Annotated in this window: 180 protein-coding genes and 4 pseudogenes (1 of these 184 only partly in view); 85 read left to right on the top strand and 99 right to left on the bottom strand. The window is 71.6% G+C overall.

Features of this window, described 5'->3' with window-relative positions:
- The 9 genes from ACIBK8_RS09180 to ACIBK8_RS09140 all read left to right on the top strand — a co-directional run.
- On the top strand, positions 1-100 hold the 3' end of the coding sequence (locus ACIBK8_RS09180) for a polyketide synthase (protein ID WP_399041044.1). It extends 419 nt beyond the left edge of the window; only the last 100 of its 519 coding nucleotides appear in the window; its start codon lies off the left edge, out of view; the stop codon is at positions 98-100.
- A complete protein-coding gene (locus tag ACIBK8_RS09175; protein ID WP_399041043.1) occupies positions 97-1,455 on the top strand; it encodes a class I adenylate-forming enzyme family protein in 1,359 nt (452 codons plus the stop codon). Before ACIBK8_RS09180 ends, ACIBK8_RS09175 begins: the two co-directional genes overlap by 4 nt.
- A complete protein-coding gene (locus ACIBK8_RS09170) occupies positions 1,452-2,264 on the top strand; it encodes a TIGR03619 family F420-dependent LLM class oxidoreductase (RefSeq protein ID WP_399041041.1) in 813 nt (270 codons plus the stop codon). Before ACIBK8_RS09175 ends, ACIBK8_RS09170 begins: the two co-directional genes overlap by 4 nt.
- Positions 2,265-3,037: 773 nt before the next feature.
- Positions 3,038-3,988, top strand: coding sequence for a hypothetical protein (locus ACIBK8_RS09165; RefSeq protein ID WP_399041040.1), 951 nt, complete (start codon positions 3,038-3,040; stop codon positions 3,986-3,988).
- Positions 3,989-4,210: 222 nt separating this feature from the next.
- Positions 4,211-4,390, top strand: coding sequence for a hypothetical protein (locus tag ACIBK8_RS09160; protein WP_399041038.1), 180 nt, complete (start codon positions 4,211-4,213; stop codon positions 4,388-4,390).
- 46 nt (positions 4,391-4,436) lie between these two features.
- Complete coding sequence (locus tag ACIBK8_RS09155; RefSeq protein ID WP_399041037.1) at positions 4,437-4,625, top strand: hypothetical protein; 189 nt, start codon at positions 4,437-4,439, stop codon at positions 4,623-4,625.
- On the top strand, positions 4,622-4,831 hold the full coding sequence (locus ACIBK8_RS09150) for a hypothetical protein (protein ID WP_399041036.1): 210 nt from the start codon (positions 4,622-4,624) through the stop codon (positions 4,829-4,831). Before ACIBK8_RS09155 ends, ACIBK8_RS09150 begins: the two co-directional genes overlap by 4 nt.
- A gap of 41 nt (positions 4,832-4,872) precedes the next feature.
- On the top strand, positions 4,873-5,100 hold the full coding sequence (locus ACIBK8_RS09145; RefSeq protein ID WP_399041035.1) for a hypothetical protein: 228 nt from the start codon (positions 4,873-4,875) through the stop codon (positions 5,098-5,100).
- A gap of 39 nt (positions 5,101-5,139) precedes the next feature.
- Positions 5,140-6,045 carry a S8 family serine peptidase gene (locus ACIBK8_RS09140; RefSeq protein ID WP_399041034.1) on the top strand — a complete coding sequence of 302 codons (906 nt, stop codon included), beginning with the start codon at positions 5,140-5,142 and terminating at the stop codon, positions 6,043-6,045.
- A gap of 133 nt (positions 6,046-6,178) precedes the next feature.
- On the opposite strand, the gene ACIBK8_RS09135 is transcribed toward ACIBK8_RS09140, so the two are convergent.
- A complete protein-coding gene (locus ACIBK8_RS09135) occupies positions 6,179-7,315 on the bottom strand; it encodes a DUF4185 domain-containing protein (RefSeq protein WP_399041032.1) in 1,137 nt (378 codons plus the stop codon).
- A 247-nt stretch (positions 7,316-7,562) separates the two neighbouring features.
- Here ACIBK8_RS09135 and ACIBK8_RS09130 point away from each other — a divergent pair, with 247 nt between their 5' ends.
- On the top strand, positions 7,563-8,018 hold the full coding sequence (locus ACIBK8_RS09130; protein WP_399041031.1) for a PaaI family thioesterase: 456 nt from the start codon (positions 7,563-7,565) through the stop codon (positions 8,016-8,018).
- A gap of 326 nt (positions 8,019-8,344) precedes the next feature.
- Positions 8,345-9,499: an oxygenase MpaB family protein gene (locus ACIBK8_RS09125; RefSeq protein WP_399041029.1), complete on the top strand. Its 1,155-nt coding sequence runs from the start codon at positions 8,345-8,347 to the stop codon at positions 9,497-9,499.
- Between the two features lie 119 nt (positions 9,500-9,618).
- Here ACIBK8_RS09125 and ACIBK8_RS09120 read toward each other — a convergent pair whose 3' ends face one another.
- Both ACIBK8_RS09120 and ACIBK8_RS09115 read right to left on the bottom strand, forming a co-directional pair.
- Entirely contained in the window at positions 9,619-10,254 is a 636-nt protein-coding gene (locus tag ACIBK8_RS09120; RefSeq protein ID WP_399041028.1) for a hypothetical protein, read from the bottom strand.
- Positions 10,251-10,985, bottom strand: a complete 735-nt coding sequence (locus tag ACIBK8_RS09115) for a MerR family transcriptional regulator (RefSeq protein WP_399041027.1) — start codon at positions 10,983-10,985, stop codon at positions 10,251-10,253. Before ACIBK8_RS09115 ends, ACIBK8_RS09120 begins: the two co-directional genes overlap by 4 nt.
- Positions 10,986-11,282: 297 nt before the next feature.
- Here ACIBK8_RS09115 and ACIBK8_RS09110 point away from each other — a divergent pair, with 297 nt between their 5' ends.
- Complete coding sequence (locus ACIBK8_RS09110) at positions 11,283-12,392, top strand: glycosyltransferase (protein ID WP_399041026.1); 1,110 nt, start codon at positions 11,283-11,285, stop codon at positions 12,390-12,392.
- Between the two features lie 15 nt (positions 12,393-12,407).
- Here ACIBK8_RS09110 and ACIBK8_RS09105 read toward each other — a convergent pair whose 3' ends face one another.
- From ACIBK8_RS09105 to ACIBK8_RS09095, 3 genes are all read right to left on the bottom strand, one after another.
- Positions 12,408-13,895, bottom strand: a complete 1,488-nt coding sequence (locus ACIBK8_RS09105) for a CoA transferase (RefSeq protein WP_399041025.1) — start codon at positions 13,893-13,895, stop codon at positions 12,408-12,410.
- 35 nt (positions 13,896-13,930) lie between these two features.
- The gene (locus tag ACIBK8_RS09100) at positions 13,931-14,911 is read right to left on the bottom strand and encodes a 3-hydroxyacyl-CoA dehydrogenase family protein (RefSeq protein WP_399041024.1); all 981 of its coding nucleotides are present in this window, start codon (positions 14,909-14,911) and stop codon (positions 13,931-13,933) included.
- 97 nt (positions 14,912-15,008) lie between these two features.
- Entirely contained in the window at positions 15,009-15,746 is a 738-nt protein-coding gene (locus tag ACIBK8_RS09095) for an acetoacetate decarboxylase (RefSeq protein ID WP_399041023.1), read from the bottom strand.
- Positions 15,747-15,925: 179 nt separating this feature from the next.
- Here ACIBK8_RS09095 and ACIBK8_RS09090 point away from each other — a divergent pair, with 179 nt between their 5' ends.
- The 4 genes from ACIBK8_RS09090 to ACIBK8_RS09075 all read left to right on the top strand — a co-directional run bounded on the left by ACIBK8_RS09090 (position 15,926) and on the right by ACIBK8_RS09075 (position 19,906).
- Positions 15,926-16,843: a LysR substrate-binding domain-containing protein gene (locus ACIBK8_RS09090; protein WP_399041022.1), complete on the top strand. Its 918-nt coding sequence runs from the start codon at positions 15,926-15,928 to the stop codon at positions 16,841-16,843.
- Between the two features lie 149 nt (positions 16,844-16,992).
- A complete protein-coding gene (locus tag ACIBK8_RS09085) occupies positions 16,993-17,229 on the top strand; it encodes a ferredoxin (protein WP_399041021.1) in 237 nt (78 codons plus the stop codon).
- Positions 17,219-18,613, top strand: coding sequence for an NAD(P)/FAD-dependent oxidoreductase (locus ACIBK8_RS09080; protein WP_399041020.1), 1,395 nt, complete (start codon positions 17,219-17,221; stop codon positions 18,611-18,613). Before ACIBK8_RS09085 ends, ACIBK8_RS09080 begins: the two co-directional genes overlap by 11 nt.
- 54 nt (positions 18,614-18,667) lie before the next feature.
- The gene (locus tag ACIBK8_RS09075) at positions 18,668-19,906 is read left to right on the top strand and encodes a cytochrome P450 (RefSeq protein WP_399041019.1); all 1,239 of its coding nucleotides are present in this window, start codon (positions 18,668-18,670) and stop codon (positions 19,904-19,906) included.
- 101 nt (positions 19,907-20,007) lie between these two features.
- Here the strand turns inward: ACIBK8_RS09075 and ACIBK8_RS09070 are convergent, their stop codons facing one another.
- The 11 genes from ACIBK8_RS09070 to ACIBK8_RS09020 all read right to left on the bottom strand — a co-directional run bounded on the left by ACIBK8_RS09070 (position 20,008) and on the right by ACIBK8_RS09020 (position 38,402).
- The gene (locus ACIBK8_RS09070) at positions 20,008-21,660 is read right to left on the bottom strand and encodes an AMP-binding protein (RefSeq protein WP_399041018.1); all 1,653 of its coding nucleotides are present in this window, start codon (positions 21,658-21,660) and stop codon (positions 20,008-20,010) included.
- Positions 21,661-21,672: 12 nt separating this feature from the next.
- Entirely contained in the window at positions 21,673-23,586 is a 1,914-nt protein-coding gene (locus tag ACIBK8_RS09065; RefSeq protein ID WP_399041017.1) for an FAD/NAD(P)-binding protein, read from the bottom strand.
- A gap of 22 nt (positions 23,587-23,608) precedes the next feature.
- Positions 23,609-25,000 carry a TrpB-like pyridoxal phosphate-dependent enzyme gene (locus ACIBK8_RS09060; RefSeq protein WP_399041016.1) on the bottom strand — a complete coding sequence of 464 codons (1,392 nt, stop codon included), beginning with the start codon at positions 24,998-25,000 and terminating at the stop codon, positions 23,609-23,611.
- Positions 25,001-25,020: 20 nt separating this feature from the next.
- Positions 25,021-25,278: an acyl carrier protein gene (locus ACIBK8_RS09055; protein WP_399041015.1), complete on the bottom strand. Its 258-nt coding sequence runs from the start codon at positions 25,276-25,278 to the stop codon at positions 25,021-25,023.
- A gap of 44 nt (positions 25,279-25,322) precedes the next feature.
- Positions 25,323-25,919 carry a LysE family translocator gene (locus ACIBK8_RS09050; RefSeq protein ID WP_399041013.1) on the bottom strand — a complete coding sequence of 199 codons (597 nt, stop codon included), beginning with the start codon at positions 25,917-25,919 and terminating at the stop codon, positions 25,323-25,325.
- A gap of 513 nt (positions 25,920-26,432) precedes the next feature.
- The gene (locus ACIBK8_RS09045; protein WP_399041012.1) at positions 26,433-27,068 is read right to left on the bottom strand and encodes a LysE family translocator; all 636 of its coding nucleotides are present in this window, start codon (positions 27,066-27,068) and stop codon (positions 26,433-26,435) included.
- A 160-nt stretch (positions 27,069-27,228) separates the two neighbouring features.
- Positions 27,229-34,437: an amino acid adenylation domain-containing protein gene (locus tag ACIBK8_RS09040; RefSeq protein ID WP_399041011.1), complete on the bottom strand. Its 7,209-nt coding sequence runs from the start codon at positions 34,435-34,437 to the stop codon at positions 27,229-27,231.
- A gap of 64 nt (positions 34,438-34,501) precedes the next feature.
- Positions 34,502-34,753 (bottom strand): MbtH family protein, encoded by a 252-nt coding sequence (locus tag ACIBK8_RS09035; RefSeq protein ID WP_393685078.1) that lies wholly within the window; start codon positions 34,751-34,753, stop codon positions 34,502-34,504.
- Complete coding sequence (locus ACIBK8_RS09030; protein ID WP_399041010.1) at positions 34,750-35,565, bottom strand: YqcI/YcgG family protein; 816 nt, start codon at positions 35,563-35,565, stop codon at positions 34,750-34,752. The genes ACIBK8_RS09035 and ACIBK8_RS09030 overlap by 4 nt, the downstream gene beginning before the upstream one ends.
- Positions 35,566-35,709: 144 nt before the next feature.
- Positions 35,710-37,119 carry a hypothetical protein gene (locus ACIBK8_RS09025; RefSeq protein ID WP_399041009.1) on the bottom strand — a complete coding sequence of 470 codons (1,410 nt, stop codon included), beginning with the start codon at positions 37,117-37,119 and terminating at the stop codon, positions 35,710-35,712.
- Between the two features lie 254 nt (positions 37,120-37,373).
- Complete coding sequence (locus ACIBK8_RS09020; RefSeq protein ID WP_399041008.1) at positions 37,374-38,402, bottom strand: iron-siderophore ABC transporter substrate-binding protein; 1,029 nt, start codon at positions 38,400-38,402, stop codon at positions 37,374-37,376.
- 112 nt (positions 38,403-38,514) lie between these two features.
- Here ACIBK8_RS09020 and ACIBK8_RS09015 point away from each other — a divergent pair, with 112 nt between their 5' ends.
- The 4 genes from ACIBK8_RS09015 (at position 38,515) to ACIBK8_RS09000 (ending at position 44,323) form a co-directional block, all read left to right on the top strand.
- Positions 38,515-39,585, top strand: coding sequence for a FecCD family ABC transporter permease (locus tag ACIBK8_RS09015; protein WP_399041007.1), 1,071 nt, complete (start codon positions 38,515-38,517; stop codon positions 39,583-39,585).
- Between the two features lie 2 nt (positions 39,586-39,587).
- On the top strand, positions 39,588-40,664 hold the full coding sequence (locus ACIBK8_RS09010; protein WP_399041220.1) for a FecCD family ABC transporter permease: 1,077 nt from the start codon (positions 39,588-39,590) through the stop codon (positions 40,662-40,664).
- An 84-nt stretch (positions 40,665-40,748) separates the two neighbouring features.
- On the top strand, positions 40,749-42,524 hold the full coding sequence (locus ACIBK8_RS09005; RefSeq protein WP_399041006.1) for an ABC transporter transmembrane domain-containing protein: 1,776 nt from the start codon (positions 40,749-40,751) through the stop codon (positions 42,522-42,524).
- Complete coding sequence (locus ACIBK8_RS09000; RefSeq protein ID WP_399041005.1) at positions 42,521-44,323, top strand: ABC transporter ATP-binding protein; 1,803 nt, start codon at positions 42,521-42,523, stop codon at positions 44,321-44,323. The genes ACIBK8_RS09005 and ACIBK8_RS09000 overlap by 4 nt, the downstream gene beginning before the upstream one ends.
- Positions 44,324-44,379: 56 nt before the next feature.
- On the opposite strand, the gene ACIBK8_RS08995 is transcribed toward ACIBK8_RS09000, so the two are convergent.
- A complete protein-coding gene (locus ACIBK8_RS08995) occupies positions 44,380-45,228 on the bottom strand; it encodes a siderophore-interacting protein (protein ID WP_399041004.1) in 849 nt (282 codons plus the stop codon).
- 287 nt (positions 45,229-45,515) lie between these two features.
- On the opposite strand from ACIBK8_RS08995, the gene ACIBK8_RS08990 reads away from it, so the two are divergent.
- Positions 45,516-45,995 carry a flavin reductase family protein gene (locus ACIBK8_RS08990; RefSeq protein WP_399041002.1) on the top strand — a complete coding sequence of 160 codons (480 nt, stop codon included), beginning with the start codon at positions 45,516-45,518 and terminating at the stop codon, positions 45,993-45,995.
- 104 nt (positions 45,996-46,099) lie between these two features.
- Here ACIBK8_RS08990 and ACIBK8_RS08985 read toward each other — a convergent pair whose 3' ends face one another.
- From ACIBK8_RS08985 to ACIBK8_RS08920, 14 genes are all read right to left on the bottom strand, one after another.
- The gene (locus ACIBK8_RS08985) at positions 46,100-46,654 is read right to left on the bottom strand and encodes a hypothetical protein (protein WP_399041000.1); all 555 of its coding nucleotides are present in this window, start codon (positions 46,652-46,654) and stop codon (positions 46,100-46,102) included.
- Between the two features lie 205 nt (positions 46,655-46,859).
- A complete protein-coding gene (locus ACIBK8_RS08980) occupies positions 46,860-47,393 on the bottom strand; it encodes a hypothetical protein (RefSeq protein ID WP_399040999.1) in 534 nt (177 codons plus the stop codon).
- A gap of 406 nt (positions 47,394-47,799) precedes the next feature.
- On the bottom strand, positions 47,800-49,071 hold the full coding sequence (locus tag ACIBK8_RS08975; RefSeq protein ID WP_399040998.1) for an MFS transporter: 1,272 nt from the start codon (positions 49,069-49,071) through the stop codon (positions 47,800-47,802).
- Positions 49,068-50,138, bottom strand: coding sequence for a GntG family PLP-dependent aldolase (locus ACIBK8_RS08970; protein WP_399040997.1), 1,071 nt, complete (start codon positions 50,136-50,138; stop codon positions 49,068-49,070). The genes ACIBK8_RS08975 and ACIBK8_RS08970 overlap by 4 nt, the downstream gene beginning before the upstream one ends.
- A 10-nt stretch (positions 50,139-50,148) precedes the next feature.
- Positions 50,149-51,627: an argininosuccinate lyase gene (gene argH, locus ACIBK8_RS08965; RefSeq protein ID WP_399040996.1), complete on the bottom strand. Its 1,479-nt coding sequence runs from the start codon at positions 51,625-51,627 to the stop codon at positions 50,149-50,151.
- Positions 51,624-52,853, bottom strand: coding sequence for an ATP-grasp domain-containing protein (locus ACIBK8_RS08960; protein WP_399040995.1), 1,230 nt, complete (start codon positions 52,851-52,853; stop codon positions 51,624-51,626). Before ACIBK8_RS08960 ends, argH begins: the two co-directional genes overlap by 4 nt.
- Positions 52,850-53,917: a pyridoxal-phosphate dependent enzyme gene (locus tag ACIBK8_RS08955; protein WP_399040994.1), complete on the bottom strand. Its 1,068-nt coding sequence runs from the start codon at positions 53,915-53,917 to the stop codon at positions 52,850-52,852. The genes ACIBK8_RS08960 and ACIBK8_RS08955 overlap by 4 nt, the downstream gene beginning before the upstream one ends.
- Positions 53,918-53,924: 7 nt before the next feature.
- Positions 53,925-54,899: a GHMP kinase gene (locus ACIBK8_RS08950; protein WP_399040992.1), complete on the bottom strand. Its 975-nt coding sequence runs from the start codon at positions 54,897-54,899 to the stop codon at positions 53,925-53,927.
- Positions 54,896-59,389, bottom strand: a complete 4,494-nt coding sequence (locus tag ACIBK8_RS08945) for an amino acid adenylation domain-containing protein (protein ID WP_399040991.1) — start codon at positions 59,387-59,389, stop codon at positions 54,896-54,898. The genes ACIBK8_RS08950 and ACIBK8_RS08945 overlap by 4 nt, the downstream gene beginning before the upstream one ends.
- Positions 59,386-62,628, bottom strand: coding sequence for an amino acid adenylation domain-containing protein (locus tag ACIBK8_RS08940; RefSeq protein WP_399040990.1), 3,243 nt, complete (start codon positions 62,626-62,628; stop codon positions 59,386-59,388). The genes ACIBK8_RS08945 and ACIBK8_RS08940 overlap by 4 nt, the downstream gene beginning before the upstream one ends.
- Before the next feature lie 6 nt (positions 62,629-62,634).
- The gene (locus tag ACIBK8_RS08935) at positions 62,635-64,191 is read right to left on the bottom strand and encodes an amino acid adenylation domain-containing protein (RefSeq protein ID WP_399040989.1); all 1,557 of its coding nucleotides are present in this window, start codon (positions 64,189-64,191) and stop codon (positions 62,635-62,637) included.
- Complete coding sequence (locus ACIBK8_RS08930) at positions 64,185-76,205, bottom strand: amino acid adenylation domain-containing protein (protein WP_399040988.1); 12,021 nt, start codon at positions 76,203-76,205, stop codon at positions 64,185-64,187. The genes ACIBK8_RS08935 and ACIBK8_RS08930 overlap by 7 nt, the downstream gene beginning before the upstream one ends.
- A gap of 56 nt (positions 76,206-76,261) precedes the next feature.
- Positions 76,262-76,447, bottom strand: coding sequence for an MbtH family protein (locus tag ACIBK8_RS08925; protein ID WP_399040987.1), 186 nt, complete (start codon positions 76,445-76,447; stop codon positions 76,262-76,264).
- A 58-nt stretch (positions 76,448-76,505) separates the two neighbouring features.
- Positions 76,506-76,778 (bottom strand): phosphopantetheine-binding protein, encoded by a 273-nt coding sequence (locus ACIBK8_RS08920; RefSeq protein ID WP_399040986.1) that lies wholly within the window; start codon positions 76,776-76,778, stop codon positions 76,506-76,508.
- A 548-nt stretch (positions 76,779-77,326) separates the two neighbouring features.
- Between ACIBK8_RS08920 and ACIBK8_RS08915 the strand changes: the two genes are divergently transcribed.
- Together ACIBK8_RS08915 and ACIBK8_RS08910 are read left to right on the top strand one after the other, a co-directional pair.
- On the top strand, positions 77,327-78,364 hold the full coding sequence (locus ACIBK8_RS08915; RefSeq protein WP_399040985.1) for a LuxR C-terminal-related transcriptional regulator: 1,038 nt from the start codon (positions 77,327-77,329) through the stop codon (positions 78,362-78,364).
- A gap of 188 nt (positions 78,365-78,552) precedes the next feature.
- Entirely contained in the window at positions 78,553-81,609 is a 3,057-nt protein-coding gene (locus ACIBK8_RS08910) for an AfsR/SARP family transcriptional regulator (RefSeq protein WP_399040984.1), read from the top strand.
- Between the two features lie 139 nt (positions 81,610-81,748).
- Here the strand turns inward: ACIBK8_RS08910 and ACIBK8_RS08905 are convergent, their stop codons facing one another.
- From ACIBK8_RS08905 to ACIBK8_RS08885, 5 genes are all read right to left on the bottom strand, one after another.
- The gene (locus ACIBK8_RS08905) at positions 81,749-81,949 is read right to left on the bottom strand and encodes a hypothetical protein (protein ID WP_399040983.1); all 201 of its coding nucleotides are present in this window, start codon (positions 81,947-81,949) and stop codon (positions 81,749-81,751) included.
- A gap of 89 nt (positions 81,950-82,038) precedes the next feature.
- Positions 82,039-82,251, bottom strand: coding sequence for a hypothetical protein (locus tag ACIBK8_RS08900; protein WP_399040982.1), 213 nt, complete (start codon positions 82,249-82,251; stop codon positions 82,039-82,041).
- Positions 82,252-82,461: 210 nt separating this feature from the next.
- Positions 82,462-83,823, bottom strand: a complete 1,362-nt coding sequence (locus ACIBK8_RS08895) for a helix-turn-helix domain-containing protein (RefSeq protein ID WP_399040980.1) — start codon at positions 83,821-83,823, stop codon at positions 82,462-82,464.
- A gap of 155 nt (positions 83,824-83,978) precedes the next feature.
- On the bottom strand, positions 83,979-85,226 hold the full coding sequence (locus tag ACIBK8_RS08890) for an MFS transporter (RefSeq protein ID WP_399040979.1): 1,248 nt from the start codon (positions 85,224-85,226) through the stop codon (positions 83,979-83,981).
- Positions 85,223-86,032, bottom strand: a complete 810-nt coding sequence (locus tag ACIBK8_RS08885) for an alpha/beta fold hydrolase (protein WP_399040978.1) — start codon at positions 86,030-86,032, stop codon at positions 85,223-85,225. Before ACIBK8_RS08885 ends, ACIBK8_RS08890 begins: the two co-directional genes overlap by 4 nt.
- A gap of 73 nt (positions 86,033-86,105) precedes the next feature.
- Between ACIBK8_RS08885 and ACIBK8_RS08880 the strand changes: the two genes are divergently transcribed.
- Positions 86,106-86,489 (top strand): MerR family transcriptional regulator, encoded by a 384-nt coding sequence (locus ACIBK8_RS08880; protein ID WP_399041219.1) that lies wholly within the window; start codon positions 86,106-86,108, stop codon positions 86,487-86,489.
- Between the two features lie 53 nt (positions 86,490-86,542).
- Here the strand turns inward: ACIBK8_RS08880 and ACIBK8_RS08875 are convergent, their stop codons facing one another.
- Positions 86,543-86,779, bottom strand: a complete 237-nt coding sequence (locus tag ACIBK8_RS08875) for a substrate-binding domain-containing protein (protein WP_399040977.1) — start codon at positions 86,777-86,779, stop codon at positions 86,543-86,545.
- Between the two features lie 188 nt (positions 86,780-86,967).
- Between ACIBK8_RS08875 and ACIBK8_RS08870 the strand changes: the two genes are divergently transcribed.
- Complete coding sequence (locus ACIBK8_RS08870) at positions 86,968-87,711, top strand: dienelactone hydrolase family protein (RefSeq protein ID WP_399040976.1); 744 nt, start codon at positions 86,968-86,970, stop codon at positions 87,709-87,711.
- Between the two features lie 162 nt (positions 87,712-87,873).
- Here ACIBK8_RS08870 and ACIBK8_RS08865 read toward each other — a convergent pair whose 3' ends face one another.
- Together ACIBK8_RS08865 and ACIBK8_RS08860 are read right to left on the bottom strand one after the other, a co-directional pair.
- Positions 87,874-89,106, bottom strand: a complete 1,233-nt coding sequence (locus ACIBK8_RS08865) for a GNAT family N-acetyltransferase (protein ID WP_399040975.1) — start codon at positions 89,104-89,106, stop codon at positions 87,874-87,876.
- Positions 89,107-89,244: 138 nt separating this feature from the next.
- Positions 89,245-89,769, bottom strand: coding sequence for an ATP-binding protein (locus ACIBK8_RS08860; protein WP_399040974.1), 525 nt, complete (start codon positions 89,767-89,769; stop codon positions 89,245-89,247).
- Positions 89,770-90,755: 986 nt separating this feature from the next.
- On the opposite strand from ACIBK8_RS08860, the gene ACIBK8_RS08855 reads away from it, so the two are divergent.
- The gene (locus tag ACIBK8_RS08855; protein ID WP_399040972.1) at positions 90,756-92,768 is read left to right on the top strand and encodes an ABC transporter ATP-binding protein; all 2,013 of its coding nucleotides are present in this window, start codon (positions 90,756-90,758) and stop codon (positions 92,766-92,768) included.
- 162 nt (positions 92,769-92,930) lie between these two features.
- Here ACIBK8_RS08855 and ACIBK8_RS08850 read toward each other — a convergent pair whose 3' ends face one another.
- Positions 92,931-95,153, bottom strand: coding sequence for an alpha/beta fold hydrolase (locus tag ACIBK8_RS08850; RefSeq protein WP_399040971.1), 2,223 nt, complete (start codon positions 95,151-95,153; stop codon positions 92,931-92,933).
- Positions 95,154-95,240: 87 nt separating this feature from the next.
- Here ACIBK8_RS08850 and ACIBK8_RS08845 point away from each other — a divergent pair, with 87 nt between their 5' ends.
- From ACIBK8_RS08845 to ACIBK8_RS08835, 3 genes are all read left to right on the top strand, one after another.
- A complete protein-coding gene (locus ACIBK8_RS08845; protein ID WP_399040970.1) occupies positions 95,241-95,804 on the top strand; it encodes a TetR/AcrR family transcriptional regulator C-terminal ligand-binding domain-containing protein in 564 nt (187 codons plus the stop codon).
- A 232-nt stretch (positions 95,805-96,036) separates the two neighbouring features.
- Complete coding sequence (locus tag ACIBK8_RS08840; RefSeq protein ID WP_399040969.1) at positions 96,037-96,789, top strand: SDR family NAD(P)-dependent oxidoreductase; 753 nt, start codon at positions 96,037-96,039, stop codon at positions 96,787-96,789.
- A 156-nt stretch (positions 96,790-96,945) separates the two neighbouring features.
- Positions 96,946-97,956, top strand: coding sequence for an alcohol dehydrogenase catalytic domain-containing protein (locus tag ACIBK8_RS08835; protein ID WP_399040968.1), 1,011 nt, complete (start codon positions 96,946-96,948; stop codon positions 97,954-97,956).
- Between the two features lie 66 nt (positions 97,957-98,022).
- Here ACIBK8_RS08835 and ACIBK8_RS08830 read toward each other — a convergent pair whose 3' ends face one another.
- Positions 98,023-98,313, bottom strand: coding sequence for a hypothetical protein (locus tag ACIBK8_RS08830; RefSeq protein ID WP_399040967.1), 291 nt, complete (start codon positions 98,311-98,313; stop codon positions 98,023-98,025).
- Positions 98,314-98,542: 229 nt separating this feature from the next.
- Between ACIBK8_RS08830 and ACIBK8_RS08825 the strand changes: the two genes are divergently transcribed.
- Positions 98,543-99,673 (top strand): site-2 protease family protein, encoded by a 1,131-nt coding sequence (locus ACIBK8_RS08825; protein WP_399041217.1) that lies wholly within the window; start codon positions 98,543-98,545, stop codon positions 99,671-99,673.
- Positions 99,674-99,751: 78 nt separating this feature from the next.
- Here the strand turns inward: ACIBK8_RS08825 and ACIBK8_RS08820 are convergent, their stop codons facing one another.
- Together ACIBK8_RS08820 and ACIBK8_RS08815 are read right to left on the bottom strand one after the other, a co-directional pair.
- Positions 99,752-101,050 (bottom strand): erythromycin esterase family protein, encoded by a 1,299-nt coding sequence (locus tag ACIBK8_RS08820; protein ID WP_399040966.1) that lies wholly within the window; start codon positions 101,048-101,050, stop codon positions 99,752-99,754.
- 124 nt (positions 101,051-101,174) lie between these two features.
- Positions 101,175-101,846 carry a CatB-related O-acetyltransferase gene (locus ACIBK8_RS08815; protein ID WP_399040965.1) on the bottom strand — a complete coding sequence of 224 codons (672 nt, stop codon included), beginning with the start codon at positions 101,844-101,846 and terminating at the stop codon, positions 101,175-101,177.
- A 274-nt stretch (positions 101,847-102,120) separates the two neighbouring features.
- Between ACIBK8_RS08815 and ACIBK8_RS08810 the strand changes: the two genes are divergently transcribed.
- The 4 genes from ACIBK8_RS08810 (at position 102,121) to ACIBK8_RS08795 (ending at position 104,871) form a co-directional block, all read left to right on the top strand.
- Positions 102,121-102,792, top strand: a complete 672-nt coding sequence (locus ACIBK8_RS08810) for a TetR/AcrR family transcriptional regulator (RefSeq protein ID WP_399040964.1) — start codon at positions 102,121-102,123, stop codon at positions 102,790-102,792.
- A 266-nt stretch (positions 102,793-103,058) separates the two neighbouring features.
- On the top strand, positions 103,059-103,598 hold the full coding sequence (locus ACIBK8_RS08805) for a hypothetical protein (RefSeq protein WP_399040963.1): 540 nt from the start codon (positions 103,059-103,061) through the stop codon (positions 103,596-103,598).
- Positions 103,599-103,600: 2 nt separating this feature from the next.
- Complete coding sequence (locus ACIBK8_RS08800; protein WP_399040962.1) at positions 103,601-103,981, top strand: tail fiber domain-containing protein; 381 nt, start codon at positions 103,601-103,603, stop codon at positions 103,979-103,981.
- A 176-nt stretch (positions 103,982-104,157) separates the two neighbouring features.
- Positions 104,158-104,871 carry a 2OG-Fe(II) oxygenase gene (locus ACIBK8_RS08795; RefSeq protein ID WP_399040961.1) on the top strand — a complete coding sequence of 238 codons (714 nt, stop codon included), beginning with the start codon at positions 104,158-104,160 and terminating at the stop codon, positions 104,869-104,871.
- A 38-nt stretch (positions 104,872-104,909) separates the two neighbouring features.
- Here ACIBK8_RS08795 and ACIBK8_RS08790 read toward each other — a convergent pair whose 3' ends face one another.
- Positions 104,910-105,890 (bottom strand): AraC family transcriptional regulator, encoded by a 981-nt coding sequence (locus ACIBK8_RS08790; protein ID WP_399040960.1) that lies wholly within the window; start codon positions 105,888-105,890, stop codon positions 104,910-104,912.
- 519 nt (positions 105,891-106,409) lie between these two features.
- Here ACIBK8_RS08790 and ACIBK8_RS08785 point away from each other — a divergent pair.
- Positions 106,410-107,630 carry a styrene monooxygenase/indole monooxygenase family protein gene (locus tag ACIBK8_RS08785; RefSeq protein WP_399040959.1) on the top strand — a complete coding sequence of 407 codons (1,221 nt, stop codon included), beginning with the start codon at positions 106,410-106,412 and terminating at the stop codon, positions 107,628-107,630.
- 81 nt (positions 107,631-107,711) lie between these two features.
- Positions 107,712-109,433 carry a styrene monooxygenase/indole monooxygenase family protein gene (locus ACIBK8_RS08780; RefSeq protein WP_399040958.1) on the top strand — a complete coding sequence of 574 codons (1,722 nt, stop codon included), beginning with the start codon at positions 107,712-107,714 and terminating at the stop codon, positions 109,431-109,433.
- A gap of 56 nt (positions 109,434-109,489) precedes the next feature.
- On the opposite strand, the gene ACIBK8_RS08775 is transcribed toward ACIBK8_RS08780, so the two are convergent.
- The 8 genes and pseudogenes from ACIBK8_RS08775 to ACIBK8_RS08740 all read right to left on the bottom strand — a co-directional run bounded on the left by ACIBK8_RS08775 (position 109,490) and on the right by ACIBK8_RS08740 (position 122,432).
- Positions 109,490-110,863 (bottom strand): lanthionine synthetase C family protein, encoded by a 1,374-nt coding sequence (locus ACIBK8_RS08775; RefSeq protein ID WP_399040957.1) that lies wholly within the window; start codon positions 110,861-110,863, stop codon positions 109,490-109,492.
- Complete coding sequence (locus ACIBK8_RS08770; RefSeq protein WP_399040955.1) at positions 110,863-114,270, bottom strand: lantibiotic dehydratase; 3,408 nt, start codon at positions 114,268-114,270, stop codon at positions 110,863-110,865. Before ACIBK8_RS08770 ends, ACIBK8_RS08775 begins: the two co-directional genes overlap by 1 nt.
- Before the next feature lie 102 nt (positions 114,271-114,372).
- Positions 114,373-114,525: a hypothetical protein gene (locus ACIBK8_RS08765; RefSeq protein WP_399040954.1), complete on the bottom strand. Its 153-nt coding sequence runs from the start codon at positions 114,523-114,525 to the stop codon at positions 114,373-114,375.
- Between the two features lie 222 nt (positions 114,526-114,747).
- Positions 114,748-115,779, bottom strand: a complete 1,032-nt coding sequence (locus ACIBK8_RS08760) for a hypothetical protein (protein WP_399040953.1) — start codon at positions 115,777-115,779, stop codon at positions 114,748-114,750.
- Positions 115,776-117,059: a CHAT domain-containing protein gene (locus tag ACIBK8_RS08755; RefSeq protein ID WP_399040952.1), complete on the bottom strand. Its 1,284-nt coding sequence runs from the start codon at positions 117,057-117,059 to the stop codon at positions 115,776-115,778. Before ACIBK8_RS08755 ends, ACIBK8_RS08760 begins: the two co-directional genes overlap by 4 nt.
- Positions 117,060-117,551: 492 nt before the next feature.
- A pseudogene (locus tag ACIBK8_RS08750) lies at positions 117,552-118,973 on the bottom strand (hypothetical protein); the annotation flags it as partial.
- A gap of 379 nt (positions 118,974-119,352) precedes the next feature.
- Complete coding sequence (locus ACIBK8_RS08745) at positions 119,353-119,757, bottom strand: pyridoxamine 5'-phosphate oxidase family protein (protein WP_399040951.1); 405 nt, start codon at positions 119,755-119,757, stop codon at positions 119,353-119,355.
- 131 nt (positions 119,758-119,888) lie between these two features.
- Positions 119,889-122,432 carry an ATP-binding protein gene (locus ACIBK8_RS08740; protein WP_399040950.1) on the bottom strand — a complete coding sequence of 848 codons (2,544 nt, stop codon included), beginning with the start codon at positions 122,430-122,432 and terminating at the stop codon, positions 119,889-119,891.
- A 515-nt stretch (positions 122,433-122,947) separates the two neighbouring features.
- On the opposite strand from ACIBK8_RS08740, the gene ACIBK8_RS08735 reads away from it, so the two are divergent.
- From ACIBK8_RS08735 to ACIBK8_RS08720, 4 genes and pseudogenes are all read left to right on the top strand, one after another.
- Positions 122,948-123,415, top strand: a complete 468-nt coding sequence (locus ACIBK8_RS08735) for a DUF6531 domain-containing protein (RefSeq protein ID WP_399040949.1) — start codon at positions 122,948-122,950, stop codon at positions 123,413-123,415.
- Positions 123,324-123,560, top strand: a pseudogene (locus ACIBK8_RS08730) (RHS repeat domain-containing protein); the annotation flags it as partial. The gene ACIBK8_RS08735 and the pseudogene ACIBK8_RS08730, both read left to right, overlap by 92 nt.
- A gap of 115 nt (positions 123,561-123,675) precedes the next feature.
- Positions 123,676-124,110: a hypothetical protein gene (locus ACIBK8_RS08725; RefSeq protein ID WP_399041234.1), complete on the top strand. Its 435-nt coding sequence runs from the start codon at positions 123,676-123,678 to the stop codon at positions 124,108-124,110.
- 277 nt (positions 124,111-124,387) lie between these two features.
- Entirely contained in the window at positions 124,388-124,873 is a 486-nt protein-coding gene (locus ACIBK8_RS08720; protein ID WP_399040948.1) for a hypothetical protein, read from the top strand.
- Positions 124,874-124,931: 58 nt separating this feature from the next.
- On the opposite strand, the gene ACIBK8_RS08715 is transcribed toward ACIBK8_RS08720, so the two are convergent.
- From ACIBK8_RS08715 to ACIBK8_RS08705, 3 genes are all read right to left on the bottom strand, one after another.
- Positions 124,932-126,167 (bottom strand): epoxide hydrolase family protein, encoded by a 1,236-nt coding sequence (locus ACIBK8_RS08715; RefSeq protein ID WP_399040947.1) that lies wholly within the window; start codon positions 126,165-126,167, stop codon positions 124,932-124,934.
- Between the two features lie 183 nt (positions 126,168-126,350).
- Positions 126,351-126,785 carry a VOC family protein gene (locus ACIBK8_RS08710; RefSeq protein WP_399040946.1) on the bottom strand — a complete coding sequence of 145 codons (435 nt, stop codon included), beginning with the start codon at positions 126,783-126,785 and terminating at the stop codon, positions 126,351-126,353.
- 155 nt (positions 126,786-126,940) lie between these two features.
- The gene (locus ACIBK8_RS08705; RefSeq protein ID WP_399040945.1) at positions 126,941-127,468 is read right to left on the bottom strand and encodes a hypothetical protein; all 528 of its coding nucleotides are present in this window, start codon (positions 127,466-127,468) and stop codon (positions 126,941-126,943) included.
- Between the two features lie 379 nt (positions 127,469-127,847).
- Between ACIBK8_RS08705 and ACIBK8_RS08700 the strand changes: the two genes are divergently transcribed.
- Positions 127,848-129,401 (top strand): FMN-binding glutamate synthase family protein, encoded by a 1,554-nt coding sequence (locus ACIBK8_RS08700; protein ID WP_399040944.1) that lies wholly within the window; start codon positions 127,848-127,850, stop codon positions 129,399-129,401.
- A 282-nt stretch (positions 129,402-129,683) separates the two neighbouring features.
- The gene (locus ACIBK8_RS08695) at positions 129,684-130,484 is read left to right on the top strand and encodes a hypothetical protein (protein WP_399040943.1); all 801 of its coding nucleotides are present in this window, start codon (positions 129,684-129,686) and stop codon (positions 130,482-130,484) included.
- A gap of 82 nt (positions 130,485-130,566) precedes the next feature.
- Here ACIBK8_RS08695 and ACIBK8_RS08690 read toward each other — a convergent pair whose 3' ends face one another.
- The 8 genes from ACIBK8_RS08690 to ACIBK8_RS08655 all read right to left on the bottom strand — a co-directional run bounded on the left by ACIBK8_RS08690 (position 130,567) and on the right by ACIBK8_RS08655 (position 140,302).
- Positions 130,567-130,881 (bottom strand): DUF6980 family protein, encoded by a 315-nt coding sequence (locus ACIBK8_RS08690; RefSeq protein ID WP_399040942.1) that lies wholly within the window; start codon positions 130,879-130,881, stop codon positions 130,567-130,569.
- A gap of 265 nt (positions 130,882-131,146) precedes the next feature.
- Positions 131,147-131,914: an SDR family NAD(P)-dependent oxidoreductase gene (locus ACIBK8_RS08685; RefSeq protein ID WP_399040941.1), complete on the bottom strand. Its 768-nt coding sequence runs from the start codon at positions 131,912-131,914 to the stop codon at positions 131,147-131,149.
- Positions 131,911-133,638, bottom strand: a complete 1,728-nt coding sequence (locus ACIBK8_RS08680; protein ID WP_399040940.1) for a hypothetical protein — start codon at positions 133,636-133,638, stop codon at positions 131,911-131,913. The genes ACIBK8_RS08685 and ACIBK8_RS08680 overlap by 4 nt, the downstream gene beginning before the upstream one ends.
- A 2-nt stretch (positions 133,639-133,640) precedes the next feature.
- On the bottom strand, positions 133,641-135,485 hold the full coding sequence (locus ACIBK8_RS08675; RefSeq protein ID WP_399040939.1) for a flavin-containing monooxygenase: 1,845 nt from the start codon (positions 135,483-135,485) through the stop codon (positions 133,641-133,643).
- Between the two features lie 60 nt (positions 135,486-135,545).
- A complete protein-coding gene (locus ACIBK8_RS08670) occupies positions 135,546-136,196 on the bottom strand; it encodes a TetR/AcrR family transcriptional regulator (protein WP_399040938.1) in 651 nt (216 codons plus the stop codon).
- A 279-nt stretch (positions 136,197-136,475) separates the two neighbouring features.
- Complete coding sequence (locus ACIBK8_RS08665) at positions 136,476-137,264, bottom strand: SDR family NAD(P)-dependent oxidoreductase (RefSeq protein WP_399040937.1); 789 nt, start codon at positions 137,262-137,264, stop codon at positions 136,476-136,478.
- A gap of 42 nt (positions 137,265-137,306) precedes the next feature.
- Positions 137,307-138,698 (bottom strand): cytochrome P450, encoded by a 1,392-nt coding sequence (locus tag ACIBK8_RS08660; protein WP_399040936.1) that lies wholly within the window; start codon positions 138,696-138,698, stop codon positions 137,307-137,309.
- Complete coding sequence (locus ACIBK8_RS08655) at positions 138,695-140,302, bottom strand: prenyltransferase/squalene oxidase repeat-containing protein (protein WP_399040935.1); 1,608 nt, start codon at positions 140,300-140,302, stop codon at positions 138,695-138,697. The genes ACIBK8_RS08660 and ACIBK8_RS08655 overlap by 4 nt, the downstream gene beginning before the upstream one ends.
- A gap of 408 nt (positions 140,303-140,710) precedes the next feature.
- Here ACIBK8_RS08655 and ACIBK8_RS08650 point away from each other — a divergent pair, with 408 nt between their 5' ends.
- Complete coding sequence (locus ACIBK8_RS08650; protein WP_399040934.1) at positions 140,711-142,027, top strand: DUF4334 domain-containing protein; 1,317 nt, start codon at positions 140,711-140,713, stop codon at positions 142,025-142,027.
- A 183-nt stretch (positions 142,028-142,210) separates the two neighbouring features.
- On the opposite strand, the gene ACIBK8_RS08645 is transcribed toward ACIBK8_RS08650, so the two are convergent.
- From ACIBK8_RS08645 to ACIBK8_RS08625, 5 genes are all read right to left on the bottom strand, one after another.
- Positions 142,211-142,918 (bottom strand): hypothetical protein, encoded by a 708-nt coding sequence (locus tag ACIBK8_RS08645; protein ID WP_399040933.1) that lies wholly within the window; start codon positions 142,916-142,918, stop codon positions 142,211-142,213.
- Positions 142,915-145,305 carry a hypothetical protein gene (locus ACIBK8_RS08640; protein ID WP_399040931.1) on the bottom strand — a complete coding sequence of 797 codons (2,391 nt, stop codon included), beginning with the start codon at positions 145,303-145,305 and terminating at the stop codon, positions 142,915-142,917. The genes ACIBK8_RS08645 and ACIBK8_RS08640 overlap by 4 nt, the downstream gene beginning before the upstream one ends.
- A gap of 43 nt (positions 145,306-145,348) precedes the next feature.
- Positions 145,349-146,251 (bottom strand): hypothetical protein, encoded by a 903-nt coding sequence (locus tag ACIBK8_RS08635; RefSeq protein WP_399040930.1) that lies wholly within the window; start codon positions 146,249-146,251, stop codon positions 145,349-145,351.
- Positions 146,252-146,290: 39 nt separating this feature from the next.
- On the bottom strand, positions 146,291-146,950 hold the full coding sequence (locus ACIBK8_RS08630) for a Crp/Fnr family transcriptional regulator (RefSeq protein WP_399040929.1): 660 nt from the start codon (positions 146,948-146,950) through the stop codon (positions 146,291-146,293).
- A 94-nt stretch (positions 146,951-147,044) separates the two neighbouring features.
- The gene (locus tag ACIBK8_RS08625) at positions 147,045-147,548 is read right to left on the bottom strand and encodes a Pycsar system effector family protein (protein ID WP_399040928.1); all 504 of its coding nucleotides are present in this window, start codon (positions 147,546-147,548) and stop codon (positions 147,045-147,047) included.
- Between the two features lie 341 nt (positions 147,549-147,889).
- Between ACIBK8_RS08625 and ACIBK8_RS08620 the strand changes: the two are divergent.
- Positions 147,890-147,991, top strand: a pseudogene (locus ACIBK8_RS08620) (IS5/IS1182 family transposase); the annotation flags it as partial.
- Between the two features lie 311 nt (positions 147,992-148,302).
- On the opposite strand, the gene ACIBK8_RS08615 reads toward ACIBK8_RS08620, so the two are convergent.
- Complete coding sequence (locus ACIBK8_RS08615) at positions 148,303-149,205, bottom strand: NAD(P)-binding domain-containing protein (protein ID WP_399040925.1); 903 nt, start codon at positions 149,203-149,205, stop codon at positions 148,303-148,305.
- A gap of 758 nt (positions 149,206-149,963) precedes the next feature.
- Between ACIBK8_RS08615 and ACIBK8_RS08610 the strand changes: the two genes are divergently transcribed.
- Together ACIBK8_RS08610 and ACIBK8_RS08605 are read left to right on the top strand one after the other, a co-directional pair.
- Positions 149,964-150,212 carry an NAD(P)-binding protein gene (locus tag ACIBK8_RS08610; RefSeq protein WP_399040923.1) on the top strand — a complete coding sequence of 83 codons (249 nt, stop codon included), beginning with the start codon at positions 149,964-149,966 and terminating at the stop codon, positions 150,210-150,212.
- A gap of 23 nt (positions 150,213-150,235) precedes the next feature.
- Positions 150,236-150,694 carry a hypothetical protein gene (locus ACIBK8_RS08605; RefSeq protein ID WP_399040922.1) on the top strand — a complete coding sequence of 153 codons (459 nt, stop codon included), beginning with the start codon at positions 150,236-150,238 and terminating at the stop codon, positions 150,692-150,694.
- Here ACIBK8_RS08605 and ACIBK8_RS08600 read toward each other — a convergent pair.
- On the bottom strand, positions 150,661-151,302 hold the full coding sequence (locus ACIBK8_RS08600; RefSeq protein ID WP_399040921.1) for a TetR/AcrR family transcriptional regulator: 642 nt from the start codon (positions 151,300-151,302) through the stop codon (positions 150,661-150,663). The genes ACIBK8_RS08605 and ACIBK8_RS08600 overlap by 34 nt on opposite strands.
- A 175-nt stretch (positions 151,303-151,477) precedes the next feature.
- Between ACIBK8_RS08600 and ACIBK8_RS08595 the strand changes: the two genes are divergently transcribed.
- The 3 genes and pseudogenes from ACIBK8_RS08595 to ACIBK8_RS08585 form a co-directional block, all read left to right on the top strand.
- The gene (locus ACIBK8_RS08595) at positions 151,478-152,782 is read left to right on the top strand and encodes a flavin monoamine oxidase family protein (protein ID WP_399040920.1); all 1,305 of its coding nucleotides are present in this window, start codon (positions 151,478-151,480) and stop codon (positions 152,780-152,782) included.
- Between the two features lie 128 nt (positions 152,783-152,910).
- The gene (locus tag ACIBK8_RS08590; protein ID WP_399040919.1) at positions 152,911-154,212 is read left to right on the top strand and encodes an acyl-CoA dehydrogenase family protein; all 1,302 of its coding nucleotides are present in this window, start codon (positions 152,911-152,913) and stop codon (positions 154,210-154,212) included.
- Positions 154,213-154,240: 28 nt separating this feature from the next.
- Positions 154,241-154,423, top strand: a pseudogene (locus ACIBK8_RS08585) (FAD-dependent oxidoreductase); the annotation flags it as partial.
- 150 nt (positions 154,424-154,573) lie between these two features.
- Here the strand turns inward: ACIBK8_RS08585 and ACIBK8_RS08580 are convergent.
- From ACIBK8_RS08580 to ACIBK8_RS08540, 9 genes are all read right to left on the bottom strand, one after another.
- The gene (locus ACIBK8_RS08580; protein ID WP_399040917.1) at positions 154,574-155,941 is read right to left on the bottom strand and encodes a diacylglycerol/lipid kinase family protein; all 1,368 of its coding nucleotides are present in this window, start codon (positions 155,939-155,941) and stop codon (positions 154,574-154,576) included.
- A 129-nt stretch (positions 155,942-156,070) separates the two neighbouring features.
- Positions 156,071-157,798 (bottom strand): alpha/beta hydrolase, encoded by a 1,728-nt coding sequence (locus tag ACIBK8_RS08575; RefSeq protein ID WP_399040916.1) that lies wholly within the window; start codon positions 157,796-157,798, stop codon positions 156,071-156,073.
- A 349-nt stretch (positions 157,799-158,147) separates the two neighbouring features.
- Positions 158,148-159,404, bottom strand: a complete 1,257-nt coding sequence (locus ACIBK8_RS08570) for a cytochrome P450 (protein WP_399040914.1) — start codon at positions 159,402-159,404, stop codon at positions 158,148-158,150.
- 54 nt (positions 159,405-159,458) lie between these two features.
- Positions 159,459-160,862 carry an NAD(P)/FAD-dependent oxidoreductase gene (locus tag ACIBK8_RS08565; RefSeq protein WP_399040913.1) on the bottom strand — a complete coding sequence of 468 codons (1,404 nt, stop codon included), beginning with the start codon at positions 160,860-160,862 and terminating at the stop codon, positions 159,459-159,461.
- Positions 160,859-161,077 (bottom strand): ferredoxin, encoded by a 219-nt coding sequence (locus tag ACIBK8_RS08560; RefSeq protein WP_399040912.1) that lies wholly within the window; start codon positions 161,075-161,077, stop codon positions 160,859-160,861. The genes ACIBK8_RS08565 and ACIBK8_RS08560 overlap by 4 nt, the downstream gene beginning before the upstream one ends.
- Before the next feature lie 489 nt (positions 161,078-161,566).
- Positions 161,567-163,189 carry an AMP-binding protein gene (locus ACIBK8_RS08555; protein ID WP_399040911.1) on the bottom strand — a complete coding sequence of 541 codons (1,623 nt, stop codon included), beginning with the start codon at positions 163,187-163,189 and terminating at the stop codon, positions 161,567-161,569.
- 67 nt (positions 163,190-163,256) lie between these two features.
- Positions 163,257-163,982, bottom strand: a complete 726-nt coding sequence (locus ACIBK8_RS08550) for an Asp/Glu racemase (RefSeq protein WP_399041216.1) — start codon at positions 163,980-163,982, stop codon at positions 163,257-163,259.
- 56 nt (positions 163,983-164,038) lie between these two features.
- Positions 164,039-164,965: a fumarylacetoacetate hydrolase family protein gene (locus ACIBK8_RS08545; protein ID WP_399040910.1), complete on the bottom strand. Its 927-nt coding sequence runs from the start codon at positions 164,963-164,965 to the stop codon at positions 164,039-164,041.
- Positions 164,966-165,023: 58 nt separating this feature from the next.
- Positions 165,024-166,136, bottom strand: coding sequence for a cupin domain-containing protein (locus ACIBK8_RS08540; RefSeq protein WP_399040909.1), 1,113 nt, complete (start codon positions 166,134-166,136; stop codon positions 165,024-165,026).
- Between the two features lie 93 nt (positions 166,137-166,229).
- Between ACIBK8_RS08540 and ACIBK8_RS08535 the strand changes: the two genes are divergently transcribed.
- Genes ACIBK8_RS08535 through ACIBK8_RS08525 form a run of 3 tightly spaced genes read left to right on the top strand, consistent with a single transcriptional unit; the run spans position 166,230 to position 170,118 of the window.
- Entirely contained in the window at positions 166,230-166,679 is a 450-nt protein-coding gene (locus ACIBK8_RS08535; protein WP_399040908.1) for an acyl-CoA thioesterase, read from the top strand.
- Positions 166,679-169,054 (top strand): FAD-dependent monooxygenase, encoded by a 2,376-nt coding sequence (locus ACIBK8_RS08530; protein ID WP_399040907.1) that lies wholly within the window; start codon positions 166,679-166,681, stop codon positions 169,052-169,054. The genes ACIBK8_RS08535 and ACIBK8_RS08530 overlap by 1 nt, the downstream gene beginning before the upstream one ends.
- Positions 169,051-170,118, top strand: a complete 1,068-nt coding sequence (locus ACIBK8_RS08525; RefSeq protein WP_399040906.1) for a carbon-nitrogen hydrolase family protein — start codon at positions 169,051-169,053, stop codon at positions 170,116-170,118. The genes ACIBK8_RS08530 and ACIBK8_RS08525 overlap by 4 nt, the downstream gene beginning before the upstream one ends.
- Here the strand turns inward: ACIBK8_RS08525 and ACIBK8_RS08520 are convergent.
- A complete protein-coding gene (locus ACIBK8_RS08520; protein WP_399040905.1) occupies positions 170,087-171,271 on the bottom strand; it encodes an aromatic ring-hydroxylating dioxygenase subunit alpha in 1,185 nt (394 codons plus the stop codon). The two genes, ACIBK8_RS08525 and ACIBK8_RS08520, sit on opposite strands and share 32 nt — an antisense overlap.
- Before the next feature lie 68 nt (positions 171,272-171,339).
- Entirely contained in the window at positions 171,340-173,796 is a 2,457-nt protein-coding gene (locus ACIBK8_RS08515) for an FAD-dependent oxidoreductase (protein WP_399040904.1), read from the bottom strand.
- Between the two features lie 307 nt (positions 173,797-174,103).
- Between ACIBK8_RS08515 and ACIBK8_RS08510 the strand changes: the two genes are divergently transcribed.
- From ACIBK8_RS08510 to ACIBK8_RS08500, 3 genes are all read left to right on the top strand, one after another.
- Positions 174,104-174,424, top strand: coding sequence for a bifunctional 3-phenylpropionate/cinnamic acid dioxygenase ferredoxin subunit (locus ACIBK8_RS08510; RefSeq protein WP_393685175.1), 321 nt, complete (start codon positions 174,104-174,106; stop codon positions 174,422-174,424).
- Positions 174,421-175,593, top strand: coding sequence for an NAD(P)/FAD-dependent oxidoreductase (locus ACIBK8_RS08505; protein WP_399040903.1), 1,173 nt, complete (start codon positions 174,421-174,423; stop codon positions 175,591-175,593). The genes ACIBK8_RS08510 and ACIBK8_RS08505 overlap by 4 nt, the downstream gene beginning before the upstream one ends.
- Positions 175,594-175,683: 90 nt before the next feature.
- Positions 175,684-176,448, top strand: coding sequence for an SDR family NAD(P)-dependent oxidoreductase (locus ACIBK8_RS08500; RefSeq protein WP_399040902.1), 765 nt, complete (start codon positions 175,684-175,686; stop codon positions 176,446-176,448).
- Between the two features lie 7 nt (positions 176,449-176,455).
- Here ACIBK8_RS08500 and ACIBK8_RS08495 read toward each other — a convergent pair whose 3' ends face one another.
- Positions 176,456-177,394 carry a LysR family transcriptional regulator gene (locus tag ACIBK8_RS08495; protein WP_399040901.1) on the bottom strand — a complete coding sequence of 313 codons (939 nt, stop codon included), beginning with the start codon at positions 177,392-177,394 and terminating at the stop codon, positions 176,456-176,458.
- A gap of 289 nt (positions 177,395-177,683) precedes the next feature.
- Here ACIBK8_RS08495 and ACIBK8_RS08490 point away from each other — a divergent pair, with 289 nt between their 5' ends.
- The 15 genes from ACIBK8_RS08490 (at position 177,684) to ACIBK8_RS08420 (ending at position 196,953) form a co-directional block, all read left to right on the top strand.
- Complete coding sequence (locus tag ACIBK8_RS08490) at positions 177,684-178,610, top strand: ABC transporter substrate-binding protein (RefSeq protein WP_399040900.1); 927 nt, start codon at positions 177,684-177,686, stop codon at positions 178,608-178,610.
- Positions 178,607-179,575, top strand: a complete 969-nt coding sequence (locus ACIBK8_RS08485; RefSeq protein ID WP_399040898.1) for an amino acid ABC transporter permease — start codon at positions 178,607-178,609, stop codon at positions 179,573-179,575. Before ACIBK8_RS08490 ends, ACIBK8_RS08485 begins: the two co-directional genes overlap by 4 nt.
- Positions 179,576-179,631: 56 nt before the next feature.
- Positions 179,632-180,801 (top strand): NAD(P)/FAD-dependent oxidoreductase, encoded by a 1,170-nt coding sequence (locus ACIBK8_RS08480; protein ID WP_399040897.1) that lies wholly within the window; start codon positions 179,632-179,634, stop codon positions 180,799-180,801.
- A gap of 445 nt (positions 180,802-181,246) precedes the next feature.
- A complete protein-coding gene (locus ACIBK8_RS08475; protein WP_399040896.1) occupies positions 181,247-182,284 on the top strand; it encodes a hypothetical protein in 1,038 nt (345 codons plus the stop codon).
- Positions 182,285-182,352: 68 nt separating this feature from the next.
- The gene (locus ACIBK8_RS08470) at positions 182,353-183,621 is read left to right on the top strand and encodes an FAD-dependent monooxygenase (protein WP_399040895.1); all 1,269 of its coding nucleotides are present in this window, start codon (positions 182,353-182,355) and stop codon (positions 183,619-183,621) included.
- Positions 183,622-183,692: 71 nt separating this feature from the next.
- A complete protein-coding gene (locus ACIBK8_RS08465; protein WP_399040894.1) occupies positions 183,693-184,541 on the top strand; it encodes an FAD binding domain-containing protein in 849 nt (282 codons plus the stop codon).
- Positions 184,538-186,928 (top strand): xanthine dehydrogenase family protein molybdopterin-binding subunit, encoded by a 2,391-nt coding sequence (locus ACIBK8_RS08460; RefSeq protein ID WP_399040893.1) that lies wholly within the window; start codon positions 184,538-184,540, stop codon positions 186,926-186,928. Before ACIBK8_RS08465 ends, ACIBK8_RS08460 begins: the two co-directional genes overlap by 4 nt.
- Complete coding sequence (locus ACIBK8_RS08455) at positions 186,928-187,533, top strand: (2Fe-2S)-binding protein (RefSeq protein WP_399040892.1); 606 nt, start codon at positions 186,928-186,930, stop codon at positions 187,531-187,533. The genes ACIBK8_RS08460 and ACIBK8_RS08455 overlap by 1 nt, the downstream gene beginning before the upstream one ends.
- Positions 187,533-188,207, top strand: coding sequence for an SRPBCC family protein (locus tag ACIBK8_RS08450; RefSeq protein WP_399040891.1), 675 nt, complete (start codon positions 187,533-187,535; stop codon positions 188,205-188,207). Before ACIBK8_RS08455 ends, ACIBK8_RS08450 begins: the two co-directional genes overlap by 1 nt.
- Complete coding sequence (locus tag ACIBK8_RS08445; RefSeq protein WP_393685192.1) at positions 188,204-188,860, top strand: isochorismatase family protein; 657 nt, start codon at positions 188,204-188,206, stop codon at positions 188,858-188,860. The genes ACIBK8_RS08450 and ACIBK8_RS08445 overlap by 4 nt, the downstream gene beginning before the upstream one ends.
- Positions 188,861-188,891: 31 nt before the next feature.
- Entirely contained in the window at positions 188,892-189,740 is an 849-nt protein-coding gene (locus ACIBK8_RS08440) for an alpha/beta fold hydrolase (protein ID WP_399040890.1), read from the top strand.
- Between the two features lie 60 nt (positions 189,741-189,800).
- On the top strand, positions 189,801-190,280 hold the full coding sequence (locus ACIBK8_RS08435; RefSeq protein WP_399040889.1) for a MarR family winged helix-turn-helix transcriptional regulator: 480 nt from the start codon (positions 189,801-189,803) through the stop codon (positions 190,278-190,280).
- Between the two features lie 54 nt (positions 190,281-190,334).
- Positions 190,335-191,147, top strand: a complete 813-nt coding sequence (locus ACIBK8_RS08430; protein ID WP_399040888.1) for an Asp/Glu racemase — start codon at positions 190,335-190,337, stop codon at positions 191,145-191,147.
- Positions 191,148-191,344: 197 nt separating this feature from the next.
- Positions 191,345-192,520: an Ig-like domain-containing protein gene (locus tag ACIBK8_RS08425; RefSeq protein ID WP_399040887.1), complete on the top strand. Its 1,176-nt coding sequence runs from the start codon at positions 191,345-191,347 to the stop codon at positions 192,518-192,520.
- A gap of 203 nt (positions 192,521-192,723) precedes the next feature.
- Complete coding sequence (locus tag ACIBK8_RS08420) at positions 192,724-196,953, top strand: molybdopterin-dependent oxidoreductase (protein ID WP_399040885.1); 4,230 nt, start codon at positions 192,724-192,726, stop codon at positions 196,951-196,953.
- An 87-nt stretch (positions 196,954-197,040) separates the two neighbouring features.
- Here ACIBK8_RS08420 and ACIBK8_RS08415 read toward each other — a convergent pair whose 3' ends face one another.
- The 3 genes from ACIBK8_RS08415 to ACIBK8_RS08405 all read right to left on the bottom strand — a co-directional run bounded on the left by ACIBK8_RS08415 (position 197,041) and on the right by ACIBK8_RS08405 (position 200,659).
- Positions 197,041-197,925, bottom strand: coding sequence for a GNAT family N-acetyltransferase (locus ACIBK8_RS08415; protein WP_399040883.1), 885 nt, complete (start codon positions 197,923-197,925; stop codon positions 197,041-197,043).
- Positions 197,926-198,043: 118 nt separating this feature from the next.
- Positions 198,044-199,495: an amino acid permease gene (locus ACIBK8_RS08410; RefSeq protein ID WP_399040882.1), complete on the bottom strand. Its 1,452-nt coding sequence runs from the start codon at positions 199,493-199,495 to the stop codon at positions 198,044-198,046.
- A 207-nt stretch (positions 199,496-199,702) separates the two neighbouring features.
- Positions 199,703-200,659: a hypothetical protein gene (locus ACIBK8_RS08405; RefSeq protein ID WP_399040881.1), complete on the bottom strand. Its 957-nt coding sequence runs from the start codon at positions 200,657-200,659 to the stop codon at positions 199,703-199,705.
- Between the two features lie 670 nt (positions 200,660-201,329).
- On the opposite strand from ACIBK8_RS08405, the gene ACIBK8_RS08400 reads away from it, so the two are divergent.
- The 6 genes from ACIBK8_RS08400 to ACIBK8_RS08375 all read left to right on the top strand — a co-directional run bounded on the left by ACIBK8_RS08400 (position 201,330) and on the right by ACIBK8_RS08375 (position 206,187).
- A complete protein-coding gene (locus ACIBK8_RS08400) occupies positions 201,330-201,509 on the top strand; it encodes a hypothetical protein (protein WP_393685209.1) in 180 nt (59 codons plus the stop codon).
- A gap of 109 nt (positions 201,510-201,618) precedes the next feature.
- On the top strand, positions 201,619-202,857 hold the full coding sequence (locus tag ACIBK8_RS08395; RefSeq protein WP_399041215.1) for a hypothetical protein: 1,239 nt from the start codon (positions 201,619-201,621) through the stop codon (positions 202,855-202,857).
- A 19-nt stretch (positions 202,858-202,876) separates the two neighbouring features.
- Positions 202,877-203,392 carry a hypothetical protein gene (locus ACIBK8_RS08390; protein ID WP_399040878.1) on the top strand — a complete coding sequence of 172 codons (516 nt, stop codon included), beginning with the start codon at positions 202,877-202,879 and terminating at the stop codon, positions 203,390-203,392.
- A gap of 203 nt (positions 203,393-203,595) precedes the next feature.
- Entirely contained in the window at positions 203,596-204,009 is a 414-nt protein-coding gene (locus tag ACIBK8_RS08385; RefSeq protein WP_399040877.1) for a hypothetical protein, read from the top strand.
- A 91-nt stretch (positions 204,010-204,100) separates the two neighbouring features.
- Complete coding sequence (locus ACIBK8_RS08380) at positions 204,101-204,703, top strand: carbonic anhydrase (RefSeq protein ID WP_399040876.1); 603 nt, start codon at positions 204,101-204,103, stop codon at positions 204,701-204,703.
- A gap of 17 nt (positions 204,704-204,720) precedes the next feature.
- Positions 204,721-206,187 carry a SulP family inorganic anion transporter gene (locus ACIBK8_RS08375; RefSeq protein ID WP_399040874.1) on the top strand — a complete coding sequence of 489 codons (1,467 nt, stop codon included), beginning with the start codon at positions 204,721-204,723 and terminating at the stop codon, positions 206,185-206,187.
- Positions 206,188-206,245: 58 nt separating this feature from the next.
- On the opposite strand, the gene ACIBK8_RS08370 is transcribed toward ACIBK8_RS08375, so the two are convergent.
- Positions 206,246-207,877, bottom strand: a complete 1,632-nt coding sequence (locus ACIBK8_RS08370; protein ID WP_399040873.1) for an amidohydrolase — start codon at positions 207,875-207,877, stop codon at positions 206,246-206,248.
- A gap of 153 nt (positions 207,878-208,030) precedes the next feature.
- Positions 208,031-208,597, bottom strand: a complete 567-nt coding sequence (locus ACIBK8_RS08365; RefSeq protein WP_399040872.1) for a TetR/AcrR family transcriptional regulator — start codon at positions 208,595-208,597, stop codon at positions 208,031-208,033.
- Positions 208,598-208,698: 101 nt separating this feature from the next.
- On the opposite strand from ACIBK8_RS08365, the gene ACIBK8_RS08360 reads away from it, so the two are divergent.
- Complete coding sequence (locus ACIBK8_RS08360) at positions 208,699-209,625, top strand: NmrA family NAD(P)-binding protein (RefSeq protein ID WP_399040871.1); 927 nt, start codon at positions 208,699-208,701, stop codon at positions 209,623-209,625.
- A gap of 9 nt (positions 209,626-209,634) precedes the next feature.
- Here ACIBK8_RS08360 and ACIBK8_RS08355 read toward each other — a convergent pair whose 3' ends face one another.
- Complete coding sequence (locus ACIBK8_RS08355; protein ID WP_399040868.1) at positions 209,635-211,074, bottom strand: APC family permease; 1,440 nt, start codon at positions 211,072-211,074, stop codon at positions 209,635-209,637.
- Between the two features lie 195 nt (positions 211,075-211,269).
- Between ACIBK8_RS08355 and ACIBK8_RS08350 the strand changes: the two genes are divergently transcribed.
- Positions 211,270-211,716 (top strand): nitroreductase family deazaflavin-dependent oxidoreductase, encoded by a 447-nt coding sequence (locus ACIBK8_RS08350; RefSeq protein ID WP_399040867.1) that lies wholly within the window; start codon positions 211,270-211,272, stop codon positions 211,714-211,716.
- 59 nt (positions 211,717-211,775) lie between these two features.
- On the opposite strand, the gene ACIBK8_RS08345 is transcribed toward ACIBK8_RS08350, so the two are convergent.
- The 3 genes from ACIBK8_RS08345 to ACIBK8_RS08335 all read right to left on the bottom strand — a co-directional run bounded on the left by ACIBK8_RS08345 (position 211,776) and on the right by ACIBK8_RS08335 (position 215,236).
- Positions 211,776-213,758, bottom strand: coding sequence for an ABC transporter permease (locus ACIBK8_RS08345; protein ID WP_399040866.1), 1,983 nt, complete (start codon positions 213,756-213,758; stop codon positions 211,776-211,778).
- 120 nt (positions 213,759-213,878) lie between these two features.
- A complete protein-coding gene (gene modA, locus ACIBK8_RS08340) occupies positions 213,879-214,667 on the bottom strand; it encodes a molybdate ABC transporter substrate-binding protein (RefSeq protein WP_399040864.1) in 789 nt (262 codons plus the stop codon).
- Positions 214,668-214,840: 173 nt separating this feature from the next.
- Positions 214,841-215,236 (bottom strand): molybdopterin-binding protein, encoded by a 396-nt coding sequence (locus ACIBK8_RS08335; RefSeq protein ID WP_393687231.1) that lies wholly within the window; start codon positions 215,234-215,236, stop codon positions 214,841-214,843.
- A 358-nt stretch (positions 215,237-215,594) separates the two neighbouring features.
- Here ACIBK8_RS08335 and ACIBK8_RS08330 point away from each other — a divergent pair, with 358 nt between their 5' ends.
- On the top strand, positions 215,595-216,773 hold the full coding sequence (locus ACIBK8_RS08330) for a helix-turn-helix domain-containing protein (protein WP_399040863.1): 1,179 nt from the start codon (positions 215,595-215,597) through the stop codon (positions 216,771-216,773).
- Positions 216,774-216,809: 36 nt separating this feature from the next.
- Here the strand turns inward: ACIBK8_RS08330 and ACIBK8_RS08325 are convergent, their stop codons facing one another.
- Positions 216,810-217,217: a molybdopterin-binding protein gene (locus ACIBK8_RS08325; protein WP_399040861.1), complete on the bottom strand. Its 408-nt coding sequence runs from the start codon at positions 217,215-217,217 to the stop codon at positions 216,810-216,812.
- Positions 217,218-217,672: 455 nt separating this feature from the next.
- Here ACIBK8_RS08325 and ACIBK8_RS08320 point away from each other — a divergent pair, with 455 nt between their 5' ends.
- From ACIBK8_RS08320 to ACIBK8_RS08310, 3 genes are all read left to right on the top strand, one after another.
- Positions 217,673-218,962 (top strand): hypothetical protein, encoded by a 1,290-nt coding sequence (locus ACIBK8_RS08320; protein WP_399040860.1) that lies wholly within the window; start codon positions 217,673-217,675, stop codon positions 218,960-218,962.
- A gap of 308 nt (positions 218,963-219,270) precedes the next feature.
- Positions 219,271-221,607, top strand: a complete 2,337-nt coding sequence (locus tag ACIBK8_RS08315; protein ID WP_399040858.1) for a molybdopterin cofactor-binding domain-containing protein — start codon at positions 219,271-219,273, stop codon at positions 221,605-221,607.
- A 17-nt stretch (positions 221,608-221,624) separates the two neighbouring features.
- Entirely contained in the window at positions 221,625-222,101 is a 477-nt protein-coding gene (locus ACIBK8_RS08310) for a (2Fe-2S)-binding protein (protein ID WP_399040857.1), read from the top strand.
- Between the two features lie 62 nt (positions 222,102-222,163).
- On the opposite strand, the gene ACIBK8_RS08305 is transcribed toward ACIBK8_RS08310, so the two are convergent.
- From ACIBK8_RS08305 to ACIBK8_RS08280, 6 genes are all read right to left on the bottom strand, one after another.
- Positions 222,164-223,222, bottom strand: a complete 1,059-nt coding sequence (locus ACIBK8_RS08305; RefSeq protein WP_399040856.1) for a serine hydrolase domain-containing protein — start codon at positions 223,220-223,222, stop codon at positions 222,164-222,166.
- A complete protein-coding gene (locus ACIBK8_RS08300; protein ID WP_399040855.1) occupies positions 223,219-224,187 on the bottom strand; it encodes a DUF6895 family protein in 969 nt (322 codons plus the stop codon). Before ACIBK8_RS08300 ends, ACIBK8_RS08305 begins: the two co-directional genes overlap by 4 nt.
- On the bottom strand, positions 224,184-225,155 hold the full coding sequence (locus ACIBK8_RS08295; RefSeq protein ID WP_399040853.1) for a DUF6895 family protein: 972 nt from the start codon (positions 225,153-225,155) through the stop codon (positions 224,184-224,186). The genes ACIBK8_RS08300 and ACIBK8_RS08295 overlap by 4 nt, the downstream gene beginning before the upstream one ends.
- Positions 225,152-225,766 carry a hypothetical protein gene (locus ACIBK8_RS08290; RefSeq protein ID WP_399040852.1) on the bottom strand — a complete coding sequence of 205 codons (615 nt, stop codon included), beginning with the start codon at positions 225,764-225,766 and terminating at the stop codon, positions 225,152-225,154. The genes ACIBK8_RS08295 and ACIBK8_RS08290 overlap by 4 nt, the downstream gene beginning before the upstream one ends.
- Before the next feature lie 83 nt (positions 225,767-225,849).
- A complete protein-coding gene (locus ACIBK8_RS08285; protein WP_399040850.1) occupies positions 225,850-226,035 on the bottom strand; it encodes a hypothetical protein in 186 nt (61 codons plus the stop codon).
- A gap of 374 nt (positions 226,036-226,409) precedes the next feature.
- Complete coding sequence (locus ACIBK8_RS08280; protein WP_399040849.1) at positions 226,410-227,471, bottom strand: enoyl-CoA hydratase/isomerase family protein; 1,062 nt, start codon at positions 227,469-227,471, stop codon at positions 226,410-226,412.
- 451 nt (positions 227,472-227,922) lie between these two features.
- Here ACIBK8_RS08280 and ACIBK8_RS08275 point away from each other — a divergent pair, with 451 nt between their 5' ends.
- From ACIBK8_RS08275 to ACIBK8_RS08265, 3 genes are all read left to right on the top strand, one after another.
- Positions 227,923-228,210 (top strand): hypothetical protein, encoded by a 288-nt coding sequence (locus ACIBK8_RS08275; RefSeq protein ID WP_399040848.1) that lies wholly within the window; start codon positions 227,923-227,925, stop codon positions 228,208-228,210.
- 549 nt (positions 228,211-228,759) lie between these two features.
- A complete protein-coding gene (locus tag ACIBK8_RS08270; RefSeq protein WP_393687218.1) occupies positions 228,760-229,245 on the top strand; it encodes a cation:proton antiporter regulatory subunit in 486 nt (161 codons plus the stop codon).
- A gap of 6 nt (positions 229,246-229,251) precedes the next feature.
- Entirely contained in the window at positions 229,252-230,568 is a 1,317-nt protein-coding gene (locus ACIBK8_RS08265) for a cation:proton antiporter (RefSeq protein ID WP_399040846.1), read from the top strand.
- Positions 230,569-230,686: the final 118 nt, after the last annotated feature.

Here is a 230,686-nt window from a genome sequence, read left to right as displayed (position 1 = left end):
CCACACCCGGCACGTGCTCCTGGCCGGCCTGCAATCCACCGCGGAAGACCGGCAGTTGTGCCGCTGCCTGGTCCTGACCGGCGCCGGAGCGGACCGGTGACGGGCCTCACCCGGTCCGGGGTGGCCGACTTCCTGACCCGGGTCGCCGACACCAGGGCCGGTGGCGAAGGCGGCGGGCCGGCCGGAGTGGACGACGTGCTGGACGACCTGTCAGGTCTTGGCCTGGCACCGGGCGACGCGGTCGTGCTCTGCCTGGCCAACGGGGTGGAACTGCTGCGCGTGCAACTCTCCTCATTGCTGCTGGGTCTGGTGCCGCTGGCCGTGCCGCCCGGGACGCCGTGGCAGCGGGTCCGCGCGCTGGCCGGGCACGTCGGGGCGGGTGTGGTGGTGACCACCCGGCTGACCGGGGCCGGGCCACGGACGCCGGTCGGCGACGCGTTCGCCGTGCCGACCGGGCACCCCGCCACCCGGTACCGGCCGGGCGAGATCCTGCTGTCCACCTCCGGCACCTCGGGGATGTTCAGCGCCTGCGTGCACCGGGTGTCCTCGCTGCTGCACAACGCCCGCCTGCACACCGGGGCCACCGGCATCACCGCGGCCGACACCCTGCTGGTGAACCTGCCGCTGTACTACTCCTACGCCCTGGTGGCGCAGGCGTTCGCCGCGTACGTGACCCGGGCGCGGCTGGTGCTCGACGGGCCCCCGTTCTCGCCGGTCGGGTACCGCGACACGGTCGCCGCACACGGGATCACCCACTCATCGGTGACCCCGACGATCGTCCGCCAGTTGCTGGCCGACCCCGGGCTCGTACCGCGTGGCCTGCGGGCGCTTGCGGTCGGCGGGGACCGGCTCGCGCCCACGGAGGTGGCGGACCTGCTGGCCGCCCGGCCGGGCGCGGAGCTGTACCTGACCTACGGGCTCACCGAGGCCGGGCCACGCGTGTCGACGCTGGCCGCGCACGCCGAGCCCGCGCACCGGTACGGCTCGGTCGGCCGCACGCTGCCCGGGGTGCGCGCCTCGCTGCGCGAAGTACGCGGCGGGGTGGGTGAGTTGCTGGTCGAGTCCGGCACGGTACTGCTGCGCCGGGTCGGACAGCACAGCGGGCGGGCCCTGCTGGGGCCGCGGACCATCGCCACCGGGGACGCCTTCTCCCTCGACGACGGCTATCTCACCTTCCACGGGCGCCTGTCGGACTTCGTGGTGCTGCGCGGCGAGAAGGTCTCGCTGAACACCGTCAGACAAGCCGCGCACGCCATTCCGGGGGTGGTGCACTGCGTGCCCAAGGTGGTGGACGAGGGCGGCGCGCAGGTGCTCGACGTCCATCTGTCGGTCACCGACCCCTTTCCCGGCGGGGAGAAAACGGTGCGGCGCCTCCTCAACTCCCAGTTGCTGCCCGCCGAACGCCCGCGTGCGGTCTTCATCTCCGCCGCCGACCCGGAGTCCTTCCGCAAATGACCCTTCGCCTCGGCTGTACCGTCCCGACGGCCCTCTCCCCCGCCGGACTGCGCGAGTTCGCGGTGACCGCGGAGGGCCTGGGCTACGACCATCTGTCCGTCCCCGAACACCTGGTGTCCGGCGCTCCCGCCTACGAGAGCCTGACGCTGGTGGCGTTCCTGGCGGCGGTCACCAGCCGGATCGAGCTGGCCACGGCGATGACGATCCTGCCGCACCGCCCGGTGGTGCTCGCCGCCAAGCAGGCCGCGCAGCTGGCCCACCTCAGCGGCGACCGGCTGCGTCTGGGGGTCGCCGTCGGGTCCGACCGTGCCGAGTCCGCCGCACTCGGCGTCGCCCCGGAAGGCCGCGCGGCACTGTTCGAGGAACAGGTCCGTGCGCTGCGGGTGCTGTGGTCGCGTCCGGAAGCGGACTTCGCCGGCGAGCACCTCGCGTTCTCCGGCGTGACCCTCACCCCACGGCCCCACCCGGTGCCCCTGTGGATGGGCGGCGGCACCCTGCGCACCGGAGGCAGACCGCGCTCGCTGCGCCGGATCGCCGCGCTCGCCGACGGCTTCACCATGTCCGGCCTGCTCGCCGACCGGGTCGGCCGGGGTGCCGCGCTCATCGCCGAACTGCGTGCGGCGGTGGCCGAAGCCGGCCGCGACCCGGCCGCGTTCGGCGTGGAAGCCCGGCTCAGGCCCGCCCCCGGCCGGCCGGACACCTGGCGCTCCCTCGCCGACGCCTGGCGGTCCGCAGGCGCCACCCACCTCACCGTCACCACCGACGACCTGTCCCTGCTGGCCCCGCTGCACGCGGCGGTGACCGGATGACGCGCCCTGACGGGACGGCCGTGGGAGCCGTCCCGTCAGCACATCCCGGGATGCGGCGGCTTCAGGGGACCGGCCGCCGGGTCCTGCGCGGCCTCCGTCAGCGCCCGCAGGCCGCGGACGAGGCCGGAGCGGACGTCGACGGGCAGCCGGTCACGGGTGGGGCGTCGGCGGCCGATGCCAGAGCCGCGCCGGGTGTGCAACTGCCAGGAACAACAGGTGAGTTGGTGGCCTGCGCCACACCCAGGCCGGGGGATCGACCGCGACGGCAGCCGGCCGGACTTCCAGCGGTACACCCTCTGTGCCGCCGGGGCTGCGCACAGCACACCGTCGGCCGGTCCGACCGGGTTGCACCCGGAGCGCCCCGGGCGGAACCTGGAAGAGGAACGGCTCAACACCCGGATGTGAGCAGGATGGTTGACGGTGCAACCGGACGCCGGAGTGCGGGCGAGGAGGAGCCGGCGCGTGGCACCCGCCGCGACGAGAGGCCCCGCCACGAGACACCTCGCCACCGCATCCCCGGCTTCACGCGCGAGGGTGCGGAGATAGGACTTGGCGACGCGCTCACGCGGATGACCACGGCAGTGGGGTTCCGCCCCTGCAGCGGCTGCACCCGCCGGGCCACGGCGCTGAACCGGTGGATGGCGTTCGGCGGCAGACGTCACCGCTGAACCACCGTGCGTGAGGCACCGCGTACGGCGTGTGCGCGACATGGCGGCCGGAAGGGGATCCGCTCCGGCCGCGGAGCCGGACAGAGTGTGCCTGAGGAGAGACCGATGGATCCCGAGACCACCGAGACCGCCCTGAACACCCAGGCGGAAGCCGAGGTACGGCCCCCGCCGCCCGCCGACGCCACGCTCGACCCCGAGGATCCGCCCGGCGAGTCCACCGTCTCCCAGGCGTGCTGCGACTGCGCCACGGCCGACTCCCGCGACGGCGGGGGCAACAGCGAGAGCGGAGGCTACGTCTACGTCCTGGGCCGCGTCCACGCCGTCTTCCCCGACATGTCCATCCAGCGTGAGTTCCTCCAGGCGGCCGGCGCCGACGACACCACCTACACCACCGACGCGGACGCGCTCTACGGCGTCCTGTCCGCCCCGGAGAACCGCTACATCGCACGGCAGATGTGCTACGTCCTCGCCGTCCAGGGCGTCGACACCTACATCCTGGAGCCCAGCGACCCCACCGTGCTGGACGACCTCGTGGAGGCCCTGCGCCCGGTCGAAGACCAGCGCGACCTCGCCGTGATCGTCGGCCATCTCGGCCCGGTCGCACCGCCGCACGCCTGTCAGGGACTTTCGGTCCGGATCGTCGACGTCCTGCATGTCTGGGCCTTCGACAGCAAGAAGCTGGTCCAGGCGATCGACCGCCCCAAGAACACCTCCGGCGAGGAATTCGAGAGGTCCGCCCAAGCCCTGCTCGACCGGTTGCTTCAGCTCAGCGACAACGCGGGCACAGCGCCGACCGAACGGGCTCTGACCTTCCTGACCGTAAGGGACCAGGAGATCTACCGGAAAACCAACCAGAAATACAACGAGGGCTACACCCTCTCCGCAGTGGAAGCCGGACCCTCCCGGCTCACCACCGGGGCGCAGACCGTCATCACGGTCGTCTTCTCCTACACCCACCTCAAGACCAACGTCACCGAGAAGTGGTTCGCCCGCGTCGATGTCACCGGGCCCTTCCCCTTCCCGGTGACCCCGTATCAGGGCTACTACAGCCGATGACAACGAGAGAGAAAGAGGCGAACCGACATGCGTATCCCCGGCTTCGCCGTCGAGCCGGCGGCACACGGAGTGAACGCCGGTGACCTGGTACTCCCCCAGCAGTTCAGCTGCGAGGAAGAACTGGCTCCGGTGTGCCGCATCCGGTGCCGCGGCGCGACCAACTTCCGTGCATGCGTGCGGAGATGCCTGATGGAAGCCTGCTCGGCAAGGCGGTGACCTCAGATGCCCATCCCCGGATTCGACCGCACGCTGCCGATCCCGGAAACGCACGGCGACCGGCTCCTTCCGCAGCTGAAGTCGTACTGCGCCATGGAATGCCGCGCCGACTGCGACCACAGTTACGAGCACCATTCGCCCGAATGGTTCGAGTGTTTCGACTTCTGCATGGAGACCTGCCACTGACCGTGCCTGCACGGCCAACCACCGGTCAGGGAAAAGGTGATGAGGAATGTGGCACATTCCCGGATTCACGACCCCGAGCCCGGTCCCGGAAATGCTCGGCGACCGACTCGTCCCCCAGAAGATCACCTGCACGGAAGAGTTCGAGCACATATGTGAGGGCGACTGCGAGGGTTCCTGGAACCCCGATTGCGTCCAGGAATGCATCGACGGGTACTGCTCCGGGGAGCAGACATGACCTTGCCCGGCTTCGCGCCGCACCCCCGTTCCGACGCCCCCGGCGACCTCGTCCGCCCCCAGGAGATCACCTGTGAGCTCATCGAGGGCCCGCCCTGCCGCTGGCGCTGCGAAGGGCTCGACAATTTCGACGAGTGCTACGAACGCTGCCTGGCCGACCGCTGCCGGGATCCCGCCTGGTGGGGCACCCAGGCCCCTTCCGGGTAACGGCCCGTCCGACAACGGTGATCTGGCGACGGTGATACGCCATGCCCCTTCCCGGATTCGCTTCCGCGGCCTTCGCCCCGCCCGCCCGGCGGGACACCCCAGGTGACCGGCTGCACCCGCAACTCGACACGCACTGCGACACGTGGTGCACCCATGTGTGCGGCGACGACTGCCGGGACGCGCCGTCCTACGAAGCGGGCGACTGCCTGAACCACTGTATGAAGCAGTGCCTCTACGACTGCGACCCGTTCCCGTACCTGCCCGAGTAGTCCGGCCGCCCTATCCGGCGGCCAGAGGAGGCGGTGCCCATGGGCTCCCTGGCGGGCCCCTCGAATCCGGCAGACCCCATGGATCTGACGGATCCCATGGACTTGGTCGGCCTCACACCCCTCATGGCGCGCACCCCCGGCCGGCCCTCGGTCGTCGTCGGACTGATCGACGGCCGGGTGGCCCTGGACCACCCCGCTTTCGCGGGCCATCCGGTCCGGCAGCCGCACCCGGCCGCCGGTACGGGCGGCTGCCGCCGCGCCGATGTCTGCTGCACGCACGGCACCGCCGTCGCCGGGATCATCGCTGCGAGCCGGGGCGTCTGCCCCCACTGCACCCTGGTATCCCGCCCCCTCTTCACGGATCGACCGGCCGACGGCGGGCCCGCGACCTGCCTCTCCGGCGTGCGGACGGGGGAACTGGCCGAGGCGATCACGGAGACCGTCGACGCGGGCGCCCACGTCCTGAACCTCAGCATGGCCCAGCCCGCGCCGTCCGGGCTCCGCGACCGGACGCTTGAGACTGCCCTCGACCACGCCGCCAACCAGGGCATGATCCTCGTCGTCGCCGCCGGAAACCAGGGCCGGACGGGCTCCTCCGTCCTCACCGACCACCCATGGGTCATCCCGGTGACAGCGTATGACCGCGCCGGGCGCCCCATGCCGCAGTCCAACCTGAGCGCCTCCATCGGCCGCCACGGAGTCGGCGCCCCCGGCGACCGCATCCCCGGCCCGGGACTCGATGGCCGCCCCTTCCTGCTGAGCGGCACGAGCGCCGCGGCACCCTTCGTCACGGGCACGGTCGCCCTCCTCCGCTCCGCCTTCCCCGCGGCCACCGCGGCAGCCGTACGGTATGCGATCACCCACGGCCCCGGCCGACGGCGTTCGGTGTCCCCGCCGCTGCTCAACGCGTGGGCCGCGTACACGGCACTCCGCGACGTGGCGTAGCGCCCTCGATACAGGGGAACCGCCCTTGCGAGCCGGGGTGACGGGCGCGGTCAACGTGCTCGTCAACAGCGAACGGGGAACCTACCGAGAACGGCGCCCGACGGGATGCCCCGGCTCAGGAACAGGATCCGTCTCAGGACAGCATGTTGACCTTGTACTGCATGAACCGGTAGTTCTTCGGGTCGTACCACTGGCTGACGACGATGTGGAAGTTGCCGAACGTCGAGCCGGGGACGACGAATCCGCCGTACGGGCTGGCGACGAGGTTGGCCGCCTCCTGGCCCGGGGCGCAGGGCAGGATCATCGTCTGCTCCAGCGTCTTCGTCAGGTCCGACGTCGGGAGCGGGAAGACCATCGCGCGGATCGAGAGCGCGTTCATGTTCAGCCAGGTGAGGACGTACTTGCCGTCCATGGCGCGGAAGCAGATCTCGCCCCACTTGCGGGTGCCGAAGACAGTCGTCGGGGGCGCGCCCCACCGCCAGCCGCCGTCGGCGTAGCCCCACGGCTCGTAGGCGTCCGCGTTGCCGAGGCTGTCCTTCCGTACCCGGTGCAGCAGCATCCCCGACTCCACCTCGCGGTTGAAGACCGTGGACAGGACGTAGCAGTAGCCGTCGTCGGCCACCGCGTACGTCTTCTGCTGGAACTGGCCGCCGTGCAGGTCACCCGGCCACTGGCACAGGTACTCCCAGGTCTCGCCGTTGTCGGTGGAGCGCCAGAAGTCCGTGTGGTGGGTGTCGTAGATGACGCCGCGCATGAGGTGCATGTACATGACGCCGTCGACGACGAACACGTCGGACGGGATCGCCGTCGTGGCCTTGTCGCCGACCGGGTTGTGCGGCTCGTCGACGAGGCTGTTGGCGTGGCCGCCGCCGACGCTGCCGTCGATGCGGAGGTTGTTCAGGTCGGCGCTGCCGGAGCGCAGTCCGACCGGGGCGCGCCAGTCGTCGGCCGGCTCGCCCGGCTGCGGCACGTGGTCGCCGTTGAAGGTGTCGCCGCCGACGAACAGCATGGTGCCGTCCGGGCACAGCGCGGGAATGCCGAGGTCGGTCCACGGCGAAGCGAACGGGCCGGTCTCGGCCGGGCCACTGAGGTTCTTCACCTTGGTCGCGAGCGTCGGGCTGGTCGGGTCGTTCGGCCCACCGGCCACCGCCACCCCGGTTCCCGAACCGACGACCCCGGCCCCCACGGCGACCCCGATGCCGACCTTGAGGAGCTTGCGGCGGGAGTACCCGCCGGCCGCCGCGTCCGTCTCACCCGGTATACGCGTCATTCCATCCATACCTTTCAGATTCGGCCCGGTTGTCCGGTTGTCCGGAAGAAGCCCTCGGTGCCGCTGCCCCTGGCGAGGGCCGTGAGACAGGATCCCGTCCTTCTGCGGGCAGTGCGGGTGGTTTCACAGGAATCCCTGGAGGACCGTGACCGGGCTCCGGTGCCAAGATGATCGTTATCGGCGCGTGCCTGCCGCTGGAACGCCTGGCCGACCGGCACACCGCCCCGCCTCGCACGAAGGAGAGCACATGGACGACCAGTCGCCGCAGGAACAGGCGAGCCCCGAGGTGCACAGGCGCATCCAGGAGAGCTTCGACCGCCAGGGGCTGATGAGCCACCTCGGCGCCCGGATATCCCACATCGGCCCCGGCCGCGTGCACATCGTGCTCCCGAGCAGGCCCGAAGTGACCCAGCAACACGGGTACTTCCACGCCGGCGCCACCAGCGCCATCGCGGACAGCGCGGGCGGCTACGCCGCGTACACGCTGTTCCCCGAGCACACCGAGGTGCTCACGGTGGAGTACAAGATCAACCTCCTCGCGCCTGCCGTCGGTGACCACATCGAGGCGATCGGAACCGTCCTGAAGTCCGGTCGCACGCTGACCGTGTGCCAACTGGAGGTGTTCGGAGTCCAGGACGGCCAACGGAAACTCGTCGCCAACGGGCAGCAGACCTTGATCCGGGTGAACCTGCCGGAGCAGTGAGCCCGCGGCGGTCATCGCACCGGACGGCTTTCGTCACCCGCGTGCAGTCCGGTCCCTCGTACGGGTTGTTGCGGGTGCATTGCGTCGCGGGACCGGCCGCGTCCAAGAGATCTTGTCCGTGCGGTTCCGGGCCTGCTGCGCATCGGCAGGACCGCTCCGGCGCGGCTGCCCAACTGGGCCTGCGCCAGGTGCTGTTGGGATTCCGACGCCCCTCAGGAGCCGCCCGTAGCGAGAGGCGCCCGTGCCTGCCGTCCGAGGCCGTGTGCGGTGCGTCGAGATCTGTTCCGTGGAGGGATGAAGCCTCCACGGAGAAATGGAGTCCTGTAGTGCCATTGACGGCTGGATCCATCGCGCCCGAGCTGGAAGCGGCGAACCAGGTGGGTGACCCGGATGCCGACGCACTGGTGTCGGACCTGCTCGACAACGGCGAGGTCGACGGGGTCAACGCCTTGTTCCGCACGATCGGGACCTTGAAGCCGCATCAGGACCTGTCCCGACTCCCGGAGCGGTTGCGGGCGTTCCTCGACGAGGCGTCCGCCCCTCCGCCGGACTGGAGCGACGCGGACGTGAAGGCCGCGGAGGGCTTCTTCGCCCGCCACCACGGCGAAGTGTCCATGCTTCAGGGCACCGTCGGACTCATCGGGACCTACCTCTCCCCCACCGGCGCCTTCACCCTGCGCTCCACGGGCCGGCTGGGCGGCGTGGAAGGCCCCGGCCGGCGGCTTTCGCAGTCGTCCCGGCTGTTCCTGGACATGGGCAACAAGGACGCGATGCGGGACGGGACGCTGGCCGCGAGCGTCACCAAGGTGCGTCTGGTGCACGCCTCGGTACGGCAGTTGCACAAGAAGAGCGGTGAGTGGGACTACGAGAAGTGGGGCGAGCCGGTCTCGCAGAAGTACACCACCGGCGCCGCCTGCGTCTTCAGCACCCAGATCCTCCAGGCCATGAAACACCTCGGCCTGGACGTCTCCCGCGAGGACGCCCACGGTTTCGTGTGCGCCTGGCACTACGTCAACCACTACCTGGGCGCTCCGGAGAAGTGGCTGATCCCCAAGGACGCCGACGAGACCGAGCGGATGTGGAACGCCGAGCGGGACAAGGAGTGGCAAAAGAGCGACGACGGCGTCTTCATGACGCAGCAGGCCGTCAAGTTCTACGAGCAGTTCCTGCCGCCGGGGGCCAGCGACGCGTTCCTCGCCATGATCCGCGTGGCGCTCACCGACACGTACGCGGACATGGCCGGTCTGCCCAAGAGCCTGCTCGCCGAGGCCGGCAAGCCCCTTGCCGCGGGCCACGGCGTCGTCAGCAGCCTGGGCGGGGGACTCTTCGGGGGCGCCGCCGAGAAGACCGTGGGGGTCAACCCCTACAAGGACCTCATCGGGGTCGCCTCCAAGGCGTTCAACGGCGCGGAACGGTACGCGCTCACCCACGAACAGGACGACCAGCCGCAGATGCACCAGGAACTCCACGACAACCGCTGACGTCGGCGGTTCCGCAGCCGCGCGCCGGTCGGCGGACCGCCGAGGGACCAGCGTGCCCCGGGCCTGGAACTCCACCGGCCCGGGGCACCTGCGCGTCCGATGCCCAGCCGTCCGCGCGGTCAGGCGGGCTGCCTGAGTGCGCCGACCAGTGCGCGCGGGTCGTCGGCGTGGAAGCGGATCGTACGGGCCTCCCCGCGTGCGCCCAACGGGCGGGTGAAGGGGAGCGGCCGGTTCAGTTCCAGGGTCACCGAGGTCTGGCTGCCCACGATCAGATCGAGCACCCCGTCATCGGAGAGGCTGACCAGGCGGCCCTCGGGGTAGCGCCGGTCGACCCGGACGGAGGCGACCGCGTCCGGCGGTACGGAGAGGTCGAAGAGGGCTCCGTAGCGGATCCTCAGGGAGCCGTCGGGGCGCACGACGTGCGGCCTGGTCACGCAGGCGGCGTGCAGGGCGAGCACGAGCAGCACGCCGTACAGGTCGAGCACCAGGACCACCCGGTGGACCGTCGGCCAGGGAATGAGGAAGGCCAGGCCGACCGTCTCGATCAGCGAGACGAAGAGCAGCCCGTACATCATCGCCGTCTGGGGTCCGGTGTATGCGGCGGCGAGGTCTCCTGGGCGCACCCCGTGCTTGCCGCGCAGGATCCACCGCCCCAGGGAGGCAGCCGCGCGCAGCTCGTTGAGCAGCAGGCGGCGGGCCGCCCGCGGTACCGCGGTCCGTGCCGCCCGTACGCATCTCGATCCGGCATCGCTCATCCTCGGCCCCTCGCCAGGAACGCCTCCATGAGGCGGCGAACGACTTCCGCCTGCGCGGGGGCGTGTTCGGCGAGCAGTGCCTCCTTGAATCCGGCGACGACCGCGCCGTCGGCGGGTACCGCGGCGAACACCTCGTCGGGGACGGCCGCCATCAGATCCGCGGCCAGGGGTGCGATCCGCGGGTCGTCGGCGGGGGCTTCGGCGAGTGCGTCGAGGCGCTCGTACAGCGTGAGCATCGCGGGGTCGGCGGCCAGCGGCCCGAGCACCCGGTAGAGCTCACGCCCGCCGGTGCCGGGGGCGTCGAGCAGTGTGAGGTACTCGCGGTCCATCGCCGCGCTCGGCGAGTCCGTCTCGGGAGCCTGCGCCAGCAGCGCGGCGAGGGCGGGCGAGACGGGTCCGCACGCGCCGGGCGGCTCCGCGAGCAGGGCCCCGAGCCGGCGGCGGCGCTCCCGGATGGCGGCCTCCTGGCGCGCCAGATCGGCGTCGAGTTCCTCCAGTACGTCGGCCAGTTCGCGCCCGGCGTCGTCCGCGAGGACGTCGCGCACCTCGTCGAGGCTGAGGCCGAGTTCGGTGAGGCGGCGGACCCGGGCGAGCAGGACGGCGTCGCGGATGCTGTAGGCCCGGTATCCGTTGGGGCGGCGCTCCGGTTCCGGGAGCAGCCCGACGTGGTGGTAGTGCCGGATCGCCCGGGTGGTGAGCCCGACGAGCGCGGCGATCTCTCCGATTCGCATGTCCTCAGTAGAAACCTTGCCGCTGCGTCAAGGTCAACGGGTGGCCAGGACCCGGGCGGCACGGTCCTTTCCGGCCCGCAGCGGACGACCGGCGAACGGCTCCACGAAGACCGGAAAACTGGGCAGGCCACCGAACTGTGCCTCCACGCGTAACGATCAAGGCCGACAACCGCCGTCCGAGGGGAACATGCACCGACACCCCACACGGACAGATCGCCCCAGCCCGCGTCGATGAGACCCCTTGGAGTTTCCGTGGCATTGCGGATAGCCGTCACTGCTGAGCCGATACCTTCGCATGTGTCCGCGCTCGATTACGTCACAGGACCTGCCCTGGAGCAGGGCCACGACGTCGCCCTCTACGCGCCCCGGATGTTCCGCCGCGAAGCCCGGCGGCGAGGAGTGGAGTTCCACCGGGCGGGGACGGACTGGACCTGCGATCCCGGCGTTCAGCGGGCGGCGAGCGGGATCTGGCAGGAGTCCGGGAACGCGTCCTTCAACCGGTACGTCTTCGGGCGGCTCTGGCCGGATCAGGCCGAGGCGAAGGCCCGTGATCTGCTCGCCGCGTGGACACGGTCGCGGCCCGATCTGGTGATCGCCGAGTGCAGCGATCTCGGCGCGCACCTCGCGGCGAAGGTCCTGCGCCTGCCCGTGCTCGCAGCCGACAACGGCCTCGGCCCGGTGCTTGTGGACCTCTGGGACACCGACATCGCGCCCGCGTTGACGCCCCTCTTCAAGCAGCACGGGCAGGACACTCCCGTGCTCCCTCCGATGCTCACCCCCGCGCCGGTGCCGTGGTTCCACGCGAAGCCCCCGCCGTCCGCGCGCGCGGTCCGGCGTACCGTCGCGGGCGACCGGACGGCCCTCCCCGAGTGGCTGGACCGCGCCCCCTCCGCCCGCCCCCTCGTCTACGCGAGCCTCGGCACCCTGACCACCGCGATGTCCGGGCTCCGTACCGTCGTTGAGGACATGTACCGGGAGATCATGGCCGCGCTCGCCGCGATCGACTGCGACGCGATCGTCTCCGCGGGAGACCTCGCGGAGCACCTGCCGAGCACGGACCCCCGCATCACCGTCGTCAAGCACGTCCCGCAGCCCGCGCTCCTGCACCGTGCCGACCTGTTCGTGACGCACGGCGGCCGGGCGTCCCTGCTCGACGCGGTGCAGGGCGCAACTCCCGTTCTGGGCATGGGCATTCTCGGTGACCAGCCCGACAACACCGCCGCGTTCGCACGGCGTGGCCTCGGCCGTGCGCTGGAACTCACCGCGACGCGCGACGAGATCGCCGAAGCCATGACGGCCGTCCTCGGCGACGCGTCCTACGGCGCCGCCATGGCCGCCGCCGAGGCCGAGCTGGCTCAGCTGCCACCGCTCGGCCTCGCCGAACTGCGGGACGGCACGGGCAGCTGAGCCCCGTGGACGAGGTCAGGCCGTCGGCAGCCATTCCGCGCGCTGGGAGCCGCGCGGGACGAGGATCTGCCGGTAGGCGCCGGGGGTGTCCGACATCTTCACCTGGTCGGTGATGCCCTGGTAGTGGCCGAGCGGGGTCTCGGCGGTGAAGACCTCGGGGTCCGGGTAGGCGTGGAGTTCGCCGGTGCCGGCCACCTGCTCCGCGTACGCCTTGTCGAAGATGCCCATGGACAGGATCCACAGGGCCACGCGGGAGAGGGAGACGTGGACGCGGTAGCTGCCGCCGTGCACGGCGCGGCGCCGCAGCGCCTCGGCGATACCGGCCGTCATGAACCAGGAGACGAGGTAGTCGTTGACCACGGTGATGGGCGGCAGGGCCGGCTCATCGCCGTCGCCCTCCAGGTGCAGCAGGCCGGTGAGCGCGCCGGCGGTCTGGTCGAAGCCGAGGTGGTCCTTCCAGGGTCCGGTCCGTCCGTTCAGCGACACCGTGGCGTGGATCAGCCCCGGGCGCCGGGCGATGGCCTCCTCCTCGGACAGGCCGGTGGAGTCCAGGAAGCCGGGACGGCGGTTGGCGTAGAACACGTCGGCGCCTGCCTGGAGTTCGTGGATGCGGGCCAGGCCCTCCCGTGTGTACGGGCTCACGGTGGCGGAGCGCACGCCGACGCCGGTGGTGAGGTAGGTGACGTCGTGTTCGAGTTCGTAGGGCCGCCACAGGTTCAGCACGTCCGCTCCGTGCAGGGCCATGGCGCGTCCTGCGCCGGCGCCGGCGATGATGTGGCCCATGCCCAGCGCGCGTACGCCGTCCAGCGGGGCGGTGGGGCCCGCGGGCAGCGGCTCGGGGGCGCTGTCGCCGATGCGGGTGATCTCCACCAGCGGCATGTCGGCGAGCACGTCGGTGTACTGACGTTCCGTCAGGATCTCGCTGGGTGTGCGGACCATCGGCATCACGCACCCGGCCTCCGCGCCCGCCTGCTCCAGTTCCCTGGCGTTCCACCGCGAGATCGCGGCGGCGACGTGCTCGGGGACGTCACCGACGCCGAGCAGCTTCTGGGCGGCGACCTTGATGTTGGGGTAGATGTTGAACGGCATCATCCAACGGCCGTCGGCGGTGCGGTAGAAGTTGTTGGCGAGGGCCATGTTGATGATGGACGGAGTGCCGCCGGTGTAGCCGTTGAGGAGTTCCCACTTCTGCTCATAGAAGGGGCACAGGCGGTGGGGGCCGACGCGCAGGTCCATGTGGATGTCCTGGCCGCGGCCCGTGCGGTCCTTCCACAGGGCGGCGATGGCGGCGGACTTGGCGGCCAGCGCGATGCCGGATGCCGCGCCCAGACGCAGGGTGCTGGGCACGACCGGGTCGGCGCCCTCGAAGGTGATCGAGCCGCCGGTGTCCTCCGGCTTCAGCCCGATCTCGGCGAGCACCTCGGCCATTTCGGCCTGGACGTCGAACGCGTCGTCGGTCGCCGGGTGGGCGATGGCCTTGTTGATCTTCTTGGTGAGGGACATGGTCTCTTCGATTCTCACGTGGTGCGGCAGGGGGATCAGGCGCGGCCGGTGGATCCGGAGTCCGGGGTCTCGCCCAGGGCGCGCATGACGGCGATCTGTGCGCGGTCGCGCTCGGCGGCGAGTTCCTCGACGGTGCCGTCGCCGAACGCCTCGCGCGCCTGGTCGTTGAGGACGGCGACGGTGGTGTCGTCGAAGGTGGGGGTGCCCAGGGCGGGCCACATGGTGGTTTCCATCGCACGGCCGAGGTGCTCGATGAAGTGCGGCAGACCGCCGGGACCGCCGCCGAGATGGAAGGTGCGGAAGGGTCCTGCGACGGCCCAGCGCATGCCGATGGACGCGGTGACGATGTCGTCGAGTTCCTGCTCCGTCACCACGCCCTGGGCGACGAGGTGGACACACTCGCGGAAGAGGGCGGACTGCAGGCGGTTGGCGACGAAGCCGGGGATCTCCTTGTGCAGGACCTGCGGCTGCTTGCCGAGCGCGCGGTAGAAGGTCTTGGCCTGCTCGACGGTGGCCGCGGAGGTCTGCTCGCCGGGCACGATCTCCACCAGCGGCACGAGGTGCGGCGGATTGAAGGGATGGCCCACGACGAGGCGTTCGGGCTGCCGCATCGCCTGGGCGATGGCGGTGGCCGGGATGCCGGATGTGGAGGTGGCCAGCAGCGCGTGGGCGGGGGCCGCCTGCTCGATGGTCCGCCAGATCTGCTGCTTGACCTCCAGGCGTTCGGGGCCGTTCTCCTGGACGATGTCCACGCCCGCGACGGCGGTGGCCAGGTCGGCTTCGAAGGTGAGCCGGTCGGCGAGGTTCTCGGTGGGCAGTCCCAGTTCGGCCAGCGCGGGGGTGATCTCGTCAAGTCCCGCCAGGACCAGGTCCGCGATGTCGGTGCGCGGGTCGCTGATGACGACGTCGATGCCCCGGGCGAGGAAGAGACCGGCCCAGGAGATGCCGATGACGCCGCCGCCGATGATCGCGGCGCGCTGGTAGGAGTCCGGGGCGGGCTCAGGGGTGGGAGTCATGATCTCGAAGCTTTCTCGAAGAGGTGCACATGGGGGCCTCGCCGCGGACGCCGACGGGAGTGGCCGGCGGCGGAGGGCTCGGCCGGTCTCCGGCGCCTCAGTCGGCGAGGTAGTCGTAGACGGGTGCGACGGGGTTGAGGGTGAGGTCGGTGACGATGTGGGAGGCGCCGACGACCTCAAGGACCGGCAGGTCGGCGAGCGGGGCGATGGCGTGGGCGAACAGTTCCAGGCGGGCGGGGCCGGTGAAGGCGCTCTTGACGGTGACATCGGTGACCTGGGTGCGGACCAGCTCGCAGATGCGCGGGGTGCCGTCGTAGTGCGGGACCGTCTTGATCATGAAGTTGGGCGAGCAGATCTCCGCACGGGCCTTTTCCAGGTCCATGGCGTGGTGCTTGTAGCCCATGGTGGCGGTGGCCACCCGCAGGGTGCCGTAGTCGAGCGTGCCGACCAGCGTGTCGGAGTCCCCGTAGAGGGTGGGGGAACCGGCCTTCTTCGGATAGGCGCTGTACTCGCGTCCGCTGGAGATCGCCGGGACGCTGTCCACGTACATCGCGAGGTTGAACTCGCCCGCCTCGCCCTCGTGCTCGACGGCGATGAGCTGACCGGCCTCGGTGTAGTCGCCCAGCCCTGTGACGTCGGGCATCCGCATGATCTCGAAGCGGACCACCGGGTCGGTGACGGTCAGCGGCTCCGGGACGAGGCGGCGCAGCGCCTCCGGGTCGGTGCGGTAGTAGATGTTGAGGTACTCGCGATTGGTGAAGCGGTACCGGGTGGGCGCGTAGGCCGGAGCGTCCACCGGGGTGGTGAAGAGCCGCGCGACTTCGTGCTTGTGCATCAAGGACTCCAGGGAGACGGGCCACCGAACCGGCGGGACGGGTGGCTGTGTGCCGCGGAAACCGCGGCGGAGCTGTCCCACATCGGTTTCTTCCGGGAAGGGCGCCGCTGTGTGCTGTGGAACGCCCACAACCCAGTGGACACCTCACGATGCATGTCCGTCCAATATATGTTGAGGTCATGAGCGATATGGCTACGGATATCAATTTGACGAGGCGGCTGCTGGAGCAGTTCTTGATGGTGGCCGATGAGAAGCATTTCGGACGCGCCGCAGAACGGCTTTCCATGAGCCAGCCGCCGCTCAGCCAGTCGATCCAGCGTCTTGAGCGGGGTCTGGGTGTGCGGCTTTTCGAGCGGGGCCCGGGAGGCGTCAGTCTGACCGCGGCGGGCGAGGGCTTCGCCGTGGACGCGAAGCGCCTCCTCGACGCCCAGTCCGCGGCCGTCGAGCGGGCCCGGCGGGTCGCGAGCGGCCTGGAGGGCGACGTCCGGCTGGGGTATGTGAGCATCCTCAGCCACCACTACCTGCCCGATCTCCTGCGGGCGGCGGCCGGGGAACTGCCGGGTCTGCGCATCCACCTGCACCAGGATTCACCGGCCGCACTCACCGAGATGGCCCGCGCCGGCACGCTGGACCTGGCGTTCCTCCGTGACCCTTCGAGCCTGTCGGCCGACCTCGTCAGCCGGGACTTCGCCGTCGAGCGCATCGCCGCCGCGGTGCCGCACGATCACCCGCTGGCCGGGGCCGACGAGGTCGCTCTGGGCGACCTGCGCGACGACGACTTCGTCCTCCCCGACGCCGCCGCCCTGCCGACCCTGGCCCATCAGGTCCAACTGGCCTGCCGCGAGGCCGGGTTCACCCCCCGCAGCCGCGCGGTGTCCGACGACCTCACCGGCCTGTTCAGCTACGTCGCCTCCGGGCTCTGCGTCAGCCTGCTGCCCGACCGCCTGCGCGACTTCCTCGTCCCCGAGGTCGCCCTCGTTCCGCTGCGCGGGGCGTCGCCCTATCTGGAGACCTCCTTGGTCGCCGTGCACCGCCCGGACGCGGACCCGGCCGTACTGCGCCTGCTGGAACTGATCACCCGCCACATGGCCGCGTGACCCGCCTGGCGCCTCACCCCGTCGGACCGGTGGGAGTGCACCTCGTCAGGGGGCCTTCCATTCTGGAGCGGGACAGCCTGTGTCCGGGCTGCCCGCTGGCGTGGCCTACGGCAGCGCGCACGACCACGTCGCGAAGAAGCGGAGACCTCATGAGGCTCGTCGTCGATCTCAACCGGTGCCAGGGGTACGCGCAATGCGCCTTCCTCGCCCCGGAGGTGTTCGCCATGCACGGTGACGAGGCGCTGATGTACGACCCGCAGGCCGACGACGCGCAACGCGAGCACGTCCTCCGGGCGGCGAACGCCTGCCCCGTCAAGGCCATCACCGTCGAGGCCGAGGACGTGGCGCAAGCCAGGGCACGGGCGGGTGCCTCCTGTGTCGGTTAACGGATATCCGGGGAAGTTCAGGCGCGAGGGACGCATCGTCATCGTCGGTGCCTCCCTGGCGGGTCTGCGGGCCGCCGAGACGCTCCGCGATGAGGGCTTCACCGGCACGCTCACCATGGTGGGTGACGAGCCCCACGAGCCGTACGACCGGCCGCCGTTGTCCAAGCAGGTCCTGCTCGGCAGGGTGCCCTACGACCACACGGCACTGCCGCGGCGCCGGGCGATCGACGCGCAGTGGCGGCTCGGCGTCGCGGCCACCGGTCTTGACCCGGTGGACAAGCAGGTGCGGCTCGCCGACGGCGAAGCGGTCGCCTACGACCGGCTGCTGATCACGACCGGCGTCCGTTCCCGCCCCTGGCCGAACGAACTGGAAGCCGACCTGGACGGGGTGTTCGTCCTGCGCACCAAGGACGACGCGGCCAGGCTGCATCACCGGCTGACGGCCGGACCGCGCCGGGTACTGGTCATCGGCGCCGGATTCACCGGCTCCGAGATCGCCTCGGCCTGCCGCGAGCGGGGGCTGCCCGTCACCGTCGCGGAACGCGGTCCGGCTCCTTTGGTGGGTGCGCTCGGCGGCGTGATCGGCGAGGTGGCCGCGGCACTCCAGCGCGAGCACGGTGTCGATCTGCGGTGCGGGGTGCAGGTCACCGCTTTGGAAGGGGATTCCGCGGGGCGGGTGCGGCGGGCGCACTTCTCGGACGGCACGGCGCTGGAGGTGGACGTGGTGGTCGCCTCCCTGGGGGCGACCCGCAACACCGAATGGCTCGCGGGATCCGGCCTCGGCGCCGGTCCCCGCGGGATCGCCTGCGACGCCGGATGCCGGGCCTTCGACGTGCGGGGCATCGTCACCGACGACATCTTCGTCGCCGGTGACGTCGCCCGCTCCCCGCATCCGCTCTTCGGCTACCAGTTCCTCTCGCTGGAGCACTGGGGCAATGCGGTCGCGCAGGCCGAGATCGCGGCCCACAACATGATCAGTGCCAGCTCGGACCGGCGCCCGCACGTGTGGATGCCGTCCTTCTGGTCCGCGCAGTTCGGCGTCAACATCAAGTCGGTCGGCGTCCCGCCCATGGCCGACCAGATCCTCATCACCCAGGGGTCTCTCTCCGAGCACCGCTTCACCTCGGCCTACGGCCACCAAGGCCGCGTCATCGCCGCCGTCACCTTCGACCAGGCGAAAGGGCTGGAGTTCTACGAGCGGCAGATCGAGCAGGCCGCGCCGTTCCCGGCCGACTCCCCCACCGTCGACCGGCGGCCCGAAGGGATGCATCCCGTACCGGCCGGCTTCCCCGACCCCTCGCTCCCCAGCCACGGCCCCACCGTCACCCTCAGCGGCCACTCACCGGCCGACCGGCGCATCTCGTTCACCCCCAGGCGCGCCTGATTCCGCCGCGCTCTCACGACAGCTCCCTGCCGCAGCACCCGGAAGGAATCCGCCATGACGTCGGTCGCACTCCTGCGCCAGATCACCGACTACGCACACCGCGCCGACCCGTACCCCCTCTACGCCGAACTCAGGAAGACGCCGGTGGTGCGGGACGAGGCGGGCCCCTATCTGGTCAGCACGTACTGGGAGATTCATGGCCTGCTCCACGATCCGCGGGTCAGCTCCGACGCCCGCAATCTGAGTGCCGAGGCCGCCGAGTTCCTGGGCCAGGAGGAGGATCCGAACCTGCCGCCGACGTTCCTCAGGCTCGACCCTCCCGAGCACGACAGACTGCGCCGGCTGGCGATGCGGCCTTTCGGGCCCCCGCACTCCCCCCGCCGGGTGTTCGACATGCGCGGAGAACTCGGCGAGATCGTCTCCGGCCTCATCGACGGCTTCCGGGACCGGGACCGGATCGACCTCGTCGACGACTTCTCCTACCCCTTCCCCGTCACGGTGATCTGCCGGCTCCTCGGCGTCCCCCGCGAGGACGAGGCGCACTTCCACGGCTGGGCCGACACCCTCGCCGCCGGCCTCGACCCCGTCCAGGGCACGCCCGATGAGCGCGAGGCGCAGCTGCGAGCCATCCGGCAGGCCCGCGCCGATCTCGCCGCCTACCTCGCCGGACTGATCGAGGAGCGCCGCCGCTCGCCCCGCGACGACATGCTCTCCGCCCTGGCCGACGACCACGGACCGGACGGCCGGATGTCGCCACTGGAGATGGTCAGCACCTCGGCCCTCCTGCTGATCGCCGGCCACGAGACCACGGTCAACCTCATCACCAACGGGATGCTGACCCTGCTGCGCAATCCCGACGTCCTCCAGCGGCTGCGCGACGACCCCGGTCTGGCGGTCCCGCTCGTGGAGGAACTGCTGCGGTTCGAGCCCCCCGTACAACTGCTGCCGCAGCGCACCACGCTGGCCGACATCGACGTCGCCGGCACCCTCATCCCCAAGGGCGCCTCGCTGTGGCTGCTGCTCGCCTCCGGCAACCGGGATCCCCAGCGCTTCCACGACCCCGACCGCTTCATCCCCGAACGCCCCGACAACCAGCACCTGGGCTTCGGCAGCGGCATCCACAACTGCTTCGGCGCTCCCCTGGCCCGGCTGGAGGCCCAGATCGCGCTGACCGAGCTGGTCCGCCGGCTCGACAACCCCCGCCTGGTCGATGACCCGCCCCCGTACCGCAGGAACGCGGTCCTCAGAGGGCCCCGGCACCTGCCCATCACCTTCGACGGCTGCACGTCGTAGTGCGCAGCGGCGGCCCAGGATCCGGATCCTGGGCCTGTGGGAAATGGGGTCACAGGCCGAACGCGAAGTACACCTCATCCTCGACGAATCTCCGACTCAGATCACCAGCCGGCGAACTCGACGTTGCGGGACCTGCGCAGCACCCGGACCGCCTCGCGCTGGACCTTCCCCGATTCGGTGCGCGGCAGGTCGTCCACGAACTCCAGGAACCGTACGGGTTCGGGCGCGGGCAGACACTCCCGCAGGTGTGCGAAGAGCACCTCGGCGGTGGCGCGGGTGGCGTTCCACCCGGCGGACAGCACCACGTACGCCTTGGGTACGAGTGCCGTGCCCTCGGACACCGGTACCACGGACAGTTCGGCGACAGCAGGGTGCAGCACCAGCACATGCTCCAGTTCGAGCGGGGCGATCAGCTTCCCGTCGGGCCCCTCGAACACGTCCTTGCGCCGCCCCAGATAGACCAGGGATCCGTCGCTGTCCCACCGGGCCAGGTCACCGGTCCGGTAGAGGCCGCCCGCAGTATGGATGGCGGCATTGTCCTCCGGGTCCAGATAGCCGCGCATCATGCCGACGGGTTCGTTGGTCAGGTCCAGGCACAGCTCGCCCTCCTGGGCCGGCTCGTCGGTGCCGGGCCTGACCACCACCAGTTCGTATCCCGGCAGGGGGTGGCCCATGGATATCGGGTCGGCCGGGGAGGAGGCGGTGACACCGGCCATGGCGGTGACCTCGGACTGGCCGAACCCGTTGCGGACGGTCACCCCGGCCAGCACGCGGACCTGCTCGACCACATCGCCCATGAGCGGTTCACCGACGCTGACCGCGTGCCGCAAGCCGGGCAGGCCGTCGGGCAGCCCCGTGCGGATCAGTGCCCGCCAGATGCTGGGCGGTGCGCAGAAGCTGGTGACCGTGCCGGACCCCAGCACCTCCAGCAGCCGCTCCGGGGTCGCCTCGGCGGTGTCCATGGACACCACGGTGGCCTCGGCGTTCCAGGGTCCGAACAGCGAACTCCACGGGTACTTGGCCCACGCCGGGGCAGAGACGTTGAGGTGGACGTCGCCCGGCCGCAGCCCGTTCCAGTACATGCTCGCCAGATGCCCGATGGCATAGCTGACGTGCGAGTGCACCACCAGCTTCGGCCGTGAGGTGGAACCGGAGGTGAAGTAGTAGAACAGCGGCTCGTCGGCGTCGGTGGGGCCCTCCGGCACGAAGGTGCCCCGGTGCTCGGCCGAGGTGGCGAAGTCGACCCAGCCCTCGTGTTCCGCACCGACGATGATCTTGGTGTGGAGCCCGTCCACCGCGAGCCCGGGAGCGATCCGGTGGTCGGCGATCACATGCTTGGCTCCGGCCCTGCCGATCCTGGTGCGCAGTTCCCCGGGCGAGATGGTGATGAAGGCGGGTGCGACCACGGCCCGGATCTTGATCAGTGCGAGCATCAGCTCCCACAGCTCGATCCGGTTGTCCATCAGCAGCATCACCACGTCGCCCCGGCGGATGCCCTGTGCCAGCAGCCAGTCGGCGGCCCGGTCGGAGCGTCGGGAGAGCTCCTGGAAGGTCAGGTCGCCCTGCCCGACGATGCGCAGGGCCACCCGGTCGTTGCCCTCGGCGATCCGGTCGAACCAGTCGATCGCCCAGTTGAACCGTTGTGGGCGCGGCCACTGGAACGCGTTGCGTGCGGCGTCCTGGTCATCGGCGTGGCGCAACAGCAGGTCCCGTGCGGCCCGGAAGTCCCGGTACACCTCGTCTTGTCCGGACAACTTTTCCCCCGATCACTTGAAGGCGTTGGACTTGGCCCGGCGCAGCAGGCTGAGTGCGATCACGTCGGCGTCCCTGGAGAACGAGGTCTGCACGCCGGGCCGGCCGTTGCCGATCTGGGTGAACCAGCACGCCCCTTCGGTGGGGATGCCCAGCGCGTACAGGGCCCGGTGCGGCCGGCCGTCGGCGGCGATCACCCGGCGCTCGGCCGGGGTGATGTGCAGTGCGCCGGTTTCGAAGCGGTCTTCCGTGGTGGCGTGGGTGAACCCGACGGCCATCCTCTCGTCGACCAGCTGCCTCATCAGCGGATCGGTGTTACGGGTCAGACCTGCGGTCGGGATCCGCGAGTCGATGAGCACGTCGCAGTGCTTGCGCGAGTCTGCGACAGCGGGTGACTCCAGGAAGAACCGGCCCCGCTCGGCGTCGCATCCGTGCACCACGTCCGGCCCCACCACGTCGAGCACCCCGGCGTCGATCAACGCCAGGAACTGCGCGGTGCGTTCCAGTGGTGGTCCGGTGAACAGCAGTGAGGTGCGCGAGACGAACCGGCCGAGGAAGTCGCTCCGATGGGAGCGCGGGGTCAGTCCTCCGAAGTCCACGGCGTGCCGCAGGACTTCGCGGGAGTCGCGGATGGCGTCGAGCGCGGCCTTGAGCGGGCTGTCCACGTTGCCCTGGCCGGCCTCCACGATGTCGGCGCGCATGATGCGCCGTATCTCGGCGAGCAGACCGGCACCGGAGGCGAAACGTTTGCCCTTGAAGGGCCGGGACAGGTGGTCGAGGTCGACCAGCTCCGCATCCTGGAGTCCGTGGCGCCGTGCCACCTCGGGCCAGCTTTCCGGTTCCGGGCCGAGGGCGAGCAACTCGGCGCCGACGGCATCGGCGCGTTCCGGCCCGTGCTGGGTCCTCGCCTGGGTGGTGTAGTACACATAGTTGATCTCAGCGTGCAGGAGGTGGGCCACGTCCCGGTCGAAATCCAGGGCCGGGTCGCCTCGCTGTGCCACATTGCGTTCGCGCAGCCGGCCGATGGCGGCCGAGGTGAGGAACTTCGGCGCCGGACGGTCGGTCACCCCCTTCTGGTTGCGGCCCCGCGAGTGGATCGGTAACCCGGTGCGCGAACTGGCCACCACAGAGGGTTCGTTGCCGCTGGGGACGTAGAACATCGCCCCGCCGACGCTCTCCTTGAACTTCCCGCCACGACCGATGGTGAAGGACATCAGGATGTCGTAGAAGGACAGGCCGAGTCCCACCACACCGACCGCGGTGCCCGGCGCGATCGAGGCGAGTCCCAGGTCGGCGGCCGAGTCCCCGCTGAAGTACCGCAGTTCGGGCCGGTCCTGCGCGAACCGCGCCAGCTCGGACTGCTGCTCGGACAGTTCCGCCCGGCCGTGCCCTGTGGTGATCACCACGGCGTCGGCGGTCACGGTCAGCTCGTCGTCGGCGGTGGACACGCGCAGCTCGTAGCCGTCCCCGTCCTCGCGCAGCGAGGTCACCTTGCCGGCCACTTCGACGACCTCGCCGAGCCCGGACGCGCCACGCAGCACCGCGTCGTACACATGGCGCAGGTACCTGCCGTAGGCGTACCTCGGTGCGTAGTCGTCGCGGCCCAGACCCGACAGCGCCGGGTCCGGCTGGGTGCGCAGCCACTGCTGGAAGGACGGGCCGGCGCCCGGCCGGCCCGGCCCGGCCTCGGAGACTCCCGAGAACATGCTGATCTCGCCGACCACCGTGTTCATCAGGAAGCAGGTTTCCTGGCCGGTCCGCCAGATCCGCCCGGCTCCCAGTTCCACCGCGTCGATCAACCAGATGCGGACGCTCGACGGCTCCGGCTCGGCCGTCAGGTTGGCCAGGATCCGCTCGAAGACGGAGATCCCGCGCGGACCTGTGCCCACGATCGCGACGTTCAGCACCTCGTCAGTCAGGTGTCGCACGACCTGTCCCCCATCCTCGTCCTCAGCGCGCTGCTGCGCCGAGGTCGTCCATGACCGGCAGGCGGTCGAGCGATGCGGCGATGGACTCGTCCGAGGCCGCCATGTCGGTCATGTTGCCGTTGAGGAACTGGTGGTAGGCCGACAGGTCGAGCAACCCGTGGCCGCTGAGGTTGAACAGGATGACCTTCTCCCTGCCTTCCTTCTTGGCCAGCAGTGCCTCCTCGATCGCGCCCCGGATGGCGTGCGCCGACTCGGGGGCCGGGATGATGCCCTCCTCCTGGGAGAAGGTGATACCGGCCTCGAACACCGCGCGTTGCGGGTAGGCGACCGCCTCGATCAGCTTCTGGTGGTACATCGCGCTCACCAGCGGAGCGGCGCCGTGGTAGCGCAGACCGCCGGCGTGGATGCCCGGGGAGACGAAGGTGTGGCCCAGGGTGTACATCTTGGTCATCGGCGTGATGCCGGTGTAGTCGTTGTAGTCCCAGGCGTAGCGGCCCTTGGTGAGCTTCGGGCATGCCTCCGGCTCCACCGCGACGAACCGGGTGTCCAGGTTCTCGCGCACCTTCTCGTGGAAGAACGGCAGGGTGATGCCGGAGAAGTTGCTGCCCGCGCCGACCGAGCCGATCACGACATCCGGGAAGTCGCCGATGGCGCGGAACTGCCGGATCGCCTCCTGCCCGATGACCGTCTGGTGCAGCAGGACGTGGTTCTCCCCACTGCCCACCGAGAGGTTGCAGCCCTCCACCTGGCGGGCGTGCTCGAAGGCTTCCGCGTTGGCGATGGACAGGCTGCCGTCGGTGTGCGGGTCGCGGGCCAGCGCGGCGCGCCCGGCCTCGGAGTTCTCATGAGGGCTGGAGATGACCTTGGCCCCGTTCATCTCCATCATGATCCGGCGGTAGGGCTTCTGGTCGTAGCTGACCCGGACCATGTAGACGGTGCACTCAAGGCCGAAGATGCGGCAGGCGACAGCGAGGGCCGAGCCCCACTGGCCGGCACCTGTGCCGGTGGTCAGGCTGGTGATGCCGGCCTGCTTGTAGTAATAGGCCTGGGCCAGCGCCGTGTTCAGTTTGTGGCTGCCCGTGGTGTTGGTGCCCTCGTACTTGTAGTAGATGCGGGCCGGGGTGTCGAGCAACTGCTCCAGCCGCCGGGCCCGGTGGAGCGGGGTCGGCCGCCAGCGCAGGTACTCCTCGCGCACCCGCTCCGGTATCTCCACGAACCGCTCCCGGCCCATGCTCTGCCGGTACATCGACAGCGGGATCTGCGGGGTGACCGCGGCGCCGTCCTTGCGGGTCTCCGGCCGTGCCTGACGCAGCTTCGCCGCGTCCTCGACGCCGTTGAGGTCGGACAGCACGTTGTACCAGTGCGTGGGAACGATTTCTTCCGCGGTCAGCGAGGTCTCTGCCGAATTCAGCATGGCGTTTCCGATCCTTGTTCCTAGGAATTGTCAACGTGCGACTGGACCAACTTCACGAGATCACCGACCCGCGTCAGCGAAGCCCGAAAGAGCTCACTGTCGCCGATCTTGATGCCGCATTCCTCTTCGACTCGGACCGCGATTTCAAGAATACTGAGCGACTCGATGCCGATCGCGTGCAACTCGTCGTCGCGTCCGATCTCAGCCGGTGCGGCCGGGCCGAGTACGGCCGCGATAATCTCGCGTACCCGGGATTCAACCTTCTCTGGAGGCGTCAAGTTTCCTCTCCCCTGGAGCGTTCTTCGCTTTTCCAGCCGTTGGGCTAAAGCATGGAACTCGTCATCACCGCGGTGCGCAGTCCGAGCAGCAGCAGGACCGCTGCGCTCACCCAGGCCAGCCCCATCCGTACCGCCGGCATGGCCAGCAGCCGCCGGGCCAGGCCGACCAGCGTGACCACCACTGCGTACCAGGCGGCGCTGATCAGGATCTGCACCGCGGTCAGCGTGATCACATCGGCGGGCGAGCCGCCGCCTGCGGGTAGGAACTGTGGGATCAGGGCCAGGTATACGGTGGCCATCTTGGGATTGGCGGCACTGGTGACCAGGCCCGACCGGTAGGACCGCCAGAGGGTTGCCGTGTCACGCCCCTCCGGCGCTTCCGGCGGCCGGTGCCCGAAGTTCCGCCGGTTGCGCACCGTCATCACCGCGAGATAACAGAGGTAGGCTGCGCCGGCCAGCTTGAAGATGGTGAACACCAGTTCGGACGTCTGCGTCAGGGCGGCCAGCCCCAGGGCGGAGGTCGCCGCCCACATGAGCAATCCGGTACTGCTACCGAGAATTGTCACCAAGCCGGCCCCGCGTCCGAAACGCAGAGTTTCATTCACCAACACCATGAATGACGGTCCCGGGGCGGCCACCATCGCGAAAACCGTCGCAATGAAAGCCCCATTCACCACGGGACTGCCACGATTTCAATTGCCATTCGGCCGCAGCGTGGCAGCAAGGCTTGCAGAGCCAATCGAAAGGACCCCCCTCCAAGGCCCGAAATCCCCCGAACTCACAATCGCAACATTTGAAACAGTAGCCGCTCCGATCGACCCAAGCAACCAGCTTCTTGAAGAAGTCTTGGTGCGGGACGGAGGTTTACGGATCAGTAAGTGCCGATTTCGGCCACCGCGAAGTGTGCCTGCGAACGCGTCACGATGGATATTCCGCACGAGGGCGTGCAATTTCGGCCACGCCTATACTCCGGCCCGAATGCTGAACTGGTAGTTCAGCATTCCACTTCCTCTTCGCGGAAATGCACCGGTACACCGCAAGGCGGTGAGGGGTCGGCCGGGCCGGCTCCGATGCCGTGTTCACATACGGCGCGTGGCGGCCGTCTCAGCTGCGCTTGAAGGCAGCAGCCACCAACCATCCGTCCAGGCAGGGGATCAGGAACTCTCGACGGCCGTGGCGATGCCCAGCGCCATCAGGACGCCGGCGGCGGTCCGCTCCAGGACCGTGTTCACCCGCGGGCGCCGCAGCCAGGTGAGCGTCCGGGCCGCGAACACCGCCACCAGCGTCAGCCACAGCGCGGCGATGGCGGCGTCGATGACGCCGAAGGCCAGGGTCACCGACAGCGTCGAGTGGCCGTCGGGCAGGAACTGCGGGACCACCGCCACGAAGAAGACGCCCACCTTGGGGTTGAGCAGGCAGCTCAACAGCCCCTGGCGGAAGGCCCGTCCGGCGGTCGGGGCCGGGGCGGACGATTCGCCGGACAGCTCCGGGCCGCCTCCGGCACCGCGGCGGCAGGCCCACAGGCTCTGCACACCCAGGAAGACCAGGTAGGCGGCACCCGCCAGGCGGACCGCGGCGAACGCCGCGTCCCAGCGCTGGAGCACGGCTGCCAGTCCGACGGCCGCGGCCATCGCCCAGGCGAGCGAGCCCGCTGACGCGCCGAGCGCGGTCGCGATACCCGAGAAGCGCCCGCCGCGTACGCAGTTGCGCAGCACCAGGAGGGTGTCGGGCCCCGGAGCCACCGTCACCAACAGCGCGAAGAGGGAAAAGCTGACGAAGGTGGTCGTCACTGCGGGCTCCTGTACTGGCGACGAGCGGGAGCGGAGCTCGGGCCCCGCCCCTGGCAGTTTAGAGCCGTACAAGATCGGCCGGACAGGCACCGGGCGGCAGGGAAGGCCGTGCGGGGGCCGGGCCCGATGTCCGGGCCCGGCCCCGCTTCGCCGGACGGGTTCAGCCCCGCAGGTCGCGCAGCCTGCGGTCGAGGTGGCGGCCGATCTCCGCCAGCGGGCCGTTGCGGGTCATGTCCTTGTGGCGGCAGGTGACGTTGTGGTTCTCGATCGTGCCGTCCACGTAGGGCTTCCAGTCCCGGTGGGTCAGTGCCGCGTCCACGGGGTCGACGGTGGCGGTGAAGAAGAGCAGGTCGCCGTCGAACACCCGGTGTGTCACGCCCTGTTGGAGCACCGCCGACGAGACGAAGGTGTCCATCACCCCCTGGATGGTGGGCGCCGCCAGCTCGGAGAGCACCCCGCCGCGTTCGGCGATGACCGCCATGACGCGCTCACGGTCCAGCGGCTCGTCGTCCAGCTGTGACAGGTCGTAGTGCGACATGTAGAGCAGGGAGCGCAGTGCCTGCTGCTCGTGGTCGTCGGCCAGCTTCTCCCAGGGGTAGCGGGGGTACGAGTCGAGCATCCCCAGCAGGGCGACCTGCTCCCCCTCCTGTCGCAGCCGGGTGGCCATGGTGTGCGCGACGACGCCGCCGTACGACCAGCCGACGAGGTGGTACGGGCCGTGCGGCTGGACCTGCCGGACGTGCTCGATGTACTCGGCCGCCATGTCCTCCAGCGAACCGGCCGCCGGCAGCTCCCCGGTCAGCGCCCGGCTCTGGATGCCGTACAGCGGGCGGGCCGCGTCGATGTGCTGGCGCAGGCCGGCGAACGGCCAGCTCAGGCCGGACGCCGGGTGAAGGCAGAACAGCGGTGGCAGCTCGCCGTCGGTGCGCAGCGGCAGCAGGACGCCGAGCGCCTCGCGGCTGCCCGCGCCCGAGGCGCCGGGCGGTGCCTGGCCGTCACGGTTGTCGAGGTATTCCGCGAGGCCGGACACGGTCGGGCGGGTGAAGAGGTCGAGCACCGGTACGTCCCAGCCGAGCCGGGTGCGCAGCGCCGTCTGCACCCGGGCCAGCAGCAGGGAGTGGCCGCCCAGGTCGAAGAAGTTGTCGTGCGCGCCGACCTGTTGCACGCCCAGGGCCTGCTCCCACACCTCGGCGACCATGCGCTCGGTGTCGTTGCGCGGCTCGGCGTACGGGCCTGCGGCCCGCGCGCCGTCGGATGCCGCCGCCTCGTCCGCGCGGGCGGCGAGCGCCTTGCGGTCCACCTTGCCCGAGGTCATCAGCGGGAACGCGGGCACCAGGTGGCACTCGCGCGGCACCATGTACTCGGGAAGTGCGGTGCGCAGCCAGGCCAGCAGTTCGTCGCCCGCCACGGCCGGCTGTGCCGTGTCCGGTGTGTACCAGGAGGCCAAGTGGTCGCCGCCGGGGCCGCCCTTCCGTACCAGCACCACGGCCTGGCGGACGCCGGGATGGCGGCTGAGTACGGACTCGATCTCCTCCAGCTCCACCCGCACCCCGCGGATCTTGATCTGGTTGTCCACCCGGCCCAGGAACTCGATGTTCCCGTCCGCGCGGTAGCGGGCCAGGTCGCCGCTGCGGTACAGCCGGGCGCCCGGTTCGCCGGAGAAGGGATCGGGGACGAACGAGACCGCGGTGCGCCGGGGGTCGCCGAGGTAGCCGCGGCCCAGCGGGACGCCGCCCAGGTACAGCTCGCCCGGCACCCCGACCGGCACCGGGTTCATCGCCGTATCGAGCACATGCACCCGGGTGTTGGGGTTCGGACGGCCGATGGTGATGCCCGCTTCGGCGTCGCCGCGGTAGACCTGGCAGGTCACCCCGATCGTGGTCTCGGCGGGCCCGTAGCCGTGGTACATGGTGGCGTCGCCCAGCCGGTCACGGAAGCGCCGGAAGAGTTCGGGGGTGAGCACTTCGCCACCGCACCACACATGCTTGAGCGAGGCGCCGGCCGTCGCGATGTCGTCGCGCTCCAGCATGATGTCGAGGATCGACGAGACGATGTAGACGAAGGCGATCCGCTCGCGTCCGATCAGCTCCAGGAGGTGCGCGACATCGCCCTCGCGTCCCGCGTCGGCGACCACCAGGGGCGCGCCGGCGGCCAGCGGCAGGAAGATCTCGTTGACGGAGATGTCGAAGGTCAGCGGCGCCTTGTGCAGCACCGGATCGTCCGGGGTGAGGCCGAGAAGACCGATCTGCCAGGGCAGCCGGTTGCTGATGGCCTGGTGCCTGATCATGGCGCCCTTGGGGGTGCCGGTCGACCCCGAGGTGTAGATGACGTACGCCAGGTTTTCCGGGTCGAGGGGGACGCCCGGGTCGCTCTCGGGCTGTCCCGCGAACCAGTCGCCGGTCAGGTCGAGTTCGACGGGGGTCACCGTGTCCGGCAGGCCGTCCGCGTCCTCCGCTGTGGTGAGGACGGCGACCGGCCGCGCGTTGTCGACGATGCCGGCGATCCGCAGGGCGGGCCACGTCGGTTCCAGCGGGACGAAGGCGCCACCGGCCTTCTGTACGGCGAGCAGGCCCACGACCATCTCGGCGCTGCGCGGCAGATGGATGCCGACGGTTTCCTCGGGCCCGACCCCGAGCTGGGCCAGGTGGTGTGCCAAACGGTTGGCCAGGACGTTGACCTGACGGTACGTCAGGCGGTGCGGCCCTGCGATCAGCGCTTCCCGGTCCGGGTGCAGGCGGGCCTGTTCCTCGAACATCTCGGGGAAGCTGCGCGGGTCCACCGGCGCGGCGGTGTCGTTCCAGTCGTGGACCATCGTGGTCCGCTCGGCGTCGGAGAGGATCTCCAGCCGGCTGAGGGGCAGCTGGGGATCGTCGACGGCCTGCCGCAGCAGCCGCAGCAGCCGTTCGGTGAGGGCCTGGGCGGTCGACTCGTCGAAGAGGTCGGTGGCGTATTCCAGGAATCCCTCGATGCCGTCCCCGCCGGGTGTGTCGCTCAGCGACAGGGTCAGGTCGAACTTCGCGGAGCCGTTGTGCACCCGGACCGGCCGGGCCGAGATCCCCGGCAGCCGCGGGTCGGGGCGCCCGGCACCGTAGGAGAGCATGACCTGGAACAGCGGGTGGCGCGCGGGCGAGCGCGTCGGGCGCAACTCCTCGACCAGCCGCTCGAACGGCACGTCCTGGTGGTCGAAGGCGGCGAGGTCACCGGCCCGCACCCGTGCCAGCAGCTCGGCGAAGCCGGGGTCGCCCGAGGTGTCGGTGCGCAGGACCAGGGTGTTGGCGAAGAATCCGACCAGGTCCTCCAGGGCGCGGTCCGCGCGGCCCGCCACCGGGCTGCCGAGCGGGATGTCGCTCCCGGCGCCGAGGCGGGTGAGCAGGGCGGCGAGCCCGGCCTGGAGGGTCATGAACACCGTCGCCCCGCAGTGCTGCGCCAGGGCCCGCAGTTCCTGGTGCAGGTCCGCGTCGATGCGCACCGGGACGCAGGCGCCGCGGTGACCTGCGACGGCCGGGCGGGTGCGGTCCGTCGGCAGGTCGAGCTGGTCGGGGATGCCGGCCAGCCGCTCGGCCCAGAAGGCGAGTTGAGTGGCGGTCAGGTCGCCCTCGTCGGCGAGCAGTTCGCGCTGCCAGAGGGTGTAGTCGGCGTACTGCACGGGCAGCGGGGCGCGCCGTGGGGCGGTGCCTTCCCGCCGGGCCGTGTAGGCGTCGGCCAGGTCGTCGGCCAGCGGGGCGAGCGACCAGTCGTCGCCTGCCGAGTGGTGCAGCAACAACAGCAGCACGTGGTCGTCGGGTGTGGCGCGCAACAGCCGGGCGCGCAGCGGTAGATGGCCGGTCAGGTCGAAGGAGAAGCGGGCGGCTGCGGCGAGTTCGGCGTCCAGGTTCTGCGGTTCGACGTCCAGGACGTCCCATTCGACGGTGGCCTGCCCGGCAGGTAGCACGAGTTGGTACGGGTCGCCGTCGTCCGGCGGGATGACGGTGCGCAGGCTCTCGTGCCGTGACACCAGGTCCGCCACCGCCCCGCGCAGCGCGTCGGCGTCCAGCGGGCCGGTCAGCCGCAGCGCCAGCGGAATGTTGTAGGTGGGGCTCGGTCCCTCCATGCGGTGCAGGAACCACAGCCGGCGCTGGGCGTAGGACAGGGGCGTCCGCTCGGGGCGGGTGGCCGGCACCAGCCGGGGGCGGGCGGGGGCCGCGGTGTCCAGGCGGGCGGCCAGCGCCGTGGGGGTCGGTGCCTCGAACAGGTCCCGGACGCCGATGCCGGTGTCCAGCGCGTCGCGGACCCGGCCGACCAGGCGGGTGGCCAGCAGCGAATGCCCTCCCAGCTCGAAGAAGTCGTCATCGGGGCCGACCTGCGCCACGTCGAGCAGGTCGGCGAAGAGCCCGCAGAGCACCTGTTCCCGCACGTCGGCGGAGCGGCGCTCGGCGCGGTTGCCGGGGAGGGCGCCTGGTGCGGGCAGCGCGGCGCGGTCCAGCTTGCCGTTGGCGGTCAGCGGCAGGTCGTCGAGCACCACGACGGCGGCCGGCACCATGTGGCCGGGCAGCAGGCCGGTGGCGTGGCGGCGCAGTTCGGCGGGGTCCGCTTCGGCGTCCGGGTGCGGGACCACGTAGGCGACCAGCCGGTCGCCCGTGGCGGGGTCCGTGCGGACGACGACCGCGGACTGTGCGGTTGCGGGGTGGCTGAGCAGCGCCGCCTCGATCTCGCCCGGTTCGATCCGGAAGCCGCGGATCTTGACCTGGTCGTCCGCGCGGCCCAGATGGTCCAGGCGGCCGTGCGGGTCGCGGCGGGCGAGGTCGCCGCTGCGGTACATCCGTGCGCCTGGCGGGCCGTAGGGGTCGGGCAGGAACCGCTCGGCGGTCAGCCCTGGCTGCCCGAGGTAGCCGCGGGCCAGTCCGGCGCCCGCCACGTACATCTCGCCGACGGCGCCCGGCGGGACCGGGCAGAGCGCGCTGTCCAGCAGCCGTACCCGCAGGTCCGGCAGGGGGAAGCCGATCAGCCCTGTGGCGTCGGGGGCGGCGTCGGAGGGGCCCAACTCGCGGTGGGTGACGTGCACGGTGGTCTCGGTGATGCCGTACATGTTGACGATCCGCGGGGCGCCTTCGGCGTGCCGCAGGTACCAGTCGGCGAGCGCGGCGGGACGCAGCGCCTCGCCGCCCAGAATGATATGACGCAGGGTCAATTTCTTTCCGGCATCGGGTTCTTGGGCGTCCGCAGCGGCCAACTGCCCGAAGGCGGTCGGGGTCTGGTTGAGCACCGTGACCCGTTCGTCCACCAGCAGCCGCAGGAATTCCGCGGGTGCGCGGCTGACGGTGTACGGCACGACCACCAGCCGTCCGCCGTGCACCAGCGCGCCGAACAGTTCCCAGACGGAGAAGTCGAAGGCATAGCTGTGGAACAGCGTCCAGGTGTCATCGGCGCCGAACCCGAACCAGCGGCGGGTCGCCGACAGCAGGCGCACCACGTTGCGGTGCGGGATCACCACACCCTTCGGCACGCCGGTGGAGCCCGAGGTGTGGATGACGTACGCGCAGTCGGTGTCACGCGCCCCGGCGATGGACGGCGCGGTCGCCGGGTGGCCGGCGAGGGCCGCGCGCACCGCCGGATCGTCCAGGGCCAGCCGGTCCTGCGCCTCCTCCCCCACCAGCGGCCCCGCCGTGGCGTGGGTGTCGGTGACGAGCAGCGCCGGGCGGGCGGTGCGCAGTACGGCGGCGGTGCGGGCGGCGGGCTGGTGCGGGTCGAGGGGCAGATAGCCGGCGCCCGTCTTGAGTACGGCGAGGATCGCGGTCACCAGCTCCGCCGAGCGGGGCAGCGCCAGAGCGACCAGGCCCTGCCGGCCCACGCCCCGTGCCAGGAGTTCGTGTGCCAGCCGGTTGGCATGTGCGTCGAGCTGCCGGTAGGTGAGGTGGTCGGCGCCGTCCACCACGGCGACCGCTTCGGGGCGGGCCCGCACCTGCCTGGCCACCAGTTCGGTCAGGGTGGCGCCGGACTGCGGGCCGGGGTCGTCCGCCGCGTCGGTGGTGGCCGCGAGTTCGGGCACGTCCGCGCGTTCCTGGTCGGCCACGGTGTCCAGGAGGCCGATGGGAGACTGCGGGGCGGCGGCGAACGAGCCCAGGAAGGTCAGCAGGCGGGCGTGGTGCGCCGCCGCTTCCGCCTCGCCGTAGAGCGCCGGGTTGGCGTCGACGGCGAGGTCGGCACTCTCCCCGTGCGGGTCCTCGCGGAAGCTGATGGTGAGGTCGTCCACCGGCCCTGCGGACAGGTGGTGCACCTGTGCCCGATGTCCGTCGAAGCGCAGGTCGGGCGCCGTCATCCCGACGTTGACCAGCGGGCCGGTCAGCCGTCGTCCGGTGGCGGGCAGGCGCAGGTCGCGGCGGATGTCCTCGCCGCGGTAGCGGGCGTGCCTGCGGACGTCGCGCAGCCGTAGGGTCACCTGCCTGACGAGTTGCGCGGGGGTCAGCGACGGGTCCAGGGAGAGCGTCAGCGGCAGGACGTTGACGGTGGTGGCCGGGATGCGGGCGGCGGCCGAGCCGAGGCGGCCGGCGAACGGCAGCCCCAGCACGATGTCGGGCCTTCCGGTGACCCGGTGCAGATAGGCGGCGACGGCCGCGAGCTGGAACTCCGGCCGGGTGGTGCGCAGTTCGTCGACGGCCCGCTCCACCGCGGTGCGCAGCGCCTCGGGTTGTGTCCGCCGGGTGCGCAGGAAGCCGGGCGATGGCGGGGCGGTTCCGGTGGCCAGGCCGGCCGGTTCCGCCGCCCCGGCGAGCGCCGCCCGCCAGTGGTCCCGGTCGCGGTCGAAGCGGGCCGATGCCCGGTAGTCGGCTTCCTCGGTGAGCAGCCCGTCGAGCCCGGCGAACCGCGGGAGCTGCGTCTCGCCGCCGCGCACCGAAGCGGTGTACAGGTCGGCGACCCGGCTCTCGACCATGCTGAAGCCGTAGCCGTCCAGGGCGATGTGATGGCACATGAAGTACCAGAGGTGCCGGTCGGTGCCGAGCCGGATCAGGGCGTTGCGCACCAGCGGCCCGGTGCCGAGGTCGACCGGCCTGCGCAGGTCGTCGCGCATCCATTCCAGGGCGTATCCGAGCGGGTCGGGGCGGTCCGTGGCGTCGATCCGCAGCAGGGTGGCAGCCGCGTCATCGGCGGTGTCGCCCGCCAGGACGGCGACGGGTTCGGCGCCGGTGCCGCGCTCGGTGAAGCGCAGTCGCAGCGAGGGCGCCTCGGCGACGGCGCGGTGCAGCGCCGCCGCGAAGAGGTCGGCGTCCAGCGGTCCGGACAGCTCGACGTATTCGGCACAGTTGTAGGCCGGGCTGTCCGGGTCGCGCTGCTGGGCGTACCAGATGCCCGACTGGGAACCCGTCAGCGGCTGTCCGTCGGCAGGATCGATCATGACGGGCGACTTCCATTTCTCTGGTCGGGTGCGGCGGGTGCGGCGGGTGGGTCGGCAGGGCGGCTCAGCCGGCCGGCTGTCCCGGCTCGGCGGTCAGGCTGCGGGGACGCATGTCGGTCCACACGCGCTCGATGTGGGTGAGGCACTCCTCGCGGTCCCCCTGCACGCCGGTGCCGTGCCAGCCGGCGGGCAGCGGGCGCCAGGCGGGCCACAGTGCGTACTGGCCCTCGTCGTTGACGACGGCGGCGTACGCGTCCGTGCCGTCGGGGGCGGTGGCCGCTGAGGGGGTGGCGCTCGTGTCGTCGGTCGGCTTCATCGTTGGCGCTCCGGGGTCTCGTCGTCGGCCGCCAGGGGCGGGCGGTGCTCCCGGCCGGCGCGGAAGGGGCAGGCGGGTACGGTGCCGTCGGGGGTGTCCGCCAGGAAGTACTGGCGCCACTCCAGGTTGCCTTCCTCGCCGTAGTTGCCCAGTTCGGGCGCGGGTTCCATGCCGTCGAACCGGCGGATGCGGTTGCGGATCACCTGCCGCGCCTTGGCGCCGCGCGGGCTGTCGGCCTCCAGGCCGTCGAAGACCCAGCGCGGCTGGAAAGTGATCATGAATCCCTGGCTGTTGCGGCTGTGCCGGGTGACATGGCTCGGGGTGTTGCAGACGACGAAGATCTCGGTGCCGCCGAAGCTGAACTCCCACATCAGCTCTTCGGGGTCGGTGGGCACCCCGGCGGGCCACGGCTCGGGGTCCTTCTCGTGCAGGAACTGGAGCACCGACCAGAACCGCTGGAAGTAGTCGTCCAGGGACAGGGCTTCGTCGTCAGGACGGAAGAAGACGACCAGCGAGGTGTCCTTGCCGAGGTCCTGGTAGCAGTCCAGGTAGTCGCGGAGTATGTCGACGAGCGGGCCCCACGTACCGTCATCGTGCGGGCTCTCGACGAAGCCGTAGCGCAGTGCGCGCTTCTTCGCGGCAGCCACCGCGAAGGTGCAGGGGAACGGGTTCTCGCTGCTGAGCAGGGTCGATATCAGGTCCCGCGCGACGGAAGGGCCCCACGCGGGTGTGGTGCCTATCGTGCAGGCCGTGAGTTCCGCCTCGTCGAGGGGATCGGCGGGTTTGCGATTGTCGTCAAGGGGGGTGGGCACTGCTGGAACTCCATCCCGGGAAGGCCGTGGCGCGCCCGGCCCGGCGGGTACGCCGGCGCGAACGGGCAGCGCGTGGTGCGGCGTTGGCGCGCACGTCACCGGCCGGGCGCGGCGCCGGTGGGGCGCCCGGCCGGTGGTCGAGGGTCAGAACTGCTGGTACATCTCTTCGGGAATGATCGGCTGGTGGTAGGTGCACTCGCCGGAGAGCACCGTCGAGCCGTGCAGCCGGGAGACGGGGATGAGTACCTTGTCGCCCTCGTTGAACTCGATCTTGTGCGTGGTGTTGTTCCAGAAGTGCATCTGGCCGCGCTCGACCATGACGAGCCGGTGCTCGTTGTGCACGTGGGTCGTGGAGGTCTCCTCGTTGCTCTCCACGAAGGTGTCGAGGTCCACCTCGATCCGGTTGTCGTCGATGTGCTTGCTGAGCGCCTCCGCCTTGCGCTGGTGCAGCTCGATGCTGTCGGCCCAGAGCAGCTGCTCGGTGAGGTCCTCGTCCCAGAGCTGGGCGAACCAGCGGGCGTCGGCGAAGCCCTGGTGGAAGCGGTCGACCGCCTGATCGCCGTACAGGGCCTTGAGCGGCAGCACCAGGCGGTCGACGAGTGCGTCGAGGTCGGATTCCCGGACGGCGCCGAGGCCGTCGAACAGGCCGGTGCGCAGGCCGAGTCCGTCCTCGAAGACCTCCGCGAAGCGCGGCCCGTCGGCCGCCTCCTCGATCTTGTGGTGCAGCATCGCGCCCAGGAACTCGGGGTACTTCTCGCGGTTGTGCGACAGCCAGTGCAGGTGGTTGCCGCGGGCCAGCGAGGTGCCCAGGTAGAGCTGCCAGTAGGCGGCTGCGGTCGGCTTCAGCTCGGCGGCGTCCAGCAGGGCGCGGTACTCCTCGTGCTGACCCGCCCAGGTGCGGTAGTCGTCGAGGAGCAGGGTGCGGACGCCGGGGTGCGTGGCGTCGTACTCGCCGAGTGCGGCGCGGCCCGTGGCGGCGCGCGCGGCCGGCAGGAAGGCGCTGAGCTGGAGCATCACGAAGGTGGCCGCCGCCTTGCGGTCCTTGGTGCCCAGGGCCGTGGTGAAGGCCCTGCCGGGTTCCGCGAGGCGCTGCTGGTGGTGCTCGCGGACCTCGCGCTTGAGGTGGGTGAGGTCGCTGCTGCCGAGGGGCTTGCGTTCGCCGTCGAGCAGGGTGAACAGGTGCTGTTCGAGTACCGGCGCGGCGAGGGCGGAGAGCATCCGGTTGCGGTCGTTGTAGAAGGCCGCGCCGTCGGTCTCGGGGGCCGTCCCGGCGGTGGGCGGCAGGTAGAGCAGGCCGCTGTCGTAGACGTTGCGCAGCATGCGGTGGCCGAGGAGTGCGCTCAGCTTGAGTGCCTTGGCGGCCGGCATCGGCTTGCTGTAGTTGAGCCAGGCGAGGTCGTCGGGACGGACCGGGCGCCGGTAGGGGTTGTCCTCGGTGGTGAGTTCCTCCCATTCGGCCGCGCGGAAGGCGGAGTTGGCGGCGAACGCCTTGACGATGCTGTTGGAGTCATCGGGGTCAAGACCGGCGAGTATCTCTGAATGGTCGAGCGGCATGACGGTCCTCCAGGCGGACAGGTGGGTGCGACCTGCGGGCATGACAGGGCAACGGGCGCCGCAGAGCCCGACAACGGGGCGGCGAACGAACTTAGGTAAGCCTTGCCTTGGTTTTCGTTGTCGTCAAGTGGTCCTGCCCGAAAGGGAATCGGAGCCACGGCATCCAACGGCCCGAGCACGGGCATCGCGAGGGACCGCGCGCCGCACCGGACCCGGCGGGCACGCGGTCCCGGCACCGCGGACAAATCCGCAGGTCAGCCCAGGGACTTGGCCAGCTTTGGCAGCAGCTTGTCCATGGCCCACGGGATGCTCAGCACGCTGGGCGCGCTGCTGGCCTGGGAGAGAGTGCGGTCAACGGGCGCATAGGCACCGCTGCACACCGACGGCAGCTTCTTGAACACCGCGTTGGACTCCAACTGCTGACGGTCCTTCGGAGTGTTGAACCACACGATCAAGGCGTCCGACGTCAGCTCGTCGAGGTGCTCCATGCTCAGCGAGTTGGCGAAGGTGTTCATCTTCGCCGCCTTGCCGACCAGCGGATCGAGCGTGAGGCCGACCTGCTCCAGCACCTTCGTCCGGTCGTCCTTGTACAGCACCACACGCCCGTTGGCCGCCTGCGGGAAGGTGTAGAGAAAGGTCTTGCCCTTGAGCTGCGGGTAGGTCTCGGCGTCCTTCTTCAGGCCGGCCTTGACGTTCGCGACGGCCCGCTCGGCCTCCTTGCCGCGGCCAACCGCCTTGCCGATCAGCTTCGTCTGCTCCTCCCAGGGGGTGCCGTACGCCTCGCGCCCGGCCGGGTAGGCGACGGTGGGTGCGATCTGCTTCAACTTCCCGTAGTCGGCGGCGGTCAGGCCGGACTGGACGCCGACGATCAGGTCAGGACGCAGTGCGGCGATCTTCTCGATCGGATACCCGTCGGTGGTGTTGAGCACCTGCGGCCGGGCACTGCCGAGCGCCTTCTGCGCCCACGGGCCGACGCCGTGCGCAAAGCTTTCCTCGGTCTTTACTATCGCCACCGGCTTCACCCCGAGGGCGAGCAGCGCGTCCTGGTCGCTCCACCCCAGAGCGACCACCCGGCGCGGAGCCTTGGGGATCTCGGCGTCGCCGAACTTGGTGTGCACGGTGGCCGGGAAGGCGCCCGCGTCGGCCTTGGGGGCGCCGCCCGCCGCATCCGCGTCACTGTCCGCCGACTGCCCGCACGCGGTCAGCGTCGCGGCGGCGAGCAGCAGGGAGCAGGCACCCAGGAGAGCGCGACGCGATCTCGATGCGGATGTGGGGCTGTTCATGGTGGTGGATCCCTTCTCGGTGCACCGCGCTGCGGGCGGGCAGCACGGCAGGAGGCGCGAGCCGGCGCCATGCATTGCTGGTGGAGAGAAGGTTAGGCTAACCTCACCCTTCGTGTCCCAGTCCGCAGCAACTCCGATACGCCCGGCCGAAGTCGAGGCCGAACCCGGGCCCGCCGTCCGCCGGCGCTCCACGTCCACCCGCGTCACGGGACTCGTGGTCTGCCTCGGACTCCTCGGCCTCGTCGTGCTGTTGAGCATCGTGATCGGCGCCAAATCCATCCCGTGGTCGCAGGCGTTCGACGCCCTGTTCCGCTTCGACGGCAGCAACGACCAGCTCGTGATCCGCCAGGAACGGCTGCCGCGCACCGAATTGGGCCTGGTGGTCGGGGTGGCCCTGGGCCTGGCCGGAGCGCTCATGCAGGCGCTGACCCGCAATCCGCTGGCCGACCCCGGTCTTCTCGGGGTGAATTCGGGCGCCTCCGCGGCCATCGCCTTCGGCATCGGCTACGTCGGCCTCCAAAGCACCCTGTCCTACATCTGGTTCGCCTTCGCCGGTGCCGCGCTCGTCTCCGTGCTGGTCTACCTCCTCGGCTCCGCCGGGCGGTCCGGCGCCACCCCGGTGCGGCTCGCGCTGGCCGGCACGGCGGTCACCGCCGCCCTGACGGCGTTCACCACCGCGGTGCTGATGCTCAAACCGGCGGCCTTCGACCAATTCCGCTACTGGAACGTCGGATCCGTCGTCGGCCGGAGCAGCACCGTCATGTGGCAGGTGCTGCCGTTCATCGCGCTGGGCGTGCTGCTCGCGCTCGGTCTGAGCCGCTCGCTCAACGCCGTCGCGCTCGGCGAGGACACCGGCCGCGCCCTGGGCGCCCACATCGGCCGCACCCGGCTGCTGGGCGCCGTGGCCGTCACCCTGCTGTGCGGCGCCGCCACCGCGGCCGTCGGCCCGATCGGCTTCATCGGTCTCGCCGTCCCCCATCTGGCACGCGCCCTCACCGGCCCCGACCAGCGCTGGGTACTGCCCTACTCCATGCTCCTGGCCCCCATCCTGCTGATCGGCTCCGACGTCCTGGGCCGGATCGTGACGCGGCCGGGAGAGCTCGAAGTCGGGATCGTCACCGCCTTCTTGGGCGCTCCGGTCTTCATCGCTCTCGCCCGCAGCGGAAGGATCACTCAGCTGTGACCGTGCTCTCGCCCCGCGGGGCCGGTGCCGAACCACCGGCCGCGGCCCGCCCCTTCCGCGTTCTGCGCCTCGCCGATCTGGTGACGGTGCGGGTACGGATCCGCAGTGTGGTGGTGTGCGTGGCGCTGCTGGCGGCCGTGACCTGCACCGGTCTCTACACCCTGACCACCGGCGACTACCGGATCCCGGTCGGCGACGTGGTGCGCGCCCTGCTCGGCGGCGGTGACCAGGCCACCCGGTTCGTCGTCGGCGAACTGCGGTTGCCGCGCCTGCTCACCGGAATCCTGGTGGGCGGCGCGCTGGGCGCATCAGGCGCGGTCTTCCAGAGCATCACCCGCAACCCGCTGGGCAGCCCCGACGTCATCGGCTTCGGCACCGGCTCCGCCACCGGCGCGGTCATCGCCCTCGTCCTCGCCCACGGCTCACCGCTCGCGGTCTCCGCCGGTGCGGTGGCCGGCGGCCTGCTGACCGCCACCGCCGTCTACCTCCTGGCCTTCCGGCGCCGTTCGGTACAGGGCTTCCGGCTGATCCTGGTGGGCATCGGCGTCACCGGCATGCTGACCGCCTTCAACCAATGGCTGCTCACCCGCGCCTCGTTGAACGACGCGGTGACCGTCCAGGTGTGGCTGACCGGCAGCCTCAACGGCCGCGGCTGGAGCCAGGTGGTGCCGCTCGCCGTGGCGATGGCCGTACTGCTGCCGCTCGTCCTGCTGCTCAACCGGGGCGGCGACCTGCTCGAAATGGGCGACGACAGCGCCCACGCACTCGGCCTGGCGGTGGAACGCACCCGGCTGCTGATGGTGCTCATCGCCGTGGCCCTGGTGGCGGTGGCCACCGCGTCGGCCGGGCCGATCACCTTCGTCGCGCTGGCCGCCCCGCAGGTGGCCAGGCGGCTGACCCGGGCACCTGGTGTGGGCATCGGCGCGGCAGCCGCGATGGGGGCGCTCATGATGCCGGTCAGTGACCTCGCCGCCCAGCGGGCGCTGTCATCGGAACTCCCGGTCGGGGTGGCCACCGGAGCGGTGGGCGGCATCTATCTGGTCTTCCTGCTGTCCCGCCAGTGGCGCCGGGGACGCTGACACCCCGTCACAACAACGGCCGGTGGCATCACCGTCCTGCCCAGAACCCGACATGCCGACGACAACAGACGCTTGGGGAGACCTATGGTGGCCCGTACGGCCGAGGCTGAACCGGAAAGAGTGACCGACGCGGCGACGCGGGGTCACCAGGAAGCCGAAGACGACATCGGCGCCGGACCCGAACCCACCGAACGGGGCGTACTGCGCTGGGCGTTCCTGCGCCGTCGCCGCTGGATCGTCGGAGCCGCCGTCTTCACCGCACTCCACCAGATGTGCGAGGCGGCGGTCCCGGTGCTCATCGGCGCGGTCGTCGACCACGCGGTGCGCGGCGGCGGAGTCGGCGACCTGGCCCTGTGGATCGGACTGCTGGCCGCCCTGTTCCTCGCACTGACCGCCGCCATGCGGCTCGGCGGGCGCTGGAACCGCCAGGGCAGCCAGGGCGCCGCCCACGACCTGCGGATGGTGGCGGTCGCCCGGATCCTCGACCCCCGCGGCTTCGCGAACGGGGCCCGCAGCTCGGGCACGCTGCTGAGCACCGCCACATCCGACACGCTGCGCATCGGCCTGGGCAACCGCGCCTGGGTCATCGGCTCCGGCGCGTTCGCGGCCCTCGCCTTCGGCGCCGTCGCCCTGCTGCTGACCTCCGTACCGCTCGGCCTGCTGGTCCTGCTCGGCCTGGTGCCGCTGCTGGCCGCCACCCGGCTGCTGGCCAAACCCCTGAGCGCACGGGGCAGCGCCGAACAGGCCCAGGTCGCCAAGGCGACCGGCACCGCGGCCGACCTGGTGCGCGGCCTGCGCATCCTGAAGGGCATCGGCGCGGAGTCCGCCGCCCAGGGGCGCTACCGCACCGCCAGCCGCAGCGCGCTCGCCGCCACCGTGCGCGCCGCGCGCTGGGACGCCGGCTACCGGGCGGTCACGCTGCTGCTCAACGGGCTCTTCCTGGCCGTGGTGACCTGGGTCGGCGCCCGGTTCACGGTCGAAGGCACCATCTCCATCGGCGAGTTCGTCGCCTCCGTGGGGCTGGCCCAGTTCCTGATCGGCCCGAGCAACCGCTTCGGCGGCGCGATGAGCCTGCGTGCGCGGGCCCGCGGTTCGGCCGGCCGGCTGGCGGCCCTGCTCTCCGAGCCGTACGCGGTGGCGGACGGGGAGCGCACCGCGCCCCCGCCACCCCCTGAGGAACTGGCGATCGACGGGGTGAAATACGGCCCTGACCTGCGTCTCGACCTGCGGGTCGAGTCCGGCACCGCCCTCGGGATCGTGGCCCCCGACCCCGCGGACGCCGCCGCCCTGCTCGACGTGCTCGCACTGCGCACCGTGCCCGACGAGGGCCGCATCTCCCTGGGCGGCATACCGTTGACGGACCTCGAACTCGGCGCGGCCCGCAGCGCGTTGCTGGTGGCCGACCACGACGCGGACCTCTTCGACGCCACCGTCACCGAGAACGTCGCGGTCTCCGGCCGGCCCGAGCGGGTGGCAGCCGCCATGGCAGCGGCCGACGCCGACGAGGTCATCCGGGCCCTGCCCGATGGCGCGGACAGCCGTATCGGCGAACGCGGCCGGACGCTCTCCGGCGGCCAGCGGCAACGCGTGGCGCTCGCCCGCGCGCTGGCCGCCGACCCGCCCGTCCTCGTGCTGCACGAACCCACCACCGCGGTCGACGCGGCGACCGAAGCCAAGATCGCGACCGGACTGCGCGAGCTGCGCACCGGCAGGACCACGGTCCTGGTGACCACCAGCCCGATCCTGCTCCAGAGCTGCGACCGGGTGGTGCTGCTGGCCGACGGAGCCGTCCAAGCCACCGGCACACACCGCGAACTGACCTGTGACCAGCCCTCCTACCATGCGGCGGTGATGGCATGACCTCGTCCGTGCAGGACCCGTCCGACACGAGTGCGGGCGGCGGCCGGGAACTGCTGCCGACCGCCACCGCCGCCGAGGTCAGGGCCGGCCTCCTGAGCCGGATACGCGCCCGTCCGGTGCGCCCGGTCGCCGCCCTGGTGCTGATCGTCGCCGGGGTGTCGGCGGGACTGGTCGTCCCCCGGGTGCTCGGCCACGTCGTCGACCTGGTGGCCGCCGGCGGCCGGGACACCTCCGCGGTGACAGGCCCGGTCGCCCTCGTCGCCGTGGCCTGCCTCGTCCAGGCGCTCTGCAGCGGCTGGGGCAACGCCCTGGTCGCCCGCAGCGGCGAGGAGATACTCGCCGACATCCGTGAGAGCGCGCTCGGCCGGGCACTCGCCGTGCCGCTGGAGCGGCTGGAACGCTCCGGCATGGGCGACCTGGTCTCCCGGGTCAGCAACGACATGGCGCTGCTGGCCGAAGCCGTGCGCAGCCTGGTCCCGCAACTGGCGGGCGCGGTCCTGGAGATCGGCCTGACCATGGTCGCGCTGCTGCTGCTCGACTGGCGCTTCGCGCTGGCCGCGCTGCTGGTGATCCCGCTCCAGACCTATGCCGTCCGCTGGCTGCTGCGCACGTCCCGCCCGGTACGGCGCGCCGAACGGATCGCGCAGGGCGAGCAGGCGCAGACCATCCTGGAATCGGTCGACGGCGCACACACCGTACGGGCCTTCCAGCTGATACCCGAACGCCTCGCCGCAGCCGCCCGCTGCTCCCGGGTCACCCGCGATCTCGCGCTGCGCTCCACCCGGATCGGCACCCGCTTCTTCGGCAAGCTCAACGGCGCCGAGTGGACCGGTCTGAGCGCGCTGCTCGTCGTCGGCTACGTGCTGGTGCGCACCGACCACGTCGGCATCGGCACGGCGAGCGCCGCCGCCCTCTACTTCCACCGGCTGTTCGACCCCATCAACGGACTGCTGTCGTCCTTCGACGAGGTGCAGTCCGCCGGGGCCGCCGCCACCCGCGTGATGGGCCTCGTCGGCCTGAAGGAGTCCGACGCCGGCACGCCGGAACACCCGGCCCTCGCCTCCGGCGCCACCGTCGAACTGCGCGGCGTGAGCCACTCCTACGTCGCAGGCCGTCAGGTGCTGCGAGGGGCGGACATCCGTCTGGTCGCCGGTGAGCGCGTCGCCGTGGTCGGCACGACCGGCGCGGGCAAGAGCACTCTGGCGCGCCTGGCGGCCGGGGTGCACCGGCCCACCGAGGGCCGGGTGCTGCTGGGCGGCACTCCCCTGGACGAGATGCCCGAGCAGGTGCTGCGGCGCACGGTGGCCCTGGTCAATCAGGAGACGCACGTCTTCGCCGGCTCGCTCGCCGACGATCTGCGGCTGGCCAGGCCGACGGCCGACGAGAGCGAACTGCTCGACGCGCTGGAGACGGTGGACGCCCTCGACTGGGCGCGGGGACTGCCGCAGGGTCTCGACACCCGCATCGGGCAGGGCGGCCTGCGGCTCACCGCCGTCCAGGCACAGCAGCTGGCGCTGGCCCGCCTGGTGCTGGCCGACCCGCCCGTCGCGGTGCTCGACGAGGCCACCGCCGAGGCGGGCAGCGCCGGTTCGCGCGTGCTGGAGGCGGCGGCCGAACGCGCGCTCAAGGGGCGCACCGCGCTGGTGGTGGCCCACCGGCTCACCCAGGCGGTCCGCGCCGACCGTGTGCTGGTCCTGTCCGACGGCCGCATCGTCGAGCACGGCACCCACGACGAACTCGTGGCCGCGGGCGGCGGATACGCCGCACTGTGGGCGGCCTGGTCCGGCGCCAGGGCGTAGGCACACGAAGGCCCCGTGTCCTGCCCTCCAGGGGCCGGACACGGGGCCGACGGCGTTCAGTTGCTCGCGGGCACCGCGGCGCTGTCGTCCTGGTCCTCGGTCAGCCCACGGCGCCAGTAGCCCTTGAAGCACACCGCTCCGCGGTCGACGCCCCGTTCGGAGACCAGATGGCGCCGCAGCTGCTTGACGACGGACGCCTCACCGGCCAGCCAGAAGTACGGTACGGCGGACGGCAGTTCGGCCTCGCGGAGCGCATCCGGCAGCGGCGAGGGACCGTGGCCGCGGTGCAGCCAGCGGACCTGCGCCGCGCCGGGCAGAGCCTGCTCCTCGTCGGGGCCCGACACCTCCGCGAACACGTGGACGGGCAGCTCGGGCGGGAGCCCTTCGAGGATCGAGGCGATCGCGGGCAGCGCGGTCTCGTCGCCGGCCAGGACCACGGAACCGGTGCCGGGCGGCGGCCGGAAGTCGACGCCGCCGGCGTCCTCACGGGCCGGCCCGACGAGAAGAACGCGGTCACCGGGGCGCGCGGCGGCGGCCCAGCGACCGGCCGGACCTCCCTCGCCGTGCAGCGCGAAGTCGATGTCCACCTCGTCCGGTTCGGTGCGCTGCGCGCGAAAGGTGTAGGTGCGCAGGACGGGCCTGGTCTCGGGCGGCATCGACCGCCAAGCCGCGTACCACCCGGCCCCGTTCGCCTCTTCCGGCACGAGTGGTTCGGTCTGCCCTGCCACCGGAAGGAGTATCTTTCCGCGCTGGTCACGGTGGCCCGTACGGAAATCCGCGAGCGCCGGGCCGCCGAAGGTGATCCGCACCATGTGCGGGGTGAGCCGTACGGTGTTCTCCACCTGGACGGGGAAGACACGGAACGCCGCTTGGACGGGGGGCGCGGTGGTGGATCCGGCTGCCATGGGCGTATCTCCAGGTAGATGACGGATGGTGAGGACGGGCCCGCTCGGTGCGCACCGCCCCAAAGTTCACCGATTCAGGTTAGCCTACCCTTACCTACAACGGGAGTGTGAGGCGAAACTCGCGACTCCCCCTCCTACGACGACCCAACCTCCGCACCCCGGTGCCGCGTTGCTCGGCGCTCACCCATGACGACGGCGAAGGAACCGACCGGCACCGGGGCCGCAACGCGCGAAGGAGCGCAGTGATACCGGACCCCGGAAACAGGAGTGCCGTGCGGGAACCGTCCATGGCAAGGCCCGACGCGGACCTCTACCGCCAGTCTGTCGCCCTGTTCGCGACAGGCATCGTCGTGGTCACCGCGGATGACACCGGAGGCCAGCCGCACGGCGCGACCGTGAACAGCTTCACCTCCATCAGCCTCGACCCGCCGACCGTCATGATCTCCCTGAAGAGGGGCAGGACCCACGGGCTGATCTCCGCGAGCGGCTGGTACGGCGTCAGCGTGCTCGCCCGCGAACAACGGGATTACGCCACGCACTTCAGCGGCCGGCGCAACCCGTCGTGCGAGCCCGTGTTCCTACCCGGCGACCGCGTCTCCACCCTCGACGGGAGCCTCGCACGGTTCGAGTGCGAGGTGACGCGGGAGGTGGAGGTCCACGACCACACCCTGTTCGTCGCCCGGGTGCATTCCCACACCCCGGCCACCAAGGGATCCCCTCTGGTCTTCTTCGACAGCCGCCACAACCACGACCTGCACCTCGGGTGACCCGGCGGGGCGGTCCGCGACGCTGCGCCACCCGACGCATCCGTCAGGCGTCGGGATCCGGCCGCTCCCTCGTGCCGAGCAGCGCAAAAATGCCCGCCCAGCGGTCAGTTCGGGATGTCCGCCTTGAACTTCTTGGTCAGGTCGGCGCCGCGGATGACGCCGTTGGTGTGGTAGAGCAGGCCCCAGGCGCTGATGGCGGAGCCGTCGGCGAACATGCACAGGTCGTGGAGGCTTTTGTTCCCTGCGCCTTTTTCGGCCCAGCCGCCGACGTCGGGCTTGTCGCTGTACTTCCAGGTGCCGCCTAGCTGGGTGCAGTAGTCGTGGGCCGGCTGGCCGGTGCCGCCGCCTTGGGGCTTGGGCTTGTTGACGTACGCGAGTGCGGCGAGGGTGGGCTTGTCGGCGGAGAGGGTGTCGGCGGCGATGACCATTTCGCTCTTGTCCTTGGCGACCCAGCGACAGAATGCGCGTTCCCCGCCCAGCGGAAGGGCCTGCCCCTGCTGGCCCACCCAGGGGACGTAGGTGGCCGGTTCGCCGCCCTGCTTCGTACACCACTGGGCAGGGGTCTCGGCCTTTGTGGTCGGGCTGGCGCTGGCCTGCGTCATCGTCAGCATCGCTGCGGCGGCGGTGACGGAGACGAGTGCTGCGGTACGAGCGCGCATCGGATGCTCCTGGGGTGGGGGATGAGATCGCGCACAGTGTGAGGCCGGTCACGTGTACACGTCAATGGGGCGCCGGAAGGCGGCGTGGACGGTCGCGTCCCGCGGCTTCATCCGCTGCCCGACGCCGACCCGGCCGCGGTGACGGGCGGTGGCCCGGGGCCCGGAGCGCGGCGGGGAAGCCGGTCCGGGCCGCGGCGGCGGGGGCTCATTCCGCGCCGGGCAGGGACAGTTCGAGCAGCAGCGTCGGCGCGCTGGCCCCGGACATCTCGCACATGAAGCCGCGGGGCGCGTAGACGGCCTCGCCCGTACGCAGGCGCACGCTCAGCGGGCCGGGACGTGCACGGGCGGTGGGCGTGGAGCCGCGCCCACCGGCGTCGAAGGGGCTTGCGCTGAGCCGCAGTGCGCCCCGTACGGTCAGCAGGAGCGTGTCCCACTCCGTCCGGTACGCGACCTCGGGCCGGCCGTCCGGCGGCTGCCCGGCGAGCGTCCGCCAGGCGACCGTGACCGGTTCGCCGAGCCGGTCGGCGAACCGGTCCGCCAGCCGGGCCGCGAGGGCGCGGGCCGGGGGGCCGCGGCCACTGTCGGGTACCGGGGATCCGGCGGGCCGGTCCGCCACGCTCCGGGCCAAGAGGTCCGCGCCGCGCGGCCACACCACGACGAGCTGGTCGCGGCCGTACGCCGCCAGGGACAGCTCCACGTCCAGGAGCAACAGGTCGAGCTGACCGTCGGGCAGTGGCATTCCGTCCGTCCTCCTCACGCGCAGCGGTACGGGCGGACGACCCGGCGCGGCGCGCCGCCCGCCCCTTCACCCGAGCGTCGTCACCGCCTGCCGGACGGTGCGTACCGCGGGGCCGGCGCGCAGCCTCCCCAGCCGCTGTCGGGGTCATCGGGTGCGGTGCCGTGCTCCACGGTCACGAGAGGCAGTTGCTGTGTCATGGTGTGCGCACTCCTTCTCGAAGTCATCGGGCGGGGCCGCGCGTTCGGCGGCCCGCCGTCCTCGTCGTCGATTCTGGACGGGCGCGGGGCCGGTCAGCGCGCGCCGGTCCGCTCACCTAGTTGCAGGCCACCAAGGACCACGGGGAAGGAAACGGGAATAGCGGATGTTTGCCGCACGGGACGGGCATCCTCGGGCGGTGCGCCCGGTTTCAGGCGGACGGTTCGCCGGCCGGTGCGAAGTCCCGCATCCCGCGCAGCGGTGAGCACAGCACCCAGAGCGCGGCGAGCCCTGAGCCTGCCGCGGCGATCCACAACGTCGGGCGCACACCGAGGAGTTCGGCGAGTGCGCCGCCGAGCAGGGCGCCGGCGGTCAGCGCGCCGAAGCCCATGAAACGGACGGTGGCGTTGACCCGGGCCAGCATGTCGTCGCGGCAGGCGGCCTGCCGGTAGCTGACCTGGGCGACGTTGTAGACGACGTAGCCGTACCCGGTGACGAGGAGCCCGGCGAGCGCCGGTGCGAGCAGGTGCGGGCCCGCCGCGGGCACCAGGAGCAGCCAGGGGAAGGTGGCGAGCGGCACCAGCCACACGGCCCGCGCCTGGCCGACGCGCCGCACGACGTGGTGCGCGGACAGCGCCCCGAGTACACCGCCGACGCCGACCACGCTCAGCGTCGCGCCGACGGCGGCGTCGGACAGGCCGAGGGTGCGCGTCAGGAAGAACACCTGGACGGCGCCCAGGACGCCGTTGAACAGGTTGGCGGTGGCGGTGCAGGCGGTGATCGCGCGCAGGGTCCGCTCCCGGGCGGTGAAGCGCAGGCCCGCGTGGATCTCGGCGAGGAGCGGCCGGTGCCCGCCGGGGTCGGGTGCCGCAGGGTCGGGTCCGTGCACCCGGCCCAGCAGCACCGTCGCCGCCAGGTGACCGAGCGCCGTACCGGCCACCGGCAGGGCGGGGCCCGCGAGTTGGACGAGGGTGCCGCCGATGCCGGGACCGGTGATCTGGGCGAGTGACTGGCTGGACTGGAGTCTGGCGTTGCCCTCCAGGAGCCGGTCGCGGTCGACCAGTACCGGCAGGTGGGACTGATAGGCGACGTCGAAGAGGACCGCGCAGACACCGCACAGCAGGGCCACGACGACCAGGTGGGGGACGGACAGCGCGCCGTACCACCAGGCCAGGGGGATCGTGCACATCAGCGCGGCGCGGGCGAGGCCGGCCCGGCGCATCAGACGCCGCTGTCTGGCCCGTGCGACCCACACCCCGGCGGGCAGCCCGATCAGCAGGTAGCCGGCGGTCTCGGCGGCGCCGAGCAGGCCCATCTCCAGCGGGGTGGCCGCCAGCGTCGTGGCGGCCACCAGGGGAAGGACGGTGTTGCCGACGTACGTGCCGAACTGGCCGACCGTGTCCGCCGCCCAGAACATCCGGAACGCCCGGTGCGCGAACAGGCCGGCCGGGCGGGACGCGGTGGCCTCGCCCGGCACGCTCACCGGGCGGCTCGCGGCGCGGCGGCCATGACGTCGGCGAGCACCTGGACGGCGTGGTCGACGTCGTCGGCGGTGACGCCGGAGTGGGTGGCGGCGCGGATGCGGTCGCGGCCCAGTTCGGCGATCCGCACGCCGCGTTCCCCGGCGCCCGCGAGGAAGGAGGCGGTGGTGTGCGTGGTGCGCTCGGTGTCCACGGCGAAGAGGACCATGTTGGTGCGCGGCGGCTCGGGGTCGAGGCGCAGGCCGTCGATCTCGGCGAGGCCGGACGCCAGCCGGACGGCGTGGGCGTGGTCGTCGGCGAGCCGGTCGACCATGTCGGTCAGCGCGACGATGCCGCAGGCGGCGATGAGTCCCGCCTGGCGCATGCCGCCGCCCAGCATCTTGCGGTAGCGGTGGGCGGCGGCTATGGACGCCTCGTCGCCGACCAGCATCGAACCGACGGGGGCGGACAGCCCCTTGGACAGGCAGAACTGCACGGTGTCCGCGTGCGCGGCGATGTCGGCGGCCGGTACGCCGAGCGCGAGCGCCGCGTTGAAGATCCGGGCGCCGTCCAGGTGGAAGGCGATGCCGTGGTCACGGGCGAGGGCGGCGGCCCCGGCAAGGTAGTCGAGGGACAGCGGGACGCCGCCGCGTCTGTTGTTCGGGGTCTCGACGCTGAGCACGGCGGGCAGTGCGAACTGCGGGTCGTCGGCGTCGACTTCGCAGGCTGCCGCGACGGCGTCGAGCGGCAGGCTGCCGTCGGCCGCGGTGGGCACCGGCTCGTAGACGATGCCGCCGAGCACCGCGACGCCGCCCGCCTCGTACACGTAGATGTCGGACTCGGCGCCGACCACGGCCTTGCCGCCGCGCGGGCTGTGGGTGAGCAGCGCGGCCAGGTTCGCCATCGTGCCGCTGGGCATCAGGCAGGCGGCGGGCTTGCCGAGCAAATCGGCGGAGAGTTCCTCCAGTTCGCGCACGGTCGGGTCCTCGCCGTACACGTCGTCGCCGAGGCGGGCCCGGGTGGCTGCCTCCAGCATGCGGGCCGTGGGCAGGGTGAAGGTATCGCTGCGCAGTTCGACGACAGGGCTCATCGGGTGGTCCTCACGATCGGTTGGTCACGGCTGACACGGCGTCGGCCAGGGCTTCTTCCGCGGCCTGCCACCGTGCGCGGCGGGCCGCTGCACGGGTGCGCAGGGCGTCGAGGCGGTCGGTGGTGTCCTGGAGGGCGGCGAGCACGGAGGCAGGTCCCGGGCCTCCGCCCGCCGTGGCGGCGGTGACGATCGAGGCGGGGTCGAGGGCCGCGAGCACCTCGGGCGGGTGGCCGGCCAGGTGTTCGGCGGCGACCTCGTCGAAGGGCCGTCCGGCGGTGAGGGCGATCCGGCTGATGTTGCCCACCTCGTGGTGGGCGGTGCGGAACGGCACTCCGGCGACGACCAGGCGTTCGGCCAGGGCGGTGGCCGCGGTGTGGCCCTCGGTGGCGCGCCGCCGCATGAGGTCGTCGTCGGGCTGTGCCCCTTCGACGATCAGCCGCAGCAGCAGTACGGCGTCCGTGGTGGCTTCCAGGGCGGGCCACAGGGGGGCGATGGCCTCGGTGCCCACGGCGATGGCGTTGGTGAAGCGGGCGGTGGACATGGCGGTGGTGGCGGCGGTGAGGGCGCCGATGGCCGCCGCGGCCTTGCCCTGGATGTTCTCCAGGAGGAACGGGTTGCGCTTCTGCGGCATCATCGAGCTGCTGCCGACGAGGTCGTCAGGCAGGCGCAGCAGCGGGTTCTCGGCGCTGGTCCAGGACTGGAGGTCGTGGGCGGTGCGGGTGAGGAGCACGCCCAGGACGGAGCAGGCGGACAGCAGCCGCAGCACGAGGTCGCGGGAGGCGACGGCGTGCAGGGAGTTGCCCAACGGCGCGGTGAAGCCGAGGAGTTCGGTGGTGCGGCGCGGGTCGACGGGCAGGGTGGTGCCACCGGCCGCGCCCGCCCCGAGTGGGTTCTCGTCGAGTTCCCTGCCCGCGTGTTCGAGCTGGTCGAGGTCGCGTACGAGGGCGGCGGCCACGCCTGCGAGGTAGTGGCCGTAGGTGGTGGGGATCGCCGGCTGGTGGTGGGTGTAGGCGGGCATGACGACGGTGTGCCGGCGGCGGCCCTGGGTGGTGAGGGCGCGGCCGAGTGCGTCGGTCTCGGTGAGCAGGCGGTCGTAGGGCCGCCGCAGTTGGAGACGGAGCACGGTGGCGTTGAGGTCGTTGCGTGACCTGCCGCTGTGCAGGACGCCGCCGGTCCGCTCGCCGAGGGTTTCCACGAGATGGCCCTCGTAGGCGAGGTAGCGGCCACGGGGTGCGGGGCGGTGGCGCAGTGGGGCGAAGTCGTCGGCGCGCAGGGCTTCGATGCCGGCGAGCAGCGCGGCGGCCGTGTCCCGTCGGACGATGCCCTGTTCGGTGAGCATCACGACGTGGGCGCGGTCGACGTCGCTGGTGGGCCGCAGTTCGGCGGCCACCGGGTCGGCGGGCGGGCGCAGGTGCCGGTCGAAGAGGATGTCGGCGGCGGCGGGGGCGACGGCGGATGTCAGCCGTCCGGTGGCGGTGGAAGCGGTCATGCGGTGGCCTTCGGTAGAGGGTGCAGTGCGGTGCGCAGCCGGGCCAGTGCGGTGTCCGCCGCGTGCGCCGCCGCGGCGGCCGTGGGGGCGGTGGCGATGGCGTGTCCGACGCGGTCGCGGTGGTCGTGGTGCGGTACCAGCCGTTCGCTGCGGCGGCCGGTGAGGGTCTGTTCGGTGAGGTGGGGCGCCGGTTCGGCGGGGACGGCCGGCTCGCCGAGAGTCGCCGGGGTGTCGACGACGAGGAAGCGGAGCGAGGAGTGCAGGGCGGTGCGCGGGGCCACGTCCTCGTGGCGGCCGAGTGCCGCGGCGACCTGGGCGCGGACGAGGTCGACGGAGAGCGCGGAGCGGATCAGTTCGGGGATCATGCCCCCGGCGAGCCGCGGGTTGACCTCGATCAGGACCGGTCCTTCGGGGCCGATGCGCAGTTCGACGTGGGCGGCGCCGAAGCCGAGGCCGAGTGCCTTGACCGCCAGGACCGCGGTGGTGGCCAGGGCGTCGGCCGGTGCGGCGTCCTGCGGGGCGGGCACGTCGTGTCCGGTCTCCACGAAGTGCGGTGCGGCGCCGAGGTGTTTGGCCACGACGGTGACCGGGGTGTGGGCGAACACCTCGACGGAGAACTCCGGCCCTTCGACGTACTGCTCGACCAGGAACCCGGGCGCGGTCGGCATCCCGCGTTCGTTGCGGGTGCGGGCCAGCAGCCGCGCGGCGTGTTCGGCGGTCTCCTCCCGGGTCGTGCACAGCCGTACGCCCGTGCTGCCGGATCCGTCGGCCGGTTTGAGTACGGCCGGGAGGCCGGTCAGGTCGGTGGCGGCGAGCGCGGCGGCCACGGAGGTGACGTGGGTGTGGGCGGCCACCGGCACCCCGCCGGCGGCGAGCGCGGCGCGCTGGCTGCCTTTGTGGCGGCAGCGGGCCACGGCGGCCGGGTCGGGTCCTGGCAGGCCGAGCGCCGCTGCCGCGGCGGCTGCGACCGGCACGAAGTAGTCGGAGCTTGTGGTCAGGCCGGCGGGCGGCGGTCCCGGCAGCGCGGCGATCGCGTCGAGGACACCGGCGGGTGTGGACGTGTCCGCGCGGACCACGTCGATGCCGTCGGTGTGGGCGTAGGCGTAGCGTCCCGGGTCATCGGCCAGCAGGACAGGACGTACGCCCAGGTCCCGGGCCCGGCGGGCGAACAGCCGCCCGGTTCCTGAGGTGTTGGACTCGACCAGGACCAGGGACGGCGGGGTCATCGGGGCTCCCCGGTGCCGGGGGCGCCGGGGGCGCGCAGGGCGTCGTCCAGGCTGCGGCGGTGCCAGTCCATGCGGGCCCAGCCGCCGAGTGCCAGGCCGGGGTGGGTGACGGTGCGCGGCGCGGTGGCGGGCGGCTCGTCGGTGAAGCCCTGCGCGGCCAGCCACTCGTCCCGGTAGACGCTGTCCTGGTAGCGGTGGCCCTCGTCGGGCAGCAGGGCCACCACCTGGGCGTCGGGGTGGCGTTCGGCGTACCAGCGGGCGACCAGGAAGGCGGCGCCGCTGGTGGGGCCCATGTACAGGGCGTGCCGGGCGTGCAGCTCGCGGGTGGCGCGGAAGACCTCGGCGGCGCCGGCCCAGTGCACCTCGTCGTAGGCGGCGTGCCGCACGTTCGGGGGGACCAGGCTGTTGCCGAGGCCGCGCACGGTGCGGGGGCCGTCGGGCTGGCCGAAGATGGCGCTCGGTGAGGTGTCCACGCCGATCTGGCGCAGGTCGGAGTTGAGCAGCCGGAGGAAGGCGGCGGTGCCGCCGGTGGATCCGCCGGAGCCGACCGGGCCGACCAGGCAGTCCACGACGCCGAGTGATTCGGTGAGTTGCTCGGCGACGGCGGCGTAGGCGTGGGGGTTGTCCGGGTTGTGGTACTGGCCCGGGACGTAGTGGTCGGGGTACTGGGCGCGCAGCTCCTCCAGCCGGTCCAGGCGGGCCCGTTGGAAGCCGCCCTCAGGGCTGGGCTCGGTGCAGATCTCCACGCGGGTGCCGAGTTCCAGCAGCCGGCGGCGGAGTGCGGGGTCGATGGCCGGGTCTCCGACGATCACCAGGGGGTAGCCGCGCAGCCGGCACACCATGGCCAGGCCGAGCGCGAAGGTGCCGGACGAGGTCTCCAGGATGGTGGTTCCCGGGCCGAGTTCGCCGCGTTGCTCGGCCCGGTCGAGCATGAACCGGGCGGGCAGCAGCTTCATCAGGGTGAACGCGGCTCCGCACAGGTTGGGGCCGAGGCGGATCAGGCGGGGCAGGACGGTCGCTTCGACGACGGATTCGCTGGGCGCGGACAGAACGGGCGAAGGCATCTGCTTCTCATCCTTTGGTGGTGAAGTACCAGGTCTCCGGGACGCCCAGCGCGTCGAGCCGCTTGCGGGCCTCGTCGGTGCGGGTGGCGAGGTCGGGCAGCCGGGGGTCGAAGACGAGGCCGGCTACGTCGCCGCTGTGCGCGACCTGGAGTCCGGCGGCGCCGGCCGCCTCGCCGGCCCTGAGCAGGTCGTCCAGACCGGGAACGGGCAGGTGCCGCTGGTTGAGGCGGGCGCTGGCGGTGGCCACCCTGCCGAGCAGACCGGCGTCGCCGGTGCGGATCGCGCGTCTGGCCATGCCGAGGAGCGGGCGGAACGCCTCGATCTCCCAGACCGTGTAGCGGGCCGGGGGCAGGTCGAGGGTGGCGACGCCGGCGCCGTCCCTGCTGGTGCCGAAGCCGAGCACGGCCAGCGGCATGAGGCCGCCTCCCAGGTCCTCGACGATCTCGCCTTCGCGGTGGGCGAAGAGGACGGCGCGGTCCGGGTACATCAGCGCGTCGGACGCCGTCTCCGCCGCGATGGCCAGGGCGGCGCTCTGCGTGGGGTCGGGGCTGCGTCCGGCGGCGTCGTAGACCGCGCCGATGGCGGCGAGCACGTCGGCGGTGGAGGAGCCGAGGCCGCGGCCCGGCGGCATGTTGGTGCTGACCCGGAGCGTGCCGCCCGCGCAGGGGCCGCCCAGGGTGCGCAGGGCGAGTTCGGCGGCGCGGGCCGCCTTGATCCGCCACGGTTCGTGCACGGTGACGTGGTCGGCGGTCGGGGACGGCGCGAAGTCGGCGCGGGAGCTGTACAGCGGGCAGGGCAGGGTGATCAGGGCGCGCCGCAGCCCTCCGCGGGTCTCGAAGACGCCTTGCAGGATCTCCCCGTGGTGGCCGGTGCTGCGGTGGGCGCCGAGTACGCGGACCGCCGGCCTGTCGGGGGCTGTGGAGGTGCCGATGGGCATGGCTTCCTTGGGGGTGGTGGGGTAGGGGCCCGAAGCGGTGGTCACGTCCGGGCGACCGTTCGCGTGGTGGCGCGCGGGCCCGGGGGCGCGGGCAGCGCGGCGACGGTGACGAAGCGGGCGGGTATCTGGTAGTCGGGCAGCCGTTCGGCGAGGAACTCCACGAGTTCGCCGTCGTCCGGGGTGCGGCCTCCGGCGTGCGGTACGAGGTAGGCGTGCAGTTCGCCGTCGGTGGTCAGGACGGCGGCCTCGGCGATCGCGTGGTGGGCGGTCAGCCGGGCGCGCGTCTCGTGGGGCGTGACGCGGAAGCCCGAGACCGTCGGCCAGGCGCCGGCCGGGCCGAGCGCGTCGAACGCGCCGTCCGCGGTCCGGCGGGCGCGGTGCCCGGTCGGCCGCAGCGGCCCCGAATCGACGTGCCCCAGGTGCAGTTCACCGGGGACGCCGGGAGGCAGCGGCTCGCCGCGGTCGTCGAGTACGCGGGCGGTGATGCCCGGTGCCGGGGTGCCGACGGGGAGGGCTGATCCGTGGTCTTCGGGGCTCGGGTGGTGGGCGCCGGACAGGGCCAGGGGCAGGCCCGGGGTGCCGAGTCCGGTGGCGATGCGGCAGGCGCCGTCCGCCGCGCGCAGCATGGAGGGGTCGGTGTCCCGGCCGAGCACGAGCAGGGCTTCGGTGCCGTGGGCGAGGTCGGGAAGGTGGTGCGCGAGCAGGCGGTTGGCGGTGGTGTCGGGCAGCAGGAGCGCGGTGAGCGGTTCCTGGCGCGCGCCGAGCAGCGCGGCGACGGCGGCGGCGGAGCCCGGGGGTTCGTCCGGCACGACGAGGGTGCCGCCCCTGGCCAGGGTGGTCCACAGTTCCACGAGGAAGACGGAGCCGGTCACCGGGTTGGCCTGGAGCACCCGTTGCGGGCCGAAGCCCGGCAGGTCCATCGCGGCGAGTGCGGACCGGACGGCGCCGTGCGTCACCTCGGCTCCGTCGGCCACGGCGAGCACGTCGGCGTCGGCGCGCGGCCCGTCCTGGGGGCGGAGCGGCGGGCTCGCGGGGTCCGGCTCCTCCCCCGCTCCCCGCCAGGCCACGATCACGCGGAGCGCGGCGGCGTCGTCGCAGGTGACCTGGACCGCTTCGGGGTCCGCTTCCTCGTCGGCGTCGACGACGGTGCAGACGGCGCCCGCACGCGCCGCGGCCAGGAGGGCGCAGGCCAGGTCGGCGCCCGGGGGAAGGCGCACCGCGACGGGCCGCTCGGGCCCGGCGCCCGCCGCGGTGAGCCGCTCGGCGAGTACGCCGGCGCGGGCGCCCAGTTCGCCGTAGGTGAGGGTGTGCGGTCCTGTCGTCAGTGCCGGTGCACCGGGGTGCGCGTCGATGTGCCGTGCCACCCGTTCGACGACGCCGGGGCCGCGGTCCGCGGCGGCGGGAGGCGCGTCCTGGACGGCGCCGGTCAGGGGCAGCCGGGACACCGGCAGGTCGGGGTCGTCGAGTGCGGCGCGCAGCAGGTCCCGGTATGCCTGTGCCATCCGCTGCATGGTGGCGGCGTCGAACAGGTCGGTGGCGTACTCCCACAGGACGGTGAGGGAGTCGTCCTCGCTGCTGGGGCGCAGGCCCACCCGCTGCTCGGCGCGCGGGATGACGATGACGTTCAGGTCGGCCTTGGCCGACCCGTTGTGCTCCACGGTCACCTCGCCGCGCAGCCCGGCGAAGTCGAGGTCGGGTACGGCGGAGTCGTGGAAGCTGAACAGGGCGGAGAACAGCGGGTTGCGCGACAGGTCCCGCACCGGTGCCAGGGCCTTGACCAGGCTCTGGAGCGGTACGTCCTGCCAGGCGTAGCCCTCAACCGCGGTGGCGTGCACCCGGGCGAGCAGGGTGCGGAAGGCCGGGTCGCCGTCGAGGCGGACCCGCAGCGGCACGGTGTTGACCACCATGCCGATCAGGCGCTCGGCCTCGGTGAGCCTGCGGTTGGCGACGCCGACGCCGAGCACGAAGTCGTCCTGGGCGCTGTAGCGCGACAGCAGGGCGGCGAACGCGGTCAGCATCATCGAGTAGAGGGTGACGCCTGCCTCCCTGGCCCTGGTGCGCAGCAGGGCGTACTCGTCGGGGGCGAGGGTGAACCGTACGACGTCGCCGCGGAAGGTGAACTCCGGTGGGCGGGGCCGGTCGGTGGGCAGTTCCAGGGCGGCGGGGGCACCGGCGAGTGCCTCGCGCCAGTGGTCGAGGTAGCGGTCGAGGGTGGGTCCTGCGAGCCAGGCCCGCTGCCAGGCGGCGAGGTCGGCGAACTGGAAGCGGGGTGCCGGCAGGGCGGGCCCTTCGGCGGCGAACGCGGTGTACAGGCGGGTCAGTTCGTCGACGAAGACGGCGAACGACCAGCCGTCGTGCACCAGATGGTGCTCCAGATGCAGCAGCCGGTGGCTGTCCGGCGCGGTGCGGGCCACGACCCAGCGGGCCAGCGGCGGTCTGTCGAGGTGGAACGGGCGGGCCTTCTCTCGGGTGACGAGGTCCTGCCAGGCGTCATCCCGCGCGGTTTCGGGGAGCGCGGAGAGGTCCACCAGCGGCACGTCCACGTCGATGTCGGCCATGTCGATGGGGCATTGGGCGGGTACGCCGTCGATCTCGCGGAAGGCGGTGCGGAAGATCTCGTGACGGCGGACGAGTTCGGTGAGCGCGCTGCGCAGCGCGGCGAGTTCGAGGGGGCCTGTCAGGTGGAGTGCGGCCTGGACCCGGTAGGCGGCGTTGCGGGGTGAGATCTGTTCGAGGAACCAGATGCGTTCCTGCGGATACGACAGGGGCAGGGGGCGGGTGCGGTCGGCGTGCCGCAGCGGGGGCGGTGCGGGCGCGGCGTGGCCGTCGGGTGTGGGGTCGCCGTCGACGAGGGCCGCGACGGAGCGGGGGGTGGTGTGCCGGAACAGGGCGGAGAGGGGGATGTCGGTGCCCAGGTCGGTGCGGATGCGGGCGGCGAGGCGGCCCACCAGCAGGGAGTGGCCGCCGAGTTGGAAGAAGTCGTCGGTCGCTCCGACGTCGGTGCCGCCGAGCAGTTCCGACATCAGGGCGGCGACGGTCCGTTCGGCCGGGGTGGCCGCGTCCTCGCGGGTCTCGGGGAGGCCGGCGCCGGTCCTGCCGTGCCGCGGCAGGGCCGCGCGGTCCACCTTGCCGCTGGGGTTGAGGGGCAGCGCGGGCAGCACGACGACGGCGCCGGGCACCATGTGGGCGGGCAGGGTGCGGGCGCACCAGGCGCGCAGTTCCGTCGCGTCGGTGGGGGTGCGGGGGGCTGCCGCGTAGCCGACGAGGATGCCGTCGCGCGGGACGACGACGGCGTCCACGACCGCCGGGTGGGCGCGCAGCACCTCGGTGATCTCGCCGGGTTCGATGCGGAAGCCGCGGATCTTGACCTGGTGGTCGGCGCGGCCGACGTAGGCGAGGCGGCCGTCGGGCAGCAGCCGCGCCAGGTCGCCGGTGCGGTAGGCGCGACGGCCGCCCGCGACGGGGACGAAGCGTTCGGCGGTCAGGGCCGGGCGGCCGAGGTAGCCGCGGGTGACGCCGACGCCCGATACGGCCATCTCGCCGGTCTCGCCGTGTGGCACGGGAAGTCCTTCGGCGTCGATGAGGTCGACGCGGACGCCGGGCAGCGGGTGCCCGATGTCGGGTCGCCCGGTGCCGGTGACGACGCCGGTGGTGGCGCAGATGGAGGTCTCGGTGGGCCCGTAGGCGTTGACCATGCGGCGGCCGCGGCGCCATCGGGCGGCGACCTCGGCGGGCAGCGCCTCCCCCGCGCACACCAGCGTGTGCAGGGCGGGGAGTTCGGCGTCGGGCAGGACGGCGGCCACGGACGGCGGCAGCACGGCGACGCTGGTGCCGGTGCCCGCGAGCAGGTCGAGCAGGCCGGGGCCCGGGATGACGTCGTCGGGTCCGGCCAGGACCAGGGCCGCGCCCGCCGTCAGCGTGATGCCGACCTCGCTGACGGATGAGTCGAAGCCGGCCGGGGCGAACTGGAGGACGCGGTCGGTGGCGGTGACGCCGTACGCGGCGCGCATGCCGGCGACGGTGGCGGCGACGGAGCCGTGTTCGACGAGGACGCCCTTCGGGCGGCCGGTGGATCCTGAGGTGTAGATGACGTAGGCGAGGCGTCCGGGCGCGCCGGCGGGCAGGGCGTCGGCGGGCGGGGCGTCGGCAGGTACGGGCCCATCGGGGCCCAACAGGCGTATACCGTCGGGCAGTTGGGCCGCCGAAGGAGCGTCGGCGATCACCAGGGCGGCGCCGGAGTCGCGGAGCATGTACGCCAGTCGTTCCTCGGGGTAGGCCGGGTCCAGCGGAACCCACGCGCCGCCCGCGCGCGCCACCGCGAGCAGGGCGGTGACCTGGGTGGGGCCGCGGCCGACGCAGATGCCGACCAGGGTCTCGGGGCCGACACCGGCGGCGGCGAGCCGCCGGGCGAGTGCGGCCGAGCGGCGCTCCAGGGTGTCGTAGGTGACGGTGCCGCCCGCCCAGAGCAGCGCGGGGGCGTCGGGGGTGCGCGCGGCGTGCGCCAGGAACGCCTCGTGCAGCAGCGGGGTGTTCATCGTGGGGTACCTCGTTCGCTGTCCACGGGGAGGGTGGGCTCGGCGGGGTCGGCGAGCAGGCGCCTGGCCTCGTCGTCGGACATCGCCTCGATCTCGGCGAGTACCAGGTCGTGGGTGCGTTCCGCCGCGGCGGCGACCGTGGGGCACTCGAAGATCACGCTGAGGGGCAGGTGGGTGGCGAACACCCCTCGCATGCGGTTGATGGCGCGGGTGGCGAGCAGTGAGTGCCCGCCGAGGCCGAAGAAGTCGTCCAGCACGCCGAGTCGGGGCACGCCGAGCACATCGGACCAGATCTCCACGAGGATCCGTTCGACCTCGTCGCGGGGCGCGAGGTAGTCGGTCTGCGGGTGGTCGGCGGGATCGGGTTCGGGCAGCGCGCCGGGGTTGAGCTTGCCGCTGGCCGAGCGGGGCAGCGCGGGCAGCACGGTGAGGGTGCCCGGCACCGCGTAGCCGGGCAGCCGGGCCGTCAGGTGGTCGCGGAGCTGCGCGGCGGTGGCCGCGGGAGCGCCCAAGGCGACGTACCCGGCCAGGCGCAGGTCGCCGGATGTGCGGCGGGTGACCACCGCGGCGTCCGTGACGGCGGGGTGGGCGCGCAGCGCGGCCTCCACCTCGCCGAGTTCCACGCGTGCCCCGCGCACCTTGACCTGGCGGTCCATCCGTTCCAGGTAGGAGAAGGTGCCGTCCGGGTTCAGCCGTCCACGGTCCCCGGTGCGGTACAGGCGCTCGCCCGGCCGGTAGGGGTGCGGGACGAAGGCGCCCGCGGTCTTGGCCGGGTCGCCGAGGTAGCAGCGGGCCAGTCCGATGCCGCCGATGCACAGTTCGCCGGGGACGCCGGGCGGCAGCGGGCTGAGCCGGTGGTCGAGGACGAGTACCTCGTTGTTGTCCATGGGGCGGCCGAGCCGGACCGCGCCGGTGCCCTCGGTGTCGCCCGGTCCGCAGATGTGGAAGGTGGAGTCGATGGACACCTCGGTGGCACCCCAGGTGTTGTCGAGGCTGACGGTGTCACCGAACGCGTCGCGGAACCGGCGGACGAGGGCGGGGCGGAGCGCCTCGCCGCTGGAGAGCACGCTGCGCAGGTGGCGGCGGATGGCGGTGATGTCCGCCGGGGTCAGTTCCTCCAGGAACAGTTCCAGCACGCTGGGCACGAACTGCACGTGCACGGCGCGGTGCCGGATCGCGGCGTCGACGAGGGCGCGCGGGTCACGGTGCAGTCCTGGCGGGAGCAGGGCGACGGTGCCGCCCTCGATCAGTGGCCACAGGATCTCCACGGCGGCGTCGTCGAAGGGCAGGGTCGTCTTGTGCAGCACGGTCTCGCCGGCCCGCAGTCCGTGCCGCCGCTGCATCCAGGTCATCCGGTTGACCCAGCCACGGTGGGTGCAGGCCACGCCCTTGGGCCGGCCGGTGGAGCCCGAGGTGTAGTAGACGGCGCAGAGGTCGTCGGGGTGCGTGGTCACGGGCAGCGGACCTGCGGCGGCGGTGGGGTCGACGGTGAGCGCGACGGAGCCCGCGCGGGTCACGGTGTCGGCGTGGTCGGGCGAGACCAGGCAGACCGCGGCCCGCGCGTCGGTGAGCAGGGTGGCGACGCGGGCGGGGGGCGTGGCGGTCTCGACGGGCAGGTAGGCGGCGCCGGCCTTGAGGATGCCCAGGAGGCCCACGATCATCTCGGCCGACCGGTCGACGAGCAGGCCCACGGGCGCGTCGGGCCCCGCTCCGTGGGCGGCGATGCGGTGGGCGACGGCGTTGGCGGCGGCGTCCAGTGCCGCGTACGTCGTCGTGGTGCCGTCGTCGGCGGCCAGCGCCACCGCGTCGGGGGTGGCCGCGGCCCGGCGGGCGATGAGGTCGTGCAGGCCCGCGCCGGGGGTGTCGGCGGGCGGGCGCAGCGTCCGGGCGCGCAGGTCCTCCTGTTCGGCGTCGGACAGCAGCGGGATGTCGTCGATGCGGGTGCCGGGGTGTTCGGCGACGTGCCGCAGGAGCTTTTCCAGCCAGTCGGCCAGCCGGTCGACGGTGGCCTCGTCGTAGAGGTCGGTGTCCCAGTTGACGCCGCACCACAGGCCGTCGGGTGTGTGCTCGAAGCTGACGCAGAGGTCGTACTTGGCGCCCTCGAACGGCAGGGGCAGTTCCGTCACCTTCAGGCCCGGCAGCCGGGGTGCGCGGCGGCGTCCGCTGCGGAAGTTGACGAGGATCTGGAAGAGGGGGGTGCGGGAGGGGTCGCGTTCGGGTGCGATCTCGTCGACCAGCCGGTCGAAGGGGACCTCGGCGTGGTCGTACGCGTCCAGCGCGACGTCGCGGAGCTGCTCGGCGTATTCCCGGAAGGAGAGGTCCGGGTGCGGCAGGCCGCGCAGCGGCAGCATGTTGATGAGGACGCCGACGAGGCGTTCGGTGGCGGGGTCGTCCCGGCGTGCGTAGGTCGTGCCTGTGGTCACGTCGGTGCGGCCGGTGTAGCGGTGCAGGACGGCCTGGACGGCGGCGGTCAGCAGCATCGCGGGGGTGGCGCCCAGGGTGTGGCCGAGCGCGGTGAGCCGGTCCGCCACGGTGGGCGGCAGCACGAAGGCGGTCCTGCCGGTGCCGCGTCCGGCGCGTACCGGCGGGCGCGGCCGGTCGCCCGGCACCTCGAACGGGGTGAGGTCGGCGAGGACTTCACGCCAGTGGTCGAGTCCCCCGCCCTGCGCCTCGGCGGCGGCCCGCGCGTCGAGCCGGGCGGCGGCGGTGCGGTAGGGCTCGGCGGGTGCGGGCACCGGGGATGCTGCTCCAGCGGTGAACGCCGCGTAGTCGGCGGCGAGTTCGTCGTACAGCAGGGCGCAGGACCAGTCGTCGGCGGCGACGTGGTGGACCGTCAGGGCGAGCGTGTGTTCCTCGGGTCCTTGCCGCACCAGCAGGGCGCGCAGCGGGGGTTCGGTGGCGAGGTCGACGGGGGTGGTGGCCTCCCGGGTGAGGACGTGTGCGCGGGCGGCGGGGTCGGTGGCGTCCGTCTCGCGGAGGGTGCAGGACTCGGGCGGGAGGACCAGTCCGACGGGCGCGTCGCCGTGCGCGACGACGGCGGTGCGCAGGACCTCGTGCCGGGTGACGAGTGCGGTGAACGCCCGGCGCAGGGCCTGCACGTCGAGGGGACCTGCGAGATGCAGCCGTAGCGGAATGAGGTAGTCCGATGGGTGGCTGCTCATCTGGTCGACGAACCAGGTGCGTTCCTGGTCCCGGCTGAGCGGTACCTGGACCCCGGTGGGGCCGAGGGCGGCGGTCACGATCGGTCAGATCCTCTCGGGCGTGGCGGTGTGCGGGGTGGTGGCGGTGTCGAGCGCGGCGAGGATGCCGCGCCCCCACTGGGGCTCGGGCAGCCGGCGCCGGTCCTCCTTGCCGTTGGCGTCGATGGGCAGTGCGTCGAGCGCCACGTACTCGGCGGGCAGCATGTGCCGGGGCAGCCGCCTCGCGAGGGAGCGGTGGATGGCGGGCGCGGTCGGCGGGGTGCGGGGGTCGGGGACGACGTAGGCGACGATGCGCTTGTCGCCCGGTGGTGCCGGGCGGGCGGCGACCAGGCAGGCGCGCACGCCGGGTACCTCGCCGAGCGCGGCCTCGATCTCGCCGGGCTCGATGCGGTAGCCGCGCACCTTCACCTGCTGGTCGGCGCGGCCCGCGAACTCCACGGTGCCGTCCGCGCGCAGGCGGCCGAGATCGCCGCTGCGGTAGGCGCGGCGGCCCGTTCCGGGTTCGGGAACGTAGCGCCGCGCGGTCAGTTCGGGGCGGTTGTGGTAGCCGCGGGAGACGGTGTCCCCTGCGATGAGGATTTCACCGGTCTCCCCCGGCGGCAGCGGGCGGCCCGCCGCGTCGACGATGTGGAAGCGGACGCCGGGCAGCGGCGTGCCCAGGGGCAGCGGGGACTCCAACTGCTCGGGGTCGCTGAGGAGTTGACGGCAGACGATCACGGTGGTCTCGGTCGGCCCGTAGACGTGCGCGACGGTGAGTCCGGGGTTGGCGGTCAGCGCGCACCGCACCCGGGCGGGCGAGACCACGTCGCCGCCGGTGACGACGGTGTGCAGGGGGGCGAGTGCCGTCGGGTCCTCGTCCACGATCTGGTGGAAGAGTCCGGCCGACAGCCACAGGCCGGTGGCGCTTGTGGCCTTGACCGCATCGGCGAGGTCGGCCGCGCCGAGTACGTGATCGGAAGGGAAGGCCAGGCAGGCTCCGTTGAGGAGTACGCCCCAGATTTCCAGGACCGAAGCGTCGAAGGAGAACGAGCTGCTCCGGAGCATCGTGCGGCCGGGGCCGCGCGCGGCGAAGTCCTGTGCGCGGCAGAAGGCGGTGACGTTGCGCTGTTCGACCAGGACGGCCTTGGGCAGCCCGGTCGATCCGGAGGTGTACATGGCGTACGCGAGGTCGTCGGGCGCGGCGGGCACGGGCCGCTGCGGCGCGCGGTCGGTTCCGTCGTCGTCGGGCCGGTCCGGGTCGATGACCCGGCAGCCGGCAAGACCGGCGGGCAGGGCATCGCCTGCGCCGGCGATCAGCACCCGGATGCCGCTGTCCCGGCGCATGTGGGCCAGCCGGTCGTCCGGGTAGGCCAGATCGAACGGTACGTAGGCGGCACCGGCCCGCACGACGGCCAGGATGTTCACCACGAACTGCGGTGACGGGACGGCGGCGACGCCGACCAACTCCTGGTGCCGTATGCCGAGGTGGCGCAGCCGGCCCGCCAGGCGGGTGGCCGCCGCGTCCAGTTCGCGGTAGGTGAGCCTGCCGTCGTCGCCGTGCAGGGCGACGGCGTCCGGGGTGCGGGCCACCCAGTGGCGGAAGGCTTCGTCGATCGTCACCATCGTGCGTCCTCCAGTCCGACGCCCAGCTCGTGCAGCAGTTCGCGCAGGAAGTCCTCGCCGGCGTCGGAGTTGGACGCGACGACAAGGCCGTGGCCGCGGTCGGGGTCCGACCAGGTCAGCGCGCGGAATCCGGGCACGCCCCCGGTGTGCCCGAACCACCGGCGGTCGCCGTACGGTTTGCCGATCACGCCGAGGCCGCCCGGGGTGCCGGGGTGCGGGCGGAGCATCTCGGCCGCCGCCTCGGCCCCGAGGAAGGCCGACGGGCCGCCGGTGACCGCCCGGTGGATCTCGATCGCGACCCGGGCCACGTCCCGCGGGGTGGACCACAGGCCGCCGGCCGCGGCCTCGGAGTACAGGTGCGGGCCCTCGGCGTACGGGCGCCCCGCCGCGTCGTGGTTGCGGGCGACCGTGCCGTCGTGGCGACGGTGCGCGTCGAGGGCGAAGCCGCTGTCGCGCATGTGCAGCGGGTCGAGCACCAGGGCCCGCATGAGGGTGGCGAAGTCCTGGCCCGTGACGTCCTCCAACACCTGTTGGACGACGGTGTAGTTGGAGCTGGAGTACAGGTACGGGGAGCCGGGCGGGCCGTCGGGGCGGACCGGTGGCGTGCGGGCCGGCGGGCGGCCGTCGAGTATCTCGCGGAGCGTGGGGACCGGCTCGTCCGCGCGGTGGCCGTGGTACGCCTGGGCGCCCAGGCCCGAGGTGTGGCTGAGCAGGTGGCGCAGGGTGACTCCGTCGCCCGGCAGCCGCCACGACGTCAGCCGGGTGTTGACGTCCGCGTCGAGGTCGAGCCTGCCCTCCTGCACCAGCCGCAGCACGGCAAGCGCGGTGACGTGTTTGCTGACCGAGCCGACCTGGAAGAGGGTGCGGTCGTCCACCCCGGTGGGGTCGTCGGCGCCCAGGGTGCCGAAGCCCCAGGCTCCGTGCGGCTCGCCGTCGGCGATCACCGCGATGCCCACGCCCGGCACCCGGTGCCTGAGCATCGGCAGCAGCGGCACCGGCGTCCCGGGGAAGAGCCGCGCGACGAACGGTTCGACGGTCCTTCGCGGCGGATGCGGGGCGGTGCCCTGCGCCACCAGTCCTGCCAGTCGGCGCAGGGTGCGTGCGGCGAGGTCGCGCACGGTGGCGGGGTCGAAGACGTCCCCTGCGTAGCGCCACTCCATGTGGAGAGCGCCGGCCAGGACAGCGGAGTCGACCTCAAGGAGGTGCGAGCGGCGCTGTCCGGGGTCGACCGGGGTGCCGAGGGTGTGCGGCAGGGGCCGCAGCGGCGCGTCGGACGGCCCGGTGGCGTCCCGGCGGCCGTGGTAGTTGAAGGCGACCTGTGCCTCGGGGCCTGACGGTCCGGTGGTGGTGCGGCGCAGGTGGCGGGCGATTCCGTGGCCGATGCCCCGGCCGGCGGGGGTGCGGACGTGCTCGCCCACCACGGCGACCCAGTCGGCGGTGTCGCCGGAAGCGGGACGGGTCAGGACGAGGGGCTGCACGCCGGTGAACCAGCCGACGGTACGGGAGAGGTCGACGTCGTCGAACAGCGGCTCCCTGCCGTGGCGTTCGACGTCGATGGCGCAGGTGTCGCCGCCGGTGAACTCGGTGAGGGTGTCGGCCAGGGCGGCGAGCATGAGGTGTTCGGGCTCGGCGCGGTATGCCGCTGCGGCCTGCCGGAGCAGGGCGTCGGTGGGCGCGGTGGGCAGCACGACCCGCTCGGTGCGGGAGCGGCCCTCGGTGTTGCGGGCGCCGCTGCGGTCCACCGGGAGGGGTTTCACTGCGGGCCTGGGCAGCGCCCAGTAGGCGGCCTCGGGGGCGAACTCCTCGCTGTCCGCGTACTCCTGGAGCCGTCGCGCCCAGTGGCGTACGGAGGTGGTCTTGGCGGGCAGGCGCCCGCCGCCGCACAGGGTGGTGAGGTCCTCGGCCAGGATGTTCCAGGAGACGGTGTCGACGGCGACGTGGTGGATCACCAGCAGCAGGCGGCGCGTCGGCTCGTCCAGGACGGCGCGCAGCAGGCGGCCACCGGCCAGGTCGAGCCCGGAGTGGGCGGCCTCCACGGCGGCATCGGTGTCCGCCGGGTCGCGCACCACGTGCAGCGGGTCGTCGTCCGGGGTGCCGGCCGCCAGGTGCTGGTGCCAGCCGTCCGGCTCGCGGGTCCAGCGCAGCCGCAGTGCGTCGTGGTGCTCGACGAGGGCCAGGAGCGCCGCGCGCAGGGTGTCGGCGGTCACGGCGGGGTCGACGTGCAGCAGCAGCGTCTGGTTGAAGCGGTCGCGCGGGCCGAGTTCCGCGTAGTGGCGCTGGATCGGCCCGAGGGGCACTTCCCCCGTGACGCGGCCCTGTTCGGCGTGGAGCGGCACCTGGCCGCGGGCGGCCTCGGTGTCCGCGGCGGCGGCGAGTTCCGCGACCGTGGGGTGGTCGAACACCATGCGCGGGGTCACGGTCAGACCGGCCTCGCGGCAGCGGGCCACGGTGTGGATGAGCAGGATCGAATCGCCGCCGAGCACCCGGAAGTTGTCGTGCACCCCGACCTGCGGTACCCGCAGGACACGGGCCCAGATCTCCGCCAGTGCCCGTTCGGTCGGGGTGCGGGGTGCGACCTGCGCGTCCTGGCCTGCCGCCGCGCCGTCGGGCTCCGGGTCGGGCAGGGCGGCCCGGTCGGTCTTCCCGTTGATGGTGAGCGGCAGGGCGTCCAGGACCACGAAGGCCCTGGGGATCATCACGTCCGGCAGTTCGGCGCGCAGCGCGGCCCGGGTCAGGTCGGGGTCGGCGTCGCCGGTCAGGTAGGCGACGAGCAGCCGCGCGCCGTCCACCGCCCGTACGTCGGCGACCGCGTCGCGCACTCCTGGCACCCGGCGCAGGGCGTCCTCGATCTCCCCGAGTTCGACGCGTACGCCGCCGAGCTTGACCTGGTGGTCGTTGCGGCCGGCGAACTCCAGGGCGCCGTCGGCACGTCGGCGGCCCAGGTCGCCGGTCCGGTAGAGCCTGCTGCCCGGCGGCCCGAACGGGTCGGGCACGAACCGTTCGGCGGTCAGTGCGGGACGCCGGTGGTAGCCCCTGGCCAACCCCGGTCCGCCGATGAACAGTTCGCCGGTGACGCCGACCGGCAGCGGCGCGAGGTCCGCGTCGAGGACGTGGACGGTGTTGTTGTCGATGGGCAGGCCGAGGCTGACCGCGCCGCTCTCGGCGGCGGCGTCATCGGCGGTGCACACCCGGCAGGTGGAGTCGATGGACACCTCGGTTGCGCCCCAGGTGTTGTCCAGGCTCACCCGGTCCCCGAAGAGTTCCCTGAACCGGCGCACCAGTGCGGGGCGCAGCGCCTCGCCGCTGGTGAGGACCGAGCGCAGTGCGGTCATGTCCGCGGCGCGCCGTGGCGTGAGGACGTCGAGGAACACCTCCAGGACGCTGGGGACGAACTGCACATGGACGACCGCGTGTCCGGCGACGGCTTCGGCGATGGCGTGCGCGTCGCGGTGCGCGCCGGGCGGCAGCAGGACGACCTGGCCGCCGTTGAGCAGCGGCCACAGGATCTCCACGGCCGCGTCGTCGAAGGTGAGCGTCGTCTTGTGGAGCACCGCGTCACCGGGCCGCAGCCCGTGGCGGCGCTGCATCCACGCCATCCGGTTGACCCAGCCGGCGTGGTGGGAGGCGACGCCCTTGGGTGCGCCGGTGGAGCCGGATGTGTAGTAGAGGGAGCACAGGTCGGCGGGTTGCGCGAGGGGTTCCGGGTCGTGGTCGGGCTCGTCCGCCCAGAGGGCGGGGTCGTCCAGGGCCAGGACGGGCGCGCCGGGCGCCCCGCCGTCCGGCAGGCCCTTCCGCAGGCGGGTCTGGGTGAGCACGGCCTGCGCGCCCGCGTCGTCGAGGAGGTACGCCTGGCGTGACGCGGGGTGTTCGGGGTCGACGGGCACGTAGGCCGCGCCCGACTTGAGGATGCCGAGCAGGCCGACGACGTGTTCCGGTGAGCGTTCGGTGCACAGCGCCACCAGCGATCCGGCGCCGATGCCCGCCCGGCGCAGCCGGTGGGCGACGCGGTTGGCCCGGGTGTTGAGTCCGGCGTAGGTCAGTGTGCCGGTGGCGGTGCGGACGGCGATGGCGTCCGGGGTGGCGGTGGCCTGGTCCTCGATGAGGGAGTGCAGGGTGCGGTCGTCGGGGAACGGTGTGGTGGTGGCGTTCCACCCGTGGACCACCTGGTCGCGTTCGCCGGGCGACAGCATCGGCACGTCGGCGGCGGTGCCCTGCTCCGTCTCGCACAGGCCCTTCAGCAGCGCCGCGGTCTGCGTGAGCAGCCGCTCGGCGGTGTACCGGTCGTAGTGGGTGCGCGCGCAGCCGACTTCGAGGGTGAGCACGTCGGTGTGCGCGGCCTCCAGCACGAGCGGGTAGCCGGTGCTGCGGGCCCGGGTCTCGGCGACCGGGCGGACCCCGGGCGGCAGGGTGGCGCCGCCGGTGTCGGTGAACACCACGAGGCTGTCGAACAGTTCGCGTCCCGCGGGTACTTCGGCGGCCCGCCGGACGTCGGGGAGCGCGACGTGGGCGCGTCCCGCGACGTCCGTGACGCGCGCGTGGACGTCGCCGAGCAGGTCGGCCAGTGGGCGGTCGGGGCCGGCCGCGACGCGCAGCGGCAGGGTGTTCATCAGCAGCCCCACCATGCGTTCGACGCCGTCGATGTCGCCGAAGCGGCCGGAGACCGTGGTGCCGAAGACGACGTCCCCTTCGCCGCTGGTGCGCGCCAGCAGCAGGGCCCAGGCGGTGTGGACGAGGGTGCCGACGGTGACGTGGTGGCGGCGGGCGGTGCGTTCCAGGGCGGCGATGAGACCGGGGGGCAGGGGGCGGCGCGCGGTCCACACTCCGTCGGCGTCGCCGGTGGGGCGGCTTCCGGGCAGCGGTGTGGGCCGGGTGAAGCCGGCCAGGGCGGCGCGCCAGTGGCCGGCCTCGGCGCCCGCCTCGTCGGCTGCGGCGCGTGCGCCGAGCCAGCGCAGGTAGTCGCGGAACGGTGGCGGCGCCTGGGTGTCGGGGAGGCGGCCGGTGTCGCGCCGGGTGCGGTACGAGTCGAACGCCTCGGTGAACAGGGTGTGCAGGCTCCAGCCGTCGAAGACGATGTGGTGGGTGGTCCACACGAAGCGGTGGCGGTCGTCGGCGACGCGGATCAGCAGGAAGCGGGCGGGCGGCGCGGCGGCGAGGTCGAAGACGGTCCGTCCTTCCGCCTCGGTCAGTGCGGTGAGGCGCTCCTCCTTGCGGTGCGGGGGCAGCCCGGACAGGTCGGCGTGGTCGAAGCGGGGCGGCGCGGAGCGGTGGACGACCTGGACCGGGTGCGGGAGTCCGGCCCAGCGGAAGGAGGACCGCAGGATCGCGTACCGGTCGACGATGCGGGCCCACGACTCCTCGAAGGCGGTGGCGTCGAAGGCACCGTCGATGTCCACGGCGAAGGTGCGGACGTAGTCGCCCGTCTCCGCGAGGGTGTGCAGCAGCAGCCCGGTCTGGAGGGGGGAAAGGGGCAGCACGTCCTCGGTGTCCTGGCGCCCGGTGGCGTGGCGGAGCGCGTCGAGTGTCGCCTCGTCGAGCCCGCACAGCTCGAAGGGGCGGGTGGCCACGGCGGGGGCCGGGGCGGGGGTGTCCTGCTGCGCGGCGGCCAGTGCCTCGACGGTCGGGTGGGCGAAGAGGCGGCGGGTGGTGACGGGCAGTCCGGCGTCCCTGGCGCGCGCGGCGACCAGGACCGCCTTCATGGAGTTGCCGCCGAGGGCGAAGAAGTCGTCGTGCACGCCGACTTCGGTGGCGCCGAGTACCTGCGACCAGATGGTGGCCAGGGTCTGCTCGGCGGGGGTCCGCGGGGCGGTCCGGGTGTCGGGCGCGGCCGGTTCGGGGGCGGGCAGGGCAGGGCGGTCGATCTTGCCTGCGGCGTTGAGCGGCATCCGCTCCAGGACGGTCAGCCGGGCGGGCACCATGGCCCTGGGCAGTTCCGTGCGCAGGAAGGCGCGTACATCGGACGGGTCGGGGGCGCTGCCCACCAGGTATCCGGCCAGGAACTCCTCGCCGGTGGTGTCCCGTCGGACGGTCACCGCGGCCGTGGCGACGTCGGGGTGGCGGGTCAGGGCCTCCTCGATCTCGCCGAGTTCGATGCGGTGGCCGCGGATCTTGACCTGGTGGTCGTCGCGTCCCAGGAACCTGATCCGGCCGTCCGCACGGCGGGCCGCGAGGTCGCCGGTCCGGTACAGCCGCGCACCCGGCGGCCCGAAGGGGTCGGGCACGAAGGCACGGGCCGTCAGGGCGGGGCGCGCGTGGTAGCCGCGCCCGACCCCGGCCCCGCCGAGGTACAGCTCGCCCGGCACGCCGACCGGTACCGGCCGCATCGCCTCGTCGAGCACGTAGGCGGTGGTGTTGGGCAGGGGCCGGCCGATGGTGACCTCGCCTTCGCCGGCGTCGACCTCTTCGTGGGTGGCCCAGACGGTGGCCTCGGTGGGGCCGTAGACGTTGACCAGGCGGGGCAGGCGGGCGGTGAGTTCCGCGGCGAGCGGCCGGGTCAGCGCCTCGCCGCCGACGAGGCCCACGGCGACGGTGTCATCGGGGCCGAACCCGGCGGCGATGAGCAGCTGCCAGCCGGACGGGGTGGCCTGGACGTGGGTGACGCCGTGCGCCCGGATCAGGGCGCGCTGGGCGGCGGCGTCCCACCGGGCGTCGTCCGGCACCACGACGACCCGGCCGCCGGTGGTCAGCGGCACGAACATCTCGACGGTGGAGATGTCGAAGGACAGGGCGGTCAGCCCCAGCCACACCTGGGGGGTGCCGGGTGCGAGGACGTCGGCCATGGCGGCGACCAGCAGGGCGAGGGAGCCGTGGGTGATCTCCACGCCCTTGGGCCGGCCGGTGGAGCCCGAGGTGTACAGCACGTAGGCGAGGTCGTCCGGGCGCGGCGGCCCGGCCGTGACGGTGCTCTTCTCCCCGGGGGTGCCGCCGAGGGGAGCGCGGACGTCCACGGTCGTGACGCCGGGCGGGGCGGCCACGTCCCCGTCGGTGAGCTGGACGCGTACGCCCGCGTCGGACAGGACGTACGCCGCCCGCTCCTCGGGGTAATCGGGGTCGACCGGCACGTAGGCCCCGCGGACCCGCCACACGGCGAGTACCGCGGCGAGCAGGGCGGCCGAGCGGTCCAGGCGCAGCGCCACCCGGTCACCCGGGCGCACTCCTGCCGCGCGCAGGCGTGCCGCCAACTCTTCGGCCCGTGCGTCCAGTTCGGCGTAGGACCAGGTGTCCGTGCCGCTGGTGACGGCTGCCGCACGCGGGGTGCGGGCCAGTTGGCCGGCGATCATCTGCGGGACGGTGGTGGCGGCGGGGTAGTCCCGCGCGGTGTCGTTCCCGCGGTGCACCACGAGGTCGCGGTCGCTCTCCGGGAGGATCGCGAGGTCGGCGATGCGGGCGTCGGGCGCTGCGGCGGCGGAGGCGAGGAGCCTGCCGAAGGACGCGAGCAGCCGTCCGGCGTCGTCGGGGTCCACCCGGGCGTCGTCGTGGATGAGCTGGGCGCACGCCCCGCCGGCGGCGAGCCTGACGTTCAGCATCAGCGGGTAGCCGCTGTTCTGGTGCACCGGGCCCATCCGCACCCGCAGTCCTTCGAGGTCGGCGCGTTCGGCGGCGGCGAGGTTCTGCAGGACGAGGATGCTGTCGAACAGCCTGCGGTCGCCGGGCACTTCGGACCAGTCGTGGATGTCGACGAGCGCGCAGTGCTCGACGTCGCGCAGTGCGCCGAGTTCCCCGCCGAGCCGGGTGAGCCAGGCGCCGAGCCGGTCGTCGTCGGTCCAGCGGACGCGCACCGGGAGGGTGTTGGAGAGCAGTCCGACGGTCCGTTCGATGTGCGGGATGTCCACCGAGCGGCCGGAGACCGTGAGTCCGAACAGGACGTCGCTGCGGCGGCTCCACCGTCCCAGGAGGAGCGCCCAGGCGCCTTGGAGCACGGTGCCGAGCGTGCAGTGCCGTGCGCGGGCCAGCCGGGTCAGGTCCTCGATCAGGCCGGGTGCCAGGGCGAGTTCGGCGGTGCGGGCCCGGCCGGCGGGTCTGTCCTCGTCGGCCGGGCGCACGACGGGCACGGGGGTGGGTTCGGTCAGCCCGGCGAGCGTCTCGCGCCAGTGGTGTTCGGCCGCGCGGGGGTCCTGGCGCTCCAGCCATGCCACGTAGGTGCGGTGGGACACCGGTGCGGGCAGGTCGCGGGGCGGGCGTCCGTCGCGGCGCAGCGCGGTGACGGTGGCGAGTACCTCGTTGATGACGGGGCCGATGCTCCAGCCGTCGGCGATGACGTGGTGGCTGTGCCAGACCAGGTGGTGGGTGGCGGGTCCGGTGCGGATCAGGTGGAGGCGGTGCGGCGGGGTGCGGAACAGGTCGAAGCCACGGCGGCGTTCCTCGGCCAGCAGGGCCTCCAGCCGGGTGCCGACGCCGTCGGCTGGGGTGTCGGTCCAGTCCAGGACGGTGAGGTCGACGGGGACGTTCCGGTGCACCACCTGCAACGGGCGCGGCAGTCCCGCCCAGCGGAAGGAGCAGCGCAGGGCGTCGTGCCGGTCGACGACGTGCTGCCAGGCGGGGGCGACGGTGTCCGGGGCGAGGTCGCCCTCGATCTCCCAGCGGTACTGGGTGAAGTAGGCGTCGCCTTCGGGGTCGTGGACGGCCTCGAACAGCATGCCCGCCTGGAGCGGGGTGCACGGATAGATGTCCTGAACGCCGCCGGGTTCCGTGTCGGACAGGATGCGGTCGAGGTCGCCCTGGCCGAGGCCGGCGAGCGGGAAGTCCTCCGGGGTGGCGGCGGGTGCCGTCGGGGCGGTTTCCGGCGGGACGACGACGGCGGCCAGTTCGGCGAGGGTCTGATGGGCGAACACCTGGCGCGCGGTGAGGGTGTAGCCGGCCTCGCGTGCCTTGGACACCAGGAAGACGGCGCTGACCGAATCGCCGCCGAGGGCGAAGAAGCTGTCGCGGGGGCCGATCCGTTCGACGCCGAGCAGCTCGGACCAGAGTCCGGCCAGCACGCGCTGCGGTCCGTCGGCGGGCAGTTCACCGGCGGCGCCTTCGGCCTCGATGCGCGGCGCGGGGAGGCGCTTGCGGTCGGCCTTGCCGTTCGCGGACAGCGGCATGCGCTCCAGCGGTACGAGGACGGCGGGCACCATGACCGCCGGGAGCGCGGCGGCGAGGTGCCTGCGCAGTTCCTCCTCGGGGACGCCGCCGACGACATAGCCGACCAGACGGTCGCCGGCGGGGGCCTGCTGGACCACCACCACGGCTTCGGACACGTCGGGGTGCTCGGCCAGCCGGGCCTCGATCTCGCCGAGTTCGATGCGGTGCCCGCGGATCTTGACCTGGTGGTCGTTGCGTCCCAGGAACCGGATGTGGCCGTTCGGGCGTCGCACCGCCAGGTCGCCTGACCGGTACAGCCGGGCACCGGGCGGACCGAACGGGTCCGGGACGTACGAGCGTGCCGTCAGGGCGGGGCGGGCGTGATAGCCGTGCCCCACACCGGCCCCGCCCACGTACAGTTCGCCCGGCACGCCGATCGGCACCGGCCGCATCGCCTCGTCCAGCACATGGACGGTGATGTGGGGGGTCGTGGTGCCGACGGTGATCTCGGCGGCGGGGTCGGTGACATCGCCGTAGGTGGCGTACACGGTGGCCTCGGTGGGGCCGTAGCAGTTCATCACCCGCCGGGCCGTCCGGCGCATGTCGTCCGCGAGCGACGGGGACAGCGGCTCGCCGCCGGTCATGGCCACGGCGAGCCGGGGCAGCCGGGCCGCGGACAGGAGGATGCGCCAGCCCGACGGGGTGGCCTGGACGTGGGTCACGCCGTGCGCGCGGATGATCTCCGCAGCCGCGGTGGCGTCCCGTCCCGTTCCCTCCGGGGTCAGTACCACCCGGGCGCCGGTGATCAGCGGCAGGAACAGCTCGGGCACCGCGATGTCGAAGGTCGGTCCGCTGAGGCCGAGCCAGACGTCCTGCGGCCCGGAGTCCAGCCGGTCCCGCAGGCCGCACAGGAAGTTCAGCACCCCCGAGTGCTGCACCGCCACGCCCTTGGGGCGGCCGGTGGTCCCGGAGGTGTAGAGCACGTACGCCAGGCTCTTCGGGTGGAGGGCGGTGCGGGCACCGGCCGCGGTGGCGGGGACTTCGCCGGATGCGGTGGCCTCGTCGTCGAGGTGCAGGACGGGCAGTGCGCCGCTCGGGACCGGCCGGCCGCGTTCGGCGATCACCAGGGCCGCGCCGGCGTCCTCCAGCATGGTCCGCAGCCGCTCGGCCGGGTGGTCGAGCGACAGCGGCAGGTAGGCACAGCCGGCCTTCCACACACCCAGCAGCGCCACCGCGAGCCGTTCGCTGCGCGGGAGATGGACGGCGACGAGCGCGCCGGGTGCCACACCAGCGGCCAGCAGCCGGTCCGCGGCCAGGTCGGACGCCTCGTCGAGCCGGCGGTAGGTCAGTGTCGTGTCGCCGAAGACGACCGCGGGCGCGTCGGGGGTGGCCGCCACGGTCGCGGCGAAGCGGTCGAGCACGGTGCCGGCCGGCGGGGTGCCCGTGGTGTCGTGCCACTGCGTCACCATCCGCTCCTGGTCGGCGGCGGACAGCAGGTCCAGGGCGCCGACGGTGGTGTCCGGCGCGGCCACGGCACGGGTGAGGACCTCGACCAGCGAGTCGAGCATGCGCTCCACCGTGTCCGGTTCGAACAGCGAGGTCTCACCGACCAGGTCGAGCCGGACACCCTCGTCCAGGTTCACCGCGATCAGCGACAGGTCGACCTTCGCCGATGCCGCGCGCACCCGTTCGCGCTCCACGGCCACACCCGGCAACTCCCAGACGTGCTCGCGGGATTCGATGCACTGGAACATGGCCTGTGACAGCGGGTTGCGTGAGCCGTCGCGGGGCAGCCCGGCGTCGGCGACCAGCTGCTCGAAGGTGAGGTCCTGGTGTTCCAGCGCGCTCACGACGACCGCGTTGACGCGGTCCGTCAGCGTCGCGAACGTGGGCGCGCCCGTGGCGTCCATGGGCAGCGGCAACGTGTTCGCCAGCATGCCGATCAGCGGTTCCGTCCCGGCGGAGACCCGGCCTGACACCGGCGTCAGCACGGAGAACCGTTCCTGTCCGCCGGTCCAGCGGTGCAGGAACGCCGTGTACACCGTCAGGACGGCCGTGTACAGGGTGACGCCACGGCTGCGGGCGTACCCGCGCAGGGCGGAACTCGTCTCCGGGGAGAGCAGCCGGCGGGCGCCGTGCCCCCAGAACGTCGGGGTGGGCGGGCGCACATGGTCGGTCGGCAGCTCCAGGACCGGGGGGACGTCGCGCAGGGCCGCGCGCCAGTGGTCCCGCTGCGCGGTGAGCAGGTCGCCGGACAGGCGGGCCGACTGCCAGGCCGCGTAGTCCGTGTACGTCACCGGCAGTTCGGGCAGGACCGTCCGCAGGTCGTCGGCGCCCGCGGCACCGGCGGCGTACAGGGCGCCGAACTCCCGCCCGAGCACTCCGCAGGACCACTCGTCGGCGACGCAGTGGTGCAGGTTGAGCACCAGCAGGTGCGTGTTCTCGTCGCAGGTGGCGAGCACGGCCCGGAAGACCGGGCCGCGCTCCAGGTCGAACGGTTCGCCGATCTCCTGCTCCGCGAGCCGGACGGCGGCGTTCGGCCGTGCGGCCGGCGGGAGGCCGGTCAGGTCGGCCTCGCGCAGCGCGGCGGGCGCCGGGGGCAGCGCGGTCTGCGTCGGCGGGCGCCCGTCCCTGAAGACCAGCCGCAGCGACTCGTGACGCTGGACGAGCGCATCGAGCGCGCGCCGGACCGCGGCACGGTCGAGCGTGCCGGTCAGGCGCAGTACGCGGTGCACACTGAACGTGGAGTTGTCCGACAGCAGACGGTCCGCCACCCACAGGTTGTGCTGGACGGGCGCCAGCGGTACGGCATCCCCGGCCGGCCGCCGGGGAATGCCGCCCGCGGCCTGTGCCCGTTCCGTGCCCGGCCCCGTGCGCCCGTGCAGCCGCTGGTGCAGCAACGCGCGCTTCTCCGCGGTCAGCACCCGCCCCTCCCCCGGCCTCTCACTGGTCACGACGTCCTCCCACGGCTTCGGCGGCTGCTTCGTTCAGCGGTCTCATAGCGGTCGTCTCACCGCGCCTGACGGAGGCTCAGCGGGCGCATGTCCGTCCAGACCCGCTCGACGTGCTCCAGGCATTCCTCCCTCGACCCCGACGTGCCCTCCTCGAACCAGCCATCGGGCACCTCCCGGCCGGCCGGCCAGATCGAGTACTGCTCCTCACCGTTCACCACCACGCGGAACGTCTCCGACGCCATGCCGTCACCTCTCCCAAGTCGTCACGAAACCGGGCCGTCACCGCCCGAACTGCGAAATTCAGTCGCCCAGTCGGCGCGCGGCCACGGCGGCGAGGCCGTCGGCCGTCCTGACCCGGAACAGGTCACGGACCGTCACCCGGGCCCCGACGGCGGTGCTGATCAGCCGCACCGCGCGGCCTGCCGTGAGCGAATCGCCGCCGATCTCCAGGAACGCGCTGTCCGTGGCGGGCGCTCCGTCCGCGCCCAGCACCTCCCCGAAGATCTCGGCGATGCGCCGGGCGATGTCCTGCACTCCGTCCCGCACTTCTTCGGAACCGACTTCCATACTCATCCACCGTTTCCGTTCACCGGTCATTGCCTTGCCCACGAAATGAATTGCCGGTGCGACACAACGAGCCATTCCCTTTTCAAAGGGTTTCGAGAGACCCGCTCGCACGGCGCCTTCACTCTGCCGGTCGTGACTCGCTCCGCCCCAGTGCCGCCCCTGCTCACCAACCTGCTTGGCAGGAAAACGAGCCGGTCGCATTCACTACGGAATAGTGACGACAGGGGTGAAGTGGACAATTCTCCACGGGTGTACACCTGACAGTCCGCCCGGCCAACTCACACGCGTCCAGCGGGATTTGGCCAAGGTCAACCGGATCGAACGCGACCCGCACCCGTCGGCCCGACAGCCGCCACCACCCCGGCCGCCCCCTCATCTCCGCCCCACCCACCACTTATTGACTCTTGATATTGACAGTAATGACTCTGCCCCATACGTTCGAAGTCACTAGGGTGGCAGAGACGATCGGCAACGGATCGGCGGGAAAAGAGCCGGCGGTCACTCCGAAAACCCCTGACCGCCCCTCCCCACGGGCCAGAAGAACAGGGGACGCAGTGTTCGCAGTGAACGAAGGCCGGTCGTCCGAACCGCCCGCGCGCCTCGGCGAGACCGAACTCGGCCTGTACCGCTGGGTGGCGAGGAACGGAAAGATGGACTCCGGTCTCGCTGCCGTCGAACTCGGCCTGACACCGGGCGCATTAGCAGCGGCCCTGGCCTCTCTGACGGATCTCGGGCTGCTCCGGGCGAACGCGGACGACCCCGCCCGCCTCCGCCCGGTCGACCCGGACCTCGTGGCCGCCGTCGTCACGACGTCCATGGAGTCCGCGATCCGCACCCATCAGGCGGAACTGCACCGCACCCGGGAGCAGTTCGCCGACCTGCGCGACCACTACCGGGAGAACCTGAGACGGCTCCCCGCCGGCTTCGAGCTGATCCCAGGACCCCAGGAAGTGCGCGCCGCCCTGACCCTCGCCGCCCAGGAATGCAAGCACGAGATGCTCACCAGCCAGCCGGGCGGCAACCGGAACCCCGAGGTGCTCCAGGAAGCACTCCCCCGCGACACCGCGATGCTCGCCCGCGATGTGCGGATCCGCACCCTCTACCACCACACGGCGCGTTTCAACGGCCCGAGCCAGGCTTACGTGGCGGCCCTGTCGGCCCGCGGTGCCCAATACCGCACCCGGCACGAGCTGTTCGGCCGGCTCATCACCTTCGACCGCAGGCTGGCCTTCATCCCCGAGCGCGGGGACACCTGGGGCGCCCTGATGATCAGGGAACCGTCCGTCGTGAGCTACCTGTGCGACGTGTTCGAGCAGGAGTGGACGCAGGCCACCCCGTTCTCCGACGCCGCGACGGACGGCCTGGAACTCGTCGCCAAGGACATCGACCGCACCATTCTGCGGCTGCTGGCGACGGGCATGAAGGACGCGACCCTCGCACGCCGCATCGGCATGTCCCTGCGGACCGCGCGGAAGCACATCGCGGACATCATGGAGACGCTGGGCGCGGAGAGCCGGTTCCAGGCCGGGGTGCTGGCGGCCAGGCAGGGCCTGCTCGACGAGGAATCACTGCACACCGCATCCGCCGACTGACCCCGGAGAGAGCCCGTACGTCAGGCGGTCCACCACCGCGCCGATGCCGCCGTCCCGCACGGTGACGGGAGCGGCGTCCCGATTGCCCCACAGGTAAGAGCGGATCGGGCGTGCGCCGAGTGCATCCTCTCCCCACCCGCGGCACGTCTTATGCGACGTACGTGGTGGAACGGACGAGGGTGGGACTCATGGATTTGCCGGAAGAATTTCGTTTCGTGGTGCTCGGTACGGTCCGGGCCCACCGGGGCGTCGCCGAGCTCCATGTGGGGCCTCCCCAGCAACAGGCCCTGCTGGCACTGCTGTTGCTGCGGTCCAATCAATCGGTGCCCATGGCGCAGATCGTCGCCGCGCTGTGGGGGGATTCACCGCCGACAAGAGCCGTGACCATCATCCGCACCTACGTCTGGCGGCTGCGCAAGGTGCTGGAGACGGAGCGTTCCGCGCCGTCGGTGCTGGAGTTGGCCGGTGACGGCTACCGGCTGACGGTGCCGAGGGCATCGCTGGACATGTGGCACGCGGAGAAGCTGGCGGCCGATGCGGCACGGGCGCGGGCCGCCAAACGGTTGCCCGATGCCAGTGCCATGCTCGGCCGGGCGCTGGATTTATGGCGGGGGGACGCACTGGCCGGTGTGCCGGGACCGCACGCCGAACGGCAACGCGCGCGACTGGGCGAGCTGCGGCTGGCGTTGCTGGAGGAGCGTTTCGATCTGGCGCTGGCACTGGGCCACCACAGGTCGGCCGTGCCGGGACTGGTCGAGCTGACCGACGCCCATCCACTGCGGGAGCGCCCCTACGGGCTGCTCATGCGGGCGCTGTACGCAGCAGGCCGGCAGGCGGACGCCTTGACCACCTTCCACCGGGTGCGGGAGCTGCTCGTGAACGAGCAGGGCCTCGACCCGGGGCCCGAACTGACCCGCATACACCGCGCCATCCTCGCCGGGAAGGATGCCCTGACCGCTGCGGAGCCCGCAGGGCCGGCCGACCTCACGGTCACGACGCCGGCGGCCGAGGCATCGGCCGACGCGGCGACGGGCACGCCCACGACAGCGGACGACGAAGCGGAGGAACGGGCTCCGGCACGCTCGTCGGCGCTGCACCCCGCGCCTGCCACACAGCTGCCGAGACCCGCTCAACTTCCCTACGGAGCACCGGATTTCGTCGGACGGACACAGCAGAGCGACTCCTGGTACGGACTGCTGACGACGCCGGAACCCCGGATGGCAGTGGTACTTGCGGTCGCCGGTCTCGGCGGTGTGGGAAAGACGTCCCTCGCCCTGCACGTCGCCCATCGGGCCCGCGGCCACTACTCCGACGGGCAGCTCTACGTGGACCTGCAGGGCAACGGGCCCGAGCCGTCCGAACCCGGCTTCGTGCTGACCGGGTTCCTCACCGCGCTGGGGGTCGCCGCGAGCGACGTCCCCGAGGCCCTCGAAGACCGCTGCCGACTGTTCCGCTCGTTGGTCGACGGCCGCAGACTGCTGGTCGTCCTGGACAACGCCAGGGACGCCGCCCAGGTCAGGGATCTGATACCGGGATCTTCCAGTTGTGCCGTGGTCATCACCAGCAGGTCACGCATGTTCGATCTGCCGCTGACCGAGCAGCTCGTGCTGGAGCCGTTCCGGGACGAGGAGGCGCTGGCACTGATCGGCAACGTGATCGGCGCCGAGCGGCTCGCCGCGCAGCGAGCGCAGGCGCTGGAACTGATCGCGATCTGCGGGTCGCTGCCGCTGGCCGTGCGCATCGCCGCCACCAGGCTGGCCGCACGGCCCGGCTGGACGGTCTCGACGCTGACCGCCAGGCTCGCGGACGAGCAGCACCGTATCGCCGAACTCCGGATCGGGGCGCTGACCATCGAGGCCGCTTTCGAACTCGGCTACCAGCAGCTCACCGTGAACCAGGCGCGGGCCTTCCGGCTGCTGTCGGTTGCGGGCGCGGCGCAGATCAGAGTGCCGGCCGCGGCAGCCGTGCTCGACGTCGACGAGGACACGGCGGAGGGCCTGCTGGAGTCCCTCACCGACGCGGCGATGCTGGAGCCGTCCGAACCCGGCTGCTACGGCTACCACGACCTGGTGCACGTATTCGCCGGTCAGCGCGCCCAACTGCACGATCCCGCCGAGACGGCAGCCGCGCTCGGCCGGCTGCTCGACCTCCAGCTGGCGACGGCGGCCAGTGCCTTTCTGCACGCGGTGCCCGGCGACCCGGTGCACCGCGCGTTCGGCCCGCTGAGACGCAAGGGACTGTCGTTCCGGGACGTACGCGAGGCGGGGGCCTGGGTCACCGCCGAACTCGACGGCATCGTCGCCGCCGCGCTGCGCACCGTCACCCTTCGGCTGCCCGACCCGGCGGACGACCGGCTGCGCACCGCCGTTGACCTGCTGCTCGCCATCTCCCCGCTGGCCCACACCACGTGGTCGGGGCGGGTGACCCCGGTGGCGCTGGCGCTGGCCGATGCCGCGGAACGCGCGGGCAACAAGCGCGTCATCGGGCGGGCCCGTCTGCTGTGCAGCGGCGTCGCCCTTCAGGCGGGCCGACTCGCGGATGCCGAGCGGCACGTGCGGGTGGCGATCGACGCGGCGCGCGGCGCGGATGACACCGCCGTTCTCCAGCAGGCCCTCAACAACTGCGGGCTGGTGGCGCAGTTCATGCGGCGCTTCGACGAGGCGGCGGCCTGCTACGAAGAGGCCATCGCGCTGGCGCGCCGACTGGGCCACCGCTCGGGCGAGGCGGCCACGACCATCAACCTGGCGCTGGCCCGGGTGCGCAGCGGGCGGGCCTCCGAAGCGGTCGCGCCGTGCGCTTCCGCCCTGGCACTGCTGCGTGCCCTGGGTGACGACGCGGGGGTGGCCTACGCCGGATACGTACTGGGCACCGCTCTGCACGAATTGGGGCGGTTCGATGCGGCGATCGCCCGTTTCGAAGAGGCGTTGGCCGTGTGCCGCGCGGTGGGCCTCCAGGAGCGGGAGGCCCACGTACGGTACCGGCTCGCCGAGACGCTGCGCCGTACCGGCCGTGGGCGCGAGGCGGTGGAACACGCGGCGGCGGCGGTGTTCCGGTGCGAGGAGATCGGGGCCGAACGCGACCGTGGGCACGCCCTGGCCGTGCTCGGCCGGGCGCTGGCAGATCTCGGGGAGACCGGCCGGGCCCGCGGGCATCTGGAGCAGGCCAGGGCGCTGTTCGCCGGTCTCGGACTGCCCGACGCGACCGACATCGGGCGGCTCCTGGACGGGCTGACCGCCGCGGGATGACGGCACCGGGCCGGTGGTGCGGTGCCGGGCCGGTGGTGCGGTGCCGGGCCGGTGGTGCGGTGCCGGGCCGGTGGTGCGGTGCCGGGCCGGTGGTGCGGGTGCGGGGCCGCGCGCACCGGCCGGTGGCGCGGGCCCGCGGTCAGGCAGGGCCGGTCGGCGGGTGGTAGCTGGAGCCCGTGCTGTTCCAGACGTCGGCGCTGCTGGTGCCGCCGGCCACGGTCTGCGTCACGGGCGGACGGCGGTCGCCTCCGGCGTCCAGGCCGAAGCCGGTGAGACCGACGGCCGTCGCGACGAGGGCCGCCAGGGCGAAGGTCGCGACGGCGTGACGTGGGTTCGACATGGTGGTGATCTCCTCGGCTTCGGCCACGGGCAAGGCGCCCGGTTCCTCAGGGTCTGCTGTGGTGCGAAGGGACTGCTGCTCCCCCGGCGTCAGCAGCACAGCGGGACGTCGTTGTGCGTCCCCGGCGTCGTGGTGGCGGTCGGCAGGCTCGTCACCGCCGCCCACGCCGCCGTCGACTGGGCGGGGAACAAGGCCGCCAGCAGAACCAGCGCCGCCACCGCCCTCAGCAGTCGGTGCGGCGGACGGGTGCCAGGACCGTGGCTGGGACGGACGTCGACGGAATGGGCTGTCGCATACGGCATGGGAGCCTTCGGCTTTCCTCGGGACGCGGGTCCGGTGAATGGTCTCCCGGGACAGTGGCGCCAACTCCCCGGTGCATCAGCGAGGTTAGCCGTCATCGATCAACCTTTGATCAATCAGTGATCTGCGGGCCCTCGCCCGCCGTTGATCGTGCCCCGCTGCTGCCCGAGCCGTATCACCGACCGGCCTTCCACCGCCGGTCGGCGCCCGGTTCACCCCGGCCGTTCGGCGAGCCGCCCCTTCAACGCCGGGCGCAGGTAACCGCGTTGGCCGAGACAGCGCAGACTCTGGCGGTACGCCCACAGGGCCTTGTCGGCGCGACCCGACAGCTCCAGGACCTCGGCGAGATCGTTCCACGCGGAGGCCGCCTGACGGTCGGCCTGCGAAGCCTCCAGCAGCAGGGCGGCCCGTTCGTAGCTCGTCTCGGCCACCGCGTCCTCACCGAGATGCAACTGGGCCCCGGCCAGGACGAGCAGGGTGCGCGCGGTCTCCAGACGGTGGTGGGGGCCCAGCAGGTCGAGCGCCCGCCGCGCGTGCTCCTGCGCCGAGTGCGGGTCCGCCTCCAGCAGGCAGGCGCGGGCCAGCGCGGTCTCGCAGTACGCCAGGTCCACGGTGCTGCCCTCGTCGGCGAGTACCTGGGCGCTGCGGAGCAGTTGTGACTTGGCGGTCGAGACGTCCGACGTCTCCGGCGCGCCCGACTGCATCAGGACCGAGGCGTAGGCGTTGCGGAGCCGGGCGAGCGCTCGGGCGTCGTCGCCGTCGGCGTAGATGGCCAGGGCCCGTTCCAGAAGCAGCAGGGCGTCGGCGGATGCGCCGTTGCGGTGGGCCACGACACCCGCGTTCCAGTACGCGGCGCCCATCGCCTTGCGGTCGCTGACCCCCTCGGCCTCGTCGATGGCGGTGCGGGCCAGGGACGCGGCCCGGTGGAGGTCTCCTCGCTCGCAGTAGAGGCCGACCAGGGTGGACAGCAGCTCGACGCCCAGGACGGTCGGGGTGAGCTGGAGGCGGCGTGCCTCTTCCAGAATGCCGTTGGCCAGGTCGATGGCGTGCGCGAGATCACCGATCTCGCGGTAGCAGCGGCACAGGGCCACGGCCACCGCGAGTCGGGGCACCAAGGTCTGCCCGGCTCCGGATTGGTCGAGCAGTTCCTGATAGCGGCCGACGGCTTCTTCGAGGCGCCCGTCGTGTTCCAGGGCTTGGGCCGCCCCGAACTCGGCCGAGAGCCTGACGTCCTCGTTGCCCGCCCTGGACGCCTTGCCGCACACCGCCAGGTAGGTCTCAAGGGCGACCTTCGGGTCGCCGTTGCGCAGAATGATCTCGGCGTACCGCAGTTCGGCCCGGAGCGCGTCGTCCGGTTCCCGCTCCGGCTCCAGGCAGTCGAGCAGATGCTCGGGGGCGCAGCCGAGCCGCTTGGCCAACTGCCGCAGGACCTCGGCGGAGGGAATACGCTTACCGGCCTCCAGCAGCGATACGTAGCTCGGGGACAGATCGTCTCCCGCCAGCGCCGACTGCGACATACCGGACGCCCGCCGGAGCCGGCGAATCCTTGCCGCCAGATTCCGCGATTCCGCCACGACGCGTCCCCCTCACCAGCTCATGTAAGCGCACGTTCAACCTACTGCGCGCATGACGTGTCCAGGTAATCACCCACTGTTTTTTCGCAACGTCGCCGACCGACGCAAGCGGACCCCGTACGCCCCGGGGCCAGGCCGGCCAGGCCCTGAAACACTCAACGTCCCCCGCCCGCCGGAGTGTTGAACGCCAGGACACTGGACCTGCGTGCGCCGAAGACCACATGGCCGAGCGCCAGCGCGCCGAGCACCAGAGCCAGTGCCACCCAGCCGAGCGCGGGCAATCCGGCGGCCGATATCACCAGCCCACCGGCGAGCGCCCCGCTGCCGATGCCCAGGTTGAACCCGGCCACGTACCAGGAGGACGCCGCGTCCGGCGCGTCCGGCGCCAGGCGCAGCACGGTTGTCTGGAGGCATACCGGCACCGCGGCGAACGCCGCACCCCACAGCGCCATCGCCACCGCTTCCGGGAGCCCCGTCAGAAGCGCCGCCATCGCGGTGGCCATCAGGCCGATCGTGCCGAGCACCGCCGCACGCGGACGGCGGTCGACCAGCAGCCCGCACACCCAGGTGCCGGCCAGCCCGGCCAGCCCGTACGCACCGAGCAGCGCGCCGAGTTGGGCGCCGTCCGGTACACCCAGGTCACGCAGCAGGGGCGTGACGTAGGTGTAGAGGGTGAAGTGCCCGAGTACCAGCAGGGCCGTCGTGCCGACCACGGGCAGCACCCCGGGCAGCCGCAGCGCACGCAGCACTCCGGGCGCCGCACGGGCGTCGTCGGTGTCCTGGGCGCGCACGCGGGCATCCGCCCGGCCGTCCCGCGCCACCTCCCACCGCGCATCCGTTGGTGCCCCGGTCCCGGTGTCCGGCAGGGCCCACAGGGCTGCGCCGCAGAGGAGCACCGCGAGCGCGGCGACCACACTGAAGGCCGCACGCCAGCCGAGCGCCGAGCCCAGTGCGGTGCCCAGGGGGACGCCGAGGACGAGGGCCGCCGAGTTCCCGGCGAAGATGAGCGCGGTCGCGCGGCCGGGGAGCCCCGGCCGCGCGATGGCCGAGGCGTAGCCCGCAGCGACCGACCAGAACACCCCGTGTGCCGCGCCGCACAGGAACCGGGCCGCGGCGAGCATCGCGTAGTCCACGGCGCCCGCCGCGAGAACGGTGCCCAGCGCGAACACCGCGCAGACGGCGAGGAATACGCGTTTGCGCGGCCACCGTGCGGTCCACGCGGTCAGCGGCGCTGCGCTCAGCCCGACGGTGAACGCGTAGACCGTGACGAGCAGTCCGACGCGTGACTCCGATACACCCAGGTCCGCGCTGACCGGCCGGAGCAGCCCGACCGGCAGCAGCTCGGTCGTGACGACGACGAACGTGGCGAGGGCGAGGACGGCGAGAGCGGCGCCGCGCCTCACGAGGCCGGGCCTGCGAGGAACCGCCGTACGTGGCCCAGCCACCCGGCGCGGTCACCCTCGTCCAAGAGGTGGCCGCCGCCGGGGATTTCGACGAGTGCGGCCCCGGCTATGCCCGCGGCGATACGGCGCGAGCTGTCGGGCAGCACGAGCCGGTCGCCGGTCGGCACCGCCACCAGGGTGGGCACACGCACCCGGCCGAGGTCGCCGCGGACGTCCAGACGTGTGATCAGCTCGAAGTGGGCGAGCGTCCCGGCGGGCATCCCGGTCAGCACGCCGTCGACGACAGCCTCGACGTCCTCCGATGACATCGCGGTGAGTTGGCGCTCCGAGAGGCAGCCGAGCGCCGCGAGCCGGGCCACGGCCCGCCACTCGCCCGCCTTGCCGAGGGCGGCGATGAGCTGCGCCGCACCGCCGAGCACCGGGTCGGCGACGGCGAATCCGGCGGTGAGTACGAGGGCCCTGACGCGTTCGGGGTGCCGGGTCGCGGCGCGGATCGCCACGGCGCTGCCCAGCGATTCGCCGATCACGGTGAATTGTCCGTGCCCGTGCTCGACGGCCGCGGCCACGAGTGCGTCGGCGAGGGTGTCGAGGTCAAGCGGCGCTTCGGGGAGCGGCGTACGGCCCACGCCGGGGTAGGACGGGCCGATCACCGTGTGGTCCCGTGCCAGATCGTCGAGAACGAGACCGAAGTTGCCCTCGATGCCGCCGCCCGCACCGTGCGCGAGCAGCAGCGCGGGGCCGCCGCCCCGTACGTCGACATCGAGCCGGTAGTGGTGCGACGGGAGAAATGCCTGTTCAGATGCCATGCCAGGAACGCTAAACTCCGACACCGGTGTCAGAGTCAAGTCGTCGGTCCGGCTGGAGATGATCGCCTTGCGGATGAAGGAGATGGCCCACCGGGCCGGGGTGCACGAACGCTCGCTGCGCTACTACGAGAAGCAGGGCCTCCTCGCTCCCGAGCGCCTGCCCAGCGGCTACCGCGAGTACAGCGAAGCGGACCTGGAGACCGTGCGCCGCATCCGCTGCCTGCTGACCGCCGGACTGTCGACCGCCGTCATCGCCCAGGTCCTCCCCTGCATCCGCGACGACAGCGGCCAACTCGCGCCCACCTGCCCCGACCTCATTGGCCAACTCAGGGGCGAACGGGAGCGCATGACCCGCGAGATCGAGGCCCTGAACACCTCCCGCGCACTCCTCGACACCGTCCTCGACGCGGCGCCTCATGACCTCGCCCGCCAGGCGATGAACACGTCACCGGAGTAGCGCAGGGCCCCGTCGATGGGGGTGACGCGACCGACGGCGCCTGCCCGCCCGCGTCAGACGGCGGGACGCGTCGACGAAGCGCGGATGTCGAGCCGGGCCGGAACGACGGTCGGCGCCGGAGAGCGGTCGGGCCGCTCGGCGAGATCCACCAGGGCCGCGATCGTGATGGCCGCCGTGTGCCGTGGAACCAGGGACACCGTGGACACCGACGGGTCGGCGACGGCCAACGCGGGGTCCTCACTGGCGCAGACGAGCAGCAGGTCGTCGGGGAACGGAGGACGCCACAGCATGTGCGGGTGCGCCACGCCGGCCTCGCGCCCGTCCTGACCTCCACCAATTCCCCTACCGGGAGACCGGATTCAGGACGCGTTCCGAGCACCGCGAAGCAGGACGGGAAAATCAAGACAGATGCCGGAAGCCCGTCCGTGCAGTAGAACAGAACCCACCATTGTTCGACTGTTCGACACCAGGAGTCCGGATGCCCAGAGCAGATGTCACCGTGCCGACCGAGGACGGCGTGTGCGCCGCGACGCTGCACACGCCGTCGGATCCCGGCAGCCGTCCTGCGGTGATTCTCTACCCCGACGCCGCCGGGGTACGGGAAACCTTCGCTGCCATGGCGGATCGGCTCGCCGGGCTCGGCTACACCGTGCTCCTGCCCGATGTCTACTACCGGACGGGCGGATACGCCCCCTTCGACATCCCTACGGCGTTCGACGATGCCGCCGAGCGGGAGCGTCTGATGTCCCTGATGGCGAGCCTGACCGGGGAGGCGATCGTCCGCGATGCGCAGGCGTTCCTCACCTTCCTCGCCGACCGCCCGGAGGTGTCAGGAAGCCGCGTGGGGACCACGGGCTACTGCATGGGCGGCCGGATCTCGCTGATCGTGGCCGGACATCATCCGGAGCGCGTGGCCGCCGCCGCGTCGTTCCACGGCGGGCAACTCGCCGCCACGGACGACCCGGACAGCCCGCATCTGCTGGCCGACCGGATCAGCGCGAGCGTCCACGTGGCGGCAGCCGAGAACGACGAGCACTTCCCCATCGAACAGCACGAGCGGCTGGAACACGCCTTCACCACCGCCGGTGTGCAGCACACCATCGAGACCTACCCCGCCGCGCACGGCTTCGCGGTGCCGGACAACCCGACCTACGACGAGGCCGCCGCCGAACGCCACTGGGCCGCCTTGACCGCCTTGTACGCCGAGAACCTCCCCGCCTGACCCCCCTCCCCCGTTCACGGCCGTCGCACGGCACCGTGGCGGCGGGACCTGCGCCCTCCTGACGCAGTTGGCCGGCGTGCCCAGATGGGGATGCTGCCCCTTGGCGCCAGGAGGGCGACTCAGGCTGCCGGGGGGGCGGGCGGTGGGTCTGCGTGCGCGCGGTCAGAACCAGTGCAGGCAGTGCGGGGAGCGCTCGGCGTGGAAGAGTGCGTCGGCGAGGGTGGCCGCGCCCGGGTGGTGGGCCCGGATGTGTCCGGCGCGCACGAGCGTGCTCGGGGCGGTGCCACCGAGGTAGACCGAGCCCAGGTCGCGCACGTCCAGGGACAGGTCGGGCTCCCGGTCCGTCGGGACGCAGTCGGCCTTGCCGTCCCGGACGGTCAGCAGGTAGCGGCCGTGCTCGCCGAGGAACGGGTCCTCGACGTCGAGGACGAGCCGGCCGTCCATGAACCAGCCGCGCGCGGTCAGCGCACCCGGGACGTCCAGCAGCCGCACCCAGAGCCAGTCGGTGTCGCCGCTCACCTCGCCTGCGCGGAAGTTCGCGAGCCGCCAGCGCAGCGGGTGGTCGGGCGGGACGTGCCGGAACACGACCCGAGAGACCAGGTCGTGTCCGAGTACGAACCGGGCCAGGGCCGTGAAGACGGCGTCATCGGTGGCGATGGTCTCGTCGACCGTCAAGGTCTGGGCCTCACCGATCGAGTAGCTGGCGTACCCGTCAGGGACGCCGTCGGCGTCCCGGTGAACGGCGACGTAGCGCGGCGCCGGCGAGATCGGGGGCTGCCCTGCGCGCAGGGCCCACCAGCGGTGCGGCCGGGACAGCGCGCCGGGCTGTGCGCGGCGGTACCGGTCGTAGACCGCTTCCAGAGTCTCGCCGCACTCGGCACGGCGCAGCACCTCGACGGAGCCGTCGTCCGAGCCGGCGACTGGTGCGTCGGCCACTGCGCGCGCCCGGGGAGCGGCGAGGGCGGCCTCGTGGCGCTGGACCGTCAGCCGCGCCGTGTAGGTCGCAGGTCCGTAGCCGAACCTGCCGTAGATCGGGGCCTCGGAGGCCAGCAGCACGGCGAGGATCTCCCCGCGGGCGCGCAACTCGGCGAGCTGATGCCGCATCATCGCGCTGAGCACGCCCTGGCGCCGGTGCGAGGGCAGGACGCCGACGGCGGTCACCCCGGCGGCCGGGACGAGGGTCTCGCCGGGCAGGGTGAGTTCGAAGGCGTGCGCGGCGGCGGTGCCAACGGGCCGCCCGTCCGCCGTCAGGGCGAGCAGGCAGCGGTCCGTTTCGAGCGCCGACCACCACAGTCCGCCGCCCTCGACCGGGGTTTCCGGGAAGCGCCCGAACGCGGCATGGACGGTGTCGACGAAGACGTCAAGGTCCTCATCGGTCGTGGAACGGATCTCCATTGCCGCCGCTGCCTCCTCGAAATACCGGCACCACGACTCGTGATGTCCTGCCACAGTGCAGCGTTGACCCGTGGCCGGGGCAAGCGAATTACGGCCGGGTCCGCGGCCGGTCACCGCACAACCCGGCCCCGGGCGGCCTCAGCCCTTGACGGCCTCCGCGATCTGCAGGGCGGCCTGGGCGGGCGTGAGGTGCGTGGTGTCGACGACCTCGGCCTCGTCGTGCAGCCATGTGCGTGCCGCCTCGGCGTAGGGCTCAAGGTATCTGAGGCGGAACGGGGAGTTGGGGCCGAGAACGGTGTCCCCCGCGATGCGCCCGCGGAGGGTTTCCTGGTCGGCGTGGAGGACGAAGTGCCGTACCGGGATGGCGTGTTGGGCGAGGCCCGCGCTGATCTCGCGCCAGTACTGCTCGACCAGGACAGTCATGGGCATCACCAGGGTGCCGCCGGTGTATTCGAGTACCCGGCGGGCGGTCTCGACCACGAGTGGCCGCCACGGCGGCCAGTGCTGGAAGTTGTCCGTCTCCGGCAGCCCGGGTGTGATGTCCATGAGCGTGACGCCGACCTTCTCGGCGTCGAACACCCGTGAATCCGGGAGGAGCGACTGCACGAGTGCACTGGTCGTCGTCTTGCCTGCGCCGTGGGTGCCGTTGAGCCATACGATCATGGGCCCGACGATAGCGGCGTGCGGACCGCGGGCCGGTGCCGGTCACGTCACAGAACGGGCACAGCAGAGCCTGGCCGTAGGCGGCGGGCCGGCTTCGAGCAAACGCACCCCTCAATACGTCACACTCCCCGACCGGAAATACCACTCGGGAATCAATCAATAGGCACTCCCCCAGACTGCACTTCCGTCACACGAATTGGTCACATAATCCTTCTTTGTCAACCGAGGGAAATCCATTGCCATTGCGTCGAATTCCACTTACGATGAATCGCGGCCCTCACCTGCCGGAAGATCAAGAATTCATTCCTGGCGACGGCACGGCGATATCACGTATCACCGCAGAGCCTCACTCGATTCACCACCCTCGCGTTTCACGCGATGCGACATTTGCGTCTCCATGAGAGCCGCCCTCCGGAACACGCGCGTCGCGAAGCTCTTGGGGAGGTGAGGCGCCGCGAAGACCCTTGCGGGCGGACAACAGGAATTCACGGACAATCCCCAGGAGGAAAAAGGCCGCACACGATGCCGCAAGGTAATCCGGAACATCGCCGCCGAGGTGACCACCGAAATGTTCACCGACGAGATCGACGACGGGAAGGGAAGCGCCGACACCACGAGAACAAGACCCGGTCGGTCATCCATCGCCAGTCCCACGCAAAAGGACTCCGCTGCCCTTCCGAACCGCGCTGCGGCATTCCGCCGCAGCGGGCCACAGGGTATCCGCGAAGTTGAGGACCGGTGTTTTTCTGATGTCGTCTTCCATGTCCCCCGCAACAGGCCGGCGGAAACTGCGCACGAAGATCCGTCCCAGGTCGGTGGCGGCCGGCCGTCAACGCTGGCACGTCGCCATTCTCTTGGGGCGCCCACGGGCCGCCGCGTCACTCGCCGATCTGCTCTGCGAGACCCCGGAGATCACCGCCGTACGAACGAGTCCGGTGACCGGAAAAGTTCTCATTTCCCATGACCCGGCGGTCAGCCGAAAAGCGGTGAAGGCTCATCTCCGGCAGGCGCTCCTGCGGATTCCCGGCCCGCTGGGGAAGGGAAATGGCTGCGGCAGCCCGCGGCAGGCCGACGGGCCGGTCGAACTGCTTCCGGGTGCGGTCGTCGGAGCGACCGCCCTCCTCGTCCGCCGCGTCCGGCGGAGACCCAACGACCCGGGCGATACCGGCACTTCCCCGGCCGACGCCGCTCCGCCGCAGCGACGGGTCCTCGCCAAGGTCGCCCAGCGGCACAAGGGCAAGCTCGTCCTCGCGTCCTCGCTCTCGGTGGCCGCCCAGGTCACCGAAATCATGGTCTACCTGCTCATCAGCTGGATGCTCGTGGTGCTCTTCCGGGGCGGGATGCCGGTGCTGTCCAGCCTCGGACTGGGCGGCGCCGATGCGCAGTTGTGGACCCTCGCCGGTGCGGCGGCCTTCCTGCGCGCCACGGTGACGGCCCTGTCGTACGGCGCCGCCATCTCCTGGCGGGCGCTGGGCGAGGAAGTGGCACACGAGTGGCGGTCCGCAGTCCACCCGCACGTACAGCAGCTGGAACTCGGCCGGCTCGAAAGCGAGCGGACCACGCGGATAGCCGGTGTACTCACCGAGGACGTCCACCAGGTGGGCAGCTTCCTCGCCACCGGTCCGCACGAGGTGCTCCAGCTGGTCGCCTGTCTCCTCATCATGGTCCCGTCCTATGTACTCCTCGCACCCCAGATCGCCTGGGTCGCCATCCTGCCGGTCCCGCTCGTCGTATGGCTGTCCCTCCGTCATCAAAAACGCTCGGCCACCGGATACGCGGCGTCCGCCGACAGCAAGGCGCGACTGAACAGCCAGGTGGCCAACAGCCTGGAGGCGAGCGCCACGGTCAAGAGCTTCTGCACCGAGGAGTACGAGGCCGCCCGGATCCGGGAGTTGAGCGACGACTACCGCCGAGGCAGCCACCGGACCGGCCGCACTGCCGCCCGGTACGCCCAGAGCGTGCACGTCTGCGCCGCCACGTCGTACATGGGGACCATCCTCCTCGGCGGCAATACGGTGCTGAGCGGCGCGCTCTCGCTCGAAGTGTTCAACGCGCTGTTGGGCCTGCCGCAGTACGTCGTCTGGAAACTCACCACGCTCGGCAACACCGTCGAGCAGTACCAACGGGCCGTGGCCGCCGTCGACCGGGTGGAGCGACTCGGGAAACTGCCCGTGGAGCCGGACGTCAACGGCCGCCGCCTGAACGCCCGTCAGGTGAAGGGCGAGGTGATCCTCGACCGGGTCACCTTCTCCTACCCCGGGTGCCCGCCCACCGTCCGGGATCTGTCGCTGCGCATCCCACCCGGCAGGACCACCGGCATCGTGGGCACCACCGGAGCCGGGAAGACCACCGTCGCCAAGCTCCTGATGCGTTTCCACGCCCCCCAGTCCGGACGCGTCCTGCTCGACCAGCAGGACATCCGGGACCTGAGCCTCGAAGACCTGCGAAGCACCATCGGTTTCGTCACTCAGGACGCCTTCCTCTTCGACGGCACGATTCGCGACAACATCCGCTACGGGAGCTTCGACGCCGGCCACGACGCGGTCGTCAGGTCCGCGCGGATGGCCGCGGCGGACGAATTCATCGAAGCGCTCCCCGCGCGGTACGACACGCTGATCGGGGAGGGCGGGGCCAGGCTCTCCGGCAGCCAGAAGCAGCGGATCGCATTGGCCCGCACCTTCCTCAAGAACCCACCGGTCCTGGTTCTCGACGAGGCGACCTCAGCCCTGGACAACGAGACCGAGGCCGCCGTTCAGCGCACACTGCGCGGATTCGCCCAGGGCCGGACGCTGATCGTCATCGCCCACCGCCTCTCCACCATCCGCCACGCGGACCGGATCTACGTCATGGACAGGAACGGCTTCCTGGCGGAGAAGGGCACCCACCACACCCTGCTCGAACGCGACGGCCTGTACGCCTCCCTGTGGCGATTGCAGACCGGCGCCATCCAGCACCCTCAGCACCGGCTGACTCCGTCGCGCCGCCGCCGTGACCGGTAGCGGCTGCGGAACGCCACCGGCACGGGGCCTGACAGGCTCTGCCGAACCTCGGCGGAGACGGTGCCGACGCGTGGCGGGCGCGGCCGTCGAAGGAGGGCACCGCCCGGCAAGATGACGCCGTTCTGCCGGAGCTTCGAGCCGGACGAGCCCATATCTCGCTGCTCATCGAAGGTTCTTGGAGCGGAGCCAGGTGCGGATGGCTTCGATGTGTTGAGCCTTGCTCTCAAGCGGCAGCCAGTGTCCTGCAGGCACCGGCGCCACGGTGAGATCTGCGCAGGCCGCGCGCATCGGATCGCCTTGGCAGTTGCCCGAGATGTTGCAGATCGCGTCCCACTCGCCGTTGACGAACAGCACCGGCTGCGTCAGGCGCCCGCCGTCGGGTGCTTTGCGCGCGTAAGCGATGTTGGCGTCGTCGTTTGTGTACCACGCAGAGGGAGGACGGAAGCCGTGAGTGGCGAACGCCTGCACCAGGGTGTCGAAGTCCGCCGGTGGCCAGAGAGCCGGATCGGCCGGCGTCGGCGGTGCGTGGTGCGCGGCGCCGAAGCGTCCGCCGTCGCGTGTGACCGTGGCCGTCGGTGAGATGGCGCCGATCGCGGCGGGGCTGCCCGGTTGATAGACCGATGCCAGCGTTGCCGCCGGAGCCGCGTCAAGGTCGGCGACCGCCGCTTCGAAGTGTGTCGTGTAGTAGCGGTAGTAGTCCCACTGTCCGTCCGGATACCGGTCGGCCGGGTAGAGCTGACGGTCGACCAGGGGTACGAGCGTGGCCAGGCTGTTGGCGGTGGGGTGGTAGGCCCACGAGGTCAACACCACGCCGCGGCACCGCTCCGGCTCGTGTGCGGCCACTGCTCCCGCCACGACGCTGCCCCAGTCGTGGCCGATCCAGACCGCGGTTCTGCCGCCGAGATGGTCGTGGAGCTCCGTCAGGTCCGTCACGACCTCCTCGACGGTGTAGGCGTCGGTATCCGCCGGGGCGGAGGATTCGCCGTACCCGCGCAGATCGGGCGCGACGCAGTGCCACCCGTCGGCAGCGAACGCCTCCATCTGGGCCCGCCACAACAACCCGATGCCCGGCCACCCGTGGAGGAAGAACATCAGCGGTCCATCGGCCGGTCCGCACTCCAGGTAGTGCGTGGTGTGGCGAGGCGTGCCGAAAGTGCGCGAGACCAACGGCGGTGCGCTATCGCGCCGAACATCGTCCTCGCCATCCCGTCGACGCGCGTGGGCGGTCCCGGCGACGAGAGCGAACAGGACCAATGCGATGTCCAGGGCTCCATACACGACGGCTGTTGGTTTGAGCCCGAATCGCTCGACAGCGAGCCCGGCGGCGAGCGCAGGCACGCTGAAGGCGAGATAGCTGACGATGTACATCGTCGCGAACACCTGGCCCCGTCGGGCGATCGGTGCCGCCTCACCGAGGGCATGGACGGCGAACCGGAACGTCGCCCCGAACCCGAATCCCGCGATCAGCGACCCGACGACGTAGAGCGGCAGTACACCCGTCGGCATGGCCGCGATGGTGACCAGGACGCCAATGGCGAGGGGCCCGAGGCCGAACCATGCGCGGTGTCGTGGCGGAGCGAAGGCCGACGCGACAGTGCCCGCCGTCCCTGCGACGAAGAAGACGCCGAGGATGACGCCCGCGGCGAAGTGGCTGTGCACGTCGAGGACGGTGGTGAGGATCGACGATCCGAGCGAGAGGTACAAGCCACCAAGGGCCCACGTCGCACTGATCGACGGCAGCAGTGCGACGAAGACCGGCCGTGTGGCCCGCGGGAGTTGAGCGCTGGGCAGCAGTGACCGCCACATCGCTTCCCGGGTCGGCGAGTCGGATCGAGCTTGCTCGGGAACCAGCCAGACGAGTGCCGCGAGTACCAGGTACACGACGGTGAGGATCCAGAAGACGAGTTGGCGGGGCAGTGGCGCGAACTCCACCAAGCCGCCGGCGAGGACAGCGCCGATCGCTATCCCCAAGGAAGGGACCGCGCTGCTGATGGTCGAGCCGAGCCGGGGGTTCGGCGCGGACTCCATGATCAGGGCCGTAGTGGCGCCGGCGGCTGTCCCCACGGCAAGCCCCTGCACAATGCGCGCGGCCATCAGGCCGCCGACGCCTGTGGCGACGGCGAAGAGCAGCATGCCCAGAGCGAGCAGCATCAGGGCACCGCAGGCGACAGGCCGACGGCCCACCCGGTCGGAGACCGATCCGACGGTCAGCAGGGCGGCGAGCAAGGCGAAGACGTAGACGGCGAAAACGACCGTCAAGGTGAACGTGGAGAGGTCCCACAGGCGCTGATAGACCGGGTAGAGGGGGGACGGCGCCGAAGCGGCAGTGAGCGTGGCCGCGCCCACGGCCCCGGCCAGGAAGAACGAAACCGAACGGTTGGGCACGCGACCTCCATCAAAACGCAATGATCTTTGCTTTAACCCGGGCGGCCCATCGTAGTAGAAGCAAAGATCTTTGCGTATGCTGGTGACGTGCCTCACCATGCAGCCGCCAGCCGCCCCGGAGGGCGGAGCAGTCGAGTACTGACCGCGATCTACACCTCAGTCGGTGAACTCGTGGGCGAGGGCGCCGAAAAGATCACGTTTCCCGTGGTCGCCGAACGGGCCGGGGTCAACCCGACGACGCTCTACCGACGCTGGGACAGCGTCCACGCTCTCCTTGAGGAAGTCGCTGTCGCCGCCCTGACCCGGGACGGTGAGTCAGCGCCCGACACCGGATCCCTCCAGCAGGATCTGACCGAGTGGGCGCAGGTCATCGCCCGCGACATCACACGTCCCCACCGAGCCCGATACCTGCGCGCGATGGTGTCGGCCCGCACCGGGATCGTCGCGAGTTGCCCGGTCACGGAGAAACGGCGCGAGCAGGCATCGGATGTGGTGAGCCGGGCCCGCGAACGCGGTGAGAAGACACCGAGCGTCCCGCAGATCCTCGACCATGTCATCGCACCTCTGTACCACCACGTCGTATTCGCCTTGCCCGTCGATCGCGAGTACGCGCGACGCCTGGTCCGCGATGTGCTGGCCATGGCTGAGTGACAGCCTCGGCGACGTCGACGACCGGCCCGGCATGGTCGCGCGGTGCCCGGTGCCCAGGGCCGCGAAGGGTCTCAGCATGTCAGCAGACGATGGATTCGCCCTGCTCACAGGGGTGCGGATGCGTCCGGGACGGGACTGTGGGTTGATGGCTGTGGGGTGTTTCGGGGGTGTCGTGGGGGCGTCACGTGGGCCCGCTCCTGAGGCCGGGGCCGGGCCGGATGAGGAGCTCGACATGACGTCGTTGAAGGGCAAGGCCGCTTTGGTAACCGGTTCGTCGAAAGGGCTCGGCAGAGCCGTCGCACTGCGCTTCGCCGAGCGCGGAGCGGACGTCGTCATCAACTACTCGCGCGACCAGGCGCCCGCCGACGAGGCGGTGAAGCAAGCCACCGCCTCCGGGGTCCGCGCCATCGCCGTCCAGGCGGACGCCTCGGACGTCGCACAGATCGACAAGCTCTTCCGGACCGCCCTCGACACCTTCGGCAAGCTCGACATCGTGATCGCCAACGCCGGGATCGAGAAGGTCAACATCCCGGTCACCGAAATCACCGAGGACGACTACGACCTGCTGTTCCGGGTCAACACCAAGGGCCCGTTCTTCGTGCTCCAGGCCGCCGCCCGCCACATCGCGGACGGAGGCCGGATCATCAACATGGCCTCCAGCTCGACGTCCAGACCCCAGCCCGGCCTCGGCCTGTACGGCACGAGCAAGACAGCACCCAAGTACCTGGTGAAGGTCCTCGCCCAGGAGATCGGCCACCGGGGCGTGACGGTGAACTCGCTGCTGCCCGGCCCGATCGACGGAGCGGGCATCTTCACCGGCGTCAGCGACGACGACCCCTACAAGAAGGCACTGCTGGAAACCATCCCGATCGGCCGGCTCGCCACCCCCGAGGACGTCGCGGACGTCGCCGAGTTCCTGGCGAGCGACCAGTCCTTCTTCCTCACCGGCGAGGAAATCCTGATGAACGGCGGCTCCAGCAACTGACACCGCGCCGCCCGCCTGCCCCACACCGTCATGGCGCGGGGCTTCCAGACGCGGCCTTCCCTACGGGCCGCGCAGACGGACGGAGAACGGTACGGACGGAGAACGGTACGGACGGAGAACGGTACGGACGGAGAACGGTACGGACGGAGAACGGTGATGAGTCCATCGACAATGACAGCGGTACAGGTGACCGAAGCCGGCCGCCCCTTCGAGGTGGCCGAACTCCCGGTGCCGGAACCGGGACCGGGCGACGTCCGGGTGCGGGTGCGCGCCTGCGGGGTGTGCGGCGGTGAGAACCTCGCCCGCTTCGGCCTGCTCGGCGTCCGGCTGCCCCGGGTGCCGGGCCACGAGATCGCCGGTGAGGTCGACGCCGTCGGACCGGGAGTGAGCGCCTGGCAGCCGGGCGACCGGGTCGGTATCGGCTGGCACGGCGGCAGTTGCTTCGTCTGCGGCCCCTGCCGCCGGGGCGACTTCACCAACTGCGTGGCGGGCACGATCGTCGGCCTCTCGTACGACGGCGGCTACGCCGAGTACGTCGTCGCACCCCAGGACGCGCTCGCCCGCGTCCCGGACGCGCTCTCCTTCGAAGAGGCCGGACCGCTGATGTGCGCGGGCATCACCACCTTCAACGCTCTGCGCCACTGCGGCGCGGGCCCAGGCGACACCGTCGCGGTCCAGGGCATCGGCGGACTCGGCCACCTGGCGGTGCAGTTCGCGGACAAAATGGGCTTCCGCACAGTGGCGATCAACCGCGGCCGGGCCAAGGAGGACATCTCCCGGCGCCTGGGCGCGGACGCGTACATCGACAGCGACGAGGGCAGCGCAGGCGAAGCGCTGGCCAAACTGGGCGGAGCAGCCGCCGTCATCTCCACCGCCGGTCACAGCCCTTCCCAGGCCGACCTCATCCAGGGACTGGGCCCCAACGGCCGCCTGGTGGTGATCGCCACCGGCCAGGAACCGATCCAAGTGAACCCCGAACTCCTGGTCTTCGGCCGCCGCGCAGTCGCCGGCTGGTACAGCGGCCACGCCAAGGACAGCGAGGAAACCATGGCCTTCGCCGCCCTCAAAGACATCCGCCCCATGGTCGAGACCCACCCCCTCGACCAGGCCGAAAACACCTTCCAGAACATGAGCAAGGCCAAATACCGCGCCGTCCTCATCCCATAGCACAGGGGCCACAGGCTCAACTCCCGAGCACACCGGCCCCACGCCCGGCAGACGGCAGCCCGGGGCTCACGACACGGGCCGCTCCGGCATCGGCTGCTCCGGGCCGCCGGCCAGCTCCAGCGTGCATCTGGGCCCGGTCGGCACGAGGTGAGGTTCGCGTACCCGGACCCGGAACGGGCGGACGGGCTCATCGGGCAGCTCGCCGGTCAGCAGGGTCATCCCCGGGCCGTGCTTCTCCTGGTACGCGATCACTTTGCCGTTGACCAGCAGCTCGATCTCCCCGTCCCGGCCGCGCCCGACGTTCACGGTGATCGAGTGGCCGCCCTCATCCAGGTGGAAGTGGTGGCTCCGCCCCATGGCACACCTCCCACAGCGCCGTCCACACGCCCGGCGCAGGCCGTACGTCCGGTTCCGTACGCCCGGTCCGTACGTCCAGCCTAGATCCAGCGATCCGGTACCCGCTGGCTGCCGGCGGAGGGAGTACGAGAGCGACAATTGTGGTGAATGGCGAGCAGGTCGGTTCACGGAGCGCAGGTCGCGAGGTCCTGCCCGGATGGACCGGGTGCCGGGCCTGCGGGAGACGACGATGAACGGCTCGGTCCGTATCGGACATGTTGTCGGGGTACCGCTGCGGATGCACTGGAGCGTGCCGCTGCTGGTGTTCCTGTTCGCGTACGCGCTCGGCCACCAGGTCCTCCCCCTCTCGCTCCCGGGCCGCTCGGACGCCGTGTACGCCCTCGCCGGTGTCGCGGGCGCCGCGCTGCTCATGGGCAGCCTCCTGCTCCACGAGGCGGCCCACGCCGCGACCGCCAGGAGGAAGAAGATCACGGTGCAGGACGTGACGCTGTGGGCGCTGGGCGGCGTGACACGGATGGGACGGCCGCAGACCGCACCGTCCGCCCTCGCGGTCGCGGTCAGCGGGCCACTGACCAGCCTGGTCATCGGCGGCGCCGCGCTCGGAGCGGGCATCGGGCTGGCCAGGCTGTCCGGCTGGGCGGTGCCCGCCGTCGTCCTGGTGTGGCTCGGCTGGGCGAATCTGCTGCTGGGCGTGTTCAACCTGCTGCCCGCCGCGCCGCTCGACGGCGGACGCGTGATGCAGGCGCTGCTGTGGTGGCGCACCGGAGACCGGGAACGCGCCGATCTGGCGGCCTCCCGGGGCGGCCAGATCATCGGCGTGCTGCTGGTGGCCGTGGGCTGGATCTCCGTACTGCGCGGCGCGCAGAGCGGGCTGTGGCTCGTCTTCGTCGGCCTGTTCATCATGCTCGGCGCCGCATCGGAGCGACGGCGTTCCACTCTCCACGCGGCGCTGCACGGAGTGCGGGTGGCCGACGCCATGTCCAGCCCGGTGGCCACCGGCGCCGACTGGCTGACCGTCCAGCGCTTCATCGACGAGGTGGCGGTGCACGCCCGCCATTCCGCTCTGCCGCTGCTCGACTTCGAAGGGCGTCCCAGCGGAATCGTGCAGCTCCGCAGGCTCGCCGCGCTACCGGCAGCTCGCCGGGAGACACTGCGGGTACGCGAGGTCGCGACCCCGCTGTCCCAGTGCGCGGTCGCCGCTCCGGACGACCTGCTCAGCGAGGCCCTCGACAAGCTCAGCCTGCGAACCGGGGCACGCATCCTCGTCGTGGACACGGGTCACCTGGTGGGAATCGTCACCGGGAAGGACATCTCCCGGCTGATGCAACGGCACACCCTGGGCGGCGGCGGGACCGGCTGATCCCGGGCCGGGCTTCCCGCCCGGCTCCGGGCCGTCGGGGAGGACAGCGCGGTGATCGGCCCGTGGACTCCCCCGATCTCACATGTTTCCGAGGTCGTCGGCCACGGTGGAGGTCGGGGTGTGGAGGATGGCGTCGAACGCCTCGATGACGGGGGTGTGCAGGTAGGCGCTTTGGATCCGGATGCGGTCGGGGCCCGGAGCGAGGCCGGCGTTCCCTTGGGCCTGCGGGCGTGCCTGGTGGAGATCGGCGACGCTGAGCCCGAGTTCGGCGTCGGCGAAGGCGGCCTCGATGCTTCCCGGCTCGGCCGGCTCCAGCGCGGTGGTGTCGATGGTGAAACCGAAGCGTGCGTTCTCGTCGCGGGGCATGTCTGCGGTGTGTCCGGTGGTGCTCGTCAGGCCGATGGCGAAGTAGTCATCGCCGAGCGCGCGGTGCAGGTGCTGGCCCATGGGGAGTCCCGTGAGGTGGCCGTTGAAGGAGATCGGTGTTTTCTGGATGTGGGCGTTGTGAGCTGCCAGCACGACGCGGGTTCCGGGGCCGTAGCGCTCCAGGTGCCACAGGACCGAATCGGCCATGTAGACGTCGCGGGCCGATGTGTCGGCGGCCAGCCCCTTTCCGGCGAAGAGGTCGGCCATGGCGCGGAAGGTGTAGTCGGCGTGGCAGGCGCCTTCGAGGCGGCGCACGGCGATGTCGTAGCTGTGCTGGTCGCCGCGGGAGACGTACAGCGGTTCCACGGAGCGGAACCGGATGAGCAGACGCGTCAACGTCGCGCTGAGGGCGTCCTGTTCGGCGGTGGCCAGGCGTGCCCAGGCGGGCGCGGCGACGGCCCCGGAGCCACCGGCGAACGTTGCGGCGATCCGCATCGCCTCCTGGACCGCCGGCAGGGTTTCGGGGTCGATGTGGCGCAGGTAGTCGGCGATCGGAGCCAGGGCGGGAAGCAAGGACCCACCGGCCGCGGGGATGTCGATGCCCGCGAAACGCACCGGCGATGAGGCTGTGCGGTTGTGCCGCCGCATCCAGCGCAGCGGTTCGTCGACTCCTACAGGGATCGCTGTGGCGAGGTGGGCCGACAGCTCATCGTCCGCTCCCTCGCCCTGGGCCCAGGCGTCGAGGGGGAAGCCTTCGCTGAAGCCGTATTCGAAGGCCAGCACGGTGAAGCCGCAGCGTTCGGCCAGGAACCGCAGGATGCGCTCGCGCATCGCTGCGAACTCGTCGATGAAGTGGGAACTTTCGCCGATCGCGACGACGCGGGCGTCGCCGATGATGGCGCGCAGCGGCTCCAGGTCGTCGAGCGGCGCCGCACGGTCGAGGTGGGTGAGCGGGACGGCATGGGCGCGAAGCCAGTCGGCGAAGGGGTCGTGGCGGGACGAAGCAGGCATGCAGGCAGCTCGATTCTCGGTAGCGGGTGTGGATGGATCGCCGATGCGGGAGACGGCGGACGCGAAGATCTCCGCAGGTCACAGGCCGGTCTCCGCAGAGCCGGGCGTCCCGTGCCGGGACCGTTCAACGGCTCGTCGCGCTGCGCGGCGGTGTGTGTCCGGGCGCCGCGTTCTCCAGGTCGTCGATGCTGCCGGACATGATCGTGCGGAGGTGTTCGGTGAGGTGCGGGAGCGGCCAGTCCCACCAGGCCAGTGCGAGGAGGCGGTTGATGTCGGCGTCGCTGTAGCGGCGGCGGATGAGGCGGGCGGGGTTGCCGCCGACGATGCCGTAGTCGGGGACGTCGTCGACGACGACGGACCCGGAGGCGATGATCGCTCCGTGGCCGATGCGGACGCCGGGCATCACCATGGCCCGGTATCCGAACCAGACGTCGTTCCCCACCACGGTGTCGCCCCTTCCGGCCAGACCGGTGATGAGGTCGAAGTGCTCGGACCAGGAACCGCCCATGATGGGGAAAGGGAACGTCGAGGGGCCGTCCATACGGTGGTTGGCGCCGTTCATGATGAACCGCACACCCTCGCCCAGCGCACAGAACTTCCCGATGACCAGCTTTTCCGGCCCGTAGTGGTACAGCACGTTGCGGGTCTCGAACGCGGTCGGGTCATCGGGATCGTCGTAGTACGAGAACTCTCCGACCTCGATCAGCGGCGAGGTGACCAGCGGCTTCAGCAGCACCACTCGCGGCTGCTCGGGCATCGGATGCACCGCGGTCGGGTCGGCGGGAACAGGCGGCATCACTGATTGCTTCCTTCCTGAAGGGGTGTCTGCGGGTCCGGAGGACCTCAGCGCTCGCCGGCGGACGTCGCAGTCGCCTGCATGGGGGCAGGTGGGCGGCCGTCGGCTCCGAGTCAACCGGCGATCACGGCGACGATGACGAGGGCGCCCGACCGGCACCGCGAGCCGGTCGCGGCCGGGCGAACGCTTCGGAAGAGCATCGATCTCCGCTAGTGCGACAGCTGCTGCTTTAAGATACTGCCATGACGCCGTCCCCCTCAGCAACGGATTACCAGTGACGACTCCCACCGGCCCAAACCCAGGCCCAGAGCCAGAACCAGAGCCAGAAGGCACCAGGCCGCCGACCCGTCGCCGACCCGGGGGCCGCACCGCCCGCATTCGCAGGCAGGTACTCGACGCAGTCCTCGCGGAACTCGGCGAACACGGCTATGACGGGCTCACCACGGACACCGTCGCCGCCCGCGCCGGCGTGCACCGCACCACGGTGTACCGGCGCTGGGGGGACGTCGGCGGGCTGCTCGCCGACGTCCTCGACGCGGCGAGCGACGACGACTGGCAGCCACCGGACACCGGCTCACTGGAAGGCGACCTGACAGCGCTGAACCAGGAGATCCAAGCAGCCCTGACCGCACAGCCACCGATCGTGGCAGCACTGATCGCCGCCTCGTTCCGCTCCGAGAAAGCCGCCCACGCCCAACAGCGGCTCTGGGAGGACCGGTACGCCCGCTGCGAGATCGTCGTCAGCCGGGCTGTCCGGCGCGGCGAAATCCCACCGCACACCGACGCTCAGCGGCTGCTCATCACCGCCACCGCGCCCCTGTACCACCGGCTGGTGCTCCTCCGCACACCACCCGACCCGCAACTGCCCGGCCACGCAGCCAGAACCGCCGCCCTCGCCGCAACCGCCGGCGCCTTCACCGAACCCCCGTCAACGGACAACATCTGAGGGGGACTTCACCAGGAAGCCTGCACTCTTCGCGGTGACGCCGACCCGGGAGCGCCCGGGTCGATCGCGTTCGTCATCGTCTTGCCGACGGTTCATCAGTAAGTGCGAACTCGCGTTTGTCAGCTGGTTGGGCCGGATGGGCGTGGATACGGTCGCTTGCGTCGTCCACGAGGGGCGGCACTCGTCGTGTGCTGCACGCGCCCAGGCCGTCCCGGCCGTCATGCGCCGGTACGGATCGCGGTCGGGCAGTTCCTATGGGAGTGGACATGAGTCTTGTAGGGCGTAAGACCGTCGCGGTGATGGCCGCGGCTTTGGCGTCGCTGGGCGCGGGGAGCGGCGTCACCGCGTCCGCGGCCACCCCACCGGTCGCGTCGTGCAGCGGTACGGAATGCCCCAGCCTGAAGCCGGCCAGGCTCACGACCAGCCAGGCCAGCCTGAATGTCACGCAGATGCAACTGGAGAACATCCAGGCGATGGCGTCCGACGCGATCACCGGGGAGCCCATCCGCGGCGCGAAGATCGTGTTCGCCACCATCGGCGGCCGGACGCTGGGGGCGGCCTACACCGACTACGACGGCGTGGCCGCGATCACCGCCCCGGAGAACCTGGGCCCCGGAACCCTCCAGGAGCTGCTGGGCGGCTACGACGCCGCGATGATCGGCGACGGCATCCACACCCCGGTCGGGGCCCACGGAGCGATCACCGTCGGCATCGACCAGGGCCCCGGTGTCCCGGGCTCCCCGTGCGCCATCTGCAGCGACCGCGGGCTCAAGCAAGACGTGGTGCCGGTCGACTGGAGCCGGTAGGGGTGGGTATCTTCCGCCGGCGGTCCCGGGCGGCCGACCGCATCGGCCCGGACCGTCGTCCGGCCGGTGCGCGGGAGAGCGGCGCTGTGGCCCCGGTCGGTGCGGTCAACGGCTACGCGGTCCTGGAAACCGTGGCCGCGCTGCCCGTCAGTACCTGGCGCTACCTCTGGGAGCCCGAGGACGTGCGTCACCTCGGGCCGATGGCCCAGGACTGGCACACAGCCTTCGGCTTCAACCAGGACGACACCAAGATCCCCGTCGTCGACGGCCTCGGCGTCGCCCTGGTCTGCGTCCAGGCACTGCACCGCCGCGTGGAAGAACTCACGGCCGAAGTGGACCGTCTGCGAGAAGCCGCGAGCGTGGACCCGCCCGAGAGCGCGTGACGACGCCGGACGGCCTGCTGTGACGCTCCGGTGGCCGGAGGGGCGGACGGTCAGGTCAGTGCCCACGAGCCCGTCCCGGACCGAGCACGGTCCACGGTCATCGCCCGGCCCCTGAGCGGGCTCGGAGCGTCCGCCCCTTCCGAACACACCCGTCGAGACCCAGAAGGCAGGACACCTTGGCACCACACGACACCGTGACGGGACCGCCCGAAGCGATGGATCAGCGGTCGGCGGTGTGTACGGACGCGATCTGGCGGCTTCCGGTGACGGTCTGCCGCATCACCCAGTTCCTGGGTGAACGGGCGGCCGGCGCCTTGCTGGAGCGCGCCATCGCCTCCACCGGCGACACGTTGAAGCCCTCCATGATTCGAGACCGGGAGGTGGTCCCCGACTTTCGCCGGTCCCTGTCGTGCCAGGACTTCGCCGCGCCTGAGCTGATGGCCGCCATCGATGAGGTACTGGAGGCGGTCGAGCACACTCTGGGCGTCTCCTGCCGGTACACCGAACCCGACTACAGCCTCAACCTGCACAACGACGGCGACTTCTACCGGCCGCACCAGGACACCAGCGCCGAGTTCGCACCCCGGCGTCTGCTCACGTTCGTCTACTACCTGCACCGCACACCCCGGCCTTTCGACGGGGGCGCACTGCGCGTGTTCGACGTCGCCCTCCCGCTGCACACCGAGACAGCCGGGAAGTGGGAGGAGCGCACCTGGCGGGACTGGGAGCCCGAACACGACAGCATCGTGTTCTTCCGCCCCACCGCCTGGCACGAGGTACGCCCGGTCAGCTGCCCGAGCAAGCAGCACGCGGACAGCCGCTTCGCCATCAACGGCTGGCTGTGCAGCCCTGACCCGCACGGACCGCGGGGAGCAGCCGTCACGACGTGATCCCCATCCGCGCGCGCAGAGCGCAGGGGACCGTCCCCTCATGACCGCAACGTCTCCGAAGGCGGCTCCCCGAACTGCCGGCGGTACGCGAGTGAGAAGCGGCCCGGGTGCATGAAGCCCCAGCGGGATGCGACGGCGGTGACAGTCGTGGCGCCCGGGTCGGAGGCCAGGAGTTCCTTGCGTACCTGGTCCAGGCGGACCTCGCGAAGGTACGCGAGCGGTGTCGTGTCGAGGTGCCGGCGGAAGCCTTCCTGGAGGGCCCGTACCCCGATGCCGACGTATTCCGCGATCTCCGCGACCGTGAGCGGCTCGGCGGCGTGCCCCTCGATGACCTCCATGGCGCGGCGGACCGCGGGCGGCGCGATGCGCGGCTGTTTGCCGAGCAGCGCCGGCGTGTAGTTGTGGGGCTGGGCCATCAACAGCTGGGTCATGAGGAGCGATTCGAGCTGTTGTGTCACGACGGGCCGGCTCGTCATGCCGCCAGGCCCCTCTGCCTCCCGGCGCATGAGGTCGACGATGTTGAGCCAGGAACGGGATCCCGGGGTGGTGAGGTTCATGCCGAGCGAGAAGGAGATCGGGCGGCGCACGGTGCGGCCGAGCAGGCTGCCCAGGTGCGATTCCAGGGATGATCGGTCGAACCACACGATCAGTTGCGGATTGCCGTCGCCCCAGAGCATGTCCAACTTTCCGGTCGGAGAGGGGACGGAAGCGAGTTCGGGAGAGGAAATGATCTCCTCCCGGCCGCAGGTGATTTCGGCGTACCCCGCGAGCGGGATCTGGACGAGGAAGAAGCTCTCCAGGTCACCCGGGGTGATCCGGACTTCCGTTCCGTAGTCGAGGTAGTACAGCCCTGTCCGGTCGAAGGGCGCGCCGTGCAGCCGGGCGTCGAGCGTCGCCGAGCGCTGCGTGATGCGCAGTTCGTGCGGACAGAAAGCTCGGCCGACCTCGGCCCGTGCCTCCCAAATGTCCGCTGTGTGGAACCGTTGGCGGTTTGCGAGAGGTGGCTCTTCAGCGGGCATGTGAACCTCCACCGCCGAGGTGCGCGATCGGGACAGCGACCCGCGTGATCCGGATAGCGCAGATGATCTTGCCATACCAAGGTTGGTCCCTGACCGCCGCGGGCCGAGAAGAATCCAGGGAAGCAACGATGCAGGGAGTGCCGGGCCGGACTGCGCTCGTGACGGACGGAGTCACGTCCAGCGGACAGCCCGTCGCGTGCGCGCCGCATGTGCCACGCGCGACCGGTGCGGCGGGGGCCGCCGAGGCCGTACCCGCGCACGTCGCGGTCCCCTTGCCGCTGCCGCCCCGGCTCGGGCCCCTCCAGTCGGCCGGGTGACCCGGAGACCATCCCCCGGTCCTTCGGGTGACCCGGCTTCCCGCGGCTGCCCGCCCCCCCCCGGCGGGCAGCCGCATTCCGCACACCCTCCCCCACTCATTGACGCCGCCACGTCGCCGAGACGCCATCCCGGCGCACGGAACTGCACGGCACTGCACGGCACCACCTGAAACCGCACAACTCGTCCCCGGAGGTCCCCCTCATGCGCAAGATCACCATCGTCGGAGCAGGCCAGGCCGGCCTCCAGCTCGGTATCGGTCTGATCGCCCACGGTTACGACGTCACCCTCGTGTCCAACCGCACCGGAGACCAGATCCGCGAGGGCCGGGTCATGTCCAGCCAGGCCATGTTCGGCACCGCGCTGGCCCACGAGCGCAGCCTCGGCCTCGACTTCTGGGGCGACGCCTGCCCGCCGATCGCCGGGCTCGGTGTGAACATCGCCGACGGCCAGGGCGGCCGGGCGCTCTCCTTCGGCGCCCGCCTCGACGCCACCGCCCGCTCCGTCGACCAGCGCGTCAAAATGCCGCTCTGGATGGGTGAGTTCGCGCGCCGCGGCGGCCGTCTGGAACTCTGCGAGGCCGGCATCGCGGACCTGGAGCGCTACGCCGCCGAGTCCGACCTGGTGATCGTCGCGGCCGGCAAGGGCGGGATAGCCGGGCTGTTCGAGCGGGACGCCCGGCGCTCCCCGTACGACGCTCCGCAGCGCGCGCTGGCCCTGGCGTACGTCACCGGTATGGCACCGCTGCCCGACCGCCCCGGCGTCAGCTTCAACGTCATCCCTGGTGCGGGCGAGTACTTCACCATGCCCAGCCTCACCACCAGCGGCCCCTGCGACATCATGTTCTTCGAGGGCATCCCGGGTGGCCCGCTCGACTGCTTCGACGGGCTCGCCCCCGACCAGCAGTTGGCGAAGTTCCAGGAGCTGCTGCGGACGTACGTCCCGTGGGAGGCCGAGCGCTGCACCGATGTCGCACTCACGGACGGGAACGACACCCTCGCGGGCCGCTTCGCGCCGACCGTCCGCAAGCCCGTCGCCACGCTGCCCTCCGGCGCGCAGCTGCTCGGCCTCGCCGACGTCGTCGTCCTCAACGACCCGGTCACCGGCCAGGGGTCCAACAACGCCTCGAAATGCGCGGCCTCCTACCTCGCCACCATCCTGGACCACGGCGAGCGCCCGTACGACGCCGCGTTCATGGAGCTGGCCTTCGGCCGCTTCTGGGACAACGCGCAGTCCGCCACGGCCTGGACCAACGCGATGCTCGGCGCCCCGCCGCAGCACGTCCTGGAGCTCTTCGGCGCGGCGAGCGCCAACTCCCGTATCGCCGCCCGCTTCGTCAACGGATTCGACGACCCGCGCGACTTCTTCCACTGGTTCATGGACCCGGTCGCCGCGAAGCACTACCTGGATGAGGTTCATTCCTGAGCGCACGGCAGGAGATGGATCCTCGCCATCTGACAACCCGTCGTCAGAGACAGATACGTCACGAGAGCAGGACAGCAGGACATGAGAAGGATCGCGGTGATCGGCGCCGGGCAGGCGGGGGCCCAACTCGCCCTGGGGCTACAGGCGCACGGCTATGACGTCACCCTGGTCACCGACCGCGGCCCCGACGAGATACGTGGCGGCCCGGTCATGTCCAGCCAGTGCATGTTCGACACCGCGCTGCAGAGCGAGCGCGAACTCGGCCTGCACCACTGGGAGGACCGGGCCCCGGGCATCTCCGGCATCGCGTTCTCTCTCATCGGTCCGCACGGCACTCCGGACGTCTCCTGGCGCGCGCCGCTGGAGGGCCACGCCCGCTCCGTCGACCAGCGGGTCAAGTGTGCCGCCTGGCTGGAGCAGTTCGCGGACGGCCGCGGCGAGGTCGTGCTGCACGAGGCGGACGTCCACGACCTGGAGTGGTACGCCCGTACGCACGATCTCGTCGTGGTCTCGACGGGCAAGGGCGAGCTGAGCGGGCTCTTCCCGCGCGACTCCGAACTCTCCCCGTACGACCGGCCGCGCCGTGCGCTGGCTCTGACGTACGTCACGGGAACGGCGCCACGGGATGGGGAGGCCGCCGTCCACTACCGCCTGGTCCCCGGCGTCGGCGAATATTTCTCCTTCCCCGCCCTCACCACCACCGGCCCCTGCGACATCATGGTCTTCGAAGGTGTGCCCGGCGGCCCGATGGACTGCTGGGACGACATCCGCACACCCGAAGGCCACCTCGCCCGCTCACTGGAGATCCTCCACCGGTTCTTCCCCGATGAGTACGAGCGCTGCCGGCACGCCCGCCTCACCGACAGCGCGGGCGTGCTGCGCGGCAGGGTCACTCCGACCGTCCGGCACCCCGTCGCCCGTCTGGCCTCCGGCCGACACGTCCTCGGCATGGCGGACGCCGTCGTCCTCAACGACCCGATCACCGGCCAGGGTTCGAACACCGCGGCCCAGGCCGCGGCCCACTACCTCGACAGCATCATCCGCCACGGCACCGCCGAATTCACCCCGCAGTGGATGCAGCGCACCTTCGACACCTTCTGGCGCGGCTGGGCGCAATGGGCCGTCGGCTGGACCAACTCCCTCCTGGCCGACCTGAGTCCGCACCATCGCGAACTCCTCACCGCGGCGGCCGAAATCCCCTCGGTCGCAGCCGCCATCGCGGCCGGATTCGACGACCCGCGCACCCTCTACCGCTGGTGGTTCGAGGAGGCCGAGGCACACCGCTTCCTCGCCGAGAAGCGCACTCAGCACGCCGCCCGCTTCGACAGCCGCGAACTGCGCCGCGCGCTGGGCCAGTACGCCACCGGCGTGACCGTGGTGACGGCCCGCTCCCCCGACGGCCGCAACGTCGGCATGACCGCGAACTCCTTCACCTCCGTCTCCTTGGACCCGCCGCTCGTCCTGTGGTGCCCCGGCAAGAACAGCCCGAGCCTCCCGGACTTCACCGACGCCTCGCACTTCGCCGTCCACGTACTGGCCGCCGACCAGCACCACATCTCCCGCCAGTTCGCCACCCCGGCCGACGACAAATTCCGCAGCACCCCCACCACCCGCGGCATCGCCGGCACCCCTCTCCTGGACGGCGCGGTCGCCCGCTTCCAATGCCGCACCGTCCAACGCCTCGACGCCGGCGACCACATCGTCTTCCTCGGCGAGGTCGAACAGTACGAGGCCGACGGCGGCGCTCCTCTGGTGTTCCACTCGGGGTACTACCACGTGGCGACGAAGCATCCGGATCTGTGAACGAGCAGGCCGGTGTGGCCGCCCATCTGCACCACCGGCGGGTGACGCCCCGTCCATCACTTGAGGAGGAGGGCGGCGTCCCAGGGGCGGGGCGGAGGGGACGGGGTGGCGAAGGTGTGGAGGGCGAGGGCGATGCCTGCGGTGCCCTGGAGGAAACCGGCGCGGTGGGGAGCGACCAGCTGGTCCGCCGGGAGCTTGGGAGTGTCGTGGCGGTAGCCGAAGGGGTGCGCCGGGTCGTAGGCGTCGAGCAGGGTGTTGGCCAGGCCGGGCAGGTGCGCGGTGAGGTGGGGGTCAGCGCTGTCGTGGGCCATGAGCGAGGTGATGTGGAGGAGCCCGGCCCGGCCGTGGCACAGGGAGTTGCCGGGCAGGCGCGGTGACAGGCTGAGGGCGGAGTCGAGCCCACGTACGGCGCGTTCCTGCCAGTCGGGGCGGTGCAGAGCGCGGCCGGCGAGGTGGAGCGTGCGGGCCACGCCAGGAGTGCCGTAACACCAGGCAACTTGCGCGTCCCCGTGCCCGGGTGTCCAGGTGCCGCGAGTGAAGTCGTCGAAGCCGATGGCGCGTGGCCACAGGCCGGTGTCGAGCTGGTGGTCCAGAAGGTGTTCAGCGATGCGGGCGATGGCCGGTAGCTGGCCGGGAACCCGGACACCGGCTTCCCAGGCGAGGGACAGCAGGGCCAACGGGCCGCAGATGCCGTGTGCGAGACCGAGGTTGAGGTGGCCGCGGGCGAATCGGGGGTCGGGTACGGGAGAGGGCTGGGTGGGCACCCACCAGCCGGGGACGGAATGCCCGTGTGCGGTGACGGGGTGGGTCAGGCGGATGAGGTAGGTGAGGGTGCCGGCGAGAAGGTCGTGGTGACGCGGTTCGGCGAGGAGGAGATAGCGGCCAAGTCCGGTGGCTCCGGAGATGACGTCGTAGGTGCTCATGGCCACGCCGGGCCGCCCGGCGTCCAGACGGGCGTGCTCCTGGGCGAGGTCGGCACGCAACCGCGCGGTCACCTTCGCGTCGAGACGTTCCAGAAGCCGCGCGTAGTCGTCCGGGGCGTGTCGGCTGATGCGGGCGGCGAAGGCGAGGGATGGCACACCGTAGAAGAGGCCGCTCGCGGTCGGTGTGCCCACTTCGCCTGCTGCGGCGGCCAGATGGGCGTGGCCGGTGGTCCGATACGCCGCGTCCGCGCGGGAAAGTTCCGCGAAGAGCAGGGCCACGCCGGTGTGGCCTTCGGCGAGGGTGAGAGGGGTCCACGGAGACCTGGGGCCGGGCTTGCCGGGATGGCGGTCCAGGTTGTCGGGCCGGGTGGTCACCTTGACGACGTCGTCGGGGTCGGAGAGGCGTGCGGCCAGTTCGCGGACGGTGCGGCGGGCGCGTTCCCGTGTACGGGCCTGGTCCTCAGCGGCGTCGGGCGGGAGCGGGGCGGGCACGGTCGTGCGGGGCATCACGGGGAACCCTTCCTGCGGCGGTCGCGGTGGGCTTGTACGGCACCACGGACGAGGGCGAGCGAGGCGCGCTCGGCGTCTTGGTCGATGCCGATGAGCCGGTTGTGGTGCATGTGAAACAACGAGGGCACTACACGCTCGGCCGGTGTCCACGCCTTGGGCCCCGGGCCGTCCAGGGAACGGCGGTAGTCGGCCAGCGCCCCTCGGCGTCGCTCCCAGACGGACAGCAGCTCCGCTCCTCCCGGGCGGGACCGGAGTTCGGCCCAGTCACCGTACGGGTCGAGAAGGCCGACGGCCTCGCGGCGGCGCTGCTGGAACTCCTTGTGCTGCTCGCCTTTGGGGAAGGTGTGCAGAAGCCAGTCCTGCCAGTCTTCCGCGTACGCCGGTCCCCCGTCGTACGCCCGGCTCCCGTCGTACGTCCCGAAGAACGCTCGGGCCATGTCGAGACAGCCGGCGGCGCACAGCAGCACCGGCTCCAACGTGAGACGACCGCTGCCGCGCAGGGCGAAGGTTTCGATGACGGCGCGGCTGTCGGCGGCGAAGACGGACTCGGCCGCCTCGATGGCTTGGGGGCCGCCGTAGCGTGCCAGCTCCGGCGCGTAGGCACGCAGCGAGACGTCCCGGATCAGTCCGGTGTCCCGCAGGTCGCCGGCCCATCGGTTCAGGCCCGGCAGTACGTGTGCCGCGAGCGTCCGGGGCTCGCCGTGAAAGCGGAGGCGGAGGTGCGGGCCGCCTTCCCGGTCCCGGTAGCGGAGGAAGAACCAGCGGTCCACATCGGCCGGGAGAGCTGCCAGCAGCCGGGGCAGGTGGCCGGCGATGAGCTCGTCATGACGCTCGGGGCCGCAGTACACCAGGGCGTAGAGCCATTCGCCGCCGGGCAGGTGCTCGCGCTCGGCGCGGCACGGGAGCGGGCGGTGCCGGGCAGCCGGGTGGGGCTGTGGCGCCGTCCGGACGGGGTCCTCTTCCGGGGCCGCGGTCCTGGCAGTGACGGCGTCCGGGCGGGCCAGCAGGGGGAAGATCAGCTCGTTGCGGTGCGCTTCCTCGGGGCCTGACAGCCAGCCCGTCGCTGAGGGAGCGGACTCCGGCGCCTCGAAGATCTGCGCCTGGGGGCGGCGGCCCAACTCGTGCCGCAGCAGCCGCAGATGGGGCTCGCAGGTGAGTGTCAGCTCCAACCGCTGGTCGTGGTAGGTCAGGCAGACGCGTTCGGGCACCCGCCAGCGTGCCCGCCACGCCTGTACGCCGTCGGCCCACGCCTCGAAGGGGATGTCCTGGTCGAGCAGTTCCTCGGTCGGCCGCCAGCGCGCGGGGACGAGTACGCAGCGTCCGTACCGTACGCGCGGGGTGTGCGGCAGGTCTTCGGCCGCGCTCCACGTCCAGGGCCGCCAGGAACGCACGCCGAAGCGCGGGACCTCACTCAGGAAGCGGGCCACGTTGGGCCCGTGCGCAGAGGTGTTGAGACGGTGGAAGACCGTCGGCTCGACCTCCCGCCCGTCGCAGAGCCGTACGATGCGCAGACGGCGGTGGTCGGCCATGACGCCGAGGTCGTCCAGGTGCAGGACGGCGCTCGTGTCGCCTTCTGCCGCTGGTTCACCGTCCGCGAAGACGCCGGCGGGGATCTGGTGTGCCAGCATCCGTGGCACCTGCGCCACATTGGCTCCCCTGGCATGGCGGGCCTGGAAGGACAACTGGGCGCGCAGCGGGGCGGATTCGGGGCGGTGCTCCGGTCGGACGAGCCTGTCCAGCGCGGCGCGGTCCTGCTCCGGCAGCAGGTAGGCAAACCGCCCGAAGGTCGCCCCTGCCGGGGCGGAGCCTCTCTCCACGAGGAGCTGGAAGTCTCCGACTTCCAGCGCGTCGGTGGATTCGGCCAGCAGGCGGGTGAACAGCTCCAATGCGGCGGGCGGCGGAGCGCCGTCCTCCGCCCGGCGCCGGGAGAGACGGGTGACGAGCGGATGGTCATCGGTGAGCACCAGCTCGGACTCACCTGCCATCAGGACCTCTTGGGCATACTGCAGCAGCAGCATGTCCCGTTCGGTTTCCCGGTGGGGCGCGGGCGGATCGGGGCGGTGACCGGGAGGCTGCCGGTACCCGGCGGGCGCGCCGAGCCCCGCCTCGGGGTCGAGCAACTCCAGGACCGGGACGGCCTGTTCGCGTCCGTAACGCTCCACGAACTCCTCGTGATACCGCGCCAGGGGTGAGTTTTCCGGCGGTGCCTGCGGCGCCAGCCTCCACAGGAGATCCGCGGCGCGTTCCGCTTCCGCTGCGACCCGGTCCGGCAGGGTGACCTCCACGTCCAGGGCGAGGTCCACATGCACCAGCAGTTTCGCGTCGCGCAGTTGACGCATGGCCGAGGTGACCGATTCCCAGGCCGCGCCGCCCTCACCGATGAGGCAGTCGGAGTAGCGCGCCAACGCCTGCTCCACGGCGCGGAGTTGTCCGTATTCCGGGAGTGTGTCCGCCAGCACCTCCGGAGGTATCCGGTCGAGTACGGACAGCAGGTGGCCGAGGGGGTCGACGGCGTCCAACGGGGGCCGCAACTCGCTCAGCAGCAGTTCCTTCTCCACGAGTTGGCGTAGCAGTCCGTCGATCGCTCCGTCGGCCCCGTGCGGGAAGAGTCCGGCCAGCCGCTGTGCCAGATCGGCGTAGCGTACGGGGACACGTGTCTGCTCCCACACGGCGCGGACCGCGTCCGTGTACCGCACGCTCACCTCGCGCACGGCGTCCGGGCCGCCCCCCGGCGCCCCGCCGTCCGCATCGCTTCCGTTGTCCGGCGCATACGGCAGCACCAGGCGGCCACCACGGGGGAAGCACAGGTTGTTGGCCATCACGCGGAGATGGCGCAGGAGTTCGGGCCGGCGTTCCCAGTCCGCGGTCAGACCTGTGATCCACCCGCGGTCCGGGCGAGCCGCGCGCCGGTGCCGGGATCCGAAGCGCACCTTGGCCCCGGTCGGGCCCGCGCCCCTGCCTGCCGCTGCACTCGCTGCCCTGCCCCGGCTGCCTGCCACGCCTCCCTCTTCCGCCTGCGTCCCCTGGGAGATCCGCGCCATCGCCACCCCGGCCATCAGCCCGAACGGTGTGGGACGTGTCGCCATACGGATCCGGTACGCGGTCAGTGCCCGTGCCACGCGGACCAGGTCCCGGCGCCTCGTCCGCCGTTCGCCGTCGAGCACCTCGTTCCAGCGGTGAGTCAGCGAGGGAGAGGAAACCGCCACCGCCTCCCGCATCACGGGGTCCGCGGCCATCTCTCGCAGATACCCGATGAGTTGGGCCGGATTCGGTTCCGTGGCGGCGGTGGCGGTGGGGTCCTCGGTGCCGGGCCCGCCGGTCCACTGCGCGCGGGACGCAGGGAGAACAGGGGCGCGAAGGAGAGCGAATCCGGCGCAGGAGTAAGCCGACTGCTGCTGTGCCAAGTCTTCCCCCTGGGTGTCTGCTGCCCTTACCGCATCGGGTCGGTCGAAACGGGCGCCCCTCCCGCAGGAGAGAGGCGCCCGCGGTCTCCACTCCAGGAGCACTCAGCAGAGGTCGGTACAGGGGCCGCAGGTGTCGGCCACGCAGGTGTCAGCCGTATCCCGAGTGACAGCGGACGAGACCGGGGTGGCCACCTCCTGTACGTCCAGGTCGAAGACGTCGTCCGTCTTCTCGCTCACGACCAGGTCGAAGTTCATGACGCGTTCCTTTCGCTCGGCGGAGGGTGCGCGTTGAGGCGTGCGGCGGCGGGGCGGTCTTGCCGCCGGCACCCCCGATCGGCAGCAGCCCCACCGTCCATACCCGGCAGGAAAGTGGATGCATGCCCCGTCGGCAAGGGGCTGGACCGAGCCGCCCGGCTTCGGCAGCCCTCACCGGGGAGCCGGGCTCGGGCGCCGGACCGGGTATCCGGCACGGGTCGGTCAGCGCGAGTGGTCCGCGAGGGTCAGCAGCAGATGGGCCGACTCCGGGCGCACATGGTCGGAGTGGGCCCCCGCCGGGCTGAGGCGGCGACCGCGGACGTACACGTCGGAGGCGTCGACGTTGACGAAGCGGTGGTCGAGCGCGGCAAGCGGATACCGCTCGTCGAGCGGCAGCAGGCGCGTGGTGAACATGGGCGCGGGTGCCGGGCCGATCCCGGAGTGCCCGATGCCGTGCTGCCGTTCCGCCCGCAGGTGCCAGAACCCGGTCGCCCGGTCGTGGCGGGAGTACGTGGCGACGATGGGGCCCCGCAGCGGCGCGCCGTCGTGCCGGTCGCTCGGCAGGACGTGGGGGAAGAGGGAGAGGAACGCGTCGCGGCGGGCGGCCATCTGGAACAGCAGCATGCTGTCCGCGGTGAACGGATGGTGCGGTGAACGGCCCGCCGTGCTCCAGGCGAGCGTGTCCTCGCGCCGGGGGTCCGCCGCCCACTGCACCGCCTCGCACAGGAACCGGCAGCCGAAGGAGTGCCCGACGAGGTGGAGGTACTGCCCGTCGCGGTTGGCCAGTACCGGTGCCGCATCGGGGTCGGCGCGTTCCGCGTCCACATAGCCGAGCAGCCGGCCCAGGATGTACGCGGCATGTCCGTCGCCGTCAGGCGCTCCCATCGCGTGCGCCCGGTCCCGGATCCTGCGGTAGCCGGCAGGGGTGACGGGGCTGGACGACGGCCAGCGCACCACCACACACCACGGGTTGAAGCCCCCGGCTGCCAGGGCCGGATACCGGTCCGGGGCCACCGTCAGGTTGCCGTGCGCCAGGGTCAGCAGCCGTTCGGCGGCGCGGTGAGCGGATCCGGGGGACGTCTGCCAGCCGTGCACGTAGACGACGATGTCCGTCGCCCAGGCGGGCGGGGCGAGGCGCTCCGTGAAGTAGGTGTGCAACCGGTGGTCGGGCACCGGCTCACCGGTGTGGGTGTCGAGCAGCCAGCCGCTGTCGTCCAGGTCAACGGTCTCGACGGCCACGGCGTCAGGGCTCACGTGTCGCCTCCGCTTGTCAGTTCCAGGCGGGAGTCCATGCCGCCGTGCAGCCCGTAGGCGAAGCCCAGGGGGTTGCGGTACCGGGCCGCGAAGTGCCGGGCCAGCTCGTGCGCGATCCTGCCTGCGGTCTGCTCGCCGCGCAGGTAGCGCCTGACGAACTCCAGCGCGTACTCGGCGGCGAACGCCTGCGGCATCGCGATATGCGGCCCGAGCACACCTTGCGCGCCGTGCTCGATGAGCATGCGGCCCAGGAAGGCACGGTCCGCGCTCGCTCCGGCGACTCCGGCGTGGCAGGCGTTGAGCAGGACGAGCGGCCGGAAGCTGCTGTTGCGGTGGCGGGCCCGCAGCTCGCGTACGGTGTGGCCGTCGAAGGGGGTGCCATCCGTGAGCCTGATGGCCAGGACGCGGGGTTCCGGCTCGTTGCCGATGAACTCGCCGTGGCACCAGAAGTACATCAACTGCTCGTCCAGATGCGGATTGCCGAAGTCGCGGACCAGTTCCTCGTACGTCGTGCGCACGGTGCATTCCGTGCCTTCCGCCAGCGCTTTCGCCACTTCGTCCGCCCGGGTCGCGCTGCCCACGCGGCCGTCGTGGTTCAGGCTGACGGCGGGCTGCCGCTGTGCCGTGCGGGGCGGTCCGATCCACGCGTAGGCGTCGCCCGTGTGCTCGATCTGATGCCGGTGGCCGAGGAAGCGGGAGAAGAGCGCGCCGAGGGTGGTGGCGGACGCGGCGGGTTGCTCGCCGGTGCAGAGCATCGGCCAGGGGAGCTGCAGATCGGAATCGAAACGTACCCGTAGCCCTTCCCTGGACAAGGCCGCGCGGAGATAGGTGCGGAACGTCTCGATCCGCGCGTCGTCTCCGCGCAGCAGGGTGTCGAACAGCAGGGACTCTCCGCCGCGGGCCAAATCGGCCACCACCGTGCGGAGTTCGCCTTCCGGTTCGCTGCTGAGATCCGCCGGCACCGCGTACGGGCGCCGCCGCTCCCGCAGGGCCCGGCCGCGGTCGTCGACCGGCTGGAAGTCGACGAACCGCTCCTTCCAACGGGCGCAGAGCCGGGCCGCCGCGCCGTGGACCTCGTCGGGCCTGGCTCTCAGGTCGGCCTTGTGCTCGGTGCCCATGAGCGCGGGAACGGATGTGCCCGTCATGCGGGCCCGGATCCGGCCGCCGCCGAGGACATCGAAACTGACGCGGAGATCGGGCGGCTCGGTCTCCAGATGCGGCAGGAAGCGGAAGCCATCGCTGGGGTCCTGGACGACGCGCGTGATCAAGGGGCTCGGCACCGGTCAGGCCCTCCCCTGGTGCGGCCGCAGCTGTCTCTTCCCCACCCTGGTGGGATCGGCAGCCGCGAGGTCCAGGTCCGCCTCCACCTGCTGCAGGACGACGCCGGTGCCGTGGTGCAGAAAAGTGAACCGGATCCGGTGTGTGCCGGGCTCCGCAGCCGTGACGCGGAACTGAGCGGTTTCGGCGTCTCCCGGGCCGTACAGCACCGTGGCCGGTACGACATCCGCGCTGCTCAGCGGCACGGCCACGACGTCCAGCGGCGGCCTGGCACCCGGGCGGCCCCAGGGATGCGCGGACTCGGCCACCAGCTGCACGGTCAGGCGGACCGGGATCCCCGCACGGGGGTCGTCGTCCAGGAGCATGAGGTGGGCTCGGCAGCGCGGCGGCGCCGGGAGCGCGGGATGCGCCGTGTCCTCCGCACCGCGGGTGTCCGTACGCGCAGGGGGCTCGGCACTGACGCCCGTCGGCCGTGCGGGGCCCGCCAACGGCATCCCGACATGCATCTGGAAGGCGGCACGGCGTACCGCCTTGGCCAGGGCGGGGTCGGGGTGTGCGGCGGCGAGTGCGACCAGTACCTGCACGGTGCGGGGGTGATCGATGGCGCGGACCTCGTCGAGGAGCGCGGGGATGGTCGGCTGGGGTGCGGACTCCAGATGCCGCACGAGCAGCGGGGCCTCACCGTGGTCGGCGACGGCGGCGGCGGTATCGACCCAGAGCCACGTGGCCTCTTCCCTGGTGAGGACGTCGAGCGCGTCCTCGGGGTCGACGCCCTCGTGCTCGGCGAGCCAGAGCAGGGCGTACGGCCGCAGCGTCGGCTCCTCTGCCACTGAGTGAACGGCGGGCTCGGCGGGTGCGCCGACGACGCGCAGCACCTCGAAGGCCAGGCCGCGCAGCAGGGCGTCATCCCCGCGGGCGGCGTCGAGGAGTTCGGTGACGGCGCTGCCGACGGGGCGGGCGGCGAGCCAGGCGCGGTACTCGGCGCGGGCCGGGCCCGGGGAGAGCCGGGCACAGCCGCGCAGCATCACCGGCGCGGACTGTTCGATATGACTGACCGGACTCTGCGCGGCCACGCAGATCTGTTCCAGCTTGACCCAGACCGCCCAGCTGCCGAGCGGCGTGAGCGTGGCCTGCCCGTCGTCATAGGTGAGGGCACCGACGGCGGCGAGGGCGCGCAGTGCCCAGTCGAGGAGCGGGGCGAGCGCCGTCTCCTCGGCGGCCTCTGCCGGGTCGACGTCGGATGAGGCCACCGAGGAGCTGGGGCCCGTGGGCTCGGGCCGGGAACTGCGGGCAGCTTCGCACCGTTCGGCGCGAAGTTCGGTGACCCGCTGTTCCAGGAGGTCGAGGAGTGGCTCCATGGGGACGGCACCGGCGGACAGTTGGAGCAAGGAGAGCACCTGATGCATGGCCTCGACGACATCGGCAACGGCGTCGGGCCCGTGCCCCGCAGGTTCCGGATAAGCGAGCGACCAGGCGTCGAAGAGGGCGACCCAAGCACGCAGTACGCCGCTGTCGTCGCTGTCCCAGGTCCGCAGCGGACGGCCGGGACGGGCACTGCCGCCGTGCACCTCGACCAAGCCGGCAAGGCGGGCGGTGTCCCAGCCGATGCGGAACTGAGCCGCTGTCAGATCCAAGGCGAGGGCCGCCTGCTGGACGTGCGCGTCAAGGAGAGCGCCCTTGCCGTGCGGGCACACGCCGTCATGGTGGAGGCGGAGTCCGGCAGCCCAGTGGGCGACACGGGCCGCGGCGGCGAGGTCGGCGCGGGCCAGGCGAGCCAGTTCCGCGGTCGAGGGCGTGCCCTCCGGCGGCCGGGGCGCCGGACGCCACCCACGGCCCCTGGCCGCCGCTCGGGGAGCAGCCAGGGGTCGCCTGGGAACGAATCGGAGCCTGGAGTCGCGCGGATCACGGGACGTCACGAGGCCAGTCTCCCCGGTCACACCTGAGAACCCAAGCCGGAGCCTGTTGGATTGATGCCGGGGAATCCCTCAACGGACTTCGGTGGGCGCGGACTTGAGTACAGTCGACGTCGGCGATGGCCACGTGCAGCAGCCGTGTATGGAGGCGCGCGGCCGGCAGTTCATCGAGGTCAGGATCGGCAGTCGGGGTCGGTGACACCGGTGGGGCGGCCGGCCTTCAGGAAGTACGCGGCATCCCGCCCCTTCGCTCACGCCGAGGCCCACTCCACCGGCGGCCGGCAAAACTGCACGCGGACAAGTCGCCGGCATCGCCGCAACCCTCATCGGTTGCCGTCGACGGTTGCCGTCGACTCAGGATGCGAGGCAGTCCTTGCCGCAGTCACTGAGCCGTACCGGCCAGCAACCAACGACGTACGCGCACTTCCAGGAGCACCCTCATGCCTCCTGGGCGATCAGGGACCGTTACGTCCCACCCGTACTTCTCCTCGAACGCAGTCACGACCTCAGAGGGGAACCGGTCCCGGATCAGCGACACGTCTCCTTCGGCGACGACCGGCGACCGGCCGTCCTCCAAGGCCAGGGAGACGCGCGGCTCGGCCTGAATATTCCTGACCTTGACTGCGCTGTGATCCGCACCGATCCACCACCTGGCGGCCTCGTAGACGAACCAGACGGGCGTCACATGAGCAGAACCATCCGGCCGCACGGTGCACAGCCAGACATTCTTCTCCGTGGCCAGCCGCGCGCGGACGGCCGGCCCAGGCAGGTTTGCAAGATCACTCATGCGCCCATTCGACCAGTGCTTCTGATGAAGTACATCGGGCGGTGAACCAGACCAATTTCCTAGGTCTCAGCACACCCAGCAGAAACGATGTCTAGGTGCGGCCCGACGGCGGACATACGGGGATCCGCAGTTCATGGTTTCCGCGGCGCCGGCGGCAGACCGGGAGGAGGCTTGGGAACGTGGTTCAGTTCCGCGGCGCGGCGGTGGACCCGGGTCGCCTCGTCCTGCCGGCCGAGCCGTGTGAGGACGGTGCGGAGATTGAGCAGCGAAGTCATCTCGCTTCTCCTGTCCCCCACCTCCTGGAAGAGGGCGGCGGAGCGGCCGTGGGCTTCGGCGGATTCCTCATAGCGGCCGGTTTCCCACAGGACGTTGCCAAGACAGTGGAGAGCGAGCGCTTCGCCGTGCCCGTCGCCGGTCTCTCGGTAGCGGGCTGCGGACCGCTCCGCCGCGTCGATCGCCTCAAAGAGGCGGCCGGTGTGCTGCAGCGCGCTTGCGAGGTTGCACAGGGCGACCGCCTCGCCGTTCAGTTCGCCGGTCTCACGGTGGATCCCCGCGGCACGGTGCAGGGTGGTGACGGCCTCCTCGTGGCTGCCGGTCTTCAGCAAGTCGAGGCCGAGCCCGGAGTAGGCGATGCCCTCGCCGTGCAGGTCCCCTGCCTTCCTGTACAGCTCCGCGGCCTGGATGTGGGCCGAGATGGCCTCGTCGTACCGCCGGACGTCGCGCAGCACGTGCCCGAGATTGCCGAGTGCGCGCGCCTGCCCAGGTGGGTGGCCTGTCTCCCGGTAGATCGCCAGTTGCCGGGTGTACGCCGAGATGGCCTCGTCGTATCGCCTCAAGCCCAGTAGGGCGCTGCCGAGCCCGCCGATGGCGATGGCCTCACCGTGCCTGTCGCCGCTCTCCCCGCCGGCGGCGACGGCCCGTTCGTGGTACTCGGCGGCCTCGGCGAATCGCCGCACGGCGCGTAGCGCGTTCCCGAGATTGCCGAGGGTCGTGGCCTCCTGGTGCCGGTCGCCCGCTTGGCGGAAGAACGTGGCGGCGCGGGTGTGGGCCTCGATGGCCTCGTCGATCCGCCACAGGTTCCGCAGTGCGGTTCCCAGGTTGTCCAGCGCCATGGCCTCCGCGTGGGGGTGGCCGAGTTCCGCGAAGGCCTCGGCGGCGCGAGTGTGGACCTCGACGGCCTCATCGAATCGCCGCAGCCCTTGCAGCGCCAAGCCCTCGTTGTTCAACGCCGAGGCTGCGTCGACGAGTTGGTAAGCGTCGAGGGCGCTGTGCCGTGCGGCTACAGAAACGGTGCGCCATTCCTCGTAGTGACGCGTCAGGTTCAAGTACGTGCCCAGCGCGACGTGCATCCGGAAGACCGTGTCCGCCCGGCCGCGTGCGGAGGCGAGGGATGCGGCGGCGAGCAGGTTGGGGCGTTCGGCGTCGAGCCACCGCACCGCCTCGTGACGGGTGGCGAACGGACCGCCCCCGAACGGCGGGGTCAGGTGGGCGTCCGCGGCCTCGGCGGTGTCGACGTAGTGGTCCAGCAGGCGTCCGAGTGCCGGGGTACGTCCGTCCTCCGCCGCGTGGCCACGCCCCAGTTCGTCGGCGTAGAGCCGGGCAAGGTCGTGCAGCCGCCAGCGCCCGTACGTCAGTCCGGGCTCGATCAGATGGGCGCGCGCCAGGGCGCGGAGCAACTCTTCGGCCCCGTCGTGGTCCGTCCCGGTCAGGTGGGCAGCGGCCTCGGTGGTCAGGTCGGGACCGGGGTTCAGCGGCAGCATCCGAAACAGGCGGGCCTGGGCGGCGGGCAGCTGCGCGTAGGACAGGTCGAAGGCGGTCCGTAGGGCCAGCGTGCCGCTCTCCATGCGCCGCAGCCGCCTGCCCGCGTCCCGGAAGGCGTCCGTGAGCGAGGACAGCGGCCGGGCCGGAGTCTCGATGAGCAGCGCGCCGGCGATGCGAAGGGCCAACGGCAGGCCGCCGCACAGGGACACGAGGACGGCGGCCTGCCCCGGCTCCGCGTCGACGCGGGTATCACTGGCCCCATGTGCCTGGTGGAGGGTGCGCCGCAGCAGGTCCACGGCGGTGGGCTCGTCGAGACTGTCCAGGCCGACCAGGCGGGCGTCGAGATCGGTGAGGGTTTGCCGGGAAGTGACGAGCGCGGGGACGCGCGGGTCGCCCGGGAGTAGCGGGGCGACCTGTTCGGTGTCGCGGGCGTTGTCCAGGACGACGAGGATACGGCGCCCCTCATCGGCGTATGCGGACAGCACCGAACGGTAGAGACGGGCGCGGTCCTCCAGCGTGGCCGGAACATGTTCGCCGGGCAGACCCAGGGCACGCAGCATCGAGGCCAGCGCCTGTTCGGGAGTCACCCGGCGTTCGGGGTCGTACCCGAAGAGCTGGGTGAAGAGGACCCCGCCGGGGAACCAGTCCTGACGTGCCCTCGCCCGGTGCGCCGACTGGAGTGCCAACTCGGTCTTCCCCACCCCGCCCAGCCCGGTCACGACGGCCAGCGGCGCCGTGCCGGCATGCGGCTGCCCGGACGCCGAGGGGGCCAGCACGGCGGAGAGGACAGCCAGTTCGTCCTCGCGCCCGGTGAACGCCGGGGAGCAGGACGGAAGTCCGGACAGGGCCGGGGTGATCTCTCGCGGTAGCTGCACGGTGAGGTGCTCGCCCTGGATGACGGCGCTGAAGAACACCCCACCGCTGATCTCGTTGTGCGTCCTCGGCCCCGGACCACCCGGAGCCCCGGCCCCGCTCACCGCCCGGCCTCGGGCAGTTCCGCCTCGCCGTCCCGCGCCGGAGCCGACGGCGGGGCAGGCGGCGCCGCGAAGGACACACCGGAGACACTTCCAGCCCGCAGAACCGGACGGTGAAACGTGCCGCCGCTGATCTCATCGTGCACCGCCGATACCGACTCCACCCCGCACACCCCCGCGCATCAACATCCGGCACATGACGTGCCAACCGTGACACATCTGCCCGTCCCGGCTTCCCGCAATCACCCTGCACTCCGAGATATCACGGGCCGCCCCCGAGCGCCGAGCCTGCTCGAACCTCCCCAACTACCCCGCCTGAAACGCCACTTGACGCTCCGCAAGTCACGCTGTTGTCATGCGTGACGTCAGCCCCGCTCCATGGGACATCGTTGCCAGTGGTGCCATGGGGGTGCTCCGGGGATGCTCCGGGATCGCCGGCCGAGGGAGGAGCACCGATGACCTCACCGATTGGATCGCCGATCACCAGGCCCGTCCGGGAACTGCTCGGCAGGCAGCCCGGCTACGGCTTCGCCAGTGATGGTGTCAGCACCGCGACCGGTAACTACACGCAGCACGTCACCGACTTGACGTTCCCGGAATCGCTATTGGGACTGCTGGACTTCACCCGCACCTACAACTCACTCGGCACCTACAGCCCCCCCCCCCGGGCCGCGGCTGGACGACCTCGTTCGGCGCCCGCAGGGCCTGGAGGCGGATCTCAGCCGGAACGGCGACGGCAGCTGGACCCTGCGCAACGACAACGGCACCCGGTGACTGTTCGACCCGGACGGCACGGTGGCCATCGTCAACTCCTACGACGACGAACCCCGGGTGGTGCGCCAGGAGCACCCGGCGGGCAGCAGGACGGCCTTCACGTACGGCACCGGGACGATCGTCACCACCGAACCCTTCGGCGCCCGTAGCACCTACCGCTGCGACGCGCAGGGCCAACTGGTGGAGCTGACGGACCCGGCCAATGAGACCGCCGCCTTCTGCTACGACGGCAGCGGCAGGATCACCACGGAAACCGACCCGGAGAGCCGGACCATGCGGTATGCGTACGCTGGCAACAGCCATGTGCCGTCGCGCATCACCGAGCCCGGCGGCGGCACCACCGAGCGGACGATCGAGAACGGCCTCGTCACCGCCTCGACCGACCCCGCCGAGACGAGGGAGGATCCGCGTGCCGCACACCACACCACGCCAGAAATTCCAGTCCAGTACCGTCCGCCGCTCCCGCGACATCCCGTACGAGACGCCGCTGGACTGGATACACGACAAGCGGCGCCGGCACGAGGAGGGGGGCCGCGCGGAGGACGCGCTGGCCGTGCTGGCCCTGGGCCAGGCCCTCGTAAAAGCCGGTCAGGCCGGGCAGGGCGAGGCCCTGTACGACGCCCTGGTCCGGGGGGCCACCTGGCGGGAGGTCGCCCTCGCCCTGGGCTGCCGTCCCGAGGCCGCCCGGCAGATGCTGCGGGAGTGGGCCAAGGACCAGTACAGCGAGTACGAGGGCGTCCAACTCCGGTTCACCGTCGAGGAGTACCGGGCGGCACTCGCCCTGACCGACCTCGCCGACACCGAACGGGGACCGACCACCGACGCGACGGAGGGCACGCGGTAAGCATCCGCGCGGATACCAACACCGTCCGGGCCGCCTACGCGATCAGCCAGGCGCACGGCGACGGACAGGGCATCGCCGAGTTCACCGCCACCGCGCTGTGCACAGCGGCCTCCGAGGCTGGCGGCACCGAGGAGCACATCCCCCCTGCACGCAAGCATCAAGCGACAAATACGGCTGATAAGGACTCAGTTGCGAGAGAGGTGCCCCTGTGTCCCTTACATCCTTGATCAGGGGAAACGAGGGTGCGATGGGGCAGTGAGCCGGGCAGCATGGCCGGGTGATCGACCTGCTGTGGGATGACGTGAAGTACTTCTTCGACCCGGACTTGATGGGTTCGTTGCCGGATGTGCATGTCCCGAATACCTCGGTCGAGGACTGGCAGGCGGTCCTTGATCTTGTCGCGGAGAAGGGGTGGCAGTGCCAGTTCTCCGAGGGAGGGACGGTGCTTCCGGTGCCCCGGGCGGAGGCCGTGCTGTCCCGTCCGGCAGATGCCGAGTGTCCGGACCTGCGGGTCTGGCCGACGGCCGGTGTGTTGGCGATCTTCCGCTTCCATGACGACGGTGAAGTCGACTTCGACGTCGACCTGCGGGAGTTGCAGGGCCAGGAACGACTCGATGTGTTCTGCGGCTTCCTTCGGGAGATCGGGCGGCGGTTGGGCAAGCCGGTGCTGATGGATCCGGAGGGCGACGGTGGCCATCCGGTGATCGGCTTCGATGTCGATGCTGATCGAGTCGTTCTCCTCGCAGACCCGCAGGTCATGTGAATGTGGCGGGGCGTTCTCCGTTCGCCTGACCTGTCGCCGGACGAGCCCGCAGGGTTGTTCAGGGCCTGCGGCCGTGGAAGGTGCGGCGCAGGTCGCTCACCCAGGCGTCGGGGTTCTCCCAGGGGATGAAGTGGCCGCCGTGGTCATGGGCGTTGACGTTGACGTGGTGGAACCACTCGGCCTGCGGGCCGGTCTTGAACGCCCGGACGCGCTGGTCGGCGGTGTGGATGCCGGGCGGGTTCTCGTACGTGACGAAGGTGAGGCCGACCGGGGCCTGCACGACCGGGGTGCGGCCGTGGGCGGGGGTCCAGGGGTAGCGGTTGGCGTTGGCGTAGTAACGCATCGACGTGGCGATGGAGTTGTTCACCCAGTAGATCGTGGCGTGGGTGAGCAGATCGTCCTTGGTGAAGACGGACTCGACGTCGCCGCCGTTGTCGCTCCAGGCGTTCCAGCGCTCAAGGAGCCAGGCGAGCAGTCCGGCGGGTGAGTCGCTCAGCCCGTGGGCCAGGGTGGCGCCGTCGAGCATGTGCACGGCGAGGTGGGACGCCGAGCGGCGGTCCAGCTCGATGATGCGGGCGCGGACGTCGGCGGGCTGGTCGTCGGTGAGGGGCCGGTTCCGGGCGAAGTCCCAGGCGCGGGGGCCGCTGAAGAAGTCGAGCGGCAGCCCGGAGCCGATGTGGATGCCGTACAGCTCGTCGGCGTACTTGTGGCCGAGCTGGCTGGAGACGATCCCACCGATGTCGCAGCCCCCGGCGGCGTACTTCTCGTATCCCAGGGTCTCGGTCATCAGGGTGTGCCAGAGGTCGGAGACCTTCCAGAAGTTGACGTCCGGAAAACCGGTGAGCGGGCCGGGGAATCCGAAGCCGGGCAGGGACGGCACGATGACGTCGAACGCGTCGGCGGGGTCACCGCCGAATGCGGCCGGGTCGGCGAGTAGGTCGATCACCTTCGACCAGTGCCAGAACGTCCACGGCCAGCCGTGGGTGAGGATCAACGGGATCGGGCGGGGCCCGCGGCCGGGCTTGCGCATGAAGTGCACCGGAACGCCGGCGACGCTCACCTGGTAGTGCGCGTAGGCGTTGATGGCGGCCTCGGCCTTGCGCCAGTCGTAGCCGTCCCGCCAGTAGGCGACCAACTCACGGAGATAGCTGTCCGGGACGCCGTAGGACCAGTCCCCGTTCCCCTCGTCCAGCGGCGGACGGGTCAGTGTGAGACGAGCGCGCAGGTCATCGAGGACCTCGTCGGACACATGGATCGGGGTGGGCTCCAGGGGGAAGGCGTGCGGGGTGGTCATGGCGTGGTGGTTCCTTAGCTTGGCGTTTGGGCAAGCGGCTCGTCCGACTCACCACATAGGACACGGTCCAAGTCGGGTAGCCGGGTCACGTTGCCGCGAGCCGGCTAACTCCCGCCCCACACGGGACCACCTTTAAGGGAGCCCCAAGAGAGACGGCCCCCACCCCGCCGTCCCCGAGGATGCTCAGTCGAGACAGAACTCGTTGCCCTCGATGTCCTGCATCACGAGGCACGACTCGTTGAATCCATCGGCACGCAGAAGTCGTACGCGTACCGCGCCGAGCTCGATCAGTCGTGCGCATTCGGCCTCAAGCGCGGCCAGGCGCTCTTCACCCACGAGTCCGGTGCCGACCCGCACATCAAGATGCAGCCGGTTCTTGACGACCTTGCCTTCGGGAACGCGCTGGAAGAACAGCCGCGGGCCCACGCCTGAGGGATCAACGCAGGCGAACGCTGAACCCTGGCGCTCAGGCGGCAGCGAGCGATCGTAAGCGTCCCAAGTGGCGAATCCCTCCGGTGGCGGCGGTACGACGTACCCCAACACCTCGCACCAGAAACGAGCGACGCGCTCAGGTTCTGCGCAGTCGAAGGTGACTTGGACCTGCTTGATCGATGACATCGGCGCACCATAGCAGGGGGGTCTGTTGCTCATATCCCGGTGTGGACCGGCATGTTGTCGGGAGGGCGGCCCGTGCTGGCCGTTGCTGTGTCGTGCGGAAGGGCTTGTTGATGTCGATGCCGCCAAGGGGGTGCCCGTTCCGGTCCAGTCCGCGGCTATGGCCCGCGCCGCGCTTCCGACGGTGGCCCGTCGATCCGGTCCGCGCCTACCGGACCTACCGCACCTACCGGCCAGAACTGGATCACGTACCGCTCGATGCCTTCGGCGTCTTCTCCGGCCTCCGTGATGAGCCGTACCTCCTCCCGGCCCGTGCAGCGCATCCATACATGCCACCGCCCGCCCTCGTCCGCCAGGTGCACCGCCTCGTCGGCGCGCCCCAGCGTCATGGCCCAAATCGCCAACTCCCCGCTCGTTGTCTCGATCTCGGCCCGCGCATCGCACTCCCAGCCCGTGGACGGATCCGGTGCTGGGGCTGCGTCCCATACCTCGACCGTGACCTGCGCAGTGTGCGTATGGCCTGCGCTGAAGAGATCGATGCGCCGTTCGTGCTCGGTGAGGAACCGGTCCTGGACGAATCCGTCGGAGAAGGGGATGGGGACGGTGAAGTCGTCCGACTCCTGGAAGCAGAACCCGTGGTGGGCAACGTCAACTTCCAGGATCTGCTTACTTATCAGTGCGGTCATGCGCCCTCCCCTTGTTGCGGCCATGCGCCCTCACCTTGTTCCGGTCTCGGGCGCGTAACGGGAGACCGGCACCGCGTGGTCTCCTGCATCGATGCAAGGACGATTCGGGGCCCTTCGCCCCAGATAGCCAAGAGCCATAAGGACGTGCAGACAGGCGCGGTGGAGCGCCTGATCCGACGCTCCTGGCCAACTCACCGCTGGACAACCGCCCCACCCGACGACCCTGGCCCCACACCTCTCCGCACAGACCTCTAATATCATTTTGCGTTCTCCGACGGGCGCTGACGCCTGCTTGGTCGTGTCCGCCGCCCAACGCCCGACACGACACGACGACTCCGCCGCATGGCGATGGAGTCGAGCATCGAGGAGAGGTACGTTCATGCGCGCCCGGAGCATCGCCGCAGCCAGCGCAACAGCATTGGCGCTGGTGGCCGCCCGTGACCTTGTCCAGAAGAAGCACGCGTTGCTCCGGAACTTCCCGGTGATCGGGCACGCCCGGTACCTGTTGGAGACGATCGGGCCGGAGCTGCGGCAGTACATCGTGACCTCCAACGACGAGGAGCGCCCGTTCAGTCGGGACCAGCGCACCTGGATCTATGCGTCGGCGAAGGAGGAGAACAACTACTTCGGGTTCGGAACCGACAACGACGTCGAGCACATGCAGGGGCACGCGTATCTGAAGCAGCGCACGTTCGCCGGCGCGCTGCCCGACGTGCACGACCCGCAGGCCCCGCTGCCCTCGGCCAAGGTGCTGGGCGGACCGCGCGGGCGCGCCAAGGCGTTCCGGCCGGCGAGCGTGGTGAACATCTCGGCGATGAGCTTCGGTTCGCTCTCCGGCGCGGCGATCACGGCGCTGAACAAGGGGGCGGCGCTGGCGGGCACGATGCACAACACGGGAGAGGGCGGCCTCTCGCCGTACCACCGCAACGGCGGTGACCTCGTCCTTCAGATCGGTACGGCGTACTTCGGCTGCCGCAACGAGGACGGCAGCTTCAACATCGACAAGCTCAAGGACGTGGTCGCCGGCGCCCCGGTCAAGGCGATAGAGATCAAGCTCTCCCAGGGCGCCAAGCCAGGGCTGGGCGGGATGCTGCCTGCCGCGAAGGTGACCCCGGAAATCGCCGAGATCCGCGGCATCCCGCTCGGCAAGGACTGCGCTTCCCCGTCGCGGCACACCGCGTTCAGCGACGTCGACTCGATGCTCGACTTCGTCGAACTGATCGCCACCGAGACCGGCCTGCCGGTCGGGGTCAAGAGCGCGGTGGGAGAGATGGGCTTCTGGCAGGAGCTGGCCACGCTGATGGCACGTGGTGACCGTGGTGTCGACTTCGTGACCATCGACGGCGGTGAGGGCGGCACCGGGGCGGCGCCGCTGATCTTCTCCGACTCGGTGTCGCTGCCCTTCCGGATGGGGTTCTCCCGGGTCTACGGCACCTTCGCCGAGCTGGGGCTGACGGACGACCTGACCTTCATCGCCTCCGGCAAGCTCGGCCTGCCCGAGAACGCCGCGGTCGCGTTCGCTCTGGGCGCCGACATGATCAACGTGGCTCGTGAGGCGATGCTGTCGATCGGCTGCATCCAGTCGCAGAAGTGCCACACCGACAAGTGCCCCACCGGCATCGCCACACAGAACCCGCGACTGGCCCGCGGCCTCGACCCGACATCGAAGGCCACCCGGGCCGCTGTCTACCTGCGCACCCTGCGCAAGGAGCTGATAAAGGTCTCGGCGGCCGTCGGCGTCGCCCACCCGGCGCTCATCACAGCAACCGACATCGAGATCATGAACGGCGACTACGACGCCCGCACCCTGGCCGGCGTCTACGGCTACAAGGACGGCTGGGGCGAACTCGGCCCGCACCTCGCCGATGAGATCACGGCACTGCTCACCGGCAAGCCGACCGAGCCGAACTCCGGGCAGAGGCCGAGCGTCTGACTCTCCGACAGCGAAAGACGCGCCGTAGTGAAGCTGGGCGCAGACGCCCGGTCGGATCCACTCATCAATGGGCAACGGGCTGCCGGGGCTGGGCGGTTGGGGGTGGAGCCGCCAACGACGCCGTCAGCCGGGTGATCCGTATGGCGTGGGCGAGTCCGTCGTACGCCGCATGGGCCACCGAGCGGGCCTGTGCGGCGTGACTGCGCTCCCGGTTCGCGTGTCACCGCTTGGCATCAGGACCGGCCGGATGGTGCAAGCCGCTGGAGTGCGAACATGGTCAACATGTCCGAGATTTCCGCCCTGTGGCAGGCCGCCCTCTCAGCTGAGACCGAGTGGCTGGAGGAGTTGTGCCAAGACGACGGCTACACGGGGTTTCCCGTACCCGGCATGCCGGATGCGGCCTGGGTGCTGCACGCGATGTACGAGCACGAGCAGGGCCACGGAACGGTGTCGCACCACCAGGATCGCCAGGCGGCGCTGGCCAGCGGAAGCGTCGAGCCCGTGGTCTTCGCGGGCATCGATTTCGACGCCACACCGGGCCTGATCACCACAGGCGGCGGCCTGGGATGGGCCGAGCACCCAGGGGCCGGCTGGCAGCGACTGCGGTGGGCGGAGTTGGCGCGGCGGGTGGGCGAGCCGGTCGTGGCCGAGGGGCTGCTGCCTTCCTACCGCAGCGCCCCCGACGGCCGTACATCGGACGGCAGTTGGCCGACGGGAATCGAGCCACCGACCGAAGGCAGCCTGGACCGGGAGTCCTGGAACCGGCTGGTCGCCATCTTGCTGGAGCACAGCCCGTCCGGCCCGGATACGCGCACTCTCGCCTACTACAACCCTCTGCTCATGGGCAGTGTGGACGTCAGCAACCGGCACGTCCTCACGGGACGGCTGGGCGACGCACAGGCCCTGTCCGACGCGGCCGATCCGGACTTCAGCCCGTCCAACCTGTGGCCCCAGGACCGCTCGTGGGCCGTCTGGACCGACTACGACCTGTGGGGCACCAAGGTGGCGGGCCCGCCGACGCTGATCGACGCCCTGGTCGCCGATACGGACATCGAAGCCGTACGGCTGCCCTGGGCTGCCTGACGGGTGTTCACGAGTGGGCCTGGTTGCCTGCCCGGATGCGGGGTCCTGGAGACCGCTCCTGGTGGGCAGGGCTACTGGTTCGTCAGTCCTGAGGCATTGCCGCAAGCCAGCGTTCGTCCTGGAACTCGGCAGGGATCTCGTCCTCCCACGGATCGATCCCGCGGCGTTCCAGTTCGTCGAACCACCGGTCCCGCTGTGACGCGGGGAGACGTTGTCCGCACCAGGGACAGAAGTCGATGGTGATGCTCGATGTGCCGCCGTCGTGGATGATCAGCCCGTACTCCTGGAACTTGGCGCTGAACTTGATCAGCGCGTCCGGGCAGGCGAAGGGGTCGTCGTGCTGGTCACAGCGCACGTCCACGCGGCTGTTCAGCGCCTCGCAGCAGTGGTTGGTCATGGCCTCGGCTTCTCTTTGATCGGCAGCGTTTCCAGAAGTAGATCACAGTCTGTGATGGTCACCGGGTGGTTTATGGCGCCGGCGGACACACAGTGGGGCGGTTGGAGCCGCTTGCCCAAGGGCAGCGAGCCTGGGCGATGTGCGGGGTTTTGCGGATGCGGTGCGTCAATCGGTATCCGTGGCTGCGCGGACGGCTATGCGGTGCCGGTCGGGCTGATGTGCAGCCGCCCGTGGTGCCGTGCCTGTTCCTCGGCCTGGGACCGTTTCAGACGGCGGCCCAGCCGTCGTCGACCGGGAGGATTGCGCCGTTGATGAACGTGGCCGCGTCGGAGGCCAGGAAGACGAGAGCGGCGGCCTGTTCTTCCGCGCTGCCCAGTCTGCCGATGTTCGCGCCGATCAACTCGCCGATGACGGCCGGGCCCTGGGCCCCCGGGGCCGCACCGACCTGGATGTTGGTCGCTGTGGGGCCGGGGGCGATGGCATTGGCGCGGATGCCTCGCTTGCGGTGCATGACGGCGAGGCTTTTGACGAGGCCGACGACGCCGTGTTTGGCGGCGGTGTAGGCGGCGCCGGCCGCGCCGCCCCGCAGGCCGGCCTCGGACGCGGTGAAGAGGACCGAGCCGCGTCCGGCGGCGAGCATGTGCGGCAGAGCGGCACGTGTCAGCAGGAAGGGCGCGGTCAGGTTGATCCGGATGACGCGCTCCCACTCGTCGTCACCGGTCTCGTCCAGGGCGGACATCCGGTCCATGATCCCGGCGTTGTTCACCAGGACGTCCAGCCCGCCGAAGGCCGCGACAGCCTGCTCGACGACTGCGTCCACGACGTGCTGGTCGCTGAGGTCACCGATGACGGCGAGGGCGGTGCCCCCCGCCTCCTCTATCTCGCGTACGACCTCATCGGCGCCGGTCCTGTTGAGGTCGGCGATCAGCACCTTGGCGCCCTCTTCCGCGAACCTCAGAGCCGTGGCCCGGCCGATACCCGACGCGGCCCCGGTGACGACGACACTGCGTTCTGCCAGACCGGTGGGGGTCATGGGCGTTTCCCTTTCGTGGGGTTGGAGCGGTTCTGTGCGCGCTCGGGTGACGTGGGCGCTGCGCCGGGCGTGGCCTCCCGCGGGGCCCGGGGCGACAGGCGTAGCACGGTGCCCTCGCCGTTCGCGGCGAGGAGAAGGGAACCGTCGGGGGCCGCGCTGAGACCGGCGAACGGAAGCGGGACGCCGGGCATTCCGTGGGTGAAGAGCGCGGGTTGGGTGCGTGGGGCGCTCCCCGGAGGGCGTCCGACCGCCAGGTTCTCGGCTTCGACGGTGCGGTCCCCGGTGGTGAGCGAGATGGACCGCAGCCTCCGCGATCCGGTCTCCACCGTGAACGCTTCGTCGCCGATGACCGCCAGTCCCTGCGGGGCGTCGAGTCCGTCGGCGACGACGACCGCGTGCCCGTTGTCGATCCTGAGCACGGCCCCGAGGTGGTCGTCGCTCACGTAGCAGCGTCCCTCGGCGTCGAGGGCCACGTCGACGGGATGGTCCAGCCCTTCGGCGAGCACGGTGAGAGCGTCGCCGTCGTCGAGGGTGAGCACCCGTCCTGTGTCCGTCTCGGCGACGATGAGTTCGCCGTCCGCCCGCGCGCAGATGCCCATGGGCCGGCGCAGTCCGCTCGCGCGGACGCGGGTGGTCCCGAGTTCCGGATCGCAGGTGCGTACTTCGCCGTACTGCGAGGTGACGTGCAGAAGGCCGTCCTTGGCGGTGATGCCGTGGGTGAACGGGCGGATGACGTGCGCGGGACCGTCATCGGCCCCCGCCGCGGCACCGCGTTCCGGGTCGGCGATCCGGTAGTGGTCGGCCGCGTGCACCGTGCCCGCAAGGTCGACGGTCACTCCGAAGGGGCCGTCGAGTCCGCGGCGGACGATCTCCCGTGTCCGGCCGTCGGGGTCGAGCTCGGTGATGCCGCCGCTGGCGTAGCTGGAGACGAACATGCGGTTCTCCGCGTCGAACGCCGCGTTGTCCAGCCCCGCGAGGCCGCTGGTGATCAGGGACCTGGAGCCCGTTCCGTGCAGGTCGATGCGGGTCACGATGCCGGCCTGCCCCCGGGACAGGACGAGCATGACGCCACCTTGGTCGAAGCGGACCGCGACCGGTTCGTGCACGTCCTCAGCGACCAGTTCGGGCGTGGTGCCGTCGGGCGGGATGCGCCAGACCTGACCGGTCACCATGTGCGGGTAGTACAGGTGGCCGTCGGGGCCGAGTTGCATCGCGTTGCCCAGGGCGAGTCCATCGGTGAGCACCCGTGAGCCGCCGCTGTCGGGGAAGAGTTCCAGCAGCCGGCCGTCCGGCTTCATCTCGTTGACGAAGAGCCGGTCGCCGACGCACGTGATGCCGTTCGGCAGTTCCACCTTGTCGGAGACGAGGGTCCAGGCGCCGAGCGGGCTGCGGCGCCACACTCTCCCCGGTACGAGGTCGGCGATGTACATCGAGCCGTCAGCGCCGAAGGCGAGGTCGTCGGGCGACTGCACCGGACCGTCCATCGCCACCACCACCTCGGTCTCCCCGGTGGTGACATCCACGGCGCTGATCTGGCCGGCCAGGAACTGTGCCGCGTACAGCCGCCCGTCGGGTCCGAAGGCGATCCCGTTCGAGCCCCACATCGGGTTGGGCGCAAGGAGCCTTTGCACGTCCCAGCGGCCGTGTGAGACCGGGTCGGGCACGGCCGCGCCGTATCGGCTGGGGCGGCCGGCCGCTGTCTCCCCCCTCGTCGGGCCCGCCATCGTCAGGCCCCTTCCTTCCCCGCGCCGACGAGGACTTCGCGCATGCCGCCGTTGGCGCGCCATTCCCGCAGCAGGGCGTGGAAGGCGACGGGGCCGTCGGCGAAGGACTCGCTGCGTTGCCTGGGCATGCCCTCGTTGTTGTAGTAGCCGGGAGTGCATTCGGCGTGGAAGGTGTACACGTCCACGGCGTGCTCATGGATTCTCGCGACCCACGCGTCCTCGGCCTCCGCGGTCGGCTCGACGTACCGGGCGCCGCGCTTGCGAGCCTCGGCCACCACTTCGGCGACGTGGACGGCCTGTTCGTCGAGAACGTGAACGTAGTTGACGGCGCTGGCGTTCTGGAGCGGCCCGAGCTGGAAGAGATTGGGAAAGCCGTGGCTGTAGAAGCCGTGGAGCGTTCGGGGGCCGTTCTGCCATGCCTCGGTGAGGGTGATGCCCTCCCTGCCGTGTACGGGAAGGCGCCCGGAGGTGATCCCTGACCTGCCGACCTCGAAGCCGGTGCTGAAGATGATGCAGTCGGCCTCGTAGGCGGTGCCCCCGACCACGACGGCGTTCCGGGTGATCTCCTCCACGCCGTGGCTGTCGGCGGTGTCGATCAGGGTGACGTTGGACCTGTTGAAGGTCTGGAGGTAGCTGTCGCTGAAGGTGGGCCGCTTGCACATATAGCGGTACCAGGGCTTGAGCAGTTCGGCGACCTCCGGGTCATCGACGACGGCGTCGACCCGCGCGCGGATCTCGGTCATCTTCCGGAAGTCGGCGAATTCCTCGGCGCGTTCCCGCTCTTCGGGCGGCAGGTCCCGGTGGCTGCCGGTCGGGATCAGCTTCTGGTGCAGGCGGGCGCTGCTGGTCCAGCCGTCGGCGACGAGGTCCTGGTCCGCCGGGCCGCCGGTGACGAGGGAGAGGAAGTTGTCCCTGCGCCGCTGCTGCCAGCCCGGGGTGAGGGATGCGGCCCAGTCGGGGTCGGTGGGGCGGTTGCCGCGCACATCGACCGATGAGGGGGTGCGCTGGAAGACCAGCAACTCCTGTGCGTCGGCGCCGAGATGGGGTACGCACTGGATCGCCGTCGCTCCCGTCCCGATGAGCGCGACGCGTTTGTCGGCGAGCTTGTGCAGCTTCCCGTCCGCGCTACCGCCGGTGTAGGTGTAGTCCCAGCGGCTGGTGTGGAACGTGTGCCCTTCGAAGGCCTCGATCCCGGGGATGCCGGGGAGCTTCGCCTGGCTCAGCGTGCCACTCGCCGTGACCACGTACCGCGCCCGTATCCGGTCGTCACGGTCGGTGCTCAGCAGCCACTCGAACTCGTTGTCATCCCAGCGCAGTTCGGTGACCTGGGTCTGGAAGCAGGCGTCCCGGTAGAGGTCGAAGGTACGGGCGATGGCCTTCGCGTGCTGCCGGATCTCCTCGCCCGGTGCGTATTTCCACTTCGGGACGTAGCCGACCTCTTCCAGCAGTGGCAGGTAGATGTGTGACTCGATGTCGCAGTGGATTCCGGGATAGCGGTTCCAGTACCAGGTGCCGCCGAAGTCCCCGCCCTTCTCGATCACCCGGATCGAGTCCACTCCTGCCTGCCGCAGTCGCGCGCCCGCGAGCAGGCCGCCGAACCCGCCTCCGATGACGACGACGTCGACCCGGTCGTGGAGCGGCTCGCGGGCGGGCAACGGCTCGGCGTACGGGTCTTCGTCGTAGTACGCGAACCGGCCGACGGGGCGCTGATACTGCCTGCTGCCCTCCGGCCGGATCCTGCGGTCCCGCTCGGCCCGGTAGCGCGCCCGCAGGGCGTCGGGGTCGAACGGGATGTGCTGCGGGGCGTTGGGGTCGGAGGTGGCGGGTGTGCTGCGCGGGGCGGACATGGGCATCCATTTCCTTGCGGGGCTACGGGAACCGCTCGGTGGTTCGGGGCTCGGTCGCGGTCACGGGCGCTGCGAGACAGCGGCGAGCCAGAGCCCCGCGATCGCATCGTTCAGGCCGGTCGCGGTCTGCTGCCAGGAGGTCCGTGCGGTGGGACCGCTCTCGGCGAGCGCGCGTTCCCGTTCGGCCACCACGAGCACCACCAGGTGCCGGGTCATGTCACCGCGTTCCATGCGCACTTCGAGCGGAAGGCCGGAGAGGCAGTTGTTGAGGCCCTCGACCGCGCGGACCAGCGAAGGCGAGTGGAGGGACTCGTCCGTCATGATCTCCCGGTGGACGGGGTCGGTCCCGATCTGCGCGTAGAAGCGGCCGAACCAGGAGGGCACGCCGAGGCCGGCGATGTGGTGCACGAAGGGGTCCACCATGCACGCCACCCAGTCGCGCACGTCGGTGGAGCCGCTAGCCCGCTCCACCATCTCCGTGCGCATCTGCTCGATCCGCTCGTTGTGCTTGCGCACGATCGCCCTGACCAGTTCGCCCTTGGAGCCGAAGTGGTAGCCGACCGCGGTGTTGTTCCCCTGTCCTGCGGCCTCGCTGACCTGCCGGTTGGAGACCGCCGCCACTCCGTGCTCGGCGAACAGCCGCTCCGCAGCGGAGAGAAGCAGCTCCCGCGTCGCGGAGATCCGGGCGGACCTCGTCGTGGTGTCCGTCACCGCCACCACCGCACCGACGTCTCGCGGTGACCGCCGCTCATGGGCAACTCCCCCGGCCGGGGCCCTCGGTGGGCACCCACTCATCTGTGTCACTCGCTGCACGGCTTCCGTAGACGCGGCCCCCGACTTCGCTCAGTTAAGCGCCGCCCTGATATCCAGTCAAGCGACTGACTTAATTGTGGAGCGTGCGGACGCGACGAGCCGCGCTCGATCCGCCGGGAGCCGAGCGGAGTTCCGTACGGGTCCGTAGAACGACCGCACACCCTGCGGCCCGCACCGTCATTTGGCCAGGTAGCCGCCGTCGACCACATGGTCGCTGCCCGTCACGTACGAGGCGTCGTCGGACACCAGGAAGGCGATGAGGGCGGCGACTTCGGCCGGCTGGGCGGTGCGCTGTAGAGGGACGGAGGCGAGGAGGCCGTCGGTGGATGAGGGAGGTAGTGCGGTGACCATCGGGGTGTCGACGATGCCGGGTGACACCGACAGGACGCGGATGCCGTGGTCGGCGTATTCGCGGGCCGCGGTGCGGGTGAGGGCGAGGACACCCTGTTTGGCGGCGGCGTAGGGGCCGTGGCCGCGGAAGGCCGCATGTGCGGCTATGGAGGCGAGGTTGACGATGACGCCGCCTGTGGTGGCCATCGCCGGAAGCTCGCAGCGCATCGCGTGGTAGACGCCGTACAGGTTCACCCTCATCACGGTGTCGAAGTCGGCGAGCGGGAGTTCGGCCAGAGGGCTGAGGGGCCCGTTGAAACCGGCGCTGTTGACCGCGATGTGCAGGCCGTCGCGCAGGGCGGCGGCTTCCTCGACGACGCGGGCGACGCTGTCCGGGTCGGTGACGTCGACCCGGCGGGCCAGGGCGGTGCCGCCGGACGCGGTGAGCTGCCGGGCCACCCGGGCCGCACCGTCCTCGTCGAGGTCCGCGACCACCACAGCGGCCCCCTCCGCGGCCAGTCGCCGGGCACAGGCCGCGCCGATCCCGGAGGCACCGCCGGTCACCAGGGCCACGCGGTCCCGCAGCCGGCCGGGGTGCGCAGCCGGGTCGCCCGATGGCTGTGCGTGCGCTGGCATGTGCGGCTCCTTGGCAACGGGAGGGAAGGGGAAGGGAGGGGGTCAGTTCGGGCGAGGGTGTGAGGTGAGCGGCAGCCGGTCCGGGCGCAGGACGGTGCCGACCAGGGGCCGTACGGGAGTGGTGTCGGCCGGCGTCAGGCGCCGCTGAGCGGTGAACGCGGCGACTGCCAGGGTCAGTTCGGTCCAGGCGAAGTCCTCGCCGATGCACAGTCGGCTGCCCGCTCCGAACGGCAGGTAAGTGTGGCGCGGCGCCTTCGCGGCGGTGTCGGACGGCCAGCGCTCGGGGTCGAAATGCTCCGGGTTCTCGTACAGTTGCGGGTCGCGGTGCAGGGCGTACGGGCTGAAGAAGACCTCGGTGCCCGGCGGGAGCGGTACGCCGCCGAGGGTGACCTGCTGGGCCGCGCGGCGCATCAGCAGCCACGAGGGCGGGTGCAGCCGCAGCGTCTCGGCCAGCACCTGTCGCGTGTAGACCAGCGCGGGCAGGTCATCGAAGCCGGGGGGCCGTCCGGCGAGAACGGTGTCGAGTTCGTCGTGGAGCCGCCGTTGGACCTCGGGGCGGCGGGAGATCTCGTACAGGGTCCAGGCCAAGGACGCGCTGACGGTGCCGGTGCCGGCCAGGAAGAGGGTGATCAGTTCGTCGGTCACTTCGGCGTCGGTCAGGGAGCCTTGCGGGCCGCCGGTCAGCAGGAGCATCGACAGGAGATCGCCGCGGTCCCGGCCGTCGGCGCGGTAGGTCTCGATGATCCGACGCTGGACGGCCACCAGCCGCCGCAGCGGTCCTGGATCCGGCGGGCGCCACCCCGGCACCAGCGGGAGGCGTTCCGCCCAGGCGTGCAGTGGGGACAGGGCCAGTCGCATGGAGTGGTATTTGACGGACAGCCAGCCCTTGACGGCGGCGCGCAGCTCGGGGTCGTGAGGTTCAGCGAAGAGGGTGCGCAGCAGGATGTCGAGGGTCAGGCGGTGGATCTCCGGCACCAGATCGAGGGTGGTGCCGGGCTCCCAGGCGGCGGCCCGCGTCAGGGACCGTTCGGACATGACGCGGGCGTAGCGGGCGATCCGGTCGTGGTGGAAGGCGGGTTGCATCAGACGGCGGTGGCACAGGTGACGGTCGCCTGCGGCGGTGATCAGCCCGTCGCCCAGAGGGACGCGCAGGGCGTCAAACATCGCGCCCTTGCCGAAGGAGCGAGCGTGCGTGGTCAGCAACTCCCGTACAAGATCCGGGGTGTTGACGAAGTGGACCGGTCGCGGGCCGATGTAGATCTTCGTCATCGGTCCGTGGTACCGCAGCCCGCTGACGAAGCGCAGGGCGTCCCGTTGCATCCGTGGGGCGTGACCGGCCAACGGCACGCGGCCGGGGGCGACGGGGGCGTGGACAGGAGCGTCGGCGCAGGGGCACCCCTGGCCGCCGGTCAGCGGTGCGCCGTCTCTCCTCATGCCGCCCCGTCCCTCTCCGCAGCGCTGCGGAGGAGCCGGCGTTGCCCGGCGAAGAGGCCGTCGACGGTGAACGCGTGGGTGTGGGTGGGGCTGTGGGTGAGGAGCGGTCGCGGACCGTACATGAGGGGTACGCCCGGCCAGGTGCCGTCCTCGCGCTGGGTCTGCACGAGGTAATCGAGCCCTGACACCCAGCTCTTCCCGTCTGCCTCGCACGTCTCGGCGAGCAGGCCGCCCCGTTCGAGGGCGGCGAGCGCCAGGCCGGTGGCGGCGGGGGTGCTCGGGCCGCCCGCCTCGACGGGCCAACCGCCGTCAGAATTACGGGTTTCGGCCAAGGCGCGGGCGGCGGGATGGCCGCCTTGGCGCGCTGCGGGGGCGAGGGCGGGCAGGACCTCGGCGGTGGCGTACGGCAGGCCCTGGTACCACCCGGCGTGCCAGCGGCCCCGCTCGACGAGGCGTTCGGCGAGCCAGTTGCGCGCCGTGGCCAGCTGAACGCGGTGGTGCCCGCGGTGGCGGTCCAGTGCGGTGACGACATGGGCGATCACGTCGTCCACCGGCGGGTCCTGCGCGGACTGCCAGGTCCGCCAGAGCCCGTCGGCCGTCTGCTGGCGGGCCAGGTGACGCAGCCCGGCCCGTATCGTCGCGCCGGGTGCGCCGCTGACGCCGCTCAGCGCGATCAGGGCCGCCGCGGTGGTGTCGTTGTCGGACTCGACACCCGAGCGGTAGGGCCAGCCGCCGTCCGGGTTCTGTGCCGCGACCAGGAACGTGACGGCGGCAGGCAGCCCGTGCCGGCCGAAGGCAGCCGCGTCGCGGAAGGAGCGTACGGTCAAGGTGGTGTCCCAGACATCGCTGGTGGAGAAACGCCAGGTGCCGTCCGGGAGTTGGCTGCTGAGCAGGTACTCCGTGCAGCGGCGGGCGGCGGGCATGCCGGGGTCGACGGCCTGGAGCGCGAGCGCCGCGAGAGCGGTGGTGACGGGGTTGGCGAAGAAGTCGCCCGAGGGGGATTGCTGGTCGGCGATCCTGCGAGCGGTGCGCCGGGCGGCTGTCCGGTCGCCGAAGTGGGTCTCCACCAGCACGTGTGTGGACCAGAGTTCCACCTGTGTCCAGCGCTTGAGCTGTCTTCCGGCTGCGACCGCGGTGGCCAGCAGGGTGCGCAGCGCTTCGGCTGTGGTGTCGCTGCGGATCGCCCGGCCGGTGTGCAGGGCGATGGCCTGGAGGAGCCGGGCACGGGCCGACAGTGCCCGGTCCGCGAAGGAGGGGTGGCTCACGTCGACGGGGCCGCCGGTGTCCAGGGCCAGGGACAGCAGCGCGGTCTCCACGGCGTGCGCCACCGGGTGGTGGTTCTGCGGGGCGGCGCCGTCCGCGAGCCAGGCCCTGCCGCGCCCGGCTGCTCGGGCGGCGCCGGGGTGTGATGAGCGGGCCAGGGCCAGTGTGCACAGCGCGGTCTCGGTGATGCGAGGGGCGGGGGTGGCCAGCCATGAGCCGTTGTCGCGCTGGGTGGCGAGCGCATGTCCGGTGGCGAGGTCGACCGCACGTCCGACACGGGGTGCGAGCGTGGGCGGTATGTCCGCGTCCGGTAAGGGCGGTGCCCCACGGTCTGTTGCCATCCGGCCTCTGCTCCTCCTGGTTCCGGTGATTCCGCCCGTGCCGCCCGCTGCGTCTGCGTGGCTCATCGATGTGGCCGACGGCCCGGCGCGCCGTCCCCCTGCCAGGTGCCGGCGAGGCGGGCGGGCCGCGGGCGTACGCACCGGTCCTGGCGGCCGTGACCTGCGGTTGTGTGCCGCAGTACGGGGATGCCCGGCCGCAGGCGAGGGCGCGGGGCGTAACCTGACGGCGTGGACACCTCGTTACCCGTCGGCCACCCTCCCCAAGAGATCATCTCCATAGCGGATGCATGCTCTGCCGCTTTGCAGAATATGCCGCGACTGGAGATCTGGCTCAAAGAGCTCGGGCTGCCCGTGGACCCCGCACTCGTGCCCCTGATGTGCCTTCAAACGGCGTTCTTCACACCGTGGTTGCCTGCGGAGACCTGCTACCAGGTGTCCCGGCTCACCCTCTGGCTGATGGCGATCGACAACGTCCTGGACGCGCCGGAGACTTCGGAGGTACCGCGAGCGCCGGACTCCGCGGGCCCGGACGAGCCCCAGGCCCGCATCCGGACCTGGCACCGCGTCCTCGCGGGGCACGGCCACAGCGGCGGTGATCCCGTCGCGTGCGCTCTGGTGGATATCGCCGGGGGCCTGGACCGCGACGGTCGGCCCGAACTCCTCGCCGTCTGGCGGGAAAGCATGCATCACACGCTCATCGGCATGCGGCGCGAACGCGAGGCGGCCCGGCCGACGGCGGCCGCCGGCAGCCGAGAGTCCCAACTCACCGACTACCTACGGCACGGCGCCTGGACCATCGGCGTCGAACAGCAGGTCACCGCCCTGTGGGCCCTGATGGACGAGCCGGATCTGACCCGGCGCCTCCCCGTGCTGCGCGGCGCGCTGCGACAGGCCGCGATCGCGATTCGCCTGCTCAACGATCTGCGTGGCCACCACAGGGAACAGGCCGAGGGTAAGACCGACGCACTCACCATCGGCCTGAGCGAGCAGGAGGCGTACCGGCGTGCCGAGACCGGGCTCGAAGACTGCCGACGCGCTCTGGCTCCGCTCACCGCCGCCGGGTACGGTTCCGCGGTGGCGCTGGAGCGGGTGGTGCTCTGGCATGCGCGGATGTACCACCGTTTCGACCCCGTACGCCCAGGTCAAGCTGCCGCCGCTCCGCTACAGGGCAGCATCGCGCACATCCGGCGCCCACCGCCCGTCCCCGAACCGAGGAAGAACCCGCCCATGAGCATCGAGCACGTCGAGCACATCGAGCAGGAAGTTCTGGACACCATCGCGTCCGGAGGCGAGTACGACCGCACGAAGCTGACGGAGCTCTTCGACCGGCTCGAACCGGTCGGCACCGATCTCCTCATCGGCACCTGGCGAGGCGGCAGTTTCGAGCGCACCAGCACGAACGCCGCGCTGCTGGCCGAGATGCGGTGGTACGGCAAGCGGTTCGTCGATGCCGATCACGTGCAGCCGCTGCTGTGCCGCGACGAGGAGGGGACGGTCTACTCGAACGAAGAGATGGGCCTGGCGACGCTCCGTGAGGTCGTCCACCGCGGCAAGCAGTCCGCGGCGATGGTCTACGACCAGCTGCCCATCATCGACCATTTCCGCCGGCTCACCGACGACGTCCTGCTGTGCGTGATGGACAAGAAGGGCGACCCCGAGGACTTCATCTTCCACCTCACCCGCGTTCCCGCGCCGACGCCCGCGCCATCCGGCGACGGCGCATAGCGCGCGGCGCGGGCGGGACAAGGACGGGCTGGAGCGGTACGCGCGTCTTCGCCGGAGCCGGGCGGCACTGAGGCACCGGCCTCTTCCCGGGAACCGTCGCACGCAGGGGGCGCTTCCCGGGCGGGCCCTCACCGGTCCGGTGCGTCGTTCCCACACCGAGCGTCTATGCCTGCTGCGGGCTCGCTAAGTGACCTCTGTTCCGGAGTCTTCCAGCAACAGGTCGGCCAGGCCCTGGAGGTCGTGCTTCTCGATGAGCTCAGGAATCGTGTCCTTGAACGCCCGCAACAACAACTTCATTGCCAGGAGGTCTCCGTGCCGCGTGGGTGCCTCGGCCGTGAGCGTTTCCAGGCAGTCCAGCAGCGGGTACCACCATTGCCCTCCCACCCGCAGGCTCCGGGACAGGCGTTGGAAGTCCTTGATATCGACCGTTTTCACGTCCTGAGGGTGTCTCTCCAGGTGGTCCAGGAGCACCATCTCCGGGTCACTGTAAAGGTGCCTTTTGAGGTACCGCAGCCGGGCCACCCTGTCTCTGTCCTCCCGGTACTGCTCGGCATCACACCGTGCCTGGGCGCTGAGCGACAAGCGCACCCGTGCGGAGAGCGCCGAGCCCGGCAGGTCCGGGATCGGACCGGTCCTGCCGAGCGCTGCGTTGAGCGCGTCTTCGGCGCCGCGCACGTCGAGTGCCTCCCAGTTCCCGGTGATCGAGCCGGCGAGCCGGACGAGTGCGTCGATCACCAGAGCCTCGGGGGTGTGATGGTCGCTGCCGCCCAGGGACCATCGTGCGGAAAATACCGCCGTGAAGCAGATACCGGGGGTGCCGCTGCGCAGGGACCTAGGCTCGGTGAAGGTGAGCTCGGTGTACGCGGGCGGGCGGCGGAAACGGAGCCTCACGCCGGGGACGCCCCCAGGTCGAAGCCCCCGATATCCGGGTCGTCCCCAAGGATGTCCGCCATCCGGCTTCCGGTGCTGCTGCCGTCCGCCGTGCGGTCCTTGCCCAATTCATCGATCAGCCGGGCCAATGCCCGGAACCCGACCCGCTGGGTGACGGCCTCCTGAACCAGGGCGAGGGCCTGTTCCCGCATCGCGCCACCGTCGGCCCGCGTCCAACGGGCGATCTCCTCGATCACCCCCGCGTTGCGGTCCAGGTCGACGAAGAGCCCGCGTAGCGCGAGTGCCACGTCAAGTGTGGGCGAGGGGGCGGCCAGGAGCCAGGGCCGACCCTCCACATCGACCGACATCAGGGCCAGTGTTCCCAGGCTCACGGCGTGTGAGCTTTCCTCTCCTGCCTGCTTCTGCCAATCGGCAACCGTCGTGGCGAACCATTCCGTCAGTTCCGCGTTGCCGACGATTTCCCGGAAGGCGCCCAAGACTTCGGCAGAAACCTTGCGGGCTTCGTCCCCGTCGCCGATGTTGTCCGCCACCCGGCGCAGCCGCGTCAGTGCGGGAAGGGGCTGGTCGCCGATGAGTTCACGGCACACGGCGACCACCAGTCGCTGCGTATCCGTGTGGTGATCGGCCCAGGAGTACAGCAACTGGCGGGCTCGTCGGCCCAGATGCTCGTCCCGTGCCGCTCCCGCCAGGACGGCAGCCGCGACCGCACGCTTCCCCTGGGCCGCGCCCTGCTTACGGATCTCCGCGAGCTGTGAGTCGTCCTGGTGGTAGGTGAGGACCCCCAGAAGCGCCCGTACGGCCGGATCGTCGTGGGCCTGCCTTCCGTCCTGGCCTCCGCAGGACATCATCCAGCCGACGAGCCGCTCGTGCAGCGGGTGGTACTGGTCCCAGACGTAGGCCAGCAGGGCGTCCCCGTACTTGGGTGAGACGAACTTCGCGTCGCCGAAGCGGACTTCTGCCCCAATGCCTTGAAAGCGGGTACGCAATCCGACACCACCGAGGATCTTCCTGAGATCCTCGGCCCCTTTCCGTTCGCCGTTCTTCCCGCCGCTCGGTGCGTTCCCGCCGGCGAGCAGGCCGACCAGGCGCTCGGCGTCCGCCTGGATCTGCGTGACGGGCCCGGAGCCGCGGACGGCGAGGGCCAGGGACAGGCAGCGGTCGTCGATATCGAGCGGTTCGGTGTGGCCGTGGGCTGCCTCCGGTACCCGCGTGGCCGCCTGGCCGTTGTCGGCGAAGCGGTTGTTCAGGACGTCTGTCCAGCCCTCGGCCAGTTCGCGGGCAGCCGTAAGCAGGTGGTCCTCGCGCTGCGCGGGGTCGGCTCCCTCCTCCGCGATGGTCCGGGCGTCCGCTTCGACGAGGGCGATCATCTCGTCGACCAGCCATACGGCACGGGCCGGATTCCAGCCGGTTATGCCGTCCTGTACCTGCGGGTCGTTCAGGTACCGCATCAGGTCCGCACGTCCGCGGGCCGTCACGTGCCGCTGTACCACCTGGTCGGCCTTCGGGTGACTGCTCAGCCGCACCACCTCAAGGTCGGCGGGCAGTTGGCCCGCGACGAAGGACCAGAGTTCGGGCGTGATGGTGATGACGAGGTGCGATCCGACCTTCTTCAGGCTGTCCGCGTGTTGGCTGAGACCGGTCAGGAATGCCCTGTCGATGCGGTCCCGCTCCGGATCCCGGAGGTCGAGCAGGTAGGCCGCGTCGGCCTGTACAGGAAGCCTGCTCACCAGCGGACGGTCCCAGCTCGGCTCCACCACTTGGAGGGCCACCGCCGGACCGGTCTCTTCTGCGAGCAGCCGCAGGGAGAAGGTCGTTCCTCCGTACCGGCGCGGCACCACGAAGAAGACAACGGACGCCGCATCGAGCGCCTTCGCCCCGCGCCGCCGGGCCTCCTGCCACTCTCCCGCCTCGACATAGGAAGCGTCGGCGAGGACCTGTTCGCGAGGAACGACCACGGTTTCCAATAGATCCGCGGTACGGACCTCATGGGTCTGCTGGATGGTCACAGGCCCGGTGGGGCCCGCGAACAGGTTGGCGACGGAGTCGATCGAGGGCAGATGGCCGGGGTGGGTGAGTGCGGCGATCGGCACATACGGCTTCGTCTCAGGCTGCTGCGGTTGCTGCCCGGGGCCCACCGGATCGGTCACGTCCGCACGCGGTTCCTGGGGCAGCGTCCGCCATGGCTCGCGACCCGCTGTGCCATCGGTGTCGCCGTCCGTGGTCGTGGGCACGCTCGCTGTCCTCGCCCGGTCCGGCCACGGCGGCTTGGCTTCCGGCTGCATCGGGTTGAGCGGCTGCGGTGGCGTGTTCTCCGGGCCATCGGAGGGCTGCGCACCGTCTGCTGCGGGATCCTCGCCCTCGATGCCGTTGGTCACGGGCTCGTTCACGTTTACTCGTCCTCCTCAGAACGCAGATCGGGGTCTCGGCCACTCACCGGCCGGTCCGCCGGAAGTCCTGCGTGAAGGTCAAAGGTCCCTGGGGCGCATCGAAGTAGTTGTTCACGGTGTCGATGGTGTTGGTGCGAGGGGCTGTCGAGGCGGGCGGCCCACCCGGTGTGACGGCGGCTCCCTGCGCCGGCTGCGTGTCTTGCGCGGCCGGGCTTTCGGCCGGGGCGCTGAGAGCGGACGGGCTGCGCCGGGGCACATGAACCCACGCAGGTTCGGAGTATTTGTCTTTCACTTCCGCACGCGTAGGAAGGAAGTCGAGCTCCGTCAGCCGGGTCGTCCGACGTGCCCGTACGACGGCCTGGAATACCGCTTCGGAGATCACCAACGCGACGTAGGAGCCGAGTTGCTCGGCCTTGGCCACCGCGTCACGCGCCGCGTCACTGTCGATCAGCCGGCAGGCGTCGTTGATCGGATCGCCCCGGTAGCTCTCGGACACCGGACCGAGGTGCACGCTCATCCGGACCCGTATCTCCGGCATCGAGGCGAACCGTTCCCGGTCGTAGCGGGCCAGTACGCCGTCGAGGATTTCGGGCAGCGGCTCCACGAGTCGCCACATCCGGCGGATCGGCATCGCCAGAATGCAGCCGTCGCCCCTGTCGTTCCAGTACGCGCAGTGCTGCCATTCGTCTCCGAGGCCGCTCTCCACGAAGGCCGTGGCCAGCATGTTGTCGAACTCGTCGCGGGTGCTCTGCATGTAGGGGGAGGGAACCTTGCTGTATCCCTTCATGTCGAACACGACGAGGGCCTGGTAATCGGGGATATCCCTTACGTCGTCCTGAAGTTGGGCCGCCATGTGTACACGTCCTTCCGGCGATGATGCGTTAGGTGGTTGTCGGATGACGATGATGCGCGCCCCGTCGGCATCGCGCTGCCCAGGATTGGGCACTCCGCGGATGACGTGGGTCTCATCGGCCTGCCGGACGTCTCACCGGCTTTCGGCGATCTGCCGCAGCCTTCCGAGGTCCTCGATCATCAGCCCTCCGCCGGTTGCGGAACGGATCCACCCTTCGGCCCGCCAAGGCGAGAGATGCTGAACCACAGAGTTACGTGACGCACCGATCAGTTGGGCGAGCTCTTCCTGAGGAAGCCGGATATAAACGGAGCCGGTCGGCGATTCACCTGAGACCGCGGCCAGGCGGAGGAGGGCAGCGGCAAGACGAGCGGCGGCGGGAGCCGTGGCCAACTCCTGGCGGATCTCGTCCCCTTCCCTGATGCGCCCCACCGCGTGCCGCATCAGCGTGTGCAGAATTCCGTGGTCGCTGACGAACGAGGCGAAGTCGGACGCGGGCACCGTACGCACCCGGCAGGGCTCGGCCGCGATGACCGTGGCACTGCGGACTCCGCCGTCGAGCAACGACAACTCACCCAGCAGTTCGCCGGCGCCTCTCACAGCAAGCAGCGTCCGTTGACCACTCCCATCACGGCGCGTGACCGCGGCGGATCCATGGCACAGCAGGAGAACGTGGGTGGCGGGGTCACCTTGGCGCAGGAGCAGGCTGCGCGTCTCGCGGGTTCTTTCCGGGGCGAGGCTCTTCAGGGCGGCCCACATTTCTTCACCAAGCAACGCCTGATGGGACTGATACAACGCGCCCTCCCCGGGAAATGAGACATGAGGCACTTGGCCCCCGCCCGCGCCCATATCTCAACGGGCCGTCAAAGCACCAGCATATTCGGCGTTCTCACGTACCGGTGAGAGAGCTGAGGAGCACGCACACGGCACTGAGACAGGTCGCGGCCAAGGCCAACTGTGAGAGAAGGGTTGCCCGTCGCAGCATCTTGAACTTGGCTTGCGCGAGGGTCGAAAGCTCCGTCACGCACCGGCTTTCAGCACGGGCCACCTCCCACGCGGAGAGCCTGACGACAGCGGCCAGCAGTTCATCCGCGGTGGCTTCCGCACAATCGAGGTAGCAGTCCGGTCGTCGGCGATCCCCGGGCCGGAGCGAAGGACGCATGGCCGAGAGGCACTGCAGGATCGACAGCGCAAAGCAGGCACTCGCGCACCCGGCTCCGACCATTCCCCATAGCGGCATGGTCTTGGCGAACGCAGTCACCATCGTGAAGTCCGCACCCAGACCGGCCCCGGCCGTGGCGCCGAGCGTCGCCGCCTTGGCATCGGCGCGTTGCAACTCGGCAAAGGCCCCCGTGCCCAGAGCACGCAGGCGGTCGGCCGAGACCTCGGTCAAAGGGCCGCCGACGGGCGATGGGGCGGCTCGGTCGAGGCTCGGCGTTCGGCGTGCCCTGGTAACGAGGCGAAACATGGTCCCTCCCGGGTCGGCTCGACGCTCTCCACGCGGTCTGCCCCCAGATTGGCTTCCCCTCAGCTGAAGCGCTGCTCAAAACTGGGCGCCCGGGAGGAGATCCACAGCACCTGCCCCGTCCGGCGTCCCGGCGAACGCGATCTGCGGAGCATCACCCTGCCTGCGGCATCCGAAATCCCCTTCTACCCAGCCCCCCCCAATCCACCGTGCGACCGAGAACATCAGAGATCCGCACCCTCACCGATCCGCCCCTCCCCCTCCGGCAAGTCAGCATGCGGCAGCTGGCGCCGCTGTTCAGGATTTCACCGGCGACCGTGTGCCGGGTCATCCAGCGGCTCCGTGTTTCCCGGGGTGTCCAGCCAGGTCCCTGGTCCGACGGCGGTTCCAGGACGTCGGCCACGGTCTCCAGGGCGCGCGACGCGGCGAGTGTCACGCGCACGAGCGGATCGTCGGGGTCATGAGTGAAGGCGGGCCGGGCGACGGCGTCGGCGATCCGTGGCGCGTCCAAGGCGAGGTCTGCGCAGTCAACGACAGGTGGCGCATCCGGTGGTGATCGACTTGCGGGGCTGACCTCGCACTTGCGGACGACACCGACGACGCACCCCGGCAGACCGGCGGAAGGGCGGCAGTTCGCCAACCGCCGCCCTTCCAGGGTGTTTCCGCTGGAACCGCTCCCCCGCTAGCCCTGCCGGTCGGCGGAGTTGCCGGCGGCGACCTGTGCGAGGGCGTAGAAGCTCGACTTCCCCAGATCTGCGGCTTCGGCTGCCCGGAGATTGCCCACCGCGGCTTCGAGCACGTTCGCGGCGAAGCCGGCGCGCCTCATGCCGTCGAGGCAGGTCTCGCCTCCGTGCGTGAACACCTCAAGCGTGGCCTGATCCGTCGTGAAATCGCCGCTGCCGATGGCCGCCACGGCTTCGCTGGTGCCGTTCTTCAGCGCCACCAGGACCTTGTCGGTGGCCTCGCTGAGTACCTCGCCCGGGACTCCCTGGCTCTTGGCGTAGGTCACGGCGTCGACGTAGGCGGCCAGCGCGGCGACGTACACACCGCCGACGATCGTGAGGTCGACCGCGCTCGCGGCCTGCACCTGCTCAGAGACGAAGCGCATGGCCGGACCGAGTGCGCCCAGCAGCTTCTCGTGCCGCGCCCAGGCTTCGGCGTTCCCCGAGAAGAGGACGTAGCCGCGCTCGGTGCCCATGTCCTGGGGGAAGCAGAGGATCGCGGCGTCCAGGTAGGGAACGCTCTTCTCCGCGGCCCACGACCCGGCGGTCGCCGCCTCCTCCGTCGAGCTCGTGCCCATGTTGAGGAGCGTCTTGCCGGTCCAGTCCTTGATGCTCTCCAAGCTCTGGAGCACCGGTCCGTATGCCGGAGCGCAGGTCAGGATCAGGCGGGCGGACGCGACCGCCGCGTCGAGTTCCACCTCGGCCTGAATGCCCGGCAGTTCGGCGGCCAGGCTCTGCGCGCGTGCCGTGTCCGGGTCGTACGCCGTGACCGCCCAGCCGGCCTGTGCCAGGGCGCGGGCGATCGAGGAGCCCATCAGGCCGTTGCCGATTACCGCAACGTCACGCTCGATGTTGGTAGCCATTCTTGCTCATTTCGTTTTCCGGGACGGTCCCGCGGTGAATTGCGGTCGTCGCGCAGCCGTCGATCAGCGGCCAGGACGGACACCCGCGGAGCACGCTGTGCTGATGACGGGGCCGCAGGTGCCAGGGCCGCGGGGTATTTCTGCCGGGTTCCTCCGCTGGTACGGCGGCCCGCGCGAGCGCACTCGCACTGGACCGAAGGAGCACCGCGCGCATACCGAGCGCGGGTTTTCCGGAGGTTCGAAAGTCCCCCGGCACGCTGGACGAAACCGCCCGTGAACGATGCCGACTGGCCGGGGGCGCGGGCATCGCCGAACTCCGCTTCGGCTCCCCCGTCTTGCGGAGTCCGCGCTCTTCGGCGCACCTTGCGGAGCTGCCCCGCGAAGGCGGCGGCGTTGTCTCCCGTGGGCCCGTACGGGCGGTCGGTTCCGAGGCGTTCCCTCAGTCGCTCGGTGAAGTGCACGGTTCCTTCGGTGAGGCGCACGAGGTGGCGGAGGCGGCGCGGGTACTCCAGCGGTGCTCATCTCACCCCTCCTCGGTGATGGCGACGTCATGAGGCCCTGCCCGCGTCGGCGGATTCAGTCACGGCAAGCCCCAGCGCGATCACGTTCTGCGCAGGCCGGAGAGCCGAAGGCAGCTCGGAGAGAGCCTGAAGACAGCTCGAAGACAGCTCGAAGACAGCTCGCAGCGGAGGTTCCGCTCCGATGTCGGCGTGACAGGTTTCCGATCTCGAATCGAGTTCGAGTTTAGAGCGCGGCCAATGCACCGTCAATTCCTGCGATCGGTACGCACCGGCCGCCCCACCCCTGGTCAGCGGCGCCCGAACCGATACGGAAGGGTTGCCGTGATCGGTGCCGGCTTCGCCGGTGTGGTTGCCGCTCGGGATCTCAGCGTCGCGGGCCACTCGGTGGTACAGCTCGAAGCGCGCGACAGGGCCGGTGGCCGAGCCTTTCTGGGGGAGGCGTTCGGTGGCTCGGTGGGCATACCGCGGGCCACAGCGGCTTCCTGATCGAGCCGGACGACTTCCTGTTCGTGGCGGACATCGACCTGACGTCGTTCGGTCCCTACCACGGCGATGTCGACAGCAGCCTCGGGGAGTTCGAGGCGTCCATGCGCCGGTGCCGGGAGATCGACGCCCGCTGGTACGGCACGTCCCACCAGAACGGTGTGATCGACGGCGTCGCGGAGTTCCGGCGTCGGCTCGACGCTTTCACCGGGGTGGTCGAGAAACGGGACGCGGCGCTCCTCGCCTTTCTCGGCGAGCCGCGGACCGTCGCGGAGATCGGCGAGCACCGGCTCGTCTACCGGCCGTATGCCGAAGGCCCGCAGGTCGGAGCCGTCCTCGTCGCGGGCCGGGGCGGCAAGCCCCTCAAGGCCCGGTTGCGCCAACAGGTGTGGTGGGGCGCCCTGTTGCGCCGACCGGTGGCCTGTCGGCCGTTTCGCGGAGCGTCGCGGCGTCAGTCGCGGGGCTGCGGCCCTGGAGAGGCATAGGTCTCCAGGTAGGCGCTCACGAAACGCCGCGCTTCGGCGATCGTGGCGTCGTCGCCCTTCGCGGAGCGCCGGAACGCGACGTCCAGGAGGCGGTTGCCGACCTCGAAGGCGAGTTGCAGGACGAGTTGGGGGGTGTCGGCACGTACGAGGTTGCGCTCGACGAGGAGGCGCCAGAGCTGCTCGGCCTGACGCTCGTCGAATGTGCGGACCAGTTCGCCGACCGTCGCGCTGCGTCCCGAGAACCACAGCTCGGTGCAGCTCGGGTGCCGACGGAAGTAGTCGAGCAGGGGGGCGATGACGGCGTCGGTGGCATCGCGCAGCGTGTGCAGTTCGGGGTTGGCCAGCGCGGCGGCGATGCCTGCGTCCAGCTCGTGTACGTGGTTCCGCAGGAGTTCGGCCTCGACCTGGTACCGGTCGGAGAAGTAGTGGTAGACGGAAGCGATCGGGATGCCTGCCCGCTCGCCGATCGCCTTGAGCGTGGTGGCCTCGTATCCCTCTTCACCGAGCAGCGCCTCGGCGGCGTCGAGGATGGCTCGTCTCCGCTCCACCCCGCGGCGCTGTACCGCCGGGCGAGCCGTCGCCTGGGTTGTCGGATTTTTCTCGATCACGATTCGAGATCGTATCAAGCCACTTATTCAACTTCCGCGCCGATCAAAGTTGACAGGGTGGGACGACACCATAAACTCAAAATCGATTCGAGATTGAGTCTTGCGTTCGCGGAGCGGCGGGCGCGACACGATGTCGCCGCGCCCGCACAGCGCGGACAACAGAGCGGAGAGCTTCATGCCCAACGGCTGCTGTGACGTCTTGGTGATCGGCGCCGGCTTCGCCGGAATCACCGCGGCACGGGACCTCAGCGTCAAGGGCCACTCGGTGGTGCTCCTCGAAGCGCGGGACCGGGTCGGTGGCCGGGCCTACTCGGGCGAAGCCTTCGGACGCCGGGTGGAATGGGGCGGCACGTACGTGCACTGGACCCAGCCGCACGTCTGGAGCGAACTCCGGCGCCACAACATCCCGTTGGCGGCGCCGCTCGACATCGACAAGATGTACTGGCTGGCCGACGGCACGACGCACTCCGGCAGCCCGATCGACTACGACAACGCCGCCGGGCCCGTCGCGGCCCGGTTCTTCGCCGACGCACGGAACCGGTTCCCGATGCCGTTCGACATCTCCGCGGTCGACAACAGCGCGATCGAGCAGGAGACGCTGGAGGACCGGCTCGACGCGCTGAACCTGTCCGCACACGACAGGGACGTACTCGACGGGGCGCTGGCCACACTGGTCCACTCCTACAGCGAGCAGGGCCTCGCACAGATGCTTCTCTGGGCAGCCACGACCTTCGGAGACTGGGGCGCGTTCCTGGAAACCGCCGGCTACTGGCCGATCAAGGGCGGAACCAAGAGGCTCATCAACGCCATTCAGGGCGAATCGAAGGCCGATCTCCGTCTGTCCACGCCCGTCGGCGCGATCGAGGACAACGGCGCCGGTGTCACCGTCACCACCCGCGCGGGCGAGCGGATCCGGGCACGCGCGGCCGTCGTCGCCCTACCGCTCAACACCCTGGGCGACGTCACCCTCACCCCTGAGATCGCGCAGCCTGCGCGCACCATGATCGACCGGAAGCACCCGATGCGGAACGCCAAGATCTGGGCGCGGGTCAGAGGCGAGATCGAACCCTTCTGCGCCTTCGCCCCCGTCGGCAAGAACCCCATCAACACCGCCAGGGTGGAGTACCGGCACGAAGGCGACACGCTCGTCGTGTGCTTCGCATCCGACGCCTCGGCGATCGACGCCGAGGACCGCGAGGCCGTGCAGGCCGCGCTGCGGACCTTCGTCCCCGACATCGACGTACGGGAGACGGCAGGACACGACTGGGTCGGCGATGAGTTCTCCCAGGGAGCGTGGGCCCACCACCGCCCCGGGGACCTCACCCAGGCCGTTCCCCAGCTGCGCGAGCCCCACGGGCGCATCCACTTCGCGGGCGGTGACATCGCACCGGTAGGTGTCGGGGGGATCGACGGCGCCATCGAAACCGGCGCGAGCGCCGCACGGAACGTCTCCGCGGCACTGGCCGACGGCCGCTACTGACACAGCCGGTCACCATCGAGGAGCAGCCATGGTCGGCAGGAAGACCACGGGCCCGGCTCCGCACGCGTCGGCAAGGCGGTCCACCCCGTGCGGGGCGCCGGACGCACCGCACTGAAGGAACACGGAACATGCACTTCGCTTTCGACCCCCGCACCGAGATTCTCCGCGAGAACCTGCTCGACCTGATGTGGGGTCATATCCACCCGGCGGAGCCGGTGTTCGCGGAGCAGCTCGGCGCGCTGAAGAACCGCTGGGCCTGGGACTCGGTCCCGGTGCTCGCCGGTCTCCGCACCGAGGCCCGCCGACGCGGGCTGTGGAACCTGTTCCTCGCGGACAAGCCCGGCATCCCCGGTGGACAGGGCGCGGGACTGACCCACCTCCAGTACGCCCCGCTCGCCGAGATCACCGGCCATGCCCTGAGCCTGGCGCCCGCCGTACTCAACTGCGCGGCGCCGGACGCCGGCATCATGGAGATGCTCGACATGTTCGGCACCGAGGCACAGCAGAGACAGTGGCTGGACCCGCTGCTGGCCGGCGAGATCCGTTCCGCGTTCGCGATGACGGAACCCGACGTCGCCTCATCGGACGTCACGGACATCGCCACGTCGATCGTCCGGGACGGCGACAAGTATGTGATCAACGGCCGCAAGTGGTGGACCACCGGGGCGATGAACCCCAACGCGCGGGTCTTCGCCGTGATGGGCACGACCTGCCCCACGGCCGACCGGCACCGCCGGCAGTCGGTGGTCCTGGTGCCACGGGACACCCCGGGCCTGGAAATCCGGCGCGGGACGGAGCTGTTCGGGTACGACGACCACGAGCACGGCGGCCATGCGGAGCTGGAGTTCCACGACGTGCGGGTGCCCATCGGCAACCTGATCGGCGAGGAGGGTGCGGGGTTCGCGATCGCCCAGGCCCACCTGGGGCCGGGGCGGATTCGCCACTGCATGCGCTCCATCGGCGTCGCGGAGCGGGCGGTCGAGCTGATGTGCGCGCGGGCCGATGAACGGGTGGCCTTCGGCAAGCCGCTCGCCCGGCAGGGCGTGATCCGCGACTGGATCGCGGAGTCGCGGGTGCGTCTTGAGCAGCTGCGTCTGCTGGTGCTCAAGACCGCCTGGCTGATGGACACGGTCGGCAACAGGGGGGCGCACGCCGAGATCCGGGCGATCACGATCGCCACGCCCGCGACCGTCCAGTGGATCCTCGACCGGGCGATGCGGACGCACGGTGCGGGCGGCATGTCGCAGGGCTTTCCGCTCGCCCGTGCCTATGCCGCCATCCGCTCGTGGCGGTTCGCCGACGGGCCCGACGAGATACACAAAGACGCGCTCGCGTGCGTCGAGATCGGCCGGAAAGCCACCGGCGACCACCGCGCGGTGGGGTACGGCACATCACAGGTTCGCACCAACGCGATCAGGAGACGCCCGTGACGATCAAGACCCCCGTCAGCAACAGTCCGTGGATGTCGACGTATTGATCATCGGTGCCGGGATCTCGGGCATCGGCGCGGCCTGTCATCTCAAGGCCCGCCGTCCGGGCACGTCGTTCGCGGTGCTGGAGGGGCGCGAGGCGATCGGCGGCACCTGGAGCCTGTTCCGGTACCCCGGCATCCAGTCGGGCTCGGACATGCCCACCTTCGGTCGCCGCAGTGCGCGGTCCAGCGTGGGCGTGGGGGTGGCGGCCACGGCCGCGTACCGGGCCCCGTCGATCGCATGGAGGTCGATGAGGACAGCGGACCGGGCCGCGGTCACAGTCCGGCGGACCGATGCGGTGGGCGGGGTGACGTTCCGGTCAACCGCGGATCTCTCCTCCGGCCGTTCGCCCGGTGCGGCCGAGCGCGAGGTCGATGAGTTGCCGCCAGTTCACGGGCGGCGCGGGGGCGACGGCGCCCGGACGGCCGCGCGGCACCAGGACCCGCAGCGCTCCCGGGCGCAGTGAGCACACCACCGGCGTGGGCATCCGCAGCGACTCACCGTCCACCGCCACGGGAATCCCGTCCGCGTCGGATGTCACCTCGACCCGTTGGGCGGTCGTGACGGTCATGCCCGTGGACTGCGCGCCCCGCACGGCCAGATCCGCGGCCTGCGCCGCGCCCTCCACCCGGATCCCCAGCACGCCCAGCTCACCGCCGTCGAGCCGGGTCCGACGGCCGCCACTGCTGATCTCATCGGGGGAGGCATACGGGTTGTTGCTGATCAGCAGCGCCTGCTGGGACGCGAGCGCGGTGCCGTCGAGGCGCGCGTCGAGCCGCCGCACCTCCTCGCCGACCAACAGGTCCGGCATGAGGCCCAGCGCCGTGCCCGCCTTGTCGTCGCGGTACTCGGGGCGCTGCACGACGTCCGCGTACACCCCGAACGACACGGTGTTGACGAAGGCCCGGCCCGCGACGTCGCCGAGATCGACCCGCAGCTCCTCGCCGTCGGTCAGTGCGTCGAGGCAGCGGGCCGGGGCGGACCTGTCGAGGCCGAGGTCCATGGCGAAGTGGTTGCGGGTGCCGGCACAGACCACGAGGAACGGCAGGTCGTGCTCGGCGGCCACCGCCGCGACCAGCGCCTGGGTGCCGTCGCCGCCCGCGACGCCGAGCAGGTCCGCGCCCTCGGCCACGGCCCCGCGGGCCAGCGCGGCGACGTCGGTCCGGACGGAGGGGTCGAGCAGGATCACCCGCGCGCCGAGTTCCTCCGCCCGCTCGACGAGCCCGAAGCGGCCGACCTTCCCGCCCCCGGACATCGGATTCATGATCAGGACCGGTCGCTTCGGCAGAGGTGCGGCGGTCGCCAGCCCCGACCGTCCCGGACGCGACCTGCGCAGCGCCGCCCGAGCGCAGACCAGCGCCGCACCCCAGCACAGGCTTGAGACCAATGCCGTCAGCCACAGGGCGTCCTGCACGAAAAGCAGCAGGACACCGATCGGCGCGGTGATCGCGACGAGCGCTCCGAACAGCCGCACCGCGCCGCGGTGTGCCAGGAACCACCAGACGCCGACGGCGCAGACGATCAGCCCGAGGAGTTCGGCCCCGACGATCAGCAGCCCGCCCCATCCCACCGCGCGCACCAGCACGACCACGGCGCCGATCGCCGCCAGCACGGCGCACCGTGCGAGCAGCCGTGCGACCGCGCCCCCGTCGGAGCCCGTCGCGTCCCGTCCGTGTCGTCCTCCCATGTCACGTTCGTCCTCTCCACCGGCCCGTGGCACCAGCCTGTGCGCTCAGGGGGCGGATCAACGTCCGGGCCAGGCCGTACGGGTGAGCTCCGCGCCCGGTCCCCGCGCCGCTTCCGGCACCGGACACATTCACCTGTCCTGCGACACGATGCCCCGGAGGCGGGCGAGGTCCTGCCCGGTGATGCCGGAAGGCCGCAGGACGGCGTGCCAGCCGTCGACGTACTCGGCCTTGTACGTGTGGCCGTGGCCGTCGGGCACACCGGTGGCGAACGGAAGGTCGGCGGTGACCTGCCAGAACGTCACGAACGGAATCCAGAACATGCTTTCCAGCACGTCGTCGCCGGGGGCTTGACCGATCCAGTCCGGCTCGTCGTACGTCAGATGCGGGCCCCACCAGACGATCGGGTCGGATGCGTGCAGGAGGTACAGCACCCGCGCGCCCGGCCACGGCGTGTCCGACGGCGGGATGTCCGCCCCGGCGTCGGTGGCGAAGCGCACGGTGCGCCCGTTCTTGTAGACGGGCTCGATCTCCGGGCTGCCGGCCTCGCGTTGGTCGCTGAAGCGCCGGAACAGGGTGTTGAAGTGGGGCGGACCCGCGAGGAGCGCGCCCGCGGTGCGGTTGCGAAGGTCGTACTCCCCGCTGAACGCGGTCTCCCCGCCGAACGACCCCAGGCTCTCCCCCGCGACGTACAGCCGTGGACGGGTGTCAGGGGGAAGCTTCGACCAGGCGTCGTAGACCGCGTCGAAGAGCTCGCGGCCCGTCTCTTGAGCCTTGGACCGGTCGACGAGATACGACAGCCACGAGGGCAGGTAGGAGTACTGGAGTGCCACGGTCGCGGCGTCGCCGCCGGTAAGGTACTCGAAGCTGTCCACCGCTGCGGGATCGACCCAGCCGCTGCCGGTCGTCGTCATGACGAGGAGGTTGCGGCGCCGGAATCCGCCGGCGCGGCGCAGGTCGGCGACGGCGCGAGCGGCCCGGGACTCCGTGTCGGCCGCTGTCTGGAGCCCCGCGTACGAGCGGATGGGAGCGGGCGCCCGGCGGCCGGTGAACCGTGCGATCTCGTCGGCCGATGGACCACCGGCCACGAAGGTGCGCCCTTTCCTGCCCAGTGAGTCCCACGGCAGCGACGAACCCGGGCCGCCCGAGCGCAGGGTGGTCGCCGGTTGGCGCACCCCCTCTTCGGTCTGCGAGTCGCGCAGCGAGAACGCCTGGTTCGCGGCGGCGACCAGACCGTCGACGAGCAGACCACTGAGGACCAGGACGGACACGACGGCCACGAGGATCCCCCCGATCGCCTTCGCCGCCCGCTCGCCGGTCCATCGCCGGAGCAGCCGGGCCACCCAGCGGTACACCCGGCGGATCCCGCGGGCGGCCAACAGGATGATCCAGGCGAGCAGGACGGCGATCAGGGGCGAGGCGATGGCCTGCGGGACGCTGTGGTCCGTCACGTCCAGCAGCCGGCGGATCCGGCGCTGCCAGTACTGCCCGAGCCCGAACGCGGTGCCGAGCAGGACGACCCCGGCGACGAAGAAGACCTGCCAGGACCGGCGCCGCGCGGTTCGCGGTCCGCGATCGGCGAAGGCCCGCCAGATCCACGCGGCGGTCACCCCGAGCCCGTACCCCATCGCGGCGAGGATCCCGGAGATCACCCCTTGGAGGATCCCTTCGCGTGGCAGAAGTGACGGGGTGAAGGACAGGCACGCGAAGAGCAGCGCTCCCCAGGCACCGGGGAGGGTGACGTACGGTCCTGACGGCGGCTTGCCGTCCTCAGCCGACGTGGCACCCTGACCAGCTGCTCGGTGGTGGTCATCGTCCGGTGGCGGCGCGTCCGGTGCGGCTGGTGGCTCTTGACTCATGACCCTCCGTCCGGATCCAACACAATCCGGCCGAATTGTCACCTCTTGGCCTTGCCGCCCACCAGCCGCCGCTCCGCTCCGCAAGGCCCGACTGCGAGGGCACGAAGGGCGAGTCCCGCGAGGATCGCGAGCGAGGTCGGCGCCGAAGGCTGGAGCACGCTCACGGGCGCGGGACGGCCGACGTTAACGGTGGGAGGCGTGCGGCGAGGCCGTCTCGGACCGGCGCCCGCGACCTTGACCAGAACCTGCCCGGCCCCGAGCACCGGCACCGGCACCTCGCACAGCTCGGGCGGGCGCGGTCACTCGACACGCCGAAAAGCCCGCATGGTGCTCCTGTGCCTGAGCCGGATCAGTCGCGGACCCCGTCGATGTCGACAAGGAGGTGGCTCGGACCACGGAAGATCTGGTTGCGGCGGTACGGCGGCGGGTCGTCGACCAGTCGGGGGTTCTCCACGCGGCGGACGAACTCGTCGACCGCGACCTGGACCTCCAGGCGGGCGAGCGGAGCGCCGAAGCAGAAGTGGACGCCCTGGCTGTAGCCGAGGTGCTGGTTGTCGGGACGTTCGAGGTCGACCTCGTCGGGGTGGGTGAACCGTTGCGGGTCGCGGTTCGCCGAACCGTAGGCCAGGAAGACCGGCGCGCCCTTCGGGATGGTGGTGCCCGCGATCTCGATGTCGTCGAGGGCGGAGCGGGTGAACCAGAACTGGACCGAGGACTCGTAGCGCAGCAGTTCCTCGACCCCGGGCACGATCAGCTCGGGCCGGCGGCGCAGCTTCTCCAGCGCGTCGGGGTGCCTGAGCAGGGTGAGCACGCTGTGGGCGATCAGATTGACCGTGGTCTCGTGTCCGGCGAAGAGCAAGAGCATGGCATTGCTGACGAGGGCGCTCTTGGGCATGGGGCCGTCCGGGCTGTCGTCGTGCACCATCGCCGAGAGCATGCCGGGTCCTGGCTCCTGGGCGTACTGGTCGATCAGCCGGGACAGGAGCCGCTGGAACTCCCGGTAACTCTTGTCGCCCTCCGCCTTCCGGCTCTCCGCCTCCGGGGAGCTCGCCTCGGGGCCGAGGTCGAAGGAGTCCAGGGCCGATTCGATCCAGGCGTGGAAGCGCGGTTCGTATTCCATCGGCACGCCCAGGACCTTGGAGATCAGGGTCACCGGCAGGGGGTAGGCGAAGTCGTCGACGACGTCGAGCCGGGTCTTGCCCCGCAGCTTGCCCAGGAGGTCGCCGACGATGCGGCGGATGTCGGGCTCCAGGCGGGAGATCCAGTCGGGTGCGTCGGGCGGGCCGTAGAAGTGCCGCATCATCAGGCGTCGGTACCGGTCGTGTTCGGGCGGGTCCGAGGAGATGATGTCCGGCACCATGAACTCGCGCTCCGCAGTCGGCTCACCGCTCCCCTCCATCGTCGAGGCCAGCTGGGGGCACTTCGTGGGATCCGAGCTGATGCGGGTGTCGTGGAGAAGCGAGACGACCTCCCGGTAGGTGCTGACCACATAGGAGCCGTCGGGCTGCCGCGACACCGGCGTCTTGCGCAGTTCCTTGTAGAAGGGGTACGGATCGGCGCGGTTGGCATAGCGCAGGGCCTGCTGCCAGGGGGTTTCCTCAACCACGGTGATCTCTCCTCCTGTTGCGCCGTCCGGCGACACGCGTGATCTGATGGCGCGTCAGCGCGCCCGAGGCCGGAACTCGGCCTTCCGCTCGGTCGGGTCGTGACCGGTCAGGACCACCTCGGGCATCGCGGTCGGCACGCCCGGTTCCGGGAACGCGGCCGGTATCGGCTGTGTCTCGCCGGGCAGGTCCCAGCCGGCCGTCGGGGGCGGGAACGGAGCCGATCGCTCGATCAACCGCGCGTAGTGCTCCAGCCACTTGCCCTGGTCGAAGGCGACAGCGGCGACGATGCGCCCCCGACGCCCGTAGGCGGCGACGAAGCGGCGCTCCGCGACGGACCCCTGCGTGAAGGCGATCTCGTCGCCGAAGGGCGGCACCCCGACGGACTTGATGTTGACGCCGAACTGACCGGACCAGAAACTCGGAACCAGCAGATTCGGGTAGTAGTCGGGCTCAAGGCTCAGCATGTTGTGCGCCACGACCCCGGCACCGAGGACGGCGTTGTCCCAGTGCTCCATCGCGAGGAACTCGTACTCGTAGAGCACATGGGGCGCCCTGGCGATGTCCCCCGCCACGTAGCAGCTGTCGGTCGCCACGCCGTTGATGTCGAAGACGCGACCGCCGGCGTCGCAGCCGACGCCCCAGAAGCCGGCCGCCAGCCCCGAGCCCTCCAGCCATTCCACGTTGCGGATCGCCCCCAGCGAGGCCAGCACCACGTCGGCCTCGACGGTGGTCCCGTCCGAGAGCCGGGCGCGCCGCACGTGTCCGTCCGCGTCGCCCTCCAGCGACGTCACGCCCACCCCGCAGCGCAGGTCCACACCGTGGTCGCGCTGCATCTGCGCGGCGATCGTGCCGATCACCCCGCCGAGCGCGCCGACCAGCGGTGCCGGTCCCCGCTCGGCGACCGTCACCGGGATGTCGAGCTCCCGGCAGACGGAGGCCACCTCCGAGCCGATGAACCCGGCGCCGATGACGAGAACCCGCGACGGCCCCGCGGCCAGCGCCTGCCGCAGCCGCGCGGCGTCGTCACACGAGCGCAGCGTGAACACCCCTTCCAGGGCGGCCTCGTCCGGCTTGGGCCACTGCCGTGCGCGGGTGCCCGTGGCGATCAGCAGCCGGTCGAACGGAATCTGCTCGCCGTCGGCCAGGTTCACCTGCATGTTGGCCCGGTCCAGCCCGGTGGCGGCCACCCCGAGCCGCCAGTTGGCATCCACGTCCCGCAGGCGGGGCAGCTTGGTGTGGTCGGCGGGCACCCAGCCCTTGAGCACCTGCTTGGACAGCGGGGGCCGGTCGTAGGGCTCCTGTGCCTCGTCCCCGATGAGGGTCAAAGGCCCGCTGAAGCCCTCCTCACGCAGGGCTTCGGCGGCCCGCAGTCCCGCCAGGGAGGCGCCCACGATGGCGATCCGGCCGTTGGCCTTGAAGCCGCGCACCAACTCCGTGAGCGTCGCCTCCATGGTCATGGCGTCGCGCCCCGGTCCGTACCCTCCAGGCGGTCGATCACGATCGCCTGGACCGGGCAGGCCGCCACGGCTCGCCGCACCTGCAGGCGCCGCGCGTCGTCGGGGTTGGGTTCGTAGGACAGTGCCTCCTCGCCCCTCAATGCGAAGACCTCGTGGGCCAGAAACACACACTGCGCGTACGCCTGACAACGATTCAGATCCACGACGATACGCATGGGCAGACTCCTTCCGCCCGCTCACCCCCGCCGGGTCCGCCGGCTGAGTGCCTCGCGTTCCCACCCCGGCTTGCACTCCGAGGGACGCGGATAAACGGTGAGGATTACCGCACGGGCCACGCCCGATGGCATCGGCACCACGCCGTGCCCGGCCGCCCCGCCGCAAGACGCCTATGTGCCCTGCCTTTCCAACGTAACGCTCCACCGGATGGCCCGCACGGGGAACCCGCCGCATCGACGGCATACCCGTACGGCGAAAGGCGTCGTCAGACGGCCACAACACGAGCAGTTGCCCGGTCGCCTCGCCGATGTGCGGGTGTCGCCCTCAACGAGGTTGAGCCCGGGTGTGAGGGGCGGCGATCAGAAATCGCGGTGGTCGGTCGCACTCTGGATCATGACAGCCCATCAGGAAAGTCAGCATCGGTACGCCTGAACGCGGCCACAGGCAACCACGCGCTGGACAGTCGGTGACCGTCGGGGCCACCCCGCTCAGTCCACCCCGCCCTCGCCCGCCCGCAACCGATGTCGCTGGATCTTCCCCGTGGCGGTGCGCGGCAGTTCCGGGACGAATTCGACGGCGCGGGGGTATTTGTACGGGGCGATGGTGTGGCGGACGAAGTCCTGGAGTTCGGTGGTCTTGGCCTCGTCTCCGTTTACGCCGGGTCTGAGGACGACGTATGCCTTGGCGATGGTGCCGCGGGCGGGGTCGGGTACGCCGATGACTGCGGCTTCGGTGACGTCGGGGTGGGTGAGGAGGGCTTCTTCGACTTCGGGGGCTGCGATGTTGTAGCCGGCGGAGATGATCATGTCGTCGTCGCGGGCGCGGAACCAGAAGTAGCCGTCGGAGTCGCGTACGTAGGTGTCGCCGGTGAGGTTCCAGCCGTTGCGGACGGCGGTGCGCTGGCGGTCGTCGGCGAGGTAGCGGCAGCCGGTGGGGCCCTGGACGGCGAGTTTGCCGGGGGTGCCGTCGGGGACCGGGTGGCCGTCGTCGTCGAGGATGGCGGCGTGGAAGCCGGGGACGGTGCGGCCGGTGGCGCCGGGGCGGATGGTGTCGTCGGCGGCGCTGATGAAGATGTGCAGCATTTCGGTGCCGCCGATGCCGTCGATGAGGCGGATGCCGGTGGTGCGCCGGTATTCCTCCCAGACGCTGAGCGGCAGGTGTTCGCCGGCCGATACGCAGCGCCGTACGCCCTTGAGTGCGGCGGCCCGGCCGGTGGCGAGGATGGCCTTGTAGGCGGTGGGGGCGGTGAACAGGACGGTGGCGCCGTGTGCGGCGGCGGCGTCGGCGAGTTCGGCGGGGGTGGCGCGTTCCAGGAGGAGGACGGCGGCGCCGGCCCGTAGGGGGAAGACGGCGAGTGCGCCGAGGCCGAAGGTGAAGCCGAGGGGCGGGGTGCCGGTGAACAGGTCGTCGGGCTGCGGGCGCAGGATGTGCCGGGAGAAGGTGTCGGCGATGGCGAGGACGTCGCGGTGGAAGTGCATGGTGGCCTTGGGCCTGCCGGTGGTGCCCGAGGTCGGGCCGAGCAGGACGACGTCGTCGGCCGCGGTGTCGACGGCGGTGAAGCGGGCGGGTTTGGCTGCGGCGCGGACGGTGAGGTCGTCGGGGTGGTCCGCGCCGTAGGGCAGGACCGGCAGCCGGTCGCCGGCGGCGGTGTGCAGGGCGTCGGTGAAGCGGTGGTCGCACAGGGCGATGGCGGGGCGGGTGAGGTCGATCAGCGGGGCGATCTCGCCGGCCCGCAGCAGCGGCACGGTGGTGACGGCCACACCGCCCGCTTTGACGACCGCCAGCCAACAGGCAACGAGCCAGGGGGTGTTGGGGCCGCGGAGCAGGACGCGGTTGCCGGGTTGCAGGCCGTGGTCATCGGTGAGCAGCCGGGCGATGCGGTCGGTGTGCTGCCGCAGGTCGCCGTAGCTCCAGGTCTCGGTGGGGGTGCGCAGGCAGGGGCGGTCGGGTCCGTAGCGGCGGATGGCGCCGTCGAGGAGTTCGGCGGCGCAGTTGAGGCGTTCGGGGTAGCGGAGTTCGGGGAGGTCGAAGCGGAGCGCGGGCCAGTCGTCGGCGGGTGGCAGGTGGTCGCGGCAGAACGTGTCGGTGTGCGCGGACGGTGAGAGCTGCACGGGCAGCGCTCCCTTCTGGGGTGTCCGGGGCGCGGGACGGTGATGCCGTGGGGTGCGGGGGCCGGGGTCAGCCGGTGTGCAGCGGGCTGTGCGCGTAGGCGCCGGAGAGCAGGTGGCCGGCGCCGGGGGCGACGGCGGGCAGGCCGAGGGCGCGCATCATCTGGTGTGCGGTGGCGATGGAGGCGGACAGGACGGGCTTGCCCAGCTCCTGTTCGGCGCGCTCCACCACGTCCAGGGACGGGAGTTGGACGCAGGCGGAGAGCACCACCGCGTCGGCGTCGGTGTGGTCCAGGGCACGGACGATCGGCAGCAGGTCGTCCGGGTCGTGTGCGGCGACGCGGAGGTTGTCGGGGATTTCCAGCGCGGTGTGGTCGCCGACCTCGATGCCCTCCTTGCGGAGGTAGCCGACGACGGTGTCGGTGAGCGGACGCAGGTACGGCGCGACCAGGGTGACGGAGCGGGCGCCCATCGTGTGCAGGGCGCCGACCAGGGCGCCTGCGCTGGTGACGACGGGCGCCTGGGCGCCGTTGTCCGCGGTGACCTCGGTGAGCTTGCGCTCGGATGTGCGGTGGTAGCCGTGGCCCATGCTCATGATCGCGACGAGGCAGGCGTAGCCGAGCACGTCGACGCGGGCGTCGGAGAGTTCGGCGGCGCAGCGGGTGGAGTCGGCGTCCATGGCGGCCAGTTCCTCGGGGCGTACCTCTTTCATCCGCATCCGGCTGGAGTGGAAGGTGAACCGCTCGGGTGCGACGGTCCGGCGTGCCCGGAAGAGTGCCGGGATCTCGGTCTCCATGGTGACGTTGGAGCTGGGCACGATCTGGCCGATGCGGAAGGTGCGGGGGCGGCCGGTCACCGGGCGTCCACGACGGGGTTGCGCAGGGTGCCGATGGTGGCGATGGTCGCCTCGACGACGTCGCCCGGGGTGAGGAACTGCTGCGGTACGAAGCTCGCGCCGACGCCTGCCGGGGAGCCGGTGGCGATGACGTCGCCCGGCTCCAGGGTCATGCCCGCGGAGATGTCGGCGATGAGTTCGGGGATGCGGAAGAGCATGTAGCGGGTGTTGGACTTCTGTTTGACCTCGCCGTTGACGCGCAGCGACAGGTCGAGCGCGTGCGGGTCGGGGACCGTCGCCGCGGTGCGGACGGCGGGGCCGAGCGGGGCGTAGGAGTCCTGGCCCTTGGAGTAGAACCACTGGCCGGAGCGGCGCTGGTCGCGGGCGCTGATGTCGTTGACGATGCTGTAGCCGAAGACGTGGTCAAGGGCGTCTTCGGGGCTGACCTTGCGGGCCGTCCTGCCGATGACGACGGCGAGTTCGCATTCCCAGTCGAGTTGGGCGGTCAGGTCGCCGTTGTGGAGGATGGGCGCGCCCGGCCCCGTGACGGCGGTGGCGGGCTTGCTGAACAGGACGGGCCGCTGCGGGAGCGCCTTGTCGGTGTCGAGGGTGCGGGCCGACTCGGCGACGTGTTCGGTGTAGTTGAGGCCGACGCCGACGATCTTGCCGGGGCGCAGCGGGGCCGCGAGGGTGACGTCGGCCATGCTGCGCAGGGCAGCTTCGGGGACGGGTCCGGCCAGCAGGTCCGTCAGGGCGGCGGCGGCTTCGGGGCCTGCCTGGATGACGTCCAGGGCGCTCGCCGGGGCGCTGCCGAGGCCGGGGATCGTGGCGCCGTGCGCGGCGGTGAGGGCGGCGGCGTCGATGACGGCGGGGTCGGTGTCGTCGCGTCGTACGCCCAGGCGGGGCGTGGCGTCGCCGTCGTGGGTGTAGCTGACCAGCAGCATGGCCAAACTCCTTGGTTCGAGGGCCGGTTCGGTGGCGGGGAGGTGGCTCCCCGGGGCGTCAGGCGGCGGGCTGGTGGCCGTCGTTGTCGGGGTGGCTCTCCTCGCGCCAGAAGGCGAGGGAGCGCATCACGGGGAAGTCGTTGAAGGAGAAGAGGACCGCGTCGTCGCCTGTGTCGTCGTTGGCGTGCTCGTGCCAGGCCCAGGACGGTACGCAGAAGATGTCGCCCTGTTTCCAGTCGAAGCGCCGTCCGGCGATGACGGAGTGGCCGCGGCCCTTGGCGACGTTGTAGACGACGGAGCCGGTGTGCCGGTGGGCCCGCGTCGCCTCGCCCGCGCGCAGCAGTTGGAGGTGGGCGCCCATGGTCGGCATGACGGAGCCGCCGGTGAGCGGGTTGCTGTACTCCAGCATGACCCCGTCGTACGGGGAGCCTTCGGTGGCCTTCGCGGCGTCGAGCAGGGCGGCGTAGGACCGCTCCCAGGGGTAGGCGAGGAGCGGGGAGTACGGCTTGGTCCAGCCGTCGTCGAAGCCGTAGGGGCGCAGGGTGCCGGCGCCGTGGGTGAGCAGCGAGGAGTTGACGATCTTGCCGGGTTCCTGGTGGAGGGCGGGGTGGACTTCGTAGAAGCCGGCGTCGTGGGCGTTGACCAGCGGGATGTCGAGGCCGTCCTGCCAGATGACGGGGGCGTCGGTGCCTTCGTTGCCGTGTTCGTGCCAGGTCCAGTTGGGGGTGATGGCGAAGTCGCCCGGGCCGACCGCGAGTTTCTGTCCGTCGACGACGGTCCAGGCGCCCTGGCCCTCGACGACGAAGCGCAGGGCTGCGGCCTGGTGGCGGTGTGCGGTCATGGATTCGCCGGGGCCCATGATCTGGAGTCCGGTGTAGAGCATGCCGACGGCGGCGGAGACGTCCTTGCGGCCCGGGTTGACGAGCATGACGACCCGGCGGCCCGCGTCGTCGGCCTTGACCAGGTCGAGGGATTCCAGGACGAGGGGGCGCAGCCGCTCGTAGGACCAGTGCACCGGGACCGACTTCGGCTGCGGGTACCAGGGCTCGATGTCGTTGGCGACCGTCCAGAGGGCTCCGGCGTCGTGCTCGCCGAGCCGGTCGTAGTAGGCGGTCAGTTCGTCGGTGTCGCCGACCCGTGCCCTGCCCGGTACGTCGTCGCTGTGGCTCATGTCCGCGCCGCCTCCCCACTCCATTTCATTCTATTGACGGTCGTCATCGTCACGCTATAGCTTCCGGGGTGTCAAGAGGCTGGAGGAAGAGCGATGAACGCACCGGATCCGCTGTCCGCGCCCCCTACGGACATCCCCCGCAGTGCCCCCGAGGTGACCGTGCGGCACCGGGTCGAGTGGCACGACACCGACGCCTCGGGCCACCAGCACCACTCCGCGATCCTGCGCTGGGTCGAGTCGGCGGAGGCCGAACTGCTGCGCAGCTACGGCCTGGAGTGGCTGTTCGGCCGCACCCCTCGGGTACGTCACGAGGTCAGCTACCGCGCCCGGCTGTGGTTCGGCGAGACCGTCAGCACCCGCCTGCGGGTCGAACGGCTCGGCCGCACCTCGCTCGGCTACGCCTTCGACGTGCACGGCAAGGAAGGCACCGCCGCCGAAGGAAAGCTGATCGTCGCGCACGCCGCGCCCGAATCGCCCACCGCGACGCCCTGGCCGCAGGCGGTACGGGACGCGCTGGCCGCCGACGGGAAGGAGAGCGCCTGATGCGCATCGCCGTCATCGGCGCGGGGCCCGCCGGGCTGTACTTCGCCGCCCTCGCCAAGCAGCTCGACCCCACCCGCGAGATCACCGTCTGGGAGCGCAACGCGCCCGACGACACCTTCGGCTTCGGCGTGGTCTTCTCCGACGAGACCCTCGACGGCATCGCGCACGCCGATCCGGCCGTCTTCGCCGCCATGGAGGCGGAGTTCGCGCGCTGGAGCGACATCGACATCCACTACCGGGGCCGGGTGCAGACCTCCGGCGGGCACGGCTTCGCCGCCCTCTCCCGCAAGCGGCTGCTCCAGATCCTCCAGCGGCGCTGCGCCGAGCTCGGCGTCGCGCTGCGCTACCGCACCCAGGCCCCGCCCGCCGCCGAACTGGCCCGCGACCACGACCTGGTGATCGCCGCCGACGGCGTCAACTCCGTGACCCGCACCCGGCACGCCGATGTCTTCCGCCCCTCGCTCGACGTCCGCTCAAGCCGCTACATGTGGCTCGCCACCGACCTGCCCCTGGACGCCTTCACCTTCGTCGTCGCCGAGACACCGCACGGCCCGTTGCAGGTGCACGCGTACCCGTACGGCGAGGGCCGCGCCACCTTCATCGTCGAGATGCCCGACGACACCTGGCGGGCGGCCGGCTTCGACAAGGCGGCGGAGCGGGACCTCGCACCCGGCGAGAGCGACGAGGAGAGCGTGGCGCGGGTCGCCGGGCTGCTCGGCGATTTCCTCGACGGGCACCGGCTGCTGACCAACCACTCCCGCTGGGGCCGGTTCACCACCGTGCGCAACGGCACCTGGCGGCACGGCCGCACCGTACTGCTCGGCGACGCCGCGCACACCGCGCACTTCTCCATCGGCTCCGGCACCAAGCTGGCCATGGAGGACGCGCTGGCGCTGGCCGCGAGCCTGGAGGCGGGGCCCCACGACGTCCCCGCGGCGCTGGAGCGCTACGAGCGCGAGCGCAGGCCGGTCGTCGAGTCCACCCAGCGGGCGGCCCAGGCCAGCCTGGAGTGGTTCGAGACGATCGGGCACAGCATCGGCCAGGAGCCCGAGCAGTTCGGCTTCAACCTCCTCACCCGCAGCCGCCGGGTCACCCACGGCAACCTCCGGCTGCGCGACCCGCACTACAGCCAGGCACTGGAGCGCTGGTTCGACGGGCGGCAGCCCGAGCCCCAACGGGCCGCCGTCCCCCCGCTGTTCCAGCCGCTGCGCGTGCGCGGCCTGCGTCTTTCCAACCGGGTGGTCGCCTCGCCTGTCGCCACCTACAGCGCGCGGGACGGCTTCGTCGGCGACGTCGAACTCGTCCACCTGGGCGGTGCGGCCTTCGGCGGCGCCGGGCTCGTCCTGGCGGGCATGACCGCGGTCAGCCCCGAAGGGCGGGTCACCCCGAGCTGTCCCGGGCTCTGGGACGACCGGCAGATCCCGGCGTGGCGGCGGATCACCGACCTCGTGCACGCGCACAGCGGGTCGGCGATCGGCGTCCAGCTCAGCCACTCCGGGCGCAAGGGCTCCACCACCGTGCCGGAGAACGGGCCGCTCGGCGCGGCGCAGACCGACGGCGGCTGGCGGACGGTGGCGCCGTCCCCGCTCGCCTGGGCTGGGCATCCCGTACCGCATGCCCTGACCGGCATCGAACTGGAGGCCGTGGCGGGCGAGTTCGCGGATTCCGCCGCCCGCGCCGACGCGGCCGGCTTCGACGTCCTGGAGATCCAGGCGGGCCACGGCTTCCTGTTGTCCTCCTTCCTGTCGCCGCTCACCAACCTGCGCACCGACGGCTACGGCGGCGACCTCGCCGGGCGGCTGCGCTTCCCCCTCCGCACGGTCGACCGGGTGCGGGCGATCTGGCCCGCGCACAAGCCGCTGCTGGTGCGGATCTCCGCGGCCGACTGGGCGGCGGGCGGCACCACCGTCGAGGACGCGGTCGCCATCGCCCGCGCGTTCGCCGCGCACGGCGCCGACGTCATCGACGTGTCCAGCGGCGAGGTGGTGCCGGACGAGCGGCCCCCCTACGGGCGGACGTACCAGACGCCGCTCGCCGCGAGGATCCGCGCCGAAGCCGCCGTGCCGGTGATCGCCGTCGGCGCCTACTCGTCCGCCGACGACGCCAACTCGACACTGCTCGCCGGGCGTTCGGACCTCGTCGGCATCGGCAGGGCCCAGCTCCACGACCCGGCGTGGACCCTGCACGCCGCCGCCGAACTCGGCTACACCGGGCCCGCGGCGCACTGGCCGCGCCCCTACCGGCCCGGCAGCACACCACCGCCCACGGCCGGCCGCGTCCGGCCCGCGCTCGCCCTGCGGCCTGAGCCCGAGTCCGGCGCCGGGCCGCGCCGGGGAGCGACCGCCCACGACGCAGAGAGGTCCGTGCGGCCATGACCCTGACCGTTCCGCGGGAGTTCCCCCGCTTCACCGCGGCGGCGGTGCAGGCCGCCCCGGTCTTCCTCGATCCGGCGGCCACCGTCGACAAGGCGGTGGCGCTCATCCACGAGGCCGCCGGCCACGGCGCTTCCCTGATCGCGTTCCCCGAGGTGTTCGTGCCCGGCTACCCCTACTGGAACTGGACGATGAACCCGGTCCAGGGCTCCCCCTGGTACGAGAAGCTCTACCGCGCCGCCGTCGATGTCCCGGGGCCGCACGTCGACGCGCTGCGCGCGGCAGCCGCCGCCACCGGCACCACCGTCGTCATCGGCGTCAACGAACGCGGCCGGTACAGCCTCGGCGTCCTCTACAACAGCATGCTCGTCATCGGTCCGGACGGCGCGCTGCTCGGCGTGCACCGCAAGCTCGTGCCGACCTGGGCGGAGAAGCTGACCTGGACGCAGGGCGACGGCAGTTCGGTGCGGGTGCACCACACCCCCGTCGGCCCGCTCGGCATGCTGGCCTGCGGTGAGAACACCAACACCCTGGCGCGGTTCTCCCTGCTCGCGCAGGGCGAACTGATCCACGTCGCCGGGTACATCGCGCTGCCCGTCGCACCCGCCGACTACGACATGTCCGAGGCCATCGCGATCCGCACGGCGGCGCACTCCTTCGAGGGCAAGCTCTTCTCGATCGTGGCCTGTTCGACGATCACCGACGAGATGACCGAGGTGGCGGCGGCCCACGACCCGGAGATCGCCACGGCGATGCGCCGCCCGCGCAGCGCCCTGTCCGGCGTCTTCGGGCCCGACGGCCGCCCGGTCACCGAGCCGCTGGTCGACGAGGAAGGCATCGTGTACGCCGAGATCGACCTGGCCCGCTGCATCCGGCCCAAGCAGATGCACGACATCATCGGCCACTACAACCGCTTCGACGTCTTCCGGCTGCACCACGACACCACCCCGCTCCAGCCCCTGGTACGCACCGGCGAACTCCCGGACGAGGCGCCGCTCACCGGCCCCTGGACACCGCCGCCCGTCGGTGAACAGGTCAGTCCCGCTCGCCCGCCAGACATGCGGTGACCCATCGGTGGAAGGCGCCGATGTGGTGTTCGCTGGGCACCAGCACGCCGCCGTCGCGGTAGGCGCGGGAGTGCATGGCGGGCTGGGTGCGCTCGCAGGCATCGAAGTCCTGGGTGTTGACGCGGTGGAAGAGTTCCACCGAGCGGGAGACGTCGGCGCCGGACGCGAGGACGTCGGGCAGGTAGAGCCAGTCGCATTCCACGACGGTGCGGTCGGCTGCCATCGGGAACATGCGGTGGACGATGACGTGGTCGGGGACGAGGTTGACGAAGACCTGCGGCCTGAGGGTCATGGCGTAGTAGCGGCGGTCCTGGTCGTCGGCGATGCCGGGCAGCCGGCCGAAGCCGCCGGTGCCGTCGACGGTGAAGCCCTCGGCCTCGTCGGCGAACCGCGCGCCGTGGCCGACGTAGTACTGGGCGGCCAGGCCGTCGGCGAACTCGGGGAGCACGTCGGTGAGTTCGGGGTGGATGGTGGCGCAGTGATAGCACTCCATGAAGTTCTCGATGATGAGCTTCCAGTTGGCGTGCACGTCGTAGGTCAGGCGCTTGCCGAGGGCGAGGTCCTCGGTGCGGTAGCGGTCGAGTGCCGCCGCGTCGCCGAGGCGTTCGACGGCGGCGCCGATCACCGTCTCCTCGAAGGACGGCGGCTCGTCGGCGAGGCACACCCAGGCGTAGCCGAGCCATTCGCGCAGGTGGACGCCGATCAGCCCGCGTTCGGTGCGGTCGATGTCCGGCATCTTTTGGAGGTTGGGTGCGGCGGTGAGCCGGCCGTCCAGGTCGTAGGTCCAGGCGTGGTAGGGGCATTGGAGGCTGCGGCGGACCTCGCCGGTCTCCTCGGTGCACAGACGGGCGCCGCGGTGGCGGCAGATGTTCAGGAAGGCGCGGAGTTCGCCGCGGCGGTTGCGGGTGACCAGGACGCTTTCCCCGCCGACCTGCACGGTGCGGAAGGCGCCGGGTTTGCCGAGGTCGCTGCCGCGTACCGCGCAGAACCAGAGGCGTTCGAAGATCTTCTCCTGCTCCTGCCGGAAGACGTCCGGGTCGGTGTAGGCGTGCCCGGGGAGGGTGGGGATCAGGCTGCCCGCCGGTCCTGGCGTGGGTGTTTCCTGGCCGGGCTGCCGCGTGGGGTGCGCACCGGTCACGGGGGTGATGGTCATCTGCGGTCTCCTCAAGCGCGCTGCGTGCGGACGGGTCCGTCGGCCCGGTCCGCGGCGGGCCGTCGCGGTCAGCGGCGGATGCGGGTCATCTGCGGGTCGAAGAGGGGCTCTTCGGCGACGGTGGCCTGGACCTTCTCGCCGAAGTACTCGATGTGCACGGCGGTCCCGGGGACGGCGAGTGCGGCGGGCAGCCAGGCGTAGGCGACGCACCTGCCGATGGTGTATCCGTAGGCGGCCGATGTGACGTAGCCGGCCGGGGCGCCATCGGCGTACACCGGTTCCTTGCCGAGGACGACGGCTGCCGGATCGTCGAGGGTGAGGCAGGTCAGCTTGCGGGTGGCGGTCCGCTCGCTGTGTCCCTCCAGGGCGGCGCGGCCGGTGAACTCGCCCTTGGCGGGGCGGACGGCGAAGCCGACGCCGGCTTCGTACGGGGTGTGTTCGCAGGTCATGTCGTGGCCCCAGGAGCGGTAGCCCTTCTCCAGGCGCAGGCTGTTGAAGGCGCTGCGGCCGGCCGCGATCACGCCGTGCGGCCTGCCCGCTTCCCAGAGGGTGTCCCACAGCCGCAGCCCCAGGTCGGCCGTGGTGTACAGCTCCCAGCCCAGTTCGCCGACGTACGACAGCCGCATCGCGGTGACCGGCACGTGGCCGATGTGGGTGCGGCGGGCCTTGAAGTAGCCGAAGCCCTGGTGGGAGAAGTCGTCGCGGGTGAGGGGCTGGACGAGTTCGCGGGCGAGCGGGCCCCAGACGCCGATGCAGCAGGTGCCGGAGGTGATGTCGCGGACCTGCACGCCGTCGGGTGCGTGCCGGAGCAGCCAGTCGAGGTCGGCTCCGCTGTTGGCGCCGATCTGGAAGTGGTCGGGGGCGAGCCGGGCGACGGTGAGGTCGGAGCGGATGCCGCCGCCCTCGTCCAGGAGGAGGGTGTAGGTGACCGCGCCGGGCTTCTTGTGGATCTGGTTGGTGGTCATCGTCTGGAGGAAGTCCAGGGATCCCGGTCCGGTGACTTCCAGGCGGCGCAGCGGGGTCATGTCGTAGAGCGCGACCTTCTCGCGGGTGGCCTGCGCCTCGGCGGCGGCGATCGGCGACCAGTAGCGCGCCGACCAGGCGTCCCGCTCGGGCAGGTGCAGCCCTTCGGCGAGCGGGGCGTTGGCCTCGTACCAGTGCGGGCGTTCCCAGCCGCCGCCCTCCAGGAAGAAGGCGCCCAGTTCCTGCTGGCGTGCGTGGAAGGGGCTGACCCGTAGCGGCCTGGGCGCCTGAATCGGCTGGAGGGGGTGGATGACGTCGTAGACCTCGACGAAGTTCTGTGCGCCGCGGTCCTCGATGTACGCGGGTGAGCGCTGGGCGTCATCGAAGCGGTTCAGGTCGCATTCGTGGAGGTCGGTGTCGGGGCGGCCGTCGGTCATCCATGTGGCGACGGCCCTGGCGACACCGGCGGACGCGGTGACCCACACCGCTTCGGCGAGCCAGAATCCGCGCAGTTCCCGGGATTCGCCGAGTACCGGCATGCCGTCGGGGGTGAAGGAGAAGACGCCGTTGAAGCCGTCGGCCACCCGGGACGCGCCGAGCGCGGGCAGCAGTCCGATGCTGTCCTGCCAGCTGGGCGCGAAGTCCTCGTCGGTGAAGGGCAGTGAGGACGGCATGACGGGCGCGTCGTCGAAGGCGGGCACCGCGTACGGGTCGACGGGCATCGGGCGGTGGGCGTAGGAGCCGATGCCGATGCGGTCGGTGTGTTCGCGGAAGTAGAGGTCGCGGTCCTGGAAGCGCAGGATCGGCCTGCTCGCCTCGGTCCGCGGGTCGTTGACGCCGTCGAGTGCGGGCAGCGGCTCGGTGAGGGCGTACTGGTGGGCCAGGGGCAGCAGGGGGACGTCGACCCCGGCCATGGCGCCGATCACCGGTCCCCAGAAGCCGGCGGCGGAGACGACGTGGTCGGCGGGGAAGGTGCCGCGGTCGGTGACCACGCCGGTGACGTGGCCGCCGTCCCGTTCGATGCCGGTGACGGTGTGCCGTTCCAGGAAGCGGGCGCCGCGGCTCTCGGCGCGTGCCATCTGGGCGCGGCAGGCGGGTACGGCGCGGGCCAGCCCGTCGTCGGGGGTGTACAGACCGCCGTGGATCCGGCCCTCGTCGAGCAGGGGCCAGAGGTCCGCGCACCGGCGTGGGGTGAGCAGTTCGGCGCGTACGCCCCAGGAGGCGGCGAGTCCGGCCTTGCGGTGCAGGTCGGCCCAGCGCTCCTCGGTGGTGGCGATCTCCAGGCCGCCGACCGGGTTGAAGCAGGAAAGCCCGTCCACTTCAAGGGAGTTGAACTTCTCGACGGTGTAGGTGGCGAACTCGGTCATCGTTTTGGAAGGGCCGGCCTGGAAGACCAGTCCCGGCGCGTGCGAGGTGGAGCCGCCGGGGGCGGGCAGCGGCCCCTGGTCCAGGACGGTGACGTCGCGCCAGCCGCGTGCGGTGAGTTCATCGGCGAGCGAGCAGCCGACGATGCCGGCGCCGATGACGACCACCCGGGCGTCGGTCGGGGATGCAGGGGGCATGTCCCTCCTTCGGGAAAGGCGCGTGCGGGAATGCGGGACGTACGGGGGCAGCGGCTCGGCGTGTTGCGCAGTGCACGACGGGTTGCGCGATGAGAGACATAGTGGGAACGCGGGATCGGCGGCGTCAAGAGCCGCGGCACTCACGCTTGGTAAAAGCGCGGGCAGCGAAGCGTGAGGACCGGACCGCGCCCGACGTTCCGCGGGAATCGCTTGACGCACCGCCCCCGAGTCGGGATTCTGTTGCGCAGAGCGCTCCGCCGTGCACATAACGAAACTCAACTGTCCCGAACAGTAAGAGGGGTGCCCCGTGATTCCCGTCTGCCACCTCGAAGATCTCCCCGCCGGCGAGTCCGTACGGATCGACACCGCGCCGCCGATCGCCGTGTTCAACGCCGACGGCGCGCTGTACGCCATCGACGACACCTGCACCCACCAGGACGCCTCGCTCGCCGACGGCTGGCTGGAGGGCTGCCTGGTCGAATGCCCCCTGCACGCCGCCTCGTTCGACCTGCGCACCGGCGCCGCGACCTGCCTGCCGGCCCGCCGTGCGGTACGCACCCACCCGGTCACCGTCGCCGACGGCATGATCTACGTCCACCACGCCGCCGAGGAGGGCACCGCCGCATGAACACCGTCACGGTCATCGGCGCCTCACTCGCGGGCCTCTACACCGCCCGCGCGCTGCGCTCCCAGGGCTTCGACGGCCGGCTGGTGATCGTCGGCGACGAGCCGCACCACCCCTACGACCGGCCGCCGCTGTCCAAGGACTTCCTCACCGGCGTGACCGGCCCGAGCCAACTCGCCCTGGCCGACGCGGAGGAGACCGCCGACCTGGACGCGGAGTGGCGGCTCGGCAGCCGGGCGGCCGGGCTCGACACCGGCACCCGCACGGTGCGCATCGAGGGTGGGGCGCCGCTGGTCACCGACGGCCTGGTCATCGCCACCGGCGCCACACCCCGGCGGCTACCGGGCCCCGGACACACGGGAGTTCACACCCTGCGCACCCTCGACGACGCCCAGGCGCTGCGCGCGGACCTGACCCGCCACCCGGCGCGGGTGGTGGTCATCGGCGGCGGCTTCATCGGCGCCGAAGTGGCCTCGTCCTGCGCCGCGCTCGGCCATGACGTGACGGTCGTGGAGGCCGCGCCGCTGCCCCTCGTACCCCAGCTCGGCGAGGCGATGGCGCGGGTCTGCGCCGCGCTGCACGCGGAGCACGGCGTCACCCTGCTCACCGGCACCGGCGTCGCCGGGCTGCGCGCCGACGGCGCCACGGACCGGGTGACCGCCGTGGATCTGGCCGACGGCCGCCGACTGCCCGCCGACGTGGTCGTGGTCGGCATCGGCGTACGCCCCCGCACCGACTGGCTCGAAGGCTCCGGGCTGCCGCTCGACGACGGGGTCCGCTGCGACGCGGGCTGCGTCACGCCGGTGCCCGCGATCGTGGCGGTGGGCGATGTGGCCAGGGCGGACGGCCGCCGCGCCGAGCACTGGACCAGCGCGACCGAACAGGCGGCCGTCGCCGCCCGCAACCTCCTGGCAGGTGCCACCGTCGCCACCCACCGGAGCCTGCCCTACTTCTGGTCCGACCAGTACGGCGTCCGCATCCAGTTCGTCGGCCGCCGGCTGCCCGCCGACACCCCGCGCATCGTCGAGGGCTCCCCCGACGACCGCAGCTTCCTCGCCGCGTACGAACGCGACGGGCGCACCACCGCCGTCCTCGCCCTCAACCGTCCCCGCCCCTTCATGCGGCTGCGCCGCGAACTCGCCCGGGAGGCGGTGGCGGTGGTGAGCGGCTGAAGGCGCGGGGCCGCGCCACTCGTTCAACTTAGGTAAGGCTAAGTACACTTGGGTCAGGGGGCTCTGCACGAACACACCCAAGGAGCGGACATGGGAAGCCTCAGCGGCAAGGTCGCCCTGGTCACCGGCAGCAGCCGGGGCATCGGACGAGGCATCGCCGAACGCCTGGCCCGGGACGGCGCGCTGGTCGCCGTGCACTACGGCAGTAACGAGGCGGCGGCCAAGGAGACCGCCGCGGCCATCGCCGACGCCGGTGGGCGGGCCTTCATCGTGGGCGCCGAACTGGGCGTTCCCGACGACGTGGACACGCTCGTGGCCGGTCTTGAGGCAGGACTTCGCGCTCACGGGGAACCGGCGATCGACATCCTGGTCCACAACGCGGGACTCAACTTCATGGGGCGGCCGATCGAGGTTCTCACCCCCGAGGAGTTCGACCAGATGATCGCGGTCAACGTCAAGGCACCGTTCTTCCTCACCCAGCGGCTGCTGCCACGGCTGCGCGACGGCGGCCGGATCATCAACATCTCGTCCGTCTCCACCCGTATCGCCTCGGCCCACGGCATCGGCTATCCGCTCACCAAGGGCGCACTCGAAGTGTTCAGCCACACCCTGGCCAAGTACCTCGGCCCCCGCGGCATCACCGTCAACTCCGTCGCCGTCGGCTTCACCCACACCGACATGACCGCCGACGTGCTGGCCGACCCGGCGAACGTGGAGCGCAACATCAGCCTGACCGCACTCGGCCGGATCGGCCAGGTCCCTGACATCGCCGACGCGGTCGCCTTCCTGGCCACCGACGACGCTCGCTGGATCACCGGCACCAAGATCGACGTGACCGGCGGCGTCGGCCTGTAGCGATAGTTCACACCGCTGTCGGCGGCTCCTGGCGGGTCAGCCGCCGCTGGTCGATGGCGCCGGCAGCGGTGCGCAGCATGCGGATGGCCTGGTCGAGGAACGGGTTGGGGTCGGCGGCGCGGCGTACCGCGAACACCCGCCGGACGTGGGCGGGGTTGGCGAGCCTGATGAGGTGCACCTCGTGCGATTCCAGCAGCGCGAGTTCGGGGACGATCGCCACGCCCAGGCCCTTGCGCACCAGCTCGAAGGGCAGGTTGTAGTCGTTGGTGCGGAACAGGACGTCGGGGCGGAAGCCGCCCTCGGCGCAGATGTGGAAGAGCGAGCGGGCCGCGTCGGTGCCCTCGCGGTAGCAGATCCAGCGCTCGGCCGACAGGTCGCCGACCTGGATGCGTTTGCGGTGCGAGAGCCGGTGCCCGGTGGGGACCAGGACGTACAGCGGCTCCTCCAGGATGAGCGTCGTCTCCAGGTCGTCCGGCCAGTTGTGCGGCACCATGCCGTACTCGAAGATCACCGCCAGGTCGAGCCGGCCATCGGTCACCGCGGGCACGGTGACCTGCGGGTCGCCCTCTTCGTAGCGGACGTCGACCTGCGGCCGGTCGCGGAGGAATGCGGCCAGCACGGCGGGCATCAGGCGGAAGCCCGCCGACCAGAAGCTGCCCAGGTGCAGCCGGCCGCGCTCGGCCGCCGCGAACGAGCGCAACTCGTCCTCGGCCGACTCCAGTTCGGCCAGCAGCCGGACGGCCCTGCGGGCCAGCTGCACACCGGCGGCCGTGGGGCGCACACTGCGCGGTGAGCGCTCGAAGAGCCGGACGCCCAGGGCGCGTTCCACCGAGGAGATCTGCTGCGATATGGCGGAAGGCGAGTAGCCGAGACGGCGTGCGGAGACCCGCAGCGAGCCGGTCGCCACCACTTCGCGCACCGCTTGCAGCTGCGTCGGGGTCAGCATCAGATGAAGTTAACACTCCTCGCGCCCACGCCAAGAGGGCTGTTGCTGGTGCGGTGGGCGGACGCGTACGGGCCGCCCGGCGGCGGACCGGTGAGGGCCGATGAGAGCGGTGCGGCGACGGCATCGCAGGGTCCGTCCGCCGGATTCCCCCTGCCGTCCGCCTCGTGAGATGCATCAGTTCCGCTGAACGAAGTGTGCACGGATGCTCGCCCTGGCTCATCTTGTGCGGGGCCACGGCCTGGCGCACATTGAGCGATCAGTAGCTGACCGACCCGAGAAGGGCACCCCCATGGATAGACGGCTCGCAGGTCCACGCGCCCGCGGTACGACGCGCCGGGTGGCGGTCGGCCTCGGCGTCACCGCGCTGCTCCCCCTCGCATCGGCCTGCGGCACCGCCGATCCCACCGCGAAGTCCGCCGCCCCGGTCCAGCACAAGGACGCCGCGCTGCACGCGCTGCTGCCCGCGAAGATCCGCAAGTCCGGCACGCTGACCGTCGCCACCGGCGACGACTACCCGCCGCTGGTGTCCCTCGCCACCGACGACAAGACGCTGGTCGGTATGGAACCCGACCTGATGACGGCCGTCGCCCAAGTGCTCGGGCTCAAGGTGACGTTCGCCAGGACCAGCTTCGACAGCATCATCGGCGGCGTGCAGTCGCACCGCTACGACCTGGCGATCCAGGCGATGCTCGACAAGCCGGAGCGGCGGCGGCACATCACTTTCGTCGACTACTTCCGCACCAGCAGCTCCCTCCTCGTCGACGAGCGCCACGCGAAGGAGATCGGCTCGCTCGGCGATCTGTGCGGCAGGCAGGTCGCCGTGGAACAGGGCACCGCGCAGGTCGATGACGCCGAGGCGCAGAAGAAGAAGTGCGCGGCTGCCGGGCGGGCGGCGCCCGACATCCTGGTCTTCCCCAACTCCGTCGGCTGTTTCCAGGCGTTGTCCACCGGACGCGCCCAGGTGTTCGCCGGCGGCACCCCGACCGTCGCCTACCAGGCCGCGCAGTCCAGCGGCAGGCTGCGGCAGGTCGGCCGCCCCTACCGCTTCCTGCCGTACGGGATCCTCGTCGACAAGGAGCAGGGCGCGCTCGTCAAGGCCGTGCAGCAGGCCCTTCAGAAGGTCATCGACAACGGCAGTTACGGCACGATCCTCAAGCAGTGGAAGGTCGCGGCCGGGGCGCTGCGGCAGGCGACGGTGAACGGTGGCGCGGCATGAGCGGGCAGCCGGTGACGGCCGCAGCGGACGGGACGGTTCCGTCGGTGGCGGAGGGGCTCGCGGACGGCGACCGGATCCGTGCGGTGCCGCTGCGGCACCCCGGCCGCTGGGTGACGTCGGCGGTGCTGGTCTTCGTCCTGGTGTTCCTGGTGCAGGGCTGGGCGGCCAACCCCCGGATGCAGTGGGCGACGGTCGGCGAGTTCCTGTTCGCGCCCGTGGTGCTGGAGGGGCTGCGCACCACGCTGCTGCTGACGGTGGCGGCGATGGCCATCGGCATCGTGGGCGGCGTGGCCGTCGCGGTGCTGCGGATGTCGGCCAACCCGGTGCTGGCCAGGCTCAGCGCCCTCTACATCTGGGTGTTCCGCGGTACGCCGCTGCTGGTGCAGCTGCTGTTCTGGTACTTCCTGTCGGCCATCGTCCCGGTCATCGGGTTCGGGGTGCCCTGGGGGCCGACGTTCTTCCAGGTCGAAACCAACCGGCTGATCACGCAGCTGACCGCGGCCGTGCTGGGTCTCGGCCTGCACGAGGCCGCGTACATGGCGGAGATCGTCCGGGCCGGTCTGTCGTCCGTGGACGAGGGGCAGAGCGAGGCGGCGCACGCGCTGGGCATGACGCGGCGGCAGACGCTGCGCCGGATCGTGCTGCCGCAGGCGCTGCGTCTGATCATCCCGCCGACCGGCAATCAGGCGATCTCCATGCTGAAGACCACCTCGCTGGTGTTCGCCATCGCCGTGCCCGAGCTGCTCACCTCGATCCAGGGCATCTACTCGCGCAACTTCCAGCAGGTGCCGCTGCTCGCCGTCGCCTGTGTCTGGTACCTGGTGGCGACGTCGGTGCTGAACGTCGGCCAGTACTACCTGGAGCGCCGCTTCCGGCGCGGCGCGGGGCGCGGCGGCGCGGGGCGCGGCAGCGCGGGGCGCCGCAGACGGCCCGCCGTCACCCCGTCCGCTGAACCGCGGCCCTGAACAGCGCAGACGTGCAGACCCCTACCTCCCGGATCTCTCCCAGACAGGAACGAACCATGTCCCGTGTACTGGTCATCGGCGCCGGTGTGCTCGGCGCGTCCGTCGCGCATCATCTGGCGCGGGCCGGGGCCGATGTCACCGTCATCGACGCCGGCGGCCCCGCTTCCGGCACGTCGAGCGCCACTTTCTCCATCGACGTCACCCACCTCAAGACCCCTTATTCCTACTACGAGTTGAACCGTCGCAGCGCCGCCGCGCATCTGACGCTCGGCGAGGAGCTGGGCGGTGCCGTCTGGCGGCATCAGGTCCCGCTCGTGCAGTGGGGCCACACCGCGCGCGAACGCCGGGTGATCAACGAGCGGGCGCAGCGGCTGCGTTCCTGGGGGCACGAGTGCCGCACCACGGGTACCGAGGCGCTGGCCGATCTTGCGCCCGGCGCCGACCCGGCGGCCTGCGCGGCGCCCGAGCTGGTCGTGCACGAGCAGGCGGCGTGGTACGACGCGCCGTTGCTGGCCCGTACGCTGCTGGACCGGGCCGCTCTGAACGGCGCCGCGATCCGCTACGGCCTGCGGGTCACGGCGCTGCTGCGGCGCGGCGGCCGGATCGTGGGGGTGTCCACCGAAGGCCGCCGCTGGGAGGCGGACCACGTGATCAACTGCGCGGGGCCGGACGCCGGGCGGATCGCCGCGCTCGCCGATGTGCCGCTGCCGCTGACCCGGATCCCCGGCCTGGTCGGCGAGAGCACTCCGGTGCCTGCGGCCCGGCTCGGCGCGATTCTCGCCACCCCGGGTGTGGACCTGCGCCCGGCGCCCGGCGACCGGGTGTGCTCGATCTCCTGGCCGGTGGACGCGTTGCTGCCGGCCGACGGGGACATCGAGCAGGAGCAGCGGCCGGGCCTGGAGGAGGAGTTGCACCACCGCGGTGGCGAGGTGCTGCCCGCGCTGCGCACCGCGTGGCTCGCCGGCGTACGCCGGGGTGTGCGGCCGGTGCCCGCGGACGGGCTGCCGCTGGTGGGCACGGTGCCGGGGGCCGATGGCCTGTACTGCGTGGTGACGCACAGCGGGGTGACGCTGGCGCCGCTGCTGGGCGAGCTGGCCGCCGATGAGATTCTCTCCGGGCGTGCGGTGCCCGCTCTCGCGCCGTACCGGCCCTCGCGTGACACCGCGGCCGGTGTCCAGGACGAGAGCGTCCAGGTGATGAGCGACCAGCAGGCCGCCGCCGGGTAGCCGGCGCCGCACTCGTGGGCCCCGTCCCCGTCCCGCCGCTCGGCGGGCACGGGGACGGGGCCGCGCGGTTTTTGCGGCCTGCGGGCGGTCCGGGTGAAGCCGCAGGTCGGCGCGAGTGTCGCCGCCTTTCACTGACGGTACGTCAGGAAAGAAGCCGGCCGACTCGCCGCGCGACCCTTGCCAAGCCGAGATAGTACGTGTTCGGATTATCTCTGTCGGTTACCCCACACCAGGGGCATCACCGCAGCTCAGAGCATGTCCGCAGGCAAGATTCCGGCCGGTCGCCCGGCGTCGGCCCGGCGACCGGAGCACCGTCCGCGACTCCCCGATCCGTGCCGATCCCCGTACCCGCCCGCTGCCGACGCCCGACTCCGCAGCTCTGCACCGGCCGCCGCATCACGGCCGCCCCCGCTCGTCGAGCCCCGCACCGTTCAGGAGGTCTCCCGTGTTCGCTCTCTCGTCCGTCGACCTGCTCGACGCCTTCACCCGCCAGCTCCGGCTCTGCAAACTCCGCGAGGACGAACACGTCGTGGTGCTCGCCGAACCCGAGAGCCGCGGCGATTACGTCGCCGCGGCGTTCGGCGCGGCGAAGGCGTGCGGCGCCCACGTCATCGCCGCCACCGTGCCGGGCGGCACCCCGGCGCCCATGCCCAGCACCCGCACCGGCGCCGGGCCCGGCCTGACCTCCGTACTCCGCGACACCGCGGCGCAGGACCTCCTCAAGTCCGCCGATCTGGTGGTCGACCTGACCCGCGAGGGCTTCATCCACGCCCCTGTCCAGCAGGAGATCCTGCGCACCGGCACCCGCATCATCTTCGTCTGCGACGCCCCCGAGGTCCTGATCCGCAACCTCCCCGACCCGGCCGACAAGGACGCCGTGCTGCGCGGCGTCGAGCTGCTGAAGCGGTCGTCGGTGATGCGGATCAGCTCGTCGGCAGGCACCGACCTGACCGTGCAACTCAGCGGTTCCCAGCCGGAGTTCCAGTGCGGCTTCGCCGACGACCCGGGCCGCTGGGACCACTGGCCCAGCACGATGGTGCTGTGCTGGCCGGAGATCTCCGACGGGCAGATCGTGCTCGCGCCCGGCGACATCCTGCTGCCGTTCAAGGAGTACGTCCGCGAGCCGGTCACCCTCCAGATCGCCGGCGGGCACATCGAGAAGGTCACCGGCGGCGCCGACGCCGCCCTGCTCACCACCTTCTTCGACGACAGCAACGACACCTGGGCGCGCAGCCTCTCCCACCTGGGCTGGGGCCTGATGCGCAGCGCCGACTGGTTCGCCACCGCGATGTACGGCAAGAACGAACTGATGGGCATGGACGCCCGCGCGTTCGCCGGCAACTTCCTGTGGTCCACAGGACCGCACCCGGTGCTCGGCCGCGAGTCGTACGCGCACCTCGACATCGCGATGCGCGGCTGCTCGGTGACGGTCGACGGCACGGACGTCGTCGTGGCGGGCCGGCTCGCCGAGGACGGCAGCTGAACCACCGGCCGCGCCGGAAGGACCACGGCGGCCCGACCGCCGCACCGCTGACACGCCTTGGAGGAAACGTGGTGCCCAGCCAGTCGTACGAAGTCACCATCGCCGGCGGCGGACTCGGCGGCCTGACCGCCGCGCTGGCCCTGCGCCACCGCGGCCTGCGGGTCACCGTGCTGGAAGCGGCCACCGCACTCGGCGAGGTCGGCGCCGGCATCCAGACCGCGCCGAACGCCAGCCGGGTACTGCTCGGCCTCGGCCTGCGCCCGCAACTGGAGGCCATCCACACCGAACCGCTCGACCAGGTCAGGCGGCGCTGGCAGGACGGCAGCGTCATCGGCCAAACCTCGCTCGGCCAGTTCTGCAAGGACAGGTACAACGCCCCGTACTGGCACTACCACCGGGCCGACCTGCACCGCGTCATCATGGACGCCTGCCGGGATCCGGCGGGCCCCGGTCCCGTCGTCGACATCCGCACCGCGAGCCGGGTCACCGCACTGGACCGCAGCCGCCCCGAGCGGCCGGTGGCCGTCACCGACGACGGCCGGCGCTTCCCCTCCGACGTGGTGATCGGCGCCGACGGCATCCGCTCACAGGTGCGCGAGCTGATGGGCGCGCCCGACACCCTCTGCTTCTCCGGCGAGATGGCGTTCCGTGCACTGATCCCCGGCGACCTGATCGCCGCCGACCCGGCGACCCGCTGGCTGGTCGACCGCTTCCAGAGCACCATCTGGTACGGGCCCGGACGCCATCTGGTGCACTACATGATCCGCGGCGGCGAGTACCTCAACATCGTGGCGTGCGTGCCGTGCACCGACGAGGTCGCCGAGAAGTGGTCGGTCGCCGCCGCCCCGCAGGACCTGGTGGACGCCTTCCCCGGCTGGGACGACCGGGTGCCGGCGATGCTCTCGAAGGCCAAGGAGAACGTCAGCTGCTTCGCCCTCCACCACCGGCGGCGCGACCCGGTGTGGATGGACGGGCGGGTGGCGCTGCTCGGCGACGCCTGCCACGCCATGCTCCCGTACCAGGCGCAGGGCGCGTCGCAGGCCATGGAGGACGCGGCGGTACTGGCCGAGGAGCTGGGCGCGGTCACCGTGTCAGGGGTGGAGGGCGCCCTGCGGCGGTACGTCGACCGGCGCGCCAAGCACGCCGGGATGGTGCAGGAGGCGTCGCTGCGGAACAAGACCTTCTACCACTACCCCGACGGCCCCGAACAGCGGGCGCGGGACGCGAAGTTGCGGCGCTTCGACGGCGAGTCCGACCTCTCCTACGACTGGCTGTGGGGCGGCTCGCCGCTGCACGACGCCGATCCGGTGGCGTTCTCCTACCAGTTCGCCCGCTGAGCCCGGCGGGCCCGGACGCCCCCGTCCCCGTACCGCCGCACGACCCGTACCGCCGCACGAAATGGAGGAGCATGAAACCCGCCCCGTTCCGCTACCACCGGGCCCGTGACACCGAAGGCGCCGTCCGGCTGCTCGCCGAACTCGGTGACGACGCCAAGGTCATCGCCGGCGGCCAGAGCCTGGTCGCGATGATGAACTTCCGGCTGGCCAGGCCGCGGCACCTCGTCGACATCGGCGGGCTGCGCGCCCTCGACCACCTGGGCACCGATGCCACGGGCGCGCTGCGCATCGGGGCGCTCACCACCCACCACACCGTCGAGACCGCACCGGCCCGCACGCTGGGCCCCGGCTACGAGGTCCTGCGCGCGGCCATGGGCTGGATCGGCCATCTGCCGATCCGCACCCGCGGCACGGTGGGCGGCAGCATCGCGCACGCGGACGCCACCGCCGAGTGGTGCCTGCTCGCGGTCGCCCTCGACGCCGCGTTCCATGCCCACGGGCCGCGCGGGACGCGCCGCATCCCGGCGGCCGAATTCTTCTTCGGCTCGTACACCAACGCGCTGGACCCGGACGAGCTGCTCACCGAGATCGTCTTCCCGCGCCCCGCCCCGCATGCCGCGCTCACCGAATTCGCCGAGCGCAAGGGCGACTTCGCGATCGTCTCGGCCGTCGTCGACCTGGACCTGGCGGGGGAAGAGGTGCGCGGCGGGCGGGTGGCGCTCGGCGGGGTGGCGCCGACGCCGGTACGGGTGCCCGATGCGGAACAGGTGCTGGCGGCGGGCGGCTCGTTCGCCGACTGCGCGGAGGCCGCCGCTGCCGCAGCCGACCCGCCGGACGACGCCAACGGCAGTGCGGACTTCCGGCGGCACCTGATCGGCACGCTGGTACGGCGCGCCTGCGAGGAGGCGAGGGACCGATGAGCACGACGGCGGGCGCACCCGTACCGCACGACGCGGAAGGACCGCTGGTCGGGCGGTCGGTGGCGCGCCGGGAGGACCCGCGGCTGCTGACCGGGCGCGGCCGGTTCGTCGACGACATCGCGCTGCCCGGCATGCTGCACGCCCAGTTCGTCCGCAGCACCGTCGCCAACGGCGTCCTGACCGGCGTCGACCTCGACGCGGTGCGCCGGGTGCCCGGGGTGATCGCCGCGTTCACCGCCGACGACCTGGAGCTCGGCGACATCACCGCCCAACTCGGCCGCCCCGCCGATGAGTTCGTGCCGACGGCGATGCCGGTGCTGGCCCGCGACCGGGTCCGCTACGTCGGCGAGCCGGTCGCCGTGGTCGTGGCGCGCGACGCGTACGCCGCCGAGGACGGCCTGGAGGCCGCCAGGGTCGGCTACGCCGTGCGGACGCCGGTGACCTGCGAGGCGGACGCCCTCGCCGACGGGGCTGAGCTGGTGCACGACGAGGCGCCGCGCAACACGCTGGTCGACGTGGCGCTGTTCGCCACCGAAGGCATCGACGGGATCTTCGCGTCCGCGGACTGCGTGGTGCACGTCGAGTCGCGCACCGGGCGGCAGAACGCGCTGCCGCTGGAGACCCGGGGCGCGGTGGCGCACTGGGACGACCGCGAGGAGCAACTGGTGCTCCAGACCTGCACCCAAGTACCGCACCAGGTGCGGACGGTGGCCTCGCGGTGCCTGCGCCTGGACGAGCGGGCGGTGCGGGTCATCGTGCCGGACATGGGCGGCGGCTTCGGGCAGAAGTGCGTGGTGGGCAGGGAGGAGATCGCCACCGCTGCCGCCGCGCTGCGCCTGGGCCGTCCGGTGAAGTGGATCGAGGACCGCAAGGACGCGCTGACCGCGTCGTTCCTCGCCCGCGAGCAGCACTACGACGTGCGGGCCGCGTTCGACGCCGAAGGGCGGATCCTGGGCCTGGACGCGGACGTGGTGTGCGACATGGGCGCCTACTCCTGCTACCCGTTCACGGCGGGCATCGAGCCGCTGATGGCGGCTGCGGAGATGCCGGGGGTCTACACCGTGCCCGCCTACCGGGTGCGCGGCCGTGCGGTCACCACCAACAAGGCGCCCACCGCGCCGTACCGCGGGGTCAGCCGCCCGCAGTACGTGATGGTGGTGGAGCGGCTCTTCGAGCGGGCGGCGCGGGAGCTGGGCATCGACCCGGTGGAGATCCGCCGCCGCAACCTCATCACCGACTTCCCCTACACCGGCGTCAACGGCATCACCTACGACCCCGGTTCCTACCTGGAGTCGCTGAACCTGTGCGAGCAGACGCTGCGGGACGAGGGCTGGTACGAGCGGCAGGCCCTGGCCGCCGCCGACGGCCGGCACCTCGGCATCGGCTACTCCTGCTTCAGCGAACGCACCGGCTACGGCTCCACCGCGTTCGCGCAGCGCAAGATGGAGGTGGTGCCGGGCTTCGACATCTCCGAGGTCCGGATGGACACCGGCGGCGCGGTGACGGTCACCACCGGCACCATGAGCCACGGGCAGAGCCACGAGACGACGATGGCGCAGATCGTCGCCGACACGCTCGGCCTCGACCTCGCCAAGGTGCGCATCCACCAGGGCGACACGGACCGCGTCACCTACGGCTGGGGCACCTTCGCCAGCCGGTCGATCACCGTCGGCGGCAGCGCGGTGCGGCTCGCGGCGGGCAAGCTCGGCGAGAAGCTGCGGCGGCTCGCCGCGGCCCGCTGGGACATCCCGTGGGAGGAGACCGTCATCGGCCGCGGCCGGGTGCACCGCCGCGACGATCCCGCCACCTCCCTCACGTACGCCGAACTCGCCGACACCGCCTACCTGAAGGCGCATCTGCTGCCCAAGGGCATGGAGCCCGGTCTGACGGCGACGGCCACCTTCGACGTGTTCAACGACGGGACGTTCTCGAACGCCACCCACGGCGTCGTCGTCGAACTCCACGAGGGCACCGGGCAGGTGGAGATCCTGCGGTACGTCTGCGTCGAGGACTGCGGGGTGGCGATCAACCCGCAGGTCGTGGAGGGCCAGTGCCGGGGCGGCATCGCCCAGGGCATCGCGGGCGCGCTCTTCGAGCAGGTGACGTACGACGCGCAGGGCGAGCCGTCGGCGACCAGCTTCATGGACTACAAGGTGCCCACCGCGCAGGAGATCCCGGACGTCACGATCCGGCACATCGAAACGCCGTGCGCCTTCAGCGCGACCGGCGCCAAGGGCGCGGGCGAGGGCGGCACCATCGGCGCGCCGGCCGCGGTGCTGAACGCCGTCAACGACGCCCTGCGCCCCACCGGCGTCGAACTCGACCACACCCCCGTCACCCCCGAGGCGGTGCACCGCGCACTGCGCCGCACCCTGGAGCGCGCCTGATGACCGAGACCCCCATCGACACCGCGGCGGAGCGGCAGTTGCTCGCCCTGGACGTCAACGGCACCGAGCACGAGGTGCTCTGCGAGTCGCGCCGCACCCTGGCCGACGTGCTCCGGCACGATCTGCGGCTGACCGGCACCCACGTCGGCTGCGAACACGGCATCTGCGGCGCCTGCACGGTGCTGGTGGACGGGCGGCCGGCCCGCGCCTGCCTGATGTTCGCGGCGCAGGCGGAGGGCGCGAGGATCCGTACCGTCGAGTCGCTGTCCGGCGGCGACGACGGACGCCAACTCAGCGATCTCCAGCAGGCGTTCCGGGACCACCACGGCCTGCAGTGCGGCTTCTGCACCCCCGGCTTCCTGATGCTGGCGGAGGGGTTCCTCGCCGAGCGCCCCGACGCGGACCGGGCGCAGATCCGCGAGCTGGTGGCGTCCAACCTGTGCCGCTGCACCGGCTATCAGTCCATCGTCGACGCGATCGACGGCTGCGCCACGGCCCGTCGCGCCGAAGCGGCCAGGAAAGCCGGAGCAGCCGAGCGAACCGGAGAGACCGAGCAAGCCGCGGGAGCCGTCAGCTCCGCGGGAGTCACGGAAGAGGAGCGGTGATGCAGCTCAGCAACACGGTGCCGGTGGCGGCGCCGCCCGACGAGATCTTCGCGCTGCTGAACGACGTACGGCGGGTGGCGTCCTGTATGCCGGGCGCGGTGCTCGACGGGCAGGACGGCGACGCCTGGCAGGGCCGGGTCACCGTACGGGTCGGCCCGATCAGCGCGGCGTACGCGGGCACCGTGCGGTTCCTGGAGGCGGACGCCGGGCAGCGGCGGCTGCGGGTGCAGGCGCGCGGCGCCGACACCCACGGCAGCGGCGACGCGGAGGCCGAGGTGACGCTGACGGTGGCCGAGACGCCGGACGGCGCCCGGCTCGACATGTCAACGGACCTGGTCATCCGCGGCAAGCTCGCCCAGTTCGGCAAAGGCGCCATCGGCACCGTGTCGAACCGGATCCTCCAGCAGTTCGCGCAGAACCTCGGCAGCCTCCTGGACCAGGACCGCACGGCGGGCGGCGCGGCCCCGGCGGCTGCGCAGGCCACACACGCCGCGGCCCCCGCACCCGCCGCCGCGCCCGCGCCCGCGCTCGACGGCCTCTCGCTCCTCGCGGGCCCGGTGCCCGCCAAATACGGGCCGCTCGTCGCCGCCTTCGCCTTCGGCGTGTTCGAGGGCTGGCTGCTGGGCCGACTGGCCGGCCTGCGCCGGGAGCTGAAGGAGGCGGGACGCCGATGAGCACCGGCCGGTACGGCGACGCCACCGACGCCACCTACGCGCGCGCCGGGTTCGGGGCACGGGTACGGCGCGGCGACCGCCCCGCGATCGTCGTCGTCGACCTGACCCGCGGCTTCACCGAAGACCGCTTCCCCTCAGGCGCCGACCTCACCGAAGTCGTCGGCGCCACGGCCGAGTTGATCGAGGCCGCGCGTCCTTCCCGGGTGCCGGTGCTCTTCACCGCCCTCTCCTACACACCGGCCGAGGCGGCGGGCGACGGCGTCGCCTGGCTGCACAAGGCGCCCGGCATGCGGGCGCTCGTCGAGGGCAGCGACGCGGTCGCCGTGGATCCGCGGCTGCCGCGCCGCCCGGAGGACGTCCTGCTGCTGAAGAAGGGCGCATCGGCGTTCTTCGGCACCTCGCTCGCCGCGACCCTCACCGCGCTCGGCCGCGACACCGCGGTGATCTGCGGCGCCACCACCAGCGGCTGCGTACGCGCCACCGTGGTCGACGCGGTGCAGTCCGGATTCCCCGTACTGGTGCCCCGCACCTGCGTGGGCGACCGCGCGCAGGGGCCGCACGACGCGAGCCTCTTCGACATCCAGGCCAAATACGGCGACGTCATCGGCCAACAGGACGCACTCGCCTACCTGGCCGGCCTGCCCACCCCCTGACCACTCCCCCACCGCCCCTCAGGAGGTTCCCGTGCCGCACCCCCAGCGGTCCGTCCCGCAGTCGGCGCTCGCCGATCTCGCCGACATCCCGGCCACCAGCCGATGGGCCCGCTCCGGCACCGCCCGGCTGCACGTCCTGGACTACGGCGGCGCAGGACCCACCCTGCTGATGCTGCCCGGCATCACCAGCCCGGCCGTCACCATGGACTTCGTCGCCCGCGAACTCACCGATCTGGTACGCCCGTTGGTCGTCGACGTCCGGGGCCGCGGCCTGTCGGACGGCGGCGGTGCGTACCGCCTGGAGGAGTACGCCGAGGACACCGAGGCCGTCGTGGCGGGGCTCGGCCTGCACCGGCCGCTGCTGTTCGGGCACTCGATGGGCGCGCGGATCGTGGCGGCCGTCGCCGCCCGCGGCAAGGTGGCGACCGCCGGGAGCGTGCTGGCCGACCCGCCGATGAGCGGTCCGGGACGCGCGGCCTACCCGACGCGGCTGGCCGCCTTCCTCGATCAGCTGACGCAGGCCGAACGCGGCACCGACGCCGACGAGGTGGCCGCTTCCTGGCCGCGCTGGCCGCGCCGCGAACAGGAGTTGCGGGCGCGCTGGCTGGCCAGCTGCGAACGCCGGGCGATCACCGCCACCCACGAGGGGTTCGAGACGGAGGACTTCTTCGACTGGTGGCCCGCGGTGGCCGGTCCCGCGGCCCTGCTGTACGGCGCGGACAGTCCCGTGGTGACCGCCGACGGTGTCGCCGAGGCCCGCGCGCTGCTCCCCTCGGCCGCGTTCGCCGCCGTCCCGGACGCCGGGCACATGATTTTCTGGGACAACCCGCCCGCCGCGCTCGCCGCCCTGCGCGCCGCGCTGCGCCCGATGACGGGGTGATCGTACGGGCCCGGCGGGAGCGGCCCGCGGTGCACCTGACCACCGTGATTGAGTTGGCCCATGGCTGACGAGTCCGCTTTCCCCGAGTCCGTTCCCGCGATCCCCCAGGCACTGACCGCCGCCCCCGGCTACCAGGTGCGCCGCCTCTACCAGGCGTACCTGGCGGTGTGGGTGCGCGCGGTCGATCCGACGCTCACCGGCCCGCAGTACGCGGTGCTGACCGCCGTGGAGGCGGCACCCGGCCGCGACCAGCGGTCGATGGCGTCGGCGGTGGCCCTGGACACGTCCACGATGGCGGACGTGGCGCGGCGCCTGGAGAACCGCGGCCTGATAGTCCGTCGTACCGCCGCCGCCGACGGGCGGCGCAAGCTGCTCTTCCTCACCGAAGAGGGCCGCCGGACGCTGCACGACGCCCGCGACCGCGCACGCCAGTTGGACGAGCGACTGCTCGCCCCGTACGACGCGGAGCAGCGCCCTGACCTGATGCATCTGCTGACATCCCTGGCCGACCACTGGGAGAGCCTGGCCGGGGACTCCTGACGCACCCGCCCTCCCGTACGGGTGCCTCGTCCCGACCGCTTCGAGGAGGAACCCGTGACGGACCACCACATCGGCCTGATCGTGCCCAGCTCCAACCTGACCATGGAGACCGAGCTGCCGCGGATGCTCGGCGCCCGGGAACGCGAGCTGCCCGGCGACCGGTTCGTCTTCCACAGCAGCCGGATGCGGATGCGGCACGTCACGCCGGAGGAGCTGCGCGGGATGAACGCGCAGACCGAGCGGGCCGCGCTGGAACTGGCCGACGCCCGGCCCGATGTGGTCGCCTCCGCCTGCCTGGTGGCGATCATGGCGCAGGGTCCTGGCCACCACTGCACGGCCGAGGCGGAGATCGGCGCCGCACTGCGCGGTCAGGGCGCGCAGGCACCGGTGGTCACCAGCGCGGGCGCGTTGCTGGACGGCGTGGCGGCGCTCGGCGCGCGCCGGATCGCGGTGCTCACTCCGTACCTGAAGGGCCTCACCCGGCTCGTCGTCGACTACATCGAGGACGCCGGGGTCGAGGTGGTCGACGCGTTGAGCCTGGAGGTGCCGGACAATCTGGCGGTCGCGCGGCTCGACCCGGAGGATCTGCGGGAGCACTGGCGCAGGCTCGATCTGCGGCGGGCGGACGCACTGGTGCTGTCGGCCTGCGTGCAGATGCCGTCGCTGGCCGCGATCCAGCCGGTGGAGGACGCGGCGGGGCTGCCGGTGCTGTCGGCGGCGACCGCCACCGCCTATCGCGTCCTCGGCGAACTCGGCCTGGAGACGCGGGTACCCGGGGCGGGCCGGCTGCTCCGCGGCGACCTCCCCGGCCGCGCACAGACACCCGCAGTTTCCACGAGAACCACAGATCAGGACATAACGCCATAAACCCCCTCAACTCCCGTCTCCACTCAGCCCCTCCCTCCCCACCGATATCGAAACGTGTCATAAATATCCCTTCCACCAGACAACCGCTGAAGCAGACAAACCCTCTGTATGGGTGGCGGGGGAATGCAGGTGCCACGCGGTCGTGTGCCGCAGGTCTTGGCCCCGTCACTGTCAGTTGGCCTGATCTGGAGGAACCCGTGCTCGCCGCACCACGTCGCCAAGCCGTTCGCTGGATACCCGTCGCCCTGGTGGCGGCCACATCGCTGACCGCGTGCGGGTCGAGCGCGGCCTCCTCGCAGGCCGCTGAGCCTGCGGCGAAGGTGACGGTCACCCCCGCGGGCGGCAGCAAGTCGGCCAAACTCGGCTCCCCGATAGCGATACGGGCCGACGGCGGCAAGATCACCGCCGTCGACGCCAAGGACGACAAGGGCACGGCGGTCTCCGGCCGGCTCTCCGGGGACGGCACGTCCTGGACGTCGAACGGCAAGGTGCGGCCCGGCACCACCTACACCGTCAGGACCTCCACGACCTCCGACGGCGGCAAGAAGGCCGCCGCGACCTCGGAGTTCACCACGGCGGAAGCCGACCGGGTCAACAAGCTCACCAACTCCCCGTCGAACGGTCAGACCGTGGGCACCGGGATGCCGGTCTCGATCCTCTTCGACAACCACATCGCCAAGGACCGCCGCGCCGACATCGAGAAGGCGCTGAAGGTCACCACCCAGCCGAAGGTCGAGGGCGCCTGGGGCTGGGTCACCGACTACGGCGGCCACGACCGGATCGACTGGCGTCCGAAGACCTACTGGCCGGCCGGCACCAAGGTGTCGGTCAAGGGCGCGCTGACCGGCCTCGACTCCGGCGAGGGCGGCTGGTTCGTCCGCGACTACAACTTCGGCTTCACCATCGGGGAAGACCACAAGGCCGTCATCGACGTGCCCTCGCACACCCTGACGATGTACGCGGGTGGCCGCAGCGTCGGCACCATCAGCGGTTCGGCCGGCTCGCCCGAGGCACCCACCCGCGGCGGCGTGCACACCGTCCGCAGCAAGAACGCCGCCGAGACGATGGACTCCGCGACCATCGGCTACGGCAACCAGTGGATGCTGGACTCGAAGTGGGTCACCCACCTGACCGCTTCGGGCACGTTCCTGCACTCCGCGCCGTGGAACAAGTCCCTCGGCGTGGTCAACAACAGCCACGGCTGCTTCGGCATGAGCACGTCCGACGCCAAGCGCGTCTACGACTTCCTGCCCGTCGGCTCCACCGTCGAGGTCAAGGGCACGAGCAACACGGAGAAGACCGACGTCGGCAACGGCCTGGAGGTCTGGCAGGAGAGCTGGCCGCAGTGGCAGCAGCGGAGCGCGCTGAAGTAGCCCGATGACGGACGCCGGACGGCCCCGTCCACCTGCCACACGGCGGGTGGGCGGGGCCGTCCGGCGTCCGGGGGAGCGTCCTCACGGCGGGGGGCGGGCGGCTGTGCAGGGCCCGTAACCCCGGATGATCTCCCCGTGTGACACCCGGGTAACGGCGGGATCGTACGGTCGACCCGGAGATTCGACGACGAGAGGGGCCGCACGTGACCGCACCGGAACCGCAGCCGGAATCCGCCACACAGGTGCGGACGGTGTGCTCGTACTGCGGGGTCGGCTGCGGGATCGTGCTCGACGTCGGGACCGACGGCACGGGACGGCGCTCGGTCCGCAAGGTCTCGGGTGACAAGGCGCATCCGGCCAACGCGGGCCGGCTGTGCACCAAAGGCGCGACCAGCGCCGACCTGCTCACCGCCCCGGGACGGCTGACCCACGCGCTGGTCCGCGGCGACCGCGGCGCCGAACCCGTGCCGTCGGCGATGGAGAGCGCGGTCAAGGAGACGGCACGGCGGCTGCGGGCGGTCGTCGACACGCACGGCCCGGACGCGCTGGCCCTCTACGTGTCGGGCCAGATGACGCTGGAGGCGCAGTACCTGGCGAACAAGCTCGCCAAGGGCTTCGTCCGCACCGGCTGGATCGAGTCCAACTCCCGGCTGTGCATGGCGAGCGCGGGCAGCGGCTACAAGCTGTCGCTCGGCGCCGACGGCCCGCCCGGCTCGTACCGGGACTTCGAGCACGCGGACGTGTTCCTGGTGACCGGCGCCAACATGGCCGACTGCCACCCGATCCTGTTCCTGCGGATGATGGAGCGGGTGAAGGCCGGCGCGAAACTGATCGTGGTCGATCCGCGGCGCACCGCGACGGCCGCGAAGGCCGACCTGTTCCTCCAGATCAAGCCGGGTACGGACCTGGCGCTGCTGAACGGGCTGCTGCATCTCCTGGTGGCCGACGGGCGTACCGACCCGGAGTTCATCGCCGAACACACCGAGGGCTGGGAGGCGATGCCCGCCTTCCTGGAGGACTATCACCCGGCCGCCGTCGCCGCGCTCACCGGCATCGACGAGGCCGACATCCGGCGGGCCGCCCGCTGGATCGGCGGGGCGGACGCGTGGATGAGCTGCTGGACGATGGGACTCAACCAGTCCACGCACGGCACCTGGAACACGAATGCGCTGGTCAACCTGCATCTGGCGACCGGTGCGATCTGCCGGCCCGGCAGCGGCCCGTTCTCGCTGACCGGCCAGCCGAACGCCATGGGCGGCCGGGAGATGGGCTACATGGGACCGGGGCTGCCCGGCCAGCGGTCCAGCGCGGTGGCGGATGACCGGGCCTTCACCGAGGAGTTGTGGGGCCTGGCACCCGGAACGCTGCGGGCGGACACCGCCGGCACCGGGACCGTCGACATGTTCCGGCGGATGGCGGACGGGGAGATCAGAGCCGCCTGGATCATCTGCACCAACCCGGTCGCTTCGGTGGCGCACCGCAAGACCGTCATCGAGGGCCTGGAGGCCGCCGAATTCGTCGTGGCGCAGGACGTATTCGCCGACACCGAGACCACCGCGTACGCGGACGTGGTGCTGCCCGCCGCGCTGTGGGCGGAGGCGGAGGGGGTGATGGTCAATTCGGAGCGCACCCTCACACTGGCGCGGCAGGCCGTCGAGCCGCCCGGCGACGCCTGGCCCGACTGGCGGATCATCGCGCGAATCGCCTGCGAAATGGGATACGAGGACGCCTTCCGCTACGACAGCGCCGAAGAGGTCTTCGAGGAGATCAAGCGGGCCTGGAACCCGCAGACCGGCTACGACCTGCGCGGCGTGAGCTACCCGCGGCTGCGCGAGACACCCGTCCAGTGGCCAAGTGCCGCCGCCGACGGGCCGCACCGCAATCCGGTGCGCTATGCCAACGACGGTGTCAGCCAGGCCGCGGCACAACGGCCGGACGGCACCCGGCCGCGCTGGTGGTTCCCCACCCCCACCGGGCGGGCCGTCTTCCACGCCCGCCCGCACCTGCCGCCGGCCGAGATGCCGGACGACGACTACCCGTACGTCCTCAACACCGGGCGGCTGCCGCACCATTGGCACACGCTGACCAAGACCGGCAAGGTCGCCAAGCTCAGCAAGCTCGCCCCCGGCCCGTTCGTGGAGATCCACCCGCAGGACGCGCGGGCGCTGGGCGTCGCCGACGGCGATTCGGTCGAGGTCTCCTCACGGCGCGGGCGCGCGGTGCTGCCCGCCCGCGTCACCGACCGGGTACGGCCCGGTGACTGCTTCGCGCCGTTCCACTGGAACGACCTGTTCGGCGAGTACCTCAGCGTCAACGCGGTCACCCACGACGCCGTCGATCCGGTCTCCTTCCAGCCGGAGTTGAAGGCGTGTGCGGTGTCGCTCGCCAAGGTGGCGTCGCCGCCGCACCCGGCGGGCCCCGAGGACCCGGCCGTGCTGACGTCCGACGGAGCGGACCGGGGCGCGGACGGTCCTCTCCACGGCCGGGCGCCCGGTGCACGCAGGTCGGGCGCCGCGGCGGCGCTGGCCGAGGCGTTCGGGACCGGCGCCTGCGGGCCGCCCGCGCTGGCCGAGCAGGAACGCCGGTACCTGGACGGCTTCCTCACCGGTCTGGACGCCGGGACGCCGTCCGGCACGCCGGTACTGCCCGGCCACGCTCCGCTCGCCCCTGACCACGCGGTCTGGGTCAACGGCGTGCTGGCCGGCATGTTCTCCCGCATCCCCGGGCAGCCGGCCGGACCCGAGCAGCCGTCCGATGCATCCGGTCCTTCCGGTCCGTCGGCCCCCTCCGTCCGGGACGTTCTCGTGCTGTGGGCCTCGCAGACCGGCAACGCCGAGGAGGCCGCCGCAGCCGCGGCCCGCAGGCTCGCCGACAGCGGACGGACCGCGCACCTGCTGTCCATGGACGACGCCGCGCCGTCGGCCCTGTCGGAAGCCACCGACCTCCTCCTGGTCACCAGCACGTCGGGAGACGGTGACGCGCCGGACAACGGAGCGGGATTCTGGGAGTCGCTGAACGGCCCCGACTCGCCCCGTCTGGACGGCGTGCGCTACTCCGTGCTGGCGCTCGGCGATTCGTCCTACGACGACTTCTGCGGCCACGGACGCCGGCTCGACGAGCGGCTCGACGAACTGGGCGCCCGCCGCATGGCACCGCGCACGGACTGCGAACCCGACTACGAGGAACCGGCCAGGCAGTGGCTTGACCGCATACTCGGCGCGCTGGCGGGGCCCGAACAGCAGGCGGCACGGGCCGAGCGGCCGATGGCGGGCGCCACGTCCACGCGGCCCCCTGCCAAGGCGGACGGCCCCACGAAGGCGGCGCCCGCGACCGCCCGGCTGACGGGCAACCGGCTGCTGAGCCTGCCGGGGGCGACCAAAGAGGTCCGCCAATTCACCCTGGACACCAGCGAGTTGGGCACGCCGCTCGGCTACGAGGCCGGTGACGCGCTCGGCGTGCAGCCGCTCAACTGCCCCGATCTGGTGGCGGAGTGGCTGGCCGTGACCGGACTCGACGCCCGCACCGGCGTCGAGGTGGCCGGGGCCGGCACGGTGCCGCTCGGCGAAGCCCTGCACCGCCACCTGGACATCACCAGGATCACCCCCGACCTGCTCAGGCTGGTCGCCGACCGCTCCGCCGACCGCTTCGTCAAGAAGCTGCTGCGCCCCGGCAACAAAGGGGAACGCGACCGGTGGGCATGGGGCCGGCAGGCCGTCGACGTCATCGCCGAGCACGCGGTGCGCGCCACGGCAGCGGAGTGGGCTGCGGTGCTCAAGCGCCTCCAGCCGCGGCTGTACTCCATATCGTCGAGCCCGCTGGACGATCCGCACCTGATCCGGCTGACGGTCTCCGTCGTCCGCTACGACACCCCGCACGGCCGCCCCCGCAAGGGCGTCGCCTCCACCTTCCTCGCGGACGCCGCACCGGAGCACCCGGTGCCGGTCTTCGTCCGGCGCTCCCCCCACTTCCGGCCGCCCGCCGACCCCGCCACGCCGATGGTGATGGTGGGCCCCGGTACCGGCATCGCCCCGTTCCTCGGCTTCCTCCAGGAACGCCGCGCACGCGGCGACCGCGGCCCCAACTGGCTGTTCTTCGGCGAACAGCGCCGTGCCACCGACTTCTACTACGAGGACGAACTCGACGCGCTGCGCGCCGACGGCCTGCTCACCCGGCTGGACACCGCGTTCTCCCGCGACCTGCGGGCCAAGGTCTACGTACAGGACCGGATGCGCGAACACGGCAGCCGGCTGTGGTCCTGGCTCGCTGACGGCGCGCACCTCTACGTCTGCGGCGACGCGTCCCGGATGGCCGGTGACGTGGACCGCGCACTGCGCGACATCGCCGTCACCCACGGCGGTCTGGACGAGGAAGCGGCGGCCGGATACGTCAAGCAACTGGCCGCCGACAAACGGTACGTGCGCGACGTGTACTGACGGCGGGCGGCACGGGAGCGGCGGCGTCCACCGCTCCCGTGCCGCCCGCCCTGGAAACCGGGGAAACCTGGGAATCCGGGAAACGCCCTACCCGAGTTCCAGGCTCGTGACGCCGTACGTCAGCTCCTCCTGGACCGGCGGAACCGGGCCGGTGTACATCCGCACGGTGTGCGAACGGGCCGTCAGGCCACGGCCGGTGGCCAGTTCCCGCGCGGCGTGCCGGGGCTCGGGTATGTCCAGGCTGACCTCTTCGCCGGGGCCCGCGGCGGCGGTGAGGCTGTCGAAGAGCGCCGCCGCGTCGTCGGCGGTGTCGGCGAAGAGCGGGCCGATGCGGTGGCCGTCGCGGGCGGGACGGATCACGCCGTATCCGGCGACGCGGCCCGCGCGCAGCAGGACCCTGGCGTGGTGGCCGGGGGCGGTCAGCCAGCGGGCGATGAAGCCGTGCCGGTCGGCGGGGAAGCACCGGCGGTCGTAGGCGGCGACCGCGTCGAGGTGGGCGGCGGTGAACGGTACGGCGTCCGGGTCGGGCGCTGCGGGTGCCGCGGGGCGCCCCGTGTACCGGAGGGTGTCGTGGGCGGCGGTGAATCCCGCGCGGGTGTAGGTGGCCTGCTGGGCGGGGACCGCGTCGAGGCCGATGGTGCGGCGGCCCGCGTGCGGGACGGCGGCGCGCCAGGTGGCCAGGCCGAGGCCGGTGCCCCGGTGGTCGGGGTGGACGAGGTAGTAGCCGAGGAAGGCGTAGTCCGCGGAGTAGGTGACGACGGAGACCGCGGAGACGGTGCGGTCACCGAGGCGGCCGGTGAAGAATCCGTCGGGGTCGGTGGGGTGGAAGCACGCGGTGTCCCCGAGGCCGGGGTTCCATTCCTCCTGGGCCGCCCATTCCTCGATCTCGCGCCACTCGTCCAAGGAGGCGGCGCCGACGGCGAGTTGGCGTGCGGCGGTCGGTGGGGTGGCGGTCTCGCCGGTGCGGTGCATCGCTGGTGTACGTCCCTTCAGATGGGGCCGGGCGGAGCGGCAGGGGTGCGGGGTGCCCGGCGGTCGTCCGCCGTGCGCTGCGCGCCTCCTGCCGCTCCGCCCGTGGTCCGGTGCGCGGTCAGATGAGGTCCATGGCGGCGACCTCGTCGGGGCGGCCGTAGCTGACCGGTCCCTGGAAGCGCCGGCGGGCGGTGGCGAACCACCAGACCGTGGCGATGATGAGCACCACCGCGAGGGCGATGGGCGCGTAGTTGAACGATTCGGGGGTGATCGGCGCGGCCTGCGGCAGCATGAACAGCACGTTGCTGATCACGATCCAGGCCACCGCGATCGCGGCGACGACCTTGCCGTAGCGGCCGAGGTTCCACGGTCCCGGCTCGAAGTCGTTGAGCCGCAGCCGCAGGAAGATCGGCACGCCGTAGGCGAGGAAGAGACCGACGACGTTGACGCTGACGACGGCGGTGAAGGCGGTGTGCGACCACCAGCCGGGCAGGACCAGCACGAGGGGGCAGGCCGCGGCGAGCCATACCGCCTTGACGGGGGTGCGGGTGCGCGCCGAAACCGAATGCCACCAGCGGGAACCCGGCATCGCGCCGTCCCGCGAGAAGGCGAAGATCTGCCGGGTATTGCTGGTCATGTTGGCGAGTCCGCAGAACAGCATGGCACCGATCACGATCAGCAGGAGCAGCTTGGCGGTGCTCACTCCGAGAGCGTCGATGAGAATCTGCACGGGCGGTGCGTCCGCGCTCGCGGCGTGTCCGTAATCGCGGATGGCGTACACCAGAGCGAGCATGAGGATCAGTCCGGTGATCGCGGAGCAGGCGATGGCCCGCATGATCCCGCGCGGTGCGTTGACGGTGGCCTTCACGGTCTCTTCGGACATGTGAAAACTGCCGTCGAAGCCGGTGAACGTCCAGCTGGTGACGAGCAGGCCGAGCATTCCGCCGTAAATCCCGTTGGTGAAGCCGGTGTTGTTGGCGAAATGGGTGACGAACGACGGCGACTGATGGCCCGTCGGAATCAGCGTGAGGGCGGCGACGATCACCACCATGCCGATGAGCAGCCACCACACGGAAATCCGGTTCAGCACGGCCACCAGCCGCACCGTGTAGGTGTTGGCCAGAGCCTGGATGAAGAGGATCACCGCGGTGAGTCCGACGGTCTGCTGGGGCGTCGCCTCGTAGGAGGGCCACTGCATGGCGATGAACGCCTGGATGAAGGTGGCGGCGGCGAAGTTGGTGGCCGCGGTGCCGCCCACCTGACCGACGAAGTTCAGCCAGCCGGTGTACCAGGACCAGGCGCCACGGTGGCGTTTGGCGAGCTTCCCGGCCGAAAAGTACAGGGCGCCGCTCGTCGGGTAGGCGGAGGCGATTTCGCCCATGGCGGCGCCGACGAACAGCACCATGATCGATACGCCGATCCAGCCGAACACCAGAATGCGCGGGCCGCCCGCGTTCATTCCGAAACCGAAGGAGGAGAAGATTCCGGAGATGATGTTGATGATGGTGAAAGAGATCGCGAAGTTGTCAAAGGCGCGGAACCTGCGGGTCAGCTTCCGCGGATATCCCATCGCGTGCAATGTCGCGTCATCGTCGAAAGTGTCGGAATCCGCGCGGTGCGGGGATTTCGCACGAGCCGTAGATATACGCTCGGACACAACCGTAACCTTTCTGACAGGGCTGATAGGAAGACTTCGGTGGGGGAATCGCAGTCGTGCTATCGGCGCTGTCGTTACCCGTCGCGTCTCACGAATGCATTCATCTGTACCTCCATCCGTTCAGGCAGCTCCAGGAATGGGAAGCCCACAAGAACGTCTCGCCTTCGTCAATTGCTCTTCCGGTTTCCCGAAAGCACTCCACGGCATGCGGGCCGCATAGGGCCCCATCGCCGTGAAAACTTCGCGCGCCTCGAATTCATGCTTCGCCATGAAAAGCGCATGCGCGAGGTACGAGAGGTCGAGCACGGGGGTGAACCTGTACTCGGCCGTGAGCGGGAACCACTGGCGGTAGATGCCGAGCGCGGTGCTGATCCACTGCGGCTGTTCCCAGGTGTGGTCGGCCAGCAGGGCGGTCGGGTCGTACTCGTCGACCAGGGCCACCAGCGGCAGCAGCCGCAGCGCCGACGAGGCCGCGGCCCGCTGGCTCAGGAACGCGGCCACGTCCCAGCTCGCGCTGGCCGAACCGCCGTTGCGGGTGAAGAAGAAGGACAGGAACCTGTGGTGCGCCTCGCGGTGCCAGGGGTCGAGCCGGAGAATGTGCGCGAACAGATACCACGGCCCTGTCGGCGCCGTGAGGAGTCCCTGCGGGGCCGGATCCTGAGGTCGTTGAAATCGCGACAAGGCCAGCTGGCAGACCCACGGGGTGGGGTCATCCGGCAGCATCTGCGCGGCCCGCTCCCCCGCGGTGCGCGCGATACGTACCATCGCCTCTTGCCGACGGTCGTCCGTTTCGGCCATGCGCAATGCCCGGATCATCGCCACGCGTGCCCACAGCAGTGCCGCCTCAGGTCCGGGCTCTTCCGAAATCCAGCGCTCCGCCAGGTCCGAGTCGGCGGCTTCCGACGCCAGCACCAGCGACCTGTGGGCCCGGACCTCGAAATCCCCCCGGGTCTCTTTGAGTGCCTCATGCGCGCCGAAGTACCGGCCGGCCCTGACATCGATACACGCCTGCGCCAACTGCCGGTCATTGGCCGCCGGACTCCACACGTACTGCCCCTCGAATGAGCCAGCCGCCATGATCCCCTCCCGGTCCTGAAGGCGTCATCATCCACCCGCTCACATTTCGTCCACGCCTAATTCAGCCGGATCGTTTCCCCCGATCCGACGATGGCGGGGCACACCCTACTCACCAACAAGTGATAGCGAAAATAGTCGCCTGGAATATCGGGTTCCACACCATTTGCACCGCCCATTCGAGGCGGAATCCCGCTGCTCTCCCCCATTGGTTCCGCTCTCTTGTCATTCCCTGGCCCGTGCGCTATGCGATTGGCATATTCACTTCTCCTCACAATCTCCACATCTGACGTGGCGTCACCAATTGGGCGCCGTCGGGCCGGAGACGGGGCGACGGGAATCGGCCCGGCGGCGGCGCGGGCGACCGGCCACCCGCGCAGCCACTCCGACACCAACGCAGGCGCGCACGCGTGATGCCCCGTCAACTCCCTTTGGGTCAAGGAAGGTTCAACCACTCCACCGTCAGGCCCACTTGACGTCCCCACCAGGACGTTCGTTCCGGGAAGAAAGATCCGAAGGGGCTCTAATGCGCCAAAAATGGCGCGCAGGACATCGTTAACCTGTTCGTAGCATTGCTTTTCATTGACACGGACTTGGCGATCCTTTTACCTTCGGAACGTGCGGCATCAGCAAGGTCAGCGCCGCACCCCCACACACACTTCGGAGGCCCGGCATGGAAGCTCTCATCAAGAAGATGGCCCAGGACGAGATCTGGCAGGGCTGGGTGGCCGCCAACTCCGCGGGAGCGGCGGCGAAGAACGGCTGCATCAGCGCCACGCCCAAGTCCGGCTGCATCAGTGCCGCCCCCAAGTCCGGCTGCATCAGCGTGGCGAAGGCCGGCTGTATCTCCTGACCCGGCCCGACCGCGCCACGGACACGGGCCCGCGGTGGCACACCTGCCACCGCGGGCCCGCTCCCCGCAGCACCCGTTTCCCGAGCACTTGTGAAGGTTTTCCATGGAGTTGGACGGTCAGCCGTCGGCCGAGGTCATCGCGGAGATCAAGGACATCCCCATCTACCGCGCCTCGCTGGAGCAGGGGCACTTCCCCCTCCTCGACAAACCGGAGATCGCGCGCGGCTTCCCCGACAACTGGATGACGCCCAGACTCGCCGCCGCGCTGAAGACCGGCGACGCCGAGTTCGTGCTGTCCACCGGCACCCATCACGCCCGGATGCAGATCATCCGCCCTCCGTACTTCCTCCTGCGCTCCTACTACCAGTTGTGGAGCGAGCACCCCGACCTCGCCGCCACCTGGGAAGCGGACTGCCGCCGGGTGTCGCTGACCACGGTCCTGGCGACCGAACACGTCGCCCGGGTGAACGCCGCCAAGCGCGGCGAGGAACCCGCGGCCGTCCCGGACGCCGCGGACCGGCAGCTGGACGCGCGCACGTCGTACGTCAACCTCCGGCTGGACCCGGCGCTTTGGGAGCGCGATGACGTCGTCCGGATGCTCGCCGAGATCGACGCGGCCCGGCAGGCCCACCCGCGCGGCTGGTACCACCTCGACTGCTCCTCGTACCACCTGGCGCACCTGCTCAGGAAGATCGGCACCTGGCGCCTGTGGGACGCCTTTCCGCCGCCCGCCAGCATCATCCACGCCTACGAGTACACGCCGGTGAACGTCCGGCGCTTCCTGGAGCAGCACTTCGCCTGCCCGATCATCGACCTGTTCGGCAGCACCGAACTCGGCTACCTCTTCTCCAGCGACCGCCGCGGCGGCTACCGCCCGCATCTCGACCGGATGAGCGTCGAACTGCTCCCGGTGGCCCCCGGCAGCGAGATCTTCCAGCTCATCGTCACCAGCATCCGCAACCCGTACATGCCGCTGGTCCGCTACCGCTCGGGCGACTGCGTACGGACGCAGGACGGCACCCCCGACCCCACGAAGATCACCCGGTTCTGCGGGCGGGTGAAGGAGCTGCTGCCGACGCCGCACGGCCCGGTCTCCCAGGGAGACCTCGACCGCGTCATCGGCACCGCATCCTCGCGGGTCTTCCTGCACCAGTTGCAGGTGACGGGCGAGCACGAGGCACGGCTTGCCTACACCACGTTCGACGGCAACCCGGTCCAGGCCGCCGAGGCCGCCGCCCTGGAGAGCGGCGTCCGCGAACTGACCGGACGGCGCTGCCGGGCGGAGCACCGGACACACCTCCCGATAGGGAAGTCCGGGAAGTACGCCTGGCTCGCGACCGACACCTGACCACCCCGACGGGAGAACCATGACCAGCAGCACCCCGCTGTCCGCCGACGACCTGACCACCCTGCTCGGCGAGGCGCTGCACGCCGAGGTGGTGGCCCACTTCGTCCACCACACAGGCGCGGACGAGGAGTTCGTCGAACGCCAGGTGACCGAGTGCCTGCGCTACCTCTACCTCGTCTCGCTCCACCACGACCGGCTGGGCGGGCTCTTCCTCCCGGTCGAGCAGGAGATCGACGAGATCTGGCACTACCTCATCCTCCAGACCCGCGAGTACCGCAGCCTGTGCGAGGAACGGCTGCCAGGGCGGTTCTTCATCGAGCACCGCAGCATCGCGTACGAGGAGTACCAGCAGGAGCCGGGCCGGGAGCGGGCCATCGAAGAGGCGCTGCGCTGGATCCCGCTGTACTGCCGGGAGTTCGGCCCGTTCGACGAAGGTGCGCTGCCGCACTGGACCATCGTCCGCTTCCTGCACGAACGGATGGACATACCCCTCGCGGAGATCGCCGCCCTGGAGCCGGCCGCCGCGGCGGCGTAGCGGCCCGAGGGGGCTGCGTCACGGCCGCGGACCCGCCCGTGACGCCGGTTCCGGCTGCCCGGAACGGCGTCGCGATGATGTCCGGAAATCGGCCCCGCTCCCCCTTCTCGCGGCCTCGTTGCCCCTTCTCATGAGCACACCCCACCCACCGTTCCCCGCTGCCGGGACCACCGTCCCGGCAGCCGGCGAACCGAAAGGCGATGATGCGACAGGACAAGAACACGCCGGGCCGACGCCGCCCGGCCGTACGGACGATGACCACGCTCACCGTGATCCTCACATTTCTGCTGGGCGCCATGGCACCGGCCGCCGGTGCAGCGGTCTCGGGCCCGGCCACCAGCTTCGCGCCGATGGGCGCCCCCGCGGCCGTCTCCGGTCCCCTCTACGGAACCGGAGAACTTTCCGAGCGTGAGTCGGAGCGCGGCCACGCGGTGCGCCGTGGCTCCCGGCACGGGTACCTCCCGCTGCCGGATCCCGGCCCGCCCATGCCGTCGCCACCCGCGACCGTGCCTGCCGTCGGGAGTTACGTACCGGCGGACGCGCGGGCGCCGAACGCCTCGGCCCGGGTGCCCGTTTCCCGCGAACTCCGCGTCCTGCACTGTGTCTTCCGCTGCTGAGCCGATCCGCCGGGCCCGTTGCACGAGCCCTCCGCATCACTTTCCGGCCACCGTCGCGGTGGCAACCCTCACCAGCAGGAGACCTCTCCTCGTGGACACCTTCATCCACCATGCCCGGGGCCACAGTGCCCGTATCGCCGAACTCCAGGAGGAACGGGAGAACTACGGCCGGCTCGCCGCCGGACAGTCCCCGCTCGCCCTGTTCATCACCTGCTCCGACTCCCGCGTCATCCCGTCGCAGATCACCGGCTCCCGGCCGGGCGAACTCTTCGAACTGCGCACCGCGGGCAACGCCGTCCCCCGCTACTCCCAGGGCGGCCCGGCCGGCGCCGAGGCCGCCACGATCGAGTACGCCATGCGCGTGCTGAACGTCGCCGACATCGTGGTGTGCGGCCACTCGCACTGCGGCGCCGTCGGCGCCAGGGCGCGCGGCGACGACCTGACCGGCGTACCGGACGTACAGGACTGGCTGGACCGGCAGTTGTCCGAAGAACTGCCCGACGACGAGGAACCCGCGGTGCGCTCCGCCGTACGCCGGCACGTGTGCGAACAGCTCGGCCGGCTACGGGAGTACCCGAGCGTGCGCGAGCGCCTGGAATCCGGCGCGGTCACGCTGCACGGCTGGTTCTACGAAGTGCACACCGGCCAGGTCACCGTGCACGACCCGGCGACCGACTCGTTCCTCCCGCTGTGAAGGCGGACCCACCCACCATGAATCGACTGAATGTGAACCGACTCCCGTTCCTCCGGGCGGATTTCACCGCGTCCATCGTTGTCTTCCTCGTCGCCGTCCCGCTGTGCGTCGGGGTGGCGGTCGCCTCCGGGGTGCCCGCCGAACTGGGTCTGGTGACCGGCATCGTCGGCGGTCTGCTGACCGGCCTGCTGCCCGGCAGCAGCCTTCAGGTCAGCGGCCCTGCGGCCGGCCTGACCGTGCTCGTCTACGAAGCGGTCCAGGAGTACGGCCTGGGTGCGCTGGGCGCCCTGGTGCTGGCGGCCGGGCTGTTGCAGCTGGTGATGGGGGCCCTCAGGCTCGGCCGCTGGTTCCGCGCCATCTCCGTCGCCGTCGTGCAGGGCATGCTGGCCGGCATCGGCCTGGTGCTGATCGCCGGGCAGCTCTACACCCTCGCCGACGCCAAGGCGCCGGGTGACGGACTGTCCAACCTCGCCGGGCTACCGGCCCTGGCGCTGCGCACCTTCGGTGACGGCGGCGCGGCGACGGCCCTCGCGGTCGGTGCGGGCACCATCGCCGTCCTGGTCCTCTGGCCCCGCTGGAAGCGCGCGGCACGTGTGCTGCCCGCTCCGCTGGCGGCGGTCGCGCTCGCCACGACCGCGGTCTTCGTCCTGGACCTGCCGGTCGCCCGGGTGGAGGTCAGCGGCCTGCTGGAGGCCATCCAGCCACCGGGCTTCGCCGACATCGGGCGGCTGACCGAACTGGGCGTGCTGGGCACGGTGCTGGCGTTCACCCTGATCGCCTCCGCCGAGTCCCTCTTCAGCGCGGCGGCCGTCGACCGGCTGCACTCCGGCCGGCGGACCGACTACGACAAGGAGCTGATGGCCCAGGGCGCGGGCAACACCGTGTGCGGTCTGCTCGGCGCGCTGCCGATGACCGCGGTGATCGTGCGCAGTGCCGCCAACGTCCAGGCGGGCGCCAGGACGAAGCTGTCGCGGGTGCTGCACGGCGTGTGGATCCTGGTGTTCGCCGCGGCGTTCCCCGCCGCGCTGGGTGTGGTGCCGGTGGCGGCGCTGGCCGGCATCCTGGTGTACTCCGGGTGGAAGCTGATACCGGTGCGCGAGCTGCGGCCACTGTGGCGCGAGCACCGCGGTGAGGCGGTGGTGCTGTTCGCCACGGCCGTCGCCATCGTGACGATCAACATGTTCGAGGGCGTGCTGATCGGCCTGCTGCTGGCGGTCGCCAAGACCGCCTGGGACACCTCGCATGTGCACCTCGACATCGAGATACCCGACGGCGACGAGCCGATACGGGTACGCGCCGTCGGCAACGCCACGTTCCTGCGGCTGCCCAAGCTGCTGGACCAGTTGGCGACGCTGCCCGCCGACCGCGCGGTGGAACTGGACCTCGACGGTCTGCGCCATCTCGACCACGCCTGCGCCACCGCGCTGCACAACTGGGCCGAGCAGCACCACCGTGCCCGCAGTCAGGAGGTCCTGGTGTCGTGACGGCGTCCGGCGCCCCGGGCCCCGCGTACAGGGGCCCGGGGCGCCGGTGCCACCTCCGTCAACTCCCGTCCGCCGCCCGGTAGGTGGCGCGTCCGGCCAGCCAGGTGCCGAGCACCCGGATGTGCCGGATGCGCATCGGGTCGGCGGTGCGGGGGTCGTCCGACAGCCAGACCAGGTCAGCGGGCGCCCCGGGTGCCAGCCGCATGCGGTCGTCGGCGTGGGCCTGGTGGGCGACGCCGGAGCTGTACGCGTCCAGGGCCTGGTCGACGGTCAGCCGCTGGTGCGGCAGCCAGCCGCCGTCCGGGGCGCCGTCGAAGGTACGGCGGGTCACCGCGACCTGGAGGCCGTCCAGCGGTACGTGGGAGCTGACGGGCCAGTCGCTGCCGAAGGAGAGCCGGGCGCCGAGCCGCGCCAGGTCGCCCATCGGATACTGGCGTGCGGCCCGCGACCGCCCCACACGCGGGATGGTCAACACGGTCTGGAGCGGGTCGGGTTGCGCCCACAGCGGCTCGAAGTTGGCGATCACGTCAAGTTCGGCGAAGCGGGGCAGGTCGGCCGGGTCGGCCAGCTGCACATGAGTGATCACCGGGCGGCGGTCCCAGGGCGGGTTGGCCACGGTCGCCGCCTCGATGGCGTCGAGTGCGGTACGGACTCCGGCGTCGCCGATGGCGTGCAGGTGCACCTGAAAGCCGTCCGCGTCGAACGCCCTTACCGCAGCGGCGAGTTCGGCGGCGGGCCAGACGGGCATCCCGCAGCTGTGCGGCGCATCGTGGTAGGGCCGCAGCATCGCCGCCGTGCCGCCCTCGATGACGCCGTCGCAGAAGAACTTGACGGTACGGGCGGACAGCAGCGGGCAGCCGTCCGCTTCGATCCGCGCACGGGTGGCGGCGAACGGCGCGCGCTGGGCGCGCCAGCGGCCGGGGTCGGCGCGCTGCGCGAGATTCACGCGGAAGGCCAGAACGCCGCGCCGTGCGGCCTCCCGATAAGGCTCCACCATCTCCGGTTCGACCCAGGCGTCCTGCACCCAGGTCAGGCCCGCGCGGGCGTAGTGCGCGCCGGCCCGCCGCAGGGCGTCGACGAGTTCGTCCGTGCTGCGGGCGGGCAGCCGGTCGAGGACCAGGTCGCAGGCGTGCCATTCGCGCAGCGTGCCCATCGGCGTGCCGTCGGGGCGCCGGACGATCCGGCCGAGCTGCGGATCCGGGGTGGCATCGGTGATGCCCGCCCTGCGCAGCGCTTCGCTGTTGCACCACACCGTGTGGTAGTCGTACGCGCGCAGCGCCACCGGCCTGCCGGGCACCACGGCGTCCAGCCAGCGGGCGTCGAACTCCCCCGCGGGCGCCAGCGCGGGGTCGTAGGACGCGCCGACGATCCACTCCTCGTCGGGGTGCGCGGCAGCCCAGCGCGCGACCTCCGCGACCACCGCATCGACCGATTCCAGCCCCTTGACCTGCGGTCCCATCTCCTCCAGGCCGCCGAACACGGGGTGCGCGTGCCCGTCGCCGAAGGCCGCGGTGAGCAGCCCTGACCCGAGGTCGACGGCCTCGGCCCGGCCGTCGGCCAGGGCCTCGGCGGCCGGTCCGAGTGCGACGATGCGGCCGTCGCGCACCGCGAGCGCGGTGGTGTCGGCGCCAGGACCACCGCCGGTGCGCACCGCCCCGCGGAAGACCAGGGGCGCCGCTGCGTTGTCCATGGGGGTCCTTTCTCCGTCCGGGTGCGTCGCGCGGATCCTCGTTGAAGTGCGCGGATCACGCGACTTCGCCATCTCCCCGGCACCCTAGGGGTGTTGGACAGGAGACCGAAGCGCTCATTCCGTCGGGGCCTCTCAGTCGGCACCGTCACCCGTTCAACTCCGTGGGCTCAGCCCCGCCACGGTGAGCCGGAACAGGCGGTCCGCCGCGGCGGCGGGATCGGAGTGGTGTTCCGTGGCCAGGGACAGGCCGACAGCCAGGGTGATCAGGTCCGCGACGGTGAACTCCGCGGCTACTGCGCCGTCCTGCGCGGCGCGGCGCAGCAGTGGGCCTGCCGCCTCTTCCAGCGCTGCCGAGCAGGAGTTCTGGTCCACCGGGCCGGCTTCGGTGCCTTCGTAGGTCAGCGCAGCCGCCAGTCCTCGGGCGGTGACGCAGTAGGCGACGACGTCACTCAGCCATTCCAGGAGCGCGGCCCGGCTGTCGGCCTTACCCGCCAGGTCGTGGGCGCGGGCGCACAGCGCCTCGATCCGCGTCCGGGCGACCGCCTCCAACAGTGCGCGGCGGGTGGGGAAGTGCCTGCGTACGGTCGCCGAGCCGACCTGCGCCGTGCGGGCGATCTGTTCCAGGGAGGCGTCGGCGCCATGGGTGGCGACTTCCTGCTCGGCCACGGCGAGGATGCGCGCGTAGTTGCGTCTGGCGTCCGCACGACGGGTTTCGGGCACTGCGTCGTCTCCTGTGGTTGTTAAGTGGCGGGGTCCGCCATATCGTATCGAACAGAAACGGCGTGGCCCGCCACTTACTGCGAGAGCACCCTAGGAGCACCATGTCCACAGATTCCGCACCCGTTCTGGTCACCGGCGCCACCGGCCGGCAGGGCGGGGCGACCGCCCGCGCGCTGCTCGCGGCGGGCACCCCCGTCCGCGCCCTGGTGCGCGACACGACAACCGACCGGGCCAGGGCCGTTGCGGCCCTCGGCGCCGAACTGGTCACCGGCGACCTGCACGACCGTGCATCCGTGATCCGGGCCGCCGAAGGCGCCCGAGCCGTCTTCTCGGTGCAAATGCCCGCCTTTACAGCGGCGGGCCCCGACTTCGACGGGGAGACGGCCCAAGGCACCCACCTCATCGAGGGCGCAAAGGCCGCCGGGGTGCGGCAGTTCGTGCACACCTCCGTCTCCGGTGCGGGCCGGCACACCGAAACCCCGGGCTGGGCCGAGGGCCGCTGGGACTTCATGAAACCCACCATGGGCGCCAAGGCCGCGCTCCAGGACCGGGTCCGCGAGGCCGGATTCCCCCACTGGACGCTTCTCAAGCCGGGCTTCTTCATGGAGAACTTCCTGCCGTCCCTGGCGTACATGTTCCCGCGCGGCATCGAGGGCGGCCTGGTGACCCTCCTGAGGCCCGAGACCCGGCTGTCCCTGGTCGCGGTGGACGACATCGGCGCAGCCGCCGCCGCGGCCTTCGCCGCACCTGAACGGTTCGACGGGGTCGAGCTGGAGCTGGCCAGCGACCGCCTCTCGATGACCGAGGTCGCCGAGGTCCTCTCGCGCACCTTGGGGAGGGACCTGCCCGTCCCTGACATGACCGAGGAGGAGGCCGTCGCCGCCGGGATGCCGGCGATGGGCCGCTCGCACCTGTGGCTGAACGCGGCCGGCCAGCCGGCCCGCCCGCAGCACGCCAGGGACCTCGGCATCCCGCTCACCACCTTCGAGGAATGGACGCAGAAGTACCTGCTGCGGACCGACGCCTGACACGGCCTCTCACAGATGGCGCCCGATGCGCAGCGCGCGGGCCAGCCCTGCGGCGAAGGCGAGCGGCAACGGGGCCAGCAGGGCGATGTTGATTCCCGTGGAGGCGCCGGTGAGCAGGTCGAAGTTGCGGCAGACCAGCACGATCAGCACGAGGAGTCCGGCGCAGGCCAGCAGCGGTGCCACCACGACCCGCCAGGCGGGCATCCCGCGCCGGTCCCGGCGGAAGAAGCCGTACACGGCGAGGGCGGCGAGCGCCTGCATCAGCATGATGCCGACGATGCCGGTGCCGTTGGTCCACAGGAACGTGACCTGGTACGGGTCCTGGCCGGTGGCGGCGGTGACGAGGACGACGAGGAGGCCGAGTGCCGACTGGAGGACCACGGCGGCGGCGGGCGACCTGGTGCGGGTGGTGACGGTCGCCAGGCGGCGGGGCAGCAGGTGAGCGCGGCCCAGCGCGTAGAAGTAGCGGGTGGCGCCGTTGTGGAAGGCGAGGGTGGCGGCGAAGGCGCTGGTGATGAGGAGGAGGTGCATGACGTCGGACGCCCAGGGGCCGACGAAGCGTGCGGTGGCGGTGAAGAACATGTCGGTGCCGCCGGGGCCGTTGGCGACGTCCTGGGCACGGTCCGCACCGTAGGCGTTGATGATCACCCAGACGGTGAAGGTGTAGAAGAGGGCGAGGAAGGCGACGGCGGCGTAGGTGGCACGGGGTACCGAGCGCGCCGGGTCGCGGACCTCCTCGGCGTAGATCGCGGTCGCCTCGAAGCCGATGAACGCGCCGACGGCGAGGACGAACATGCCGCCCACCCCGGCGTTCTGGAGGTGCGCCGGGGAGAGCACGGTGAGGTCCGGGCCTGCGGGCCCGCCGCCGTGGGCGAACACGCCGGCCTCGAACACCACCAGCACCAGCACTTCGAGGACGAGCGCGACGCCGAGCACCTTGGCGCTCAGCGTGACCTTGAGGTACCCGAGCACGCCGATCGCCACCAGGCCGGCGAGCGACCACACCCACCAGGGGACGCGGGCCCCGGTCAGGTCCTGGAAGCCGGACGCGGTGAAGTAGCCGAAGGCGGTGAGCAGTCCGACCTCGATGGCGTTGTAGGCGAGCAGCGCGACGTAGGCCGAGCCCGCGCCGGCCGGGCGGCCGAGCCCGCGTCCGATGTAGGCGTAGAACGCGCCGGCGTTGCGGACGTAGCGGCTCATCGCGGTGAATCCGGCCGCGAAGACGATGAGCAGCAGGCCGGAGATGAGGTAGCCGAGCGGGGCCGCCCGGCCCGCCATGCCGATGGCGACCGGCGCGGCGCCCGCCATGACGGTGAGCGGTGCAGCCGCGGCGACGACGAAGAAGACCAGGTCGCCGGTGCCGATGGCGCCGTGTTCGAGGGCGGGGGCGGCGCCGGGCCCGGAGGCGCCGGTGGCCGCCGGGGAAGGCGTGGACGACTGGGTCACCATGCGCGGTCCTCATGATTCCTGGCGTGGGCTTCGGCCGACCGTACGCGCGGTGCGGCCTGCGGGGGAAGACCACGACACGGCGGCGGCACGGGGATGATTGCGCGGATTCCGCTTGTTGAGCGAAGGTCATGGCGGCCGGGCCGACGATCACGCCGGGGCCGGTCGCCGAGCGAAACGTGACGATGGGACGGGCAGATGCCTCTTGAGGGTGAGTACGAGCCGAACACCGAGCAATGGGTGCGCGATCAGGTCGAGTTGATCGAGAGTTCCGGAGGGCAGCAGGGCACGACGCTGCGCGGAATGCCCGTCATCGTCCTGACCACGCGGGGCGCGAAGAGCGGCAAGCTCCGTAAGAACCCGCTGATGCGGGTGGAGCACGAGGGCCGGTACGCGGCGGTGGCCTCACTGGGCGGCGCGCCCAAGCATCCGGCCTGGTACCACAATCTCGTCGCCGACCCCCGTGTGGAGCTCCAGGACGGGCCGGTACGCCAGGACATGACGGCGCGTGAGGTGACCGGCAAGGAGAAGGCGGTGTGGTGGGCGCGCGCCGTCGAGGCGTTCCCCGACTACGCCGACTACCAGCGCAAGACGGACCGTGAGATCCCGGTCTTCGTTCTGGAGACGGCGGACCGCCCGCACTGACCCGGGCGGACGGTACCGGCGGGCCGCCGCGCGGCCACCGGTACCGTCCCCGTTGGTGGTCAGAGGGTGACCAGCGAGACCTCCGTCGCCTTGACGCTCGTCCAGACCGGGACACCCTCGGTCAGGCCGAGTTCCAGGGCGGCCTGCGGGGTGACCTCGGCGACCAGGTCGGGCGCGTCGGGCGAGGTGACCAGGATCCGCAGCCTGCTGCCCGCCGCGGTGACCTCCCGTACCGTGCCTGGCCATACGTTGCGCGGGCTGCCCTCGGGGCGTTCGCGGTGCACGGACACCGACTCGGGCGCGAGGATCGCGAGCGCGGGCGCGCCCTCGGCGATCCGGTCGGCGGCGATCAGCCGGCCGCCGCCTTCGAGCGCGAGCCCTTCGCCGGTCCCGGTGCCGGGCCAGGCGTTGCGGCCCAGCATCCGGGCGACCCAGGGCGAGCGCGGGCGGCGGGCGACGTCGGCGGGCGGCGCGTCCTGGAGGGTGCGTCCGCCGTCGAGTACCAGCACCCGGTCGGCCAGCGAGACCGCCTCGACCGGGTCGTGGGTGACGATCAGGCAGACGCCGCCGAACCCGGCGAGATGGCCGCGCAGGGTGTGCCGGACGTGGGCGCGGGTGGTCTGGTCGAGCGCGGCGAGCGGTTCGTCGAGGAGCAGCAGCCGGGGGCGGGCGGCCAACGCCCTGGCGAGGGCGACGCGTTGGGCCTGTCCTCCGGAGAGCTGCGCGGGCTTGCGGTGCGCGAGGGCGCCGACACCGAGGCGGTCGAGCCACTGCTGTGCCTCGCGCCGTGCCTGCGCGCGCGGCACTCCGTGCGCGCGCAGCCCGTACGCGGTGTTGCTCAGGGCGCTCAGGTGCGGGAAGAGCGCGCCGTCCTGGGGTACCCAGGCGACGCCGCGGCGGTGCGGCGGCAGGGCGGTGACGTCGGTGTCACCGAGGCGGAGTGCGGCGCGGGCGCGCGGGGTGAGGCCGAGGAGGGCACGCAACAGGGTGGTTTTCCCTGCGCCGTTGGGGCCGACGACGGCGATGGTGGTGCCGGGCTCGGCGTCCAGGGTCAGTTCGTTGAAGCCGGTGACGTCGGCGTGCAGCGGCCAGCGGTCCTGGGGGTCTGCGGGCCGGGCGGGCTCGTCGGCGTCCGGTGCGTCGTCGGCCGGGGTGCGGGCGGTGTCGTCGGATGTGGCCGGGGAGCGGCGGGCGGTGCGGGGCGGCGTACCGCCGGTCCAGCGTCCGCGCAGCGCCACCAGGACCGCCATGGCGATGGCGAGCAGCAGCAGGGAGACCGAGGTCGCCGCCTCCGGGGAGTCCTGGAGCAGCAGATAGACCTGGAGCGGCAGGGTCTGGGTGGTGCCGGGCAGGTTTCCGGCGAAGGTGATCGTGGCGCCGAATTCGCCGAGCGCCCGCGCCCAGGTCAGGGCGGCTCCCGCGGCCAGGCCGGGGGCGGCCATCGGCAGGGTGACGGTGCAGAAGACGCGGAAGGGCGAGGCGCCGAGTGAGCCCGCGGTCTCCTCGTAGGAGGGGCGGAGCCCGGCCAGGGTGCCTTCGAGGCTGATGACGAGGAACGGCATCGCGACGAAGGTGGCGGCGACCACGGCGCCCGAGGTGTGGAAGGGCAGGACGATGCCGAACGTGTTCTCCAGCCAGGGGCCGAGCACGCCGCGGCGGCCGAAGCCGAGGAGCAGGGCGACGCCGCCGACGGTCGGCGGCAGCACCATCGGCAGCAGCACCAGCGAGCGGACCAGTGCCTTGCCGGGGAACGACACCCGGGCCAGCAGCCAGGCGAGCGGCACCCCGAGCAGCAGGGACAGGCCGAGCGCCCAGAAGGAGACCAGCAGCGAGAGCCGGAGTGCTTCGGTGACGCCTGGGCTGGTGAGGTGGGTGCCGAGATCGCTCCACGTGGTGCGGGCGAGGATGCCGACGAGCGGCATCAGCAAGAACGCCACCGCGAGGAGGGCGGGTACCGCCAGGGCGACGGGCGTACGGGCGCCGGGTGCGGCGATCCGGCCGGTGCGGGCGTCCGAGGGGCGGCGGATGCGGAAGCGTCTCATCGGGGTTCCTGGTGTCGGTCCTGAGATTCCGGGGGCGGCCGGTGGCGGGGCGCGGCGGCGGGGCGTGAGGCACGGCCCGGCGGGTGTCCCGGGCCGTGCCCCACGGCGTTCCGCGGCCCGCTACGGCTGCTGGAACCCGGCCTTCCGGAGGATCTTCTGCGCCTCGGGCGTGCCCAGCCACGCCACGAACGCGGCGGCTTCCTTGGTGTGCTTCGAGGTCTTGAGGGTCGCCGCCGGGTAGTCGGCGACGGCGTTCTGCGCGTCGGGGATGTCGATCGCGTCGACCTTGCCCGGGGCCGTGGCGGCGTCGGTCTTGTAGACGATGCCGGCGTCCGCCTCGCCGAGTTCGACCTTGCTGAGCACGGCACGGACGCTGGGCTCCTCGGAGACCGGCTTCACCGCCAGGTGCTGCTTGTCCAGGACCTGCTTGCTGTAGCGGCCGACCGGCACCGCGGGGGCGGCCAGGACGACCTTCAGCTTGTCGCCCGCGAGGTCCTTGAGGCTGCCGATCTTCTTGGGGTTGCCCTCGCCGGTGGCGATGACCAGGCGGTTCTTGGCGATGACGGACGGCTTGCCGGTGTCGGAGCGCAGCTGGTCCATGGTCTTGGTGTCGGCGGTGACCAGGGCGTCGGCGGGGGCGCCCTGATTGACCTGGGCGGCCAGGTCCTGCGAGCCGGCGAAGGAGAAGTGCACCTTCGTACCGGGGTGTTCCTTCTCGTAGGCGGCGCCCGCGATCTTGAAGACGTCGGTCAGCGAGGCCGCAGCGAGCACCGTGAGGTCGGTGGCCGCGCCGCTCTTGGCGTTCTTGCCGCCGTCCTTGTCGCCGCTGCCGCAGGCGGCGAGCGGAACGAGGAGGGCGGCGGTGACGACTGCGGCGGCGGCGCGGCGGCCGGTGACGACGTGAGGCATGTGCGGGACTCCTTGGGACGCGGGGCGATCCGGGTCGCCCGAGCGGATGGGGACAAGCCGCGCCGTGGGCGGCGACGCCGCTGAAGGGACGTCCGGAGTGCCGGGCGCCGCCTGAGGCCGGCCGGGGAGCCGGGCCGGGGTGCGGCGGCGGCTCGCGTCGGGCGGCCGGGCGCTCAGGTGCGGTCGATGTGCACGTTGGTGGACTTGACGCGGGCGGTGGCCTGCATGCCGACCTCCAGGCCGAGTTCCTCGACCGCTTCCCTGGTCAGCAGGGAGACCAGGCGGTGCGGTCCCGCCTGGATCTCCACCTGGGCCGCGACATCGCCGAGGGTGACGGCGGTGACGATGCCGGGGAAGGCGTTGCGCACCGAGGTGTACGGGGCGTCGTCCTCGCCCGTGCCGGACTGCCCGACCTCGATGGAGAAGGCGGCCAGATCCCGGCCGTCGATCAGCCGGCGGCCACTGTCGTCGCGGTGTGTGGCGACCCGGCCGGCGTCCGCCCAGCGGCGTGCGGTGTCCGGGCTGACGCCCAGCAGCCGCGCCGCCTGGCCAATCGTGTAGGACTGCATGTGCGCCAAGATATGCAGGTCAGGCTGGCATGTGCAATCCCTTCAGGTGAAGATCCATAGCAGCCGCAAGACCGCTTGGATGAACGCATCACAGCCGCCCGCGGCCCGCTCACGGACAGGGCACCGCCGCGCTCGCACCGCGTCCGCCTGCTCCGCGCACCCCGGCCACCTGACGGCGCGAACGACGGCTCCGTCCGGCGCACCGTGCGGAAAACACCATCACCGGAGCCGGTCCGTGGAGGAACATCCAAGAGCTTTTCACCGTGATCAGCTTGCATTTACGATGCCTGGACGCGCATTTGCCTCGTGAATGTGAGATGCCGGATTCCCCTCCGGCAGCCGCCCAAGGAGCCGCTCCATGCACGTCGACGACCTCCTCCAGCTCGACGATCTCGACCTGACCCTGCTGTGGGGCGAAGGACCGCTGCTCGCCCAGGAGGTGCGCGGGGTGACCGCCGCCGCCCCGGAGGCCCCGGAGACGTACCCGGACGGCGGCGGCGAGCTGGTGCTCAGCGGTCTTGAGTGGTGGACACCCGGCGACGGCGGGGCGCAGGCTGACCGCTTCGTGGCGGCACTGCGCTCCGCGGGCGCCGCCGCGCTGGTGGCGGACGAGGAGACGCACGGCACGGTGCCGCAGGATCTCGTCGCGGCCTGCCGCACCCACCGCGTCCCACTGCTCTCGGTGCCCGCACAGGCCGCGTTCCCGGCCGTCACGGAAGCGGTGCGCCTGCGCCACCGGCAGCAGGCCGTCGACCGCCGGGCCGGGGACGACCGCCGGGCCGCGGACGAGTGGGCCGCGCTGGCCGCCGCGCCATCGGCCGACGGTGCGGCGCTGACGGCTGCGGTGAGCGCCTGCGGGCTGCCGTCGGACGGCCCGTACCGGGTGGTGGCGGCGACTTGCAACACCAAGGACGCGACACCGGACGATGCGGGCGAACCGGCAGTGGACGCCCTGTCCGAGGCGCTGGCGCACACCTCCGGCACACCGTTCGCGGTCGGCCGGCTGCCCGAGGGCGAGGCCGTCGCCCTGGTCGCGACCGGCGCGGGTGACACGGTACGGGCCACGCTCGGGGAGCTGTGGCCGACGCTGCGCACCTGCGCCCCTGACCGCATACTGCGGGCGGGGATCAGCGGCCCCGCCCGCACCACCGAACTCACCGGCGCCGCCCTGGAACAGGCCCGCTACGCCCTCGCCGCGGCCCGCCAGGACGCACCCGGGCGCTCCCGGGTGACCGCCGTCGAGGATCTGACGAGTCTGGCGTCGCTGCTGGCAGGCGTGCCGCGTTCGGTGCGCACCGCCTTCAGCCGTACGGTGCTGGGCCCGCTGGCGGGCGCGGGCGCCTCGCACCGCATGCTGCTGGAGACCCTGGAGGTCTTCCTCGCCCGGCACGGCTCCTGGGCCCGCACCGCGGAGGCCCTGCACCTGCACGTGAACACGGTGCGCTACCGCATCCAGCGCATCGAACTGCTCACCGGGCGCGATCTGTCGCGCCTCGACCACAAACTGGACCTGCGGGCGGCGCTGCTGTGCCGGTGAGGGCGGAGAAGAGCGACCCGGCACTGGCCCGCCGTCTCAGCCCCGGCCGCCCGGCAGATCCACGTACACCTGTGTCGCCTTCACCCGGGCGGTGACCCGCACACCGACCTCGATGCCCAGTTCCTCGGCCGCTTCCCTGCTGACCAGCGAGACCAGCCGGTGCGGTCCCGACTGGACCTCGATCTGCGCGAGCACGTCGTCGAGGGTGACGGCCGTGACGATACCGGCGAACGCGTTCCGCACCGAGGTGCGCACCTCGCCCTGCTCCGCATGCGCCCCGGCCGCCCGGCCCTTGGCGAACGCGGCCAGGCTCACGCCGTCGATGACCCGGTTTCCCGTGCCGTCCCGCTCCATCCGCAGCTGCCCGCGGTCGGCCCAGCGGCGTACGGTCTCCGGGCTGACGCCGAGCAGCGCGGCTGCCCGGCCGATGCTGTAGGTCGGCACGTGCGCACTGTAGGGGCCGCGCGGGGGCGTGCGGCGACCGGGCATCAGGGCGGGTGTCACACCCCCACGGCGAGGGCGCCTGCGACGGCGAGGAGCGACGCCCCCGAAAGCGAGCAGGGCGAGGGTGAAGAACCGCAGGTCCAGCCAGGATTCCAGCCGGGCGGCCTGCGGCTTTTCGGGGGTCGCGGCGCCCATCCGCCCAGCGGCGGCCGACGGTTGGGCCTGTCACCGCTGCGTAACAAGGGGACGGAACCGTTGAGCGGGCGGGTCCATCCGTGTTCGACTGCATGGCGTTCGACGATGATGACGATGACGCACGTGAAAGACCGTTCCTGAGCGGTGAATCCGGCGGCCCTTTCCGGTATTCCCCGAAAGCGGCGACGGCGTCATGAAGGCGGGGAGGAATTTCCGCGGACGCGACGGATCACCGGCCGTGGACCGAGGAAGAGGGAGCAATGCAGCGCATGCGCGGGTCACTGTCCGGCGGTTCCGGCGAGCGGCCGGGAATTTCGCGGCGGCTGCTGCTCGGAGTGTCGGGCGCCGCCCTTCTCGCTGCGGGATGCGGCGAGAAGGGAAAGGCCGCAGGGGACGGCCGGCCTTCGGATTCCGGCAGCGGTGGCCCGACGGGCGCATCCGCGGCCCCGAGTGGTGTGCTGGGCGCCAATTTCAACGAGGACCCCAGCGATATGCGCTTCTCCCAGTTGCGCGGGCTCTCCGCGAGTTGGCTGCGCGGCTTTCTTCCGATGCCGGAGGCCGACAAGGGGCCGCCCGCGCGCCAGCGGGCCGTAGCCACTCTGCTCAGTGCGAGCAAGCAGGGATACGGCACGGTTCTGTCGCTGAAGTTCCCTTACCCCGACCGAGCGCTGCCCGAAGTGGGCAGCGCTCTCATGGATGCCGAACTCCAGCGCGTGGACGCGGTGGCGCGGGCGGTGATGGGCACGGTGGACATCCTGGTGATCGGCAACGAGCCCTTCCTCGAAAGCCGTCCCGTGGATCGCGAAGGTCCCGCCGTCAATGCCTTCTACGAGCACGTGGCCCGGCATGTCATCGCGTACCGGAAACAGCATTTCGGCGCGCGCTGCAAGACCCGTCTTTACATGGGCGCGCTCAACCGGCTGGACGATCCGGGCCGGCGGACCGAAGCCACCCGGCGCTGGGTGGAGTTCGTCCATGACACGAAGGAGATCGAGGGTGTCGACATTCATCCTCATGTGGTCTCCATCGATGCCGCTCAGCAGTATCTGGACTATGTACTCCCCCACCTCCGCGATGACCAGAAATTCCTGGCGACCGAATTCTCCCTCGTGCTCAACTGGCGTGAGCACCTGCGGGACACCATCCCGGCCCGGTTCGCCGAACGTTATGGCACGGACCCGGGCACACGGGTGTGGGAACTGCTCGAAGAAGCCGTCCGGCATCCCTTCCCCCAGGAGAAGTGGAACGCCTTTCTCGGCATGAGCCCGTGGTTCCACACCCATCGGCATTTCCTGAGGGATCAAGTGCAGCGGTTTCGTGCCACGGGGAAGCTCGCGGTGGCCACCTACGGCGTGGTCCAGGCCGACGCCATGGTGCGGAACATCGGCCCCGGCAAACAGCCGTGGCTGCTGAACAGCCTGTACGCGAACCGGACCGTCCAGGAGCACGGGGGAATCACCGGCCGCAATCAGGCGTGGTTCAAGGATTTCCGCGCCCTCCAACGTCGGCGCGACCGCCTGCCGGTCCGCACGGGCGAGACGGCCACGTGACGCGGTGGACGGCGAGGACGCTTGGCTCGGCTGGGCTTCCTCGCAAGGTCCACACCATTTCTGACGCGGCGTCACCAGCCGTGAAGACCGCGTGGATCCTTCCTTCCGTCCTGCGCACGCCCCCTCCGCGGAACCGGCCTCATCTGCGGAAACGGCGCTGCCCGCCGTCCAGTTGTGCCACACTCACAGCCGCGCCCGCTCGACGGAGTGCACCATGACCATGGCTCACTTCCGCGGCCCGTGACAGGCTCCCGGACCCGGAACGGGCGTCACTCGTCATCCCGTTCGGGCTCCCGGAAGGACCGCACATGGCTGAACCGAGCCGTTCGCCACAGCACTCACAGACCGCACCCGAAGGCCCCGGCCGCCGCCGCGTGCTCGCCTACCTCCTCGCCGCCCCGACCCTCGCCGTCGGCGTGCGCATAGGCACCGACGCGCTCGACGGGCAGGAGGCGGCGGCAGCCGTCCCGACGCTTCCGCAGCCCGAGGAGCTCTTCGACCTCGGCGATCTGCAGAATCTGGCGGCGGCGCCGACGTCGGGCCTGATCACGGTCCAGGTGCACAAGGACGGCACCGCCTCGTTCGCGGTCCCACGGGCCGAGGTCGGCCAGGGCATGACCACCGCGATCGCCATGATGATCGCCGAGGAGCTGGACCTGCCGCTGGACAAGGTGCGCGTCGAACTCGCCGACGCCCGCCCCGAGTTGCTGATGAACCAGATGACCGGCGGCTCCAACTCGATGCGCAGCATGTACCTTCCGGTGCGTACCGCGGCGGCCGTAGCCCGGCAGCGGCTGATCGCAACCGCCGCCGCACAGTGGGGTGTTGAGGCGTCCGAGCTGACCGCGGCGGACGGCGTGATCCGGCACGGGTCCACGCACCGCGCGACGTACGGCTCGCTCGCCGGGGCCGCGGCCTCGGTGGCCGCGACGGCCGTCAGGGCCACCGCGCCGCTCAAGTCACGGGACGAGTTCACGGTCCTGGGCACGCCCCGGAACCGTATCGACGCGCTGGAGATCGTCACCGGCCGCAAGAAGTTCGGCATGGACCGCCATGTCCCCGACGCCAAGCCGACGATGGTGCGCCGGCCGCCGACCGTGAACGGCACGGTCGAGTCCGTCCACAACGCCGACGCGGTCAGGCGGATGCCGGGCATCACCGACGTCGCGACGATCAAGCACGGTGTGGCGGTGCGCGGCGCGACGTTCGGGCAGTGCATCGACGCGCTCCGGGCCCTGGAGGTGACCTGGGGCCCCGGCACCGTGGACGGGGAGTCGGACGACACCGTCCTGCGCAAGCTCAAGGCCGCCACGCTGCCCATGGTCGTGCCGCCCCTGCTCACCAAGAAGATCGACGCCGAGTTCACCTTCGCGTTCGCCAGCAACAGCCCGCTGGAGCCGGACAACGCGATCGCGGACGTGCGCGCCGACCGTGCCGAGATCTGGGCGAGCCTGAAGGTGCCGATCGTCGCGCAGAGCGAGATCGCCGCCCGGCTCGGGCTGCCGCTGAAGGCCGTGACCGTGCATGTGGTGGAGGGCGGCGGCTCGTTCGGGCGGCATCTCTTCCACGACGTGGCCGCCGAAGCCGCCGAGATCTCCCAGAAGATGGGCAAGCCGGTGAAGCTGTCGTGGTCCCGGACGGACAACTTCCGGCACGGCCGCACCCACCCCATGTCCGTCTCGCGGGTGCGCGCGACGTACGCGCGGGGCAACGTCCTCAGCTACGAGCAGCGGCACACCAGTTCACAGACCGACTTCGGCCACGGACTCGGCGAGATGATCACGTCGACGGCCGCGAAGCTTCCCGTGGCGGGCAATCTGACGTTCGCCGAGACCATCTTCCAGCTGAGCCAGTACTCGCCCTACCACTTCGGCGTCACCACCCAGCTCCTCAACGAGGTGCCGCTGAAGTTCAACACGGGCAGCATGCGGAACATCTACTCGCCGAACGTGGCCTGCGCCCGGGAGCTGGTCGTGGACCAGCTCGCCGCGAAGACGGGCAAGGACCCTGTGGCGTTCCGCCGCGAGTTCCTCCGGGACAAGCGGCTGCGCGCCGTGCTGGACAAGGCCGCCGACGAGGGCGAGTGGGGCGCGTCGCTGCCCGAAGGCGTCGCGCAGGGCATCGCGCTGCATGCGGAGTACCGGGGAGCCGTCGCCACGCTCGTCGAGATCGACTGCCGGCCGGAGACCGTCAACCGTAAGGTCGAGCACGGGGTGACCGGGCCACGCGTCACGAAGGCGCTGATGGTCGTGGACGCGGGCTTCGCCATCAACCCCCGTGGCCTGGAAGCCCAGATGATGGGCTGCGTGAACGACGCGCTCGCCCTGGCGCTCACCTCCAGCCTGCACATCAAGGACGGCGTCCCGCTGGAGGGGAGCTGGGACGACTACTTCTACACGCGGCAGTGGAACACCCCGCCCGAACTGCGGGTCGTCGTCATGCCGAGCACCGGCGACAAGCCGTCGGGGGCGGGTGAGCTGGGTGTCGCGCCCGCGTTCGCGGCCATCGCCTGCGCCTACGCGCGCGCCACCGGAACGATGCCGACCAGCTTCCCCGTCAACCACGGCAAGCTCGGCTTCGAACCGCTCCCCATCGAACCGTCCACCCCCCAGTCCCCCACCGACGGTCTCGACCGCGCCTACTAGGAGCCCTGATCACCTCCATGGCCAGCCACACCTTCACACTCAACGGCGAGCAGATCACCGTCGAGGCCGAGGACGACGTACGACTGCTGTGGGTGCTGCGTGACCTGCTCGGCGTCACGGGGCCCAAGTACGGCTGCGGTCTCGGTGTCTGCCAGGCATGTACGTCGCACATCAACGGCAAAGCCTTCAACCCGTGTTCGGTCCCCGTCTCCAAGATCTCTCGGGACGACGAGATCACCACCATCGAGGGCCTGCCGGGAACGGTCGGCAAGGAACTGCATCCGATGCAGGAGGCCTGGCTCGACCTCGACGTCGCGCAGTGCGGCTACTGCCAGCCCGGCCAGATCATGGCCGCCGTCGCCAAGGTCCGTCAGGCCGCCGACGCCGGCCGGGAGATCGACGACGCCGACCTGGACGAGATCCGCAACATCTGCCGCTGCGGCACGTACACCCGGATCCGGGAAGCGATCAAGGCGGGCGCGAAGCACATGTGACGGGCATGCCCGGCTCGCCGACGCGCGTCGGGCATCCGCCCCCGCCCCGGCCGCCGGGACGCTCAGGCCAGCAGGTTGTAGGTGCTCTGCTGGAGCGTCGCCGCGGGCGGGTAGCGGCGGTTGGCGAGGGCGACCAGCGCGGTCCCGGTGGACGGGCGGAAGGCGAGAAACGCCTCCTGGCCGGGGGTGGCGCCGCTGTGGAAGAAGAACGGGCCGTGCTCGGACGTGTGCTGGAACCAGCCGATGGTGTGCGTGTGCTCCCGGTGGCGTCCGCGGCGCAGCAGGGGTTCCTGTACGTAGCGGAGCGCGTCGGCCAGTGGGGCGTGGCTGCCGGGGGCGAGGAGCGCCTCAAGGTAGGTGAGCAGGTCGCCCGGGGTGGCGCGAACGGCTCCTGCCGCGGCCCAGCCGCCGGGCGCGAAGGGCGGGCAGGCTTCGTCGCCTGTGAGGTCGTGCCCGAGGGCGTCACGGTGGTCGTAGGGCCCGGTCAGCGTGGTGTCGGCGAGGCCGAGCGGCCCCAGCACGTGGGTGGCCATCAGGTCCGTGAAGGGCGTGCCGGTGGCGCGGGCGAGGGCGGGGCCGAGGAGGGCGACGCCGAAGTTCGAGTAGTGCCAGCGCGTTCCCGGGGTGCTGCGGGGTCGGCAGCGTGCGAAGGCGCCGAGCATCCGCGGCTGGGTCGAGTGCGCGAAGGGGTTCGCGTGGAACCGGCCGCGCGGCTGGAGGTAGACGCTCCAGGGCAGGCGGGGCAGTCCTGAGGTGTGGGTGGCGAGGTGGAACAGGGTGATGGCGTCCCGTCGCGCGTGCGGTGGGACGGGCGGTGGCAGAAGGGCGGAGAGGCGGTCGCTGAAGCCGAGAACGCGCTGGTGGGCGAGGGTGGCGAGGAGCAGCGCCGTGAAGGTCTTCGTCACGGAGCCGACTTCGAAGCGCAGGTCCGCGCGGGCGCAGGCGGGGGTGTGGGCAGGGGCAGGGGCGTGCAGCCTTGCGCCGCGCGCCCCGGCGGGGCCGGTGCCTCCGGTGACGACCGTGCGGTGGCCGTCCTGCGACAGGGCCATGACCACGTCCGGGGCATCGACGGAATCGACGATGGCGCGCAGCTCCGCCCGCGTGGGGGACGGGGCCGTCATGACGCGGAACCGGTCAGGGCGGTCAGCGCGCGCGACGTGGCCATGGTCGAGGCGAAGACGGCGACGAGCGTGGGGTGGTACAGCGTGCCGAACTCATCGGCGCCGTCCGCGGGCCGGGTGCGTTCCAACGGCATGGCGCCGTCGGCCCCTTGGGCCTGCGCGAAGCTCTGCCAGGCGGCAGCGTCCCACGCGGGCCTGGGCAGCATCGCGTCGACGACGAGGAGTTCCCCGAGCAGGTCCCAGTGCTCCTTCTCGCGCCACTCGTCGACCCAGACCGGCAGCCAGCGCGTCAGGTAGCCGGCGATGTCACCGGGGAGCGCGTCGAGGCGGGCTCCCCAGTCGGTGAGGTGGAAGACGGTGTGGGTGACGACGTAGGCGATGTGGTAGTCGACCGTCCACGGCTCCGGGGTCTGCGCCAGCCAGGTGCTGCGGAGTGCGGCGGCCGTCTCGGCGCCGGACGTCAGCTCGGCGCGGGCCTCGTGGCGGGTGAGCCCCAGGCGCCGGTTCGGCAGCATCTCCAGCGCCTGCCAGCTGCGGATGCCGCTCATGACCCGGGCGTGCCGCTCCACCTCGGGGTGGTGGTAGCCCAGCTCACGGAACGCCGTGTACACCTCCAGCGGGACGGGCGAGAGCGGTTCGTCGCGCTGCATCCAGGCCAGCAGGCCGCCGCCGTCGAGCACGTCCCGCCAGGCGAAGTCGAGGAGCCGCCGCATCTGCGCGGCCTGGCTGGTTCCTGCCACGCCTTCGCGGGTCAGCACCCGTCCCATGAGGGCGAGTTCGCCGACCGGCTTGAAGAACTCCTTGACCTGGTCGGGGGCGGCGGCACGGTCCGGCGTACGGAATCCGTCCCGGTGTTCCTCCAGCCAGTGCACCGCGCGCGAGCCCACCTGGTGCATCAGGGCCGTGGCACCGGCCCCGTCGGCGTCCGCCGTGCGGGGCACGCTTTCCGGAGTCTCCCCGGTCATCGTCGGGCCTCCTCGGGCGTAGGGGCGGCCGTCCCCGCACCGGCCGCGGCGTGGCTGGTGAGCGCGGCGGCGAAGGCGATGACCAGCGTGGAGTGGTAGCAGGAGCGGAACGCGAGCGGGGATCCCGGCTTCGTGTGCTCCGGGGCCGACCCGTCGGCCTCCAGCGCGTGCTCCGGGAGTGACCCGTCGGGCCGCTGTGCCTCCTGGAGCGTCCGCCACGCGTCGTCGGCGCCTGGCAGTGCTCCCGGCGGGCCCAGCACGGCGGCGACGGCCAGCAGTTCACCGGCCAGGTCCCAGTGCCCGGCCTCCAGTGTGCACTCCAGCCAGGCCGGCAGCCACAGCAGGAGGTAGTCCCGGACGGCGGCGGGTAACAGGTGCGGCTCGCTCCCCCAGTTGGTCAGGTGGAACACGTAGTGGGTGGCGTCGTAGCCGGTGCCCGTGGTGTGGGCCCAGGGCTCGGGCAGGCCGCCGAGCCAGGTGCGGGCCTGGGCCGCCGCCCGGTCCGTGTGCGGGGTCAGGCCGAGCCGGTGTTCGGCCTGGAGCACCGCGAGTGTGCGGGTGGGCGGGCGCTCGGCGAGCCGCCAGGCGCGGGTGCGGGCGAGGTCCCGCATCTGCGCCTCGAAGGGCGCGTGGTGCCGTCCCGCCTCGGCGAAGACCGCGTACAGCTCCAGGGGGTAGGCCGCGTGGGGTTCACGGCGCACCAGCGCGGCGAAGACCTCGCCCCGCCCCGTCTCGCGCCAGGCGAAGTCGAACAACTCCTGTGCGTGGCGCAGCGCTTGACCGCCCGTGCCGCTCAGCCGTCCGATGGTGTAGGTCAGTTGCGCCAGCTCGCCCAGCGGGCGCAGCGTCCAACTGCGGTCGTGGCGCGGATCCGCGTAGTCGTGCGGCAGCCGGAATTCGTCGCGGTGCGCGGAGAGCCACCGCAACGCACCCTCGGTGACGCCTTCCAGGCCCACCGCGCCCCTCACCGCTCGCCCCGGGCCAGGGCCTGGGCGGCGCGCACGTGCAGGGCGGCCCGCGCGTCGTCGGCACCGACCTGGGCGACCATGGCCAGGCCCGCCGTCAACCCCAGCGATTCGGGGGCGCAGCCGGCGGCGGCCAGCCAGCGTCCCACCGCCGCCGCCTGGACCCAGTCCTGACGGCGCACGGCGCGGACGAATCCACGGGAGAGGTCGTCGGCTCTGGCGGTCGCGGCCGGGAGCAGCGCGGTGGCCATGGGGCTTGCCAGGGACGCGAGTTGGGCGAAGCGGTGGGTGATCTGCTGCCAGGTGCCGTCCGCGGCCCAGGCGGCCTCGGGTTCCACGGCGGCCGGTGCGCCGCCGGGGCGCAACCGGTGCAGCACCGCCGTCAGCCCCCAGTGGGTCCAGGTGCTGGGCACGGACGAGGTGTCGGGCGGGAAGGCGCGGGCCGCGCCGCCGGCCAGGGCCAGGTCCCCCTGCGACACCGGCATTCCCAGGAACGCCCACGGTGCCAGCACGTCCGCCCCCAGCACCCGGGCCGCCGCCAGGGCAACGGGATCGTCCGCATGGGTGAACAGGGAGGCGGAGAGGTCGAAGGGGTTGCCCCCGCCGTTGTGCAAGGCGGAGGCAACCGTGTGGGCGATGTGCTGAACGGTTTCGTGAACCGCTGAGCCATGCCGCCCCGTCGTCGTCACGTCGGTGACTACTTCTTCGGAAGCGGCGTGGGCGGCGACAGCAGCCCGGAGCCCTTACCGAGGAGCAGCGCAGCGCACTCGGCGCTGTCGTGGAACGTGCCGTCGGCCTCGGTCGGGTTCAGCAGTGCTTCGACGTCCTGCACCAGTTCCTCCGTGGGTGCGGTCACGCCGGCACGGGTTTCGATGGGCAGCATGTGATCAGCCTCCTGTCACGATTTCAGCCCTTGTGTGGCTGATTCAGGTTAGGCACAGAGGCATGACGCCCGCATGTCGGTGCGGGAGGCGCGGGACGGCACGAGGCGGGACGGGGGCGGCGCCCGAGTCGGCTTGTGCGCCACAGCGACCCTCCGGCCTCACCGGACACCCCATGACGGGGACCATGATCCCGACGGTCAACTCCGTTTCGCATTGCGTCAGTTGGCGCAGAGGGCGCCGCCCTGAACGGCAGCCCGCACCGTCGGCCGGGCACGCCGGAGGCCGACGCGGCATAGCTCGCCACCAGCATCTTTGGCCAAAGCTTCCCCCGTCCCGCAGGGCACCGCCCCTCCCGCCGGGCATCCACCCCCGGTCAGGCCGTCACCTCCGCCGCCCCCAGCCCCAGCTCCCCCTCCCCCAACGAGCGGAAGTGCCGGTCGACTTCGGCGTCCGTGACGTCCGCCAACCGGGCCGGTGACCAGTGCGGATCGCGGTCCTTGTCGACGATCCGGGCGCGGATCCCCTCGACCAGGTCGGCCGAGCCGAGCGCGACCGACCCGACGCGGTAGTCCTGGTCGAGCACCCGCTCCAGCGAGCCGAGCTGCCGGGCCCTGCGCACCGCGGCGAGGGTGACCTTGAGCGCGGTGGGCGAGCGCTCCAGCAGCGTCTGCGCGGCATGCTTGGCGGCCGGCTCGCCGCTCTGTTCCAGCCGGTCGACGATCTCCTCGACGGTGTCGGCGGCGTAGCAGGAGTCGATCCAGCCGCGGTGGGCGGCCAGTTCGGCATCCGGCGGCGCCGCCGCGTGACGGCGTACGGCATCCGGCACGGCCATGACGGCGAGGTCGGCGGCGCATTCCGGGAGCCGGGCGGCGGGCACCAGATGGTCGGCGAACCCGCACAGCAGCGCGTCGCCCGCGGTCATCGAAGCGCCGGTCAGCGCGAGATGGGTGCCCAGCTCTCCCGGCGCACCGGCCAGCAGATGGAGGCCACCGACATCGGGCACGAAGCCGATGGCGGTCTCCGGCATGGCGATCCGGGAGCGTTCGGTGACGATCCGCACGCTGCCGTGCGCCGATACGCCGACGCCGCCGCCCATCACGATGCCGTCCATCAGGGCGACGTACGGCTTGGGGTAGCGGGCGATGCGGGCGTTGAGGCGGTACTCGTCGCGCCAGAAGGCCAGGGACGCGGTGCCGTCGCCCTCGCGCGCGTCGTCGTGGATGGCGCGGATGTCGCCGCCCGCGCACAACCCCCGCTCGCCGGATCCGCCGATCACCACGGTCGCCACCTCACGGTCCTGCTCCCACGCGGTCAGCGCCTCGTCGAGGTGGCGCACCATGCGGTGGGTGAGGGCGTTGAGGGCGCGAGGGCGGTTGAGGGTGAGGTACCCGGCGTGGCCTTCGGTGTGCCGCAGTACGGAGTCGTCGGCGGTCATCGGACGGATCCGGTGCGGGGCGGGGCGGTGACTGGCATGGCTCGGGTCGGTCCTTCCCGTTCTGTTGCGCCCGCGGTGGCGAGCGGCCTCGGCCTCGCCGACCCAGGCACCCTCAGTCCATCAGACGGGTCTGACACCCGTACCGGCGCGGTGCCGGTTCACGGATTGCGGGCCGTGACCGGCGGGCACAACTAGGGTCTGTCGTTCGGATCAGGTCGGGCTCGCGGGGGCTGGTGCGCGCATCTGCGGCGTTGTCGTCAATCACCAACGCTCCGCGTTGCCTCAATCCTCCGCCTTGCAGCTGCACGCACCAGCCCCCGCTCCCTGATCCGACCTGATCCGAACGACAGACCCTAGCGGGATGTGCCGGTACGGGCCGCGTTCCGCGCGCCCCGCCCGGCGCACCGGCGACCGCTCGCGACGACCGCTTCCTGGAGAGGAGGGGAAACCGATGCCCCCTGATGACAGGTGCCAACTCACCGATCTCACCGAGCAGTTCGGGCAGCCGGCACCGTGGCAGGTCACAGGGCCGGTCACCCGTGGCCGCCAAGGGCCGCGGCCCGCCCGGCGGCAAGGCGCCCGGCTGCTGCTGGCCCTCGCGCTCTGCGGCCTGGCCTACGGCATCGCCGCCTCACAGGGCCTGGTGATCGCGGTCTGCCTGATGCTGGCCGGTCTCGCCGGGCAGCTCATGGACCGCGGGCGGGTGCGTCGGCCGCGGCCCGCGACCGGGCGCAGGTGACGACGGGGCCGGGAGCCCGCGAACGGGCCGCCGACGCACCGGCGTTGCGCAAACGCCCCCGACGGCGGCAGAGCCACCCCCACCCGGCAGCCGTTCCGCTCCCATACCGCCCCCTTTCAGCCAATTGACGCTGAGTTAAACTCTCCCCTGGACCATCAACGCACTGGTGGTCGGCCGTCGCCCCTTGGTGTGGCGAGCGGCCGGTCACGGCGGACATCGGGGAGGCAGGGCATGCGGGCAGTCACCGCGACCGTAACCGCTGCCCCGTACCGCGTCGCCCGCGCCGTCCGCGTGGGGCGTGCGCACTCCCCCGCCCGTGCCCTGCGGCCACGCATCGCTCCCTGTGCACGCAGCGGCATCCCCGATATGTCCAGCGCCGGTTGATACGGCTTCCACCGCACCGGAAGCCCGCTCCGCCCGCCCCCTGCCACCGGCGTCACGTGCTGCACAATTCCTCACCAGTGGTGGCGGGAGCGTGCCTCCTGTCACCCGTCCAGGGGCATCGCATTGCCCGCACGCTGTCACCGCACGCCCGCATGGAGCGCATCAATGGAGCCATCGGCCCACGTCGGCAAGACCGCCCTTCCAGGGGTCGGCACCCGCTACGACCTCGCCACGGAGAGCGGCCGGCATCTTTCGGTCGTCGTCCACCAGGACGGCAGGCGCATTCTCGCCTTCCACGACCCCGAGGACGAGGACAACTGCAAGGACGCCGCGACCCTCGCCCCGCACGAGGCCACCGCGCTGTCCGAACTCCTCGTCCCCGACCCCGTCGCCCATCTGCACCAGCATCTGGAGATCGACCTGGTCACCGAGCACATCCCGGTCACCAAGCGGTCCCCCTACGCAGGCCGGACACTCGGCGCCACACAGGCCCGCACCCGTACCGGCGCGTCCATCGTCGCCGTCCTGCGCCGTACCGACGCCTTCCCTTCGCCCACCCCGGACTTCCGCTTCGCGATCGGCGACACGCTCGTCGTCGTCGGCACCCGGGAAGGCGTGGACGCCGTCGCCGAATTGATCACCGGAGGGTAACCGCCCGTGCACGAAACCACCGCGCTGCTCATCGAACTCGGGGCCATCATCCTCGGCCTCGGCATTCTCGGCCGGCTCGCAGGACGGGTGGGATTCTCCCCGATTCCGCTCTATCTCGTCGCCGGACTCGCGTTCGGCCACGGCGGGCTGCTGCCGCTGAACGCCAGCGAGGAATTCGTCTCCACCGGCGCCGAGATAGGCGTCATTCTGCTGCTGCTCCTGCTGGGGCTCGAATACAGCGCATCCGAACTCGTCACCAACCTCAAGACGCAATACCCGTCGGGCATCGTCGACTTCGTACTGAACGCGGTGCCGGGTGCGGTGGCCGCGCTGGTGCTGGGCTGGGGCCCGGTGGCGGCGGTGGCGCTGGCAGGTGTCACCTGGATCTCGTCGTCCGGTGTGATCGCGAAGGTACTCGGTGACCTCGGCAGACTCGGGAACCGCGAGACACCGGTCATCCTCGGGGTGCTGGTCATAGAGGACCTGGCGATGGCCGTCTACCTGCCGCTGCTGACCGCGCTGCTCGCCGGGCTGAGCCTGGCGGGCGGCAGCCTGACCCTGCTGATCGCGCTCGGTACGGTCGGTGCGGTGCTCTTCGTGGCGCTGCGGCACGGCCGGCTGATCAGCCGCGCGGTCTCGTCCGACAACCCCGAGATGCTGCTGCTGGTGGTACTCGGCCTGACGGTGCTGGTCGCGGGGGTCGCCCAGCAGCTCCAGGTCTCCGCGGCGGTCGGCGCCTTCCTGGTCGGCATCGCGCTCTCCGGTGAGGTCGCCGAGGGCGCGCACCACCTCCTGGCGCCGATGCGTGACCTGTTCGCCGCGGTGTTCTTCGTCTTCTTCGGCCTCAACACCGACCCGGCGGCGATTCCGCCGGTGCTGGTGCCCGCCCTCATCCTGGCCGTGATCACCGCGGGGACCAAGGTGGCCACCGGCTGGTTCGCGGCCCGGCGGGCCGGCGTCAAGACCGCGGGGCGCTGGCGCACCGGCGGCACGCTGGTCGCCCGGGGCGAGTTCTCCATCGTGATCGCGGGCCTGGCCGTCGGGGTGGAGCCCCGTATCGGGCCGCTGGCCACCGCGTACGTACTGATCCTGGTGATCGCCGGGCCGCTGGCCGCCCGCTTCACCGAGCCGGTGGCGCGCCGCCTGACCCGCAGGTTCGGCAGGACACCGGCCACTGCCGGGGCCGGGGCGACGCCGCCTCCCGCGCCGACGGCCGAGCCGCAGCCCGCGGCCGACGAGGCGGTGGCCGGTCCCCCGCAGGCACCGCAGGACGCCCCCGAGGCGTCCCCGACGGCGACCGATGCGGCGCACACCCACGGCTGACCTGGGACGACGCACACCGTCGGGGGGGGGGGGGGGGCGCGCCCGCCCGCCCCCCCCCGCGGCCCCCCCGCCCCCACCCCCCCCGCCCCCGCAAGACCGAACGGACGCGGCCGCGGCA

This window comes from Streptomyces sp. NPDC050161, assembly GCF_044460025.1.
Taxonomy (GTDB): Bacteria; Actinomycetota; Actinomycetes; order Streptomycetales; family Streptomycetaceae; genus Streptomyces.
Note: the sequence above shows the minus strand (reverse complement) of the source record. Positions and strands in the feature narration are given on the sequence as shown.

Bases quoted from the DNA above. Each gene is read 5' to 3' on its own strand.
- ACIBK8_RS09170 (WP_399041041.1), top strand. From the start codon at position 1,452: ATGACCCTTCGCCTCGGCTGTACCGTCCCGACGGCCCTCTCCCCCGCC.
- ACIBK8_RS09165 (WP_399041040.1), top strand. From the start codon at position 3,038: ATGGATCCCGAGACCACCGAGACCGCCCTGAACACCCAGGCGGAAGCC.
- ACIBK8_RS09160 (WP_399041038.1), top strand. From the start codon at position 4,211: ATGCCCATCCCCGGATTCGACCGCACGCTGCCGATCCCGGAAACGCAC.
- ACIBK8_RS09155 (WP_399041037.1), top strand. From the start codon at position 4,437: ATGTGGCACATTCCCGGATTCACGACCCCGAGCCCGGTCCCGGAAATG.
- ACIBK8_RS09150 (WP_399041036.1), top strand. From the start codon at position 4,622: ATGACCTTGCCCGGCTTCGCGCCGCACCCCCGTTCCGACGCCCCCGGC.
- ACIBK8_RS09145 (WP_399041035.1), top strand. From the start codon at position 4,873: ATGCCCCTTCCCGGATTCGCTTCCGCGGCCTTCGCCCCGCCCGCCCGG.
- ACIBK8_RS09140 (WP_399041034.1), top strand. From the start codon at position 5,140: ATGGGCTCCCTGGCGGGCCCCTCGAATCCGGCAGACCCCATGGATCTG.
- ACIBK8_RS09135 (WP_399041032.1), bottom strand. From the start codon at position 7,315: ATGACGCGTATACCGGGTGAGACGGACGCGGCGGCCGGCGGGTACTCC.
- ACIBK8_RS09130 (WP_399041031.1), top strand. From the start codon at position 7,563: ATGGACGACCAGTCGCCGCAGGAACAGGCGAGCCCCGAGGTGCACAGG.
- ACIBK8_RS09120 (WP_399041028.1), bottom strand. From the start codon at position 10,254: ATGAGCGATGCCGGATCGAGATGCGTACGGGCGGCACGGACCGCGGTA.
- ACIBK8_RS09115 (WP_399041027.1), bottom strand. From the start codon at position 10,985: ATGCGAATCGGAGAGATCGCCGCGCTCGTCGGGCTCACCACCCGGGCG.
- ACIBK8_RS09105 (WP_399041025.1), bottom strand. From the start codon at position 13,895: ATGTCCCTCACCAAGAAGATCAACAAGGCCATCGCCCACCCGGCGACC.
- ACIBK8_RS09100 (WP_399041024.1), bottom strand. From the start codon at position 14,911: ATGACTCCCACCCCTGAGCCCGCCCCGGACTCCTACCAGCGCGCCGCG.
- ACIBK8_RS09095 (WP_399041023.1), bottom strand. From the start codon at position 15,746: ATGCACAAGCACGAAGTCGCGCGGCTCTTCACCACCCCGGTGGACGCT.
- ACIBK8_RS09090 (WP_399041022.1), top strand. From the start codon at position 15,926: ATGAGCGATATGGCTACGGATATCAATTTGACGAGGCGGCTGCTGGAG.
- ACIBK8_RS09085 (WP_399041021.1), top strand. From the start codon at position 16,993: ATGAGGCTCGTCGTCGATCTCAACCGGTGCCAGGGGTACGCGCAATGC.
- ACIBK8_RS09075 (WP_399041019.1), top strand. From the start codon at position 18,668: ATGACGTCGGTCGCACTCCTGCGCCAGATCACCGACTACGCACACCGC.
- ACIBK8_RS09060 (WP_399041016.1), bottom strand. From the start codon at position 25,000: ATGCTGAATTCGGCAGAGACCTCGCTGACCGCGGAAGAAATCGTTCCC.
- ACIBK8_RS09050 (WP_399041013.1), bottom strand. From the start codon at position 25,919: ATGGTGGCCGCCCCGGGACCGTCATTCATGGTGTTGGTGAATGAAACT.
- ACIBK8_RS09040 (WP_399041011.1), bottom strand. From the start codon at position 34,437: ATGATCGATCCTGCCGACGGACAGCCGCTGACGGGTTCCCAGTCGGGC.
- ACIBK8_RS09035 (WP_393685078.1), bottom strand. From the start codon at position 34,753: ATGAAGCCGACCGACGACACGAGCGCCACCCCCTCAGCGGCCACCGCC.
- ACIBK8_RS09025 (WP_399041009.1), bottom strand. From the start codon at position 37,119: ATGCCGCTCGACCATTCAGAGATACTCGCCGGTCTTGACCCCGATGAC.
- ACIBK8_RS09020 (WP_399041008.1), bottom strand. From the start codon at position 38,402: ATGAACAGCCCCACATCCGCATCGAGATCGCGTCGCGCTCTCCTGGGT.
- ACIBK8_RS09005 (WP_399041006.1), top strand. From the start codon at position 40,749: ATGGTGGCCCGTACGGCCGAGGCTGAACCGGAAAGAGTGACCGACGCG.
- ACIBK8_RS09000 (WP_399041005.1), top strand. From the start codon at position 42,521: ATGACCTCGTCCGTGCAGGACCCGTCCGACACGAGTGCGGGCGGCGGC.
- ACIBK8_RS08995 (WP_399041004.1), bottom strand. From the start codon at position 45,228: ATGGCAGCCGGATCCACCACCGCGCCCCCCGTCCAAGCGGCGTTCCGT.
- ACIBK8_RS08990 (WP_399041002.1), top strand. From the start codon at position 45,516: ATGGCAAGGCCCGACGCGGACCTCTACCGCCAGTCTGTCGCCCTGTTC.
- ACIBK8_RS08985 (WP_399041000.1), bottom strand. From the start codon at position 46,654: ATGCGCGCTCGTACCGCAGCACTCGTCTCCGTCACCGCCGCCGCAGCG.
- ACIBK8_RS08980 (WP_399040999.1), bottom strand. From the start codon at position 47,393: ATGCCACTGCCCGACGGTCAGCTCGACCTGTTGCTCCTGGACGTGGAG.
- ACIBK8_RS08970 (WP_399040997.1), bottom strand. From the start codon at position 50,138: ATGAGCCCTGTCGTCGAACTGCGCAGCGATACCTTCACCCTGCCCACG.
- argH (WP_399040996.1), bottom strand. From the start codon at position 51,627: ATGACCGCTTCCACCGCCACCGGACGGCTGACATCCGCCGTCGCCCCC.
- ACIBK8_RS08960 (WP_399040995.1), bottom strand. From the start codon at position 52,853: ATGACCCCGCCGTCCCTGGTCCTGGTCGAGTCCAACACCTCAGGAACC.
- ACIBK8_RS08955 (WP_399040994.1), bottom strand. From the start codon at position 53,917: ATGCCTTCGCCCGTTCTGTCCGCGCCCAGCGAATCCGTCGTCGAAGCG.
- ACIBK8_RS08945 (WP_399040991.1), bottom strand. From the start codon at position 59,389: ATGAACACCCCGCTGCTGCACGAGGCGTTCCTGGCGCACGCCGCGCGC.
- ACIBK8_RS08935 (WP_399040989.1), bottom strand. From the start codon at position 64,191: ATGGTGACGATCGACGAAGCCTTCCGCCACTGGGTGGCCCGCACCCCG.
- ACIBK8_RS08925 (WP_399040987.1), bottom strand. From the start codon at position 76,447: ATGGCGTCGGAGACGTTCCGCGTGGTGGTGAACGGTGAGGAGCAGTAC.
- ACIBK8_RS08920 (WP_399040986.1), bottom strand. From the start codon at position 76,778: ATGAGTATGGAAGTCGGTTCCGAAGAAGTGCGGGACGGAGTGCAGGAC.
- ACIBK8_RS08910 (WP_399040984.1), top strand. From the start codon at position 78,553: ATGGATTTGCCGGAAGAATTTCGTTTCGTGGTGCTCGGTACGGTCCGG.
- ACIBK8_RS08905 (WP_399040983.1), bottom strand. From the start codon at position 81,949: ATGTCGAACCCACGTCACGCCGTCGCGACCTTCGCCCTGGCGGCCCTC.
- ACIBK8_RS08900 (WP_399040982.1), bottom strand. From the start codon at position 82,251: ATGCCGTATGCGACAGCCCATTCCGTCGACGTCCGTCCCAGCCACGGT.
- ACIBK8_RS08885 (WP_399040978.1), bottom strand. From the start codon at position 86,032: ATGGCATCTGAACAGGCATTTCTCCCGTCGCACCACTACCGGCTCGAT.
- ACIBK8_RS08880 (WP_399041219.1), top strand. From the start codon at position 86,106: ATGAAGGAGATGGCCCACCGGGCCGGGGTGCACGAACGCTCGCTGCGC.
- ACIBK8_RS08875 (WP_399040977.1), bottom strand. From the start codon at position 86,779: ATGCTGTGGCGTCCTCCGTTCCCCGACGACCTGCTGCTCGTCTGCGCC.
- ACIBK8_RS08870 (WP_399040976.1), top strand. From the start codon at position 86,968: ATGCCCAGAGCAGATGTCACCGTGCCGACCGAGGACGGCGTGTGCGCC.
- ACIBK8_RS08865 (WP_399040975.1), bottom strand. From the start codon at position 89,106: ATGGAGATCCGTTCCACGACCGATGAGGACCTTGACGTCTTCGTCGAC.
- ACIBK8_RS08860 (WP_399040974.1), bottom strand. From the start codon at position 89,769: ATGATCGTATGGCTCAACGGCACCCACGGCGCAGGCAAGACGACGACC.
- ACIBK8_RS08840 (WP_399040969.1), top strand. From the start codon at position 96,037: ATGACGTCGTTGAAGGGCAAGGCCGCTTTGGTAACCGGTTCGTCGAAA.
- ACIBK8_RS08835 (WP_399040968.1), top strand. From the start codon at position 96,946: ATGAGTCCATCGACAATGACAGCGGTACAGGTGACCGAAGCCGGCCGC.
- ACIBK8_RS08830 (WP_399040967.1), bottom strand. From the start codon at position 98,313: ATGGGGCGGAGCCACCACTTCCACCTGGATGAGGGCGGCCACTCGATC.
- ACIBK8_RS08825 (WP_399041217.1), top strand. From the start codon at position 98,543: ATGAACGGCTCGGTCCGTATCGGACATGTTGTCGGGGTACCGCTGCGG.
- ACIBK8_RS08820 (WP_399040966.1), bottom strand. From the start codon at position 101,050: ATGCCTGCTTCGTCCCGCCACGACCCCTTCGCCGACTGGCTTCGCGCC.
- ACIBK8_RS08815 (WP_399040965.1), bottom strand. From the start codon at position 101,846: ATGCCGCCTGTTCCCGCCGACCCGACCGCGGTGCATCCGATGCCCGAG.
- ACIBK8_RS08805 (WP_399040963.1), top strand. From the start codon at position 103,059: ATGAGTCTTGTAGGGCGTAAGACCGTCGCGGTGATGGCCGCGGCTTTG.
- ACIBK8_RS08790 (WP_399040960.1), bottom strand. From the start codon at position 105,890: ATGCCCGCTGAAGAGCCACCTCTCGCAAACCGCCAACGGTTCCACACA.
- ACIBK8_RS08785 (WP_399040959.1), top strand. From the start codon at position 106,410: ATGCGCAAGATCACCATCGTCGGAGCAGGCCAGGCCGGCCTCCAGCTC.
- ACIBK8_RS08780 (WP_399040958.1), top strand. From the start codon at position 107,712: ATGAGAAGGATCGCGGTGATCGGCGCCGGGCAGGCGGGGGCCCAACTC.
- ACIBK8_RS08775 (WP_399040957.1), bottom strand. From the start codon at position 110,863: ATGCCCCGCACGACCGTGCCCGCCCCGCTCCCGCCCGACGCCGCTGAG.
- ACIBK8_RS08765 (WP_399040954.1), bottom strand. From the start codon at position 114,525: ATGAACTTCGACCTGGTCGTGAGCGAGAAGACGGACGACGTCTTCGAC.
- ACIBK8_RS08745 (WP_399040951.1), bottom strand. From the start codon at position 119,757: ATGAGTGATCTTGCAAACCTGCCTGGGCCGGCCGTCCGCGCGCGGCTG.
- ACIBK8_RS08735 (WP_399040949.1), top strand. From the start codon at position 122,948: ATGACCTCACCGATTGGATCGCCGATCACCAGGCCCGTCCGGGAACTG.
- ACIBK8_RS08715 (WP_399040947.1), bottom strand. From the start codon at position 126,167: ATGACCACCCCGCACGCCTTCCCCCTGGAGCCCACCCCGATCCATGTG.
- ACIBK8_RS08710 (WP_399040946.1), bottom strand. From the start codon at position 126,785: ATGTCATCGATCAAGCAGGTCCAAGTCACCTTCGACTGCGCAGAACCT.
- ACIBK8_RS08705 (WP_399040945.1), bottom strand. From the start codon at position 127,468: ATGACCGCACTGATAAGTAAGCAGATCCTGGAAGTTGACGTTGCCCAC.
- ACIBK8_RS08700 (WP_399040944.1), top strand. From the start codon at position 127,848: ATGCGCGCCCGGAGCATCGCCGCAGCCAGCGCAACAGCATTGGCGCTG.
- ACIBK8_RS08695 (WP_399040943.1), top strand. From the start codon at position 129,684: ATGTCCGAGATTTCCGCCCTGTGGCAGGCCGCCCTCTCAGCTGAGACC.
- ACIBK8_RS08690 (WP_399040942.1), bottom strand. From the start codon at position 130,881: ATGACCAACCACTGCTGCGAGGCGCTGAACAGCCGCGTGGACGTGCGC.
- ACIBK8_RS08685 (WP_399040941.1), bottom strand. From the start codon at position 131,914: ATGACCCCCACCGGTCTGGCAGAACGCAGTGTCGTCGTCACCGGGGCC.
- ACIBK8_RS08680 (WP_399040940.1), bottom strand. From the start codon at position 133,638: ATGGCGGGCCCGACGAGGGGGGAGACAGCGGCCGGCCGCCCCAGCCGA.
- ACIBK8_RS08675 (WP_399040939.1), bottom strand. From the start codon at position 135,485: ATGTCCGCCCCGCGCAGCACACCCGCCACCTCCGACCCCAACGCCCCG.
- ACIBK8_RS08665 (WP_399040937.1), bottom strand. From the start codon at position 137,264: ATGCCAGCGCACGCACAGCCATCGGGCGACCCGGCTGCGCACCCCGGC.
- ACIBK8_RS08660 (WP_399040936.1), bottom strand. From the start codon at position 138,698: ATGAGGAGAGACGGCGCACCGCTGACCGGCGGCCAGGGGTGCCCCTGC.
- ACIBK8_RS08655 (WP_399040935.1), bottom strand. From the start codon at position 140,302: ATGGCAACAGACCGTGGGGCACCGCCCTTACCGGACGCGGACATACCG.
- ACIBK8_RS08615 (WP_399040925.1), bottom strand. From the start codon at position 149,205: ATGGCTACCAACATCGAGCGTGACGTTGCGGTAATCGGCAACGGCCTG.
- ACIBK8_RS08610 (WP_399040923.1), top strand. From the start codon at position 149,964: ATGCACCGTCAATTCCTGCGATCGGTACGCACCGGCCGCCCCACCCCT.
- ACIBK8_RS08595 (WP_399040920.1), top strand. From the start codon at position 151,478: ATGCCCAACGGCTGCTGTGACGTCTTGGTGATCGGCGCCGGCTTCGCC.
- ACIBK8_RS08590 (WP_399040919.1), top strand. From the start codon at position 152,911: ATGCACTTCGCTTTCGACCCCCGCACCGAGATTCTCCGCGAGAACCTG.
- ACIBK8_RS08580 (WP_399040917.1), bottom strand. From the start codon at position 155,941: ATGGGAGGACGACACGGACGGGACGCGACGGGCTCCGACGGGGGCGCG.
- ACIBK8_RS08575 (WP_399040916.1), bottom strand. From the start codon at position 157,798: ATGAGTCAAGAGCCACCAGCCGCACCGGACGCGCCGCCACCGGACGAT.
- ACIBK8_RS08565 (WP_399040913.1), bottom strand. From the start codon at position 160,862: ATGACCATGGAGGCGACGCTCACGGAGTTGGTGCGCGGCTTCAAGGCC.
- ACIBK8_RS08560 (WP_399040912.1), bottom strand. From the start codon at position 161,077: ATGCGTATCGTCGTGGATCTGAATCGTTGTCAGGCGTACGCGCAGTGT.
- ACIBK8_RS08550 (WP_399041216.1), bottom strand. From the start codon at position 163,982: ATGGAGACCGAGATCCCGGCACTCTTCCGGGCACGCCGGACCGTCGCA.
- ACIBK8_RS08545 (WP_399040910.1), bottom strand. From the start codon at position 164,965: ATGCTGCTGGTCAGCTACACCCACGACGGCGACGCCACGCCCCGCCTG.
- ACIBK8_RS08540 (WP_399040909.1), bottom strand. From the start codon at position 166,136: ATGAGCCACAGCGACGACGTACCGGGCAGGGCACGGGTCGGCGACACC.
- ACIBK8_RS08535 (WP_399040908.1), top strand. From the start codon at position 166,230: ATGAACGCACCGGATCCGCTGTCCGCGCCCCCTACGGACATCCCCCGC.
- ACIBK8_RS08530 (WP_399040907.1), top strand. From the start codon at position 166,679: ATGCGCATCGCCGTCATCGGCGCGGGGCCCGCCGGGCTGTACTTCGCC.
- ACIBK8_RS08525 (WP_399040906.1), top strand. From the start codon at position 169,051: ATGACCCTGACCGTTCCGCGGGAGTTCCCCCGCTTCACCGCGGCGGCG.
- ACIBK8_RS08520 (WP_399040905.1), bottom strand. From the start codon at position 171,271: ATGACCATCACCCCCGTGACCGGTGCGCACCCCACGCGGCAGCCCGGC.
- ACIBK8_RS08515 (WP_399040904.1), bottom strand. From the start codon at position 173,796: ATGCCCCCTGCATCCCCGACCGACGCCCGGGTGGTCGTCATCGGCGCC.
- ACIBK8_RS08505 (WP_399040903.1), top strand. From the start codon at position 174,421: ATGAACACCGTCACGGTCATCGGCGCCTCACTCGCGGGCCTCTACACC.
- ACIBK8_RS08500 (WP_399040902.1), top strand. From the start codon at position 175,684: ATGGGAAGCCTCAGCGGCAAGGTCGCCCTGGTCACCGGCAGCAGCCGG.
- ACIBK8_RS08495 (WP_399040901.1), bottom strand. From the start codon at position 177,394: ATGCTGACCCCGACGCAGCTGCAAGCGGTGCGCGAAGTGGTGGCGACC.
- ACIBK8_RS08490 (WP_399040900.1), top strand. From the start codon at position 177,684: ATGGATAGACGGCTCGCAGGTCCACGCGCCCGCGGTACGACGCGCCGG.
- ACIBK8_RS08485 (WP_399040898.1), top strand. From the start codon at position 178,607: ATGAGCGGGCAGCCGGTGACGGCCGCAGCGGACGGGACGGTTCCGTCG.
- ACIBK8_RS08480 (WP_399040897.1), top strand. From the start codon at position 179,632: ATGTCCCGTGTACTGGTCATCGGCGCCGGTGTGCTCGGCGCGTCCGTC.
- ACIBK8_RS08465 (WP_399040894.1), top strand. From the start codon at position 183,693: ATGAAACCCGCCCCGTTCCGCTACCACCGGGCCCGTGACACCGAAGGC.
- ACIBK8_RS08460 (WP_399040893.1), top strand. From the start codon at position 184,538: ATGAGCACGACGGCGGGCGCACCCGTACCGCACGACGCGGAAGGACCG.
- ACIBK8_RS08455 (WP_399040892.1), top strand. From the start codon at position 186,928: ATGACCGAGACCCCCATCGACACCGCGGCGGAGCGGCAGTTGCTCGCC.
- ACIBK8_RS08450 (WP_399040891.1), top strand. From the start codon at position 187,533: ATGCAGCTCAGCAACACGGTGCCGGTGGCGGCGCCGCCCGACGAGATC.
- ACIBK8_RS08445 (WP_393685192.1), top strand. From the start codon at position 188,204: ATGAGCACCGGCCGGTACGGCGACGCCACCGACGCCACCTACGCGCGC.
- ACIBK8_RS08435 (WP_399040889.1), top strand. From the start codon at position 189,801: ATGGCTGACGAGTCCGCTTTCCCCGAGTCCGTTCCCGCGATCCCCCAG.
- ACIBK8_RS08415 (WP_399040883.1), bottom strand. From the start codon at position 197,925: ATGCACCGCACCGGCGAGACCGCCACCCCACCGACCGCCGCACGCCAA.
- ACIBK8_RS08410 (WP_399040882.1), bottom strand. From the start codon at position 199,495: ATGGGATATCCGCGGAAGCTGACCCGCAGGTTCCGCGCCTTTGACAAC.
- ACIBK8_RS08405 (WP_399040881.1), bottom strand. From the start codon at position 200,659: ATGGCGGCTGGCTCATTCGAGGGGCAGTACGTGTGGAGTCCGGCGGCC.
- ACIBK8_RS08400 (WP_393685209.1), top strand. From the start codon at position 201,330: ATGGAAGCTCTCATCAAGAAGATGGCCCAGGACGAGATCTGGCAGGGC.
- ACIBK8_RS08390 (WP_399040878.1), top strand. From the start codon at position 202,877: ATGACCAGCAGCACCCCGCTGTCCGCCGACGACCTGACCACCCTGCTC.
- ACIBK8_RS08385 (WP_399040877.1), top strand. From the start codon at position 203,596: ATGCGACAGGACAAGAACACGCCGGGCCGACGCCGCCCGGCCGTACGG.
- ACIBK8_RS08375 (WP_399040874.1), top strand. From the start codon at position 204,721: ATGAATCGACTGAATGTGAACCGACTCCCGTTCCTCCGGGCGGATTTC.
- ACIBK8_RS08370 (WP_399040873.1), bottom strand. From the start codon at position 207,877: ATGGACAACGCAGCGGCGCCCCTGGTCTTCCGCGGGGCGGTGCGCACC.
- ACIBK8_RS08360 (WP_399040871.1), top strand. From the start codon at position 208,699: ATGTCCACAGATTCCGCACCCGTTCTGGTCACCGGCGCCACCGGCCGG.
- ACIBK8_RS08355 (WP_399040868.1), bottom strand. From the start codon at position 211,074: ATGGTGACCCAGTCGTCCACGCCTTCCCCGGCGGCCACCGGCGCCTCC.
- ACIBK8_RS08350 (WP_399040867.1), top strand. From the start codon at position 211,270: ATGCCTCTTGAGGGTGAGTACGAGCCGAACACCGAGCAATGGGTGCGC.
- ACIBK8_RS08345 (WP_399040866.1), bottom strand. From the start codon at position 213,758: ATGAGACGCTTCCGCATCCGCCGCCCCTCGGACGCCCGCACCGGCCGG.
- modA (WP_399040864.1), bottom strand. From the start codon at position 214,667: ATGCCTCACGTCGTCACCGGCCGCCGCGCCGCCGCCGCAGTCGTCACC.
- ACIBK8_RS08335 (WP_393687231.1), bottom strand. From the start codon at position 215,236: ATGCAGTCCTACACGATTGGCCAGGCGGCGCGGCTGCTGGGCGTCAGC.
- ACIBK8_RS08330 (WP_399040863.1), top strand. From the start codon at position 215,595: ATGCACGTCGACGACCTCCTCCAGCTCGACGATCTCGACCTGACCCTG.
- ACIBK8_RS08320 (WP_399040860.1), top strand. From the start codon at position 217,673: ATGCAGCGCATGCGCGGGTCACTGTCCGGCGGTTCCGGCGAGCGGCCG.
- ACIBK8_RS08315 (WP_399040858.1), top strand. From the start codon at position 219,271: ATGGCTGAACCGAGCCGTTCGCCACAGCACTCACAGACCGCACCCGAA.
- ACIBK8_RS08310 (WP_399040857.1), top strand. From the start codon at position 221,625: ATGGCCAGCCACACCTTCACACTCAACGGCGAGCAGATCACCGTCGAG.
- ACIBK8_RS08305 (WP_399040856.1), bottom strand. From the start codon at position 223,222: ATGACGGCCCCGTCCCCCACGCGGGCGGAGCTGCGCGCCATCGTCGAT.
- ACIBK8_RS08300 (WP_399040855.1), bottom strand. From the start codon at position 224,187: ATGACCGGGGAGACTCCGGAAAGCGTGCCCCGCACGGCGGACGCCGAC.
- ACIBK8_RS08285 (WP_399040850.1), bottom strand. From the start codon at position 226,035: ATGCTGCCCATCGAAACCCGTGCCGGCGTGACCGCACCCACGGAGGAA.
- ACIBK8_RS08280 (WP_399040849.1), bottom strand. From the start codon at position 227,471: ATGACCGCCGACGACTCCGTACTGCGGCACACCGAAGGCCACGCCGGG.
- ACIBK8_RS08275 (WP_399040848.1), top strand. From the start codon at position 227,923: ATGCCCCCTGATGACAGGTGCCAACTCACCGATCTCACCGAGCAGTTC.
- ACIBK8_RS08270 (WP_393687218.1), top strand. From the start codon at position 228,760: ATGGAGCCATCGGCCCACGTCGGCAAGACCGCCCTTCCAGGGGTCGGC.